The 171720-nt window shown below is 32.3% G+C and carries 171 protein-coding genes and 4 pseudogenes; 53 read left to right on the plus strand and 122 right to left on the minus strand.

Annotation, left to right across the window (positions count from 1 at the left end; genetic code table 11):
- Positions 1-94: 94 nt before the first annotated feature.
- The 27 genes from BKH45_RS04265 to BKH45_RS04395 all read right to left on the minus strand — a co-directional run bounded on the left by BKH45_RS04265 (position 95) and on the right by BKH45_RS04395 (position 25350).
- Positions 95-985, minus strand: a complete 891-nt coding sequence (locus BKH45_RS04265; RefSeq protein ID WP_095274244.1) for a hypothetical protein — start codon at positions 983-985, stop codon at positions 95-97.
- A gap of 238 nt (positions 986-1223) precedes the next feature.
- Positions 1224-1739: a single-stranded DNA-binding protein gene (locus tag BKH45_RS04270; RefSeq protein ID WP_095274245.1), complete on the minus strand. Its 516-nt coding sequence runs from the start codon at positions 1737-1739 to the stop codon at positions 1224-1226.
- 49 nt (positions 1740-1788) lie between these two features.
- Positions 1789-2463, minus strand: coding sequence for a hypothetical protein (locus tag BKH45_RS04275; protein WP_095274246.1), 675 nt, complete (start codon positions 2461-2463; stop codon positions 1789-1791).
- A 3-nt stretch (positions 2464-2466) separates the two neighbouring features.
- Positions 2467-2673 (minus strand): hypothetical protein, encoded by a 207-nt coding sequence (locus tag BKH45_RS04280; RefSeq protein ID WP_095274247.1) that lies wholly within the window; start codon positions 2671-2673, stop codon positions 2467-2469.
- A gap of 141 nt (positions 2674-2814) precedes the next feature.
- On the minus strand, positions 2815-4773 hold the full coding sequence (locus tag BKH45_RS04285; RefSeq protein WP_095274248.1) for a type IA DNA topoisomerase: 1959 nt from the start codon (positions 4771-4773) through the stop codon (positions 2815-2817).
- 175 nt (positions 4774-4948) lie between these two features.
- Positions 4949-7372, minus strand: coding sequence for a type IV secretory system conjugative DNA transfer family protein (locus tag BKH45_RS04290; protein WP_095274249.1), 2424 nt, complete (start codon positions 7370-7372; stop codon positions 4949-4951).
- Positions 7365-8000 (minus strand): hypothetical protein, encoded by a 636-nt coding sequence (locus tag BKH45_RS04295; protein WP_095274250.1) that lies wholly within the window; start codon positions 7998-8000, stop codon positions 7365-7367. Before BKH45_RS04295 ends, BKH45_RS04290 begins: the two co-directional genes overlap by 8 nt.
- 19 nt (positions 8001-8019) lie before the next feature.
- Positions 8020-8973 carry a CpaF/VirB11 family protein gene (locus BKH45_RS04300; RefSeq protein WP_095274251.1) on the minus strand — a complete coding sequence of 318 codons (954 nt, stop codon included), beginning with the start codon at positions 8971-8973 and terminating at the stop codon, positions 8020-8022.
- Entirely contained in the window at positions 8966-9265 is a 300-nt protein-coding gene (locus tag BKH45_RS04305) for a hypothetical protein (protein ID WP_095274252.1), read from the minus strand. Before BKH45_RS04305 ends, BKH45_RS04300 begins: the two co-directional genes overlap by 8 nt.
- Positions 9266-9267: 2 nt before the next feature.
- Positions 9268-9789, minus strand: coding sequence for a hypothetical protein (locus BKH45_RS04310; protein WP_095274253.1), 522 nt, complete (start codon positions 9787-9789; stop codon positions 9268-9270).
- A gap of 33 nt (positions 9790-9822) precedes the next feature.
- Positions 9823-10389 carry a hypothetical protein gene (locus BKH45_RS04315; protein WP_095274254.1) on the minus strand — a complete coding sequence of 189 codons (567 nt, stop codon included), beginning with the start codon at positions 10387-10389 and terminating at the stop codon, positions 9823-9825.
- Positions 10390-10391: 2 nt separating this feature from the next.
- Complete coding sequence (locus BKH45_RS08825; protein ID WP_180675627.1) at positions 10392-10916, minus strand: hypothetical protein; 525 nt, start codon at positions 10914-10916, stop codon at positions 10392-10394.
- Between the two features lie 33 nt (positions 10917-10949).
- On the minus strand, positions 10950-11447 hold the full coding sequence (locus BKH45_RS04325; RefSeq protein WP_095274255.1) for a hypothetical protein: 498 nt from the start codon (positions 11445-11447) through the stop codon (positions 10950-10952).
- A 33-nt stretch (positions 11448-11480) separates the two neighbouring features.
- Positions 11481-12005: a hypothetical protein gene (locus BKH45_RS04330; RefSeq protein ID WP_095274256.1), complete on the minus strand. Its 525-nt coding sequence runs from the start codon at positions 12003-12005 to the stop codon at positions 11481-11483.
- A gap of 37 nt (positions 12006-12042) precedes the next feature.
- A complete protein-coding gene (locus BKH45_RS04335; protein WP_095274257.1) occupies positions 12043-14010 on the minus strand; it encodes an RGS domain-containing GTPase-activating protein in 1968 nt (655 codons plus the stop codon).
- A gap of 10 nt (positions 14011-14020) precedes the next feature.
- Positions 14021-14599, minus strand: a complete 579-nt coding sequence (locus BKH45_RS04340; RefSeq protein ID WP_095274258.1) for a hypothetical protein — start codon at positions 14597-14599, stop codon at positions 14021-14023.
- A gap of 10 nt (positions 14600-14609) precedes the next feature.
- Positions 14610-15188 (minus strand): hypothetical protein, encoded by a 579-nt coding sequence (locus tag BKH45_RS04345; RefSeq protein ID WP_095274259.1) that lies wholly within the window; start codon positions 15186-15188, stop codon positions 14610-14612.
- 10 nt (positions 15189-15198) lie between these two features.
- The gene (locus tag BKH45_RS04350; protein WP_257874494.1) at positions 15199-15876 is read right to left on the minus strand and encodes a hypothetical protein; all 678 of its coding nucleotides are present in this window, start codon (positions 15874-15876) and stop codon (positions 15199-15201) included.
- 13 nt (positions 15877-15889) lie between these two features.
- Positions 15890-17230, minus strand: a complete 1341-nt coding sequence (locus tag BKH45_RS04355) for a DNA type IV secretion system protein ComB10 (protein WP_343286792.1) — start codon at positions 17228-17230, stop codon at positions 15890-15892.
- A gap of 2 nt (positions 17231-17232) precedes the next feature.
- On the minus strand, positions 17233-18642 hold the full coding sequence (locus tag BKH45_RS04360; RefSeq protein ID WP_257874495.1) for a TrbG/VirB9 family P-type conjugative transfer protein: 1410 nt from the start codon (positions 18640-18642) through the stop codon (positions 17233-17235).
- A gap of 2 nt (positions 18643-18644) precedes the next feature.
- The gene (locus tag BKH45_RS04365) at positions 18645-20273 is read right to left on the minus strand and encodes a VirB8/TrbF family protein (protein WP_095274260.1); all 1629 of its coding nucleotides are present in this window, start codon (positions 20271-20273) and stop codon (positions 18645-18647) included.
- Between the two features lies 1 nt (position 20274).
- Entirely contained in the window at positions 20275-20508 is a 234-nt protein-coding gene (locus BKH45_RS04370; RefSeq protein ID WP_095274261.1) for a hypothetical protein, read from the minus strand.
- Positions 20505-21683 carry a type IV secretion system protein gene (locus BKH45_RS04375; protein ID WP_095274262.1) on the minus strand — a complete coding sequence of 393 codons (1179 nt, stop codon included), beginning with the start codon at positions 21681-21683 and terminating at the stop codon, positions 20505-20507. The genes BKH45_RS04370 and BKH45_RS04375 overlap by 4 nt, the downstream gene beginning before the upstream one ends.
- The gene (locus BKH45_RS04380; protein ID WP_095274263.1) at positions 21676-24027 is read right to left on the minus strand and encodes a hypothetical protein; all 2352 of its coding nucleotides are present in this window, start codon (positions 24025-24027) and stop codon (positions 21676-21678) included. Before BKH45_RS04380 ends, BKH45_RS04375 begins: the two co-directional genes overlap by 8 nt.
- A 9-nt stretch (positions 24028-24036) precedes the next feature.
- Positions 24037-24297: a virB3 type IV secretion protein gene (locus tag BKH45_RS04385; RefSeq protein WP_095274264.1), complete on the minus strand. Its 261-nt coding sequence runs from the start codon at positions 24295-24297 to the stop codon at positions 24037-24039.
- Positions 24298-24306: 9 nt separating this feature from the next.
- Positions 24307-24603, minus strand: a complete 297-nt coding sequence (locus BKH45_RS04390) for a TrbC/VirB2 family protein (RefSeq protein ID WP_095274265.1) — start codon at positions 24601-24603, stop codon at positions 24307-24309.
- Between the two features lie 18 nt (positions 24604-24621).
- On the minus strand, positions 24622-25350 hold the full coding sequence (locus BKH45_RS04395; protein WP_095274266.1) for a hypothetical protein: 729 nt from the start codon (positions 25348-25350) through the stop codon (positions 24622-24624).
- An 85-nt stretch (positions 25351-25435) separates the two neighbouring features.
- On the opposite strand from BKH45_RS04395, the pseudogene BKH45_RS04400 reads away from it, so the two are divergent.
- Positions 25436-25627, plus strand: a pseudogene (locus tag BKH45_RS04400) (TdeIII family type II restriction endonuclease); the annotation flags it as partial.
- A gap of 157 nt (positions 25628-25784) precedes the next feature.
- Positions 25785-26750 (plus strand): HTH domain-containing protein, encoded by a 966-nt coding sequence (locus BKH45_RS04405; RefSeq protein WP_095274268.1) that lies wholly within the window; start codon positions 25785-25787, stop codon positions 26748-26750.
- Between the two features lie 71 nt (positions 26751-26821).
- Here the strand turns inward: BKH45_RS04405 and BKH45_RS04410 are convergent, their stop codons facing one another.
- The 21 genes and pseudogenes from BKH45_RS04410 to nikR all read right to left on the minus strand — a co-directional run bounded on the left by BKH45_RS04410 (position 26822) and on the right by nikR (position 50053).
- Positions 26822-28216 carry a phosphomannomutase/phosphoglucomutase gene (locus BKH45_RS04410; protein ID WP_180675641.1) on the minus strand — a complete coding sequence of 465 codons (1395 nt, stop codon included), beginning with the start codon at positions 28214-28216 and terminating at the stop codon, positions 26822-26824.
- A gap of 13 nt (positions 28217-28229) precedes the next feature.
- On the minus strand, positions 28230-30593 hold the full coding sequence (locus tag BKH45_RS04415; RefSeq protein ID WP_095274269.1) for a flagellar protein: 2364 nt from the start codon (positions 30591-30593) through the stop codon (positions 28230-28232).
- 19 nt (positions 30594-30612) lie between these two features.
- Positions 30613-32106 (minus strand): NADH-quinone oxidoreductase subunit NuoN, encoded by a 1494-nt coding sequence (gene nuoN, locus BKH45_RS04420; protein ID WP_095274270.1) that lies wholly within the window; start codon positions 32104-32106, stop codon positions 30613-30615.
- Position 32107: 1 nt separating this feature from the next.
- On the minus strand, positions 32108-33673 hold the full coding sequence (locus BKH45_RS04425) for an NADH-quinone oxidoreductase subunit M (RefSeq protein WP_095274271.1): 1566 nt from the start codon (positions 33671-33673) through the stop codon (positions 32108-32110).
- A gap of 3 nt (positions 33674-33676) precedes the next feature.
- Complete coding sequence (gene nuoL / locus BKH45_RS04430; RefSeq protein ID WP_095274272.1) at positions 33677-35542, minus strand: NADH-quinone oxidoreductase subunit L; 1866 nt, start codon at positions 35540-35542, stop codon at positions 33677-33679.
- Between the two features lie 3 nt (positions 35543-35545).
- A complete protein-coding gene (gene nuoK / locus BKH45_RS04435; protein WP_095274273.1) occupies positions 35546-35848 on the minus strand; it encodes an NADH-quinone oxidoreductase subunit NuoK in 303 nt (100 codons plus the stop codon).
- Positions 35845-36402: an NADH-quinone oxidoreductase subunit J gene (locus BKH45_RS04440; protein ID WP_095274274.1), complete on the minus strand. Its 558-nt coding sequence runs from the start codon at positions 36400-36402 to the stop codon at positions 35845-35847. Before BKH45_RS04440 ends, nuoK begins: the two co-directional genes overlap by 4 nt.
- Before the next feature lie 12 nt (positions 36403-36414).
- Positions 36415-36996: pseudogene (gene nuoI / locus BKH45_RS04445) on the minus strand (NADH-quinone oxidoreductase subunit NuoI); the annotation flags it as partial.
- 9 nt (positions 36997-37005) lie between these two features.
- Positions 37006-37995: an NADH-quinone oxidoreductase subunit NuoH gene (gene nuoH / locus BKH45_RS04450; protein ID WP_095274276.1), complete on the minus strand. Its 990-nt coding sequence runs from the start codon at positions 37993-37995 to the stop codon at positions 37006-37008.
- Positions 37992-40409, minus strand: coding sequence for an NADH-quinone oxidoreductase subunit G (locus tag BKH45_RS04455; protein ID WP_095274277.1), 2418 nt, complete (start codon positions 40407-40409; stop codon positions 37992-37994). Before BKH45_RS04455 ends, nuoH begins: the two co-directional genes overlap by 4 nt.
- Positions 40402-42657 (minus strand): 2Fe-2S iron-sulfur cluster-binding protein, encoded by a 2256-nt coding sequence (locus tag BKH45_RS04460; RefSeq protein ID WP_180675629.1) that lies wholly within the window; start codon positions 42655-42657, stop codon positions 40402-40404. Before BKH45_RS04460 ends, BKH45_RS04455 begins: the two co-directional genes overlap by 8 nt.
- Positions 42657-44582 carry an FAD-dependent oxidoreductase gene (locus tag BKH45_RS04465; protein WP_095274279.1) on the minus strand — a complete coding sequence of 642 codons (1926 nt, stop codon included), beginning with the start codon at positions 44580-44582 and terminating at the stop codon, positions 42657-42659. The genes BKH45_RS04460 and BKH45_RS04465 overlap by 1 nt, the downstream gene beginning before the upstream one ends.
- Positions 44583-44585: 3 nt before the next feature.
- Positions 44586-44816 carry an NADH-ubiquinone oxidoreductase subunit E family protein gene (locus BKH45_RS04470; RefSeq protein WP_095274280.1) on the minus strand — a complete coding sequence of 77 codons (231 nt, stop codon included), beginning with the start codon at positions 44814-44816 and terminating at the stop codon, positions 44586-44588.
- Entirely contained in the window at positions 44813-46042 is a 1230-nt protein-coding gene (nuoD, locus tag BKH45_RS04475; RefSeq protein WP_095274281.1) for an NADH dehydrogenase (quinone) subunit D, read from the minus strand. The genes BKH45_RS04470 and nuoD overlap by 4 nt, the downstream gene beginning before the upstream one ends.
- Positions 46042-46839, minus strand: a complete 798-nt coding sequence (locus BKH45_RS04480) for an NADH-quinone oxidoreductase subunit C (RefSeq protein WP_095274282.1) — start codon at positions 46837-46839, stop codon at positions 46042-46044. Before BKH45_RS04480 ends, nuoD begins: the two co-directional genes overlap by 1 nt.
- 9 nt (positions 46840-46848) lie before the next feature.
- On the minus strand, positions 46849-47358 hold the full coding sequence (locus BKH45_RS04485) for an NADH-quinone oxidoreductase subunit B (RefSeq protein ID WP_095274283.1): 510 nt from the start codon (positions 47356-47358) through the stop codon (positions 46849-46851).
- Positions 47340-47729, minus strand: a complete 390-nt coding sequence (locus BKH45_RS04490; RefSeq protein WP_095274284.1) for an NAD(P)H-quinone oxidoreductase subunit 3 — start codon at positions 47727-47729, stop codon at positions 47340-47342. The genes BKH45_RS04485 and BKH45_RS04490 overlap by 19 nt, the downstream gene beginning before the upstream one ends.
- Before the next feature lie 165 nt (positions 47730-47894).
- On the minus strand, positions 47895-48683 hold the full coding sequence (gene hisJ, locus BKH45_RS04495) for a histidinol-phosphatase HisJ (protein WP_095274285.1): 789 nt from the start codon (positions 48681-48683) through the stop codon (positions 47895-47897).
- Entirely contained in the window at positions 48680-49018 is a 339-nt protein-coding gene (gene rsfS, locus BKH45_RS04500) for a ribosome silencing factor (protein WP_095274409.1), read from the minus strand. Before rsfS ends, hisJ begins: the two co-directional genes overlap by 4 nt.
- 14 nt (positions 49019-49032) lie before the next feature.
- Entirely contained in the window at positions 49033-49602 is a 570-nt protein-coding gene (gene nadD / locus BKH45_RS04505; protein WP_095274286.1) for a nicotinate (nicotinamide) nucleotide adenylyltransferase, read from the minus strand.
- Positions 49603-49606: 4 nt separating this feature from the next.
- Positions 49607-50053 carry a nickel-responsive transcriptional regulator NikR gene (nikR, locus tag BKH45_RS04510; protein ID WP_095274287.1) on the minus strand — a complete coding sequence of 149 codons (447 nt, stop codon included), beginning with the start codon at positions 50051-50053 and terminating at the stop codon, positions 49607-49609.
- A 922-nt stretch (positions 50054-50975) separates the two neighbouring features.
- Between nikR and exbB the strand changes: the two genes are divergently transcribed.
- From exbB to BKH45_RS04525, 3 genes are read left to right on the plus strand one after another with little or no spacing between them, the layout of a single operon-like run.
- Positions 50976-51398, plus strand: a complete 423-nt coding sequence (gene exbB / locus BKH45_RS04515; RefSeq protein WP_095274410.1) for a TonB-system energizer ExbB — start codon at positions 50976-50978, stop codon at positions 51396-51398.
- The gene (gene exbD, locus BKH45_RS04520; protein ID WP_095274288.1) at positions 51395-51775 is read left to right on the plus strand and encodes a TonB system transport protein ExbD; all 381 of its coding nucleotides are present in this window, start codon (positions 51395-51397) and stop codon (positions 51773-51775) included. Before exbB ends, exbD begins: the two co-directional genes overlap by 4 nt.
- The gene (locus BKH45_RS04525; protein WP_095274289.1) at positions 51741-52421 is read left to right on the plus strand and encodes an energy transducer TonB; all 681 of its coding nucleotides are present in this window, start codon (positions 51741-51743) and stop codon (positions 52419-52421) included. Before exbD ends, BKH45_RS04525 begins: the two co-directional genes overlap by 35 nt.
- A 788-nt stretch (positions 52422-53209) precedes the next feature.
- On the opposite strand, the gene BKH45_RS04530 is transcribed toward BKH45_RS04525, so the two are convergent.
- From BKH45_RS04530 to BKH45_RS04545, 4 genes are read right to left on the minus strand one after another with little or no spacing between them, the layout of a single operon-like run.
- A complete protein-coding gene (locus BKH45_RS04530; RefSeq protein WP_095274290.1) occupies positions 53210-54136 on the minus strand; it encodes an LPP20 family lipoprotein in 927 nt (308 codons plus the stop codon).
- A gap of 3 nt (positions 54137-54139) precedes the next feature.
- A complete protein-coding gene (lpoB, locus tag BKH45_RS04535) occupies positions 54140-54754 on the minus strand; it encodes a penicillin-binding protein activator LpoB (RefSeq protein WP_095274291.1) in 615 nt (204 codons plus the stop codon).
- Positions 54751-56211 carry a hypothetical protein gene (locus BKH45_RS04540; protein ID WP_095274292.1) on the minus strand — a complete coding sequence of 487 codons (1461 nt, stop codon included), beginning with the start codon at positions 56209-56211 and terminating at the stop codon, positions 54751-54753. The genes lpoB and BKH45_RS04540 overlap by 4 nt, the downstream gene beginning before the upstream one ends.
- Positions 56212-56256: 45 nt before the next feature.
- Entirely contained in the window at positions 56257-56910 is a 654-nt protein-coding gene (locus tag BKH45_RS04545) for a GntR family transcriptional regulator (protein WP_095274293.1), read from the minus strand.
- A gap of 194 nt (positions 56911-57104) precedes the next feature.
- On the opposite strand from BKH45_RS04545, the gene BKH45_RS04550 reads away from it, so the two are divergent.
- The 5 genes from BKH45_RS04550 to tsf all read left to right on the plus strand — a co-directional run bounded on the left by BKH45_RS04550 (position 57105) and on the right by tsf (position 63371).
- Complete coding sequence (locus BKH45_RS04550) at positions 57105-58397, plus strand: MFS transporter (RefSeq protein WP_095274294.1); 1293 nt, start codon at positions 57105-57107, stop codon at positions 58395-58397.
- A 117-nt stretch (positions 58398-58514) separates the two neighbouring features.
- Positions 58515-59921, plus strand: coding sequence for an FAD-dependent tricarballylate dehydrogenase TcuA (gene tcuA, locus BKH45_RS04555; RefSeq protein WP_095274295.1), 1407 nt, complete (start codon positions 58515-58517; stop codon positions 59919-59921).
- Positions 59921-61027 carry a tricarballylate utilization 4Fe-4S protein TcuB gene (tcuB, locus tag BKH45_RS04560; RefSeq protein ID WP_095274296.1) on the plus strand — a complete coding sequence of 369 codons (1107 nt, stop codon included), beginning with the start codon at positions 59921-59923 and terminating at the stop codon, positions 61025-61027. The genes tcuA and tcuB overlap by 1 nt, the downstream gene beginning before the upstream one ends.
- Before the next feature lie 475 nt (positions 61028-61502).
- Entirely contained in the window at positions 61503-62303 is an 801-nt protein-coding gene (gene rpsB / locus BKH45_RS04565; RefSeq protein ID WP_095274297.1) for a 30S ribosomal protein S2, read from the plus strand.
- The gene (tsf, locus tag BKH45_RS04570) at positions 62304-63371 is read left to right on the plus strand and encodes a translation elongation factor Ts (RefSeq protein ID WP_095274298.1); all 1068 of its coding nucleotides are present in this window, start codon (positions 62304-62306) and stop codon (positions 63369-63371) included. It begins immediately after the preceding gene.
- Between the two features lie 25 nt (positions 63372-63396).
- Here the strand turns inward: tsf and hemW are convergent, their stop codons facing one another.
- Positions 63397-64449: a radical SAM family heme chaperone HemW gene (gene hemW / locus BKH45_RS04575; RefSeq protein WP_095274299.1), complete on the minus strand. Its 1053-nt coding sequence runs from the start codon at positions 64447-64449 to the stop codon at positions 63397-63399.
- Positions 64450-64543: 94 nt separating this feature from the next.
- Here hemW and BKH45_RS04580 point away from each other — a divergent pair, with 94 nt between their 5' ends.
- From BKH45_RS04580 to BKH45_RS04630, 11 genes are all read left to right on the plus strand, one after another.
- Entirely contained in the window at positions 64544-64855 is a 312-nt protein-coding gene (locus BKH45_RS04580) for a c-type cytochrome (protein WP_095274300.1), read from the plus strand.
- A 117-nt stretch (positions 64856-64972) separates the two neighbouring features.
- Positions 64973-65443, plus strand: coding sequence for an RNA pyrophosphohydrolase (locus BKH45_RS04585; protein ID WP_095274301.1), 471 nt, complete (start codon positions 64973-64975; stop codon positions 65441-65443).
- On the plus strand, positions 65443-66648 hold the full coding sequence (locus tag BKH45_RS04590; protein ID WP_095274302.1) for an aspartate kinase: 1206 nt from the start codon (positions 65443-65445) through the stop codon (positions 66646-66648). Before BKH45_RS04585 ends, BKH45_RS04590 begins: the two co-directional genes overlap by 1 nt.
- Positions 66645-67199, plus strand: coding sequence for a HobA family DNA replication regulator (locus BKH45_RS04595; protein WP_095274303.1), 555 nt, complete (start codon positions 66645-66647; stop codon positions 67197-67199). Before BKH45_RS04590 ends, BKH45_RS04595 begins: the two co-directional genes overlap by 4 nt.
- Complete coding sequence (locus BKH45_RS04600; RefSeq protein WP_095274304.1) at positions 67199-67831, plus strand: DNA polymerase III subunit delta'; 633 nt, start codon at positions 67199-67201, stop codon at positions 67829-67831. The genes BKH45_RS04595 and BKH45_RS04600 overlap by 1 nt, the downstream gene beginning before the upstream one ends.
- Before the next feature lies 1 nt (position 67832).
- A complete protein-coding gene (folP, locus tag BKH45_RS04605) occupies positions 67833-68978 on the plus strand; it encodes a dihydropteroate synthase (RefSeq protein WP_095274305.1) in 1146 nt (381 codons plus the stop codon).
- Entirely contained in the window at positions 68971-69972 is a 1002-nt protein-coding gene (locus tag BKH45_RS04610; RefSeq protein WP_095274306.1) for a hypothetical protein, read from the plus strand. Before folP ends, BKH45_RS04610 begins: the two co-directional genes overlap by 8 nt.
- A gap of 116 nt (positions 69973-70088) precedes the next feature.
- Positions 70089-71258, plus strand: a complete 1170-nt coding sequence (locus tag BKH45_RS04615) for a pyridoxal phosphate-dependent aminotransferase (RefSeq protein ID WP_095274307.1) — start codon at positions 70089-70091, stop codon at positions 71256-71258.
- A gap of 388 nt (positions 71259-71646) precedes the next feature.
- On the plus strand, positions 71647-73617 hold the full coding sequence (locus BKH45_RS09055) for a Dam family site-specific DNA-(adenine-N6)-methyltransferase (RefSeq protein ID WP_095274308.1): 1971 nt from the start codon (positions 71647-71649) through the stop codon (positions 73615-73617).
- Positions 73618-73708: 91 nt separating this feature from the next.
- Entirely contained in the window at positions 73709-75478 is a 1770-nt protein-coding gene (locus BKH45_RS04625) for an AlwI family type II restriction endonuclease (RefSeq protein WP_095274309.1), read from the plus strand.
- A 563-nt stretch (positions 75479-76041) separates the two neighbouring features.
- Positions 76042-77124, plus strand: coding sequence for a tyrosine-type recombinase/integrase (locus tag BKH45_RS04630; protein ID WP_095274310.1), 1083 nt, complete (start codon positions 76042-76044; stop codon positions 77122-77124).
- Positions 77125-77155: 31 nt separating this feature from the next.
- On the opposite strand, the gene BKH45_RS04635 is transcribed toward BKH45_RS04630, so the two are convergent.
- The 9 genes from BKH45_RS04635 to BKH45_RS04675 all read right to left on the minus strand — a co-directional run bounded on the left by BKH45_RS04635 (position 77156) and on the right by BKH45_RS04675 (position 86466).
- Entirely contained in the window at positions 77156-77689 is a 534-nt protein-coding gene (locus BKH45_RS04635) for a DUF308 domain-containing protein (protein WP_095274311.1), read from the minus strand.
- Between the two features lie 153 nt (positions 77690-77842).
- Entirely contained in the window at positions 77843-79057 is a 1215-nt protein-coding gene (locus tag BKH45_RS04640; RefSeq protein ID WP_095274312.1) for an ABC transporter permease, read from the minus strand.
- Entirely contained in the window at positions 79054-79737 is a 684-nt protein-coding gene (locus BKH45_RS04645; protein ID WP_095274313.1) for an ABC transporter ATP-binding protein, read from the minus strand. The genes BKH45_RS04640 and BKH45_RS04645 overlap by 4 nt, the downstream gene beginning before the upstream one ends.
- Positions 79737-80996, minus strand: coding sequence for an efflux RND transporter periplasmic adaptor subunit (locus BKH45_RS04650; RefSeq protein ID WP_095274314.1), 1260 nt, complete (start codon positions 80994-80996; stop codon positions 79737-79739). Before BKH45_RS04650 ends, BKH45_RS04645 begins: the two co-directional genes overlap by 1 nt.
- Complete coding sequence (locus BKH45_RS04655; RefSeq protein WP_095274315.1) at positions 80986-82416, minus strand: TolC family protein; 1431 nt, start codon at positions 82414-82416, stop codon at positions 80986-80988. Before BKH45_RS04655 ends, BKH45_RS04650 begins: the two co-directional genes overlap by 11 nt.
- 148 nt (positions 82417-82564) lie before the next feature.
- On the minus strand, positions 82565-83950 hold the full coding sequence (locus BKH45_RS04660; RefSeq protein ID WP_095274316.1) for an FAD-linked oxidase C-terminal domain-containing protein: 1386 nt from the start codon (positions 83948-83950) through the stop codon (positions 82565-82567).
- Positions 83951-83957: 7 nt separating this feature from the next.
- Positions 83958-84707, minus strand: coding sequence for a plasminogen-binding N-terminal domain-containing protein (locus tag BKH45_RS04665; protein ID WP_095274317.1), 750 nt, complete (start codon positions 84705-84707; stop codon positions 83958-83960).
- The gene (locus tag BKH45_RS04670; protein WP_095274318.1) at positions 84701-85309 is read right to left on the minus strand and encodes an NUDIX domain-containing protein; all 609 of its coding nucleotides are present in this window, start codon (positions 85307-85309) and stop codon (positions 84701-84703) included. Before BKH45_RS04670 ends, BKH45_RS04665 begins: the two co-directional genes overlap by 7 nt.
- Entirely contained in the window at positions 85306-86466 is a 1161-nt protein-coding gene (locus BKH45_RS04675; protein ID WP_095274319.1) for a peptidoglycan DD-metalloendopeptidase family protein, read from the minus strand. The genes BKH45_RS04670 and BKH45_RS04675 overlap by 4 nt, the downstream gene beginning before the upstream one ends.
- A gap of 144 nt (positions 86467-86610) precedes the next feature.
- On the opposite strand from BKH45_RS04675, the gene BKH45_RS04680 reads away from it, so the two are divergent.
- The 5 genes from BKH45_RS04680 (at position 86611) to BKH45_RS04700 (ending at position 90179) form a co-directional block, all read left to right on the plus strand.
- Positions 86611-86817, plus strand: a complete 207-nt coding sequence (locus BKH45_RS04680) for a hypothetical protein (RefSeq protein WP_095274320.1) — start codon at positions 86611-86613, stop codon at positions 86815-86817.
- A gap of 66 nt (positions 86818-86883) precedes the next feature.
- The gene (locus BKH45_RS04685) at positions 86884-87084 is read left to right on the plus strand and encodes a flagellar biosynthesis anti-sigma factor FlgM (protein ID WP_095274321.1); all 201 of its coding nucleotides are present in this window, start codon (positions 86884-86886) and stop codon (positions 87082-87084) included.
- Between the two features lie 54 nt (positions 87085-87138).
- Entirely contained in the window at positions 87139-87567 is a 429-nt protein-coding gene (locus BKH45_RS04690) for a hypothetical protein (RefSeq protein WP_095274322.1), read from the plus strand.
- Between the two features lie 8 nt (positions 87568-87575).
- Positions 87576-89396, plus strand: coding sequence for a flagellar hook-associated protein FlgK (gene flgK / locus BKH45_RS04695; RefSeq protein ID WP_095274323.1), 1821 nt, complete (start codon positions 87576-87578; stop codon positions 89394-89396).
- Positions 89397-89402: 6 nt separating this feature from the next.
- Positions 89403-90179: a TIGR02757 family protein gene (locus BKH45_RS04700; RefSeq protein WP_095274324.1), complete on the plus strand. Its 777-nt coding sequence runs from the start codon at positions 89403-89405 to the stop codon at positions 90177-90179.
- On the opposite strand, the gene BKH45_RS04705 is transcribed toward BKH45_RS04700, so the two are convergent.
- The 5 genes from BKH45_RS04705 to ppsA form a co-directional block, all read right to left on the minus strand.
- Positions 90180-90722, minus strand: a complete 543-nt coding sequence (locus tag BKH45_RS04705; RefSeq protein ID WP_095274325.1) for a GNAT family N-acetyltransferase — start codon at positions 90720-90722, stop codon at positions 90180-90182. It abuts the gene before it with no gap.
- Between the two features lie 27 nt (positions 90723-90749).
- On the minus strand, positions 90750-91442 hold the full coding sequence (locus BKH45_RS04710; RefSeq protein WP_219349987.1) for an anaerobic ribonucleoside-triphosphate reductase activating protein: 693 nt from the start codon (positions 91440-91442) through the stop codon (positions 90750-90752).
- On the minus strand, positions 91423-91578 hold the full coding sequence (gene nrdD, locus BKH45_RS08730) for an anaerobic ribonucleoside-triphosphate reductase (RefSeq protein WP_143428380.1): 156 nt from the start codon (positions 91576-91578) through the stop codon (positions 91423-91425). The genes BKH45_RS04710 and nrdD overlap by 20 nt, the downstream gene beginning before the upstream one ends.
- Before the next feature lie 21 nt (positions 91579-91599).
- Entirely contained in the window at positions 91600-93699 is a 2100-nt protein-coding gene (locus BKH45_RS04715; protein ID WP_095274326.1) for a ribonucleoside triphosphate reductase, read from the minus strand.
- Positions 93700-93771: 72 nt separating this feature from the next.
- The gene (ppsA, locus tag BKH45_RS04720; RefSeq protein WP_095274327.1) at positions 93772-96198 is read right to left on the minus strand and encodes a pyruvate, water dikinase; all 2427 of its coding nucleotides are present in this window, start codon (positions 96196-96198) and stop codon (positions 93772-93774) included.
- Between the two features lie 164 nt (positions 96199-96362).
- Between ppsA and purL the strand changes: the two genes are divergently transcribed.
- Genes purL through BKH45_RS04735 form a run of 3 tightly spaced genes read left to right on the plus strand, consistent with a single transcriptional unit; the run spans position 96363 to position 100108 of the window.
- Positions 96363-98597: a phosphoribosylformylglycinamidine synthase subunit PurL gene (gene purL, locus BKH45_RS04725; RefSeq protein WP_095274328.1), complete on the plus strand. Its 2235-nt coding sequence runs from the start codon at positions 96363-96365 to the stop codon at positions 98595-98597.
- A 9-nt stretch (positions 98598-98606) separates the two neighbouring features.
- Positions 98607-99620, plus strand: a complete 1014-nt coding sequence (locus tag BKH45_RS04730) for a lipid A deacylase LpxR family protein (protein ID WP_095274329.1) — start codon at positions 98607-98609, stop codon at positions 99618-99620.
- An 8-nt stretch (positions 99621-99628) separates the two neighbouring features.
- The gene (locus BKH45_RS04735; RefSeq protein ID WP_095274330.1) at positions 99629-100108 is read left to right on the plus strand and encodes a hypothetical protein; all 480 of its coding nucleotides are present in this window, start codon (positions 99629-99631) and stop codon (positions 100106-100108) included.
- Positions 100109-100464: 356 nt separating this feature from the next.
- On the opposite strand, the gene gmhA is transcribed toward BKH45_RS04735, so the two are convergent.
- Genes gmhA through BKH45_RS04815 form a run of 16 tightly spaced genes read right to left on the minus strand, consistent with a single transcriptional unit; the run spans position 100465 to position 113171 of the window.
- Positions 100465-101058 (minus strand): D-sedoheptulose 7-phosphate isomerase, encoded by a 594-nt coding sequence (gmhA, locus tag BKH45_RS04740; RefSeq protein ID WP_257874498.1) that lies wholly within the window; start codon positions 101056-101058, stop codon positions 100465-100467.
- Positions 101055-102494 (minus strand): D-glycero-beta-D-manno-heptose-7-phosphate kinase, encoded by a 1440-nt coding sequence (gene rfaE1 / locus BKH45_RS04745; RefSeq protein WP_095274332.1) that lies wholly within the window; start codon positions 102492-102494, stop codon positions 101055-101057. The genes gmhA and rfaE1 overlap by 4 nt, the downstream gene beginning before the upstream one ends.
- Positions 102494-103492: an ADP-glyceromanno-heptose 6-epimerase gene (gene rfaD, locus BKH45_RS04750; RefSeq protein WP_095274333.1), complete on the minus strand. Its 999-nt coding sequence runs from the start codon at positions 103490-103492 to the stop codon at positions 102494-102496. The genes rfaE1 and rfaD overlap by 1 nt, the downstream gene beginning before the upstream one ends.
- A 1-nt stretch (position 103493) precedes the next feature.
- Complete coding sequence (locus BKH45_RS04755; RefSeq protein ID WP_095274334.1) at positions 103494-104027, minus strand: HAD family hydrolase; 534 nt, start codon at positions 104025-104027, stop codon at positions 103494-103496.
- Entirely contained in the window at positions 104024-104791 is a 768-nt protein-coding gene (locus BKH45_RS04760) for a sulfite exporter TauE/SafE family protein (protein WP_095274335.1), read from the minus strand. The genes BKH45_RS04755 and BKH45_RS04760 overlap by 4 nt, the downstream gene beginning before the upstream one ends.
- On the minus strand, positions 104791-105099 hold the full coding sequence (locus tag BKH45_RS04765; RefSeq protein ID WP_095274336.1) for a hypothetical protein: 309 nt from the start codon (positions 105097-105099) through the stop codon (positions 104791-104793). The genes BKH45_RS04760 and BKH45_RS04765 overlap by 1 nt, the downstream gene beginning before the upstream one ends.
- Complete coding sequence (gene hisG, locus BKH45_RS04770; RefSeq protein WP_095274337.1) at positions 105096-105716, minus strand: ATP phosphoribosyltransferase; 621 nt, start codon at positions 105714-105716, stop codon at positions 105096-105098. Before hisG ends, BKH45_RS04765 begins: the two co-directional genes overlap by 4 nt.
- The gene (locus BKH45_RS04775; RefSeq protein WP_095274338.1) at positions 105713-106354 is read right to left on the minus strand and encodes a type III pantothenate kinase; all 642 of its coding nucleotides are present in this window, start codon (positions 106352-106354) and stop codon (positions 105713-105715) included. The genes hisG and BKH45_RS04775 overlap by 4 nt, the downstream gene beginning before the upstream one ends.
- Entirely contained in the window at positions 106354-107379 is a 1026-nt protein-coding gene (locus BKH45_RS04780) for a hypothetical protein (RefSeq protein ID WP_095274339.1), read from the minus strand. Before BKH45_RS04780 ends, BKH45_RS04775 begins: the two co-directional genes overlap by 1 nt.
- Positions 107366-108025 carry a hypothetical protein gene (locus BKH45_RS04785; RefSeq protein WP_095274340.1) on the minus strand — a complete coding sequence of 220 codons (660 nt, stop codon included), beginning with the start codon at positions 108023-108025 and terminating at the stop codon, positions 107366-107368. The genes BKH45_RS04780 and BKH45_RS04785 overlap by 14 nt, the downstream gene beginning before the upstream one ends.
- A gap of 9 nt (positions 108026-108034) precedes the next feature.
- Entirely contained in the window at positions 108035-108469 is a 435-nt protein-coding gene (dut, locus tag BKH45_RS04790) for a dUTP diphosphatase (protein WP_095274341.1), read from the minus strand.
- Positions 108466-108957, minus strand: a complete 492-nt coding sequence (gene greA, locus BKH45_RS04795) for a transcription elongation factor GreA (RefSeq protein WP_095274342.1) — start codon at positions 108955-108957, stop codon at positions 108466-108468. The genes dut and greA overlap by 4 nt, the downstream gene beginning before the upstream one ends.
- 46 nt (positions 108958-109003) lie before the next feature.
- The gene (lpxB, locus tag BKH45_RS04800) at positions 109004-110071 is read right to left on the minus strand and encodes a lipid-A-disaccharide synthase (RefSeq protein WP_095274343.1); all 1068 of its coding nucleotides are present in this window, start codon (positions 110069-110071) and stop codon (positions 109004-109006) included.
- Positions 110071-110661: a nickel-binding protein Mua gene (gene mua, locus BKH45_RS04805; protein ID WP_095274344.1), complete on the minus strand. Its 591-nt coding sequence runs from the start codon at positions 110659-110661 to the stop codon at positions 110071-110073. Before mua ends, lpxB begins: the two co-directional genes overlap by 1 nt.
- A gap of 3 nt (positions 110662-110664) precedes the next feature.
- Positions 110665-111018 (minus strand): hydrogenase/urease nickel incorporation protein HypA, encoded by a 354-nt coding sequence (gene hypA, locus BKH45_RS04810; protein WP_095274345.1) that lies wholly within the window; start codon positions 111016-111018, stop codon positions 110665-110667.
- 17 nt (positions 111019-111035) lie between these two features.
- Positions 111036-113171, minus strand: coding sequence for a WD40 repeat domain-containing protein (locus BKH45_RS04815; protein ID WP_095274346.1), 2136 nt, complete (start codon positions 113169-113171; stop codon positions 111036-111038).
- Between the two features lie 182 nt (positions 113172-113353).
- Between BKH45_RS04815 and ispG the strand changes: the two are divergent.
- The 6 genes and pseudogenes from ispG to BKH45_RS04845 form a co-directional block, all read left to right on the plus strand.
- Positions 113354-114430, plus strand: a pseudogene (gene ispG, locus BKH45_RS04820) (flavodoxin-dependent (E)-4-hydroxy-3-methylbut-2-enyl-diphosphate synthase); the annotation flags it as partial.
- Between the two features lies 1 nt (position 114431).
- Positions 114432-115667 (plus strand): glutamate-5-semialdehyde dehydrogenase, encoded by a 1236-nt coding sequence (locus tag BKH45_RS04825; protein ID WP_095274348.1) that lies wholly within the window; start codon positions 114432-114434, stop codon positions 115665-115667.
- 15 nt (positions 115668-115682) lie between these two features.
- Entirely contained in the window at positions 115683-116003 is a 321-nt protein-coding gene (locus BKH45_RS04830; RefSeq protein ID WP_095274349.1) for a multidrug efflux SMR transporter, read from the plus strand.
- Positions 116004-116097: 94 nt separating this feature from the next.
- A complete protein-coding gene (locus tag BKH45_RS04835) occupies positions 116098-117012 on the plus strand; it encodes an AEC family transporter (protein ID WP_095274350.1) in 915 nt (304 codons plus the stop codon).
- Positions 117013-117295: 283 nt separating this feature from the next.
- Positions 117296-118501, plus strand: a complete 1206-nt coding sequence (locus tag BKH45_RS04840) for a 2,3,4,5-tetrahydropyridine-2,6-carboxylate N-succinyltransferase (protein WP_095274351.1) — start codon at positions 117296-117298, stop codon at positions 118499-118501.
- A gap of 103 nt (positions 118502-118604) precedes the next feature.
- Complete coding sequence (locus BKH45_RS04845; RefSeq protein ID WP_095274412.1) at positions 118605-119726, plus strand: tetratricopeptide repeat protein; 1122 nt, start codon at positions 118605-118607, stop codon at positions 119724-119726.
- Here the strand turns inward: BKH45_RS04845 and BKH45_RS04850 are convergent.
- Positions 119706-120350, minus strand: a complete 645-nt coding sequence (locus BKH45_RS04850) for a SprT family zinc-dependent metalloprotease (RefSeq protein WP_095274352.1) — start codon at positions 120348-120350, stop codon at positions 119706-119708. The two genes, BKH45_RS04845 and BKH45_RS04850, sit on opposite strands and share 21 nt — an antisense overlap.
- A gap of 54 nt (positions 120351-120404) precedes the next feature.
- Between BKH45_RS04850 and rplI the strand changes: the two genes are divergently transcribed.
- The 7 genes from rplI (at position 120405) to BKH45_RS04885 (ending at position 126588) form a co-directional block, all read left to right on the plus strand.
- Positions 120405-120851, plus strand: a complete 447-nt coding sequence (gene rplI, locus BKH45_RS04855) for a 50S ribosomal protein L9 (protein ID WP_095274353.1) — start codon at positions 120405-120407, stop codon at positions 120849-120851.
- A 20-nt stretch (positions 120852-120871) separates the two neighbouring features.
- Positions 120872-121417 carry an ATP-dependent protease subunit HslV gene (gene hslV / locus BKH45_RS04860; protein WP_095274354.1) on the plus strand — a complete coding sequence of 182 codons (546 nt, stop codon included), beginning with the start codon at positions 120872-120874 and terminating at the stop codon, positions 121415-121417.
- Between the two features lie 17 nt (positions 121418-121434).
- Positions 121435-122751, plus strand: coding sequence for an HslU--HslV peptidase ATPase subunit (gene hslU / locus BKH45_RS04865; protein WP_180675643.1), 1317 nt, complete (start codon positions 121435-121437; stop codon positions 122749-122751).
- 1 nt (position 122752) lies between these two features.
- The gene (gene era, locus BKH45_RS04870) at positions 122753-123655 is read left to right on the plus strand and encodes a GTPase Era (RefSeq protein WP_095274356.1); all 903 of its coding nucleotides are present in this window, start codon (positions 122753-122755) and stop codon (positions 123653-123655) included.
- A 20-nt stretch (positions 123656-123675) separates the two neighbouring features.
- The gene (locus tag BKH45_RS04875) at positions 123676-124671 is read left to right on the plus strand and encodes a L,D-transpeptidase family protein (RefSeq protein WP_095274357.1); all 996 of its coding nucleotides are present in this window, start codon (positions 123676-123678) and stop codon (positions 124669-124671) included.
- An 85-nt stretch (positions 124672-124756) separates the two neighbouring features.
- Positions 124757-125647, plus strand: coding sequence for an AraC family transcriptional regulator (locus tag BKH45_RS04880; RefSeq protein WP_095274358.1), 891 nt, complete (start codon positions 124757-124759; stop codon positions 125645-125647).
- Positions 125648-125721: 74 nt separating this feature from the next.
- Entirely contained in the window at positions 125722-126588 is an 867-nt protein-coding gene (locus tag BKH45_RS04885) for an ATP-binding protein (protein ID WP_095274359.1), read from the plus strand.
- Between the two features lie 26 nt (positions 126589-126614).
- Here BKH45_RS04885 and ciaB read toward each other — a convergent pair whose 3' ends face one another.
- A complete protein-coding gene (ciaB, locus tag BKH45_RS04890) occupies positions 126615-128474 on the minus strand; it encodes an invasion protein CiaB (RefSeq protein ID WP_095274360.1) in 1860 nt (619 codons plus the stop codon).
- 128 nt (positions 128475-128602) lie between these two features.
- Here ciaB and BKH45_RS04895 point away from each other — a divergent pair, with 128 nt between their 5' ends.
- Both BKH45_RS04895 and BKH45_RS04900 read left to right on the plus strand, forming a co-directional pair.
- On the plus strand, positions 128603-128950 hold the full coding sequence (locus BKH45_RS04895) for a P-II family nitrogen regulator (protein ID WP_095274361.1): 348 nt from the start codon (positions 128603-128605) through the stop codon (positions 128948-128950).
- Positions 128951-129045: 95 nt separating this feature from the next.
- The gene (locus tag BKH45_RS04900; RefSeq protein WP_095274413.1) at positions 129046-130275 is read left to right on the plus strand and encodes an ammonium transporter; all 1230 of its coding nucleotides are present in this window, start codon (positions 129046-129048) and stop codon (positions 130273-130275) included.
- Here BKH45_RS04900 and hypE read toward each other — a convergent pair.
- Positions 130272-131282, minus strand: a complete 1011-nt coding sequence (hypE, locus tag BKH45_RS04905) for a hydrogenase expression/formation protein HypE (RefSeq protein ID WP_095274362.1) — start codon at positions 131280-131282, stop codon at positions 130272-130274. The genes BKH45_RS04900 and hypE overlap by 4 nt on opposite strands.
- A 235-nt stretch (positions 131283-131517) precedes the next feature.
- Between hypE and aldA the strand changes: the two genes are divergently transcribed.
- Positions 131518-132972, plus strand: a complete 1455-nt coding sequence (gene aldA / locus BKH45_RS04910; protein WP_095274363.1) for an aldehyde dehydrogenase — start codon at positions 131518-131520, stop codon at positions 132970-132972.
- 36 nt (positions 132973-133008) lie between these two features.
- On the opposite strand, the gene BKH45_RS04915 is transcribed toward aldA, so the two are convergent.
- The 12 genes from BKH45_RS04915 to BKH45_RS04970 form a co-directional block, all read right to left on the minus strand.
- Positions 133009-134367, minus strand: coding sequence for an outer membrane family protein (locus tag BKH45_RS04915; RefSeq protein WP_180675631.1), 1359 nt, complete (start codon positions 134365-134367; stop codon positions 133009-133011).
- Between the two features lie 44 nt (positions 134368-134411).
- Complete coding sequence (locus BKH45_RS04920) at positions 134412-134735, minus strand: L-rhamnose mutarotase (protein ID WP_095274414.1); 324 nt, start codon at positions 134733-134735, stop codon at positions 134412-134414.
- 18 nt (positions 134736-134753) lie between these two features.
- A complete protein-coding gene (locus BKH45_RS04925; RefSeq protein ID WP_180675633.1) occupies positions 134754-135575 on the minus strand; it encodes an amidohydrolase family protein in 822 nt (273 codons plus the stop codon).
- A gap of 10 nt (positions 135576-135585) precedes the next feature.
- Positions 135586-136782, minus strand: a complete 1197-nt coding sequence (gene fucP / locus BKH45_RS04930) for an L-fucose:H+ symporter permease (protein WP_095274366.1) — start codon at positions 136780-136782, stop codon at positions 135586-135588.
- Positions 136783-136802: 20 nt separating this feature from the next.
- Positions 136803-137582: an SDR family oxidoreductase gene (locus BKH45_RS04935; protein ID WP_095274367.1), complete on the minus strand. Its 780-nt coding sequence runs from the start codon at positions 137580-137582 to the stop codon at positions 136803-136805.
- Positions 137583-137592: 10 nt separating this feature from the next.
- On the minus strand, positions 137593-138876 hold the full coding sequence (locus BKH45_RS04940; protein WP_095274368.1) for an MFS transporter: 1284 nt from the start codon (positions 138874-138876) through the stop codon (positions 137593-137595).
- A gap of 23 nt (positions 138877-138899) precedes the next feature.
- Positions 138900-140072: a UxaA family hydrolase gene (locus BKH45_RS04945; protein ID WP_095274369.1), complete on the minus strand. Its 1173-nt coding sequence runs from the start codon at positions 140070-140072 to the stop codon at positions 138900-138902.
- Positions 140069-140335, minus strand: a complete 267-nt coding sequence (locus BKH45_RS04950) for a UxaA family hydrolase (RefSeq protein WP_095274370.1) — start codon at positions 140333-140335, stop codon at positions 140069-140071. Before BKH45_RS04950 ends, BKH45_RS04945 begins: the two co-directional genes overlap by 4 nt.
- Positions 140332-141237 (minus strand): dihydrodipicolinate synthase family protein, encoded by a 906-nt coding sequence (locus BKH45_RS04955; RefSeq protein ID WP_095274371.1) that lies wholly within the window; start codon positions 141235-141237, stop codon positions 140332-140334. Before BKH45_RS04955 ends, BKH45_RS04950 begins: the two co-directional genes overlap by 4 nt.
- Before the next feature lie 201 nt (positions 141238-141438).
- Positions 141439-142176, minus strand: a complete 738-nt coding sequence (locus BKH45_RS04960; RefSeq protein WP_095274372.1) for a helix-turn-helix domain-containing protein — start codon at positions 142174-142176, stop codon at positions 141439-141441.
- Positions 142166-144466 carry a carbamoyltransferase HypF gene (gene hypF / locus BKH45_RS04965; RefSeq protein ID WP_180675635.1) on the minus strand — a complete coding sequence of 767 codons (2301 nt, stop codon included), beginning with the start codon at positions 144464-144466 and terminating at the stop codon, positions 142166-142168. The genes BKH45_RS04960 and hypF overlap by 11 nt, the downstream gene beginning before the upstream one ends.
- Before the next feature lie 12 nt (positions 144467-144478).
- Positions 144479-145477 (minus strand): agmatine deiminase family protein, encoded by a 999-nt coding sequence (locus tag BKH45_RS04970; protein WP_095274374.1) that lies wholly within the window; start codon positions 145475-145477, stop codon positions 144479-144481.
- A gap of 73 nt (positions 145478-145550) precedes the next feature.
- Between BKH45_RS04970 and tsaD the strand changes: the two genes are divergently transcribed.
- Positions 145551-146597, plus strand: coding sequence for a tRNA (adenosine(37)-N6)-threonylcarbamoyltransferase complex transferase subunit TsaD (gene tsaD / locus BKH45_RS04975; protein ID WP_095274375.1), 1047 nt, complete (start codon positions 145551-145553; stop codon positions 146595-146597).
- A gap of 140 nt (positions 146598-146737) precedes the next feature.
- On the opposite strand, the gene BKH45_RS04980 is transcribed toward tsaD, so the two are convergent.
- The 6 genes from BKH45_RS04980 to BKH45_RS05005 form a co-directional block, all read right to left on the minus strand.
- The gene (locus BKH45_RS04980) at positions 146738-147199 is read right to left on the minus strand and encodes an N-acetyltransferase (protein ID WP_095274376.1); all 462 of its coding nucleotides are present in this window, start codon (positions 147197-147199) and stop codon (positions 146738-146740) included.
- A complete protein-coding gene (locus tag BKH45_RS04985) occupies positions 147196-148176 on the minus strand; it encodes a phosphatidylglycerol lysyltransferase domain-containing protein (protein WP_095274377.1) in 981 nt (326 codons plus the stop codon). Before BKH45_RS04985 ends, BKH45_RS04980 begins: the two co-directional genes overlap by 4 nt.
- A 135-nt stretch (positions 148177-148311) precedes the next feature.
- Positions 148312-148869, minus strand: coding sequence for a DJ-1 family glyoxalase III (locus BKH45_RS04990; protein WP_095274378.1), 558 nt, complete (start codon positions 148867-148869; stop codon positions 148312-148314).
- An 83-nt stretch (positions 148870-148952) separates the two neighbouring features.
- Positions 148953-149516: an elongation factor P gene (efp, locus tag BKH45_RS04995; protein ID WP_095274379.1), complete on the minus strand. Its 564-nt coding sequence runs from the start codon at positions 149514-149516 to the stop codon at positions 148953-148955.
- Positions 149517-149531: 15 nt separating this feature from the next.
- Positions 149532-150455 (minus strand): class II fructose-bisphosphate aldolase, encoded by a 924-nt coding sequence (locus BKH45_RS05000; RefSeq protein ID WP_095274380.1) that lies wholly within the window; start codon positions 150453-150455, stop codon positions 149532-149534.
- A 21-nt stretch (positions 150456-150476) separates the two neighbouring features.
- The gene (locus tag BKH45_RS05005) at positions 150477-151316 is read right to left on the minus strand and encodes a peptidylprolyl isomerase (protein WP_095274381.1); all 840 of its coding nucleotides are present in this window, start codon (positions 151314-151316) and stop codon (positions 150477-150479) included.
- A 121-nt stretch (positions 151317-151437) separates the two neighbouring features.
- Here BKH45_RS05005 and BKH45_RS05010 point away from each other — a divergent pair, with 121 nt between their 5' ends.
- Complete coding sequence (locus BKH45_RS05010) at positions 151438-152145, plus strand: EI24 domain-containing protein (protein WP_095274382.1); 708 nt, start codon at positions 151438-151440, stop codon at positions 152143-152145.
- On the opposite strand, the gene crcB is transcribed toward BKH45_RS05010, so the two are convergent.
- The 6 genes from crcB to BKH45_RS05040 form a co-directional block, all read right to left on the minus strand.
- A complete protein-coding gene (crcB, locus tag BKH45_RS05015; RefSeq protein WP_180675637.1) occupies positions 152139-152519 on the minus strand; it encodes a fluoride efflux transporter CrcB in 381 nt (126 codons plus the stop codon). The two genes, BKH45_RS05010 and crcB, sit on opposite strands and share 7 nt — an antisense overlap.
- 65 nt (positions 152520-152584) lie before the next feature.
- Positions 152585-153283 (minus strand): uroporphyrinogen-III synthase, encoded by a 699-nt coding sequence (locus BKH45_RS05020; protein WP_180675639.1) that lies wholly within the window; start codon positions 153281-153283, stop codon positions 152585-152587.
- A 1-nt stretch (position 153284) separates the two neighbouring features.
- Positions 153285-154721, minus strand: a complete 1437-nt coding sequence (locus tag BKH45_RS05025; RefSeq protein WP_095274384.1) for an acetyl-CoA carboxylase subunit A — start codon at positions 154719-154721, stop codon at positions 153285-153287.
- Between the two features lie 133 nt (positions 154722-154854).
- Positions 154855-155205, minus strand: coding sequence for a hypothetical protein (locus BKH45_RS05030; RefSeq protein ID WP_095274385.1), 351 nt, complete (start codon positions 155203-155205; stop codon positions 154855-154857).
- A 40-nt stretch (positions 155206-155245) separates the two neighbouring features.
- Positions 155246-155671 (minus strand): hypothetical protein, encoded by a 426-nt coding sequence (locus tag BKH45_RS05035; protein WP_095274386.1) that lies wholly within the window; start codon positions 155669-155671, stop codon positions 155246-155248.
- A 528-nt stretch (positions 155672-156199) separates the two neighbouring features.
- Entirely contained in the window at positions 156200-156970 is a 771-nt protein-coding gene (locus tag BKH45_RS05040; RefSeq protein WP_095274387.1) for a glycosyltransferase family 2 protein, read from the minus strand.
- Positions 156971-157096: 126 nt separating this feature from the next.
- On the opposite strand from BKH45_RS05040, the gene BKH45_RS05045 reads away from it, so the two are divergent.
- Positions 157097-158077, plus strand: a complete 981-nt coding sequence (locus BKH45_RS05045; RefSeq protein WP_095274388.1) for a glycosyl transferase family 90 — start codon at positions 157097-157099, stop codon at positions 158075-158077.
- 8 nt (positions 158078-158085) lie between these two features.
- The gene (locus tag BKH45_RS05050; protein WP_095274389.1) at positions 158086-159153 is read left to right on the plus strand and encodes a glycosyltransferase family 10; all 1068 of its coding nucleotides are present in this window, start codon (positions 158086-158088) and stop codon (positions 159151-159153) included.
- Between the two features lie 548 nt (positions 159154-159701).
- On the opposite strand, the gene BKH45_RS05055 is transcribed toward BKH45_RS05050, so the two are convergent.
- Both BKH45_RS05055 and rpsO read right to left on the minus strand, forming a co-directional pair.
- A complete protein-coding gene (locus tag BKH45_RS05055) occupies positions 159702-160973 on the minus strand; it encodes an O-antigen ligase family protein (protein ID WP_095274390.1) in 1272 nt (423 codons plus the stop codon).
- A 7-nt stretch (positions 160974-160980) separates the two neighbouring features.
- On the minus strand, positions 160981-161253 hold the full coding sequence (gene rpsO / locus BKH45_RS05060) for a 30S ribosomal protein S15 (protein ID WP_095274391.1): 273 nt from the start codon (positions 161251-161253) through the stop codon (positions 160981-160983).
- Positions 161254-161401: 148 nt separating this feature from the next.
- Between rpsO and flhA the strand changes: the two genes are divergently transcribed.
- From flhA to BKH45_RS05080, 4 genes are read left to right on the plus strand one after another with little or no spacing between them, the layout of a single operon-like run.
- Positions 161402-163591 carry a flagellar biosynthesis protein FlhA gene (flhA, locus tag BKH45_RS05065; protein WP_257874499.1) on the plus strand — a complete coding sequence of 730 codons (2190 nt, stop codon included), beginning with the start codon at positions 161402-161404 and terminating at the stop codon, positions 163589-163591.
- Between the two features lie 8 nt (positions 163592-163599).
- A complete protein-coding gene (locus BKH45_RS05070; protein WP_095274393.1) occupies positions 163600-164682 on the plus strand; it encodes a 3',5'-cyclic-nucleotide phosphodiesterase in 1083 nt (360 codons plus the stop codon).
- Positions 164683-164693: 11 nt separating this feature from the next.
- The gene (locus BKH45_RS05075; protein WP_095274394.1) at positions 164694-164963 is read left to right on the plus strand and encodes a hypothetical protein; all 270 of its coding nucleotides are present in this window, start codon (positions 164694-164696) and stop codon (positions 164961-164963) included.
- Positions 164964-164987: 24 nt separating this feature from the next.
- Positions 164988-165665 (plus strand): hypothetical protein, encoded by a 678-nt coding sequence (locus BKH45_RS05080; RefSeq protein ID WP_095274395.1) that lies wholly within the window; start codon positions 164988-164990, stop codon positions 165663-165665.
- 11 nt (positions 165666-165676) lie between these two features.
- Here BKH45_RS05080 and BKH45_RS05085 read toward each other — a convergent pair whose 3' ends face one another.
- The 10 genes and pseudogenes from BKH45_RS05085 to BKH45_RS09060 all read right to left on the minus strand — a co-directional run.
- Positions 165677-166834, minus strand: coding sequence for a cation:proton antiporter (locus BKH45_RS05085; RefSeq protein ID WP_095274396.1), 1158 nt, complete (start codon positions 166832-166834; stop codon positions 165677-165679).
- Positions 166827-167450, minus strand: a complete 624-nt coding sequence (gene purN / locus BKH45_RS05090) for a phosphoribosylglycinamide formyltransferase (RefSeq protein ID WP_257874497.1) — start codon at positions 167448-167450, stop codon at positions 166827-166829. The genes BKH45_RS05085 and purN overlap by 8 nt, the downstream gene beginning before the upstream one ends.
- Before the next feature lie 67 nt (positions 167451-167517).
- The gene (gene moaC / locus BKH45_RS05095) at positions 167518-167991 is read right to left on the minus strand and encodes a cyclic pyranopterin monophosphate synthase MoaC (RefSeq protein ID WP_095274397.1); all 474 of its coding nucleotides are present in this window, start codon (positions 167989-167991) and stop codon (positions 167518-167520) included.
- Between the two features lie 11 nt (positions 167992-168002).
- Positions 168003-168533, minus strand: a complete 531-nt coding sequence (gene mog, locus BKH45_RS05100; protein ID WP_095274398.1) for a molybdopterin adenylyltransferase — start codon at positions 168531-168533, stop codon at positions 168003-168005.
- Positions 168526-169020, minus strand: coding sequence for a molybdopterin-guanine dinucleotide biosynthesis protein B (gene mobB, locus BKH45_RS05105; protein ID WP_095274399.1), 495 nt, complete (start codon positions 169018-169020; stop codon positions 168526-168528). Before mobB ends, mog begins: the two co-directional genes overlap by 8 nt.
- Positions 169020-169457, minus strand: coding sequence for a molybdenum cofactor biosynthesis protein MoaE (locus BKH45_RS05110; protein ID WP_095274400.1), 438 nt, complete (start codon positions 169455-169457; stop codon positions 169020-169022). Before BKH45_RS05110 ends, mobB begins: the two co-directional genes overlap by 1 nt.
- A 3-nt stretch (positions 169458-169460) precedes the next feature.
- A complete protein-coding gene (locus BKH45_RS05115) occupies positions 169461-169682 on the minus strand; it encodes a MoaD/ThiS family protein (protein WP_095274401.1) in 222 nt (73 codons plus the stop codon).
- Between the two features lie 11 nt (positions 169683-169693).
- On the minus strand, positions 169694-170938 hold the full coding sequence (locus BKH45_RS05120) for a molybdopterin molybdotransferase MoeA (protein WP_095274402.1): 1245 nt from the start codon (positions 170936-170938) through the stop codon (positions 169694-169696).
- A gap of 1 nt (position 170939) precedes the next feature.
- Entirely contained in the window at positions 170940-171545 is a 606-nt protein-coding gene (ribA, locus tag BKH45_RS05125; RefSeq protein ID WP_095274403.1) for a GTP cyclohydrolase II, read from the minus strand.
- 49 nt (positions 171546-171594) lie between these two features.
- A pseudogene (locus tag BKH45_RS09060) lies at positions 171595-171720 on the minus strand (DUF3943 domain-containing protein); the annotation flags it as partial.

Consider the following 171720-nt stretch of genomic DNA (forward strand, 5'->3'; position numbering starts at 1 on the left):
CTGATATAGGCTTACCTATAGTAAAAAACGATAGCCAAGGTAATATTAATGCCAGAATTAATCTCATATGAACTCCTTAATTTTTATTTATATTTTAAAACCGATAAGCATAATTGAGTGTGAGGTAAGAAAAGGAACCTATAGTGGCTTTTTGACAATAATTATAATCAATATTTTTTAATAAAACGAAACCTTTATTAACGCTGTTATAGCGATACATCACTTCAAACTGATGATGTCCATAATAATAATGCAATCCGATGACGGGATAAATCATATTCGAAAAGATATTGTTAATTTTATTAGTTTTTAAATAACCGTCTATACTTTTAGTCATTATTTTCCCTCCTGTATAAACACTAAACTCATACCCCAAACCGACATTTAAACCTAAAGTATGCTTACCTTTTTCAAAGAAATCCCAGAGGTATTTAACATCTAAACCGACTTTAATTGGAATGTAGGAATAACTACTTCTTAGAGCTATCAAGTTACTTGTAAGATTTCCGTCGCTATCTCTCTGATTTATTTTTGTGTCTAAATTAGAAGAAATATACCCCGAATACAAATGAGCAGATACTTTTAACCCATGTCTTTGGGATTCTCCGAAGTAATGTTGATAACCTCCGACTAAACCTATATCAAAAGTAGTGGAAAGGCTTGGTTGGAAGAATGTACTTTCAGTGTCATAAGGAGTAAAAATAAATTTTCCCAAATTCCCCTCTACCCCCAAAAAGAATCCATTTTTTGAATCTTTATTTGATTTGTTTGGAACATTATTTACAGAAGTTAAGTTTTTATTAGTCATTTTACCTTTTGCTTCTGTCTGTTGATTCTGTAATTCCAATTCCTTTCTTTGATTTTGGAGTTCTAAGATCTTATTTTCTTTTTCCAATCTTTTGATCTCATCATCAAGCTGATCTGCTACAATAAAAGTATTCCCTAACAATAATGTTGCAACCGATAAACCGATTACCTTTTTCATGATTTTTCCTTTCTGTTCTGTCAATGTGTTGCTTTATTTATTATGAAACCTCTGTATTTATTAAATATATTTCATAATAATAAGCAAGAAGTGTATTTAAATAATTCTTAAAAATAAATAATTAATAATTGATTTTTTTGATAAATTCTCTATTTATTTATTTATTTATCCTTTATTTTCTAAAACTTTAGAAAAATGCTAGCGCAAATTTAGCTGAAATATCTTTATTAAGGATATTTCAGAATGGAATTTCTTCACCTTCACCTAAAAGAGAAATAATTTCTTCGTGTTTGGCAGAAGATTCTTGAGATTCTTTTGAGGGTGCTTGGGCATTCTCTTGTATTGGAGTGTCTGAAACACCGGAAGAGACATTGGTTGTTGGGTTTTCACTCCGGGCATTCTCTTCTTGGGCAAGTTCTTGGGTTTGGGCTTTGGTATCCATCATTTGCATGCTTTCAGCCATGATGGTATGCTTGCTTCTTTTTGTGCCATGTTGATCTGTCCAACTCTCCAAACTCAAGCGTCCTTCAATCAAAACTTTCGAACCTTTTCTGAGATATTCATTAGCCACTTCTGCTCCCCTGCCAAAGAGTTTGACATCTACAAAACACACTTCTTGCCCTTGTGTTCCATCTTGTTTTTTATATTTGCGATTGCTTGCAAGCCCTAAAATTGCCAATGCAGATCCGTTGGGTAAATATTTCAATTCTACATCACGGGTTAAATTCCCTACCATAATGACTTTGTTATACATAATTTTACTCCTTGTATATTTTTAATTTTAATTCAATTTATTGGAGGGATTAAAATAATCTCTCCAAAACAATGTATTCTGCTTGAGGTTGTTTCCAAATCCTGAAATTGCCCTTTTGGCTAAATTCCACATAATCCGGCACACAATCACTTTTTGAAATACTCTCAATAGGGATTTCATCAATCAAGAGTTTATATCCCTCTCTCAAAAAAGAGATAGGTTTCTCAAAAACATAGCCATGATAAAAACCATCACTTCCAAACCCATGAGGGATAATTAAGAATTCTCCATTGCTCCAAATGCCCATACAGCAAATATCTGATATAAATTCAAAGCGCCCTGAACACTCAATTTGATTCCCTTCAACCAATAAAGGGATTTTTTTGTAATGTTCTTCAAAATCTGAAAAATAAAAATCCCCGAAATTTTTATCAAGCATTTTTACTTCAAAGTTTTCAATATCAATTTCGGGATAAAGATCACTATTGTCAATAAACTCTAAGATTTTTTTTGAATTCAATGTTTCTTCATTGACTTCAAATTTTTTCCAAAATGTATTTATTTCTTTTTGAGTATTGAGATTGGGGACTTTATAAAAATGTCTGATAAAACTATGAAAATCAAGAAACTCATATAGAATCTTTCCTGCTTCGCCTGTTTTAAAAAACTTTTTATCTTCGTCTAATTTTTTAACATCAAATTTTTTCACAATCTGAATTTTCATTATTTATCCTTTTTTGTTCAGCAACTTTTTGTTCAGCAACTCATCAATCTCCAACAACGCCAATTCAGTCTGAAAGATGATTTCAAGATCGAACTCAAAGCCCCGAGAACTTAAATCTTGATATTGGTTTAAATCAATAATCAACTCATTTCTTAAAGACAACAAATCTTCTATGCTGTAATCTTTAAGCTCCAAATCTTTTATATTCATAAATACTCCTTATCTTTTGATACACAAATTTTATCACTTTCAAATACCTAAAACCACGTAAATAAGGCTATTTAATAGGCTTTTTCTCCCTTATATAAAAACGATCAAAAACAATTCAAATCAAACTAAAACCGGCAAAATTCAGTTTTTTTGATTCTGTTTAGTCTTATTAAAGGCAGCAATATGCTTATTGATAAAATCTTTTGCGACATAGCAATCATTTTCCAAGTCTTTAGGCAAATCCAGTTTGAGTTTCTCTGCAATTGCTTTAGAGAATTCGATTTGTTTCAGGCTCGGAGGGATTTTTTTAGACTCTTTCTTTTCTTTGTTTTGTTTTCCGAAATTTCCTGTCTCATCACCGAGCTTTGTATGAAGCTCTTGCATAAATTCCAGATAGTTTGCTTTATTTAGCGTAATTTCATCAAGCTTACTTTCCATTTTCTTTGTAAAATCAATATCAAGTATCCAGTTATGATGATTGGTTTTAAAAAATTCGATGATATTTTTGCCTCTTACAGTCGGGGCAATTTCTCTTTTTTTGCCTTCGATGTTGATATATTCTTTATTTTGAAGAATGGGAAGGTAGGTTGCATAAGTGGAGGGTCTTCCGATACCGTTTCTTTCTAAAACTTCGATAAATTCGGATTCGACATAACGCTTGGGAGCTGTTTTGGCAATATTTTTAATAAAGATTTTCGTAACATCAAAGAGATCGTTTTCTTTTAATCGATTGGTATTTATTCTCAATACACCGGTATGGGGATCTTCTTCTTGATTTGCATTTAACGTATCATTTGTATTTGCAGTTTGCGTATCGCTTTTATGATTGCTTTCTTTTTCTTCTTGAAAGGCTTTTAAATAGCCTTCATCAATAAGGTTTTTAAATTTGATTTGGAAAGAAGTAAGCTTGATGTTGAATTTCAGTATGGTATTTTCATAGACAGCAGGCTTCATTTGCGAAGTCAAAGTGTTTTTAAAAATCATTTCATAGAGTTTGATTTCATTTTCTTTTGTAATATTTTCTTTGGCACAAACTTTTTTTAATTCTTCTAAAGTATGTACATGAGTAATCCTTATTGCTTCATGGGCTTCTGCTTGTGAATTTTTCCCGGCTTCGTATTTTGAGTATTGATAGATTTCTTGATAAATGGGTTCATAAAATTTTTGATGAGCCTTTAAATATTCTTCCGAAATAAATTCACTATCTGTTCTTATATAAGTAATAAGCCCTGCTTCAAAAAGTTTTTGTGCGATTTCTTGGACTTCTTTTGTAGAAATATTTAAAGCTTTTGATCCGGCTTTGAGTAATTTTGAAGTGGTAAATGGCTTAGGCGGGTTTTGTTCGGATTGTTTTTTTTCTATGGATTTTAAGACTGCCTTTTGACATTCACAAAGCTTATCAAGCTGTTCTTGAGCCTGTGCTTGTGTATCAAATTTGATTTCTTTGGCATTCTCATCAATATGTTTGATTATATATTCATTTCCTAAGATTTCTATATTTGCACACAGTGCATAATTTATCTTTTCTTCAGGACTCAATTTGTCGAATTTCTCTATCTCTTCTTCTCTTTTTACAATCAGACTCAAAGCCGGTGTTTGCACTCTGCCGGCAGAGAGGGCTTTGATATTGAGTTGTTTTGAAATATAAGGGGAGAGAGAATATCCTATAAACATATCCGAAACTCTTCTGCCTAAAAAGGCTTCATAGTATTTTTTATTGGTATTTACAAACAATACCGCTTCTTTGATTCCTTTTTGTATACCGCTTTGTGTAATTTCATGAAATTCTGCTCGATAAACCTCTTTGGCAATGTTTTTGATTTTGTTATAAAACATATAACCAATCCCGTAACCTTCTCTATCAGGGTCTGTGGCAATATAGACTTTTTTATCTTTGCAGGAAGCAATATAATAAAAGATATTCTTTTTTTTAGATTCATTATAATCAAATACGGGCGCATAACCTTTGGATACTTCAATATCTTTGAGTTCCAAAAAATGCCCTGCGGTAGCAAACACTTTAGCCCCTGTCATGGAACTTATTTTTTTAATCTTATTAGGTGATTCAATGATAATCACGGAGTTTTTTAGATCGTTCATGTTATTTCCTTTGTTTTGAATTTGAATTTGATTTTTTGTTTTTTCTTAAAAGACTTCTAATCATTCTTAGAATCTTTAGCAGTTTGAATATTTGATAAAAGTTATTCATCATCACTCTCCTTATTTTGTAAGTAATTATTTTTGAGAATCTTCTTATTCATGCGGGTACCTGTTTTTATTCTTCAGGATCAAATTTCAACTTTAAATTCCTCTCTTTAGCGAGTTGGATAGCAGGTTCATTTTCAAGCTTGGATAAAATTTGAGTGTTTATGTTTTTGGCATTATTTGGGGGCATCAATCTCACTAAAATTTCTTTATCCGTAATTTCTAAAACATATTCTTTTTTGTCTTTGAGCGCATAAGGAGGGTGAATATCTTCATCATTTATAGTTTGGAAGAGTTTGGCATACTCATATTCAATTTTTAGTTGTTTTAATTGTTTGTCTTGAGTTAATTCAATAGGAATATTTGATTGATTTGTAGAAGTATTTTCTTCTTCAATCAATTTGCCTTCATCGTTATTTACTTGATTTTCATTGATTGTTTTTTCTTTTGGAGGCAACGGAACGGCTTTGGATTTATTGTTAAAAATAGGATTTGAAGATTGTTCATTTTGACTTGTTTTTTCAGGCTTTAATTCCCATTCCATTTTACTCATCATTGAGCTATCTTTAAAATAATGATTTGTTCGGAGTTTAAGAGGCGTGGCTTGAAAACCTTTGATCAAAATAATCACATCGTTCTCATCAAGATTTAAAATATCTTGTTCGGTTACCAGATTTACTCCTTCTTTATTAAAGGTGCTTGTTCCTCCAAAAATCAATTTTCCTTTTTCGGTAGAATAACTTTGTGTTTTTCTGGTATATTTCCCGATTTCTTCGGATAATTCTTTGGCATATTTTTGATCTGTTTTAAAAACAATTTTGTAATTAACAGTCGATCCTAAAATTTCGGCGTCTTTATCGGAATAATATTTTTGAATTAAAGCGTTTGATTGTGTAATGAATAAAACCACGACTCCGTAACTTCTTGATAATGCCGGCATTTCTAATAAGAATTCAAGCTTTCCGAATCTTACGAATTCATCTAATATAAAATAAATTCTTTCTTCAGGTTTTTTACTTTCTTTTAAAAGCAGGTTTTTGGCAATGGATTCAAGCAAGATTCTAATGAGCGGAGCTAAGGTATTAATATCAGTTTGAGCGATTCGAATATAAAGAGTGATATTTTCTTTTCTAAAATCTTCATATTCAAAACTCATTCCATCAGTTACATTTTTGACTTGATAAGAGGTAAAAACTTGCATTACGCGATTGTAGGTAGATTTTATCGATGAGAATTCATCTCCCCCGCTTCCACCTGACCAGGCTCTTGCATAATCTCTGACGATTTCATCAAGTCTTTTATTTTTGGGATCTTTTTGTTCTTCCGGTTTCTCTTGGTCTGTATCAGGATTTTCATCTCTGGCTTTTTGAGAGAAATTTCTGGGATCTTGGGGGTTGATATAGATTTGTTCGCTGACTTGTTTGAAATATAATTTTTCAGGATCGGCATCTTGTTTTTGAACAGGCGATCCGTTTTTGAGTATCAATAATCCTGTTTCATCATCATGCTTCCACAATTGTTCATAATAAGGACTTAAAGGTTGAATGTAAGGTTTATAATCTCTCATTGTAGCTGTGGCAATTCTAAAAAGACCGGATTCTCCATATACACATAAATCATAGAGTGCATAGAAAATAAACAAGTTTCTGGCTTGATTTATCCAATGCGGATCACTTCCTTTTTCTTCTACGAATATGGTTTGGGCAATTTCATCAACAAGTTTTCGTTTGCCATTAAAATCAAGTTTTGAAACAATTTTTTTATCAAAAGGATTGAATTTTAAGGTATTGCCTTTTCCAAAAGGATCAAAAATTAAGATTTTATTTTTCAGGGCTTTTTGGCGATAACCTGCGGTAAATTGGCATAATTCACCTTTAATATCCAAGACAATACAGCTTGTGCGCAGATGTAATAAATTAGGAACGGCAATACCTGTTGTTTTTCCTGCTCCCGGTGGAGCGACAATCAAGGCTGAAAGCGGTTGGTTGTAACATACCCTTTTTTTTCCTGACATCTCTTCCCATAATCCTAATATAAACCCATTTCCAAAATTCACACCCATTTTATTTTTTTTCTGCATTCCAAGTTTAAAAAATTCTAAGATATTTTTAAAAAACTTTTTTGGATTAAGCCAAAAAAGAGGATTTAAGAGTTTGAAGAAGTCTTTAGTGAATTTTATAAGGGAGAAAGAATAAGTCTCAATATCGCTTCGTTTTGCCCATTTGGCTTTTCCATGAGTGGTAGAGCGATTTTTTGGCATTGATAAGACAAATACAATTATAAGCGGGATAATTCCAAAGATAGCGCTTAAATAGACTTCAAATTTAAAGCTTCTAAAAGATTTCAGATTGCTAAAAATAATTTTTTCAAACTCATAGATATGTTCAAGCGTTTCTAAATGGAAAAAGTAATTGAGCATATAGCCAAAGACGAATGGAAACAATACAATGGATAGAAGATAATAAAACGGGAGATATTTTTTATTATTAAACATGGATATTTCCTGAGTGGAAATTTTTTTGTTTCTGCGCTTGAAGATCTATTTCATTATGAAATTTAATATCTATTGGTTTATTTTTTGATAGCTTGTATTCAAACTTTTTGAGTTTATTTCTAATTTTTCTATTTTCAATTCCATTGTTTTCAAGAATTAATAAGAGTTCTAAGATAAGGATTCTTAGGTTTTGAATATCATTATTGAGGGTATTAAAACTTTCAAGTATTTTCTCTAAAAAATCAAGTTTTAATAAATCATCAATCTTTCCATCATTGAGTATTTTAAATGTATTGATACAATAGGCAATTTGATTGATATTTGAATAAGTTGCATTTGTTCCATCATAAAGCTCTTTGTTGAGTTTGGTTAAAGAAAAGATTTTAGATATTCTCTCTTGAGAATCTTGAGATTTTTCAAGAATAATTTTTTCTAAAAATTTTGTCATACTCAAAGATTTATTTTTGCATTCTGTTTTTAAGCTTTCATAAGCTTTTAAATCCAATACAAAATAGAGTTTTTTACCTCGTTCGGTTTTAGGTTTAAATTCATTTGAATTTGAATCTTGTATATCTTTATTTTCTGTTGGGATATGTTTTTGGTTTAAATCTTCATTATTCATTTCCATGTTCAAAACTCCTTATTGGTTAATTTTTTCCTAAGGCTTTCTTTAAATCTTTTTTTACATCAAGGACATCTTCAATCACTCTTTCATTATTTATTTTTTTGATCTGAATAATAAAATCCATTCCACGAATGAAAAATTCCAGTAAATCATTAGAATCTATGTCTTTTTTAGAACCAATTTTGATATTGAGATTGATGGCAAAAATGGCATCTTCTACAGAGTTGCTGTGCAGTGTTGAGATCATTCCGCTATGCCCTGTGTTAGCGAGTCTTAAAAACAAAGAGACATTTTTAGTGTCAATTTCTCCCAGTAGAAGTCTTTGAGGTGACATACGCATGGCATCATTGAGGGCTGTTTCATAAGAGTAGTTAGAATCTTCATTTTTACCTACTAAAATAGAAACTAAATTAGGATTTTTTAAATGCAGTTCAGGGGAGTCTTCTATAGTGATAATTCTTTCTTCAAGGGGTATTTTTTCAATTAAGCAATTCACAAAACTTGTTTTACCACTTGCAGTTCCTCCACTCACCAGAATATTTTTAGCTTGGGTGGTTAAATTTAAAATATCTTGATAATCAATGCCTTTAGATTTAACCTTTGCTCCTAACTGAAATGCTTCGATAGGGAATTTGCTTTCATTGGGCACACGGATACACATACAGATTTTATTTTGAGCGTTGATGCTTGGGTGGAGGGCATTGACTCTGTATCGTGTATTAGGAATGGAACAACTTAGATGAGGGACTTGTATATTGAAAAACAGATTTCTGGAATTAGCCAGTTGCTCACAAAAATTCATCAAAAATCGTTCATCAAATAAAGGTTGCGCGACTTTTTCATAAGAGTTGCCTTTAACCAGATACATATCTTGAGAACCATTGAATTGAACTTCGTTAATATCTAAGGTCAGATAAGGTTTAAGTTTTTCAACCAGGACTTGTAGGATTCTACTCCCTCCAACGCTATTAGTCATTGCTAACTCCAATATTTTTGATTTTATCGCCCAAAACTTTTATTTCATCAGCGAGTCTTGTGAGTCTGGATCTAAGTTTTTTAGCTTCAAGTTTTTTGCGATTGTATTGATCTATAAGACTTTTATTTGGAATTAAATCCTCTTCCAATAAAGTGTCAATATCATTGATTTTCATACCTGTGGTTTGATTTTTTATTTTTTCCATTTTCTTTTCTCCTGCATTTCTTAAATTTTGATTAAAATCCCTGTCGGATTCATTCCCGGTTTGTGTATTTTGTTTTATTTCATTCATAGTCATCTCCTTTTTTTGGTTTTTTCTTTGGGATTTTTGGGGTTTTTATCTCCATCATAAGGTTTTGATTGGGGATTTTTGGGTAAAATATTCTTAGCAGTCATTGAATGTGTATCAACACCAGATGAAGGATTTTCCTTCATCAGCTCCCCTGCCGACTTTGATCGGTGTGTAGAGGGTGCGGGGGTCTCTACCAATGACTGCTTCATTTTTTCTAATTCTTTTATTCTCTTTTTGTTGGCATGAAAAATGATATTTGTTCCTTCATCATTTTGTATAGCTATTTCACCCATTTTATTCTTACTCAATTGTTTGAGTGCTAATAACCCATTTTCTCTTTTGGCTTCAGTTATAATTTGAGGATCTTTGATTACTTTTTCAATCGTCTCAACCACATCTTTGATATTTTCAAACATCTCAGGGTGTCTTTGATAAAGCAAAGCTACATCAGCTATTGCTTCTTTATCTCCTCCTAAGGCTTTTGCAAGTGCTAATCCGAGTTCAAATATTTCTAATTCATTCATTTTGTTACTCTTTTGATAAATTTTTTCATTGACTTACCTTCTTTTTTGGGGTTTGGAATTTTGCAAATCATAAGGTTTTGATTGGGGATTTTGTGATACACTAGGACTTTGAGATTGGTTTGATGATAGAACATCGAAGCCTTTGGTGAGCTTAGAAACCGATTCATCAATAAAATCTATATCGTGAATACTCTGTAGGTTTTCCAATCTCAATTCGTTTTTTCTATCAAGATACGCAGTCAATACAAAATGATTCTCTTGGCATTGTTCCAAAATAATTGTTGTTTTGTTTGTAATAATTCCGATTCTATCATGTCGTGCTTTGATCATTACTCCATGCTTGATATTTTCTTCCAAATGAGAAATAAACTTTAAAGCTTTTTCTTCACCAAATTGTTTAGTTCGTTGCTTAAGGATATGGCAAAGACCAAAATTTTCATTGCCCCACACCAAATCAATATCTCCTATATCATCACGGCAGAATGCTCCTTTGATGAAGCCTTGTTTTTCTATCAATAATTTCATCACTGCTAATTGTTCTTTGTGGTAATACTCCTGTGTGTAATCATTTCCGTTATAAAAAGTTATGTTTTCATTCATAGTCATCTCCTTTTTTTGGTTTTTTCTTTGGGATTTTGCGGGTTTTTATCTCTATCATAAGGTTTTGATTGGGGATTTTTGGGTAAAATACTCTTAGCAGACGAAATGTTCTTTTGAACCAGTCGCCCGTCAAGACTTTGGGCTTGAATGTGAGGGGTGTGGGCGTCCTCACCGTCTGTTATTATCTTTTCTTCAAGCCTTTCAAACTCTCTGATTCTCTTTTTATTGGCATGAAAAATAACATTTGTTCCTTCATCATTTCTGATACCTATTTCACCCATCTTTTGGGTATCTAATTTTTTAGCCGCCAGGATTTCATCATCGCTTCTTCTGTTTGGACTGGGATTTTTCATCACCAAATCAGGATCTTTGATTACTTTTTCAATCGTCTCAACCACATCTTTGATATTTTCAAACATCTCAGGGTGTCTTTGATAAAGCAAAGCTACATCAGCTATTGCTTCTTTATCTCCTCCTAAGGCTTTTGCAAGTGCTAATCCGAGTTCAAATATTTCTAATTCATTCATTTTGTTACTCTTTTGATAAATTTTTTCATTGACTTACCTTCTTTTTTGGGGTTTGGAATTTTGCAAATCATAAGGTTTTGATTGGGGATTTTTGGGTAAAATACTCTTAGCAGGTGATGAAATGTTCTTTTGAACCAGTCGCTCGTCAAGACTTTGGGCTTGAGTGTAGGAATTGGGCGTCCCTACCATCGCTTGCTTTTTCTCAAATTGTTTAAACTTTTCAATATTGATTTTATTGGCATGAAAAATAACATTTGTTCCTTCATCATTTCTGATACCTACATCACCCATTTTTTCTTCATTTAATTGTTTGGCCAGAATAAAATCTTTGTCATTTTTGGCTTTTGGATTTTTCATCACCAAATCAGGATCTTTGATTACTTTTTCAATCGTCTCAACCACATCTTTGATATTTTCAAACATCTCAGGGTGTCTTTGATAAAGCAAAGCTACATCAGCTATTGCTTCTTTATCTCCTCCTAAGGCTTTTGCAAGTGCTAATCCGAGTTCAAATATTTCTAATTCATTCATTTTGTTACTCTTTTGATAAATTTTTTCATTGACTTACCTTCTTTTTTGGGGTTTGGAATTTTGCAAATCATAAGGTTTTGATTGGGGATTTTTGGGTAAAATACTCTTAGCACTAGCCGAATTTGCATTTGCAACATTAGCGCCCAGTCCGGCAGGTCTCGGAGTGTAGGGAGTGTGGGCGTCCCTACCGGTTATTGCTATTTTTAAGTCTCCTTTTGTAATTTTTTCTACTAAAATTTCTAAATTTCTTAATCTTTTCTTATTTACATGAAAAATAATATTTGTTCCTTCATCATTTCTGATACCTACATCACCCATTTTTTCTTCATTTAATTGTTTGGCCAGAATAAAATCTTTGTCATTTTTAGGGCGAGGATTATTGACGATAATTTGAGGATCTTTTAAGACTTCTTTGATTGTTCGGATCACATCTTGAAGATTTTCAAACATCTCAGGGTGCAAACTGGCAATTTTTCCAACATCAGCTATTGCTTCTTTATCTCCTCCTAAGGCTTTTGCAAGTGCTAATCCAAGTTCAAATATTTCTAATTCATGCATAATTTTATTTTCTCCTTTCTATTAATTTAAAATATATTCAAGGCGTAAGATAATTGTTGTGTTGAATACAATAGTAACTTGTATTATTTGCCCAGATAGTTTCACAATTTTTTTCACCGCCAGCATTTTGACCACTAAAACCATATAATAAGCATAAGCTTCCCGCTTTCGGCTTATAATATTTACTGATAAAATCCGTATATTCCGGTGTTTTCTTGATACTTTCATCTTTGTAATAATTCTCATTGACTTCATAAAACTTCATATAATCCGCACTCAAATTCAGATCGTTTTGTAAAAGGACAGTGGTTCTCTCAATGTCTTTGATCCTCTTAGAGACATAATAGATTGAGGGTTCTTTTTCATCTTCTTGCTTGGGTCTTTGATAGCCTGTGGTAACTCCGGTATTGGTGGTTTTGTAAGTGCTTTTCCATTGAGTGAGTGTTTTTAAATTACCGTTTGTATAATATTTAAAATCAGAACTTCTATTCCAACTACTCCAAAAATCAGCACAAGGATAAAGAATATGTTGATTACTGGAATTAATTATCCTTTTCTTCAACTCAAACGTATAAGTTCCGTTCATATCTCCGGGTTCGCTTGCTCCGGGTTTCTCATTATTGGGCAGTTTGATATAAGGCATGGTAATTTTCCCGCTTTTGCCTTCATCATTACTGTAATCACAACTTGTAATATCGATATATTCATTAGCCACATTATCAAAGGCTTTGATTTGAGTTCTTCGATAAGCCTGTAAATGCGCATCATCGAATTCCCACGCCCCGCAAGAGTATTCTCTGTATTTGAATTTGAAAGGCGAAATAATGCCGTTATTGATATAGACCTTTTTTCCGCTTATTGGATCAACATAATATTGATTCACTACCCGTTTTACTTCTTTGGCAACCGAATCCTTATCATAAGAAATCAACTCTTCTTGAACATTTTGATAATCGGTGCAGTCTTTGGCAACATGCACTAATCCGTCATCGCCTCTAAAAAGGATCTGTGTTTGGAAGAAATAGGCTTGATTACCGCCGTATCCTTTATCTTTAGTAACTTGCAATTGGCATTTGGAATCATCTTTATATAAGGGAAAAGAATATTCATCGCCCTCTAAATCAACACAACCGCCCACATTTTTGGTTTGATTTTCATTATCTACATAATAAAATTGTGTTTGCTTGATAGCCACTCCGGCATTAAAATCATAGCGGTATGCACATTTTGTATCGTCTCTTTGAGCTTTGACATCAACACAGCTTCCGTCTTTGGCGATAAAGCTTAGAGAAATAGAATTTTTGGAATCATAAAAAGGGGCTTTGCAAAATTGTGTGGAATATTCAGGGGTTGAGCTACCACTGCTGTCATTGTTGCTGCCGCTTGGAACGGGATAGTAGTTTGTTCCATTGGGATTGGAGTTTGAAGAAGTATTAGGTATATAATTACTTCCCCAGTTGTTTCCACCGGAGTCTTTAAAACTATTGTTTCCAAATCCTCCAACACCATTTGAAGATCCGCTTGAAGTGCTATTAGCATTTCCGCTTGATGAAGCATTTGAGTTTGTGGAAGTACTGCCGGAGTTGCTAGAGCTACCTTTGGCGTTCGTAGCCTTTGTGCCGCTTTTTTTCTGATAATCTTCTAAGGATAATCCAAAAATCTTGGCGATTTCTTCTTGATTTTCTCCTGCTAAGATAAGTTTAGAACCTTTTTTAAGAATCTTATTTTTGATGGGTTTGATGAGTGTCGGTTGGCTACTGAGTGTGTGAGTTTGATTGTCTTTAAAGATAGAAATTACATTAAAAATCACACTTTTTTTGTTGGAGCTGACTTTATAATTTCCAATAGCTTGGGCTTTTTGAATCTTGTTTCCCAGAACAACATGGGCTTTGAATTCACCGGATTTTTTATTAAAATCAAGGGCTTTGGTAGTTAAAACAATTAGCGCTTGGGCAGGATTAACCAAACTCAAAGTCAGTATTATCCAAAAAATTAGTTTTTTCATTGCAACTCCTTTATCTTCTTCTTTGTTTTGTTATTCTTTCATCTTCAGGTTTGAGTTCAGGCTTTTTTGATGACTTTATTAAATGGGTTTGGTTTGAATGATTTTTATAATAATCACTCACCGAAGGATTTTTAAATTCCATGCGTTCATTAAGATTGCGATCAGAATAAAATGTTATAATGACATTATCAGAGAGGGAAAGTGGCAGCTGTAGCCCTCCTCTTTGTATATCAACAACTACTCTAAATCTTACTCTTTTATCGTTTTCCCACTCATAGATTTTTGCTCCTTTACTATCAATAAATGGTTCTTGAAAAAGCTTAGTGTATTCTCGGATAGATTTTCCTAAATCAAGCAATTCTTCAAGAGTAATAAATCCTTCTGAATTTTTTTCTAAGTGAATTTTAATATGTTCTGCACCAAAGCCTTTATCTCTTTTAATATTATGGAAGCCCTTAACATACATAATCACGCTTTCAATGATGGCGTCTTCAATCAGTTCTAAATCATTTTTTGTTTGAATAGGCGTGGCTTTTTTCTCATTAAAGGTTGTGTTATAAATACCTGTGATTTCTTTTTTATTTTCCATATTTATTCCTTTATCTTCTTCTTTGTTTTGTTATTCTTTCATCTTCAGGTTTGAGTTCAGGCTTTTTTGATGACTTTATTAAATGGGTTTGATTTAGATGATTTTTATAATAATCATTCACTGAAGGATTTTTAAATTCCATGCGTTCATTAAGATTGCGATCAGAATAAAATGTTATAATGACATCATCAGAAGGGGAGAGAGGCAGTTGTGGCCCTCCCTTCTGCTTATCCACGATCGCTCTAAATCTTACTCTTTTATCGTTTTCCCACTCATAGATTTTTGCTCCTTTACTATCAATAAATGGTTCTTGAAAAAGCTTAGTGTATTTTCGGATAGATTTTCCCAGATTGAGAAGTTCTTCAAGAGTAATATAACCTTTTGAATCTTTTTCTAAATGCAATTTAATATGTTCTGCACCTAAACCTTTATCTCTATATGGATTATGATAACCTTTCACATACATCACCACTTCTTCAATAATGGCATTTTCTATTATCTCCAGATCGCTTTGGGTAGTAATAGGCGTGGCTTTTTTCTCATTAAAGGTTGTGTTATAAATACCTGTGATTTCTTTTTTATTTTCCATATTTATTCCTTTATCTTCTTTTTTGTTTTGTTATTCTTTCATCTTCAGGTTTGAGTTCAGGCTTTTTTGATGACTTTATTAAATGGGTTTGGTTTGAATGATTTTTATAATAATCACTCACCGAAGGATTTTTAAACTGCATGCGTTCATTAAGATTGCGATCAGAATAAAATGTTATAATGACATTATCAAAAGGGGATAGCGGCGTTTTTGGGAGACCCTCCCTTTTGACTTCATAAGATGGGGAGAGAGGCGGTTGTGACCCTCTCATCTTATCAACCACAGCTCTAAATCTAATTCCTTGATTATTTTCCCACTCATAAATTTTCGCTTGTTTGGTTCCCTCTATATCAATATAAGCCTCTTTAAAAATTCTTGTGTATTCTCGGATAGATTTTCCTAAATCAAGCAATTCTTCAAGATGAATATAACCTTTTGAATCTTTTTCTAAATGCAATTTAATATGTTTAGCTCCCATTCCTTTGTTTTTGGCTACATTATGATAACCTTTCACATACATCACCACTTCTTCAATAATGGCATTTTCTATCATCTCCAGATCGCTTTGGGTAGTAATAGGTGTGGCTTTTTTCTCATTAAAGGTTGTGTTATAAATACCTGTGATTTCTTTTTTGTTTTCCATATTTATTCCTTTATCTTCTTCTTTGTTTTTGGGGAGTTTGTCCATAACGTATTCCTTTCTAAAATTCATTTTCGTCATCACTCATATCTTCATCATTGATGGTTTTATATTCTTTAAAAAATTCTGCGACCATTTCGTTATTTTTGGGTACCGGAAAGAATATGTCGGTGTTGGGTGAAATAAAGATCCGGCTACCTTCCCTGATAGTGATAATAGGCTTGATACGCACCTGTTCTCTTAAGATTTGAGCGATAATATTGCTAATATCCCCTCTCATAGAATTAAGCATTTGTGTTGTTTGATAACCTTGTAAGAAATTACCCCCGTTTGGATTTAATTTATTGTTAAGAGTAGAGGATAGTGCGAGCATTAATCCATTTGAGAGAGTTGAGAATGTTAAAGGAAGTCCGTATCTCTCCCATATTTTATTATGCAAAGTTCCTACTAATCCTGCATAGCCTTTAACATCAGCCCCTTTGGCGTCTGATAAAATGATATTAACTCCTTGAGGGGTGAGGATTCGATTCCAAACAACTTCCAATCGATATTCACCAATCTTATTATTATTGTTGTAAAATCCAATGACTCTAGAGCCTTTGGGAATTAAAACAGCCCTGCCCATAGAGGCATAAATATCACTTTCAACTTGAGCTACGATTTTATTACCGCCGATTTGAGAGGATATAGGTGTTATTAAGGTTGCAGGGATCATTCGATCGGCAGTGATTGTTCTTAATAGTTTATTTTCGTTGCTGGCAATATCTTTTTTATCAAAATTGGAAAATTCATCAGTCCCATATTCTTTCTCTTTGTTGGCTTGTGCATAGATTTCAGGATTGTTAATCTCATCAAGACCGGATAAAGAGTTATCACTACGACTGTTGCTTGCGGAAGAAAATCGTTTGGCTAACAAGGCTAAACGAGCTTTGTTAGCAGGAGAGGCAGAGGCATAATCAAATTGAGCGTTCTTATTGTTTGGATTGATACTCCCATCAGGGTTTCTACTTAAAGAATTTGGATTATTTTTGTTGTTACCTAAAACAATCAAGCCTTTATTTGAGTTTGAAGTATCTGCTAAACCCATCTTTTTTTGGATTGCTTTGATTTTTTCTTCAATGACTTGAAAACTATTTTTTTCATCTTGCAAATCTCTATCTTCTTGATTATTTTTGTTTTGGGCGTTTTGGGTATTTCTTTGAGTCTCTCTGATTTCTCTTGCTTTTTTTTCTTTATCATTTTGAAACAAATAATCTTCAATAGGATATTTGATAGAGTTTTCAAATTCATTATCATCATCGTCCTTATTTATTTTTGCAATCATAAGAAGAATAAAAAATCCAACAAGCAATGCCAGGAAAAAACTAGCAATTTTATGGGTTTTTATCCAAGTTAAAATCATCGCTATTTCTCACTGTTCTCACCGGATTTTTTAACTGTATCAGGAACAATGGGTTTAATGATTTGGTTTTGCTTTTGAGTTCTGATTTCATCCAGTTCTTTTTTAGAGGGAATTTTTTGCACACAGACATACTCATCACCCAGTCTTAAAGTCCATTTGACATTGACATCTTCAGCAATAATGTAGTTGCCTACCACTCTTGAATTGATAGGATTGTCGTACCCATCAACTACTTTATAGGGATAAGGAAATTTTGAGATAGCTTTGGCTCTGTCGTATTTGAAATAAGTATAAGTGCCATCATCAAAAATATCGTAAGCTTCAAGTTCTTTTGCTTGTTGATAAGATTTTTTATAAAGCCATAAACTCCACCACATTCGCTTTTTTCGGGGTGCTTGGTAATAATGCTTTCTAATTTTTGATTTATCGATGTAAATATGATTGCTCTCATCGCCAATTGTAATAAATTTTCCATCATCAGTTTCGACAGAGGAATAATTGACGCTTTTAGCACTATCTCCAATGCCATTTTTATTTTTTGTATTCAAATCTTTTTGAGTGAGGCTTGTATTAGAAGTATGAGATACATTTAATTGATTTGACTTAGAATTAGTATTATCGGTATTTTGAGTGCTTTTTGAGAGTTGTGCATTAATTGTTTTTAACTCTTCTAATTTTTTAAGTTTCTCTGCCTTTTTCGCCTCTTGGGGAATAATGTCAATTTTGCCAATTTTGCGATCATCTGAAATAAATACGCTTAGCGCCGGGTTTCTTGAGTTTGTAAAATGAGTTGAAAATAAATAAAAAGTATAGATTTTTCCGCTTACTCCAATCACGGTTAGGTTAGTATCCACTCCAATTAAGAGCGGTTTGAGGATAAGAATATTTGAAAGATTATAACCATCTTTTTTAGGGGCTAAAACTTCAAAAAAACTGCTATCACCAACAGATACATAGGCGATTGTATCTTTATCAAAAATAAAAGTGGTACTCATCGCATAGCGGAGACGAATTTTTGGAGTGTTGCCTGCTTTATAAATAATGTTTAGATTATTGTCTTGGGGATTTCTTTTTTTAAAGAAAAATGAGCTTTGAATAGCATTTAAAAATTGCATTTTTTGAGCTTCTTGAGCATTTTGTTCTTCTTGATATTCCTCTAAAGTCATTTCATCAATATTTGAATTATTTGAAGACGTATTAGATGAAGATGAAGAAATAGAGGCATTTTGAGTATTATTAAAAGGTGAGGGAGCTTCCACAGTCCCATAAGCAAATCCACTCACAAGCAACCCCACAATCACCAACTCTTTAATTCTCAAATCCTTTTTTCCCTTATATAGAGATTTTATTTTTTCTTCTTTTCTCTCCTTTATCTTATTTTTTACAAATTCCTTTAATATGAAGATTTTCATTGCTAACCCTTCTTGATAATTTCAATACTATTGCTGCTAAAGGGCGAGGGAAGATTTTTAGAGGGTGTGTGGATAGACTTAGATTTTTCAATATCGCTTTTATTATTTTTTATTCGATTAGGAGTGGTAGAATTGGTAGTTTCTCCTTCAAAATTCTGAGACTCTTTAGCGTTATTGTCATCATGAAACTTGTTATTTTCATGACGGTTGTCTTGATTGTTAAAATCTTTATTATTTAGGATTTGTTCTTGAATTTTGAGATTTAAAATCTCTCTTTGGAGTTCATCGACTTGTTCTTGAGGGATATTCTTTTTATTTTGGTTTAAAATCATTTGGAGTTGATTGATTTGTTGTTTAATCTTTCTCTTCTTATCTTCTATGGATAGATTATCTTGAGAATTGTCGTTATATAAATTTTTATTTTGTAAGTTATTGAGAGTGTCTTTATAGTCGTTATTCTTAAAAGAATCATCAATATTTGAAGGGGACTTATTAGAATCATTTGGTTTAAGACTATTGGTATTGAAAGTATTGTCATTAGTATTTAAATTATCTTGGCTGGTTTTATTTTCTTGATAGAAATAAGTTTCATTGAGAATATCATCTTCAGAATTGTCTTTGAGGTTTTTGTATTTAATTCTTGATTGAGAAGTTTTAACTTTATTTTCATCAGGCAATTCTTTGATGGTAGCAATTTCAGTGATGGCATAACCGGTAACCGTGAATCCTGTTGGATTTTTAGGCAATGAATTATAATCAATCTCAATATTTTTAAATTTATAAGAAATAATAATTCGATAGCGTTTTTCAGATTTTAATATTCCATTATAATATAAAGAAATAGATACATCAGCATTAGCATAGCCTTTTTTAATGAGGGCAATATTAACAATTTTAACCACTCGAGTAAGGCTATTATTGCTATAAATAGAATCTTCTTGAGCAATGATTCTTTCAAACACATTCCAGACTTCAGGCGAACTTTGCTCTTTGATGATATCGCTTCTTTCTTTGTCATCAATCCTATTAATATCTTCTCTATTAATAATATAAGCTCCTAAAAGTTGTCTATTCAAGGCTTCATTAGCAGTAATAGATTGATCGGCTTTTTGAATGATGGCAAAGTTTTGAGTATCGTTACTAAAAGTCACTAAGTAGGGTTCTTTTTCTTTAAGAGGAAAAAAAGTTAGAATTAAGATAAATTCAATGAAACTAATGAGAAAGAAAAATCCGGCAATAAGTATGAGGTAATTTCCAATTTTGCGTTCTATTTTAAAAAGACTGCCTGCGTCTTGCACAGTTTCATATATGGAATTTGAATACATTTTTTGACGCAGTTTAGGCAATATGAGACTTGTTATTTTTTCTTTTACTTTATAGATACTTGATTTGATTTTCTTATTTTTTGGATCATTTTTGGTTTTAGCAATTTTTTCTTCAAGCTCTTCTTGTTGTTCTTCCGAAAATTTTTCTATCAAAATGCTTTCTTGATTTTGATTTGTTTGATTGATATTTTGTGAGTATTGAATAGAATTATCTTGATTGAGATTTGTATCTTCTGCAAAATTGTTTTCTTTAGACAATATTTCATGATTAGGATTGTCTTTTTGATTTTCAATTTTGAATTCCATCTTATATTCCTAATTCTTCAAATTTTTTAAGATAATTATTGTTGTATGAATCTAAATTGGTGTTTTTTTGAATATGTTGAATCTTTTTTTTATCTAAACATGCACAAGGACTTTTATACATTTCATAGTATTTATTTGTACAACCAAGAAATGCCATTCCACAAATACCCAGTATTACCGGTTTAATCTTTTGAGTTTTGATAAATTTGAATTGATTTTTTAACGGGTTGTTCATTTTTTACCTCCTCCAAGTTTTGAAGCACCAAAGGAAATTCCTTTTTGTATAAGACTTTTGGCTTTTTTAGCAAGAGGTGCTGCAGCTACACTCCCTCCACCTGTTAATCCGGCGAGAGCTGCATTGGCAAGTCCTTTCATGCCTCCACCTCCTTGAGAATAAGCTTGTTTCATTAAGCCTAAGGCACTACCGGCTGCAGCACCTCCCAGCATGCTTGCCACAGCCGCAGTGCCTTTTGTAGCCATATTTGTGATATTTCCAGCTCCTGATATATCGCTCTGAGTTCCCATAAGGGAGTCTATAATTTTTGAAATAAATTGCAAAAGCAGTATGGATATGACTCCCACTACACACATGAGAAAAAATATTCCTATGATCTCGTATGTATCTAGTACGTTTATATTAAATATCGAATTATTCTTGATTTCAACTGTTGTGGGTGTTATTTTGATTAAGGCATTCATAGCGCCTGTATTTAAAGAAGCCATCAATAATAAAGCGGGTTGATAGAGTGTTAGTGAAATTAAGAGTTTCAGATATGCTCCGAGTATTCCTCTTGTTTGAGGAAAAAGCATTAATCCTATAAAAAATATTGCCATTGAAGACCAAACATAGTATTGAATGGTTGTCATAATAATAATTATGCACAATATGCACAGATAGATTAATTGTATGAGTATAGCTATCGTTCCAAGTAAGATTTGAAAAATAGTTCCCCCGATTTTAAAAATACTAAAGTCTTTCCAGATTGTTTTACTTATAGATGAAATAAGTTGAAAATTTTGAGTGATGATTGTATCAATACCTGTTTTTTCTTCAATTTGAGTGAGTGTTCCTGTTTTGGCAATAGCTTTGGTTATTCCATCGGATAAAACTTCAGAGGGTAATTTGATAAAATTATTAAAATATTCCATAAATTTTGTGGGGTCATTTAATGCCCAGCCTGAGAAAGCTATATATGCAAGAAATATACATAGATTCACTATGGCTTTTATTTCAAACATATCTCTATCTTTAATTTTTTTAATTGCCCATATCCATATCAAGACAGATATCATCGCAGGAAAAATAAATTGAAGTTTTAAAGTTTCGCTGATAGATTGAGCTAATGAATTTCCAAAATTACCTAAAACATTGGTGAAACTTCCCATCAAATTAGCATAGATATCATTCATTGATATATTTCTCTTTCCAACTGTTTGGGAAATTTTTTTTGAGTTCTTTGAGTCTGCTTACGTTGTTAGCATTAGAATTAAAAACATTGAGATATTTTCCAAGTTTGGCAAGATTGACATCAAGAATATTTGAGCTGTTATCAATTCTATTTTTCAATAGGATTTTGCGTTCATTTTTCGAAGTTGAGATTAAAAATTCCTTTTCAATATCTGATAAAACTATCCCGTGTTTTTCAAGCTTATCAATATTTTTAGTAGGGAATAAGATAATTTGTCCCATATTTTCAATAAATGAAGAAGCATTTTTGACTTCATCAAGCTGGTTTATATCTTGAAAGGCAAGAGCGATGACACCATTGACTTTTCTTGCTTGTGTGATAGCAAGATTAAGTTTTTCATTCATCATTTCATTTTCTGTATAAGATTTGAATTCATCGATAAACATGAAAAAGCCTTTATTATTTTCTTTGGCTTCATAAATCATTTTATGGAACAGGTAATACGCGACTAAAGACGCGTCTTTCTCTGAATTGACTATAAAATCCATATTTAAAGTGGTGAGTTGATTTTTAAAACTTAGGGAGTCTTGAGTTTTATTGAATATAGCATTATTTAAATATCTGTTTAGTTGTATTTTGACAGATTCATCATTCATCTTAACGATACCCTCTGCAATATCGCTTAATTGAGGCACAATCCCTTGAATGCTCAGATTGTGATAGACATCTCTAAGTACTTTTTCAATGGAAGATATTTTTACAATATCTTCCGGATTGCTTTCATGAACACCAACTAAGAATCCTAGCCATGCACTTAGAAAACTGATATTATCAATGCTGTATTCCAATGTAAGGGGATTGATGTAAAAATCCTCTCCCGTATTGTATTCTCCATTAAAGAATTCAGTCATGATTCTCATTCCATAGAGTCTATCAAGGGCTAGGATATTGATAGGATACTTCATGGCATTCATCATCAAAAAGGACACAAGCGTAGTTTTCCCGGCTCCTGTCCCTCCAATGATCATTGTATGTCCCAAGACATATTCATTATTTTTGACTTCTTCAGCGTGAAAATTGAATAAAAAAGGCGATAGACTCTGATTTTTAAAAACAGACAAAGGCATATTGCCCCAAGAATTTTTATTTCTTCCTGCGGGTTCTTTCTCAAAAAGAATCATTGTAGAGATTATTTTAGAGCTTTGGAGTCGTTTTCTGGCATTGAGATTGCTTCGATTAGGGAAAAAACTGAAAAATGTTGGGATCATATTGATGGTTTCAATCACAGCTACCAAACCATAGTTTTTGAATATATTGAGGATTTGTTGGCTGATATTATCCAGTGATTTTTTGTTTTTATCTTTCACCAAAACCACTAATGAAAGATTTTGAATGATTACCCTATCAGTTTTAACCAGTTCTCTAAGTTCGGCAAGACTTTCTTTTATAAGATCCGAAGAGGTTTTTCTTTTAGATTCAATCTTCGAAATTGCTTTGTTTTTAGATATTGGATCAATTGATAAAATAATATCAACTTGACATTCAAGATGTAATAAATTCGATAGCGTAAGAGATGTGATCTCTTCTGTATCATAAGATTTAACACCAATAATGCGATTGTAAGTTTTTTCCCCGTTAAAATCTTGAATATAATAATCTTTATGAAAACTGACGTTGCTTGCGATATAACTGTCGCTTAAGATTCCGTTTTGAGGATTAAATGGAATATAAATTCCGTTGATATATTCACCATAAAATCTCAATATATCTACAGAGTTAAGTTGTTTGGGTGATAAATCAATAAGTGTTTGACAAACTCTTTGAATGATAGCTTTTAGGATAATTTCTTTGTTGATATGGGTTACATTGGTATTTTTTTCTTCTTTGATGGAAGTTGTCAATTCAAGTTTCTTTTTTTCTAAAAATCCTGTGAAATTCGTACTTTTACTCTCAAAGATTAAAAAATATTGATTTACAAATACCCTTTCTTTCCCCTCCCAGAGATTGATAATTTCTCTAACATATTTATTGGGTATATCTTCATATTTTTGATTGAATAAAAATTCTCTTCGTTTAGTAATTACTCTAAGTTCAATACCTTCATCAATCGCATTGAGTGCATTCAGGCGATTCATAAATAATTCGCTCATATCGCTTTCATTGAGATTGCTGTAATTGACTCCTTCAAGAGTGATCATGCCTACAAGATTCTCTTTTTTTGTGATAATAAAATCATCATTGAAAATTCCAAGAATATTGTTTTCTTCGATGATAGAATAATGATTGGGTAAAGTTTTGCCAAAAAGAAAATTCCCATAGTGTTTGATACTTTCAATTAAATTCATTGAGCATTCCTAAGCATAGTAGGTATCAAGACCGGTGATAGTGAAATTTGCAAATAAAATATCTATAATGTCTTCATCAAAAAATTCTGCGATATAAAAAAATGTGATTAAAATTAGAAATAGAACAAACCCATAGAAGAGAGTTAGATTTGCTATTGGCACAGATAAGATACCGCAAAAAATCCAAGAGTTTAAATTCAATCCTAAAAATTTTTCTTTTTTGGTGAGCTCTCGGATATTTTCTACTTTGGCTTGAGCAACATCAATCATTATCTATTCTTATTTTGCACTATCAAAAATGTAATTAGAAATTTCTTTAGCATTCACGATAACAGCTACCCCGATAATAATGATGATGCAGGTAACGAAAATTTCTTTGATCCGCTCTTTTTCTTTAATCATATAAATACCTACACCAAGAATAATTAAAGAGCCTAATGCTTTCATATATGTGTTGCTGATTAAATTTAAAATTTCATTAATAAATGTTCCAAAATCTTTTGCTTGAGCAAAGTTGAGAAAAAATATAAAAATCATTAGGCTATAACGCATTTGGAGTTCATTAATTTTTTTCATTTTGTTATCCTTTCTATATTATGAAACTAATTGCATTTGTTCATAGCAATTATTAGAGTGTTCCAGAGCTTCTTTGATTCTTTTTTTGATAATGGCTTGGTGAAAATTACATTCAAGACTGGGAAGTGGCTTGCCGATGAAGTGTTCGTAGGTAATTTTTTGTTCAAAACATTCATCATCAGCAAGTTTTATTTTTAAATACACACTTTGATTTAAAGCGAGTTCTTTTTTCTTATCAAAATCACAGACAATTACTTTTTCATTCTCAATAAGAAGAGTTTTGTTTTTGTATTGCTTAATAGCGTTTTTGATAATGAGTTGAACATCTTTGTAGAATCTTTTAGGCAGAAGAGTTTCACCGGATTCTTTTTGAGCGGGAGGATTTAAAATTACAAGATTTTCATAGTTTTTCATTTGAATGCAGCAAATATCTTTAATTTTGTATTTGAATTCCAAAAAACCTAACTTTTGAAGTTCGGCAAGCCAGTTTTTAACTGTTTTGCTGGTTATGTCGAATTGATAAGTTTTTTTGCGTTGATTAATATAAATTACTCCATCTTGATTTTGAAGTTCCCAGAGCAAATCTCGAAGTTCCTCGTAAAAAAGATAGATTTTGCTATTCTTGTAAGATTTAAAGAATGATTTGATGGCGGAGTGATAAAATCGCTCTAATTCAAATTGTGAGAGATCAAAGTTTTTAGGCTTTAAGACTTTTTTTTCATTCACATTCAATTTTATTTTTTTCATATAAAAGATCCTTCCTATGAAACTTAAACAAAACTGAATATTAAGTTTATTGTTATAATCTCAATGAGTTAAATATAATCTTAATGAGTCAAAACCTTATCGAAGATCGGCAATGTCGGGGATACTTGATTTGGAATTCCAAATCAAAGTGGCTAAGGAATTTTGGGATTTTCTTGGAGGAGATGGTAGTTACGAAGTTTTGTTGGAAGCTTTTTTAGAGGTTGGGATTAAAATGAGAGAGGAGACAGATAAATATTTTATCAATTTAATATCTTAAAATAATAGTCTTAACATGATTGGATAAATACTTAAAAATTATCCGAGAGAACTTTTAGGCATAGAAATAAAATTGTAATTTTTGTATGGAACAAACCTTGTGGGCTGTAATAATTATGTTAAAATAATAGATATTTTGTAAAGATTGGGATTTATTGATGAAAAAATATACGCTAAGAAATTTGGTTGATGAAGTATTAATCAATGCTCAAGAAGCGCTATCATATAAAGAAATTTGGGAAAAAGCCCTAATAAAGCGACTGGATAAAAAGTTAAATAGCCATGGAAAAACTCCATCGTATTCAGTTAGCGCATTACTTTGTAATGATATAAAAAAAGAGAATTCTAAATATATAATTATTTCAAAAAATCCTAATCGCTATCAGATGAAAGATAGAAAAAATCGATCCACGCAAGTGCTCATATCCAAACAAATTCAAACCGGATCTCAAGAAGACCAAAAAAATAATAAAAAAAGTGAATTTAATGAGATTGATCTCCATCTTCTTTTGGTGAGTTTTGTGTGGTATAAATTTAAGATTTATTCCAAAACGATTGATGCTAATAAATCTGACAAAAAAGAAAAAGGTCAAAACGAGTGGATACATCCTGATATTGTGGGTATTTATTTCCCTTTTGGCGACGATTACGAACCTCAAACATTGAAATTAACAACAAATTTAGCTTGCCCTAGCTATAAATTATATTCTTTTGAGCTAAAGAAAAAATTATCTTTTTCAAATTTGAGAGAATCTTATTTTCAGGCTATTTCAAATTCCAGTTGGGCAAATGAAGGTTATTTGGTTGCTTTTGAAATTGATAATAAAACTGATTTGTTAGATGAATTAAAAAGGCTCAATACTGCCTTTGGGATTGGAGTTATAAAATTGAGAGGGCAACTTGAGGATTGTGAAGTGATGATCTCTGCAAAATATAAAGAAAGCCCGGATATTGATACTCTTAATTTGTTGGTAAAAAATAATCCTGATTTTAAAAATTTTATAGAAAATATTAATGAAGATATAGGGGCTGGTAAATCTTCTAGAATTATGAAAACATATTATGAAAAATTTTTTGATAAACAACAATACGAAGAATATTGCAAATCAAAAAATATAAAATAATTTACAGACTATTTGTCCAAAATCACTTAAATCTAATTGGTGATGGTATTTTGTATAAGACATTTAATTTTTTATATTTTATTTTTGATTTCTTCTATGAGGGCTAAAAGTTTTTGTTTATAAAAATCTGCATTTACTTTATTTTTGGCTTCAAATCTTGTAACCAAAACAGGCGTAGTATTGCTTGCGCGCACGAGTCCCCATCCATTCTCAAAAACTACTCTTACCCCATCAATAGTAATAATATCTAGGATTTTTGGGAAATCACTTGGGGGATTTTGAAGAATTTTATAGAGTTCATCAATGATGAGAAATTTTGTCTCTTCTGTGGCAGAGATTTTCTCTTCCGGGGTGCTATAAGAATGAGGAAGGTTTTTGATGTTGTTTTCTAATTCTTTAGGTGTATGGGTCAAGAATAATTCCAATGCCCTGAGTGCGCCATAAATTGCATCATCATAGCCAAAATAACGATCATTGAAAAACAAATGCCCACTCATTTCAGCTGCTAAATGAGCATTTAGTTCTTTGAGTTTTATTTTGAGGTTGCTATGACCTGTTTTATACATCACGCTTTTACCTATTTTGTTAATTTCATCATACATTATTTGAGAGCATTTTACTTCGCCAATTACTAATGGCTTCATGCCTTTGTTTGCCATTTCTTGCGCAAACAAAATAGCAAGTTCATCGCCCTTATAAGAGTGATGCAAGCTTAACAAAGCAATTCTGTCAGCATCCCCATCAAATGCTAATCCTATTGGGATTTGATGTTTTGTCATATAGTCTTTGATGGCTAGGAGATTTTTTTCTTCGCTAGGATCGGGGTGGTGGTTGGGAAAATTTCCATCAGGAGTGGCAAATAAAGAATCATATTGGATATGGAGAACATCTAAAATTCTATCCATGCCTATACTACCTACACCATTACCATAGTCAAGGACAATTTTATAAGGGAAATTTCTAAGTTTTTCAAAGTGCTTGATGAGATACTCTTGATAGGAACTGAGTGCATCTATTTTTTGAGTTTTGGAAAAATTTGAAATATATGAAATAGCAGTAGCACAGAGTTGGTTCCCTAATTCTTTAATGTCTTGCCCATAGAATGGCTTGGCTTTGAGTGTGATTTTAAACCCATTGTATTGTGGAGGGTTATGTGAGCCTGTAATCATGATTGAGTTGGTTGTAGAAATACCATCAATCACATTACAAGTGGCAAAGTAGGCTACCGGGGTAGGGATGAGTCCAATACAATAAACTTTAATCCCTTTGCTTGTGAGACCATCTTGAAGCCACTCATAAAGATTGAGTGAATGCACTCTTGCATCATATCCAATAATAATGCTATCTTCTCCATTTGCCTGAATCCTTTCTCCGATCAAAGCCCCAATCCCAAAAGTTATATCTTTTGTAAGATTGCGGTTGAAAATACCACGAATATCATATTCTCTAAAAATGCTCATATCCACCATAATTTATCCCTTAGTTTTTATTGTTTAACAATTCTAATCCCTGCGAACAGAGATTTTTCCATGGAGATTCTTCATGAATATTCAAGCATTTTTCAAATGATATTTTTGCTTCATTAGGATTATTTTGGAGATTTTCAATAGAACCTTTTGTGTAAAAAGCTTTTTGTTTTGCTTCATTGTCTAAATTTTTTTGCAATAAAATATCGATTTGAGTGAGGGCATCTTGGAGTTTATGGGTTCTTACAAGAGAGTTGATAAGCTCAAATGCAACACTGGGAGTAAAAGTATCAATTTTATATTTTTCTTGAAGGCGGATAATGTTTTTGGCATAAATTTGTATGGTGGTTTCATTTTTATTTTGTAATTGCCACTCAAGAAGTTTCGCATAAACTTCAATCATTCTTGAATCATTGCTGAATAATTTTTCTAATTTTGCATAAACTTCAAAGGCTTCATTTTGATTGCCTATTTTTGCAAGATCAAAAAACAATATAAAACCAATATCGTTATATTGAGAATTTTTACTTGAAAGTGCAAGAGAAAAGGCATCTTTTGCAGCCATAAGCGAAGGTTTGTATTCTCCTAATTGATAGAGATTTTTTGCATCTCGATAAAGCCAAGCAAGTTTTTGTTCTATGCTTTTGGCATTTTGTGCTTGGCCTGCAGAAATTACTTGCGCATTTTTGTTCAAAGAGGCTTGATAGAGGCAGTCAAAAGCTTTGAGTTTTTCATTTTCATCAAGATGATAATTGGAAGTTTGTAGAAGATAGATATTGGCATTTTTGCAATCATTATTTTGAAGATAGATTTTGATAAGTTTATTGATGGCTTCTTCTAAAAGAGGTGATTTTTCTCCAAGTTCTTTTCTCATATCCAAAACTTGTTTATATTGTTTTTCTTCAATAAAGAGTTGGGCTTTGAGTTCAATGGCTTTTTGACTTTGTTGTGTGTGGGGATATTTTTTGATGATATAATCATAGCGTTTAAGTTTTTCTTCATTATTTCCGGATACTTCAAAGAGAATACTATCATCCCTTTTTTTAACTGCTTTTATTTGTCTGCTTTCAGGATATTTTTTGATGTATTCAAGATTGGCTTGATGGGCATTATCAAAATCATCCGCTTTTTCATAGAGTTTGCCAAGATCATAGCTAATTTGCTCTTGAATTTCTTGATTTTTGGTATGTTCTGAGAGATATTGACCAATTTGGGCAGCATTTTTATACAGCTTATTTTTTGCAAGAAATTCTATAGTTTTATAAGTTTTCTTAGGATCTTGGAGAAAAAATTGTGGGTAACCTTGTTGGATTTTATTGATTAAAATAATTGCATTATTAAAGTTTTGTCTCTGGATTTCGAACTCTGCCCAATATAAGGCAATTTCGCTTGCACTTGCTAAATCTTTTGCTTCTCCATAGGCTTTTTGAAAATAAATAGAAGCTAAATTTACATTCGTGTTAGCGAGATCTATGGCGAGCTGCATTTTTGCAAGCGGGGCATAACGACTCTGAAAATATTCTTGAATGATTCTTTTGTAATAATGCTGTGATTCTGTATGGTAACGAATATTTGAATAAGCATTCGCCAGCAAATAAAGCACTTGAGGCATGGCTGCATCATTGGAGTATTGTTTAATCCAATTAAGCGCTATTGTGATGATGGCATCTTGATGGTTTTGATCCGGATCCAGATGAGAGAGAGCAATCATTTGATAAAGATAAAAGTCCTTTTTAAAAAGTGTGTTAGGATATTTTTTTAAGGTATCATTAATAGTGTTGATAGCTTTGTAATAATCCTTTTTTTGTATTAGGGCTTTTGCACTCATATAAGCTTCAAAATCAAGCCCCTTTAAATATTTCAAAGGTTTATTGTCAATATCCAATTCAGGCATATAGGGTGTTTGTGCATCTTCTATTGAAATGGGGAAATTAATCCCAATTGGAGTTTGATTTGATAAAAAAGGAATTTGTTCTTCATAACCTATAATTTGCCATGATTTTGAGGTAGAAGGTTTTTCTTTGATGATGAGAGTATTGTTTTTTTTGAGATTTGGGGGAATAAAAAAGAGTTTCTGTTTTTTATTGGGTTTAATATAGAGATGAAATTTACCATCAATCATTTGGTAATAAAAATTAAAAAACATTGTTTTCGTAGGGGTAAAACCCTCTTGGGGTATAGCATCAATGACGCATTCTACTGCTGTTACATCTCCTTGGTGATTGAAATTCTCCAGACAAGAAAAAGGTTTGTCATTTTTGATATTAAGCACAGCAAAATCTCTAGAATTTTCTTTGCCATAATTAACAACAATCTCAAGAGAATACGAAACGCTTGAGACAATCATAAAGAGGAAAAGTGCTCTAAAAGGGTGCAATCATTTCTCCAAAATATTATTAATAAATACTATTGATGATATATTTTGAAGTAATATCAAGCAAAAATTGGACCATAAAAATCGAAAAGCAACAAACTACTGCTGCAATACCTATGACTCCCTTGATAGAGTAGGTTGCATTTTCTATATAGACTTTGGAATCTTCTTGTTTGACAATAGGATCTTTTAAAAACATAAAGACAATCAATTTCAAATAATAATAAGCTGCAATAGCGCTATTTAACATCATAATAATTGCAAGCCAAATATAACCCGCATTGATCGCAGCACTTACAGCCAACATTTTTCCCCAAAATACTGCAAAAGGAGGTATCCCTGCAAGACTGAATAAAAATATAGCCAATAAAATAGCCATTAACGGATAGATTCTAACAAGTCCTTGAAATTTTGAATAGGGGTGCTCATAACGAGGATGCCATATTTTTTCTTTGTTTTTTGAAAGCCAAAGTATTGAAAAAGATCCTATATTGGTAATTAAAAACATAAACCAATACAAAAACATTGCATTTTGGCTTTGTGTGGTATTGATAAAAATACATGCCATCGCAAAACCGGAATGTGAGATAGAACTAAATGAAAGCATTCTTTTGACATCTTCTTGCATAAATGCCATGATGTTGGGTATTGTAATAGTGATTACCACTAAAATATAAAGTAGATTTTCAATCCAAGAAATTTCAGATTTGATGAAGACTTCAAAAATCCGAATTGCTACAGCAAAGCCTGCTATTTTGGGAATAATAGAGATATAGCCCGCAAGGACGGGATTGCTTCCTTCATAGACATCAGGCATCCAAGTGTGGAATGGGACAAGGGATATTTTAAATCCAATTGCTCCAATCATAAAAATAAATCCTATGACAAAAAGAATTGTGGGTTCAAAGTTATTTTGATAAATAAAAGCAGTAATGCTATGGATTTCCACGCTCCCTGTAGCAAGGTATAAAATCATTGCTCCCATTGCATAAAATGCGCTTGCTAAAATTCCCATAATAAAATATTTAATTGCTGCTTCTATACCTGTATTTTCATCATTAAAGGCAATAAGAACACAAAGTGAAAGAGAGGCAATTTCGAGTCCAAGTAAAATTAAGATTAAATTATCACTTGAAACCATAAATTGAAAACCTGCTGTCATAAATAGATACAAGGGATAAAATTCAGGAGTTTGAAATTCGGCATATCGTTTTTTGGAGATAGCTAAAAAGATAAAAAATAAACTTGCGATTAAGATAATCATTTGGGTTAAAATAGAAATCCCATCTAATCTGATAACACCAAAAAATCCCAAATCAAATCCGCTAAGCCCAAGCACAAAAGCTAAGTCAATAGCAATAAAAAGCATGCAGAGTGCCACATTGAGACTTCGAGAGAATTTTAGTGTAAAAGCATTTGCAGCAAGGATACAAATAGCTCCAAAAATTACAATAAACATTGGCAAGATTGTATGGAGCTTAAGATCTGCAATGGGAATATAGAAACTTTCTAACATATCATACCTCTTTTATTGATTTGGAAATATTTTCCGGATTTTGAATAAAATCTAAATTCAAGATAGATTTTTGCAAGTGTTTTTTAGTCGATTCTTGAGTAGCTCGATCATTCATGATTTGCAATAATTGTTTGGTGCTATTTTGGATAGGGGATAAAATAGGTTTAGGATAAATTCCAAAGAAAATAATTGCCATCACAAAAGGAATCATCACGCTTAGTTCTCTAGGACATAAATCTTTAAGAGTTTTATTCTTAACATTACTCAATAAGCCAAAAAATACATTTTTATAGAGATTAAGCATATAGATTGCTGATAGAATAATGCTTGTTCCGGCTAATAAGGTTAAAATAGGGTGAGCTTTGAAAAATCCTAAAAGACTAAAAAATTCACCTACAAATCCAATTGTCAATGGTAATCCAATATTTGCCATCATGACAATCCCAAACAGAGTCGCGTAGTTGGGCATGACAGTTGCTAATCCTCCAAATTCTGAAATTTGCCTTGTTCGTCTTCGCACATAAATCATTCCTACCAGCATGAATAATGCTCCACTAACAATACCATGCCCCACCATTGCAAATACAGAACCGCCTATCCCTTCAAGATTAATGGCAAAAATACCCATGACTGCTACACCCATGTGAGAAATTGAACTATAAGCAACGACTTGTTTCATGTCTTTTTGAGCAAAAGCAAGCAACCCTCCATAAATTACCATAAATAATGCCAAAATCGCTACCGGAATTACGAGCGCAAAACTTGCATCAGGAAATAGAGGTAGAGAAAATCTTACCAAGGCATAAGTCCCCATTTTTAGCAATACTGCTGCGAGGACAACCGATCCTAATGTTGGAGCATCTCCATAGGCGTGAGGAAGCCACGTATGAAAAGGAAAAATAGGTATCTTAACTGCAATACTAATAAAAAATGCCAAGAAAAGCCAAATTTGCATATTAAAAGGCAATACAAGATGATACCAATCTAAAATATCAAAACTCCATTTTCCTGTTGCAATATAATAAAGATATCCAAAATATAAAATTCCTATAAACATGATTAGAGAAGCTACAAAAGTATATAAAAAGAATTTAAGGGCTGCGTAAATTTTTTCACCACTTCCCCAAGCGCCAATCATGTAGAGAATGGGGATAAGCGAAATTTCCCAAAAAATATAAAATAACACCATATTTAAAGATGAAAATACACCCATTAAAATACTTTCTAAAAGCAACAAACAAACAACAAGATGGTTTTTATCATTGGGTTGATTGAGATAGATAGTAGCTAGAAAAATAATAAAACCATTTAAGAGAAGTAAAAATAAAGATATGCCATCAATCCCTACATGGTAATTAATACCATAATCAGGAATAAGACTAAAAATATTCTCAAACTGCATACTCGGATTAGTATAATCAAAACCCATCCATAATGCTATGACTAAAATAAGCTCAATAAGTCCAATCGTGATACCATAAGGCTTGGCGACGTTATTATCCATAATAAAAACAAATATGGAAGCAAGTGCGGGAAAAAAAATCACAATACTAAGTAGATATTCCATTATTTACCTCCAAAATTCAATAATTGCAAAAATAAGCATTATAAAAACTCCAAAACTCATCAAACGCAAAGATTGTGTAAGACTTCCATTTTGGACAGATTGAAATATCTTACTCAACCAAATGAGGAATTTGCCAATACTATCTACGGTTGCATCAATGATTTTTATTTCAACTTTTTGCCATAAAAATTCAGCGATCATGCCATAAGGAGTAATAAAAACTTTTTTATAAAATTGCGGGATATAATATTGGTTGGTTAAAAGCTTGTGGATAAAACCTCCAGAGCATTCTTTATAGCCGTTTTTATATCGATAAACAGCATATAGGGCTGATAGGATTGCAACAGCGGTTGTAATGATGATAAGCAACCAAACAGGAGCATGGAATTCTTTTGAAAGAGGGATGCTTTGAGTTATAAAATGAAGAAAATTTTCTTCAAAAAACCCTGCGATAATTGCCAATAAAGCTAAAGGAAACATACTCCACAACATCAATGAGTTTGCTTCATGGGGGTGAGGGAGCGAATGATTTTTTGGTGCAAAGAAAACCAACATCAACAATCTAAAACTATAAAATGCTGTCATGCCTGCTCCAATGAGTAAAAGTAACCATAAAAAATAATGTTCCATTCCAAATGAGGCTTCCAAAATCTTATCTTTGGAAAAAAATCCTGCAAATGGATAAATTCCTGAAAGTGCCATAGAAGCAATAATCATAAAAATCGCTGTAATTTTAAGAGGTTTAAAAAGCGATCCCATTTTTGTAATATCAAGTTTGTCTTCCATTGCATGCATGACATTTCCTGCACCTAAAAATAAAAGCGATTTAAAAAAAGCATGGGTAAATAAATGAAAAAATGCAATCCAATAAACTTCAAGTCCTGCTGCCACAAACATATAGCCAAGTTGAGATAAGGTAGAATATGCAATAATCCTTTTAAGATCTTTATTTACAAGTGCCATACTTGCACCAAATATAGCTACAAATGCTCCAAGGCAGGCAACAAAATAGCCAAAATGAGGGATAAGATCATAGATTGGATTGGCTCGAATAAGTAGATATACACCTGCTGTTACCATCGTAGCAGCGTGAATAAGGGCAGATACAGGCGTAGGTCCTTCCATTGCATTTGCTAACCAAGTATGTAGAGGAAATTGCGCTGATTTTCCCATTGCTCCTATGAATAAAAGAAATCCTGCAACACCCAGATAGAAGCTTGGGATATTTGTGTTTGCTAATGAGTCAAAAATTTCATCATATCGTAAAGTCCCAAATAGCCAATAAAGTATTATGATGCCAAGAAGCATTCCAAGGTCGGCGATTCTATTAATCACAAATGCTTCAATAGAAGCAGAATTTGCACTTGTCCTGATATACCAAAAACCAATCAGTAGGTATGAGCAAAGTCCGACTCCTTCCCAACCAATAAAAAGTCCTAAAAAATTATCACTCATCACAAGAACCATCATCGAAAATACAAAACCCGAAAGATAACTAAAATATCGATTATAGCCTGAATCATTTGCCATATATCCTATTGAATAAAGATGAACCAAAAAAGAAACAAGACTAACGACAAAAATCATAATAGCGCTGATAGAATCTAACACAAAAGAAAATTGAGTTTTAAAATCTCCCAACACCATCCAATCCATTAAAGTGGCATTAATTTTTACACCATTAGTTGCGCTTATAAAAAGAATGACTGAGGCTAAAAATGATAAAAAAATCAAAAAAGAATTTACCCACCCAACATGAAGAGATTTTTGTTTATTTCCCCAAAAACCTGCATAAATAGCACCTATCAGAGGACAAAAAATCACTAAATACAATAGAAAAATATAATGAGAATCAGATAAAAAACGCATATCCTAGCCTTTCATGATATTGAGGTTATCAATGTCAAGAGTTTTGTATTTTTTGAACCACATAATAACCAGTCCAAGTCCAATAGCCACTTCGCTTGCAGCAATAGCGATAATAAAAAGCGCAAACATTTGTCCATTCATATCTCCTATGAAACTTCCAATCGCTACAAAACCTATATTGATAGCATTAAGCATAATTTCTGTAGAAAAAAATAGCATTAAGATATTTTTACGTCTTAAAATGCCTGCTAAGCCAATACAAAACATGAGTGCACCGAGAACTAAATAATGTCCAAGACTAATCATAATATTTCCTTTGTTTGTTCCGGTTGTGAATCCGGAAAATGAACCTTGCGAAGCCCTGTAGCTACACCTCCTACTAATGCGCACAAAAGCATAATAGCAGCTACTTCAAAAGGGATAAGATATTTGGTAAATAAAATATAGCCAACCAATTGAATATTATTCATTTTTTGTGTAATAGCCAGGGTTGTTTCGGGTTGGATATGGGTTAAATTTTGAGAGACAATAGGGGCTCCAAAAATAAGCGTAAGGATAATAGCAATCCCAAATACAAGAACATAAAGAGTTTTTGGATGACGATGTGTTTCGATAATATCTTTTGAAGTATCAAAAAACATCATTCCGAAAGCATACATTACAACAACAGCTCCGGCATATACAGCAATCTGAACAACCCCCATAAACTCAGCCCCAAGCAAGAAGAAAAAAGCTGAAATAAAGATCATGCCACTTGAAAGAGCAGTCAGGGCATATAAAACATTTTTAGTTGTAATGACAATTAAAAACATCGCCAAACTTAAAATAGCAAAAAAATAAAAAGCTATCACTTCAAACATAAAATTCTCCTAATAATCCAAAGGGGTTTTTTTGATTTTGATATCTGCATCTAAGCTGATAGATCCAAATCCTTGAAATTCTTGTTGGGTTAGATTTTTTGCATCTTGAGTGTCTTTAAGGAAATCTTGTTTAATTCCAAAATGTGCCCTTTGTTCGCTGGCATTCTCAAAGCGATTTCCCATAACAATCGCCAGTTCGGGACATACTTCAGCGCACAAACCACAATAAATACAACGTCCCAAATTGATTGTATAGCTATCGATTTTTTTTCTCCCATCTTCGCCTTTATGTGTGATGATACGAATACAATTGCTTGTGCAAATTTTCTCACACAAACCACACCCGATACATCTTTCTTCTCCGGATTCTAATAATCGTTGAAGGTTATGAACTGCTCGATATCTTGGGCTTAAAGGCAGTATTTCTAAGGGGTAACGCACAGTAACTTTTTTACTAAAAAATTCTTTGAGTGTTAAGGCAAGTCCTTTAAATAACTCTAATCCACATGTAGTTTTGATAGTCTCAAAGAATTTTTGTGATACAGAGGTGATTTGAGGAGTGGTTCGTATATATTTATAATTTTGTTTTGCCATTTTTTTTCCTTAAAGTAATATCACAATGCTTGTAATGAGGATATTTATTAGTGCTAGAGGCATCATGATTTTCCAGCACATGCGCATTAACTGATCGGGTCTGACATGTGGAAAAGTTGCTCTAGCCCACATAGCCAAAAATACAAAAAAACAAACTTTTAAAATAATAGCAACCCCTCCGGGAATAAACCATAAGGGATTATACCCACCAAAAAAGATAAGAGATATTACAAAACAAAAACCAAAGAGATGGGCATATTCAGCTAAAAAAAACATTCCCCATTTGAGACCACTATATTCAGTAACATAGCCTGCAACAATTTCAGCTTCATGTTCAAGAAGATCAAAGGGTGTTCTGTTGAGTTCGGCATAACTAGCTATTAAAAATAAAACAAAAGCCAGAGGTTGTTTGAAAACTAACCAATTTAAAACTCCTCCTGATTGATAATGATTGATTTGAACTAAAGATAGAGAACCCACGATCATCAAGGGGGCTAAAATAGTCAATGTGCTTACAACTTCAAAACTTAAAAGTTGAATAGCTGCCCTTGCAGCACCAAGAAGAGAGTATTTGCTTCCTGAAGATAGACCCGCAAGCAGTGGGGCATAAATACCTACTGATCCTGCAGCCAAGAAAAACAATAAAGCTACATTTATATCTGAAATAATGGGATGAACTTCATAGCCAAAGATAGTGAAATCACCAAAAAAAGGAATGACTGCCATAGGAATAAGGGCGCTCATCATGGCAATAATTGGAGCAATACTAAAAATAAATTTATTAGCATTTTGAGGTAAGACATCTTCTTTGGTAAAGAGTTTGATACCATCAGCAAGAAGCTGCAAAATTCCATAAGGTCCTACATAACTGGGACCTAGTCTGCGTTGAAAAAAAGCCAATACTTTTCTTTCTATATAGGTAGCAAATCCACCCAAAAATGAGAATACAGCTACAACAATTAAAATTTTAATCAATGTTTCGATGATAAATGCACTCATCTATGTTCCTTCATTACTAAATTTTCAAAAATATTATGCTTAAAAATTCCATTTTTATCCAGACATGGAGAAACCACAAAGATATCTTGTTGTAAATCATAGTCAATATAAATTTTTCCATTAAGATAAAGATTATCTTTTTGTAACAAGATTTCATCTCCTTCATGGAGATTGAGTGTTTCAAGATTGGTTTTGGAAGTATAAATACCAATTTTTGTTTGTAGATTTTCACTCGCTGCAGTTGTGGATGAAAATTGGGTTTGAGGATATTTGAGGTAAGCATTGAACGTTTTTGGGGTAAGGGCTTCTATGGGGTTTATCTCAAGACCGGGGAGCGAATTTAATAAAGGAGTCAGCCGGTAGCCTCTTTTGTCTTCTCCCCCGCTAGTATAAGAATTTTGTAAGTATTCATAAGAAATATTCAAATAGCCTTTATTTTCAGGGAGCAAATGTGTATAGTCAATAAGGCTTTCACCCTCAAAGCCAAAACTTTGGGCAATATCACTTAAATCATATCCTTGGTAGGGAAGTGCAGGTTTTAGAGGTAATAATTTGTATTCAAAGTTTGTGAAGGTGGCTTCAAGCTGGTTGTGTGCAGGAAGAATAAAATCTACTTTTTGTTTGGGCAATCTTTGAGCGTTGGTTTTATCTGAATCAATGCAATAACTTCCATTTGCACGGATACCTACTACTCCTTCATTTTCTCTTGTGTCTTCTTGGAGTGTGCAAATCAAAGAAATACCTACTGAGTTGGTATGAGGAGGAATAAGCATAATTTTAAGATTTGTTTGCTCTTGCAGATATGCGAGCAAACAAGCAATATTTTTTGCTTGTTTGTGTTGATAAATATCTTGTCCTACTAATAAGATGGGGGATAAAGAAGCTTGGAGCATTTTTTTCAGATTGTCCCATTTTTCATAATCAACACCTATTTGTTCAAGCAATTCATAGTATGGTAATTGTGTCGTTTCTTCAATTTTTTCAATAATTTCTCCAGATGTTTCCTCGCCTTCTTGAGGGATGGTTTTTTTAACTTCTTTAGTTTGAGTTTTGAAAATTATTTTTTTACTTGCTTGGATTTGTGATAGAGTATTTTGTGGGTTGAGATCATAAGCCAAAAGGATTGCTCCCAGCATGATCTCATCGCACTGAGGCATATATTGAATAGAGAGGATATTTCTTCCTAGTCTTTCTATGAGATTATCTTTGATGGGGTGTGCATAGATTAAGGAAGTATTTTTATTGAGTTTAAGCGCATTGTTGATAGCATATCTTAAAAGAGGATTTTCAGTTTTGATACTTGAACCTAAAGTAATAATGAGATCGGAAGTTTTAATATCCAAGAGACTACAAATGTTTTTTTGAGCCAAAATATTTGAAAATATTTGAAAATTTCTTGTTTCTTCGCAATAAAGTTTAAAGCCTAATTTTTGACGCAAACCTTCAATGATATAAGCTTCTTCATTGGTAATATCTCCTCCAATACGAACTGCTTTTGCCTCTTGTAGCGCTTTTATTGCTTGAGCGATATTTTTACTTCCTTGTATGCTTGAGCTAATATCAAATCCGAATCTTCCTGCACCGCAAATTGGATTATGATTGAAATTATTGCTAATGCGATAAATTTTTTGTTTTTCACCTTCTATATCTTGATGTCTGATTTCATAATTGAGGTAACATCCTGCTGCACAATGTTGGCATGTCGAGCTTATTTTTTGCAATTCCCATGCATTTGCTTTGTAGCTAAAGTCTTTATAACCCAATGCCCCTACAGGACACACAGAAATGCATTCCCCACAATCAAAACAAGGGTTTTCACCAATGAAACCAATCAAGGCTTTTTGTTTTCTACTCCATACAGTATAAGGATCTTTGGGCATGCTATCTTTAAAACTATCAGGGGCACTTAATTCTGTTTTAATAGCTTTTAAATTGGTTTCTCCTATATTGTCTTTGCAGGTAGTAACGCAACGTTCACACATGATACAAAGATTAGGATCATATTGAGTTTGTGCCCATGCGGAGCCTATTTTATCATTATCTTGAACGCTAAAAGGCTGTATATCTACTTGTGTTCTCAAAGTCATATCTTGTAATTCACACTCGCCACTTTTATCGCATACCCCACATTCCAGCGGATGATTGACATTATAAGTTTGCATGATTGCTTTTCTCTCAGCAAGTATTTCAGGGGTTTGAGTTAGGACAATAGAGCCATTTTTAGCTTTTGTATTGCAAGTATAAACACGCTTGCCATCAACTTCTGCCATACACATTTTACATGCAACTGTAGGAGAACATCCTGTGAGATAACAAATAGCAGGGATATAAATATTATTTTTTCTAGCAATCTCAAGGATACTCTCGCCTTCTTGATATTGTAATTTTATATTATCTATAGTTATTTCAGGCATTTTCACTCCAACCTTTAAGGGTGATTTTTTCGTAAGGATATTTTTCATTAAAAACAAAATATTTACCGCTTTGCAAAATCGCTACCATTCCCTTCAGATAATCTTGTTCAATAAATTCACAAATAAACTCTTTGTTCCCAAACATGCAAGAAATTTTTTGATTTGAAGAAATTTTGTTGGCTATTCCAAACTGCTTAGATCCTAGAATTTTGGGCATATCAAACCCTAAAAAATTTCCTGAATATTTAGGTATATATAAAATAGAACCATTAGATTCAGGAAGAAAATCAATCTTGTGTAATGATATTTCTTTGGAGATAAAAGGTTTGGTTTGAAGAGAATAGCCTCTGTGTTCAGCGCCATTTTGGTCAAAGTAATTTTTTAGATCATCATAGAAAATAGGTCTAAAACCTTTTTCCGGAGGTAATTTATGTGTGAATTCAATAAGAGAGGTTTCCGGCATCCCAAAATTTTGAGCGATATCACAAATATCATAACCTTCATAAGGCAAAGATGGGTTAACAGGCAGTAATTGATAGTCTATATTCACAATACTGCCTTCTAGTTGAAGCATCGAAGGAAGAGTGAAATCAGATTTTAAAATGAAATCTTGATTTTGTTCATAAATAATATCTTCAATGGCTTCATTTAAGACAAATTCACCTTGAGTTTTATACCCTATCACACCTTTATTTTCACAAGTGTCTTCATCAAGATTGCAGATAAGAGAAATCCCTATAGCATTCCCTGAGGGTGAAAGAACAATGATTTTTATAGGAGTATATTTTTCAATAAGTCCTAACATATAGGCAATTTGTTGGGAGTGTTGATGATAAAATAATTCATAGCCTATAAATAAAACAGGATTTTTAGATTGTTTAAAAATTTCTCTTAAATTTTCAAGCTCTTCTTCTGCGATATTAGATTCTGAACTTAAATAACCTATATCAAGATTATCAATAAAATTTTTTATTTCTTCCGGCAATTGTATGCCTTGAAGAAAACTTGCCAGCATTAATGCTGTAACCCCTAATTCAGTTTGGACTTCATATTGGATATAAGTATGTTTTTGGAGTCGTTCATCAGGGATAGGATGGAGACAAATATATCGTGTATTTTGTTTGGTTATTGTTTGGATAATCTGACTTTTAAGCACGGGGATTTCATCAAAAATAAAACTTGCCAAACTCATACAGACATCACTTTCTTTAAGCACATCTTTTGTCTTATGAAGAGGAGATTTTGAAGTAGATTTGAGTATGGAAATAAAATTTTGATAACCCCTTGCTTCTTCGCAATAGAGTTTAAGATGTAATTTATCTTTAAGATAAGCAAGCACATAGGCTTCCTCATTGCTAATTTGTGTGCTAATTCTAATGGCTTGCGCATTTTGAAATGCTTCAACAGCTTTGTGCAATTGAGATTCATCTTTTTTGCAAATAGGAGCATTGACAAAGTTATGTCTTCCTGAATGACATAATTGAGCGAAATCCATCTGTGTTGTGCTCCTATAAACTTTTTTGTTTTTATTTAAATGGGTATTTTGTTGCGTATTTTTTCCTTCATAGACAATATAACACCCCATGGCACAATTAAGACAAGCACTTGGAGTTTTTTCAAGTTCCCATGCATTGGAATTATATTGAAATCTTTGGGAGATCATCGCTCCTGTTGGGCATACACTGACACACTCATCACAATCTTCACAATAATGATTTTCATGAATACTAATTTTTGAATTATACCCTCCGGAGACTACTTTTAAATAATTATTCCCTACGATTTGGTTACAAGCCCTTGCACAACGTTCGCACATGATACATAAACTTTCATCATAGATTTTGTTTTTAAAAACAAGAAAATCATCATTACGTTGAAGCGCTCCAAAGGTTTGAAAGGGTATTTTTGTTTCCAAGACTTTGTCTTGTAATTCGCACTCACCACTTTTATCGCATACCCCGCATTCTAATGGATGGTTAATACATAAGAATTTCATAATTTCTTGACGATATTTTTGTAGTTTTTGAGTATTGGTATAAACTCGAATCCCTTGTGTAGCCGGACTCTTGCAAGAAGCAATAATATTGCCATTGTCTTCTTCTACAATACACATCCGACATGCCCCTACAGGGATAAGTTTGGGTAAATGGCAAAGAGTGGGGATATAGATATTGTTTTTTCTGGCGACTTCAAGAATACTTTGTCCTGCATCGAAGGAAAGTTTTTGATCATTGATATAGAGTTCCATTATATCACCGCCATTGCAATATAATAACATCGCATACATCGTTGAGCTTCAAGTAGGGCATCTTGATTGGAGAGTCCATGATTGACTTCAATAAAGCTATGTTTTCTTTCTTGAGGAGTTGCTTTTTGGCTTTGAAATCGTTTTAATCCTTTATTCCAACCGCTAATGGAATCTTTTTGATTGAATACACCAATTTCATGGAGATAATCTTCCATTTTTTCTTCATCATTGAGTGTGATAATTCCATTTTCCAAATAACGCTTGATGACACTTGCTACACGCCTTCCTTGCCCAACGGCATTGACAATAGTAAGGGGACCGCTTACGCAATCCCCGCAACCAAAAACTCCTTTTTTATTTGTATCAAAAGTACCTGCACGTGTTTGAAGAGTTCCCCATTTGTTAAGCTCTATTCCCCATTCTTTGGGAAGATAAGAAAAATCAGGGATTTGTGAAACTGCAGGGATTAAAATATCACATTGGAATTCCAAGGGAGCTTCATTGATTTTAATCAATTCACCCCTAGGAGAAGAGGGGGTTTTTTTGAGTTCAAATTTAGCTACTTTAATAGCAGTAATCTTACCCTCTTTGGTAATAATTTTTTCAATGGCACAAAGAAAATTAAATTCCACTCCTTCTTCCAGGCTTTCTTTATATTCTTCTTCGGAAGTGTTTTTTATAATCATAGCCTCATCTCTGCGATAAAGCATTCTGACAGATTTTGCTCCCAATCTTATCGCGCATCTTACAACGTCCATGGAAGTGAATCCTCCACCAACACACACAATATCTTTACCCTTAATATTTGGTAATTCTCCGATGTTGAATTTTTGAGCAAGGTTTATTGCATCCATAAATTCAATAGCGGGGATATATCCCTCCAGTGAGGGATTTTCATCGGGTATGCCAAGTTTTTTTGAAATACGCGCGCCTGTTGCTAAAACAATGGCTTGGTGAGAAGTTTCAAGTTTTAGCATTGATTGTGTATCCATAGGGGTTGAGGTATGAAATCTAACTCCAAGATTTTTAAGCATATCTATATCATGATTGTAGTGATTAATAGGCATTCGATAATCCGGAACTCCTAGGGCTACTTCTCCTCCCAAAACAGGAAGCGCTTCATAAACATCTACTTCAATACCTTCCAGAGCTAAATAATAAGCTGTGCTAATTCCTCCCGGACCTGCGCCGATAACAGCTACTTGTGTTTTTGATTTTTGAGTATTGGGAATTTTTGGATGTTGATAAGGTAAGCCCATATCATATTCATAATCTGCACCAATTCGTTTGAGTTCCATGATACTGATAGGTTCATCAAGAATCAATCGCCGACAAGCATTTTCACAAGGATGTGGGCATACTCTCCCGCACACTTGAGCTAGTGGCATAGAGCCTCTTGTGGCACTTAAAGAATCGCCAAATAACAAATCCCTAACACCCTCAATATACCCGGGAATATTGACATGAGAAGGACAGGCATCTGTACAAGGAGCGGTAATTTTAGAAATATAATGTTGATTTTTTTGAGTTTTTTTTGGATTTAAAAAAACTTCTTTTTGCGAGTGTAAAATTTGTAAAATTGGCTTAGGAGTAGTTTTTCCAATCTCACACTTGCTTGCACTCATCATTAATCTACACACTTCTTCCAGATGTTGGATATCTTCATTGGGGTTTTGTGAATGACTCTGAATTTTATCTAGTAATTCATAAAGGATTTTTCCCCCATATTTTCCGGGAGTACATCTTCCGCACGCTTCTGCATAACATTGGTATTGTAAGGCATAGTTTTTAAGCAAATCCAAAATATCTGTATTCTCATCAAACACAACTACCCCATCCCAACCTATAAATGCCTTTAGTTTATTGGCATCAAGACTATTAGGAAAATCTTGAGTAGGGATGGAATAAGGGATAAAAGGATACATAACTTAACTCCCTTTTTTAACTACCAATGTCCAATCAACTTGATTGAACCGGATGGAATTCATAAGCTCATCTCCACGATTTTTGATAAAATCTGCACTTTTTTGGACATTTTCAAAATTACCTAATTCAAAAATAAAAATCCCTACTTCTTCATTTTGTAATTCCTCATCAATCAATTCTCCAAGTCGTTTGTAAAAATCATCTTTTAAATTTCTCAAATCAAATCGTTTCATCTATCCACCTCTCCAAAAACCGCATTGGTTGATCCAATGATTGTAATGACATCAGGAAGATAATGCCCAATAAGCAAATCTTCTAAAAGTCCTATATGATAAAAACTTGGAGTTTTAATTTTGACACGATGAGGGTAGGGGTTTCCTTGTGAATTGATGAAAAATCCAAGCTCTCCTTTGGGGGATTCTGTCGGGGCATAAACTTCGCCCTTAGGGGGTCTCATTCCTTGAGTTACAAGGACAAAATGTTGCATAAGCGCATAATTTTGTGTCATAATATCTTCTTTGGGAGAAGAGATATAATCAGGAGCTTTTGCCATGAGATTAGAATCTGTTTGAGGATACATTTTAATGAGTTGTTCCAGAATTTTAATAGATTCTCTTATTTCTAGCATATAAAGACGATATCTGCCATAACAATCTCCACTATCAGTGATAGGAATATCAAAATCTAATTCATTATAGAGCTCATAAGGCTCTTCTTTGCGAATGTCATAGGCAATGCCCGCAGATCGTAGCATAATCCCACTTAATCCCCATGATTTAGCCATTTCTTGGGAGATTTTACCAACATTTTCAAGCCTTGCTCTCCAAATACGATTTTTATCAAGCAAGCCTTCAATAAGAAGGATACTTTCTTGTGTTTGGCGAATAAAATTTTTGAGATTTTCACACCAGTGAAGAGGTAAGTCAAGAGGAACACCACCAATACGGATAGCATTATGTGTTAATCTTGCCCCACAATAATCTTCCATTAAATCCAGACCATATTCTCGTGTTTTGAAACAATACAAAAACATAGAAAGTGCGCCCACATCCATAGCGTGTACAGCGACAAACATCAAATGAGAAATGATACGATTAAGTTCTAAAAGCATTGTTCGAATTACTTGTGCCCTACGAGGAATTGTTATATCAAGAAGAGTTTCTACGCCATATGCAAAAGCATAATTATTGCTTGTGGCAGAAGTATAATCAAGCCTATCTGTAGTTGGCATGAATTCATTATAAATCATATTTTCGGCAAGCTTTTCAATGCCTCGATGCAAATAACCAATATCAGGGGTTGCTTTGATGACTTTTTCACCATCAAGCTCTAAAATTAATCTTAGTTGCCCATGAGAAGAGGGATGTTGTGGTCCCAGATTAATAATCATTTTTTGATCATCTTGCTCAAAAATAATATTTTCAAATTGGGGTGTGAGTTTGGTATAGTTTTGTGTCATTACAATCTCTCTTTCAATACTTTAGATAATGAAGGATCCAGATTTTTTACAAATAAAGCTTTTTGGGATTTTTGTTTTTCTAAGACAGGTGGGGTTTGCCCTCCTTTTTCTATTTCATGTCCAATCCTGGCAAAATTGAAAGTATCTTTCTCATCAACCCTAGCACTATCTCTTTGCTCAGGTCCTATGATAGAGCGGTATTGTTTGCCAAAAATTTTATCTACTTCATACCATGAGGCACTCTCATCTCCTTTTAGAGGATAGGATTTAAGTAGAGGATGCCCGACCCAATCTTGAGGCATTAGAATTCTTCTTAAGTGAGGGTGGTGTTCAAAAATAATTCCTAACATATCGTATGTTTCTCTTTCACTCCATAAGGCGCATCTAAATTCTCCGCTAATAGATTCTATACTTTCATTAGGGGTTAAAATACATTTAATTCGAATACGTCTTTTATCAGTATTATTTGAATGGGTAGATAAAAATTGATAAAACATTTCAAATTGTCCTTTTAATTCGAGCATATCAATTGCACTCATTTCGCTTAATATTTCATACCCTAATGATTTAACTATCTTAACGATAGGGAGTAAATCTGATTTTTCTATCCAAAATACTGCTGTGCCTAACTCTATATAAGATTCATAAATTTTATGTTCATAACTCAAGTGATTAAAAATCACTTCATAAGGCGTACCAATAATTGAGTGTTTGAATATTTCTTTGGGGCGATAGAATTTATCTGTATGGTAAGCTTTTTTTTGAATATCCAGTCCGGTTTTATTTTGTCTAACCATAGATTATCCTTATACTAATCGTTTTGGAGGAGTTTTTTTAAATGCTTTTTGTTTGCGAATTTTTTTTTGCAACACCATCAGGGCATATTGAAGTGTCTCCGGGCGTGGAGCACACCCCGGAAGATAAATATCTACAGGGATAATCCTATCGACTCCTTGAACAGTTGCATAGGTATTAAACATGCCTCCTGTATTTGCACAACTTCCCATTGAGATAACCCATTTGGGTTCAGGCATTTGATCATAGAGCCTTCTGGTAAATTCTGCATGTTTTTTAGTTACTGTCCCGGCAATAATCATCACATCTGATTGTCTGGGGGAAGCGCGAAAAATTGTCCCAAATCTGTCAAAATCAAATCTTGAACCTCCTGCTGCCATCATCTCAATCGCACAACATGCAAGTCCATAAGTTAATGGCCACAATGAGTTGCTTCTACCCCAATTTAATAGGCTATCTATTGTCGTAAGAGCAATGGGAATTCCGGAATTTTTCAAATAATTTACTTCATGTCGTGCCATGATAGGGCTCCTCTTTTCCAAGCATAAATAAAACCGATACTTAAAAATATAATAAAACTAAGCATTTCAATAAAACCAAACATACCTAATGCCTTAAAATCCACTGCCCAAGGGAACATAAAGATAACTTCTACATCAAAAAGAATAAATAGCATTGCCATAATATAAAATTGATGTGAGATTTTATTTTGTTGTTTGAGGGGTAGGGGACCGCATTCATAGGGAGCCAGTTTAAGCTTTTCATTTTTTTTATCAGCCAGTTTTCTACTGATAAAACGTTGGATTCTTAAGGTTGTATTGAAGGCTAAAAAAGTAAAAATAAGTAAAATAAAGACTCCAAAGTATGGATGGAGGAGCATAGGATTTTCCATTTGTTATTCCTAAAAATTGAAAGTTTGTTTGTTGGTGGAATTGTATTCTTAAAATGATTAAAAATAAACCAAGATATTGTCTAATGAACTAAAAAATAATTGTCAGTGTTACAAATATAAACAAAAAATTATCTTAATATTTTACTATTTATTTAAAATAGCCTATCACAGGGCGGTAAAATGCGGGATTTTATTTCTAAAAAATACAGCATTCTTATAACCGGATTTTTTTGCTATAGACACACATTGTTGGTAACCAAAACCTACTTGTTCCACTGAATGTGCATCGCTACCAAAGGTGATAGGGATTTCAAGATTTTTTGCTAAGCTTATAATTTGATCGGAAGGATATTGTTCTTTAACGGGTTTTGCCAAACCTGCTCCGTTGATTTCAAGTGCCATTTGATTGTCTCTGATAGCCTCAAGAGCTTTTTGTATATATGGGAATACTGAGGGCTGTGGATGATTTCCAAAAATTTTTAACAAATCAAAATGTCCTACAATCTGAAAAAGTTTGCTTTGTGCCATTTTTGTAATTGCATCTAAATAAAGTTTCCAACACTCTTGCATATCTCTTTTGGCGTATTCCCCCATAAATTCAGGGTTATCAAAACCCCATTGGTCTAAAAAATGTACTGAACCAATCAAATAATCTGTTTTAGATTCCAGAACACTTTTTTCAATCAGATTTTCTCTTCCGGAGATAAAATCTACTTCCAGACCAAGCAAAATTTCAATTTTATCTTGATATTTTTGTTTTACTTTTTGGATTGTTTGACAATATTGATTTAATGTTTCGAGTTTCATTCTATATTGAGTATCAAACTTCATAGGAGCATGACAAGAAAATCCATAAATATCAATCCCCAAATCAATTGCTTTTAGGATGTATTCATCTACAGATCCGGAGGCATGATTGCAAAGTGTTGTGTGGTTGTGAAGATCGATTCTCATATTTGTAGTGATTTTTGTTCATTTATTTGGGTAAGAAATTCTTCTAAATTGAATTTTTTACGATGATTTTGAGTAAAAATATGTATCATCACATCACCCAAATCAGCTATTAACCAATCCTCGCTTTCTTCATCAGTGCTATAAAATACTTCACCTAAGGGCTTAAGTTCAGTTTTTAGCATGTCTAATAAAGCATAGGCATGTTTGCCTGCCATTGCAGTGGCTATTATGACACATTCGACAATATAATCTTTGCCTTTAAGGTCAAATGTTGCTATATCTTCGGCTTTTTTTTCATCAAGCAAACTAATAATTTTTTGTGTTTTTTGTTTCATGTCTTGAATAGGTATCAATAAAACTCCTTGTATGATTGTAATACTTCAGCTCTTATTTCATCGGGCAAATCTTCCGGTAACTCGTTGAGAGAAAGTTTTTGGCGGATTTGTGTTGATGAAATTTTATACCTCAAATAAGGTAATGAAAGTTTATAGAGATTTTGATTTTCATCATTTTGATTATACCCTTCTCGTTCAATCAATACAAACTCTACGAGATTTTTTAATTCATTATAACGATGCCATTTGGGCAAAGAGATAAGATTGTCTTCTCCTAAAATAAAAAAAATTTTTTTGGGATGAAAATGATTTTGGATATTCAAAACACTTTCAATGCTTGGAATAGGTTTTTTTTGGAGGATTTCTATATCGCTTACTTCTACTTTGGCAAGATTTTTATTTAATTGTTTCATCCATTCATAGCGTTTATTTGCTTCGAATAAACAAGGTTTTTTAAAGGGATTTTGGTAAGCCACGATAACAATTAAACGATCGATTTCAAGATTTTCAAGGGCGGTTTGAATGATTTGAAGATGTGCAATATGAGGAGGATCAAAGCTTCCACCATAGATGGCAAGTTTCATTTGGCTATTCATCTTTATTAAAACTTGAAGTTTTAGTAAGTTTGGCAAATTTAACGCCCTTAAGTCCTCCAACTTCAAGACTTAGTTTTTGGATTTCAATAGGAGTGCCTCTCAGGATAATCGTTTCCAGACAATTGTGAGAATCAATATGGATATGCGTATTACATAAAATCGTTGTATGGCTGTTGTGTTGGACATCTATCATTCTTTGGTTAAGCTCTCTTTGATGGTGATCATAAACGATAACAAGCACAGCAATGCTATTTTGATCATAATTATCTGATGTTTGCATGTCCCAACTTTCTTCAACAAGCTTTTCTCGAATCATATCTCGCACAAGCTCAGAACGCGAAGAATACCCATTTTTTATGATGCGATTATCCAGTTCATCCAGAAGGTTTTGTTGGAGTGATACTGAAAATCTTATGGTAAAATCTTGATCTTTTTGCATAGTCTTTGGTCTTTTAAAAATTTTTACTAATTATGATTTTATCAAAGTTTCTTTAAGAATCTCTAAAAATATATGTTTTTAAAAAAATACTTACGCAAAATAAGGTTTTATAAGATAGTTAATGAATTTCAAATCTTCATAAGATAACAAGAAATCAGATTATCAATTTGATTTCTTGTTATCTTTATTTATTTTACGAGAAAGAATAGATTATTGAATTGGCAAAAAATAATTTTTAGGAAGATTGAAAATTGGGGAATAAGAATTTTTATTTTAAAAATAAATAAATTATACAATTATAAAGAGATTTGGAGGTTTCAAAATTTTATTTTGATTTAAAATCCGGCATTTAGAGCTTAACTGATAATATTTCTATCGGATAAAATATTCTTAATTAGAAGTAATTATTTATGATAAAAATATTATATTACCTAATAAATCTATTACCGAGATTTTTGTAAATTATGGATCCGGATATATCCTTATCCTTAAATATAAAGTTTCAAATAAAACTATAGCTTTAAAATATCCTTAAAATTATCCCACTAATTTCAAGTTAAAGTTTTATAACAATAATACAAAAAATAGGTTGCTACATATAAAAAATAAGCTTAATAGTAATAATTTATTAATAACTAAATAATTGAAATTTTTATTTTTAATATATTTTAATTCATATTTATTTTTATTTTTTTAAAATTTGAAAATATATTCAAAAAAATATCTTTAATTATAATATAGATTACTTCATATTTATTTTTATTTTAAGGTATTTAAATATATTTTATTTAATTATTTTTCAAAATCTATATAAATCTATAGATAAATTTGGTTTAAAAATATTTTTTATTAATATTGACAATTATTCTTAAAGTGGTAGAATACCGTATAAAATTTAGTACAGGAGTCTAGATAAATGATAATGGAATTTCTTAAGCAACATATTGATCACATCATTTTTGCGATACTTGGTTTGATGAGTTTTTTAGTAGTTTGGTTTACAATAGAGCGTGTTTTATTTTATCGGCGTTTTGATCCGAGTAAATATGAAGATGAAAATTTTGCAGAAGAAGATTTAACCAAAAATCTTACAACACTTTATATTATTTATTCGAATGCGCCTTATATAGGACTTTTGGGAACAGTAGTCGGGATTATGATTACATTTTATGAGATGGGAATGAGCGGAGGAATGGATGTCAAAACAATTATGATTGGTTTATCATTGGCGCTTAAGGCAACAGCAGCAGGGTTGGTTGTAGCTATCCCTACTTTAATGATTTATAATGCTTTGTTGCGTAAGGCAGATGTATTTATTAATCGCTATAAGGCGGCAAAAAAATGAAAATTAAAAGAGGCGAGGGATTAAACATTGTTCCTTTTATTGACATTATGCTTGTTTTATTGGCGATTGTTTTGAGTGTATCTACTTTTATTGCACAAGGTAAAATAGCTATTGATTTGCCGGAGGCTGATTCTGCACAAAAACAAAACAATGATAAAAAAGTTTCTATCATTGTTGATGCCAATAATGTAATTTATGTAGATGACAAGCCTCAAACTCTGGAAGAACTTAAAACTATGATTAATAATACTGATTCCAAAACTCTTATTGAGCTTAAAAGTGATAAAGACTCTAAATTTGAGACATTTGTCAAAATTATTGATTTGCTCAAGGAAAAAAATCATGAAAATTTTGCCATATCTACAAAAACAAATTAAATCTCCTAATAAAGTTGGGTTTTTTATATCCGCGGTCATCCATTTAGGCGTGCTTGCTTTTATTTTCGTAACTTTTAAAAGCACGCAGTTAAAACAAAATGGAGAAAATAGAGTTACAATGAGTTTGGCAAGCATCAATACTTCGGCTGTGCAAAAAAAACACTCTACCACTGCCCCCAAACCAAAACCCAAACCTAAGCCCAAACCTAAACCCAAACCTAAAAAAACTAAACCAATAGAAGAAAAACAGCCTACACCTCAAGAAGAGATTACCGAAGTTCCTGATACTAAAGATGATGAAAAAGAAGATACTTCAAATACCACTTCAGAAGGAGCTCAAGCCGAATCAATGGCTTATAATGAAGGGGTAAGTGATGAATTTTTGGCAAAAATTCAAACAGCTATCAGCAAAAAAAATAAATACCCTAGGATAGCTAGAATTAGAGGTTTAGAAGGAGAAGTTTTAGTTGAATTTATTTTAAATATGGATGGGAAGCTTGAAGGATTAAAAATTATTCAAAGCACCGCAGGTCAAATCCTCAATGATAGTGCTTTAAAGGCAGTTGTGGCTGCTTCCAAAGATTTTCCTCTGCCCAAACAAAGAGTAAGGATTAAAATACCTATCGCTTATACATTGCGTTCATAAATGTGCGCATCCTTTGATTTTTTATTTTTCATTTCTTTTAATTGAAAAATAAATTATTAAGGGCTGAAATATAATTTTTTATGCTTAGATAAGGTGTTAAAAATCACCCCGGTTTTTAAAATATTTTTGCTGTAACATCTTGATCTTTACCGGTGTATAAACCCATAACTAAAGAAGAGGTGAGATGGGAAAAATATTTAATATTAGATAATTTTCAATAAGTTTCTTTATTTTTTACTTAAGTTTTAAAAAAACTAGGGATAAAGAAATAAGAGTAGCTTAGTATAGTGTTTATATCATCATAAGATTTGATTTTTTCATATTCATCTTTTTAAATTTTGATTAAATAAAGGGGCTTTGAAATTCAAGTCAATAGCGTGGCGCTTTATTCTAATCCTTGCGCCTAAAAACAAATTAAAAATTGCTACAAGCTTTTATTATTAAGTATTTTCGTAATAACTCACATAGTTTTTGTGCATAATGAATATATCCCTAGCTCTATTTTCAAAAATATCCTCACATCTGTTTTGCCGGATGCCTGAGAAAAAGATTGCCTTTCCCCTATTTCTCATAGAAGTTAGGTCTTAGTAATAAAATTAATGGTAAATATAGAAAATACTTAAAGAATAAATAGTTAAGTTAATAAAATATATATTGATATAGATATTATTATTGTAGCAAGATTATGAGAGGCAAGTGATGCAAAAAAGAATTGGCAAAATGTATCAGATAAAAGACTCTGGAAACGAATTTATCAATATGATTGCTAAAGGAGATTTTAGATAATGCTAATAGATTCCGGGGATTGCATTTTCTTGGTCATTCGCATAATCTTGAAGTTTTTTATAAAGCAAAACTTTTAGACGATTGAGTGCATCTTCTTTGTTGTTTTGGATAGCATGTATATTGATATAAAAAATAGTCTTGTCTTGACAATCTCTAAAATCAGCCAATAACGAGATTTCTATTTTATTTTCTTGCGTTTTGATGAAGACTTGGTTGTAGATTGTATGGGTATTATTTTCATGGGTATTTTTAATAAATTTTGCATATTCTCCATTGAGTATGGCGACACTTTGGGCATCACTTTGAGGAGAAAAGATGATACGGGCTTTTGCCAAAGGAGTGTTTTGCTTAAAAATATCCTCATATCTTTGAAGAGATTGAATTTGGATAAGAGGATTGAGCACCTTTATGCTCTGAGACAGGGAAGTAAGTTCATTTATAAGAGACTCTAGGGTATTCTTGTCTTTGAGGGAAATAGAGCTACATTTTTGAGGATCCAAGGAGGGGAGCTTGGCATAAAGAGCCTTGTATTTATTTTGCAAAGTTTGACTAAGGGTACTTTTGGATATTTTAATTTGAGCATAATACTGTTTATTTTTATATTCACTATGGACTAAAATAACATTTTCAAGTTCTATGGTATCTAAAGATAAATGAATATTTTGAGATACTTGCGTGTTTTGATTATCATTATCCTGAGTATTGGTGATAGAAGTATCAGAACTGATTTTGATTTTGATTTTAGAGGCGAGATCATTGAGGGCACTTTTTTTGGATTCTTCAAGAGTTTTGGCATTTCCATTGCCATAAAGGTAAGTCTTATCCTTAGGAATGTCCAAAAACCATTGAGGAGGGGTAGAGACTTGAGTAGCGCTGAAACAACCACTCAAAAACAAAACCCCACACAAAAAGACTATGTTTTTTCCCATGAGCTACCAAGCTACTGATTTGTTTTTGCCTAATTTGATGATATTGACTTCATCATCCCAAACCACAAGCCCTGTTTTAATATCTGTGAGAGAAAGGAGAAAATAATAATCTATACGTTGCTTAGAGCCAATTTTAGTATTTTTTTGGATAATTTTTCCGGACAAAGAAAGCTCAGGAGCTATCAAAGTGCCTTTTTCTTGGACGCTGTATTGATTAAACTCACTATTGTTTCTAGTTTCTCTAGCTTGTTGTATCATTTTATCTGTGCTTCCTCCACTTCCGGAAATTGCCATAGTCAGAATAAACTTCCCACTATTTCTCATATCACGAGTTATCTTTCGTGTCAATTCCTCTGTGCTGAAGTTTTGCATAGTGTCATTGACAACATCAGAAATAGCTAAAACTTTTGGTTTTTTCTCTGTGGCAAGATTTTTGACATACTGACTTTGAAGTAAGGATTGCACACTTTGAGTTGCAGCTGTTTGAATATCATGAAGATCTAAAGAAGTGCTTGTGTATTCTTTGGAATTTTTTGAGTCAATATATTTGACGTTATTAGCACATCCTGATAGAACGAAAATTCCCAAAATAATCATCATTATTAACTTAGAATTCATTGTTTTTCTCCAATAAGTAATTTATATATTATATTATTTTTTGTGGTTCTTAGATAGATAAGATTATTTGTATTTTTGCAAATTTTATCGCTTTGGGTTTTATTTTTTATCTTGTTAGGCTGAGTAATATCTGACTTAGCCGAAGCATTTGGACAATTTGCAAACTCAAATTCGAAGATATTTTTTCCATCAGCTTGGAGAGTAATTTTGTCTTCATTTTCGTGATTTTGCATTCTGCTTAGCCAAATTTTATGGGGAAAGACTGTGGTGATTCTCGTATCTGCTGCCGTTGTAGCCACAGAAAATATCGCCCCCATAATCCCTGCAATTGTCCCTAGATTTTCATTTAATAAAATTTGCATAAAGGTTTTATAAGCTGTTGAAATAATCGATCGAGTAAGAATGTAGGGAAGTTGTTTGGAAAATTCATTGGTGATGACTCCGTCAAAAAGTGAAATTTCTTCAAAGTCCGTAATTTTTGATGGAGACTTGAGATTAAAAGTATGATAAAAATCAACTCCTTCTATGATTTGAGGCAAAGCAATACCAAAATAATAGACTTTATCATTTAAAACCAAAGGAAGCTCAAGACTGAATTCTTCTTTGAACGCAGCTTTTCCATCTTCAATAATTACCCATGTGTATTTGTTTTGATCAACTTGATGGTCTTGAAATAAAATAATATCTTCGCCAACAAACTTAGAGTGATTAATCCCATAGGCTTGTTTGAGCAAATCAATCCCCTTACTATCTCCCTCCAAAGAAAAATAAAGTCCGGAAACATAAGATACAAGAGGATTGACGAAACCATCATAAGCTTGAAAGTTCTTTAAGTTAGAATATTTGGTGTTAAGAATATTATCTACTTGGCTTTGGGTTTTATTTCCGGAAAGAAATTTGGCATCTTTTTGCTTATCTTGTTCATTCTGAGCTTCAAGAGCTTTTTTGATTTCTTTTTGATAGTATTCTTTGGCGCGTCTTTGTCTGTCATTAGCACGATTAAATTCTACTCTGGCTAATGCGTTGTCTCCCATAAGCAAAGAATCTAATGCTTTATAATAGTTAATAAGCACCCCTTCATAAATATAGCCTTTATAACTTTTGACATTATCATTAATAAGTGTAGCCCCAATATTAGAGGTTGCAGATGAAAAAATCCCTGCTTCATAATTTTTATTCAGCGTGGCTTCTGCTTGGTTGAGGGTAGCTATAGATTCTTTATACTCGCCCACCATATAAGCGCTCACACCATTTTGGATTTCCCATAACAAATCATTTTTTTTAATAAATTTTTTTGAAAAAGCATAGGCTTTTTGTTGATTTTTTTCATAATAAAGCTTATCAAAAGTATTAAGATTTTTTTGATAACTTGTGCATCCGCCAATAAAAATCACACCACACAAGCATAAAATAAAAAATAAATGATCTCTTTTAATTTTTGATTGTATAAATTGCATAAAATCTCTTTTAATTTAAATTTTATAATTTAGACATAAAAATACTTAAAAATCAATTCTTTCGATTAAAAATCTATTTAGGCGTATTTTATAGGCTTCTTTGATGTGGATTTGTGCAAATTCTTTAGCCTTTTTTGAGTCTCTATTTTTGAGTGCATTGAGTATTTGGAGATGTTCTTGATGGGATTGAAGTTGTCTATCCGGATAGCTAAGCGTTGTTGTCCCTAGCAGTAATAGAGAATTTTCTATTTCCTGAATCGTTTTTAAAAGAAATTTATTGTGAGCACATTGATAAAGTGTGTTATGAAAAATTTTGTTATTTTTGATAATCTCTTCTAAAGTATTGAGTTGAGATTGTTTTGTAAGGATATTTTCTAAAATACCAATTTCTACATCAGAAGCATGTTGAGCAGCTAACCTTGCAGCAGCTCCCTCCAGGACTTCACGCATTTCATAGAGTTGGGCAATCATGCTTTGATCAAGTTCAGTAATGATAAGTCCTCTTTTTTGATCGTTGGTGATAAGCCCTTCATTGATTAATATGCTGATTGCTTCTCTTATGGGGGTCCTGCTTAATCCTGTATTTTTGACCAAATCATTTTCTTTAATACGAAAACCGGGAGGCATGGTTGCATTTTTGATAGATTCAATGATGTATTGATAAACCTGTTTTCCGGAATTGGTAGTATTTTGGCTCATTAATATCCTTGATTTTAATTAATATTCTTTTGTAATATATTTTTTTAGCTTGTTGATTCGTATTTTTGTAAAAATGTAAAAATATAACGATAGTAAAGGTGTATTTTTTTATTTTAAAGAATCCTTTAAGCTAAAACATATAAAAGTAATAAAGCTATTATACAAAAAACCAACGCAATAAATTAGGAGTTTTTATGAGTAAGTTTCAAAGCAAAGCTATCAAAGATGCAAAAGCAATTTTTCAAGTTTCAAGTGGCAATTTTTTGGAAATGTATGATTTTGCTGTTTATGGGTTTTATGCAAGTTTTATTGCTCAAGTATTTTTTCCCTCACATAGTGATTTTGCCTCCATTATGATGAGTTTCATGGCTTTTGGGGTAGGGTTTTTGATGCGTCCTATTGGTGCGATTGTTCTTGGGAGTTATATGGATAAGCATGGTCGCAGAAAAGGACTTTTAATTACACTTGGATTGATGGCAATTGGGACATTGAGTATTGCTGCATCTCCCGGATACGAACAAATTGGCATTTTTGCTCCTATTCTTATTGTATTTGGAAGACTTTTGCAAGGATTTAGCGCAGGCGCTGAGATTGGGGGAGCTAGCGTATATCTTGCAGAAATAGCGCCTAAAAATAAAAGAGGTTTTTATGTTTCTTGGCAAAGTGCTTCTCAGCAAGTTGCAACACTTGTGGCAGGTATTTTTGGAGTTGTTTTGCATTATTATTTAGGTGATTTAGTAGTCAGTTTATGGGGTTGGAGAATTCCTTTTATCTTTGGTTGTTTGGTTGTTCCTTTTTTATTTATTATCAGACGCACATTAGATGAAACACCTGAATTTAAGGCAAGAGCACATCAAGCTCCCAAAAAATTTGTAGCTATGCTTAAAAATATGATTGAAAATTGGCAAGTGGTAATTTTGGGAAGTTTATTTGTAATGATGACAACAGTTACTTTTTATTTTATCACCGCTTATACACCTACTTTTGCCAATAAGATATTACATCTTTCCAGGTTGGATAGTTTTATTGTAACCGCTATTGTAGGCTTAAGCAATCTTTTTTGGCTTCCTATTATGGGGGCTTTAAGTGATAAAATTGGACGTAAGCCTATATTGGTTGCAATTACAATATTAAATTTTGTGAGTGCCTATCCAATAATGTATTTTTTGGTTCACCATGTTAGTTTTGGCAATCTTGTGCTTGTAGAATTGTGGTTTAGTTTTATTTTTGGAAGTTACAATGGAGCAATGGTTGTAGGTCTTTCTGAAGTTATGCCTCCACAGGTAAGGGCATTAGGTTTTTCACTTTCTTATTCAATAGCTGTAGCTATTTTTGGAGGTTTTACCCCTGCAATTTCCACTTATCTTATCCATATTACAAACAATAATGCTATGCCGGGAATTTGGCTAAGTGTTGCAGCTTTGTGTAGCTTGTTCGCAACTTTGGTTTTATTTAAAAAAGGAGGGATACATCAAAGTAGAGCATAAATATTTAATTTTAAATGAATGTATTTTTTTGAATACAAAAGAATACATTAAGCTAAAAAAGACTAATCTTTAATCTGAAGTTTTAAGACAATATTGTTTTAGAATAAAGGATAGATAATGGAGGATTTTAGTTGCGATGTTTTGATAATAGGTGGGGGAAATGCTGCGCTTTGTGCTGCGCTTTGCGCAAGAGAAAATCATCAAAATGTGATTGTATTGGAGACTTCTCCAAAAGATTGGCGAGGGGGAAATTCTCAACATACCAGAAATCTTCGCTCAATGCATATTCAGCCTACAGATGTTTTGAGTGATAGTTATAGCGAGGATGAATTTTGGGAAGATGTTTGGCGTGTGAGTGGTGGAGAAACCAATGAAGAATATGCTCGTTTTGTAATTTCTCAAACTCCTCAAATTATTCAATGGGCAAAATCTCATGGTGTACGATTTCAACCTAGTCTTGGAGGGACTTTGCAGCTTGGAAGGACAAATGCTTTTTTCTTAGGTGGCGGGAAAGCATTATTAAATGCTTATTACAAAAGAGCAGAACAATTAGGTATTAAAATTTTTTATGAACATGAAGCCATAGATTTACATATTCAAGAAGATGAATGCAAATATATTTTAGTTAAAGACAAAATAGTTAATAAAGTCAGCCAATGGAGGGCAAAAACTTATATTGTGGCTTCCGGTGGATTTGAATCTAATCTTGATTGGCTCAAAGAGGCTTGGGGGCAAAAGGCAGATAATTTTCTCATCAGAGGCACTAAATATAATCAAGGGCTTATGCTGAAGGCTTTGATTAAAGAAGGGGCTAAAATTTTAGGAAGCCCTACACAAGGGCATATGGTTGCTATTGATGCGAGAGCCCCCAAATATGATGGAGGGATAGTATCTAGGGTAGATTGTGTGTCTTTGGGTATTGTTGTCAATAAAAATGCAAAAAGATTTTATGATGAAGGTGAGGATTTTTGGCCCAAAAGATATGCGATTTGGGGAAGATTAGTAGCCAATCAACCTGAAGAAATTGCTTATTCAATCACAGATTCCAAAGTGCTGGATAAATATATGCCCTCATTATTTCCTCCTATCATAGCAGAGAGTATCTCTGATTTGGCAAAAAAACTAAAATTAGATGAGATAATATTAAAGCAGACCTTAAATGATTATAATCAAAAAGTAGTTGCAGGAAATTTTAATCACACTATACTTGATGATTGCAAGACTAAAGGATTAGAGATTGAAAAGACTCATTGGGCACAAAAAATTGATACCCCGCCTTTTTATTGTTATCCGTTGCGACCGGGCATTACTTTTACATATTTGGGAGTAGGGGTAACAAAACAAGCAGAGGTTATCAAACAAAATGGAGAAGTTTGTAAAAATTTGTTTGCTGCCGGTGAAATTATGGCAGGGAACATATTATCCAAAGGTTATGTGGCTGGATTTGGAATGTCTATAGGATCGGTATTTGGAAGGATAGCCGGGATTAGTGCTGCAAATTTTAATACAAAAAGAGGATGGTAATGGAAGCAAATATTCAAAATGAACAAGAAATCTATGAACTTGCAAAACAATCTTGCACTATATGTAATTCTTGCAGGTACTGTGAGGGTTTTTGTGCTGTATTTCCGGCTATGGAGTCAAGAAGAGATTTTAAATATCAGGATATTGATTATTTGGCTAATTTATGTCATCAGTGCGGGGAATGTTTTTATGCCTGTCAATACGCCCCACCGCATGAATTTAATGTTAATATTCCTTCGCAATTTGGAGATATTCGGGCTATTACTTACGAAAAATTTGCTTTTGGTGCAAAATTTGGAAAATTTTTTAACAAAAATGGTTTTTTTGCTTCCTCTGTACTTATGCTATGTATTTTTGTTTTGTTCTTGCTTGTTTTTTATTGGAATCATTGGAATTTATCTAGGATTTCTTATAAGGGAAATTTTTATGAGGTATTGCCCTATGAAGTAATGGTAGGAGTTTTTAGCGTAGTGGGAATTCTTGTATTGGGATCTATAGCGATAGGATTTATGAATTTCTTCTCATCCTTGAAAGAAAAAGAAAAAATTAATTTAATTTGTGTGTTTCAAGGAATTTTCGATGCTTTATCTTTAAAATATTTAGGGGGATACCATCATGAAGGCTGCACATATTCACAAAATTCTCGATCCAATACCAGAAAATATTTTCATCATTTTGCTTTTTATGGATTTTTGTTTTGTTTTGTGGCAACTTGTTTGGGCGGATTTTATGATCACTTTTTGCACCAAAGTGCTCCTTATGCATTTTTAAGTGCTCCAAAATTATTTGGGACTTTTGGAGGTATTTTTCTTTGTATAGGCACTCTTGGACTTTTTGTATTAAAACTAAAAATGGACAAGAGATTGAAATCATTAAAATCTATGGGAATGGATTATGCCTTTATTTTTAGTCTTTTTATCGTGTCTTTAAGTGGGCTTTGTTTGATGTTATTAAGGAAAAATGATGGGGCGATGGTTTTTTTGGTTTTATTTCATTTAAGTGCGGTGTTGGCATTATTTTTGATAATGCCCTATGGTAAATTTATACATGGATTTTATCGTATAGCTGCGTTGATTAAATATGCTCTGGAAACAAAAAAATCTTGATCTTTTACGAAAGTTTAAGCCCGGATAATGTAATATAGTCTTGCTCCTTTTCAGACCTATGCAATGATAAATTAGGACAAAACTTCAGGGTGGGAACACAGCAGAGTAACTTGGTTTATGATGTGCCTTAGCCATCTGGGAAGGGGTTTGCATTAATGAATTATACTGCGTATATGCGTCTAACAAATGGTGTTGGTTGGCTTGAAATTCTAACAAAATACAAAATCATCTTTTACTCATCCTTGGATTATTCGGACAAAAATTTATAAAAACTAAAAACTAAATATAATTTTGATAGCCAACAATATTTGATAATGCTAGGAATTCTCAGCTAATCATTAGGTTAATAAAGATAAAATTAGCCCTTCATTTTCAAAAATTCATAAAATGAAGCTCACACACGCTAGTTCTCAAAAGTTGCGGCATTGTCGTTAAGGAGCGTGGAGGCAAAACTGATTAAATACAAGGAGAATACATGGTAACCATGAAAGATTTATTGGAGTGTGGTGTACATTTTGGACATCAAACCAGAAGATGGAATCCAAAAATGAAGCGTTTTATTTTTGGAGTTAGAAAAAATATCCATATTATTGATTTGCAAAAGACTTTAAGGTATTTTCGTTATACCTATAATATTGTCAGAGACGCAGCATCAGAAGGTAAAACAATCATGTTTGTAGGGACAAAAAAACAAGCAAATGAAACACTCAAAGAATATGCTCAAAAAATTCAAGTTCCTTATGTAAATTATCGATGGCTTGGGGGAATGCTTACAAATTTTGGCACTATTAAAAAATCCGTAAGAAAACTTGAAATTATTGAAGAAATGGAAGCAAGTGGTCAGATTGATTTGCTTACCAAAAAAGAAAAATTAATGATTTTGAGAAAAAAAGAAAAGCTTGATAAATATTTAGGTGGTGTGAGGCATATGAAGAAAGCACCGGACATGATATTTGTCATTGATGTTGTGAAGGAAAAAATTGCAGTTGCTGAAGCCAGAAGATTGGGAATTCCTGTTGTAGCGCCCCTAGATACAAATTGTGATCCTGATGTAGTTGATTATCCTATACCCGGAAATGATGATGCAATTCGATCGATCCAACTTTTTTGTAAAGAAATGAGTGAAGCCATTATTGAAGGAAGAGAAATGGCAGGTCAAGATGGCGAAGTATCTATCAATCCGGAAGAAGGCGAAGTCATTTTAGATGAAGAAAAAACACAGCTACTTCAAGAAGTTACTGCAGAATTAGAAAAAGAAATGGCAAAAGGAGAATAAATGACACAAATCAGTGCACAGCTTGTAAAACAATTGCGTGAAATGACTGATGCAGGTATGATGGACTGCAAAAAGGCGTTAGTTGAAACAAATGGGGACATTGATAAGGCAGTTGAATACTTAAGAGAAAAAGGTTTGAGTAAAGCAGCAAAAAAAGCCGATAGAATTGCAAGCGAAGGAGTGATTTCTATAAAAGTTGATGCTAATTTCCATAAAGCTGTCATGCTTGAAATTAATAGTGAAACAGATTTTGTTGCTAAAAATGACAGATTCAAAGAACTTGTAGAAAAAACTTCAAGTCTTCTTGAAGATATGCCTGTAGTGAGTCTGGAAAATTTACAAAAAGTCTCCATAGAGGGTATGGCTTATGAGGAATATTTAAAAACTCAAATTGCTAAAATTGGTGAAAATATTGTTGTAAGGAGAATTATTGGTATTACTTCTCCTAAAAATAGTATTGTAAACGGTTATGTTCATTCTAATGGGCGAGTTGGAGTGCTTATTTGCATCTCTTGCAATCACCAACAAAACACTCAAGCCTGTATAGAACTTGCCAGAAATATCTGTATGCATGCAGCAGCGATGAAGCCTCAAGTTTTGGACTATAAATCTTTTGAAATGGATTTTATCCAAAAAGAAAAAATCGCTTTGATAGCAGAACTGGAAAAAGAAAATCAAGAACTCAAAAGACTTGGAAAGCCACTTAAACATATTCCCCGGTATATAAGCAAACTAGAAATCAATCATGAGATTTTGAAAAATCAGGAGAATATTTTTAAAGAAGAGTTGAGAAAACAAGGTAAGCCTGAAGCAATTTGGGATAAAATTCTTCCGGGACAAATTGAAAGATTTATGGCTGATAATACATTGATTGATCAAAGACTAACTCTTCTTGGGCAATTTTTTGTTATGGATGATAAAAAAACAATTGCCCAAGTTTTGGAACAAAAATCCAAAGAACTAAACGATGATGTTAAAATTCTTGATTATGTGAGGTTTGAGTTAGGCGAGGGGATTGAGAAAAAAGTTGAAAATTTTGCTCAGGAAGTCGCTACACAAATGAAATAATCTAAAAAAGATTATTTCAAACTTTTTACATTAGCCATAATGCTATCTCATCAGCTAAAAAATAATTATTAGCTATGAGTCTGTTTTTTTTGAGATGGCATTTATTTTCTTTGATGAGAATTTCCACTTTTTTCTCATCTAACAAATCTGTTTTGACACCTAATTCGCATCGCAAACCTAGAAAAATATTTTCTACCCTAAGATTTTCTTCTGTTAATGGCTCTAGTTTTTTTTCTAATGGAGTTTGGATATATTGTTTGATATTTGAATGAGAATAAATACGATTTTTTCCTATGCGTCCCACTGCTCCTGCACCACAACCAATATATTCTTCGCTACGCCAATAAGCCAGGTTGTGTTGGACTTTATAACCTCTTGAATAATTAGAGACTTCATAAGGGTTAAATCCATAAATTTTTAATGCTTGTGAAATTTCTTCAAAAAATGAATAGGTTTGAGGGTTATTGTCGTATATTTTGCTAAGTTTTGAACCATTTTCGATACTAAGACTATAGGCAGATATATGATTAATCGGTAGTTTTGAAGCATTTTTTACTTCTTCATGAATGCGTTTTTGGTTATCTTGAGGAGTATCATAGATGAGATCAATGCTGATATTTTTAAATCCACTTTTATAAATCAAATCTATAGATTGAAAAATATCTTTATAATTATGGTGGCGTTGTAAAAACAAAAGTTTATCTTCAAAAAAACTTTGGACTCCCAAGCTGATTCGATTGATACCTAAATCCAACATATCCCTACACCATTGTTGCGTGATTAGGTCCGGATTAGCCTCTATAGTGATTTCACATTTTTTAGAAAGGTTAGAATAATGATGTATGGATTCAAAAATTTTTTTGTAGGATTTTGAATCTATGGTATTAGGCGTGCCTCCACCAAAAAATATAGAATCAATTTCTGTATTGCTTTGATTGTTGTGAGTAAGAGAATGGATCAAATCTAATTGAAGGGCTTGCATATAAGGCTGTTTGAGATGATCTTGATTTTCATAAGAGTTAAAAACGCAATAACCGCATTTATTATTACAAAAAGGTATATGAATATAGAGTATCATAATTTGAAAAAACTTTATTTTGATATTTTGTTAAGAAAGTATTAACGATTTTAGCAATAATATTATATCTTTAATTTCACAAAAAGGAACATGAATGAAAAAATCATTGCTGGCAATTAGTTTATTAGTTTTGGGTGTAGTGGGCTTGCAAGCAGCAGATCCTGCAACAATTATCAAGACAAAATGTCAAGCTTGCCATGGCCCCAACATGGAAAAGCAAGCTTTGGGTAAAAGCAAGGTTGTAAATACTCTTGATAGCGCAAAAATCAAAAATGATTTGATGGGCTATAAGGCAGGCAAATTGAATCAATATGGACTAGGCGCAACTATGTGGGGACAAATTAAACCTTTAAGTGATGAAGAAATTGATGCGCTTGCTAAATATATTCCAACTCTTAAAAAATAACTTCTTAATTTTTGGGGATTTTTCCCCATTTTTTTCTTGATTTTTATTCTTATCAAACCAACCTTAAAGCTTTGTTGCATTATAATATTATAAAATATTTTGATTTTGGAGCGTGTTATGAAAAATAACAAAAGCTACAGACCCAATGTAGCTGCGATAGTGTTATCATCAAACTATCCTGATAAATGTGAATTTTTTGTTGCACAACGAACAGATATTAAAGGTGCTTGGCAGTTTCCTCAAGGTGGAATCGACAAGGGAGAAACACCTTTGTACGCACTTTTTCGAGAACTCAAAGAAGAGATAGGAACAGACGAAATAGAAGTAATAGCCGAACACCCTGTTTGGATTAAATATGATTTTCCTGCCGGTGTTTCTAAAAAACTTTATCCTTTTGATGGACAAAAACAAAAATATTTTCTTGTGAGATTAAAAAATAATGCCAATATTAATATCCAAACTGATGTGCCGGAATTTGATGAATATGAATTTGTTGATTATAAAGAATTATTTGAAAAAGTTACACATTTTAAAAAACAAGTCTATAGACAAGTGATTGATTATTTTAAAAAAGAAGGATATTTATAATGCTGGTAGTGCAAAAATATGGTGGGACAAGTATGGGAGATTGCCAAAGAATCCAAAATGTTGCCAACCGTGTAATGCAAACAAAGAGAACAGGTAAATCTATCGTGGTGGTTGTTTCTGCTATGAGCGGTCAAACAGATACACTTATAGGTTGGACAAAATATTTTTCTAAACTTCCTAATGAACGTGAAGTGGATATGGTTTTAAGTAGCGGAGAGCGGGTAACAAGTGCATTATTAGCAATAGCTTTGGAATCAATGGGACAAAAAGCAATTTCTTTGAGTGGCAGAGGAGCAGGGATCCTTACAGACAACACACATACTAAAGCAAGGATTGAACATATTGATACAAAAAAGATTACAGATTTATTGCTTCAAGACTATATCGTTGTGGTTTCCGGATTTCAAGGTATTGGACAAAATGGAGAAGTTACAACTTTGGGTAGAGGAGGGAGTGATTTATCTGCAGTTGCAATTGCAGGGGCATTGAAGGCTGATTTATGTGAGATATATACAGATGTTGATGGTGTATACACTACCGATCCGAGAATTGAGAAAAAAGCCAAAAAAATTGATAGAATTAGTTATGATGAAATGCTTGAACTTGCTTCAATGGGAGCTAAAGTTTTGCTAAATCGATCTGTAGAATTGGCAAAAAAATGGAATGTTCCTCTTGTAACTCGAAGTTCATTTACTCAAGATCAAGGTACTTTAATCACAATGGAGGAAAATATTATGGAAAAACCAATAGTAAGTGGGGTTGCGCTTGATAAGAATCAAGCAAGAGTAAGCATAGCTGATGTAGATGATAGGCCGGGTATTGCAGCAGAGATTTTTGGTGCTCTTGCAGATGATAATATCAATGTAGATATGATTGTGCAAACAATTGGGAGAGATGGCAGAACTGATATTGATTTTACAATCCCCAAAACAGAAGAAGAACAAGCCAAAAAAGTCCTTGAAAAATTTTTGAATAGCGTAGGATCTATAGATTATGATTGTGAAATTGCTAAAGTTTCTATTGTGGGTGTGGGTATGAAGTCTCACTCAGGTGTTGCCAGCACGGCTTTTAAAACTTTGGCAAAAGAAAATATCAATATTATGATGATTAGCACAAGTGAAATTAAGGTTTCAATGATTATTGACTTGAAATATGCTGAACTTGCTGTAAGAACACTTCATTGTGCCTATGAGCTAGACAAATGAATAGCAATGTTGAAATAGCAGAATGGATGTTAAAAACAATCCGTGAAGAAAGTGAAAGAGTTGCTTTAATGAGTGGGTGGCTGGAGATGAACCGATTTCAATGGGTTTCTTTGGTGTCTCGCACAATTACTCATATCACCAATGGAGGGACAATTTTAGTTTGCACTGATGAAGATAGACAATGGTTTGGAAAATATATCACTTCCTCAATTAATCGTTTTGGCACTCAAAGACCCATACTGCCAATATTTGATTTTATGGGGGTATTGTCCAAAGTTTCATTGTTAAAAGAAACTTCCTTGATCAACGATGCTTTAAGTATTTCTTATAAAGATTATGCTTTTTGGTATATAGGCAAAACTAATACGCCATTAGCAAATTTGGCATTCAGCAAAGAAAATGGTTTTTTATGGATACTTGATGAATCTATACAAGATGGACTAACGATTGAATCTCTTGATGGGATGCTTGATTATAAGCTTATTCAATTATTCAGGATTTTTGAAGAGGCTCTATTTGGATCGTTATTTGGAAGAATAAGTTTAGAATAATGCAAAGTTATACCGGAAAGATTGTATTAAATAATGATATTTATAAAGAGATTGAAAAGCAAAGTGTTTTGATTCAAGATGAATTTTTACGTGTTTTTGATCGTGATGAGTTCAAAATAGAAGATTCTCATGAAGTCATAGCAGAAGCCTATCTCACATCCGGAGAAGTAAAAACTATTATAATTGCTGCTAATTCCTTTAATCATTTTGCACAAAATGCATTGCTCAAAGTTCTTGAAGAACCTCCAAATAACACTCGTTTTTTATTGATTGCAAAAAACAAAACAGCTTTTTTGCCGACAATCAGATCTCGACTTCCCTTGGAGGACAAAAGAGAGAAGAAAAAAAATGATAGCTTAAGACTTGATGTAAAAAATTTATCTCTCAAAATAATTTATGATTTTTTAAAGGAGCTTGAATCTCAAAATAATAATTCAAGAGACATGACAAAACAAAAGATTCAAGCTTTGTTATTTATGCTGGAACAAAATGGAGTGCAATTAGATGAATATGAATTGAAAAATTTTGATGAAGCGCTCATGGCTAACCAAAATTATCAAAGAGATATTTATGTGTTTTTACCTCTTTTGTTGATGGTATTGCGTAAAATAAAAATATCCAGGAAGGGATAAGATGTTCGTCAAAAGAATTCAATCTCAATCACTCCCTCAAGCGATACAAAAAATTGGTAGTGACAGCAGTGGCGCAAAAATTATGAATAAAAAAGGAGAAATTTTAACATTTGAAATAAAAAATCTTTCATTGCCTGCGACCATGATTCTTAAACAAGAGGCTATAAGTGTTGGAGGAGATTTTGCCACCCATAAAGAATGTATTTTGGCAAAAAAATCTCACTATGATGGGGTGTTGATTGGAACAAAAATTCAGATTGAGAGAATTGTGGCTAAATGCAAGATTCAACCTTTTAATCTCAAGGAATTAGCAGATACTCTTTGCGGGCATCTTAAAAATAGTTTTTCTTGCTCGCCTCAAATCATGGCAATTATTAATATTACGCCGGATAGTTTTTTTGATCAAAGCAGGTGTGATTCCCAAGAAGCTATCAAAAAGATCTATTCTTTTATTGAAAAAGGTGTGAAATTCATTGATATAGGGGCAGCAAGTTCAAGACCCGGAAGTGAATTAATAGAATCTTTTGAAGAAATTAAAAGATTAAGGGAAGTTATTAAAGAAATTTATGTAAGTAATCTTTTTAAAGAAGCTATTTTTAGTATTGATACTTATAATCCACAAACTGCTGATTTTGCACTCTCTTACGGGTTTGGCATGGTTAATGATATTAGTGGTTATAAGCATCCGGATATGGCAAAAATAACTTCTCAATACAAAGCAAAAGCAGTTTTGATGCATTCTAGAGGAACTCCAAAAGATATGCAACAATTTATTGATTATGAGAATTTATTTGCACATTTAGATGAGTTTTTTGAACAAAAAATACAATACCTAAAATCATACGGGATTGACGATATTACATTAGATGTCGGTTTTGGTTTTGCCAAAGAAAAATCTCAAAATTTGTCTCTTATTAAGCACTTAGGACATTTTTTGCATTTTGGATATCCTCTTCTTATAGGGGCAAGTAGAAAACATACAATCGGACTTATTACTCAAAAAGAAGTTTCAGATAGGATGGCAGGAACATTAGCCCTTCATCTTATGGCTATTGAAAATGGTGCTCAAATTTTACGTGTTCATGATGTAGAGGAACATCTTGATATGCTTAGGGTTTATGAAGCTTTGAAGAAAAATGATGAATAATATAAATATCTATGATATAAAAATGATAAAAATGTATTTACAAAACCATGGTTATACTCAAGATGAATTAAAACATCTGGATAATAAAAAAATTTTTGCCCTTTATAAAGATGAGAGTATCAAAGGAATTTATGAGTTTGAGGGTATTCTTAATCAAGATACTTCTTCTGCGATAGAGAATTTTAAGAATTATAATGTCGATGAGCAACTAAAAGATAAAATTCAAAAAGATTCTAGAGATATTTCAAAAATTTATGATTTAATCAATGAATATATTGATGAATATACCTATGATGAGTTTTTGGAAATTTTTAAGACTCAGTTTAGTAATATCGCCATGAATAAAATAGAAAAAATTCTAAGGATAAAATATAGACAATTTCAAGAAATATGGCTGGAAAAATTAGAATTGAGATTTCAACATTTGCCTGTTGAAGAAAGAATCCCATTGATGAAATATTATGAAAAAAATAGAGATAATATACAAAAGTTGAAGTATGTTTATCATCATTCAGAAAATCCTACATATATTCATGATATTCAAAGAGTTTCTGAAATCAAACTAAATATTATCAAGACTTTTATGCCGGAGCTTATGGAAGAGAATTATAAAGATTATTATGATGAAACACCTGAAAAAATTGCTTTGGTCGATGAAGTGCTTAAACTCACAAGTTCGTATTCAAAGCAATATTTAAAAGATTTAAATATTGCTAAACTTAAATTCTTGCAAAATGAGGTGATTGAACAAAACAAAAAAGATATTCATGACAAAAAAGTATTTCAAAAATACACAAAAGCATTAGAAGATAGTATAAATACTATGGATGATGATGAATTTGGAAAAATATGTCTGAATGCAATTACAGAACTCAATAGCGATCAGATACAAAAAATAATTAATTATTTATCAAATAAAAATAAATTATTTCTTAATAAATTTAATACGACTATTAAAGGATATCAAAATATTATAAAAGTAAAATTTATATAGATATTTTCTCTATTAGAATAATATAGGTAGCTAGATTTTTTCTAAAAAATTGTTTTAAATAAATGATTTTTAATAATTTTTTGAGTTAAAATAATAAAAAACATTAAGGACTGGATATGTATTCTCAAAAAATTCAAAATCTATCAGAATCTGCAACAATTGCTATGAGTAGATTGGCAGGAGAATTGAAGGCAAAAGGTAGGGATGTTTTGAGCTTCTCTGCAGGAGAACCTGATTTTGATACTCCTCAAGTGATTAAAGATGAGGCAATCAGGGCTTTAAATTCAGGTTGGACAAAATATACTCCTGTAGCAGGAATCCCTGAATTGCTTCAGGCAATTAGTTATAAACTTCAAAAAGATAATAAATTATCTTATACTCCTAAAGAAATTTTGGTTAGCAATGGGGCTAAGCAATCCTTATTCAATGCATTTCAAGCCTTAATAGAGGAGGGCGATGAAGTTATTATACCTTCTCCTTATTGGGTAACTTATCCGGAATTGGTTATTTATAGTGGGGGTAAGCCTGTCTTTTTGCCTACAAATGAAAATACAGATTTTAAAATTACCTCCAAACAATTAAAAGAAGCTGTCACTCCTAAAACAAAAATACTTGTTTTGACAACTCCTTCAAATCCAACAGGGATGGTTTATAGCAAAAATGAACTAACTCAGATAGCCGAAGTGTTGAAAGGAACTAATATTTGGGTAGTCAGTGATGAGATGTATGAAAAACTCATTTACGGGGTAGATTTTACATCAAGCGCTTCTATTAGTGAAGATATGATGCAACGCACTATTACGGTAAATGGATTAAGCAAATCAGTGGCAATGACAGGGTGGAGAATGGGTTATCTTGCTACCAAAGATTTAAAATTAATAAAATTAATAGATAATTTGCAAAGTCAATGCACTTCTAATATTAATTCAATCACCCAAAGGGCGTCTATAGTTGCTTTAAATGGAGAAGCAGATAGTGATATTGAAATGATGAGAGAAGCTTTTGAAAAACGACGAAATCTAGCTTGCCAATTAATAGAAGAAATAAGTGGGATGAGTGCTCTGAAACCCCAAGGAGCTTTTTATTTATTTATTAATATCAAAAATATTCATAAATTTAATGGCGATTCTATGAAGTTTTGCGAGCAGCTTTTGTCTCAAGAAGGGGTTGCATTAGTGCCCGGAAGTGCCTTTGGTATGGATGGTTATGTGCGTTTTTCATTTGCGTGTTCCAATGAGCAAATTATTGAAGGTTTTAAGAGAATTACTAAATTTATTAATTCTTGAATTGATATCTGGTTGCAGATCATTATAGAAAGTAAATTTTTTTAAAAATACTCAGAAATTCTCAAGTTATTTGCAGTCTTATTGTTGAAAGAGACATGATCATTGTTTATTATTTTGCAAGGGCTTCTTTGGCAATTTTGATCTTAAAATTGTCGATAACAATCAGGAAGTTTTATTACAAAATTTTTTAATATAGTATTCTCATTACAAGGACTTTAATGATTAACAAAAGCCAAATGGGTATTTTTACTTGCGTAAATTATATAAACTTTGTAAAATAAAAGTATCGAAAAAAGAGGGAAGTTGCATAAAAAGGAAAAAGTATGAGGTTGATACAAGTTCAAAATAACTTTGAGAAATTATCATCCCAAATCCAAAAACACAAAAAATGACAAAACTCTCAGATAAGCAGAAATCTTTTCATAACTCAGAAACTAAAACCTGTAAAATTAACAATAAACGTTATTTGGGAAATAAATACAAATTATTAGATTTTATAAAATCTATTGTGAAGCAAGAATGTGATGGTATAAATATCGTCGCAGACATATTTGCAGGAACTGGTGTGGTATCTTCGGCATTTATTGATAAAAAACTTATCATTAATGATATTTTATATAGTAATTATATTTGTTATATTGCTTGGTTTGATTCACAAAAATATGATAAAAATAAAGTTGAAAAATATATAAAACATTATAATGCCCTACATATCAAAACAGATAATTATATGAGCGATAATTTTGCAAATACTTTTTTTGACCAAGATACTTGTAGAAAGATTGGTTATATTCGTGAAGATATTGAAAATAATTTTCAAAATAAGAAAATAAACAAAAAAGAATGGGCATTGCTAATAACTTCTTTATTATATTCTATGGATAGAATTGCAAATACTTGTGGTCATTATGATGCTTATAGACGAGATGGAACTTTTGATAAGGAGTTAGAATTATTATTGCCTGCACCGGAAGAAAACTTGCAGGATAATCAATTGTTTCATATGGATGCCAATATGCTGGTTCGCGAAATCAAGGCAGATTTGGTTTATATTGATCCCCCCTATAATTCCAGACAATATTGTGATATATATCATTTGTTAGAAAATATTGCATTATGGCAAAAACCGGAAGTTTTTGGTATTGGGCGAAAAATGGATAGAACAAAATTAAAAAGCGATTATTGCACTGTTGATGCACCAAAAGCTTTTGAAGATTTGATCAAAAATATAAATGCAAAATATATCTTACTTTCATATAACAATATGGAAACCAAAGGGGATAATCGCTCTAATGCTCGGATAACTGATGGGGATATTTTGCGAATACTTAAAACTAAGGGTGAGGTAAGAGTATTTTCTAAAAAATACAAAGCATTCACAACGGGAAAGTCAAATATTAAGGGCAATGAAGAAAGATTATTCTTGTGTATTTGCAAACAAATATCAAAGCATCCTATCCAATCACCATTAAATTATGTTGGTGGGAAATTTAAATTATTGCCACAAATACTACCAAAATTTCCGGTAAATATAAAAAACTTTGTGGATTTGTTTTGTGGTGGGTGTAATGTTGGTATAAATATAAGCGCAGAAAAAATCATCTTCAATGATACTAATGAAAATCTAATAAATATTTATAAAGTTTTTCAAAATATAGAGAAAACAAAAATTATCACAACAATAGATCAAATCATTGCAAGGTTTGAATTATCACAAAGTGCTATCAATGGATATGATTTTTATCTATGTCGCAACAAAGATGGTTTGCAAAAATACAATAAAGATGGTTATATAAAATTACGAGATGTATTTAATAAGATGACAATAAAAAATAATGATTATTATTTGATGTTATATGTTTTAATTATATTTTCATTTAATAATCAAATTCGTTTTAATGCTAAAGGGCAATTTAATTTACCGGTTGGGAAACGGGATTTTAATTCTAAAATGCGAATAAAATTATCTCATTTTATAGATAGAATACAGAAAAATAATTGTGAATTTACAAATCTGGATTTTCGAAAAATATCACCAAAAGCATTTGGTAAGGATACTTTTGTCTATATTGATCCGCCTTATTTGATAACTTGTGCTACTTATAATGAAAAAAATGGTTGGAGAGAGCAAGATGAGCATGATTTATTAGACTATATTCATATGCTCAACACACAAGGTGTAAGATTTGGACTATCAAATGTTCTCACCAATAAAGGCAAGGTAAATACAACCCTCATGAATTGGATAAACAAAAATAATTATCGCGTGATTAACTTGGATTATTCTTATGCTAATTCCAATTATCAAACGAAAGATAAAACATCAAAACCACAAGAAGTTTTGATTGTAAATTATTAAAGAAAGTTAATAATGCAAACATTATGGAATATATCTACAACAATAAGAAACCCGGAAAGAGTGCCTATGTTTTTACAAATAGCGGCATTGCTTGAAGGAAAAATTTGGGATAAAGACAAATCAATGCAGGTTTCAAATACTGCTTATACAGCATCGTAAATACTTAAGTGAAAATGAAAGCGCTCTAACTTTTAATAATTTATCTGCCAAACAAATCAAATTACTAAAAGATAAGACCATAGATATGACTTACAAACAAGCACAAGACATATTTAACGCAAAAAATTACAAAGATCCGGATATGATGCGTGGTCGACAATCCATGAACCCGTTGACTAAACTAGGGTTGATACAAATTGATAAAAATAAGATAATCCATTTGAGTAATGTTGGTCGAAAACTCTATGATGGATCTATAACTTGGGATGATTTTGTCTTAGATAGTTTATTGAAATATCAATTGCCAAATCCAACAACTGAAGGGTTTAAGGATTGGAATATAAAACCATTTATTGCGATTTTACATCTCATTAAAAGAGTCAATCAATTGTGCGTTAGTTATGGATTAAAATCAAAAGGAATCTCAACGGAAGAATTTGGTATATTTGCTTTATCTTTAAATGATTATAAAAATATAGACAAAGTTGCCAATGATTTATTGTCTTATAGAAAAAATTTCGAGAAGATACATCCTGCTAATTATAAAAATAACCATGAATATGAAATCGCTTCTGAAGAATATATGAAAAATTTTATAGAAAAATATCTCTTTGACTTTAATAATCCGGTTAAAAATGCTTATGAATATGGTGATAGCATGATACGTTATTTGCGACAAACAAAGTATATTTTATTTCGTGGGAAGTATGATCGCCAATATATTGACCTTGAACCATGTCGCATGATTGAAATTGATTCAATACTTGCTGTTGATAATGCGTCCAATAAAACATACACAAAAGAACAATGGCAAAAATATATGGGAACTTATGGTGCTTATGAATTGCCATTTGAAACTATTGATAAACTTACAAAGATCTATGATTCTATTATCCCTGATATCCGTACTCTAGAGAATAAACTAGGCAAAAAAGTAAAATTATTTGAAAAACCAAACATAAAAGACAAATTAAAAGCTATAATCAAAATAATGCGTGAATATCGCATTGAATTAAAGAATTTGGAAATCAAATTTGATTATGCTTATGATACATCAAAAATTGAACAGACAATAAAAATACTCAGTGATTTAGCGACTAATCATAAAAATGATAATATGGTAAGTAAGCCATCAATCGAACTTGAAAAATGGACAAATGTTGCTCTAAATATTATCAATGATGCAGAATCTATAAAGCCAAATTTCCCTATGGGCGATGACAATGAGCCAACATTTACTGCCCCTGCCGGTGTGTCAGATATAGAATGTAATTATGGAAAGTTTGGCGTGATTTGTGAGGTTACAATGCTAAAAGGACGGGATCAATGGTATAATGAAGGAATACCGGTCATGCGTCATTTACGAGATTATGAGGATAGATTTCCAAATATACCAAACTATTGTTTGTTTATTGCTCCATCAATTCATGAAGACACTATTAGCACTTATTGGAATGCCCTCAAATATGAATTTAAAGGTAAAAAACAAAGGATTGTTCCTATTACAATCAAACAATTAACTTATATATTATCCCTTGTAAAACAGTTAAGAGAAAGTAGAAATAATATATATTGCGAAAATATATTGGATTTATATAATCGTTGTATTGATGTAAGTAAGATTAATAATTCTACTCAATGGCTTGATTATATTGATGAAGAGCTGGAGAAATGGCGATCACAGTTGTTACAAAATCTATAAAATTTATTTTAAAATCAATGTTTATTAAGTATGGTATTGGCAGTAGCCGGATAATAGAGCAGGGCGGGTTGATTATCTTAATTTCTTTGGGATTTCTTGTGTCGGTTTAAATTGCTAAATTACTAATTAAATTACCAAAGGATAAAAGCAGGAACAGGAAATAAAACAAATTTTATTCATAAAATGACAAGAAATAACAATAGAGTTTTTTAGAAGAAAATTTAAAATAAATTGATACAAAAATTACCACCTTTAGGCTAATGCAGGGTAAGTTTGCTAAAGTTACCAAAGCTCTGGATTTGAAAATATTTTTAGGGACAGGAATAAATTTCGCAAGGTTTTATTCTCAAACATATCGTGCAACAAACCCCTAAGGGCAAATATCTGGGTGGATGGGGAATTATCAAGGGATTAGATTAGATTGGCTGTAGTTTGAAAATTATAGTTTTCATAAGTAAAATAAATAAATTTTAGGTTATAATAATCAAATCAAGCAAGTTGAACGTGCAGGAAAAACTATAATCCCTAAATCCCTAATAAAAAAGGTGAAATAAGGCAAGGTTATGAGATATATTTTAGAATCTCCTCAAAAAGATTTTTTATCCAATTTGTTATTTTGGTGCGCTAGATTTATTCGTTATAAAATGACGACTCTTTCTAACTCTAACATAAAAGATAAGAAATGTATTGGAATGTGTATGGAAAAACTCCAAAATAATATTGCAAGCATTGATGATTTGATTAATACTTGCAAAGATGCGCGTAATGCAGGTCTCATCGGGATAAATACTTATGCCCAACCTATTTTGAAGCTTTATAAACATTTATCTGAGAATCACTTAACCTCTATGAAACAAATTGATGAGGAAATTTTGAGTGATTTTTTAGCCGTGCAAACCGGTGGTTTAAGCGCAGCAAGTAAGAAAAATTATCGTATTGCACTTTTGGGACTTTTTGGTTATATTGATAGGCAGAATCAAGACAATGAAGGAAAATCTTATATCTATAATATTGAACTCAAGAATATTGGTGGGATCAAGGGAAAATCAGGACAAAAGTTACCTGCACATTTGAATGAGAATGAGTTAGAAAAATTTCTAGAAGGTATTGAGAAATTTGAAATACCTCAAACTATTCGGGCAAGAAATCGATTAATGATAAAAATAATTATTTATACCGGTATTCGTGTAAGTGAGATGTTGTATTTAAAAAACAAAGATATTTTACCTGAAGATAACGTCTATCTTTTGAACATCAGAGGAAAAGGCGATAAATATCGAGTAGTGATGATTAAGTCTTGCCATATTCGGAGTTTATTAGAGGAATGGCTTATAGAACGATCCAAGCTAACAACCACCATTCAAGATGGATTATTGTTTTGCAATCAAAAAGGCAAGGCATTAAGTCAGGCTTATATTTATCAGATTGTTGAAAAGATCCTTATGAGTGTAGGAATTAGAAAGAAAAAAAATGGAGCGCATATGCTAAGACATTCTTTTGCTACTTTGTTATATCAAAAACGACATGATTTGGTATTGGTGCAAGAGGCACTTGGGCATGCAGATCTAAATACAAGCAGAATTTATATGCATTTCGATAAAAAACGTCTCATAGAAGCTGCAAGCATCATGGATGATATTAGTTAATCACCCTGCTCTTTTGCATTTAGTATCCGGATTAATTAAAAAAGAATTTCTTTGTTCCCCACCATGCAAACAAAGAAATAATGCCAAAAAAGACAAAATAAATCCCGGCAAGTACTCCAATTGTAGCAGAAGCAACATTTGGATGTATGCTAAAAATTATTCCAATGATAATATTAATGATAGAAATAATAAATAACCATAACCATTGACCAAAGCCTGATTTTCTTAAATCAAAAGAAGAAATCATTCCTAAAATTCCCTTAAAAATTGCCAGAAAAGCTACAAAATAAATCATTATAATAGAAGCAAATCCTATCCCGCCCCAAATAAATAAAATTCCAAAAAGAAGTGATAATAAACTGTCTGCCAAAAGCCATTGGGCATTAATGATATTTTTGATATTGAGATAATGCAAAATCCCCACTATCCCTCCAATAATTAAAACTATAGGGATTATAAGCATTAAAGTAAAAAATGTTTCTATGGGGGTAAATATGCTAACTATCCCACATATAAGCATGATCAATCCAAATAAAAACCAAATGACACTAAGAAAACTTTTCATCGTCTCTAACCTTTTTTGTATGATTTGTATGAATAATTTCTTGCATTGTAATATGAAAAAATTACAAAAAATCCAATTCTCATTTTATGAAATAAAATTCTATCTTATAGAGTAATATTGATATTTTTATTGTAGAAATAAGTGGTATTTATTTTATTCATATCTGAGAGCTTCGATGGGATTAAGTCCGGAAGCTCTCCTTGCAGGGAGATATCCAAACATAACTCCAATGAGCGCAGAAAACAAAAAAGCAAAAATAGCTACACTAATATAAAATACAAAAGGTATATGCATCATATAGCTGATACCCCATGCAATAAAGAAAGCAAGAACAATCCCTATTATCCCGCCCAAAGAACTTACGACAACTGCTTCAATTAAAAATTGCAAAAGTACCTCCCCTTCTGAGGCACCAATTGCGAGACGTGTTCCAATTTCTCGTGTGCGTTCAGTAACAGAAACTAACATGATGTTCATAATGCCTATACCCCCTACAATCAAACTTACTCCGGCAATGCAGCCTAAAAATAAAGTCAATACTTTTGTCGTTGAAGAAACCATTTTTTCTATTTCTTTAGTGTCCATAATCTCAAAACTATCTCTTTGCCCACTTTTAATATGGCGTACATTACGTAAAATTGACGTTAAGTCTTGAGTGGCTTTTGTGGTATCAATCCCATTATTGAGAGAAATCATGATTCTATTGACATTGTATAAAGTTTTTTTGCCGCTTATATATTTTTGATAAGTTTTGAATGGTAAAACAATAGTATCATCTTGATCATTTCCCATTGCCCCCTGCCCTTTTGCTTCTAATACGCCTATGACTTTGCAAATAGTTTTTGCTATTTTTATTTGCGCACCTAAGGGATTTTTATCTTCAAAAAGTGCTTTTTTGACACTTTCTCCCAATATACATACATTTGTACCATTTATATAGTCTTTATCATCAAATTCTATACCCATGGCAAGTTCCCAGTTAGTAACTTTAAAATAATCTTTTGTAATACCATTTACCTGTGTTTGTGTGTTAGACCCAAAATATTGTGCGACAACAGAGCTGCTTGAGAGAGGAGCAAGTGCTTGAATACCTTGTAATCTACTTCTAATGATATTTGCCTCTTCCGGGGTGAAATTACGTTTTAAGCTTGCCCCGCCCGTATTGAGTTTGTGTGCAGGAAAAACGATTAAAAGGTTGCTGCCTAAGCTTGAAATCCTTTGTGTTATCATTTTTGTCGTGCCATTTCCCAGAGCAACCATGACAATCACTGATCCTACTCCAATAATAATTCCAAGCATGGTCAAGAATGCGCGTAAATAGTTTCGTTTGATTTGTCTAAAGGCTAATAAAAATGCATTCAATATCATTTTTTAGAATCCTTTTGTATATTACCATCTAAAAAATGCACTTCTCTATGGGCATATGCAGCCATTTCGGGTTCATGAGTTACCATTAAGATTGTAATCCCCAGTTCCTTGTTGAGTTGGCATAAAATTTCCATAATTTCAACACTGCGTTTAGTGTCCAAATTTCCCGTAGGTTCATCAGCTAATAAAAATAAAGGTTTAGAAACAATAGCTCTAGCAATGGCCACCCTTTGGGCTTGTCCACCGGAAAGCTCTGAGCTGCTATGAGTCTCCCAACCCTTAAGTCCGACCATCTCTAAGGCTTTTAGCGCTTTTATTTTGCGTTCTTTTTTGCCAATCCCCCTATATAGAAGTGGTAATTCTACATTTTCAAGCGCACTTGTGCGGGATAAAAGATTGAAGCCTTGAAAAATAAATCCCATATAATATCGTCTAAGAAGTGATCTTTGCTTTCTGTTGAGTTCAAAAACATTAACCCCACCAAAATGGTATTTTCCATCACTGGCAACATCTAAGCAACCCAAAATATTAGCCAAAGTGGATTTTCCGGAGCCGGAAGGACCCATTAATGCGATGAATTCTCCTTGTTCTATTTGCAGGCAAACTCCTTTGAGTGCTAAAAAAATATTTTCTTTACTGCCATAAAATTTTGTGATATTTTCAAGCTTTACTAAACACATTATTTTAAAACACTTGAAGTAATTACTTGAGTATGGGTATTTAAATCACTAGAAATAACTTGGGCTGATTTACCATCTGAAATACCTACACTAACCATAAGTTCTTTGGGCACATTATCTTGGAGTATCCAAATTTTTGCCATTTTATTTTTGATCTCTTTGGCATCATTGATGGTTGCTTTTTTCTTTGGAGTTCCCATAAATGAAGCAGAAGATTGTTTATTTTTCTTGGTAATATTTTTTTGAGGAGCATAAAATAGGGCAGAGACCGGAATAAGCAATGTTTGATAAGCTTGCGCAACCTGAATATTTGCCGTAACACTCATACCTGATCTTAATAGTAAATTTTTATTATCAACATAAATTTTTGTTTCATAACTTACAATATTATTCGTCGTATCTGTATTGTCAGAAGAGGCAAAACTAACACGATCGACTCTAGCTTCAAATTCGATATCAGGATAAGCATCTACATGAAAGGTCACTTTCTGACCATTTTTGAGTTTGCCGATATCTGATTCAGATACATTTACAATCAGATTCATCTCTTCAAGATTTTGAGCTAATTTAAAAAGTGTTGGTGTTTGGAAACTTGCCACAACAGTTTGACCGGGATCGACGCTTCTTGTCAAAACAATACCATTGATTGGACTTGTAATAATAGAATTTTTCAAATCAATTTCAGAAAGTTTCATATCTGCTATGATTTGTTCAATCGCTGCTTGTTTGATTTGTACATCTGCTTTGGCTTGAAGATATTCCATTTTTGCATTTTGTAAATCCAGTTCTGAGGGAGTTTTTGCATTTGTGGCTTTATAGAGTTTTTCTAAATGTTCATAATTCCATTTTTTTTGTTCAAAAACAACTTCACAAGCAAATAAAGTTGCTTTGGCGGAGTTGATTTGGGCTTTATATTTATCAAGGGCTTGATGGATTTTTTCAGGATTAATTTTTGCTAATATTTGACCTTTTGTAACAGAATCATTAACATCTACAAATACTTCTTGGATGGTTCCGGAAACCTGACTTCCAATTTCAACTTCATCAGTTGGAGAAAGTGTCCCTGTAGCGCTAATTGTTTGTGTAATATCTCCCATATAAGGATTGGCAATTGTGTAAGAAATTTTATCTTCATGATGGAAATAAAAATACCCTCCACCGGAAATGCTGATGAAAAAAACAAATCCAATAAGAATAAAATACCATTTTTTATTTGATTTTTTTGGGTTAATTGTTCGCAGGATTTTATCAGTTTGCATTTTTATCCTTATTTTGATTGATAGACATAAAAATACCTCCAAAAGATTTATACAAAACAATGGCTGCTTGTACATTTGACAAAAATGAATCATAAAGATCTTTTTTTGTATTTAAATATTGATTTTCATAATTTAAAAAACCAAGTTCATCAATAAGCTTGTAATTGGTTTTTAGTTTCATTGCTTCCAGAGTCTCCTTACTCCAATGGTTACTTTGTTTAGAGTTTAAGAGATTTTGATCGGAATTTTGCATATCTATAAGTGCATTTTCGATCTCACCAAGCGCTGTATTGATTGAATTTTGTAATACATAAAAAGCTTGCTTGAGATTTTCTTGTTGGATTTTATAATTTTCTCTAATCGCACTTCGATTTAGTAGAGGCATGCTCAACGCACCTGTTATTTGCCAAATCAAATCCCCGATACCATTATTGGAAAATAAAATCTGTCCAATATTGCCTGTAAGATTGATAGAGGGAAAAAATTCTGCTCTTTTGCTTGCCTTAGTATAGATTTGAGTATTTAGAGCATGGATTGCAGATTGAATATCAGGGCGATCTAAGAGAGTTTGTGCAGGCAATTTTTGTATTTTTGGAAGTTTGGGTTCTTTGAAATCATAGAGAATGTGGGTGTCAAATCCTAAATCATTTGTATTGAGTAAAACCAAAAGGGCATTTTTATTTTGTTCTAATTGATATTTTAAATCAAAAAGAGCTTTTTTTTGAATGAAAAGTTGGGTTTTTAGTGGAGCAACTTCAGATATATCAACCAAGCCCAGATTGTATTTTATTTCATTGATTTCAAGAATTTTTTCTTGATTTTTTACTAATTTTTGAGCAATAGTTATTGTATTGACAAATTTTCTGATATTGAAATAATAATTTGCTAAATCAGTGATTAAACTTATTTTTGCATTTTCGAGATTTTTTTGAGCACTAAAAAATTGCTCTTTGTTAGCGTGGCGTAACGCATTGATTTTTCCAAAAATATCTATTTCCCACGCGAGTGTAAAAGATCCGTTTAGGGTATTTTGGTTGAAATTAATTTGATACTTTTTATAATTTCCATCACTATAATTATAACCTAAATTCACCCCAATTTTTGGTAATAAATCGGCTCCGGAAATTTTAGCAAGCGATCTTGCTTGGGCAATTTTGGAGGTAAAAGTCAGAATATCAGTATTATTTTTGAGTGCTATTTGAATGAGATTTTGCAATATAGGATCATCAAAAATATTAAAAAAATTTTGGATAAAGTCTTTATTTTCCCAATTCTCATGATTATCTCCAAAAGTATCTAAAATTTTTTCATTTATAAAATTTGTGCGGGTATGTGTTTTGGTAATAATTTCATCTTCAGGTATTGAAGAAGCACAATTTGAAAGAAAGAAGATAAAAAATGCAGATAACAAATATTTCATTCTGTCATATCACCTTGATATTTTTGAAAATTATACTTAAACATCTATGAAGTATTTGTGAATTATTAATATTAAATATTTTTTATAAATTAAAAATTCTTGATAATTTTAAAATGAAACACTTTTTAGTCTTATAAAATTTTCAATTTTATAAGCCCATTTTTCCCGGATTAAGGATATTATGAGGATCAAATGCTTTCTTGATTGTCCTGAAAAGTTCCATTTCTGATGGGCTAAAAGCTAGAGACATAAAGGGCGCTTTTGATAAACCTATGCCATGTTCTCCGCTAAGAGTGCCTTCAAGCTCTATAGTAATTTTAAAAATTTCTTCAATTGCTTCATAACCTTTTTTGAGTTGTTCTTCATCAGTGTTATCAACTACCATTACATTTGTATGCACGTTGCCATCACCGGTATGCCCAAAACAAGGAATTTTGAATCCATATTTTTTACTTACTTCTGAAATTCTTTGCAATAACTCAGGGAGTCTGGAGCGAGGGACGGTAATATCTTCATTAAGCTTTTTTTTGCCATATATGGCAATACTTTGAGAGGCATTGCGTCTGGCAAACCATAGATTCTCTTCCTCTGCATTATTTTGAGCAATTTGAAATTTTTCACAACCATTTTTTTGAAATTTTTCTTCAATTTGTTTTAATTGCCATTGAACATCTTCCGAGATATTTCCATCCACTTGCGTAATAAGTATTGCTCCTGCTTGTGTAGGCAAACCTTTTTGAAATTTTTCTTCAACAGCACAGATGGTAAGATTATCTAAAAACTCCATTGCTACAGGCGTTACTCCACTTGCCATAGTTTCATAAACAGCATTCATCGCTGATTGAATAGTTGGGAATATTCCCATAGCTGTTTGTTTGCATTTGGGTTTTGCAATGAGTTTGAGAGTGATTTCGGTAATAACTGCCAAACTCCCCTCAGAGGCTGTCAAAATACCTACAATATTATATCCGGCAACATCTTTGATTGTTTTTTTGCCTGCTCGAATAATTTCTCCATTAGGTAAAATTGCCCGAAGTGCCATGACATAATCTTTTGTAATGCCGTATTTTGCAGCACGCATACCCCCGGCATTTTCACTAACATTCCCTCCTAATGTACTATACTCTTGGCTGGCAGGATCAGGCGGATAAAATAATCCTATTTTTTCAACTGCCTCTTGAAAATGTTTATTAACAACACCGGGTTGCACTCTTGCAATTAGATTTTTTTCATCAATTTCTAAAATTTTATTAAAATATTTTTCCATTGCTAAAATAACCCCGCCCCTAACCGGTAATGCTCCTCCTGTAAAACCACTTCCTGCACCTCTGGGGATAATAGGGATTTGATGATCATTACAATATTTTAATATTTTACTTACATCTATTTCATTTCGAGGATAAATTACGCAATCAGGCTCGTAACGTTCCTTGGTGGCGTCATAACAATAAGCAAGCAAATGTGCTTTGTCATTATGAAAATTCTCATCCCCAACAATATTTTTTAGTTCTTTTTGGTGTTTTATTTCAATCATAATTTACTCATTTGAATTCCAAACCTTTTTGGACTAAGCTATCATAGAATTTAAAATAATCTTTTGATTTTTTGCCATAGAATAAACTTGCAAGACTTCCTGTTTTAACTTCTTCCAGACGTGAAAAAAATGGGGCTATAGTTTTACTAACTTTTGAAGTATCAAAAGGAATTGTTTTTAGCAGAGTTAAACTTTGGCAATCCAGGATATTAACTATGTTTGTCCCAACAATATAAAGCAACCCAACACTATAAACATTGCAAGCTTTAGTTAAAAATTTTGGCTTGGGATCAAAACCTCCATAATCATTCAAATACCCCATTAATAAATCCGAATTCATTAAAGAAACACCCTTGAGACCGGATTTTATTTTTTCATAAGTAGTTGCATCAGGAGCGATCAAAAAAGCTTTGTTGTTGAGTTCATGAAAAATTGCCATATCACCTATTCTTGGATCTACACGTGGTGTGGGTAAATATTTTTGGTTCATGGCATCAAAATTACTTATTTTTGCAATGGCAACCCCATTTTCAATAGACATGATTTGTAGTTTTGCAGAAATAATATTGTAATCGCTAAGTTTTGTTAGAACAAAACCGGTTTCGCCAACTTGAAGATCATAAGATGGAAAAGTCGCCGTTTTTTCTTTAAGATCTATTTTTTGTATAGCGATAGATACAGGTTCATTAAGTGCATCTGCATTGATTGCTATACAAAGTAGAATCATCGATAGAGTGCCAAAAAAAATCTTTAGCATTTTATTTCCTTTGTAAAATTATCTAAATACCATTTTATAGCATAAACAAGCCCGGAAGTTTTGATGATACTATCATCGTTAATGAATTGTTTTGCATTTTTTAGGCTTAAAAACAAAACCTCAATACATTCATCATCAATTCCTCCACCTTGGGTAAGCTTATCTTTTTGTGTAATGATAGCAAAAAATATAGTTTGTTTGCTCCCGCTAATGCCTGTAGAAGTATAAAATGTAATAATTTTATGGAGACGTTGGGGATTAATTTGATATCCGCATTCTTCAAGTATTTCTTCTGTGGCAATCTGTTCAATACTCTTGCCTTCTTTGTCAATAAGCCCTGCGCATAATTCGTAGGTATAGCCATCTTGATTTTTGAGGTATATGGCCGGACGAAATTGCCTAACAATTACAAAACTATCAAAATCTTGATGGTATAGTAATATTGAGACACTATCATGAGAATTAATAATATCCCAAATCTTTTTTTTACCATTTTCTATATAGGTAATTCGCTTGGGCTGCACATAGACAGAATCAATGCATTCTTCAAATTTTATAGAATCAAAATTGACTTTAGATAAAGTATCCGGAAAATATTTCATGATTCCTCCCGGATTGAAACATGGGCTTTTTGTTCATCAAAAGAAGTTTTTTGAAGAGCTTTGTCTATTTCTTCTTGGTATTTTTTGGCAAGTTGTATGAAATCTTTTTTTGCTTTACCTTTGAGTTCGCTTTTTGTGGTTCGAATACTTCCGAGCGGATCAACAGGGCGATTGTTCTTATAGACTCCAAAATGCAAATGAGGACCCGTGCTAATACCGGTACTTCCAACCTTTCCAATAATTTGACCTTTTTTGACATACATACCCATATGAATTCCTTTTGCAAAAGCACTCATATGTCCATAAAGGGTTTTAATCCCATTTCCATGATTGATTTCAATTGTTTTACCATAACCACCTTTGACCCCAATATAGATGATTTTTCCATCAGAGGCTGCATGAATTGGAGTGCCAATTCTTGCAGCATAATCAATCCCATAATGGGGACGTATAATCTTCAAAATAGGATGCACTCTTCCATAAGAAAATCTTGAAGAAATTCTTGTATATTGCACCGGAACTTCTAATAAAAACCCCGCCACTTCCTTGGCGCTTTTATCGTAATATCTGCCATTGTAAGAAAATATATAGTGAGGTTTTTTATTTGTTTCAATCATAGTTGCTTTAATATCCGGAGAACCAAAGGGTTTGCCTAATCGATATTTTCTTGTATAAATAATAGCAAGTTTATCATCTTTAATCACAAATTTTTTGAAATTAATGCTTTTTTTATATGCATTGATAAATTCATTGGCAAGATTAATATCTCCGGTTGCATCTACTATATCTTGATAAGGAGATTTTTGCACAGAAAGGGTAAGAATTTTTTCAACAGAAAAAGAAACAATAGGGATAAAGTCCATTTTATAATCATCATTATCCTTGTAAATATGGATTTGCACATCTTCGCTAATAGGAATAAGAGCTTGAAGCAAATCTCCATTATCATCACGTAAGGTATAATAAGAAATTCCTGCATATATTTCTGCTGTAAGTTCTTTGTCTTGAGAAGACAAGTTGTAATAAAGTTTCAAGGGGATACTATTTTGTTCAAAAAAAGTAAGTAACGTTGAGCCTTTTTCCCATAAAGGCTTCTCTCCTACAGCTCCAAAACTTATAGAAAAACACAGAAAAAACAATAATAAAGCCTTTCTCATTAAGAACCTTAGAGTTTATTATAAAACTTAAATTATATACAATTTTAACAAATGCCAACTCTAAACTCTTAAATACGCAAAATCTGATATAATTAGCCGATATATCTTTAATCTTTAGATTTTAACAAAAAGGGTCATTTAAGAATGAATTTTAAAGATTTTGACATAAAAACTTGGTTTTTTCCTACAATTTGTTTTATATTGTTTTGTTATGCAATGGTATTTATTATCATCTATACTTATGCATCAAATGGTGATGTATCATTATTTAGCAATACGCAAAATACAGGGACAACAGATGTGGCTAAATTCAAAGAAGAAATGATGAAGCAAATCAAGAAAGTTAATTAAAGTATTTGATTTTGATGTCGATATTATGTTTATATTTTGTAAGATTATCTAAGGAGATGTATAAAGATGATAAATGCAGTGGGTACTACTAAAAGCACTTTAATTACTAATGAAAATAAAAAATTTTCCGAAAACATCAAAGCGCAACAAACTAAAGAAATTGCTAACCAAAAAGCCCAAATTAAAGAATCTGTCAAGAATAATACTTATCAAATTGATCTCCAAAAAACTTCAGAAAAAATGGCACTAAATTTGCTTAATCTATAAAATATAGAATACTCCCTCCAAGGGGATATTAATCTGAAGTTTAGGATTGAGTTTATGTTACACAATTATCTTAGAGGTGCCGTTTCTGACCTTCGTCTTCTTATAGAATTAACACAAGCAGATATTGAAGATATTAAGGTAGCTCAAAATGATAGTATTTTTGAGCGCAATTACACAAAACAAGAATTGATTAAATCATTTGAAACAAAAAAAAATCTCATCGATCAAGAAATGTTAGGGCTTAAGAATGAATTTCCTCATAAAATTCTCAATGATCTCATTGATGAGGAAGCAAGCCGGTTGCTGGGAGAAATGAAAAGAAACCTCCAAGATCTTAAAGCATTGAATGCAAATTATGCTAGGATTGTTTTTGCTGTATCTGAATTTTATTCATCTTTAATTCAAAAAATTATCCCTCATGAAATCTGCGATTATAAGGGGAACAAAACCCCTCAAAGCAGTTTTTTAAAAATTCAAGCTTAGGAGAGTATATGGGCGGTATCTTATCTTCACTCAATACTTCATATACCGGACTTCAAGCTCATCAACTCATGGTGGATACGACAGGGAATAACATTTCTAATGCTAGCGATGAATTTTATAGCCGACAAAGAGTACTTGCCAGACCTGAAAAACCTATTGCTTATCAGGATTTAAATATTGGTCGTGGAGTAGAAGTGAGTTCTATTCAGAGAATTCATGATGAATTTGTGTTTGCCAGATATTCTAAGGCAGCCCAAGAACGCGAATTTTATGATACTGATTTTAGCAATCTCAGAGAAGCTTCAGCTTATTTTCCGGATGTTGATGGCGTAGGGATTTACAATGACTTAGAGCAATATTTTAATGCTTGGAAGGACTTAGCTAAAAATGCCAAAGATCCTGCGCAAAAACAAGTGCTTGCAAAAAATACAGAGGTTTTGACTCATAATATCAAAGATACAAGACAAAGGCTTACCACCTTGCAGCATAAGGCTAGCGAAGAACTTGAAAGCACCATTAAAGAAGTCAATACATTAGGATCTCAAATTGCCCAAATCAACCAACGTCTTAGAGAAATGGAAGATTCCAAAACATTTAAGCAAGCTAATGAACTTCGCGACAGAAGAGATCAGCTTGAATTTCACTTGAGGGAAATTATTGGGGGAAATGTATTTAAAGATAATATCAAGACCAATTCTCTTAATGATAAAAAAACAGCTGATTTTGATAATGGGTATGTTTTAAATATTGCGCATGGATTTAATATTGTCGATGGAGTGATTTTTCATCCCCTTGTCATCAAAAAAGAAAACAACTCTGATTTTCTTAATCGTATTTATTTCCGTGGTGATGATCATAAAGATGTAGATATTACTGATAATCTTGATGAAGGAAAAGCCGGGGCACTTATAGGATTATACAACACAGGTTATGATGGGACAAAAGTAGGTAAGCTCCAAAATTACATCAATCTGCTGGATTCCTTTGCTAAGGGACTTATAGAGGCAACTAATTCTATCTATGCTCAGAGTGCAAGCCATCAAATACAAAGCACTCAACTTGAGTTTGAAGATGATGAAGCTCTCAAAGATACTAATTATAATATTAAAAATGGCACTTTTGATTTGATAGCTTACAATACAGATGGCAAGCAAATAGCAAAAAAAACAATCACTATTGATAATACCACCACAATGAGAGATATTGTTAATGCTATCAACGCAAATACGGATGATAACCATGACAATAATCCAGATAATGATTTTGATGATTTTTTTAAAGCTTACTATGATAATGATTCCAAAAAATTTTATATACAAGCAAAAGAACCATCTAAAGGCTTTTATGTTTCTCTTAAGGATAATGGAACTAACTTTACAGGATCATTGAGTATCAATCCATTTTTTGAGGGGAATAGCGCTCAAAATATTCGTCTCAATACCAAGTATAAAAATGATGCTACTTATATTAGGCCATGGCTCGCCCCTATTAGTGGGAACTTTGATGTTGCAAATATGATGCAACAACTTCAATATGAAAAAGTCGATTTCTATGATAACAAACTCAATATCAACCAAATGAAGTTAAGTGAATTTTACCAATATGTCGCCGGTAAGGTTGCTACAGATACTGAAAAATCTCAACAAATACTGGATACTAAAAAATCCGTCTATGAGGCTACTAAAAAAGAACATCTTGCTATTTCTCAAGTGAGCATTGATGAAGAAATGGTTAATCTTATCAAATTCCAGGGTGGATATGCAGCAAATGCTAAGGTTATCACCGCTATAGATAGAATGATTGATACTCTTTTGAGCATTAAACAATAATTTGGTATGATAAAAAATCTCAAAAAATTGCTGGATAATTATTATGAATTAAAAAACAATCCTCTCCAAATCACTCAATCTAATCCCGATCCTCTCCTTGTTGTAAGGGATTATAGAAATCATGAATTTTTTGAAGAAATCGCTCTTATTTGTGCCCTACTCTCTTATGGCAATGCAAAACAAATCTTAAGCACACTCCAAAAATTAGATTTTTCATTATTAAATACATCTGTTGCGTGTATTCAAAAAGCTTCTTTTCCTTTTTATCGTTTTCAAACTTCTGCAGATATTAAAAATTTATTTATAGCTATTTATCAAACTATCCATACATCCAAACTCAAAAACCTCATCATTGAGGGTTACCATAAACACCAAAATGTGATTGATGGAATCCATTGCGGTATTTATCATCTTTCTGAAATACTTGAAAAATCTAATTATAAGACCAAAGGAATAGATTTTTTGCTTGGAAAAATCCAACCAAATCCCAAAGGAAGTTCTCCTTTAAAACGTTGGAATATGTTTTTGAGATGGATGGTGAGAAAAGACAATCTTGATTTTGGAGTATGGCAAGAAATACATAAGGCTAAGCTTGTTTTGCCGCTTGATACCCATACTTTTCGTATCTGTACTCAATTGGATTTACTCCAAAGAAAGACTTATGATTTATATGCTGCCTTACTTGCAACCCAATCACTAAGAAGGCTCGATCCTCTTGACCCTGTTAAATATGATTTTGCTCTTTATCGAATGGGTCAAGAAAAAACCAAAATTCAAAATTAATTATTTAATGGGACTAAAATCTATTTTCATATAATAATCATCCATTTTATAGCCTTTAGCAATATCTGTACAATCTTCTCTATAGATGATAAAACCTAACTTCTTATACGCTTCAATAGAATGAAAATTTTGTTTATTGACTGTAAGCCAAATATGATAAATTTCCAAATTTTGAGCCATTTTTTTAAGAAAGATTATAATGGATTTAGCAATGCCTTGTTGGCGATAAGTTTTTTCAATATAGAGTTTGCTTAGAAAAATTGCATTAGTTTGCACTTGATGAGACTTTTGCACAGCAATCTCATCAACTCTTTGAATAAATGCAAAATACCCTACCGGTTTTGTATTATCCAGGATTTGAAAGTATTGGTATCCTTGGTTTATTTGTTGCTTGATAGCTTCAAAACTTTGGAATTTATCAAGCATATATTGAATTTGTTTTTGCGTAAGAATAGAGGCATAATGTTCTTTCCAAATAATTTGAGCCAATGTATGGATGGCTTGGATTTGTGATTGAGTGCGTGCTTGTTTGAAATCCGGCATATTATTTCCTTAAAAAGTCAAATATAATTATCTCCAAATAATTTCTATTTCCTTATATGAGATATTTTGTTTTTTGTTATGACTGGTTTTAAGCGGGCTAAAAGTCTTTTTTTCTCCAATATAATCTTGCAAAAAATATTTACCTCTATAGCCATTATCCCACAAAATTTCACTCATTTTCAAAATATCATCTTTATTTAAAAGATCACTATGAACGGTTGTGCGCACTTCAAAGGGTATCTCAAAACTTTGTAAAATCTCAAGAGAAGAAAGAAAATTTTCATAAATTGTATGACTTTGGGTAATCTTGAAGCTTTTATAGACAGGTGATTTAAAATCTAGAGCAACATAATCCAAAATTTTATTTTCAAGCATTCTTTTAAGTTTTTTGGGTGAAGACCCATTTGTATCAAGTTTTATGAGAAATCCTTTTCTCTTGATTTTAGATGCAAAATCCTCAAGCTCTGCATACAAACTTGCCTCCCCACCACTAAAAACAACACCATCAAGCAAACCTACTCTTGTATCCAAAAAGTTTAAAATCTCAGAGATTTCAAAATTCCCATTTCCTTCTACAATCTCAGTATTATAACAATATTGACATCTCAAATTACAACCTGTAAACCACACAATACACGCAAGTTTATCAGGATAATCAAGCATACTAAAAGGCGTTAAGTTATAAATAGGTTTTTGTAATTTATTTACATTTAGATTCAAGGAAAAATTTTCTTTCTTTATGCTCACCAATTTTACCAATATTAAAACTTTCTACAGGTCTGTGATAACCCATTACACGAGTATAAACCATACATTTTACTCTTTTTGATTCAAGTTTATTATTTTCTTTTTTCATTTTTATTCCTTTGTTATTTTATTAATTCATTTCCATTTCTTCATCGCATTTTGGACAATATTCATGTTCTCCATTAAGGTATCCATGTTTAGGACAAATACTAAAAACAGGGGTGATTGTAATATAGGGCAACCTAAAATTACTGATTACTTTCTTTACAAGCTCTTTACATGCCAAAGATGAACTAATTTTTTCTCTCATATATAAATGCAATACTGTTCCGCCTGTATATTTTGTTTGGAGAATATCTTGTTTTTGAAGCGCTTCAAAGGGATCATCAGTGTAATTGACAGGAAGTTGGGAACTATTCGTATAATAAATATGCTCATCAAATCCCGCTTGAATAATATCAGGGAATCTTTTTTTATCTTCTTTGGCAAAACGATAAGTAGTCCCTTCTGCCGGTGTAGCTTCAAGGTTATATAAATTACCTGTTTCTTCTTGATAAGATTTTATTTTTTCTCGCATAAAATCAAGAATTTCTAAACAAAATTTCTCTCCAAATTCACTCGTAATATCGGTCTTGTCCTCAGTAAAATTTCGTATCATTTCATTGATACCATTGACACCAATTGTTGAAAAATGATGGTTAAAATGAGGCAAATACCTTTTGGTATAAGGATAAAGACCACGCTCAAAAAGATCGCAAATAACCACACGTTTTTTTTCTAAAGTTGATTTAGCAATATCCATTAATTCCGTAAGTTTTGAATACAATCTTTTTTTATTGCCTTTATATTGATAACCAAGTCTTGCCATATTGATTGTAACAACACCAATAGACCCTGTCATTTCTGCGCTCCCAAATAGACCCCCTCCTCTTTTGAGTAATTCTCTAAGATCTAGTTGAAGCCTGCAACACATGCTCCTAACTGCATTGGGTTTATAGGCATCTTTGTTTTCAACAAGGTTACCATTTTTATCACGCATATATTGACTGCCAATAAAATTTTGGAAATAACTTGAACCAATTTTGGCTGTATTTTCAAATAAAATTTCACAATTTGGATTATTCCAATCAAAATCTTGAGTAATATTGACTGTAGGGATTGGAAAAGTGAAGGGTTGAGAGTTTTTATCTCCCTCTGTCATCACTTCATAATAGGCTTTATTAATAAGATTCATTTCAGGCAAAAAATGCTTATAAGTCATTGCTTGGAGACTGGATACACCACGTTTTTTGGCTTCCTCTTCTAAGACTTCATTGTGAAAATTTTTAAATAAATGTATATCGTTGCTTGTAGGTATTTGATCTTTGAGATCATCAGGAACACTCCAATCAATAGTAATATTAGTGAATGGCGATTGTCCCCATCTTGCAGGAACATTTAGATTATAAACAAAACTCTTGATTGCTTTTTTAATTTCGGAATAACTCAAGGCATCTTTAAAGACATAAGGAGCAAGATAGGTATCAAATGAACTAAAAGCCTGTGCCCCTGCCCATTCACTCTGCAAAATCCCTAAGAAATTTGCCATTTGCCCTAATGCCTCTCTAAAATGTTTAGGAGGCTTTGACTCTACCCTGCCCCTCACGCCATTAAAGCCTTCATTAAGTAATGCTCGCAAACTCCAACCTGCACAATAACCCGTAAGACAATCAAGGTCGTGTATATGAATATCGCCATCCCTGTGGGCATGCCCTTCTCTTGGAGAATAAACACTATCAAGCCAATAATTAGCAATAATTTTTCCTGCAAGATTATTGACTAAGCCGGCATTGGAATAACTTGTATTGGCATTTGCTTGGATACGCCAATCTGTTTTATTGATATATTCTTCTACACTTTGTGTGCTATCTACAAAAGTAGTGCCTTCATAACATCCATTTTGAGTCTCTCTTTGCATTTTATGTAAAAATCTATAATTCATAAAACTCTTTAAAACTTCAAAATCCCCTGCCCGAAATATCTCCTTTTCAATAACATCTTGAATAGCTTCGACATTTTGTATTTGATTTTTGATGATATTTTCAAATACTTTATCATGAATTTCCTTTCGAGAGATTTTGCCAACACTTTTATAGGCTTTGTTAATTGCATCTTCAATTTTATAAGGTGTAAAGTTTTGCTTGGTTCCATCTCTTTTGTAGATAAAAATTGGAAAATTTAATTTTTTCATATTCTACTCCTCTTTTTTATTGATAAAATCCTTGCCACTTATATACTACCTCAAACCTTTTTTATTGCTGAATTATTGCTTAAGCTGTTTTTCAAGTGCAGAAACGAAATTCCAAGTAGCAATAACAGAATCAGGATTTAAAGAAATAGAATCAATACCTTCTTTAACCAAAAATTCTGCGACTTCAGGATAATCGCTAGGGGCTTGACCACAAATACCACAATATTTTTTATGTTTTTTGCAAGCTTGAATTGCATGCTTAAACATTTCAAACATTGCAGGATTTCGTTCATCAAATATATGACTAACAAGTTGTCCATCTCTATCAACTCCAAGTGTAAGTTGAGTGAGATCATTAGATCCAATAGAAAATCCATCAAACATGGATAAAAAGTCATCTGCTAAAATCACATTAACAGGAAGTTCGCACATTACATAAATTTCCAATCCATTTTTGCCCGATTCTAATCCGTTTCTTCTAAGAATTTCTAATACTTTCTTGCCTTCTTCAGGAGTCCTTAAAAATGGAATCATGATTTTCATATTTGTCAAACCCATCTCATCTCTAACCATTGCAAGGGCTTGACATTCCCATTCAAAAGCGCCCCGATACAAATCAGAATAATATCGACTTGCGCCCCGATAACCAAGCATAGGATTTTCTTCTTGAGGCTCATAAACAGTGCCTCCTATCATCCCGCGATATTCATTGGATTTAAAATCACTTGTTCGGACAATGACCGGATTAGGATAAAAAGCTGATGCAATCATCCCCATTCCTTCAGCAATTTTTTTAACAAAGAAATCCTTAGGACCCTCATAGCCGGAGATTAGTTTTTCAATCTCTACCCTATCTTTAATGTCTTTTTTGCCATTTTGTAAATCTAACAAAGCTAGAGGGTGAGCTTTAATTTGATTAAGGATAATAAGTTCCATTCTCGCTAATCCTACGCCATGATTAGGAAGTTGTGAAAAACTAAAAGCCTTTTCAGGATTCCCCACATTCATATAAATTTTTGTTTTTGTTTGTTCCAGATGGGAGAGTTCGATAGTTTCTATTTCGTATTTATGAATACCTGCATAGACATAGCCTTCTTCACCTTCTGCACAAGATACTGTAACTTCCATTCCTGTATAAAGCCTATCAGTTGATCCTACTGCCCCTACGATTGCAGGGACACCAATTTCTCTTGCTACTATAGCTGCATGACAGGTTCTGCCTCCTCGATTTGTGATTACTGCAGAAGCTTTTTTCATAGCAGGTTCCCAATCAGGATCGGTATTATCTGTAACCAAAATCTCACCTTCTTTAAAGGTATTCATATGTTCAATATCATTAATAATTCTAACCTTTCCTGCTCCAATTTTCCCTCCAATAGCTTTACCACTAATAATAATTTCTTTTTTATCATCAGGATATTTGAATTTAAATTTTTCAAGTCTTTGCCCATTGCTTTTTTTAATATTTTGACTTTGGACGGTTTCAGGTCTGGCTTGCACAATAAATATCTCTCCACTTTCGCCATCTTTTGCCCATTCCATATCCATAGGGCGATATTCACCTGCTTCTTTGGTATAGTGTTTTTCAATCACAATGGCATACCTTGCTAATGTAAGAATATCTTCATCTGTAACAGAAAATGATTCAAATTCTTTTTGAGTGGTTTTGATATTTTTTGTAGGGTGCTCGCTACCCTTAGGAGCATAAACCATTTTTTGATGTTTGGTGCCTAATTGACGTTTAATAATTGGTCGTTTGCCTTGTTCAAGTGTAGGTTTAAAAACATAGAATTCATCAGGATTTACCGTTCCCCCTACGACATTTTCTCCTAATCCCCAACTGGAAGTGATAAATACAGCATCTTTAAACCCTGTTTCTGTATCAATAGAAAACATCACTCCCGCACTTCCTTTATCCGCTCTAACCATTTTTTGAATCCCCACACTAAGGGCAACTTTAAAATGGTCAAATCCTCTTGAAGCACGATAACTCACCGCTCTATCAGTAAATAAAGAAGCTAAGCAGGATTTAATGTAGTGGATAAGTTCGGTTTGCCCTTTTACACTCAAATAAGTATCTTGTTGCCCCGCAAATGAAGCATCCGGTAAATCTTCGGCTGTAGCCGAACTTCTCACAGCCACATCAGCTTCTCTCATTCCATATTCATCGCTTAGTATTTTGTAGGCTTGAAAAATTTCATCTCTCAAATCATGAGGAAAAGGCGTGCCAAAAATAAGTTCTCGAATTTTTTTTGAACGTGTTTTTAAAACATCAATCTCAGTTACATCTACTCCATCAAGCAAATCAATGATCTTTTGTTTAATACCTCCGCTATCTAATAAATACCAATAAGCTTCACTTGTGATAGCAAAACCATTTGGTACTTTAATCCCTACAGGGACAAGCTCTTGAAACATCTCTCCAATGCTTGCATTTTTACCGCCCACTAGGGGAACGTCCTTATTGTTTAGCTCTTTAAAAAACTTGATGTATTTCATGCTTTTACATTCTCCTAATCTTCTGTTAGTACTTCGCATTTTAGTAGATAAATCTTTATTTGATACTTAGGAATTTATAAAATTTTATAAATTTTGTGTTTTTGTTAGTTTTATCGGGTTTTTTGATAAAATTCTTGTCATGATTAATTGAAGGAAAAATAAAAATGATACCACCCCTGGAAAATATTCTTGAAGTGCTAAGAAACCACAAACTTGATCAAGATGACTATGAACAAATCAAACAAATTCTAGGGCGTGAGCCTAATTTACTTGAGATTGCAATATTTTCTGCAATGTGGAGTGAGCACTGTAGCTATAAGTCAAGTAAAAAATATCTCAAAGGTTTTCCCACAACTGCTCCATGGGTTATTCAAGGACCTGGCGAAAATGCCGGTGTGATTGATATAGGGAAGGGATATGGAGCTGTGTTTAAAATAGAATCCCATAATCATCCCAGCTTTATTGAACCTCATGCTGGCGCAGCTACAGGTGTAGGGGGGATTATGAGAGATATTTTTACAATGGGCGCCAGACCTGTGGCAAATTTAAACTCCATTCGTTTTGGAGAAGCCCATAGAGAAGATGAAATAGGAAAAAAACACAAATATTTACTTCAAGGAGTTACCGGAGGGATTGGTGATTATGGTAATTGTATGGGAGTACCTACTATAGGAGGTGAGACAAGTTTTGAGGCTTGCTATAATGGAAATATTTTGGTGAATGCCTTTACATTGGGAATTGTTAAAAATAATGAAATTTTTTATGGACGTGCTGAGGGGATAGGGAATCCTGTAATTTATGTAGGGAGTAAAACCGGAATTGATGGACTGGGTGGAGCAGTAATGAGTAGTGATAGTTTTACTCAAAATTCTCAATCGCTTCGTCCAACAGTACAAATAGGCGATCCCTTTACAGAAAAACTTTTACTGGAGGCATGTTTAGAACTATTCCAAAAAGATTTGATTATAGGTATTCAAGATATGGGAGCTGCAGGACTTACAAGTTCCGGTTTTGAAATGGCAGGACGCAGTGGGAGTGGTATGCGTCTTGATTTAGATAAAGTACCCATGAGAGAAGCCAATATGGGACCTTATGAATTAATGCTTAGTGAATCTCAAGAAAGAATGCTAATTTGTGCTAAAAAAGGCTGTGAATCAGAGGTTATTGATATATTTCAAAAATGGGAGTTAGATGTTAGTATTATTGGAGAAGTAACCAATAGTGGTAATATGGAATTGTTTTGGCATGGAAAAAAATGTGCGCAAATCCCTGTGCAAGCCTTGAGTGAAAACGCTCCGGTACTTGATAGACCCATAAGCAAACCAAAATACTTAGATAAAGCTATTGAAAATGAGTATAAAAGTAACACATTATCCCAACAGCATATTTTTGAAAAATTATTGGGCAGCTTAGATATTGCAGATAAATCTTGGATTTATTCCCAATATGACAGCACAGTCCAAACCAATACCATTATTGGTAGCGGGGAAGGTGATGGGAGTGTTATTAGGATTAAAGAAATTGACACATTCTTAGTAATGAATGTCAATTCTCCTGTGCGGTATTGTTATTTAGATCCTAGAGAAGGGGCTAAAATTGCAGTTGCCATAGCCGGAAGAAATTGCGCTATAAGAGGAGCACAAGTTTTGGCAATCAGTGATTGTTTGAATTTCGGAAATCCTCAAAATCCTGAAGTGATGTGGCAATTTAAAGAAGCTACAGAAGGAATCAAAGAAGCATGTCAAATACTTAAAACACCTGTAATAAGTGGTAATGTATCTTTCTATAACCAAACAGATTCTAAAGACATCTACCCTACCCCAACAATAGTTGGAGTAGGCAAAATTTCAAAACCGGATACGCTTATCCATGCAAGCTTAAAAAAAAGTGGGAATTATTTAGTATTGGCAGGAGAAATAGGTCAAGATTTTGGCGGTAGTTTGATACAAAAAATAATTACTCAAGAATGTGGAGGCAAAATTCCTTTCATAGATCTAAAAAGAGAACTTTTATTATGGCATTTTATTCAAGAGGGTTGTGTAAAAAAACTCATCGAATCAGCCAAAGATATTGGCAAGGGAGGGCTTGGAATTGCTCTGGCAAAAATGGCTTTGCTGGGAAATAAGGGAATAAAGGTCAAAACTCCTTTTTCAAGCACACAAGGATTGCAAAAAGATATGATTTTTAGTCAATCACAAAGTTGTGTAATCTTGGAAATAGCACCACAAAATTTTTCTATTTTGAAGAACTTGGGTGAAAAATATTCTATGCCATTGACTCTTATTGGAGAAGTTGTGCAAGAATATGAGGGTATTCATATAGATACAATTAGTCTGGAGCTATCACAAGCAAAACACATATTTTTTAAAAGTTTTGAAAAAATACTTAAATTATCCTAGAGGGTCATAATGAGAAAGATTAAGTCTATTGTTGTTTTAATATTTTTGGGTATAGGCGTATGTTTTGGAAGTGAAGAAGCGTGTGATACGCAATTGATACCTTACAAAAAGCATTTTGTCAGTTTGCTCAGCGAAAATGATGCTTATGTAAATCAATATGTTGATAGATACTACACCGCAGGGACAAGGCTTAGTTTTACAACTGAAGAAATGAATTTTAACTGCGAAGATAGGGATTCCAAAATGGCATGGGCCGGATATATTACATTGGGTTGGAGTAAAAATAAAATGACGCGATTTGATATCTCTTTGAATCAAGATATTTACACTCCCTACTCTCGAGTCTCCCATCCTATTTCTGATCATCCCTATGGGGCATATCTTCGCCTTAACTTTGGAGTTTCTCATCGATCTGAGAGCTTGCTGGAAAATATTTTTTTAGCTTTGGGAATGGTAGGTCCTTCTGCTTTGGGTTATGAGACACAAAAACTTATCCATTACTTGACTAATAATCCTAAATTCTATGGCTGGAGTCATCAATTAAAAAATGAATTCATTTTAAATTTAAATTATCAAGTGATTAAAAAAATTTATTTATGGGATTCAAAATATATTTCTTCTGATATTCTTCCAAGTTTTGATATTGCTTTGGGGAATGCAGATACTCATGTTTCAATTGGCACCAGGTTGCGAATCGGTTATAATTTAGATTCTGATTTTGGAGTCAATAAAATCAATTCCGGTTTTAGTGGTGGAGAACCTTATAACAATCAATTTTCATTTTATGTTTTTGGAGGTATTTCCGGAAAATATCAAGCAAGAAATATTTTTATTCAAGGCAATAGTTTTGGAAAATCTACGGGCTTAGATATGAATTATTTGGCTTATGATGGTGAGGCGGGCGTAGCCATATTGTATCAAGGGATGCGTTTTGCTTATACCTACACTCATACAAGCAAAACTTTCAAGTCTCAACCAAAAGCTCATGATTTTGGAAGTATTGAACTCAATATTGCTTTTTAGTTTTTACAATGAAAAAGACTTTTTTAGCACTTATACTATTTTATTGCTATTTTTACTCTCTAGACTCTAAAAGTGCGAATGATTATCTCAAAGAGCAGAGTAAAATTTTGCAATCTTACTATAACCAAGTTAAAAAACAATCTATAAAAAAGCAATACCCTATTTTTAGAGGAAGAAAGATAATTGAACATAGTGTTTATTTAAGTTTAGACAAAGAACAAAAAAAGCATTGGATAGGGCAAATAGTTTTTTCACAATTTATTCTTCAGGATTTTATCAAATATAGCAATTTTGGAGGTATAGGAGTTGCAGGAATTTTAGCAGATGAATATGGAAGTAAAAAGCCCCGAATTTTTTATTTGAAATTAGATGGCAGATATTTGAGTGATTTAGAGTCTCTAGGAATACACAGCGAACTTTATACTTACTGTATTTTACCAAATTTCAATCAATGTATTTTACTGGGAATTGGTGAAGAATGGAAATAAACACCCTTTTTTACTCTTAAGATTGAAGCCTTATATATCTATGTATTATATATTCAAAAAAGATTTTATTTTATTGAGATTTTAAGTGTGCTAACTAACTGCTAAATGCCCGATCATAGATACAATTATAATCATTGGCAAATTGTTATATTCTGGATTTCTAAATATGAGATTGATATTGTTTATTTTGCAAGGCTTGGATTTTTAGTATTTATATTTTTGTATGATAAATTTATTGCTAAAAATTCATAAAAATCATGCTAAAAATTATTATGATTAAATATTCAATCTTGATTCTTTTTGAGAAATTTCTGAAGTTAGTATTCTCTAATCTATGAAAATTAATCCATAAGTCTTTAAGAGTCACCAATGATTTCATTTTTCATGCTTCCGGCTTCGATGATATCACAAAGTATATGGATAATAAGAATATGCGCTTCTTGAATGCGAGGTGTATCATTCTCCGGAATAACGAGATTCGTATCACAAATATCATTCATTTTTCCTCCATCTCTCCCGCTTAGCCCAATTGTCTTACATCCTATATTTTTAGCTTTTTCTAACGCATTTAAGACATTTTTGGAGTTTCCACTTGTTGAAATTCCAAAAATAATATCTTTTTGATTAGCTAATGCTTCAATTTGTCTTGAAAAAACATAATCATATCCATAATCATTACCAATAGCAGTAAGCCCGGAAGTATCCGTAGTTACAGCAATCCCTGCTAATGCCTTTCTTTCTCTTTTGTATCTCCCTGTTAATTCTGCTGCAAAATGTTGCGCATCAGCAGCGCTCCCTCCATTTCCACAAATTAAGATTTTTCCTTCATTTTCTAAACAATTACTAAGACAAAGAGCGCTTGAATAAATATCTGCTTCCAGGACTTTTAGAGTTTTTTGAATAGTTTGGATATGGGCCAAAAATTCATTTTGAATGAATTTTTCCATTATTTACCTCCTTTTATTGATTGAACTTTATTGACAATATTTGTTGTAGATTTTCCCTCAACAAAATCTATAAGTTTGATTTCTCCGGCATATTTTGATCCTGCAATTTCTTTACCTTCATAGTCTTTTGCCTTTACCAATACATCCGGCTTAATAGATGCAACCAACTCCTCAGGCGTATCTTCATCAAAAATTACGACGAAATCAACACTTTCAAGCCCTGCAAGTACAAATGCCCTATCTTCTTGAGAATTGATAGGCCTTTGTTCTCCTTTGAGTTTCTTGACTGATTTATCGCTATTTAACCCCACAATCAGAATATCTCCCAAATTTTTTGCTTTTTGCAGATAATAAACATGTCCTTTGTGAAGAATATCAAAACAACCATTTGTAAAAATAATTTTTTTATTTTTCATGGATTGAAGTATGGTTAAAAGTGAAGTTTGAGATAAAATTTTATCATTAAAATCAGAAGAATGATTTTGATAATGAAGGTATTGAATAATTTCGGCATGGGTTACACTCGCACTCCCTACTTTTCCTACAACAACTGCAGCTGCAGCATTGGCAAATTCACAAGATTTATAAATATCAAGCCCTTCAGAAAGCGCAAAACCAAGAGCTGCAATAACCGTATCCCCTGCTCCGGTAACATCATATACTTCTCTAGCTATGGTTGGAATCTTGATAAGTTTATCATGTTTATCTAATAGACCTATCCCATCTTCACTAAGGGTAACCAAAGGTATAGATAAATGACATTCTTCTTTGAGTATTTTGAGTGTATGGGCTAAGCTGGCATCATCAGTGATAGTTGTTTTTGTAGCAATTTGTGCCTCATTTTTGTTGGGAGTAAGGAGAGTAGATCCTCTATATTTGCTATAATCATTGCCCTTTGGATCACATAAAATAAGTTTATTTTCACTTCTTGCTAATGTGATGATTTGTTGAGTGAGTGTATCATTCAAAACACCTTTATTATAATCGGATAAAATAATACAATCGTATTTTGAAATTTCATTTTCCAGATTTGCTAATATTTCTTGAGAAATGCTTTTTGGAATTATTGTTTTGTCTTCTCTATCTACTCTCAAGACTTGTTGGTTTGAAACAATAACTCGAGTTTTTTTTGTTGTAGGGCGGTTATTGAGAATAAAAATATTAGCAATATCAATCCCTAATAGATCCAGATTTTTAATTAACCATTTACCCGTTTCATCATCTCCTATAGTCCCACATATGCCTACTTTTGCACCTAAAGATATAAGATTGTTTGCAACATTGCAAGCACCCCCTAAACGATTGCTTTCATCTCTAACTTCAGCAACTTGAACAGGCGCTTCAGGTGATATGCGATCGCATTTGCTCCATATGTAATGATCAATCATTAAATCGCCTATAACTAAAATACGCGGTGCTTTATTCTCTAATCCAAACATTAATTGAGTCCCTCATAAATTGTTTTAATTTCTTTCAAATAATTTCTAATACCTGATTCTAAATCATATTGGGGTTGATAACCCAAATCAGATATGGTATCTTTAATATCGGCTTGTGTATGATTTTGAAAGAATTTATATGGATTTTTGATATAAGAAACTTCAAATTTTCCAAATTCTAATTCAAGGCACTTAATGATATCATTATAACTTCTAGCCTTGCCATAACCAACATTATAAATCCCTCCTTTTGAGGCATTCATAGCCTTGAGATTTGCTTGAATAACATCCTCAATATAAATAAAATCTCGTTTTTGCTCACCAAATTCAAAAAGTTTAACTTTTTTATTTTCCAAAACTTGCAGAGCGAGTTGGAGGATCATAGAGGCGGTTTTGCCTTTGTAAAACTCTCTTTCTCCATAAACATTGAAATATCTTAACCCGACAATGGGAGCTTTTGGATTATTCTTTAGAATTTTTCTCACACTCTCATCCATTTGAAGCTTAGAAAATCCATAAATATTTTCCGGTTTTTCTCCTATTCCAACGGTATTAGGAGCAGGTGAATTCCCATAAGTTCCTGCTGATGAAGCATAAACCATTACAGCTTGTTTTGACATTGCTATATCCAGAATATTTAAGAATGCTTTATGATTAATCTGCATTACGAGTTCTTGATCTAAAACAGTAGTATCAGAAATAGCTGCTTGATGGAATACATAATCAAACTCTAAGTTTGCTATTGTTCTTAAATCATTTGGGTTGTGAATATCCCCAACAATTATTTTCCCTTCAAATCCAATCAGGTTTTTGAAGTGTCCTAAAGATGTAGGATTCCCTCCCGGAAACGTATTTGAATCTCTAAACTTATCAAATACAATTACTTGAGTTTTTGGGTGGTGATTTTGAAAATAAAAAGCAAGATTGCTACCAATAAATCCGGCTCCCCCGGTAATTAAAATTGTTTTGCCCTCTAAAGTGTCCTTAATGTATTTCATATTATTCTCCTAATATTTTTTTCATCACTTCTAATGCTTGTTTGATGGAATACACAACTTGAATATTATCAATTTTAGATATATCTTCATAGCCTTTTTTCAAAAAAATTTTATTTTTGACCCCTGCATTTTGACCTGCTTGCATATCTGTTATTTTATCTCCAATAATAAAACATTCATCAAGATTGAGATCATAATCTGATTGTGCTTTTTTAATCATGCCCGGTTTTGGCTTTCTACACAGACAATCTTCTTTGGTATTATGGGGACAAAAATAAATGCTATCAAAACAAAAACCAAGACTTTTTTTTAACTCATTTTGCATATAAAGAGTTACTTCTTTGAAATCACCAAGAGTATAATACCCTCTTCCAATTCCGGATTGATTTGTGATCAAAAAAAGTAAAAAGCCTTTTTGTTTGCAAAATTTAAGTAGTTCAAAAATATCATCCATAAAAATAAATTCTTCAATTTTATAAACATAGCCAAAATCTTCATTGATGATTCCATCTCTATCAAAAAAAACAGCTTTCATGGCATATCCATATGATGGTGAGAATGATTAGATTCATGAGGATTTTGATGTTGCATGTGCATAGGTTTTCCTTGCAAAATTAAAATACCCTTATAAATACTATAACCCCCAAAACATAGCATCAAGACAAATGAAAGTTTCATAAAAATATTCCTAAAAGAAGAAGTAATAACTCTACCTGTAATAAATCCTAAAATAAACATCGGTATAAAAGTTGCAACTCCAAAGACTCCCATTGTGACCATGCCCATAAAAATATTTGGTGCAAGCGCAGCGCTTGCACCAAAGTAATATACCATTCCACAAGGTAAAAATCCATTTAACATACCCAATCCATAAAAGCTCCATAGACTTTTAGAGGTCATCAACCAAGAAAAAATTATTTTAAAGTATTTTGACACAAAAGAATTAGGATTTTTAGATAAAGAAGGCTCCAGATAAGAAAGAAATTTCGGGAAAAATATATATAAAAAAGCAAAAATAATCAAAAATATCCCAATAATTATAAATAAAAATCCTTTAGCATGCATTGAAATTGAAATTACATGTCCGGCCAAAGCGCTCAAAGCTCCAATAATCATATAAGAAGTTATACGTCCAAGACTATATAAGATATGGCAAGATGCTTGATAAAAATTACTACTATTTTTATGAATTTTTGCATTTGAATACCCAATTACAATACCTCCACACATTCCAACACAATGCCCTAAAGACATCACCAAAGCGGTTGTGAATAATAATAGCAATTGGAATTTTTCCATCAAAATTCTCCCTTTATAGAATTATTCATCAAATCTTGCGCTTTTTTAATAGCTTCCAAACGTGTATCATCATCCTTTGATTCAGACAATTGAGACATAGGAGAGTTTTTTTGGTTTGTATTAGGGATAACACCCTTTGGCATTTTTACAAAGGTATCTTCATAATTCTTGGCATTTTTTCTATAACGAATATAAATTTCTCCGGTAGTCGTGTTGTAAATATAAGTATCTGTTTTATCACTAAACATTTGCCATTGCGAAAAAAGTGGAGAACCGATAAAAAGTATTAAAAGAATATTTTTTTTCATTTTTCTATCCTCATAATATTCTGAAATTGCGCTTGGAGATCGAGAATAGCTTGTTTTTTGCCATAAAAACTATTTTTGTTAGCTATCAAATAAGCACTTGATTCCATGATAACTTCATCTACTTTTAAATTATTTTGTTTCATAGTAATCCCTGTTTGCACGATATCAACAATTCCATCAGATAAATCAACCAAAGGCGCTAATTCAATGGAACCATATAATTTAATAACATCTACAGCAATGGCTTTTTTTGAAAAATGTTTGATAGTGATGTTGGGCATTTTTGTAGCAATTTTTATTCTAGGTTTGCCATAATCAATATTTTTTCCTATTTCAGAACCTACAACTACTTTACATTTGCCAATATTGAGATTGAGCAATCGGATTAAATCCAATTCATGTTCTTCAAGTACATCAAGACCAACCACGCCAATATCAGCAGCTTGATGATAGACATAAGTAGGGACATCTTGATTGCGAACAAGCAAAAATCTGAGATTTAACCTCTCAAGAATCAGTTTTCTATCTTCAAAAATAAAATTTTCTTTAAATATTTTGTGAAACAATCCTAAGGTGTCCTCAGCTATTCTTCCTTTAGGTAAGGCAATTGTGATCATCTATTCTCCTTATATTTTTTCAACTCCTTATCAATTGAAATTTGCATACCATTAAAAACCAACATCTCATTATAGATAGATTCTTCAAAAAATTTTGCTAAAAACTTACCATCTCCACCGGTAAAATAAACTTTTTTATCCTTAATAATATCTTTAATAATTAGCACTATGCTTTTAATAATGCCAAAACTAATTGCAGATTGCGTATCTAATGGTAATTCATCGAGATTGATACCGAAATTAATTTGCTTATCCAGGGCGGGTGAAATCTGTTTATAAGCTTGTATATAACTTACTAAACCCGGCAATATATACCCGCCTTGATGGATCCCTCTATTCATAACATCTATTGTAATCGCACTTCCTGCATCAATAATCACTCCATCTCTAACGCCCAGGCACGCTGCCTTTCTATCAACACCTAATCCATTATAGGCACTATTGAGTTGGACGATTTTAGCCATGTTATAAGAATTTTTATGAGCTTTAAGCAGTTTTTTTTCATTTTCTGCATTGACACTAATATAATAAACATCACTATGAAGTTCTTTTTTGGCAATATGATCGGGATTGTTTTTCCAAATTCTATTCATGTCATAAAAATGAATATAGGTATTGCCAATATCACAGAGTATCATTATTGTTCTTTATTAAAATTAAAATAATATTTGTCATAATAAATATTATTTTTGTCATAAAAATTCATTTTATCTAATTTCATTTTTCCAAAAGAGCCTTTGACTTCAAGAATTCTATAATCAAAATTATTAATATCCAGCTCAATTAAATAGCCTCTTTTTTCAATGCTATAGAGTCTATCACCAACAATAACAATCGCATTTAAGGAAGCAAAAGGCAATTTTATTTTATTGACTTCTCTAAGAGTCCTATCCAATTGAATGATTTGCCCCTCTAAAGTTAAAATATAAACATATGGCTTATGATACAAAACATCTTGAATATCCCCATCATAGCTAAATTCTTGTCCTGAAATAATAGCAACCAATCGTTTCCCTGTCGCAGCAAACATATTTTCACCATCTACAACCAAATAAGTTACATTATTAAAAAATTTTTCACTATTAATAATAATATTTCTAACAGGTGTGAAACTTTTTGTATCTACAACCAAAAGCCTTCCATCCAGGGTAGGAAAAACAACTAAGGTATCTAAAAAAACAGGAGCTGCTACCAAAGAATTAATAGCAATGCTTGAAACACCTTTTTGTGAAAAAAGAATATCTTTTGTTTTAATATCATAAATATTAGTGGAGTTATCTTCCAAAATAACAGCCAATTGGTTGAATTTTATGGAAGCACTAAGTGCGCAAGTGCTTGTAGGGATGATGATGGATTCTTGAGTGTTTTTATCAATAAGTTTGATATGATAACAATCTGAAGTAACAATGTAATAATTTTGGCTTTCATTTAGAAATAAGGAGTTTTTATTAATCTTTAATTGAGTCATTCCATTTTCACTAATGACAATCCCATCTTCTAAAGTAGCCCCGTATCGATTGGAAACTTCTATCTTGTCCGGAAGCCTATGATCAAACTGAATACGACCATCTATTTGAGTGGGCTCAAAATATTTTTTAGGACTACAACCTATAAAAATAAAAACAACAATCAATGCAAAATAAATATTTCTATTTTTTATCACTTTTTTCCTCTGTATTTTTTTGATTTAGATTAGTTGGGCTAGCCGGAATAGATATATTTTTTTCTACCCCATAATGTTTTAAAATACTTGCTATTTGATAAGTAGGAGATATTCTATCTATTTGATCTAGCAAGGTTCTTGCTTCAATAATTTTATTTTGTTTATCCAGCAAATAAGCTGCTTGTAAAATAGCAAGATCTTTCATTGGGGTTTTGCTCATGCTTTCAAGTTTTTCCGGGTCTTCAGAATAAGATGCGTATTGATAAGTTGCCAAATTTTTAATAATAATATTCTTAGATTCCGAAAGTTTTTGGAGTGTTTGCTTATCCCCATCTTTAAGTGCTTGTGCATATTCATAGAGATTATATAAATCTCTTGAACTATTTTTTAACTCATCCAACAAAGCCTGATTGTTTGGATTTTTCAATAATTTATTGTAAATTGTTGTAGTTTGTTGGGCTTGTTTTTCAGCGTTGTATGAAGAAAATTTGGCATACACAAACCAAACTATCAAAGCAATAATAATTGCAAATAAAAAATATTTATATTTTTTATAAAGTCTCTCAAGCCTAAAGGCATTTTCTAAAATTTTTTCATCCCCTTTAAATTCTTCTTGTATTTGTTTAATATTTTTTTTAATACTCATTCATGCTCCTTATGATTTAATACCACTGCTACCAAAACCATTTGAACCTCTTGAAGTCGTATCAAGCTCATCGCATTCAATAAAATCAGCTTGATAGACTTTGGTAATAACACCTTGGGCAATCCTATCACCTCGTAAAACGATAAAATCACTTTCAGAATGATTGATTAAAATGACCATAATTTCACCTCGATAATCACTATCAATAGTGCCCGGAGTATTCAGCACGGTTATGCCGTGATGAAGTGCCAGCCCACTTCTAGGTCTAATTTGAAGCTCATAACCATCTTCTAGTGATAGACTCAAACCTGTCTTAACAAGAGCTGATTTCTTTGCTTGAAGTCTAATTTCTTCAACTGCGCATAAATCAAAACCTGCAGCACCTTTGCTCTGATATTTTGGGATAATACCATGAGGATGAATTTTTTTGATTTTAATCTTCATTTCTCAAACTCTATTTTTTTATAAAATATCTCTAAAATTTCAAAATCATTTTCTCCATTGGGCAAGCTGATGGTGACTTCATCTCCTTGTATTTTGCCTATAAGACTTTTGGCAATAGGAGAACCAAATGAAATGAGTCCGCAAGAGGGGTTGCTTTCTGTGCTACCGACAATAGTGTAAATAAATTCTTTATCATTATCAAGATTGCGAATTTTTACCGTACTACCAAAACTGACTTTATTATGGGCTAGAGTTTGGGGATCGATAACTTGAGCATTGCTTAAAATTTGACTTAAATCATTGATTCTTGCTTCAATAAAAAGTTGTTTTTCTTTGGCAGCATGATACTCGGCATTTTCTTTCAAATCTCCATGCCCACGTGCAATATCAATTTCTTTAATAATATTGGGACGCTCAATTTCTTTGAGATTTTTAAGCTCTGTGCAAAGCTTTTGGTATCCGTATTGACTCATAGGCTCTTTATTCATTATATTCTATCTCCTCATCAAAATTATAATCATATAAAATTACAAGTTAAAATAATGTTAATTTGATCCATTTAGCAATATTTTCTGCACTACCATATTTGAGATATTTTTTGATTCTACCTGATTCTATTAAAAATTTTTCTCTATCTAGCCTATAGTATTGTTCTATTAGATTATGGGCATTCAAATCATTTTGTATTAATTCTTTGTGTAATTGTGTTTTTCCACGCCCCGGAGTTTCACCATTTAGGGCATTATAAAATATATTTGCCAGTCCGATATAATGAAGTTTGACAAAAACTTTAGCAATCATAAAATCAATCGCTCTTGTTTTATAACCTAATATAAATGGTGTTCCAATGAGCGCAGCTTCCAGTGTTGCTGTCCCGCTACAAATAAAAGCAAATTCAGCCTCATAAAGACTTTTGTGTGCATCAAAAGAAATTTCAAATTGATGGATTTGTTCCCCATAAATTGATTTTAATTCCAAATTTTTAAAGGCTTGGGGGACAACAAGAATCTTTTTTTTATCTTGAATTTGTTTTGCGGCTTGAGCAAATATAGGGAATATTCTATCAATTTCACCTCTTCTGCTTCCGGGCATGAAAACAATCCCCTCTCCTTTAGGTGATTGTTTTTGATAGGTAATTTCATCAAGAAGCGGATGCCCTACATAAGTAGCTTTTTTTCTATAAAATGGAACTTCAAAAGGCAATATAGCCCCAAGCTGATCGCAATATTGTTCTATTTTTTTACCTCTCCATGGTTTCCATGCCCAAATTTGAGGGAGTATATAATAGATAATAGGCTTTTTTGGATCTAATTTTTTGATATTTTTAGCCAAAGGAATATGAAAAGAAGAAGCATCCATCAGCAGAACAAGATCGGCTTGCATGGCTAGTTTCGCCATTTTTTTATTGGCTTGATAAAAAAATTTCAATTTTGAAAAAACATCGCTAAACCCCATTACCGAAAATTCCCTAGGATCATAAAGAGGTTTTCCCAAATCTTGTTCAAAAATACCTATAAATTCAATATTTTTTAAATGTTTTTTAAGCTCTCTTAAATGTATGTTTGAGCTTGGTTCAAGAGCGCTAACAAAAAGTTTGGGCATTAATTATTCTTTGAGTATTCATTGGCTTTTAATATATCTTCAGCATAAAAATCCCTAAGTTCAATTTTGAGTTTTGAATTTTCTAATTCAAAATCTAAAATTTGCTCTTGGAGCATTTTATTTTCTTTCAGAAGAATGCGATATTTTTTGTATAGAGTATCTGTAAAAGTTTTTTTAACAGGTCTGGCTTTTGCAATAGTTCCATCCTTGAGATAAATATCTATTGTTTCTAAGGGTTTGGGCAGGATCTCTTCTCTTTTTTCGTGGATAATTTGATGTTTTTCACTTCGAAGTTTTGAGAGATTTTTTTTAATTTTTTGCTTAAAAATCTCTTGTTTTATTTGATTGATTTCATTTGTTTTTTCTTCTTTTGTATCTTCTAGAGTTTTGATTTGATTTTTATATTTGATAACTTTGTGGCGTATTTCCTTCAAAGCTATTTTTGCTTGGGCAATTTCATTCTTATAAGATAAAACTTCTTGAGCAAACCTTTCTCTCTCTTCTTCAAAAAGCCTTGCAACCTCCCAACTTTCCTTGATTTCAGAACTTTTTTGAATAAACTCTTGAAATATTTGTTTATTTTGTATCATGTATCACTCTCCCATCATCTCTAAAGATAGTAGATGCATTTCACGTCCCTTAATAATTTCCAGGTTTTTTCCTTGACATTTTGGACATATTCCATAGTCCATATTTTCAGGCATAAAGGTATAATTGCAGTCCTTACATTTTAACTCAATCTTTTCTTCAATGATATCCAAAATAGCATTTTTACAAACAGGAGATTCTTCTCTAAAAGTTTCAAAAGCACTTATAAATAAACTTTTATCCATACCGCTTCTCTCCCCAATCCCCACAATTACCTTTTCAATCCGGGTTGCATTGTTTTTTCCGGCATGTTCTTCACAAAGATCAATTAATGAGGAAACTACAGAATATTCATGCATGTGTTTTACCTTTTATTTTAGTTTTTTGTAAAAATGATACTTTGTATATGGTTAATACTTTTATTTGGTTGCTCTCGAATATTTTCGGGTATTTTTTCCAGAATACTTTGAAGTTCTTCATCTTGAGCGCACAAACTTCTAATTTCATCATCTTTAGTATATCTTAAAACATACTGCTCAATACTCATTTTCCAATCAATATTAGATTTTTTACTTTCCAAGGCTATTTGTATTTCATATAAATAGGCTATTTTCATGATAATATCAACCTTGTTTTTCCAGTAATCTAGCGAAAAAAACGGCTGTATTTTTGCATAAACTTCTTTCGTGTTACCTTTTTGGGCAATAAGTTTGGTTTTATCAAAAATTTGCATAATCTCATCGTAAATAGCAATATATTCTTCTGAAGATGCCATCTCAGGGCATAATTGAAGCATTTTGTAACATTCCGGATAATCTTTTGCTTTGCATTTCTCCAAGAAGCGATCAATATTATGAATATAATTTTGGCTTTTTATTCCAAATTCTTTAAAAGGCTCGATATATAGCAAAACATTTATTATTTCATTGGCTTGAGCATAGTTTTTTGTAGCCATAAAGTCCTGAACTTCATGAGTCATTTTTTCACAAGCAAGATACATTCTTTTATATGTCCTGCTATTTTTGAGAAAAGGACATTGGACAACTAATGAAAAATAATTCGTAAAGTCTTGCTCTTTTGTGTATTTTTCAGCTAATAAATATTTATCGCAATTATTGAGAAGTGTGGTAATAATCATCTTTTTATCAGGGATATTTTCAAAAGGCGCCAAAATACTCCTTACTTTTTCTTTATTACCGGTGGCATCTTGGGAAATCAGATGTTGGGAAACATTGTAAATTTTATCAAAATATTCTTCCATCTTTTTGTATTCATCTAAATTTTTAATGCAAGGGTGTTGAGAAGATATTTCATATGCCTTAGCATAATCATTATTCTTGAAAGCTGCTGAAAATTCTTGAATAAAAGTTTTTTCATAGAGATATTGTTTGAGTTCGGCTTCTTTTTTGGGATCTTCAAAATAAGGAGTGGCAATATTGAGTATATCATCAATTTGATTTGTGAGCAAAAGCTTAGTAACATCTTTAATCACTTCTTGCCATCGATTATTTTTTACATGAGTATAAATTTCTAAAGTTTTAAGCAAGATATTATTTTGCTCAGCAAATATTTTTGCTTGTTCAAAATCATCTTGATTGAGTAATTTTAAAAATTCATCAAGTTTGTAAAATCTATCAATAATTTGGATACTGCCATCTGCAAAACAAATAAAAATCAAATTTTCATATTCTTTAATGCAAGTAACTCCTTTTGATGAAAGCTTCATTGTATGCGTAACTGTATTATCTTTGAGATTATGAATATAAAAAACATCTTCCCTTGTGCCTACATAAGCATAATTTTCATCAATATTCAAGATAATTTTTGTAGGCCATGAGGTAAAATTCATGCGACATTGATTTTGCAAGGTTCTCAGATCGAAAATACCGGATTCCCCTCCCTTGCAAACATAAAAAATTCTAGTATCCTCATCAAAGAAAATCATATCTTCTATGACACTTGGGGTTTTTGTTATTTTTGGTTTCGCATCTGTTTTGAGATTATAAAATGTCAAAGTCAAATCATAAGAAGCATAGCAAATATTTTCAGAATGCTTGCCAAAAGCAATACAAGAAATATAATCAGGTCTTCTGGGCAAAAATGTATTTAATTTGTGATTAGGATGTGTATATATAAATACTCTTCCATCTTCTCCGCCTGTAGCAAGATATTTACAATCAGAAGAAAATTTTGAAACACTAATATCCGTTCGATGCCACCTAAGCCTGGCAACTAAAGAAATTAAATTATTTTCCATTTTATACACTGTTGCTATTGAGCTTTTAACTTTGGGCATTGAAATATATCCGTCTTGAGAGCAACTCACAGCTTTAGAATATTGATGAAGAGGTCTGGCATTTTTTGACACTTGCTTGCTAAATGAAAAAAGAAATTCTTTGAGAGAAAATTTATAGATTCTATAGCGATGATCAGCAAATAAATATTCGTCTTCGCTTAATCCAATATCAAGCACACTTCCAATTAGATTGATTTTGTTTTTAATCTTGAGCACTATAGTTCCAATATTTAATGAAAATTATCCTAATTAATGATTTGATTTTAAACTAAAAATCTTATTTATAGCATTAAAGGTGAAATTTATTGTATAATGATAACATAAAATTAAAGTTGTGTAACTAAATCAATATAAAAAGATTTTTCTGATAATCTAATAAACAAAAAAACGAAAGAAGAAAAATGTTGATTCCACGCTATAAAACCAAACAAATCCATATAGGTAATGTGCCTATAGGCGGAGATGCCCCTATTAGTGTCCAAAGTATGACTTTTACAAAAACAGCAGATATAGAAGCCACAAAAAAACAAATAGACAGATTGCATTTTGCCGGAGCTGATATTGTTCGGGTTGCTGTGAGTGATCAACAAGATGCAAATGCCTTAGCAGATCTTAAAAAAATCTCTCCTTTGCCTATTGTGGCAGATATTCATTTTAGACATCGTTTTGCCCTCATTGCTGCTGAAAGTGTGGATGGTATTCGAATCAATCCGGGAAATATCGGGACAAAAGATAGAATCAAAGCAGTTGCACAAGCTTGCAATCAAAGGCAACTTCCCATACGTATTGGTGTCAATAGCGGAAGTCTGGAAAAGGAATTTGACAAAAAATATGGTCCTACACCAAAAGGTATGGTAGAATCGGCACTTTATAACATTAAGCTTTTAGAGGATTTTGGATTTGAAAATATTAAGGTATCTCTTAAGGCTAGTGATGTAGAGCGGACTATTGAGGCATACAGGATGTTAAGACCTTTGGTGGATTATCCGTTTCATTTAGGAGTTACAGAGGCCGGGACTATTTTTCACTCTATGATTAAGAGTTCTATGGCACTAGGGAATCTATTGATGGAGGGGATTGGAGATACGATGAGGGTATCTATTACGGGCGAATTAGAAGAGGAAATAAAGGTTGCAAGGGCTATTTTAAGATATAGTGGCAGACAAAAAGACGGGATTACTATTATTTCTTGCCCAACTTGCGGGAGAATTGAAGCTAATTTGGTTGATGCAGTCAAAGAAGTAGAAAAAAGATTATCCCATATCAAAACACCTTTGAATATAAGTGTTATGGGGTGTGCAGTAAATGCGCTAGGGGAAGCCAAGCATGCTGATATTGCTATTGCTTTTGGAAATCACAGCGGGTTAATTATCAAAGCCGGAGAGATTTTATGCAGGTTACCTGAAAACAAAATTTTGGAAGTTTTCATAAATGAAGTTGAAAAGCTTGCGCTTGAACGTGGAGTAACCAAATAAAATGGAAGATTTTTATCATAAACTCAAAATAAGTGCAAGATTTTTATCAAAACTCTCTCATGTTAAACGTATAGAAATTTTATCTGCTTTGGCACAAAATCTAAGATTACACCAAATTGAAATTTTGCAAGCTAATAAAAAAGATTTATTCCAAGCTCAAGAGAATAAAATTTCAGCTCCTATGTATGAACGCTTAATGCTTGATGAAGATAAAATTAACTCCATGAGTCAATCAATCTTAAAGATCGCTTCCCAACCTGATCCGTTAAACAAGATTTTAGATGGTTGGAGAACATCCGGTGGTTTGAATATTCAAAAAATCAGTATCCCTATAGGGGTTATTGGTGTCATATACGAATCAAGACCTAATGTTACCATCGATATTGCTGCCCTTTGCCTTAAAAGTGGGAATATTTGCATTCTCAAAGGTGGCAAAGAAGCCCGGAATACAAATTTTATGCTCCATAAAATCATCCAAGATACATTGAGGGAACATGAATTTTTGATCGAATGTGTCAATATGATTAAAGATATTTCCAAACAATCAATGCTTTCTTTTATCCAAATGGATCAATATATTGACTTACTTATTCCCAGAGGGGGAGAATCACTTATTAATTTTGTAACAAAAAATACCACCATCCCTATTATCAAGCATGACAAAGGAATTTGCCATTTGTATCTCCATGAAGATTGTGATTTTTCAAAAGCCATCCAAATTGCTATCAATGCAAAAACTTCTCGACCTAGTGTTTGCAATGCCATTGAAACGCTCTTAATCGATATGGCGATTGCTCCAAAAATTTTACCTTTACTTGAAGAAGCCTTTAAACAAACTCAAACGCTCTTAAAGGGCGATGAAGAAGTTAGGAGGTTTATTCAAGCAGATATTTTAAATCCTCAGGATTTGGATACTGAATATGGTGATAATATTCTTAATATTGTAGTGGTTCATAACTTTCAAGAAGCTCTGGCACATATAGAGAAGCATAGCTCCAGACATTCAGATTCTATTATTACAGAAAACTATACTATTGCACAAAATTTTTTAGATACCATTGATTCAGCTTGTGTCTATGTAAATGCCTCAACACGTTTTAGTGATGGAGGAGAATTTGGCTTTGGAGCAGAAGTAGGCATTTCTACTTCAAAACTTCATGCTAGAGGACCTATGGGGATAGATTCTTTAACCACTTATAAATATAAAATTTATGGTGAGGGTCAAGTCAGATTATAACCTTGAGGAGAATGGATGAAATATTGGATATTGCTCATGTTGGCAGTTATTTTTGAAGCAATGGCAGCCTTATCATTAAAAATTTCCACAAATACCCAAAATCATATTTATACCTTGTTATACGGAGTATGTTTTGCCATTAGTTTAGGGATGTTTTATCTGGCAAGCAAAGGCATTCCTTTGAGCATAGGATATGCAATATGGGCTGGTTTGGGACTTAGTATTGTTTCTCTTATTGGATTTATTATTTTTAAAGAAGAGATTAATTTTGCAAAAATAATTTTTCTATTTATGATTATTATTGGAGTTATTGGATTGAAATTTATTTCAAAATAATATTTTTTGCCCTTTTATCTCAAACTTATATTCTTTAAAGTTTCATAATACTACAATTCCGCCATTTTAAAGCTTATTTATAGGAGTTCCAAAAGTGTTACTGGCTTTATATGGAGTTTTTGCTTTTATTGGATTAGGTTATTTAGCCAAAACTCTGCGCATGGTTGGCAATAAACAAAGTGGTATTTTATTGGGTTTTTTGCTTAATTTTGCATTGCCCGCACAAATATTTACAGGGATTTATCATGTTGAGCTTGATTTCAAATTAATACTTATTATGCTTACAACTTTAGGTTGTTCCTTGGTTGGTGGGGCAAGTATGTATTTTTTTTCTAAAAAAATTTTAAAGAGAGAAAGAAATACTGCTATTGCGATGGCATTTTTAGCAACATTAGGAAATACTTTATTCTTGGGTGTTCCCCTAGTATATGGAGCTTTGGGTCAAGAATATTCCAATAAAGCTATCTTATATGATCAAATATGCACAGCTATTCCATTGGCAATATTGACACCCATGATTATGAGTATTGGAGGCAAGGGAGTATTTGGGTTACGGGCCATTACGATGAGGTTATCACAAAATCCTCTGTTTTTGGCTTTAATTATTGGGTTGATTTTCAAATTTATGCCTTTTTCAATTAGTGAATGGATATTTACTCCAATCAAACAACTTGGAGCTTGCGCTACCCCTGTTGCTTTGTTTGCCATAGGGGTTCAAATCAGTATGGGAGATATTAAAACGGAATGGAAGAATACTTTTGTAGTCCTTTTTTGGGGAATGATATTTGTGCCGGCAATAATCTTTGCTTTTATCCATCTTAATGGAATTTTGATTACTGATGATTGGAGAATGGCATTGTTAGAATCAGCTATGCCTCCACTCATTAGCTCTGCAGCTGTTATCATGCGTGCAGGATTAAATAACAAAATTGCTGTGAGTTCTATTGCATTTGGTATTTTTGCAAGCGCTATGACAATTCCAATGTGGCTACGGCTAAGTTATTTATAATAAAGTTTTCGTCTTTACAAATTTTGACATAATATAAATTTTAGTATCAGGGTTTCAGCCATTCCAAATTACTTTGTTGCTACAAAAATTCAGATTTAATAGAGTAAGGCTATTCATAGAGGATTGCTAAAAATAAAGATAATGCAACATCTTGCCAATATCTCTATTTAATTAAATCCAACAAATCAAAATTATCTAATTTGTCGTTTATTTTATTGAATTCTCAAAGAAATAACACTATAAATGATGTTTTCAAACATTCAATATTTTAGGAGAAACTAAGATGATAGAAAGATTCAAAAATTTTGTAGATAATTACCAAAAATCCAGCGCTTATAAATCCCCGCTTGGATTTGGAATCGCCAGGGTTGATATTGGTCAAAAATCAAAAAAAGTTCTTTGTGCAACCTACCCTGTTTTAAACTGGATTAGTGAAAATTTGGGTTCTTATGCCGTATTTGCCAATTCTCTCAACCCGGATGCCAAAATCTCTGAAAGCGAAAACGAGTGCGTATATGGGATTGATGAGAGTTTTATATACAAAGCACTTGATTTATACACGCCTTTTTTGATTGAATCTATCCAAAATAAAACAAGTCATAAAAATATTCAAATTATCTTAGAACTTAAAAAAGCGATGGAAGAAAATCGACTTAAAGATAATAACGGAGAGTTTTTGTTTCGATTTGTCGTCATTTATAAAGATACAAAATGTGAAAGTGTAGAAAGTGCATATATGAAACTTCTTGGACTCTCTTTAGGCAAAGCCAAACTCAGAAGTCTTATTTTAGATGGTATTTTTGCTCTTTTGCAAAATGTTGCTTGGAGTGGCAATAAACCTTATGAATTAGAATGGTTACGAGAAAATGAAATTATTCTGAAAATGAGGAATATATACCCTAAAATTGACTTTGTAGATAAATTTCCTCGATATTTAATGCAGATTATCCCTCAATATGACAATATTAGATTGTTAGATACAGCTAAAACCAGATTTGGAGCCTATTTAGGAACAGGGGGCTATACACAAATGCCCGGAGCAAGTTATGTGAATTTTAATGCAGGCGCTGAAGGTGTTTGTATGAATGAAGGAAGAATTTCTTCTTCTGTTATTATTGGAGAAGGGACAGATATTGGAGGGGGCGCAAGTATTCTTGGTGTTCTTAGTGGAGGAAATTCCAGTCCAATTAGTATTGGCAAAAATTGCCTTTTGGGTGTCAATAGCTCCACAGGAATTAGTTTGGGAGATGGTTGTATTGTTGATGGAGGGATTGCAATATTAGCAGGAACTATTTTTGAAATTCAAGAAACTGAGGCTAAAAAAATCTCAGATATTAATAAAGATTTCACCATCAATCAAACCAACCTTTATAAAGGTAAGGAACTTTCAGGAAAGCATGGTATTCATTTCAGACAAGATAGCATAACAGGCAAAATGATTGCCTTTAGAAGTAATAGAAAAATCGAATTGAATGACATGCTTCATTAATTGGCATAGTTTTTGCTTTTTAAATCCAAATCGTGAATGAGGAGTTTCGAATATGCAAAGGGTTAGAAATGGTATTTTTGTCATATTATTGATAATTGCAGGTATGTATGCTGCAGACAACGAAGAAAATTCCACTCCTTTGGAAACTAATCAAAATCAACCATCTTCCAATAATGAAATTCAAACTCCCCAACCCACTCAAGAATCTCAAACACTAAAGAATTCACAATCAAATCAATCATCCACCCAACAAGCACAAAATGCGCCTATTTTAGCCCCGAATCCCAAGCCCGATACTCCAAGAACCACAAAACCTATCCCCCTAAGTGATCATCTAGCGCCTCCGGAGATGGTTCAAAGCACATTAGAATCAGCAATTGTTGCAGCAAAATCAGGTGATTACAAAACTGCCTTTAAGCTCTTTTCTCAATCTTGTGATGAGGGCAACCCTGCAGGTTGTTTTGGCGTAGGCACTATGTATGCTAATGGTATAGGTGTTCAAAACGATATTCAAAAAGCTACTCGATATTATCAAATGGGTTGTAGCGGCGGTGATGCGACAGCTTGTGCAAATTTAGCCATGATTTATGATTATCAAAAAAATGCAGATGCAAATGACAAGCAAAAAGCTGCTCAACTTTATATGACAGGTTGCCAAGGCGGAGATGTGTTAGCATGCAATAATCTGGCTTGGATGTATGCTAATGGTGAGGGAGTGCAAAAAGATTATTTCAAAGCAATACAATATTATAAATTTGCTTGTGAAGCCGGGAGTGATTTGGGTTGTTATAATTTAGGGTTGATGACAAATACCAATAATATTTATGGTGTAGATAAAGCCAAACTTGGTCTTGTTGATTTGAATTATCTGGCTTGTAAAGCAGGGGATATTACAGGTTGTGCTAATCTTGGTTGGATGTATGCTAATGGAACATCAGGAGCGCCTGTAAGTTATTTTTACGCAGCAAAGTATTTTCAAATCGCTTGCGATGGAGGTATCCTAAGTAGTTGCAACAATTTAGGCGTATTATATCAAAAAGGATTAGGAGTTCCTCAAGATTCTCAAAGAGCCTTGGATTTATTTGCCTTTGTTTGTGATAATGGCGCGCAATCAGGTTGTGATAATTATAGGATTTTCAAACAACAACTCTTGCATCCCAAATCATCCAATCATGGCAGTTTCTTTTTGCCAAAAGATTCTGATTCAACCATCAGAAGAAGGTGATAAGATTTTTTGCAATAATGGAATATAGAATTTTATTTGGTTATGAAGGTTTTTTCTCTTTAGGTAATAATCAGGACAAAACTTTTCAACAAAATTCCAGAATGCTTTTGAGTGGTTTTTATGTTGGATATGTGAGAGTTCGTGGATAATTACATAGTCAATTAAATCTTTTTGGGCAAAAATAAGCAAGATAGAGAAACTAAGGTTATTTTGATAAGAACAACTTCCCAGCCTTGTTTTATTACATCTTATTGAAATTTTGCCATATGAAAGCCCCATTTTTTCAGAAAAAATAGCAGTTTTTGTTTGGATATAATCGTTTAAATGATTTTTTAAATAATTTAAGTTTATATATTTTTCTAATTTTTTCCACTCCCCAAAAAACAAAATTTCATCTGAGTGACTTGCCAGAAATTGTTGTATTTGAAAATTATTGAGAGCTATTTTATCAAGATTTTTTCGTATCCATTGGTGATGAGTTTGAAGTAACTGCATTGATTGGGCTTGAGAATAATAATGAGGAACATTAAGGATTATTTCACCTTTTTGTTTAATCACAATCCGAATATTTTTAGAATTGGTTTTTTTGATTCTGACACAATCTTTTGTATTTAAAAATTCCATAAGCCTTACTCTTTTTTGCTAAAATTTTAAGAATATTACCAAAAAAGGATCAAAATGAAAATTTTATTGATGGAGGATGTAAAAGGATTGGGAAAAACAGGGGAGATTCACGAAGTCAAAGATGGCTATGGACAGAATTTCTTAATTGCTAAAGGCAAGGCTAAACACGCAAGCAATGAAGTCATCAATAAATACAAAGCCCAACAAAAAAAGCAAGAAGAAATAGCGGCCTTAGAAATGACTGAAAGAAAACAGCTTGTTAAAAATTTAGAAAATATTACTTTGGAGATGATTAGAAAAGTTGGAGCAAATGGATCTTTATTTGGATCTATCACAAAAGAAGAAATTACACAAGCACTCCAAAATGCCCATCATATTTCTATAGATAAAAAAGATATTGAGTTGAAAACACCTATTAAAAGCACCGGAATTTATGAAATAGAGATTAAGCTTGGTTATGGAATTTCAGCAATACTCAAAATTGATGTTATAGCACAATAAAGAAATCATAAGGAAAAAATATGTTTGAAGCCACGACAATTCTAGGCTATAGAGGCGAGTATGAGGGAAAAAAATATGCCCTTATTGGGGGGGATGGTCAAGTAACATTTGGCAACTGCGTCCTTAAAGCAAATGCAACCAAAATTCGAGCACTTTATAACGGTGGGGTTTTAAGCGGATTTGCCGGAAGCACAGCAGATGCGTTTTCTTTGTTTGATATGTTTGAGAGAATTTTAGAAGGCAGAAAAGGTGATTTAGTTAGAAGTATTCTTGATTTTTCCAAACAATGGCGCAAGGATAAATACTTGAGAAAGCTTGAAGCAATGATGATTGTGCTCAATAAAGATCATATCTATATCCTAAGTGGAACAGGTGATGTGGTAGAACCTGAAGATGGAAAAATAGCTGCTATTGGCAGTGGGGGCAATTATGCTTTGAGTTCAGCTAGAGCATTAGACAAATTTGCCCCCCTCCCTCCAAAGTCCATCGTGGAAGAATCCCTCAAGATTGCTGGGGAGCTTTGCATTTATACCAATACAAATATTAAGATTTTGGAGCTTGAATGAAAAATAATAAATTAGATATGACCCCTAAAGAAATTGTCAAATATCTAGATGAATACATAATCGGACAAAAAGAGGCTAAAAAATCTGTTGCCATTGCCTTGAGGAATCGCTACAGAAGATTACAACTCTCTGCAGAACTTCAAGAAGAAGTAACCCCCAAAAATATTTTAATGATTGGTTCAACAGGTGTGGGGAAAACTGAAATTGCAAGACGTATGGCAAAAATCATGGGACTTCCTTTTGTTAAAGTAGAAGCAAGTAAATATACAGAAGTGGGATTTGTCGGTAGGGATGTAGAGTCTATGGTGCGAGATTTAGTTTTGGCAAGCGTGAATTTGGTAGAAAATGAATATGAAGAAAAATCAAAAGAAAAAATACAAGATTTTATTATTGATAAAATTACTCAAAAACTTTTACCACCACTTCCAAATGGAGTTAGCGAAACAAAAAAACAAGAATATGACAATAGTTTTAAAAAAATGAGACAAAAAGTAAAGAATGGAGAAATGGATGATTATAAAGTGCAAATAGAACTCAATAGAAAAATGATAGACTCTGATAACAACATGCCTCCGGAAATTATCAAAGTCCAAGAAAGCATCATTAAAGTCTTAAGCAAAGAACAAGAAAAAATAAAAAAAGAAATGAACATCAAAGAAGCCAAAGAAGCATTAAAACCTGAGGCTTCAGAGGCAATTTTAGATTTTGAAATGATTAAACTGGAGGGGCTTAAAAGAGCCCAAGAAGCAGGGGTAATTTTCATAGATGAGATTGATAAAGTTGCAGTCAACTCAAAAGATAGTTCAAGACAAGATCCCAGTAAAGAAGGAGTACAAAGAGATTTGTTGCCTATCGTAGAGGGTAGTTGGGTCAATACAAAATATGGTCAAATCAAAACAGATCATATTCTTTTTATTGCAGCCGGAGCTTTCCATTTCAACAAACCAAGTGATTTGATCCCTGAACTTCAAGGAAGATTCCCTCTTCGTGTAGAATTAAATAGTCTTGATGAAGAAATAATGTATCAAATCCTTACCCAAACAAAAAGTTCTATTATCAAACAATACCAAGCATTATTGCAAACAGAAAGTGTTACAATAAAATTTGATGATGAAGCGCTTTTAGAGCTTGCCAAACTTTCTTATAATGCCAATCAAAAAACTGAGGATATTGGAGCTAGAAGATTGCATACTACAATTGAGCGAGTTTTAGAAGACATAAGTTTCAATGCCGATGAATACAAGAATCAGACCGTTCGTATTACACAAAAATTAGTCAATGAAAAATTAAAAGATTTGGTTGAAAATGTAGATTTAGCCAGGTATATTTTATAAAATGCAAGAGAACTTCAAATCCGGATTTGTAGCTATTGTAGGGCGTCCAAATTGCGGAAAAAGCACACTTTTAAATAAACTTCTCAAGCAAGATATTGCGCTGGTTTCTCACAAAGCCAATGCAACCAGAAAAAAGATGAATATCATTATTTCGTTTAAAACTAACAAAAATGAAGAATCTCAAATTATTTTTGTAGATACTCCGGGCTTGCACCACCAAGAAAAATTATTGAATCAATTTATGCTCAAAGAAGCCTTAAAGGCTATTTCAGATTGTGATTTATGTGTTTTTATGGCTTCAATCCATGATGATTTAAAATATTATGAAGAATTTTTGGATTTTAGCAATAAACCCCATATTTTGATTTTGAGCAAAATAGATACAGCAAGCAAGGAAAAAGTTTTGCAACAAATTGCAAATTATCAAAAATACGATCACAAATTTCTATCCCTTATCCCTATTAGCTCATCAAAGTCTATCAATCTTGAAAGTTTTCTCACAGAAGTTAGCAAACACCTACCCTATTCTCCTCCATTTTTTGACCTAGAAATCCTTACAGATGAAAGTCTTAAACAAATCTACAAAGAAATCATTCGTGAGAGTGTATTTAATAATCTAAGTGATGAAATTCCTTATGAAAGTGATGTGAAAATAGAAAAGTTTATTGAGAATAAGCATCTGGATCAAGTCTTTGGAAAAATTTTTGTCGAAAAAGAAAGTCAAAAAAGCATGGTTATAGGTAAAAATGCCCGGACAATCAAAAGAATTGGAAAGCAAGCCAGAGAAAAAATGGAAAAAATGAGTGAAAAAAAAGTTTTTTTACATTTGCAAGTTTTTGTTCAAAAATCTTGGAGCAAAGAAAAAGCAAATCTCAAAAAATTTGGATATGATTTTGAAGATTAAAGCTTAAAAGGAGCAGGAGTATGAGGTTTATTTTAAGTATAAGTTTAATGGCATGTTGCATGCTTTATGGAATGGATAGCCAAACTATTAAAATTATTCAAACTTACCGCACAAAAGGTATTGAGGCAACACAAACAATGCTGGAAAACTATTTAGTCCAAAAAGATTTTTGGTTGGGGGTTTTAAAAGATAAAGACACAGATTATGGGTATTATGAAAATATAGATTTTTTATTTGTATCTAATAAATTAATCCCAAATTTAACATTATATGAAGTTCAAGATGGTCATCTAAAAGAGATCAAACAAACAACTGCGTTAGTAGGATCCGGAAAAGGGAATAAAAAAATTGAAGGAGATCTAACTACGCCCATTGGAGTTTATGATATTACTGCAAAATTAACCGGACTCAATCAATATTATGGTCCATTGGCATTTGCTACAAGCTATCCAAATACTTATGACAAAATTCGAAAAAAAACAGGTTATGGCATTTGGATTCATGGACTTCCTCTAAATGGAAATCGTGAAGAGCTAAATACCAAGGGCTGTATAGCTATTGATAATACTGCTTTGAATGAATATGATAAGCTTATTGGACAAAAAAAAGCTCTCCTTATTACTTATGAAAATAATTTTAAACCTGCCACAAAAGAGGATCTTGCAACAATACTTAGTGATTTATATGAATGGAGAGACTCTTGGATAAGAAATGATTTAGATAAGTATCTGTCGTTTTATAGTGATGATTTTATACGCTATGATGGAATGAAATTTAAAACTTTTAGAGACTATAAAAAGCGTATTTTTGATAAAAAAGAAGAAAAAACAATTTTGTTTTCGAATATTGATATTTCCCCTTATCCCAATGAAGAGGGAAAAAATATTTTCAAAATTAGTTTTTCACAAAATTATTCAGCCTATAAAAACAATAAACCAACTTATACTTCCAATAGTGTTAAAGAACTCTATATTGAGTTAAATAATGGCAAATTCTCAATTTTAACTGAAAAATAGCCGACCATATTAAATCATTAAAATCAAAAAACTCGTATAATTTGATTTTAATTTTATTAAAAATAAATCAAAATAAAGAAAAGGAATGGATATACTTCAGATACCTCAAGATTTTAAAAAACTTCATCATGTTAAAATTTTTGATTTAGGCGGTTTATGCTTTGCTCGCTATACTCAAAAGAAAAATCTTATGCAGTCTCTGGTGCAGATACAAAAAAATGTTTTAATTTTTGTTTTTAAGGGAAAAAAGATTCTTCATACTGCACAAGGTGATTTTTGTATTCAAGAAAATGAAGCTATTTTTTTAAGTCGCGGTCATTATAGCTTGAGCGATATTCAAGCATTTAATGATATTTATGAGTCTTTTTTGTTCTTTTTTGAAGATAGCTTATTAATTGAATTTATCAACAAACATCCGTATATTCTGGAAACTTTCAAGTATTCTAATCAAGAAGATATTATCTTCAAAATCACAACAGATAGCATGCTTCAATCTGTATTAAAAAGTTTTTTACCTTATTTTGAAACATCTAAATTGCCCAATGAAAATATCATAAAGTTAAAATTTGAAGAAATTTTTTTACATATTCTTAATGATTATTCTCAAAGCAAAATTTTTATTAGTTTCCTTAGAAATATCATTCAAGAATTTCAGATTGATATTCATAAACTTTTTGAATATTGCAATCAAGAATTTGGTAATGTCAGCGAAATGGCATCATTTGCCAAAATGGATATGGCAAGTTTCAGTCGAAAATTCAAACAATGTTTTGGTATCTCTCCAAAAGAATGGTTAGATGAGAAAAGATTTTCAAAAGCAAAATTCCTGATTCAATTTAGCCAAAAAAATATCAAACAAATTTGTCAAGAATGTGGATTTAGTTCCAGCGCATGGTTTATTGAAAGATTCAAAACAAAATACGGTACTACCCCAAAACAATTTCAAAAATCAAATAACTTGTATTTTATCTCATAAAACTCATACAAAATAATTGTTATTTTACATACAATAGTCTTTGCTTTTAAACCGAAATTTCAAAGGATAAAATTATGAAGAAAATTCTAGCTGCAAGCTTATTGTTATCAACATTGTTATTTGGAAGTTCTATTTTATTGAAAAATAGCCAAGACATTGATGGGTTTAATTCTCCTGAAAGTGTTTTTGTAAATGGCAAAGACGTTTATGTATCTAATGTGGGGATCAAACTTGAACCTTTAGCAAAAGATAATGATGGTTATATTTCCAAACTTGATTCTAGTGGCAAAATTATTGAACACAAGTTTATAAGTGGTATGAATGCCCCTAAAGGCATGTCTATCATAGGAGATGTGTTGTATGTCGTAGATATTGATGTCTTAAAAGGCTTCAATCTTAAGAATAAAAAATTAGTTTTTGAATTACCCATAACAAATGCTATTTTTCTTAATGATATTGCTGTTTTGGATAAAAATACCCTCTATGTAAGTGATACCGGGACAGGAACTATTCATCAAATAAATCTCAAAAATAAAACTTATAAAACTTTAGTAGCTTTGGATATTAAAAAATATGGTGGGCCTAATGGTTTGCTAATAGATAAAAAAAATCATAAGCTCTATAGTGTAGGTTATGATCCAATAGGGGATAATGGAGGCGTTGTCATCTCTATTAACCTAAATACAAAAACTCACAAACCACATCAAATTTCTAATATTAGAGGACAATTAGATGGTGTTGCTTTTGATTCCAAAGGTAACCTTTTGGTAAGCAGTTGGGGTGAGGGTTTAAAAGGTATGATTTATAGTATAGATGCCAATGGGAAAGCCACTCAATTAGATCTTCCTCCAATGGCAGGTCCGGCAGATATTTTCTATGATGGCAAATATCTTTGGATTCCAAAAATGGCTGAAAATAAAGTTCTCAAAATTAGATATTAATTATTTTATCCCTCTGCTTAGAGGGATTATAAAATTTCTTGTCCTACTTCTTGATACTTTTTCCAATACCATTCAATAAATACATTGCTAAGATTTAATTTTGATTGGTAGCATTTCTCATTTTTTATCACAAAATTTTTAAGCCATTCTCCGGAGGGAAATTTATTGATGTAATGTTTTACCAATGATTCATAAGTTTGGATATACCACTCTTTAAGATTGTCATATTTATCTTTATAGACTTCTAAAACAGGTTTTTTATCAGGATTAAATTCCAATACCCCGCTAATAAATGCTCCATATAAATGAATCAACCCTTCACAATAATAAGGCAAAACCTCTTCTTGTTCTCTCCATGCCATTAACCCTACACTTCTTCGAATAGTTTCACTCATGACTGCTTGGAATTCTATAGGATCATAGGTTTTTTGAAAAAATGCCACTAGCCCACTGCATGTTGCTTTGAATTCTTCAATATTTTTAAAATCTCCATCAGCATTCATCAATCTTTGTGTATCCTCCTCAATCCAAAGAATATGTCCAAATTCATGCCCGTTGGTTGTGATATCATATACCAAATGCCACAATTGTTCATTTTCAAATAAAATATCTCTGGCTTCTTGTAAGTAATCTTTTTGGAAAGTTTCATAATTTAATTTCATCTTAGGTTTACTTCGTGCAGATTGAATGATTTTATCCCCAAAAGCAAAAATTTTTTTACCAAATTTTTTAGATACTACTTCGTCGTTGGGAACCACTTGTGCAGAAAAAAGTCCATTCATATCCGCTCCATAATAAAGTGTTGGCAGCCCATTGTAAGTTTTTACTTTTTGTAAAGCTTGAGAAATAAAGGATATAAATTCTTCATTTGCATCTAATTTTTTACTAAGATCCAAAAACATTTTCTGAATAGAATTTTGAACTCTTTTATCAGTCATTTTATCAGGATTAGCAATCCTTATATCCCATTCAGGAGCAACAGAATGTCGATATCTATCTTCATAATATTCAAGCGGGTGTCCTATTTGCAAAGGAGTATCTATATCCATCCAACAAATATCTACTTCCCTCCATTTTTCAATTAGTTTATCTTTATGGCTTTCTCCAAAAGCGTTTTTTAATGCCACAAAATAATCCATATAAGCTTGTTTTTTATTATAAATATTGTCCTCTAAATTTTCTAATTTTGATAAAAGTTTTTCAATAGTTTTGATAATTGCTTTGATTTCTATATCAAATGCAACAACATAAGGAATAGAAATATATCTATCGCCAAGTTTTTTGGGAATTGAATAACTCCTATCTGAACAAATTAACCTACCCCCCACTTCTTCTTTGTCTATACTGGGAGCTAAAAATTCAAGAGACTTTTCATCCCCATAAAGTCTTTGCATATTTTTATTAATACCATCAATCAAACTATCTTGCCAACTTTCAAAAAAATTATTCATTGCAAGCCCAATATGATGTATGCCCAAAAGAATTTCACGATAAAATTCACTCAAAAGCTTTTTTCTCCGAATTTCAGACAATAAGTCTTGATGTTTTTGCGCATAGAAATGACTTACAAAATTCAACAAAAGTCTTTTGGCAACTAAAATTTCGGAATTGCTTTTTTGATGATTTTTTAACACCTGTATTATGGGTCCTTCTTTAAGATTTGCGATTCGATCACACATCGCCATTAAAGTTGGTTTATCTGCTTTTAACCCAATTCGATTGCATAATTGAGTGAGAATTTTAAAATATTTATCAACATCTTCATCCAAAGTATCATCAAAAATTTTGTAAATTTTATTAATTTGCTCTGATTGAGTTTGGATTAAAATATAAAATTCCTTTAAATCAACTTGAAATTTTTCTAAAATATTTTGATTTTCTAGCATATATACTCTCCTTAAATACGCCAAATTATGTAAGATAATTATAATCATCTAATATGAATGTTTAAGCAAAATAAAAATACAATTATTTACAAGCACAATATGTGTTTTTATTTTATAAAGGAATATTTATGGAAAAAATTTTAAAAATAGAGATTACAACACGAGAAGAAAAGCTTAAAGAGCTTCAAAATTCTCTTGATAAAATAGGGATTTGCGGAATGACTATCATAAATGTTGTTGGTTATGGGAATCAAAAAGGAAAAACAGAAGTCTATAGAGGCAATGCGCTTCAAGTAAATATGATTCCAAAAATTCGCATTGAAATTATTTCTTCTCAATCTCAAGCTCAAGAAATTATTTCTATAGCAAAAAAAATTCTCAATACCGGAAAAGTTGGGGATGGAAAAATTGTTTTAATTCCAATAGAAAATATTATACGTATTCGAACTGCAGAAGAAGGTCTAGACGCAATTTAAAAATCAAAATTAAATATTTAAGGTAAAAAATAATGAAAAAAAATTTATTTTTTTTGGGATTTATTCCTAATATCGTTTTAGCACAAGAAACCTCTATAGATGGTGCAAATACTATTTTTATACTTTTTTGCACGATATTGGTTTTATTGATGACACCTGCATTGGCAATGTTTTATTCCGGAATGGTGAGAAGTAAAAATTCTTTAAGTGTGATTATGAATTGTTTTGTTATGTTTGGAATTATTACATTCCAATGGGTGGGGCTTGGATATACTCTGGCATTTGGAGAAGATATAGGCTATGGATTATTAGGGAATCTTGATAATATGGGTCTTTATGGCATTGAAGGCAACAATGAACACGGTGTCCCCAATAGTTTGTTTATGATTTTTCAAATGATGTTTGCCATCATAGCCGCAGCTATTTTTACAGGTTCTTTTGTGGGGAGAATTAAGTTTAGTGTATTGATTATTTTTACTCTTATTTGGACAACTTTAGTCTATGATTTACTCGCACATTGGATATGGAGTCAAAAAGGCTGGCTGCTGCAAAAAGGATCTCTTGATTTTGCCGGAGGTGGAGTGGTGCATATTAGCGCAGGAGTAGCAGGACTTGTAGGGTGTTTTTTTCTAGGCAAACGAAAAAATATTTCCGGTATTTTCCCTCACTCCCTTCCTTACTCATTCTTAGGGGCAGCTCTTCTTTTATTTGGTTGGTTGGGATTTAATGCCGGAAGTGCCGGAGGTATTGACAATATAGCCGTTAATGCTTTTATTACAACTTGTTTATCAACAGCAGGGGGGATATTAGGTTGGATCACCATAGAATGGATTAAATATAAAAAACCAACTCTATTGGGAGCCATTACAGGTGCGCTAGCAGGACTTGTAGGTATTACCCCGGCTGCCGGATATGTATCTCCCTTAGCAAGTATATTGATAGGTTTTTTGGCATCTCCTATTTGTTTTGTCGCCATCACATGGCTTAAAACAAAATTAAACTATGATGATTCTTTAGATGCTTTCGGACTTCATGGAATAGGAGGGATTTGGGGTGGTATTGCCACAGGAATCTTTGCTTCAGCCTCCATCAATCCGGAAGCTACAGGAGAAGGAACTTTAGGTCAAGGACTGCTTTATAGTGGGAATATGGCGCTTTTAACAGAGCAAATTTTTGCTATTATTATTTGTGTGGCTCTTTCCGGGATTGTAAGTTTGGCCGGTTTTAAAATTATTTCTTTATTTACCTCTTTGCGAGTGAATGATAAAGAAGAACTTGAAGGCTTGGACATTGGTATTCATGGAGAAGAAGCCTATAGGATTTAGCAAATTCTAGGCAAAAGTTCACCTTGTGGGTAATCTAAATATCTTTTAGAGCCCCAAGCATTTTTTAGAATAACACGAGGTGTGCTAATATCTTCTCCTTCAACCCTTCCAATAACAACAGCTTCTTTTCCATCAGGATGTGCTTTTAAAAGGGAGCAAACTTCTTTGGCATATTCCATAGGAACACCAAGTACGCACGCACCTTCATTCGCCAAAGAATAAGGCTCAAGCCCAAGTATTTCGCATACCCCTTGGACTTCCTTGAGAATAGGGATGCTTTGTTCTTCCAAACAAATATTCACTTTTGAATTATTTGCCCACTCATTCATTACCCCGGCTAATCCTCCACGAGTTGCATCTCTGAGGGCATGAATGGGGATTTGGGTTTCAAAAACCCTCTCAAGCATGGGATAAAGTTGTTTGCAATCGCTTTTCAAATCTGAATGTAACTCTATCTCACTTCTGGAACAAAAAATAACGCACCCATGACTTCCAATATTACCGGTTAAGATAATAGCATCTCCTTGTTTGAGATTCTTTGATGAAATACTATGTTTTTTAATCTCCCCAATAGCTGTTGTATTGATAAAAATCTTATCCGTATTGCCTTTAGGGACAACTTTAGTGTCTGCAGAAAGTATTTTAATACCTGTGTATCGTAATTCTTTAGCCATTCCTTTTAATATTTCTTCAAGTTCTTGTATCTCCAATCCCTCTTCCAGGATAAAGCCAATGTTAATATATTTAGGTTTTGCCCCCATCATTGCTACGTCATTACTGCTACCACAAATACTAAGCTTTCCTATATCCCCACCGGGGAAAAATATTGGAGTAACAACATAAGAGTCTGTGCTGACTGAATAAGTTGTATTTTTGTCATTAGAAAAAACTCCTGCATCCTCATCCAAGCTGAGTAAAAAATCTCCTAAGTATTTTTTAAATACTTTATCTATCAATTCATTGGTCTCCCTCCCACCATTTCCTTGAGCTAAAGTAATTGTTTTCATTAAACTACCTTCAAAAATTTTATATGCTTGTATCTTATCATACTTCTATAAGTATTGTGTTACATTATATAACATTTTATAAATCACTTCACATACCTATAATACAGCATTTTTCTAAAGAATGATAAAAATCATTTTCAAATTTGAAAAGATTTATCATATTTGAAAAACACTTATATAAAAATGACTCTTTAATTTGATAGTATCAAAATACAATTCATCATAAGGAGTTTAAATGAATGTCAAAAACTATCAAATGTATATCAATGGAGAATTTCTCACCTCTAACAATCAAGATGTTATAGAGGTTTTAAATCCTGCTACCAAGGAGATTATCTCTACCATCCCAAATGGGACGGTACAACAGGCACAAATGGCAATTGATGCAGCTTATCGCGCACAAAAATCATGGGAAAAACTTCCGGCAATCCAAAGGGCAAATTATTTACGTGAAATTTCGAACCAAATACGAAAAAATGCTGATTTTCTCGCAGAAATTATCACTCAAGAACAAGGAAAAATCTTACCTTTAGCAAAAGTGGAAGTAGATTTTACTGCCGATTATATAGATTATATGGCAGAATGGGCAAGAAGGTATGAAGGAGAAATTCTTCAAAGCGACAGACCTAATGAAAATATATTTATTTTTAAGCAAGCAATTGGAGTAACAACGGGTATTCTTCCGTGGAATTTTCCTTTTTTCCTCATTGCAAGAAAAATGGCTCCGGCACTCTTAACAGGGAATACAATAGTTATTAAACCCAGTGTTGAGACACCCAATAATGCTTTTGAATTTGCTAAACTCATACATCAAACAAGCTTGCCCAAAGGGGTATTTAATCTTGTTTCCGGTCATGGCAGAAGTGTGGGCAATGAGCTTGCAAGCAATGAAAAAGTTGGTCTTGTGAGTTTTACAGGCAGCGTAGAAACAGGTGTAAAAATCATGGAAGCAGCTTCAAAAAATATTATAAAGGTCTCTTTAGAATTAGGAGGCAAAGCTCCTGCTATTGTTATGAAAGATGCTGATATCACTGAAGCTATCAAGCATATCAAAAATTCTAGAATTATCAATACAGGTCAAGTTTGCAATTGCGCTGAGAGAGTCTATGTTCAAAAAGATATTTACCAAGAATTTGTCGATAAAATGACTCAAGCAATTTCAAAGGTAACTTATGGTAATCCCTTAAAACAAAGCAATGTGGATATGGGTCCTTTAGTATCTCAATCAAGTTTAGAAAGTGTTGCCAACATGGTAGAGCGTGCGCTCAAAAATGGGGTAAAAGCAACTACCGGAGGAAAAATATCAAGCGATACTTCAGGGTATTATTACGAACCTACAGTTTTAATAGATGTCAAACAAGATATGGAGATTATTCAAAAAGAAATTTTTGGTCCTGTGCTTCCTATTTTGCCTTTTGATACTTTTGATGAAGCAATTGAACTGGCAAATGATTGCGAATATGGTTTGACTTCATCTATTTATACCAAAGATATTGATATTGCAATGCGTGCAAGCAAAGAACTTAAATTTGGTGAGACCTATATTAATAGAGAAAATTTTGAAGCTATGCAAGGATTTCATGCAGGCTTTAGAAAATCCGGAATTGGTGGGGCTGATGGAAAACATGGTCTTGAGGAATATCTTCAAACTCATGTTGTTTATCTTCAATATAATACAAATGCCAAATAAAATGCCTATATCCCAATTGGGATATAGGACTTAAAATCATAAAACATAGTTAATATACATAAATACGAAGCTCTTATCTCTATAGTTATTTTTAGTCAAATAACTCTTAAAGATTGAATAACCTTTTTTTGTCTCATCATTCATATATTCTAATCTCAAATCTACATTTATATTTTTACTAAATATATAAGAAAGCATCAAAGCCAAAGATCTCTCATTACTGCGTGGGCTGTAAGTAAGACGACCCGTTACATTCCAAGAAAATTTATCATATTTTGATCCTCCAAATACAACCAAATTGGTTGAATCTTTACCAAAAAAATCACTCCATGTAGGACCCACATCATAGAGAGTATAAACCCAAGTATTAAACCTTAAGGGATTTCCATAAGCACCAATTAAGCTATTGGGATTGCCAAAATTTTTATAAAATCCCCCTCCAACATAATGATTTTTAATATAAAATTCTTCGCGCACAAAAAGTGTTACGCCCCCATCTCCTCTTTCTCTACCAATATAACCTTCCGGATTATACTCTGTAGCCTTTTGCTTATCAAAAATTGGTCCATAACCCCAACCCGGATAAGATGGCAAATCTCTTGTTCTTTTTTCGTGAATGGCACCTAACATCATAAATGTTGTTTTTGAACGATATTTTGAACCAAAGCTTTTATCATGAATAACTTTAAATCCAGGGGCTACATAAGCTCCGGGTTGATAATAAACATAAGGTTGTACAAAAAATGCATTAAACTTAGCATCAACTCCAAAAACAAAAATACCAAAACGATTAAGTTCCGCATTTCTGGGAGTAAAATGATTCAACCATTCATATCCCGCAGAACTTCTTCCATACGAATAAAGTGCCCATGCTTTAATATCTGAATTTCCGGCATGCATTTGTATGCCTTCATTGTGCCCGCTAAACCAATCCAAACCTTCCATGTCATATCTTCCAACTTTAAATCCAAAGTTTTCGCTTTGATAAGATAAATAAGCATTAATGACTTCTCCCCATGCGGGCATATAAATTTCAGTAAATCTCCCTGCGGTATTATATTTTAATCTTGAACTGATAGAATCTGCAGGCAATAATCTTGATCCATCTCTTGTGGAATCATAAGCCACGCCACCTACTATACCCTTCAATCCCATTTCAAATCCATGCGTAAGATTAACTTTAACCCCTAAATTCCCACTCAAACTCCAGAAGCTATTATTAGGATAAATAGCCTTGCTTTCATTTATTGTTTTATTATTTGATAATCCAAATCTGGTAGCTGAAACAACCCCACCACTTACCTTGTAATCAAAACCATCTACATCATAATCAAGAGCATAACCATAACCCATTCCCACAAGAACCATAAAAATAATTGTATTTAATTTCTTCATTTTATACCTTCCCATTTTAAATTTTTAAAGTTTTTAAATCTTGGTTAATCTAAGTGATAAACCTCCTCCATATCCGCCCACCACTCCCCTTTTTTAGCACTTTCTATTGGCAATTGACAAATATCTGTATGTTGCCACCATAATTTCGTCATTTCATCTTGTGCCATTTTTTGCATATCTGCCTCAAAGTCTTCCCCAACGTATTCAAAATAACCAAATAAGAATCCATCCCTATAAAAAATAGAATAATTCTGTATATGGCATTTTTTTATCATCGCATTCACCTCCTTCCAAGGTGAAGCATGCAATTTTTTATAATCTTGAAGTTTTTCAGGTTTTACTTTTATGATTTGCCCGTATCTTCTTATATTGCTCATTATTTCTCCTTATAATTGATAAAATGTTTTTGCATTTTCATAAAAAAGCTTCTGTTTTATTCTTTCATGTTTCATTTTTAAACATTCCAGAATAATACTTATCCATTGAGTAACATTTGTATAGAGATTACAGACCGGAAAGTTTGATCCATACATCACTCTATCTTCACCAAATGCATCTATGCAAAAATATAAAAGATATTTAAAATCTCTTAAAGATACTTTAGAAAAATCTACTCCGGAAATTTTACACACCACATTTGGAAGTTTGGCAAGCAAACAAATAGATTTTTGATACCTTTGAAACTCCAAACTTTTCAGATAATTTACATCTAAGTTTGGATTACCTAAATGATTGAGGATTATGCGAGTTTTTGGAGATTCTTTAGCGCATTCATACATATCCTCTAGCTCCTGTGTACGCATACAAGCCTCAAAAACAAGCCCTTTTTGCCCTAAAATTTGCAACCCTGCTTTAAAATCATCTTCCAAACACCTTCCCTTTTTTGCATCAGGGGTATGTAGCACTTCTCTAATGCCTTTCAAAAGGTGATTCTCAGGGATCAGCATAGAAGCTTGAAGCTTGTCTCCGATAATCATTGCTTTAATTTTTTTATCATTTAATTTTAAAACATACTCATTTTCTTTATTTTTATCATCTCTATGAGAATCTACTTCAATATAAACAGCCCCTTCTAAATCATTATTCTTATATTCATCTAAATAATTTTGAATAAAATAATTATGGTTTAGGCTTGGAAAATTTTCTAACCAAGCAAGTCTCAAAATCGATAAATCCCAAATATGAAAATGAGAATCAATAATTTTCAAAATTTCCTCCTTATGTCTTCGTTTTGCAGCCAAATGCTCCATACCAAGCCACATAAGCAAAACAAGGAACAAGCAGCAAATAACCATAGCTAGTCCCAAAATTATCAGATACCTTGCCCATTAAATAAGGCATAATAGCTCCCCCTACGATACTCATTACAAGCAAGGAAGATCCAAATTTAACATGTCTGGTATGCAAATCTTTAGTGGCTAAGGCAAAAATAGTTGGGAAAGAAATACTCATAAAGAAAAACACGCCAATCAATACATATACTGAAACAACAGGAATACCCATAAATAAAATAGCGCCTAAAATCACATTAATACCACTATAAATAGCCAGAAGTTTTTGAGGACTAAAAATTTTCATTAATGGTGTTGTAAATACTCGTCCAAGCATAAAGGCTACAAGGGCGGCACTCAAATAATAAGCTGCTTTTTCATCACTTAATTCGGTCCAATGTTCCGTAGCATAATTAATAAAAAATGCCCCTGCTCCTACTTGTGCGGCAACGTATAAAAATTGTGCCAATAGCCCAAAATTAAAATGAGGATAAGAAAAAATCTTTTTCAAACAAATATGTTCATGGACATCTTCTTCATCTTTTAAATTAGCTTGAGGCATTTTTACAAGAATAAAAACAAGCATGATTAGCAACACTATAAAGGCAATCCCTACATATACTCCTTGAACATTGCTCATATTCTTTTCTAAATGTCCATTAGCAAGAGATAAAAATAAATGTCCCCCCAAAATAGGACCCACAAATTGCCCCACTCCATTAAAAGATTGTGCAACATTAATTCTAAAGGCGGCATCTTTTTCTTGACCTAATTTAGTAATATAAGGGTTGGCATTTGTTTCCAATGATCCCAAGCCGCAAGCCAAAACAAAAAATGCAAATAAAAACAAATCAAAATCTGCTCCATTGCTAGCCGGAATAATAAGCAATGCTCCAATAGCATAAAGTAAAAGTCCAACAATGATCCCGACTTTATAAGAGAATCTATTGGCAATCCAACCTGCCGGCAAAGCCATCACAAAATATGCACCAAAATATGCAGTTTGTAAAAGCCCTGAATTAGCTTTGGTAATCCCAAGATGAGTTTGAAAATTTTTATTCATAACATCCAGAAGTCCATAGCTTAACCCCCACAAAAAAAATAGCGAGGTTACTAATATGAAAGCAATCTTAAAATTCTTCATTATTTATTCCTTTATTTTAATTAAGTTAATGCCCGATCCAAATGCACATACCCCCCATCTACAAAAAGTATTTGACCGGTTGTATGTGACGAGATGGGAGACAAAACAAATACAGTTGTGGTTGCAATTTCTTCTGCTGTTGTAAGTCTTTTTCCTAATGGGATTTTTTTCCCAATTTCTTGAAGTTTTTCTTCAGGATTTTCAAAATTTTTTAACCATTCCAAATAAAGAGGTGTAAGCACTTCAGAAGGAACAATTGCATTGACACGAATATTGTCTTTTGCTAAGGCTGCAGCCCATTCTCTTGTTAAAGCCAGCTGTGCTCCCTTTGCAGCTGCATAAGCAGATGTCTTTCCTTGTCCGGTTAATGCAGTCTTTGAACTTACATTGATAATAGACCCTTGTGATTTTTTTAGATAAGGCAAACAATGATGAACCACAGTGTAATAATGGATTAAGTTACCTTGCAGTGAATCCATAAATTTTTCATACGGAGTATCTTCCAGAGATAAATTATCATTAGCTCCTGCATTATTTACTACCCCATATAAACAACCATATTTTTGAATAATTTTTTCAATCAGACTCCCAATAATTTCATTTTCTCTCAAATTGATTTGATAAAATCCATATTGAGGTTGTAAGCTTGCAATTTCTTCTTCGAACTCTTTGCTCAGTGGCGATCGGGATAAAATTACAGGAATCCCACCTTCTTTTGCGATTGTTCTTACAATGCTTGCTCCTATCCCTTTTGCTCCTCCTGTAACAATAATGACTTTATTTTTTAATTCCAAATCCATAATTTGCTCCTCAAGTAATTTTAAGTTTATATTTTAAGTGTATAAGCATACAAGCTCCTAAAAACCCTATTAATGCCAAAATAGTAAACCCGGCATATGAGGTTCTTGTCCAATTTTCAATTGTCTGTTTCAATAAAGGTGCAATGAAACCTCCCAGATTTCCAAACGAACCAATCAATGCAATCCCCGCAGCAGCATTTTTGCCTTCCAAAAAACGCGTAGGCATATTCCAAAAAATTGGCTGTATGGCTATAAATCCGACAGCTGCAACCACAATGCCAAAAATAAATAAGAAAAAAGAAGGAGCAAAAGCTGCAATACTCACTCCAATATCTGCAAGCAATAATAAAATAATTGCATTTTTTGCCCAAGTTTTTCTCTTATCTGTAAAATAAGTTATTAGTGGCATTAAAAATAATGTAAATATCCATGGGATCATGAAAAATAAACCTACTTCAAAACCTACTTTTGATTCCAAAAAATATGCAATCTTGGTTGGAAGATAAAAAAACACCGCATACACATTAACCTGTATAGCAAAATACACAAAAGTGAATTTCCACACCAAAGGATGGATCAAGGTAGAAAAAATAGTTTTAGGGCTTACAGAATGTTTTTCTTTCTCATCTTCTTGTAATGCTTGATTCAAAATATATTTTTCATTTTCATCTAGCCAATAAGCTTTTGAAGGTTTATCTACAAGAAAAATAAAAGCAAAAATCCCAACAATAACAGTAATGCCTCCATGAATAAAAAACATCCACTGCCAATTGCTAAACCAAAATGATGGCGCATATTGAAGTATCCAACCCGTAAATGGTCCTGAAAATATCAATGCTAAAGGCACTCCGGATTGATAAATACCATATGCTCTGCTGCGATTTTGATGGGGAAACCAATAGCTCAAATAAAGAATAATACCCGGAGAAAATCCCGCTTCTGTTACTCCAAGCAAAAATCGCAAAATATAAAAACTTGTTTCATTGCGTATAAAAATCATACACATCGTAACAATACCCCAAGTGATCATAATGCGACTTAGCCATATTTTTGCCCCAACTCTATGGAGTAAGATATTGCTTGGAATCTCAAAAATTGCATACCCGATAAAAAATATCCCTGCCCCCAGCGCATAAGCAACATCACCAATACCTATGTCAATTTCAATATATTCTTTGACAAATCCAATATTAGATCTATCAATCATAGACATCACAAACATCAAAACAATAATAGGTAATATTCTGTAACTGACTTTTAGTAGAATCTTGTCTAAAACTATTTTATTTTTCATTATTGTTTCCCTTTAAACTCCCTTTAAACAGATGTTGCTAATCTCCAAATAGAAAAGTCATTTTGACCATTAATTTCTGCTTTTACCTGCTTTCCTTCTGAAACTTTCACAATCATTTCTAAAATTATATTTCTTACATCTTCCATACTCTCCACACCCCTAATAATTCCCCCTGCATCAATATCAATCATGTCATTCATTTTGACAAAGGTAGCAGTATTCGAAGATACTTTAATTGTTGGGGTTATCGGAGAACCTGTTGGAGTTCCCCTCCCCGTTGTAAAAACACATAAATTACACCCTCCTGCTACCATGCCCGAAAGTTGTTCAATATCATTTCCGGGCGTATTCATAAAAGTAAGTCCTTTTTGAGTAATAGCCTTAGCATAATCAATAACATCTACTACATTTCGAGTGCCTGCCTTATAAATACAACCTAATGATTTTTCTTCTATTGAGGACAAACCTCCTGCAATATTTCCCGGAGAGGGATTGGCTCCTCGAATATCTGCATGAGAGTTGATAACATTTTCTTCATATTGCTTGATAGTATGGAGAATTTTTTGTTTTACTTCTTCGTTTTGGGCTCGTTTTGCCAAAATATATTCAGCTCCGATAAGCTCTGTAGTTTCTGCTAAAATGACTGCCCCCTTGCAATCAATAATATAATCACTTACCAATCCAAGTGCCGGATTTGCAGATAAACCCGAAAAAGAATCACTTCCGCCACATTCAGTCCCCAAAACCACATCAGAAAAATCCCCATCTGAAATTTTTATATCTAAACGCTCATGAAGCATTTTCTGCACAATTTCTATACCCTTTTGTATCGTTTTTATATTGCCCCCACATTCTTGAATATTAAGATAAGCAACTTCTTTATAAGGAGTCCTTGTTTGGATCTCTCCAGCGACTTCTTTAGCTTGCACTACCTCACAACCAAGCCCCACCACCAAAACTCCATAAACATTTGGATTGCATCCATGACCCACTAATACATCTTGAGTTTGTCTTGCATCATAATCAAGCTCCGAACACCCATGTTGATGAGTGATATAGACAGATCCTTGCGTATCTTTGGCTATTTTTTCAACAACTTTATTAGCACAATGCACACTAGGGATAATCAAAATATGGTTTCTAAAACCAAAACTATTATCATCTCTCCTATAGCCTTTTAAAATAAAATTCTTCATAAATCCCCTCTCCCTCTAATTCCTTCAATATTATGAACATGTACATGTTCCCCTTGTCCAATATCACTACAAGCAACACCAATATGCTCCCCATACTTAATAATAAAATTACCCTTTGGAATATCACGAATTGCAAATTTATGCCCCATAGGAATATCTTGCAAAATTTTTATTTTTAAATCACTAAGCCATGTATTAGCTTCCAGATTTTCAAGAGTAGTAGCCACATTATCTTTGGCATTAACTATCAATACTTTTTTCATAAACTTGCCAACCCTACCTCTTGAGAAATTTTTGCAAGGATATTTCTTGCTTCTTCTTTTTTAAACTTTAGAGCATCCAATGTTTTTAGAGAGATTGGATGGATGCTTGTATTGGCAATCTTGAAACCTCTAGCCTCTAACAACAAAGCATATCCAAGTGGAAAAGCAACCTCTTGAGCAAAAGCAATTGCTTTGATGATTGATTTTTGAAATTTATACATTCTTTCGTAGTCTTTGGCTTGATATGCCTTATAAATCCCACTCATAATCTCAGGAAATACACCCCCGCACGATGTCATACTTCCCTTAACTCCTGCTTGAAGTGCCCCGGCATAATACTCTTCTCTGCCTACAAAAACATCAAAATCACAACGATCTAAAATATGCATTAAATCTACTGCAGATCCACTGGAATCCTTCATGCCTACAATATTTTTTTCCTTAGAAAGCTCTTGAATAACTCGCAAACTCATATTAGGAGCAAACATAGGTATATTATAGAGATACAAAGGAAGCTTTACCTTTGAAGCAATAAATTTAAAATACGTTATTAGAGTATCCTCATCCATTGGATAATAAAAAGGCGGCTGCAAAAGCAAGGCATCACAACCTGTTTTTTTTGCCTCATTAGCCAAATAAAGCGTTTCTTCATAACATACGCTTCCAATCCCGGTAATAACAGGAACTTTTTTGTTAGCTACTTCAATGCTAAGCTTCATTAATTGCACTCTTTGAGCAACCCCTATTGCCAGACCATCTCCGGCAGATCCATTACAAAATAATCCATCTAAGCCATTTTCTAAACCAAATAAAGCAAGCTTCATGTATTCTTTTTCATTAACACTTTTATCGCTATTATAGGGTGTCAGCATAGCTGGAAATGTTCCTTTCAAAACGCTCATTCTTATCTCCTTAATTTGATATTGTCTATTTATTCTCACTTTTTTATATTTAAAATAATCATTTATATTTAAAAAATTGGAGTTTATTTTTATTATTTGTTTATTTTAGTAACAAATAAGTATTTTTTATTTCAAATAGTTACATGACAAGAATGAAGAAATATTGATTAAAATGTCTATAAATAGGCATAAAGCAGGCAATTATAAATAAAGAGATTTCGTTTTAGGATTGTGGAGTAGGTATTTTAACGTGGATTTGAGAGTATATTCATTATCTAAAATATTAATATAAGGAACGGTAATAGCACCCAAAATTTTATTGGTAGCACTTGAAAAAACAGGGACAGAAAGGTCAATCACTCCTCCTACATACGCCGATCTCAATATAGAATATCTTTTATGTGCGATTTGTTTTAGTTTTTTGATCATTGCTTCTGAATAAGCATTATGAAATTTAAGAATCTTATCTCGTAAAGATGCATCCAAATAAGACAAAATAAGAATTCCGGAATTTGTCGTATGGATGGGCTTGGTAAAACCTATTTTAGTATAAAATCCCAAAGGAGAGCTCCATTGTGCTTGAGCAATTACAGATGTATTGGTATCTGTCTGTATCGCCAAATGGCAAGATTGATTGACTTCTTGGCTGATTTCATTTAAAATGGGCATAACAAGTTCTATTAATGTGAAATTACTCCGGAATTGATTTCCCAATACAAATACTTTAGGCGTCATCATATATCGATCTGTTTGAGATAGTTTTTGCAAGTAACCGTTAAGTTCTAAAACATAAACCATCCGATAGATTTGTGATGTTTTGATCTGAAGTCCATCTGCCAAAGCTTGAAGACTAATGGGTTCTTTGATCATAGACATAAATTCAAGAATTTTAAGACCTTTACTCAAAGCAGGCGCTGCATATTTTTGCTTATTTTCCATTAAAATCCTTATTTTGATATTGAGCATAAACTGCCTGACCAAAGGAGATGCAACCATCATTGGGAGGTAACAATTGGGGCATATAAAATTGATAATGGTGAAAATCAAATAATTCTTTAATACGATCACATAAAACTTTATTTTGAAATACACCTCCACTAAAAACAACAGGATAAGGATTATATTTTTGTGCAAACAAAAGGGTAATTTGCGCCAATGTATATATAAAATTTTTAGCTACTTTCGAAATCTTACCATTTAAAATATCTGCTTGCATTTCTAAAATCATCGGAACAAAATCAATCACTCCTTCTTGTGTCAATATAAAAGGATAACTTTCTTTACCAATATGATCTTTTGATAAAGCTTCCAAAATCATCCCGGCTTCACCTTCATAGGTATTTTCTTCCAGCAACCCACATAAACTGGCCACCCCATCAAACAACCTACCTACAGAAGTGGTTTTAATAGCATTAATATTTTTTTCAAACATCATTTTTAGTGTTTTTGATTCTTGTAGGGATAATTTATTTTCATATTGATGAATCAAATCATTAGCCCCGCTTTGTAATGCCAGACCATAGCCTATTTTATAAATTTTTTTAATTGCCCCCTCACCCCCAAGCAATGAAAATTCCTTTATATGTCCTACTCTTTGGATTTCTTGCAGATTCCCCAAAAATATTTCACCACCCCAGATTTTTCCATCATTTCCCAATCCGTTTCCATCCCATACAATCCCCAACATTTTATCCTTTGGAGAAATAGATTGATTTTTATACATCACTTCGGCAAAAATAGCACAAAAATGAGCATAATGATGCTGTATTTTTTCATTTATACATTGTAATTGTATAGATTTTTTAGCACTTAATATACTTGAGTGATAATTTTGATGCAAATCGCTTATCAAGATATCCGGTTTTATACAATAAACTTTACTAAAAAATTCAAATATTTTCTCATATCTCTGCATACTGTTAGGATTATCAAGATCTCCTATAAAAGGCGAAATAAGATATTCATTTCCCATGCTATAAGTAATATTTATCTTTTGTTGCGCTCCCATTCCAACGCAAACTTTTGATTTTTTTGGGTTTGGAGATTTTTGAAAATCTAAATTTAAGGGCGCAAGTCCTCTTCCTAAACGCATCACTCTCATTTTCCCTGCTAAAAATTGCACAATACTATCATCTATAGGTTGGAGAATATTACGATTATAATCTAATACCCCATCAAAAATATTTCCCATTTTTTCTTTGAACTCCTCAATTGAAGCTATGATAGGCTCCCCACTCAAATTTGCACTTGTAAAAACAAGGGGAAAATCAAGTGATTGCAAAATAAGATGATGAACCCCGCTATAGGGCAATATGATTCCTACAGTATTGATATTTGGGGATACAAGAGAAGATAAGCAGGAATTATTTTTTTTTACCAAAACAATAGGAGCAGCCGGAGAATTCAATGCCTCTATTTCAAATGTATTTAAATCTGCAACTTTCAATGCTTCTTGTGTGTTTTTCACCATAATAGCAAATGGTTTTTGGGGACGATTTTTATTTTTTCTAAGCGCACAAATGCTAGCATCATTCCTGCCATCACACACCAAAGCAAATCCTCCTATGCCCTTAATAGCAATAATTTTACCCTGTTTGATTGCATGGACAGTCTTTGTTATAGCAACGCTATCCTCATAACATATATTATTGGAATCATAAAATTTAAGCGTTATTTTGCACTCCGGGCAAGAATTTGGCTGGGCATGGAATCGACGATTTAGCGGATTATCATATTCGGTTTGACATTTTGAACACATTTGAAAAAAACTCATAGAAGTATTACGCCTATCATAAGGAAGTGCAGAAATAATACTATAACGAGGACCACAATTTGTGCAAGTGCTAAAAGCATAGCCATAGCGCCTATCTTTTGGATTTTTCATTTCTCTAAGACAATCTTGACAAATGGCTATATCTCTTGGAATGCTACTTTTAAAATCAATTATATTATTTTTACTATCAAAAATTTGAAAATCTAAAAACTTTTTTTTAATCTTATAAGGCTTTATGCTTATTGAATTAATTTGTGAATGGATAGGGGCTTGGGCTTTTAGCCTTGAAATAAAAGTTTGCACATCTGCTATTTCTATGATAATTTCAACTTTTCCTCCTAAATTTCGAACCCAACCTTTTGCTTGCATTTCAAGCGCAAGAGTATAAACAAATGGACGAAAACCTACGCCTTGAACTGTACCATCAATAATAATCCTATAAATATTAGCACTCAATAATATAACCTGCTAGTAAATTTGCATACTCACGCAATGTAAGCTTCCATGTTGTCTAATAAGCACAGAACAATCAATACCAATTACCTCTATATTTTTACAAACTGATCTTAAAATATTCAAAACTTCTTGATCTTTTTCATCTTGGTATAAAGGCACAAGCAAAGCATTATTAATAAATAAAAAATTTACATAACTTGCGGGTAACCTTTGATTTTCATAATATATTGGCTTGGGAAGTGGCAAAGGAATCAAATCGTAAGCCTTTCCCTCTTTTGTCCTAAGTCTCAAAAGTTCTTCTTCCATATTATGAAGCTCTTTATAATGCTCATCATCTCTGTCTTCACACTTTACATAAGCAATTGTATGGGGATTAAGAAATCTTGCCAGCGTGTCAATATGGCTATCAGTATCATCTCCTGCAAGATAGCCAAAATGAAGCCACAGAATTTCTTTAATACCCAGATATTGTTTGAGTTTCTCTTCCAGTTGATTTTGGCTCAAAAATGGGTTACGATTAGCCTGTAGAAGACATTGTGTATTCGTAAGCAACCTACCCTCTCCATCTGTATCTATGCTACCTCCCTCAAGAATAATGGGCATCATCTCAAATTCACCTTTCAATACGCCTTTGGCAAAAAGTTTTCGACTAATCTGATTGTCAAAATTAGCGCTAAATTTTAATCCCCAACCATTAAAACCAAAGTCTAAAAGCTTGATTTTTTTGTTTTCTACAACGCTAATAGGTCCAAAATCTCTAGCCCAAGTATCATTTGTACGAAGAGAAATTATCTCAAGAAAAGAGGAAGTATATTTTTCAAGTATTTTTTTACCTTCAAAATCTTGTGTATCTACGCACACAATAACTTTTTCAAATTTTATTATTTGTTTTATAATAGCCAAAAAATTTTCTCGCGCTTCCTCAATATAATCTTTCCAATCACTCTCTTTATGAGGAAATGCCAACATGATAGCTTGTTGTTTTTCCCATTCTGCTTTCAGTCTTCTCATTTATACTCCCAAGTTTGGTTATAATTCTACATCTATAAGTTTAAGATGAAATTCTACACTAAAATGGAAAAATATGATTTTAAGTATTGAAAGTAGTTGTGATGATAGCTCCATTGCTATTACAGAAATCTCAAGCGCAAAGCTTCTTTTCCATGCCAAAATTTCTCAAGAACTTGAACATAGCAATTATGGAGGTGTAGTGCCGGAAATTGCTTCTAGACTTCATGCACAAGCACTTCCAAAAATTCTTCTTGAAGCTAAGAATTTTTTGAATCATTCCTTTTCGTTTATCAAAGCTATCGGAGTAACCACCCAACCAGGTTTAAATATCACCTTGATTGAGGGGTTAGCAATGGCAAAAGCCCTCTCTCTTTCGCTTAATATTCCCCTCATTTCTATCAACCATCTCAAAGGACATATTTATTCATTATTTATCAATCAACCTCAAGCCATATTTCCATTAACAGTGCTCCTTGTATCCGGTGGGCATACACTTATTATTGAAGCAAAAGATGCCTCACATATGTCTATTGTGGCTACAAGTATGGATGATAGTTTTGGAGAAAGCTTTGATAAAGTCGCGAAAATGCTTTCTCTTGGCTATCCCGGTGGACCTATAGTAGAAAAATACGCCTCTTATTGTGCCCCGTATTCTGTTTATGATTTTCCTATTCCTCTGAAAAACTCTAAAAAATTGGCATTTAGTTTTTCAGGGCTTAAAAATGCTGTAAGATTAGCCATCATCAAAGAAAATGCAACAGATACCATCACGGATGAATTTCGAGCAAAAATCTGCGCAGGGTTTCAAAAGACTGCATGCAATCACCTTTTGATGCAACTTAAAAAATATTTTAAAAATAAAAAAGACAATCATGATGACATTAAAAATTTTTGTATTGTAGGGGGTGGCAGCGCCAATATTTATCTAAGAGAACAAGTAGCTGCATTATGCAACGCTTTTGATATCCAACTTTTACTCTCGCCTTTGGAGTTTTGTTCAGACAATGCAGCGATGATTGGAAGAGCAGCTATTGTAAAATATATTCAAAAAGACTTTGCCAATCCCCTTACTCTTCAAGCTTCTCCCAAGAGTGATGCAAATGAATTCTTATCCTTATAATTTGAAATTTTACCAAAGGCAACCAATCTCTCCCGGATAAAATTTTGATTTAAGATGAAGATAATGTAAAATCTCCATTACCCTTCCAATAATTAAAATTGTAGATATGGACACATCAGAATAAAGTATTTCTATGGATTTTATTGATTATATTTGACTTGTGAGACATTTAAGGATTTTTTCATTTTTATACCGTCTTTGTTATCATAATATTTTGGTAATATTTTTGTAGGAATAAAACCTAATCTTTTATAAAGCGCAATAGCTTGATAATTGTCCAAACGAACTTCCAAACTAATAAAATCTTTTTGTTTTTGAGAAGCAATACAGGTAGCATATTCACACAGAGCTTTACCAAATCCTTTCCCTTGAAATTGTGGCAAGATCGCCAAAGAATATATCCTCACACTTTTAAAATAAAAAGAAATTAAAATATATCCGGTTATTTTATTTTTTTCTTTCAATATAAAAAGCTTGCCACCCTTATGAATATGATACAAAAAAACTCTACGAGAAAATCTACCTTCTTGAGGCAAAAATGAATCATTTTCTATCTCACAAATTTTGTCTATATCCCTTAAGACTGCTTCTTGAATAATCATTTTTGATAAATTGTATATTTTGGCACAAGCTTTTCGGGACGATAGGACATTTTAACTTTTTTAAGATTTTCAAATCCCATATCATCACCTACATTAAGGTATTCTGTATTGTATCGATCTTTTAAGACTTTACAAAATTCTCGAAATATAAATTGAGCGCAACCTAGTATCTCAAAATCTGTTTTTTCAATCAATACGCTTGCTGTATCTTCCCTGACTTGCTCACCCACTGTGAAGCCCTTCAATTCATCTCCAATATAAATCACCAACCCCTCCAGTCCTAAAGCACTATAATCTTGCAATACTCTCTTCACGGCAAGTCTTTCTTGATAAATACCATCCATAAAAATATCTATTTCTTCTTTGGGCATATATTTTATTCTATCACTTACCCATTTATTAAAAAGATGATTAATGGGTAAAAGATGAGATTCAGGATCAAGTGTTTGTATTCTAAAATCAGGGTAAGCTTTTTTAAATTTATTAATTTCATTGCGCTTGGCATGATAGGCATTACCCTTCAATTCAATCAAATCATCAGTTTTATAAATGTAATCAACAAGCTTTTTTTCAATCACATAATTTTCCAAAGATGAAAAAATTACCTCTCCTTCATTGCTATAAGTGATAAATCCTTCTAAAAAATCATTGCACACATACTCTATCTTAGAGTAGTAATTTGATGAGTTGTTTTCATTCATAATATCAAAACATTTAGGAATAGCATGATAACAATGCTTAGGTTTTCCCAATGGTGGCAGAAGCATAGATAATTCACCTCCTGCCATAACAAAAAGACAAAATGTGTCATCAATAATTTCATAAAAACCACTTGTCCTCGAAAGCCAAATATAATTAGCAGCAAAAGAATAATCACTCACATCTACTTGAGTTTTTTTAAGATATTCCTCCATAATAGTCTTTGTCTCTAAGACAAATGGTTTTAGTTTGTATTCCAAAATATTTATCGTTGCCATCAAAAGCCTTTAGTAAAATTTGGGCGGAATTATACTCTTAAATTTCGATTTTAAAACACAAATTTTAAAAAAGCTATGACAACTTTTATCAATACCAAAAAATTATACAAAATAAAAATCTTCTAATTTTATAATTTACTTACTCAAGGGAACCAACAATCCTTCATACAAATTCTTATAAGTATCTTCCCCGCATAATATTTTTACAATTTCAAGACCAAATAATATAGCTGTAGCCGGACCTGCTGAAGTTACTAAATTTCCTTGAACTACAATTGCTTGATTTTTTCTATTTCCATGCAATCCACTTTCACAACCAGGATAACAAGTAAAATCTTTACCTTCAATCACCCCTGCCTTATCTAAAACAATAGGAGAAGCACAAATTGCGCCTACAAGTTTCTTTTGTGAATAAAGCTCTTGAATAATGCTGATAATATGGGTGTTATTCTTTAAATTTTCCATCCCTTCAAAACCACCTGCCAAGGCAATCCCATCTATATAAGCAGAATCAACGCTTTCTAAAGAAATATCTGCTTGAATCTGAATTTTGTTTGCACCTGTATATAGACCATCTCCATGTAGTCCGGCAACAATTGCCTCAATCCCGGCTCTTCTTAAAACATCAACAATCCCTATAAACTCAATTTCTTCAAAACCATTTGCTAATGGCACTAAAATTTTTTTGTTCATCTTGAAAACTCCTAAATTTATATCCCCATAAAAAATTATAGGGTTTTATAATTATAAAAGAAAGAAGAGAAAAAAAATATAAGTTATTTGACTTTTTCTACATATTCTGAAGTTTCAGTATTGACTCTAATTATCTCACCTTCAAGAACATGAAAAGGAATTTGCACAACTGCACCTGTTTCTAATGTAGCAGGTTTTTTGCTTGCGCTTGAAGTATCTCCTTTGAAATTTGGAGCAGTTTCAATAATTTTTAAAGCAACAATTTGGGGGACATCAACAGAAATTGCTTTGTTATTATGAAAAAGAATTTGCACACTCGTTCCATCTAACATCCATTTTGATGCATCTCCAACTTGTGCATCATTTAATGAAATCTGCTCATAATTTTCAGTATCCATAAATTGATAAGTATCGCCATCATGATAAAGATATTGCATCGTTTTTTCAATCAAATTAGGTTCTTCGCACTTATCGCCGGCATGAAAAGTTTTTTCAATCACCCGACCATCTAAAAAAGATTTAATTTTTGCGCGTACAAAAGCTGCGCCCTTACCCGGTTTAACATGTTGATATTCAACAATTCTATAAGGTACACCTTCAATTTCAATTTTTAAACCCTTTTTTAACTCACTCATTCCTATTGCCATTACCTCTCCTTATAACTAGATCTTATTGGCACTTCCAAGCAAATGCATTCTCTCAACAATAACTTTTTTAATTGCCTCCATACCCGGAGTAAAAAACTTTCTCAAATCAAATTGCGTTTTATCTTCATTGGCGACTCGTCTTACTTCAGCTATAAATGCAATTCGCAAATCAGTATCTGTATTAACTTTATTAATCCCGCCTTTAATGGCTTCTTTTAAAAATTCAAAAGGCACACCTTTGCTGCCTTTCAAATCACCTCCTGTTTTCAGAAATGCTTCCCGAACATAATCAGGTATAGCGCTTGCTCCATGCAATACTAAAGGAATATGAGTAAGTCTTTTTACTTCTTGAAGTCTTTTAAAATCTAATTTTGGTTCACCCTTAAATTTAAAGGCTCCATGACTGGTGCCAATAGCAGGAGCAAGAGAATCAACTTTTGATTCTTTAACAAAAATTTCAGCTTCTTTAGGATTGACCAAAACAGCATCTTTTTCATCTACGGAAATATTGTCCTCTATGCCCATCAGCCTTCCTAATTCTGCCTCAACACTTATGCCTGCTTTATGAGCTATTTGAACAACTTTTGTTGTCAATTCAAGGTTTTCTTCAAAATGATGGTGAGAGGCATCTATCATAACAGATGTAAAGCCTGACTCTATAGCCTTTTGGCAGCTTTCAACAGAAGTTCCATGATCAAGATGCAAGGCTACAGGGATATGAGAGTAACGTTTTGACATTGTTTTTGCCATACCCACTACCATATCAATTCCCATATACTTGATAGCGCCTTCGCTTGCTTGAATAATGATAGGAGAATTGGCTTCATTTGCAGATTCAAAAATTGCCTGCAACATTTCAAAATTTACAAAGTTAAAAGCTCCAACTCCATACCCTTCTTGGTGAGCTTTGAGCAAAATCTCATTGCCGGTAACCAACATAAAATCCCCTTTAGTTAGTGCTTATAAAGACTTAGAAATATCAATTTTAGCTTTTTTTCGTAATTCTTCGATTTTTTGTTTCATATCTTGTTGAAATTTTTTCTCTTTAAGCATACCTTCAATTGTTGCCTTAGCTTGATCGAAGCTATAGGTTACGGGATCATTTTTCTTAATAAGATAGATAATATGATAGCCAAATTCTGTTTTTACCGGTGTTTTTGTATAAGTTCCCGGTTTCAAATCAAAAGCTGCCTTTGAAAATTCAGGGACCATTTGATTTTTTTGAAATGAACCCAGATCACCACCATTTTGAGTATTTTTTGTATTTGGATCAATTGAATCTTTATTAGCAAGCTCAATAAATTTAGCTTCTACTTTTGCCTTAGGAGTTTTATTTAATTCTGAAATAATTTTTTTAGCTTCATCTTCTGTTTTTACTAAAATATGTCTGGCACTAGCTTCTTGTTGGACAAATTGTTGTTTATTATCATCATAGTATTTTTTCAATTCTGCATCAGGGATTTTAGTTTTGCCTATGGCTTCAGCTTGTTTTTTTGCCCATAATTCGACCATAAGTTGTTTTTTGAATGCTTCCATTGCAGCTTTAAAATCAGGAGTTGTATCAAGTTTATCTTTTTGAGCTTGTTTTTCTATCAATATATTATTGATAGCCTGATCAATTAAGGCTTCTTTTTTTGCCTTATCTAACGCATCAAAACTAAAATTTGGAACCCTTTGTTTAATCACATCAAAATCTTTTTCTGTAATAACGACTCCATCAACTGTTGCCAAAGTCTTTGCTCCGGCAAACCCAATACACAATGCACCTGCTAAAATCATACTTACTATGCTTTTATTCATTAAAATCTCCATCATTTAAATTTGTTGCTTTTGAGGCAATACATTTTGTAATCTTACCTTTTAAACTTAAATAAAGTCAATAAAAGCTAAATTTTTATCAAAATTTCAATCAGGAAAAACAATGCTAAGTATTCTTAAAAAAAGCTGGGAAGATTTCTTTAGTTTCAAAATGATCGCTCTTAATCTTCTGCCTATTCTTATTGGGGTAATGCTTTGGGGAGTTATCTTATTTTATTTTCATGAAACAATCTTTGGTTGGTTAGAACATCTGCTTCCTCTAAGTTGGCAAAATTTATTACAAAATCAAGGTTTTTTTGCTCAAATTGGTAATTTTTTCATTAAATTATTCTTATATATATTGCTTATATTTTTTATTATTATTCTTACTTTAATTGGCAATATTTTTATTTCTATTTTTTATACACCCCTTGTTGTTACTTATTTACACAAAAAATACTATCTGGATACTCAATTGCATTCATTTGGGGGAATAAGCAGCTCTATCACGCATTTTAGCAAATCTTTTGCCCGGTTTATTCTTTTTACTCTTATTTTAGTACCTCTTTATTTTATTCCGCTCATTGGAATTTTTGCTATTTTAATCCCACATTTTTTCTTTTTTAAAAGCACTATGATTTTTGACATAGGAAGTTCTATATTTGCAAAGTCAGATTATCAATCTGTTTTATCAAATCACAAAAGCAAGCTTTATCAAATCACAATTATTGCTTATGTTTTTTCGCTAATCCCTATTTTTAATCTTTTCGCAACTTTATTGCAAACAATTTTAATTGCACATTATTTATTCAAAATCAAAGATGATCAATGAAAAAAACTCTTAGCTAAAACCCATCCTATTCCAAGAAATAATAAACCTAGTATATTTGTGCTAAGAATATAAAAAATTGCTTTAAAATATTCTTTTTGATTTATCATCATAAAAGCATCCAAACTGAATGATGAAAAAGTTGTAAATCCCCCAAGAATACCAACTATAACAAAAACTCTCCATTCATTTCCTAAGCCTTTTTGTATTATCAAACAGCTAAATAAACCAATCAAAAAACTTCCTAAAAGATTTACTCCAAAAGTTCCTAATGGAAAAACACTCCAAATTAAAAATTTTAGAGGTAATATTTTTCCTAATAAATACCTCAAGATACTACCTATTGCTCCACCTATCATTACAAAAATAAATTCCATCACCAATCTCTTTAATTTAATTTTATACAAAAATTATCGTAAATTTTTTAAAAAATTACAAATCCTTAAGGAAGTTTTAATGCTAAATCTTTAGCAAACTCTATACAACTATCAATGCTTTGCATAGGACTGATAAATCCCTCCACATCACTATCAAATACACCAAATGTTGTCATGCCAATTGCAACAGCACTATAACTCCCATCCCAACCAAAATTTTGTTTAAATGCCAAATAATGACTGGGAGCAGTAAAAATCAGAATGGATTTTGGAGCAGGTTTATAAGATTTATCAATAATATTTGTTTTGTTTTCATAAGCAATTACTTGTTTGAGTTTAATTTTTGCTTCTAAAAGTTTCGTATCTAGTCCGGAAACAATTTTTTTTGCTCGGAAATATAAAGGCTTTCTGTTTTTTAACAAAGGAATAATTTCACTAGAAAACCCTGAACCATGCGAGTCAATCCCAACATATTCCACATTAAAACGATGTTCTATTAACTTCTGAGCGGTATTTTCACCAATTACAAATGCAGGGATTTCTCTAAAAACTTCAAGCATAGAATCTTCTTGCATGTTTTTTACCAATGATTTGCAAGCATATTTTGAAGTAAATATCAAAGCATCGACTTTCTTGTGAAGTTTTTGGATTTCTATATGCTGCTCTAAAATTGCTTTTTTAATAGGCAAAAGTTCAATTTTATTTACAATCAAAGTCTTTACTTTTAGATTTTCTTTAGAATTAATTAAAACAATCTCTCTCATATTATTCCTTATGAAATGGCAATTCCAAATCATATTTTAAACTCATAGCTTTTGTAATTGCGATAAACACACTATCTTCGGCTTCTTGAACAAGAAGTCTATCAAAATGAGTTTGGATATAAGAAGTATCAAAATCTCCACGCCTAAAATTTCTCTCTTTGCAAATATTGAGTAAAAAATCTGTCGTAGTTCTGATCCCTTCTACTTTGAATTCTTTTAATGCACGAATCATCTTATTTACTGCCAAGTCATAACTACTTGCACGCACGATTACCTTTGCAACCATTGAATCATAATAGGGTGGAATAACATAATCTTTATAAATACAACTATCTATACGTACACAAGGTCCTAACGCCGGAAAATATTCTGTAATTTTACCCGGATTTGGAGCAAAATCCCTATGAGCATCCTCAGCATTAATCCTGGCTTCAATACTAAAACCTTGAGGCATGATATGGTTTTGATGAAGTTCAAGCAATTCACCACTTGCAATACGGATCTGCCTTGCAACCAAATCTAATCCTGTAATTTCTTCCGTAACTCCATGTTCAACCTGGATTCTTGTGTTCATTTCCATAAAATAAAAGCAATTCATATCATCTAATAAAAATTCTACTGTCCCGGCATTGCTATACCCTGAAACTTTTGCAGCCATAACTGCTGCTGCCCCCATTCTACGACGTAAATCCTCACTAATTGATGGACTGGGCGCAATTTCTAATAATTTTTGATGGCGTCTTTGAATTGAACAATCTCTCTCAAGCAAATGAACCACATTCCCATAATTATCTGCTAAAATTTGGAATTCAATATGACGCGGATTCTGAATATATTTTTCCATAAAAACTTCATCATTTTTAAAAAACGCCTTTGCTTCTTTTTTGCAAGTCTCTAGGCTATCCATCAATTGATTTTCATCAAAAACCACTCGAATCCCTCTGCCTCCACCTCCGGCTACAGCTTTGAGAATAATAGGATAACCAATTTTGTGTGCAAAATCTTTAATCTCTGCTTGTGTGTTGTTATTAAGAGGTAGAGTTCCCGGAACAATGGGAATACCATTTTCTTGCATTAAATTTCGAGCTTGATTTTTATCTCCCATTTTTGCAATAACTCCAGGAGCGGGTCCTATAAAAACAAGTCCGGATCCACACACTTTATAGGCAAAATCAGCGTTTTCACTCAAAAATCCATAACCCGGGTGAATAGCTTGAGCGCCACTTTTTTTGGCAATCTCAATAATAGCATCCGGATCAAGATAACCTTTTAAGGGATCTTGACTTATTTTATAGGCTTCATTAGCCATTTTCACATGCAGAGATTGTTCATCTGCTTGAGAGTAAATTGCCACACTTTGGATATTCAAATCATTGCAAGCACGGATAATACGAAGGGCTATTTCACCTCGGTTGGCGATTAGAATTTTCCTAAACATAAGATAAAAACCTTCCTTTTAGTAAGATTCTAGCAAAACAAATCTTAAGCGATTTTAAGTTTTGAAAAATTTTTATAAATCAAGAAATGCACTAAAATATCTCATAAAAATCAATAAAGTTTTTATATTAAAATTATTTTTTAGATTTCCAATATTCTTGCAATAAAAGTAATTTTTTTCTCAATAAAATAATATTTTCAAACATTTTATTTATATTAAAAACATAGGAACGATTCATATTCAAAACCTGTGGGTTATAATCTCCAAATACATCATATTCACATAACAAATCTCTACCCAAAGTCCGCTGAAATGCTTTTTGAAAAAATGTCTCATAAGTAAAAAGAATTTCTGTTTTTAACTCTTGAGCCTCTTTAAGATTCCTGGTTTCTAAAACTTTATTACACTTCTGAATAACAATATCAATCTTTTTTTTATTCTCTATAAGTTGGCTTTCTTTGTCTTTGTTGTCAATAGATTCCATTTTATGTCCTTTTCATGAGACTACTATCTATAAAATTAAGTTAGCCCCTCTCCACCCAATAATCGTAATATCCTGTATCACTCATGCAAAGATATCCCTCAATGCTAAAATCCCTAATAGAAGTAAAAACAGGCCGATACAACACAATTACCAATCTTTTATTGTCAATCCGGTTGCTTTTATAAGTAATAGAAAGTTGTTGGCAAGCATTCCAGTTAATTGGAAGTTTTTGATTGAAACGAATCAAAACATTATAGTGCCTTTGGAGACTTTTATCTGTTGTGGTTTTTTGAGAAGATTGTGAAGATAATTCTTCGTAATGAGAACTTTCAGATAAAGGTTTTTGTGTTATAGTCAAATCTGTACATTCACACTCAAATTTAAAATTTTTTTCGACAGATTCCAGTTGCAAAATACCACAACTACCATAAAGATTTCCAATTTCCTCTTTTTGTCTAGCATTCATTATTTGCCTTAACTTCATCTTGATTGAAACTATTCTAAAAGATTACAAAAATTAATCTCATTTTTTCCTAATTAATTAAGAAAAACCTATTAAAATTATCTCAAACTATTGCTTAATATTATCTTTTAATTGAAATATTTTTTTGTATCTTTATGATATTTTACTCATATTTTATTTTATATGATTTTTAAGATTAACCAAATTTAAGTTCTATTTTTAATCTAAAATATTTATTTTTTAAAAAAGCAATATCATTATGTTGTATATAAACAATAAATTTTGAAGATATATAAGTATTTCATACAAGCCTGGTAATACTACTCTTAGAGTGAGTTTTATTCCATATTTTCTTCAAATTTTATAGATTTTTATAATTTATCTTTAAAACTCTCTTATAATTTTAGAGTATTTAAAATTATAAATTAATCATAATAATATTTTAATATTATCTTCTAATTCTCAAAAATTATAGATATTATTTTATAATCTCAATATTTTGCCAATAAAATATTATATTAATTTATAAAACTATTTTTCTTGACTCTCTTGGCGTCTTTCATAAAGCTTCATATATTTAAAAAACGCTCCATCAGCATTACAATACGCTACAATGAAACCTTTATAACCATACAAAAATCCTTTTCTAAAAAAATAATCTTTCAAAAATACCAAAACAAATCTTCCAATTGCCCCAAAAACACTGGCTTTTTTCTTGCCGGATTTTTTTTCATCAGCCCAAATTGTGCTATAACGATTCAATTTCCCTAGCAGCATATCAACACTTTCAAATGCATAATGCCTGAGGTAACCATTTAACTTTATTTCTCTACATCCATCAGGAATAATAACGCTTTCATGAACTTGATTTTGATTAAAGCATGTTTTATCCTTGCAAAATAAACGCCTTACATAATCAGGACTCCATCCACACGCCTGAATCCATTCTCCCTTATAGAGATTTTTACGACTTAAAGAATAAACAATCTTGCTATCTAAAGATAGATGTTTGATCATTTCAAGTGCATCTTTTTCCAAAACCTCATCTGAATCAATACTCAAAATCCAATCGTGCTTTGCATAAGAAATTGCTAAGTTTTTTAAAGGACCAAACCCAATAAACTCACTTTCATAAATTTTTACATTTTTAAAATTTCCAGCTATTATTTGCGTATCATCCGTGCTTTCATTATCAAGCAAAATAATCTCATCAAAATCACACAAAGCTTCCAGGCACTCCCTCAAATGTACTTGAGCATTTTTGGCTAAAATCACTACAGAAATTTTTGAAAAATTATTCATTTTGGTTTTCCTTGTATATTTATATATTATCTTTTATAATAATAATTATATATAAAATGACCGGTGTTTTACTACAGAAGCGAAGGATTTTTTGCTACAATTGGAATTAAATTGTGAGGAAAAAGTTTGAGAAATAATCAATTTTTATATAATCTTAAGGGAATTGGGTATTTTATGTATCCAAGATTTTTGGGCAAATATATTCTCAAAGCAAAACTTCATGAGCTCCAATCTCTCAAAGACAATGAATTAGAAAAATTAGCTCAAAGGGTGCGCTATTATTGCTCTTTTAATTCCGGTTGTATGCCCAATACCTCTAATCCCTCAAATTTAAAACTTTTAAAAAAAGGGTCGAGATATTTTTTCGACACTTATGAATATATGAGATTTTTTCCAAAAAATCTCATATATATCTTGGAATCCGGGGATATAAACTATGAGTTACCCTACCCCTCTATATGTAAATCCAGACCTATAAGCAAAAATTTTAGCAATAATGTGTTGCTAAAATTAGACAAAATGAGACATTTTAAATTTTTCAAAAATCCTCCTCTTATTCCCTATGAAGATAAAAAAAATATTTTATTTTTTCGAGGGGGCTGCTATCAAACGCACAGGAAAAAATTTATGCAAAAATACTTTAATCACCCTATGTGCGATCTTGGACATGTTGGGGCAAATAGAGAAGAGTTCGCTTCATGGCAAAAAGAAAAAATTAGCATAGAAAATCATATGCAATATAAATTTATCCTCTCTCTTGAGGGAAATGATGTGGCTAGTAATTTAAAGTGGATTATGAGTTCTAATTCAATTGCAGTAATGCCCAAACCAAAATTTGAAACTTGGTTTATGGAGGGGACGTTAATTCCAAACTATCATTATATAGAGATTGATTATGATTATGAAAATCTAATAGAAAAATTAGAATATTTTCTAAGCCATTCAAACCAAGCCAAAGAAATTATAACCCATGCAAATGCCTATACAAAGCAATTTTTAGATAAAAAAATGGAAGATTTGATCGCTTTTATGGTATTAAGAAAATATTTTTATCAAACTAATCAAATCCAAATCTCAAAAATTGAAGAAGAAATTTTTATCAAATAAGGAATTTTATGCAAAAAATTAGTGTCTTGTTGATTCAAAATACAGATAAAATCTATGATGATCAATGGCTGGAAGATTGGCTTAAAAAACAATCTTACAAAAATGATGGGTGCTATAATCAAAAAGACTTGCAAATAATTTTTAGTACAAAATTTAATCAAAGCGATTATGTGGTTATGCTCAACCGAGTTGATAAAAATAGGACGCTTCATGTAGGCAAAGATAATCTTTTTGCCTTGCAACAAGAGCCTTATATACCAAATTCATCTAAATATCATATTTGTTTTAAAAATGAATTTGCAAAACAAAAAAGAACCTATAAAAATTTCAGAAAAGTTTTTGGCTTTGTTTGTGAACTTTTGGCAAAAGATCCTGCCCATCTTCATTATATTCCCCATCACCCGATGATGTATTGGATGTTATATAGCAAAAATAAACCTCCTTATAAAACCATTTCTCAAATGCCCCTAAATCAAAAAACAAAAACAATTTCTTGTATCGCCTCTATCCACAAATCTATCTTTCCGGGACATCTGGCGCGCAGAGAATTTGTAATGTGGCTTAAAAATCAAAAAATAGGACAAGAGATTGATTTTTATGGATCCGGAACAGTTCATGAATTGACCAATAAAATAGATGGCTTGAGGGATTATAAATATTCAATCGCTATTGAAAATTCTTCTATTCCTCATTACTTTACAGAAAAAATTATCGATTGTTATCTTGCCTATACAATGCCTATTTATTGCGGGGCTCCCAATATTGGGGAATACTTCCCTAATGATTCTTATATTACCATTGATATTAACAAACCCCAAGAAGCTATCAAGATAATACAAGAAGCCATAACAAACAATTTATGGGAAAAAAATATTGAATCTATCAAAAAAGCAAGAGAACTTTGCCTAAAAGAATATAACTTTATTCAATGTATGGGCAAGATAATTGCTGAAGACTTTAAAGAAAGAGGCAAACAAGAAATATCGAAAATTACTGTTAAAAAATTTAAGAGAAGTTTTATTGATAGAATTAAACGTAATATGTGGAGGATTGGAAATAAAATTGGGTTAATTTAGTCAATAATTTAATTTTTATTTTTTATTGATAATAATAAATTAAATATATAGCTTTTAAAAATAAATATTTTAAGTCCAAGATACTCTATTAAAATAAAAAACCGGGATCGCTCTTAAAAACAAATAATCAAAAAATTAAATTCTGATTTTATGGCAATAGATTAAAAAATTAGGAATAAAATCATTTTATTATTTATTTTTTATAAAAAATAATATTATATTAAAAATAAAATATTTATTATTTTCATGCTTTAATAATCTTATAAAATCTTCTTTATATCTATTTCAAAATGATGATTTAAAACATCTTAAAATGAGATAAATTTCATATCCTTAATAAAAAAGTTAAAAAATAGCCAAAAATACAATATCTCTTATAAAGTTAAAATATTCTAAAAATATGCAATAGTCTTAAGAGAGTATTTTTTATGATTGAATAATGCCATAAAATCAAAATTCTCATCTTTTTATTTTTAGTATTCGAATAATTAATTTGATATTTTTATCTTTTTTATTATTTTTTCAAAAAAATGATAAAATTTTAGTTTTCAACAACACCCTTCTTGACCCTTCTTGATTCCCCAATAAGCAAGAGAGCTTAAAATCACCATTGTGATGATAAAGAAATTACCATCCATAAAAGCGCTCATTGGCTCTCCACTCCCTCCACTAACAATATAATAAACCAAAATGCCCATCATCATATAAGCAGGAATATTACCTTTTCTCTTTTGGATAGCCTTGATAGAAAAAATTCCAATACTCAACCATGTTGCCAACAAAGCCAAAAGCCCTAAAATACCCTTTCTTGCCAATGTATTTAAAATCTCATTATGATACCTGCCATAACAATTCAATGTTTTGGGATCTCTATCTGATTTAGCAAGTCTGTTGATTTCGTATTTTCTATCACAAATGCTTTTGGGGCTCAAGCCAATAATAGGAGAAAGCTTGATAATAGCAATAGCTTCTTTCCACATCTCAAAACGCAATCCCAGGCTTGTATTATAATTATTTTCTTTATATTCTTTAATGTCGGAATTTGCTTGATAAAATCTTGCCATTGAAGAACGCACTTGAGGAACAAAAGCCAAAACAACCCCACCTATGACAATAAAAAATATTATTTTTTTAAGTAGTTTTAATCGTATATGTTTATTGGAATTAAAAAGTATAAAAAGTATAAAAAGTGCTATACTGCCAACGACAAAACCCAAAATAACACCACGAGTCTCACTGAAAATCATCACAATAATTGCAAAAATAACAGCCATACCAAAAAAAATCTTTTCTTTTAAAGAAGAATTTAATCTTAAAAAACAAGCAAGAGCACACAACCCCAAAACAGAACCAACATTCCCAAATTCAGAGATTCCTGAAAAACCCCCAACCCTATCAATATCTAAAAAAACTTTCTGAAAAACAGCAATCAAACCATTGACAAAACAAGCCACCCCAATCATATAAAAAATAATTTTTTGATTTAATATTATTCTTGAACCAATAAGAAGTACCAAAAGAAAAGCTCCGACTAAATAACCTAAAGGCATATTAAAAATTCGCAAACCATAGCTAAAACTATCATTCACAAACATATTAGGAAATGTTGTAAAAAAAATACCGGCAAATGCATAAGCAATAAATTTAATTTCTTTAGGGATGGAGTCTAATTTTTGAAAAAATCTTGAATAAACAAGCAACGCTAATAAAAATAAAACTGAAAAAACCTGTGGAGAACCTTTTATAGATGAAAATAAATAAACTCCACAGGATAGAAGAGTTAAAAAGAGACCTATTTTATTGCTATATCTTAGTGACATAGCTAAATTATCTGTCTTTGATGCCTAATTTAGCAATCAAATTAGCATATCTTTCATATTGTGTTTTTTTGAGGTATTTAAGAAGATGTTTTCTCTGCCCCACTAATTTCAATAACCCTAATCTGCTTGAGTGATCTTTTGGATTTTCTTTGAGATGTTGTGTTAAACTTGAAATTCTTTGACTCAATAACCCTATTTGGACTTCTGAAGATCCTGTATCCTTGCTATCTCTGGCAAATTGTGAAATAATTTCTTGTTTTTTCGCCGTATCTAAAGCCATAATGACCTCCTGAATGGTATAAATTTAAAGATAGAATTATACATAAAAAAGCAAAATTTTACATTAAAAATTGTAGAATCCTATCTCGAATAATAAATAATCCAAAAAAGGCATAAACTTAGTGGCTTCAGATAGACAAAAAAATGTTATTAAAAAAGTCGTTCCTTATCTGCGATATATCACTCAATCCAAAGATTTAACGGTTGTTGCATTTGTCATTGCTATTTTAGCCATCATTATTGTCCCTCTCCCACCTTTTTTACTTGATTTTTTATTGACCATATCAATCGCACTTTCTATTCTTATTATCTTAATAGGTCTTTATATTACCAAACCTACAGATTTCTCAGCCTTTCCTACTCTTTTGCTTATCGTAACTCTTTATCGATTGGCTCTTAATGTTGCTACAACAAGAATGATTCTTACAGAAGGCTATAGAGGTCCTGAAGCTGTGAGTGATATTATTGCAGCGTTTGGAGAATTCACAGTAGGGGGTAATTATATCATTGGGACCATCGTTTTTACTATTCTTGTGCTTGTCAATCTGCTTGTAGTAACCAATGGTTCAACACGCGTTACAGAAGTCAGAGCCAGATTTGCACTCGATGCTATGCCCGGGAAACAAATGGCCATTGATGCAGATTTAAACTCCGGACTTATTGATAATGAAGAAGCCAAGAAACGACGTGGAGCGCTTACTCAAGAAGCTGATTTTTATGGAGCAATGGATGGAGCGAGTAAATTTGTCAAAGGCGATGCTGTTGCTTCGATTATTATTACTTTAATCAATATTATTGGAGGCTTCTTAGTTGGTGTATTCCAAAGAGATATGAGCATAGCTTTTAGTGCTTCTACTTTTACAGTTCTTACTATAGGAGATGGGTTAGTGGGTCAAATCCCTGCCCTTATTATTGCTACAGCTACAGGTATTGTAGCCACTAGAACTACGCAAGGAGAAGAAGAAAACTTTGCTTCCAAATTAATCACCCAATTAACTGATAGAAGCAAGACTCTTATTATTGTGGGATCGATTTTGCTTTTATTCGCAACTGTGCCGGGCTTGCCAACTTTTTCGCTTGCTTTTGTGGGGTTTTTATTTTTATTTGTTGCTTGGCTTATATCTAGAGGGGATAATCAAAATTTATTTTCTATATTTGAAAAATGGCTGGGCAAAAAGATGGATCTTGATCTTTCCACAAATGATTCTCCATCTTCTGCGCAAACAGATGCCCACACTCATACTCCAAATACAAAAACTCAAAAAACTCCTGAAGAAATCAAAAAAGAAGAAGAAAAAGCAATTGATGAAGTGCTTAAAATTGAGCTTTTAGAACTTGCCTTAGGTTACCAACTTATAGGACTTGCAGATGTAAAACAAGGGGGGGATCTTCTGGAGAGAGTTAGGGGAATCAGAAAAAAAATTGCCAATGACTATGGATTTTTAATGCCTCAAATCCGCATCCGAGATAACCTTCAACTCCCTCCAACCCATTATGAAATCAAGCTTAAGGGCATTGTGATTGGTGAGGGAAGTGTGATGCCTGATAAATTTTTAGCAATGAATACCGGATTTGTGAGCAAAGAAATTGAAGGTATTCCTACCAAAGAACCTGCTTTTGGTATGGATGCTTTGTGGGTAGATCCCAAAGACAAAGAAGAAGCAATTATTCAAGGCTATACCATTATTGATCCTTCTACGGTCATTGCTACCCATATGAGTGAGCTTGTGAAAAATTATGCTGAAGAATTTATCACCAAAGATGAAGTCAAATCACTGATGGATAGACTTTCACAAGATTATCCTGCCATTATTGAAGAAGCCAAAAAAATCCCTACAGGAGTTATCCGATCTGTCTTGCAAGAATTACTCCATGAAAAAATTCCCATCAAAGACATGCTTACTATCCTTGAGACCATCACTGACATCGCTCCTATTGTCCAAAATGATGTAGCTATTATTACCGAACAGGTTCGGTCAAAACTTGCAAGAGTTATTACTAATATTTTTAAATCTGAAGATGGGAATTTAAAACTTTTGACCTTATCAACAAATTCTGAACAATATCTTTTAGGCAAACTCAAAGAACAACCATCAGGTAAAACTTTACTTTTAAATACAGCTGATATGCAAAAACTCATAGAGTCTATTAGCGAAGAATCAATGAAAGTGCTTCAAAAAGGTATTGCTCCTGTAATATTAATTGTCGATCCTGAGCTTAGACGGGCATTGGCAAACAAAATTGAACAATTCAAATTAGACTTAGTAGTTCTAAGCCATGCAGAGCTTGATACAAATGCAAAATACGAAGTATTAGGCAATATTAATATTAATTTTTAAGGAGAATAATGCAAGTTCATCACTTATCTCACATAGATTTAGATGGTTATGGTTGCCAACTCATATCAAGACATTTTTTTAAGAATATTTATTTCTATAATGCAAATTATGGTAAAGAAGTCCTCGCTAGAATCAATGCCATAATCAATCATATAAATCATTCTCCAGAAACTCTTTTAGAATCAAAATTCAACTCTAAGACACAAACAAAATTTTTGATACTCATTACTGATTTAAATCTTTCTCTCCCGGAAGCCAAATACCTACAAGAAAGAGTTGATGAGATGAAACTTTCAGGAAAAGATGTTGAAATTTTACTTTTAGATCATCACATCAGCGGTGAAGAATCTGCCAAAATTTATCATTGGTATTACTTGGACATTAATCGTTGCGCTACAAAAATTACTTATGAAACGCTCAAAGAAAAATATCCTTTATTATGCCCTAGTGATGAAAAATGGCTCACTCCTATGGCAGAAATGATTAATTCAGTTGATATCTGGAAAGAAAAGGGATTTGGATTTGAATTTGGAAAAGTAGCTATGAGTATGATATCAAGCTCCAATGAACTCAATCGATTTATGTTTGATACAGATCATAGAGATTATAAACTCAATCTTCTTAAACAAGCCAAAGACTATCTCTTGCTCCAAGGAGGTGAAGTCAAATTTGATAACGAAATTTTTAAACTTAAAAAAATCGCATTAGGAGGCAATCCTGATTTGCAAACAATGGATAATATAGCTTCCTTTGCTCAAGTCAATCTTCTCTCAAAGAAAAAAGACCAATGTACAATTATTTATAGAGATAAAAAAGGTTTTTTAAGTTATTCTATGGGAGGGATTAGTGTTCTTGCTAATTTATTTTTAGCTAAAAATCCTGAATTTGATTTTTATATAGACGTCAATCCTAAGGGTAATATAAGTCTTCGGGCAAATGGAAAGTGTGATGTCAGCATGATGAGCAAAGAATTTTTCAATGGAGGAGGACATAAAAATGCCTCCGGTGGAAGAATAGAAGGTTTTAAAGAAAGTTTTTTATATGAAGATATTAAACTTCAAATACAAAGAATTCTTCAAAATCCCCTATAAGGAAAATAATTATGAAAAACAACAATGAAAAAATAGACAAAATAGACTTTGAAGATCTAGCTTTAGAAGTTATTGATATGTTAGGGGTAGCATTATATTTTGCAGGGGTAAAGCCCCATAATATCGAAAAAGCTATTGATATTTATCTGCAAGAATTAGATAAACCGGATGAAGAAACTTCTTATGGGCAAAAAGAAATTATTAAAGTTATTGAAGGGTTAAAAACAAAATACAAAACTTTATTTAGAGATGATAGAATATCTTCAAAAAATCCGGCATAATTTTATGCAAAATAAGGATATTCTATGAAGATTAAAACGATCTTATTAGCTGGTATTGCCTTATTGTTCGTGTCATGCGCACGTTATAATGTAATTCCTGAAAATATCGCACGTTATGATAAGGGTGTAGAAATTTTGGAATCCGGCCACCCTGATTCAAAAGTCCAAATAGAAATTTCTCAAAACACTTTAGGTGGGTTGAAAAATCCCCCTTTAGTGATTTATATCGGGGCACAAATCCTACAAGGACCGGACATCATATTAGATACACATAATTTATCTGCTACCCAAAATGGTTCTAAGCTTATGATTTTGACTTATCGTGAAATTCTCAATTCTAATTATGATTTTACGAGTATTTTACAAGATTTTGGTATCCCAACTCCCGGTGTATCTTCAAATACAAATATAATGGCGCCAATATTTTATTTTGGTCGCGGAGGGTTTCTTGTCTATAATATGTTTCTTAATCCATTTATTATTGACAACATACAAAGCCAACAAACATTTCAAGAACAAAGAGAAGCACGCAAAATTATGGCAACCAATTATCTGAGAAAATCAACATTAAGTGTTGTAGGCAAAGCAAAAGGTGGGTTTATAGTTATCAGTCCTAAGGGTATTAAACCGGGTACAATCAAACTTGAAGTCCTAATCACAAAACAACCCCATATTTTTAATATAGACATCAGAAAAAGATAATTTTTTTCTGATTATTTGATCTTCCAAAAATTATAAACAAGTTTGATAACAATTGTAAAAATAATGCCCTCAAAAATTGCTGCCAACAAAAATGAATAATAGGTATTTTGATCCATCGCATGCAATTGTAAGCCCAAAGCAGCCGTAGCAACCAAAAAAGTTAAAGGCATTGAATCGCTTAAAGCAAACAAAATAGTATTTTTCGCGCTTTTGAAATAACTTCTAAAGGCTATGGTTGCAGAGAATAAACGCAAGGAAATCATAGCCACTACAATCAATGCTCCGTGCAAAAATAAACTTGGTGTATGTAAAATAAGCGACAAATCCAGCGTAGAACCTACATGGATAAAAAATAATGGAACAAAAAAACCAAATCCAATATCATTAAGTTTATGGACTAATTCGTGTTTGTATGGAAAAAATGTCGCTACAATCATACCTGCCAAAAATGCTCCCAAAACGCTCTCTAGTCCTAGCCAAATAACAATTACAATCAATCCAAAAAATAACATCATGCTAAAACGAATATCTTGATTGTTAGCATCATCATAAGGCATAATAAATAGTTTTAAATTTGGAAACCACCAAAATAATATTTTGCCTATTTGAAATACACTAATAATAACGAGTAAAAACAACAATAAAACAGCCAAAGTTTTATAAAGATCAATTGTTAAACCATAGGAATAAGAACCGTTGATAATTACCAAAATAGCAATACTCACAAGCTCTCCAATAATTCCAACTTTTAAAGCCAAATCAAGCCATGGCATATTTTTGCCATAATCTTTAATCAAAGCCATAATCATGCCCAAACTCATTACAGGAAAAGCAGCAATATAAATAGGAGGAAGTTTCAAAATCAAAACAGCAGAAGTGGCTACAACATACAAAACAAGAAAATAAATACCTGCTCTTTTTAAAAATTTTTTTCCAAGCTGTTTAAAACCACGCAAATCAACTTCCATACCACACAAAAACATTAAAAATAAAAATCCTACTTCGGCCAGTATATCAAAAGCTTCTGAATGCTTAAAAATACCAAAATAATAAGCCAAAGCCCCCAGTATCATCTCAACAACAACAATAGGAATTTTAGTTATCTTGCTTACAAAAGGAGCTAGCACAATCAAAATTGAAATAATTGCAAATGTAACTAAATTATCCATGAGTATTACTTTGTGTAAGATTGAGTGCTTTAAGAATTGCCTTTGGATATAGCTTATATTCCAGATGATGAATTCTTTTTTGAAAACCTTCCAAACTTTCGCCTGAAATTTTTGGAATGCAATCTTGCAAAATTATCTCTCCACCATCTAAAACATCATTAACCCAATGCACGCTTACACCTCCATGATTATCATCTGATTGATAACTTTCTTGTATCGCTTTTATCCCTTTGTATTTAGGAAGAAGAGAGGGGTGGATGTTGATACTTTTGAGGTTAGAAGTAAAAATTGGGGATAATACTCTCATAAAACCCGATAAAATCACAAGCTCAACTTGAGTGCCGGCAATAAGCTTTAGCAATGCCCTATCAAACTCTTCTCTTCCGGAAAAATCTTTATGTGATAAAACTTTACATTCTATCCCCAATTCTTTACATCTAGAAATACCATAAGCATTTGGATTGTTGGTGATGCAAAAAGGAAATGCAATCTCTATTTCATCTTTATTTTCCAAATCAAGATTATTAAAAAATACTTTATTGCGTAATGTTTCAACAATATTTTGCATATTGCTGCCATTGCCACTAAAAAGAATAACCAGATTGATTGTCTTCAAAATTTATCCTATTGAGTTTGGAATCCAGAGTGAATTTATTTTATCACAAATCTTAATGCAATGGTATTTAAGACCTTTTGTAATCACCGCTTTTCCCTCCGCTTTTTGATTCTAATTTTATTTCACTTATCAACATTGATTTATCAATTGCCTTTACCATATCATAAATTGTCAATAGCCCTATGCTTACACTCGTTAAAGCTTCCATTTCTACGCCTGTCTTGCCCTCTGTTTTTACAATTGAACTCAAAATAAAACTACAAGTTTTATTTTCTTCTTTAATTTCTACATCAATGCCTGTAAGGAATAAAGGATGGCACATCGGAATCATTTCACTTGTTTTTTTAGCCCCCATAATAGCGGCAATAATAGCTGTCTGCAAAACAGGTCCCTTATGGACAGTTTGAGCAATAATAGCTTGATAAGCTTGAGGACTCATAGTGATTTTTCCACTTGCCCTAGCCACTCTTTTAGTCTCTATCTTGGCGCTTACATCTACCATTGTCGGGTGATTTTGTTCATTGATATGGGTTAATTGCATGTTCGAATCCTTCAAGATTTTGGACGAAATATCTTAATATTTTTATCATTTGCTTCTATAAAAGCCCCACCAATCAAATCAATGCAATATGGTATTGCGGGAAAAACAGCCTCCAAACATTCTCTAATACTTTTTGGTTTGCCCGGGAGATTGAGTATAAAACAACGATTGCGAATTCCCGCAGTTTGTCTTGATAAAATTGCTGTAGGGACATATTTCAGACTTGCTTGACGCATTAATTCACCAAATCCGGGCATCATTTTTTCACACACCCCTTGTGTAGCCTCAGGAGTAACATCTCTTAACGCAGGTCCTGTCCCCCCTGTAGTAACTATTAAATCACATTTTTGATCATCGCAAAGTTCAATAAGTGCTTGTTCAATCATCTTTTGATCATCTTGAACAAGTCGATAAAAATATTCACATTGATTTAAAATATATTCGTTTAAAACTTCCTCAATTGCTTTTCCGGAAATATCTTCATAAATACCTTCAAAAGCCCTATCACTTGCCACTACAATACCTATATTTATCTTATCCATTAATTTCCTTTGCATTTTTATTAATCCAATCAAGAATTTCTTTAGGGTTATTCAAATCAAGCAATTTAGAATTATTAGGGAGAATCTCAAGATTTTTAACACTCCCATCAATTGCAAAAGCATCGCTAAAAGAAATGTATTCTTTATCAATTTCTTCTCTTGCTACACAAATCCTAGGAAATGGCATTTCTTTTAAACCTTCTATAAAAATATAATCTTTGTCCAAAAACATTTCACACAATAAATTAATATTTTTAAACTCATTTATCATAATTGTAGTTTTAAGAGGTGAAGTTACGATTACATCAGCTCCGTTATGAAAAAATCGATAGCTATCTTTGCCCTGCATATCAAATATAGCCTTATTTTTGGGATCGTGCTTAATAACGCCTACGTGATAATGTGAAGATAAAATTTGGATTAATTTTTCAATAAGAGTTGTTTTGCCGCTGTTGCTTCTTCCACTAAAAGCTATAACTTTTGTCATTATGCCAAGATACCGCTTCCCGGCAATAAGTGACTCCTATCTTGGGCATAAAATCTCTTATCTGATTTGAAATCATATTTCCAAATTGGCGCATTATGTTTAAAATCTTCAATAAACTTCTCATACAAAGCTAATGCAGGTCTTCTTTGCATAGAAACAACTGCAGACATATAAGAACTTTCTCCATTTTCTACATTACCCTTTGAATGTGCCATAAACAAAATAACCCCTTGTTTATTTCCTTTGTCACTCCAATTTTCAAACCATTTTTTCAAAAGAGGTTCATAGATATCAAAGCTTAGTCCATCCATTTTATTTTCATTTCTCACAATTCCGGTAAATACACAAAATGCTCCTAAATTTTTTTCCCTAGCGATTTGTTCCCATTTTTGATAAATTTTATAAGTAGGCAATGCCCCTTCATAAATTTCTAACATTTTTTATCCACCACAAACCGGAGGGAGAACGACAATTTTATCACCATCTTTTAGAGGCGTATCCGGATCTTCTATCAACACATCATTAAGTGCCAATGCACTCATTGGCAACCATTTAGCAATATTTTGTATTTCTCCTAATTTTGCTTTCAATTCAGATAAAGTACTAATATCAAACTCCATTTTTTGCTCCCCAATTGGTCCTAAAAACTCAACACTTACCATTGTATATCTCCTTATAAAAAGTTTTTAAAAAAAATAATATCCACTTCAGCACCTTTAGCAACTTCGCCTTCACCTTCCGGCAAAACAACAAGGGCAGATTCTCCACACAAATTATTCACTACTGAACTTTGCAAGACTCTTTTAGTAGAAAAATCAACCTGATATTTTCCATTAGAAATGTTTAAATCACAAACTCGGAATTCCATTCTTTCATCATTTTTAGAAATTTTTTCACTTAAAATAGCTTTTACAAATTGATGTTTATAATCCATGCCCAACATCTTAGCAAAAATAATCTTACCAAATAAATAAAAGGTTATAGCTGCAGAATTTGGAAATCCGGGCAATCCAAATAAATATTTTTTTTGATTTTGATTTTGAAAAATCCCATAAATTACAGGTTTCCCCGGCTTAATACGCACCCCTTTAAATACAATTTCACAGAGTTCCTCTATAGCTTGTTGGGTAAAATCATAATCACCCATGCTCATCCCTCCGGTGCTAAGCAAAATATCACAATCTCTTAATGCCTCACTCATCATAGTCTTAATATCTTCTTTATTATCAGGCATAACAGGATAAAGCACCGCCTCTCCACCCATTGATATAACCATTGCTTTTAACAGATGATTATTAACACTATAAATAGTATTATCAGATATTCTTTCTTCCCCAACTTCTATAATTTCGCTTCCTCCACTCAAAATCGCAACTCTTGGCTTCTTATAGACTTCAATAAATACTTGATTGAGATCTGCTAAAAGACCAATCTCATAAGCCCCTATACGGGAATTTTTTCTTAATAAAACATCGCCCTTAGAATAATTTTCGCCAACTTGTCTTACCCATTGTCCTTTCTTAGGCAAAGAAGCGTTTGGAGATAAAAATACTCTCCCCTCTTTAATCAGAGCATTTTCAACTATTAAAATAGTATCGCTATTTTGAGGCATTTTAGAACCTGTAAAAGTCTTGATTGTCGCTTTGGACTCAAGACTTTTTTTATCTTCAGCTCCTGCAGGATTATCTCCTTGTAATACCAATCCTTGCGTTTGAAGTATTCCTAAATCTTCATAACAAAAAGCATACCCATCCATGCTTGAAGTACAGAATTTTGGCATATTATCTTTGGCAACAACATCTTGAGCCAATATTCTATTAAGCCCATCACTAAAGATAACTTTTTCTTTGCTTAATAAATCTATCTTTGTCTGTCTTAAGAGATCTATTGCTTCATAAAAACTAATATTCTTTTGCATCTTATAATAAATGTCCTAATTTTGATTTTTTTGTATTTAAATATTTTTGATTATAACAATTACTTGGGACAATAATACTATCTCTGATTACCTCCACATATTGACTCATGGCTTGAATTTTTCCAGGATTATTTGTAAGCAAACGGATTTTTTTAATTTTATAATAGTTCAAAATATCCCCAACAATTGAGTAATCCCTATTATCACTCTTAAATCCAAGTGCTTCATTGGCTTCTACTGTATCATAACCTTCATCTTGCAAAGCATAAGCATTGACCTTATTAAATAGACCAATACCCCTTCCTTCTTGACGTAGATAAATAAGCATTCCACCCTGTCCTTCTTGTGCATTTTGAGAAATTTTTTGCATAGCCAATGCAAGTTCTCCACCACAATCACATTTTTGTGAACCAAATACATCTCCTGTAAGGCATTCAGAATGAACGCGCACTAAAGGTACCTCAGAAAGCGAATCCGTAAAAATTACCAAATGATCCAAGGGGCATTCGCAGTTATTTTCTTTTCGTAGTTCTCTAAAAGACTGAATAAGAAAATTTCCAAAACGAGTAGGTAATTTTGCACGCTGCGAAACTTCAAAATTTTCCAAAATTATCCTTTATTTTTCTTGATATTATACCATGTTATCCTCCTCTTCCTCAAAACTTATACCCAAACCCTAATCCCAAAGGGGAAGCATAAGCATAAAATTCATTTTTATTCTTAATCCCAAAGTATCCCCCTAACCCTAAATCCCTAATCACAAAACCTATAGGATCCATCAA

Origin of the sequence: Helicobacter sp. 11S03491-1 (assembly GCF_002272835.1) — a bacterium.
Taxonomy (GTDB): domain Bacteria; phylum Campylobacterota; class Campylobacteria; order Campylobacterales; family Helicobacteraceae; genus Helicobacter_J.

Excerpts from the sequence above, each read along its gene's own strand:
- BKH45_RS04885 (WP_095274359.1), top strand. The coding sequence starts at position 125,722 with ATGAAGAAAATTCTAGCTGCAAGCTTATTGTTATCAACATTGTTATTT.
- BKH45_RS04690 (WP_095274322.1), top strand. The coding sequence starts at position 87,139 with ATGTTACACAATTATCTTAGAGGTGCCGTTTCTGACCTTCGTCTTCTT.
- BKH45_RS04480 (WP_095274282.1), bottom strand. The coding sequence starts at position 46,839 with ATGGTTAGACAAAATAAAACCGGACTGGATATTCAAAAAAAAGCTTAC.
- greA (WP_095274342.1), bottom strand. The coding sequence starts at position 108,957 with ATGAATAAAGAGCCTATGAGTCAATACGGATACCAAAAGCTTTGCACA.
- BKH45_RS04335 (WP_095274257.1), bottom strand. The coding sequence starts at position 14,010 with ATGAAAAAACTAATTTTTTGGATAATACTGACTTTGAGTTTGGTTAAT.
- BKH45_RS04375 (WP_095274262.1), bottom strand. The coding sequence starts at position 21,683 with ATGAATGATATCTATGCTAATTTGATGGGAAGTTTCACCAATGTTTTA.
- hisG (WP_095274337.1), bottom strand. The coding sequence starts at position 105,716 with ATGATCACAATTGCCTTACCTAAAGGAAGAATAGCTGAGGACACCTTA.
- BKH45_RS04985 (WP_095274377.1), bottom strand. The coding sequence starts at position 148,176 with ATGGCAACGATAAATATTTTGGAATACAAACTAAAACCATTTGTCTTA.
- BKH45_RS04830 (WP_095274349.1), top strand. The coding sequence starts at position 115,683 with ATGAAATATTGGATATTGCTCATGTTGGCAGTTATTTTTGAAGCAATG.
- tsaD (WP_095274375.1), top strand. The coding sequence starts at position 145,551 with ATGATTTTAAGTATTGAAAGTAGTTGTGATGATAGCTCCATTGCTATT.
- BKH45_RS04715 (WP_095274326.1), bottom strand. The coding sequence starts at position 93,699 with ATGAAAAAATTAAATTTTCCAATTTTTATCTACAAAAGAGATGGAACC.
- BKH45_RS04675 (WP_095274319.1), bottom strand. The coding sequence starts at position 86,466 with ATGAGAAAGGCTTTATTATTGTTTTTTCTGTGTTTTTCTATAAGTTTT.
- crcB (WP_180675637.1), bottom strand. The coding sequence starts at position 152,519 with ATGGAATTTATTTTTGTAATGATAGGTGGAGCAATAGGTAGTATCTTG.
- BKH45_RS04650 (WP_095274314.1), bottom strand. The coding sequence starts at position 80,996 with ATGCAAACTGATAAAATCCTGCGAACAATTAACCCAAAAAAATCAAAT.
- BKH45_RS04310 (WP_095274253.1), bottom strand. The coding sequence starts at position 9,789 with ATGAATGAATTAGAAATATTTGAACTCGGATTAGCACTTGCAAAAGCC.
- BKH45_RS05085 (WP_095274396.1), bottom strand. The coding sequence starts at position 166,834 with ATGGATAATTTAGTTACATTTGCAATTATTTCAATTTTGATTGTGCTA.
- BKH45_RS04290 (WP_095274249.1), bottom strand. The coding sequence starts at position 7,372 with ATGTTTAATAATAAAAAATATCTCCCGTTTTATTATCTTCTATCCATT.
- nikR (WP_095274287.1), bottom strand. The coding sequence starts at position 50,053 with ATGCAAAAAGATCAAGATTTTACCATAAGATTTTCAGTATCACTCCAA.
- lpxB (WP_095274343.1), bottom strand. The coding sequence starts at position 110,071 with ATGCCCAAACTTTTTGTTAGCGCTCTTGAACCAAGCTCAAACATACAT.
- BKH45_RS04735 (WP_095274330.1), top strand. The coding sequence starts at position 99,629 with ATGAAAAAGACTTTTTTAGCACTTATACTATTTTATTGCTATTTTTAC.
- BKH45_RS04755 (WP_095274334.1), bottom strand. The coding sequence starts at position 104,027 with ATGAAAGCTGTTTTTTTTGATAGAGATGGAATCATCAATGAAGATTTT.
- BKH45_RS05030 (WP_095274385.1), bottom strand. The coding sequence starts at position 155,205 with ATGGAATCTATTGACAACAAAGACAAAGAAAGCCAACTTATAGAGAAT.
- hemW (WP_095274299.1), bottom strand. The coding sequence starts at position 64,449 with ATGATACTCTATATTCATATACCTTTTTGTAATAATAAATGCGGTTAT.
- BKH45_RS04845 (WP_095274412.1), top strand. The coding sequence starts at position 118,605 with ATGTATGCTGCAGACAACGAAGAAAATTCCACTCCTTTGGAAACTAAT.
- BKH45_RS04850 (WP_095274352.1), bottom strand. The coding sequence starts at position 120,350 with ATGGAATTTTTAAATACAAAAGATTGTGTCAGAATCAAAAAAACCAAT.
- BKH45_RS05020 (WP_180675639.1), bottom strand. The coding sequence starts at position 153,283 with ATGAGAGAGATTGTTTTAATTAATTCTAAAGAAAATCTAAAAGTAAAG.
- BKH45_RS05120 (WP_095274402.1), bottom strand. The coding sequence starts at position 170,938 with ATGCAAAAGAATATTAGTTTTTATGAAGCAATAGATCTCTTAAGACAG.
- BKH45_RS04465 (WP_095274279.1), bottom strand. The coding sequence starts at position 44,582 with ATGTATCCTTTTATCCCTTATTCCATCCCTACTCAAGATTTTCCTAAT.
- BKH45_RS04595 (WP_095274303.1), top strand. The coding sequence starts at position 66,645 with ATGAATAGCAATGTTGAAATAGCAGAATGGATGTTAAAAACAATCCGT.
- BKH45_RS04315 (WP_095274254.1), bottom strand. The coding sequence starts at position 10,389 with ATGAATGAAAACATAACTTTTTATAACGGAAATGATTACACACAGGAG.
- BKH45_RS04970 (WP_095274374.1), bottom strand. The coding sequence starts at position 145,477 with ATGAGAAGACTGAAAGCAGAATGGGAAAAACAACAAGCTATCATGTTG.
- BKH45_RS04600 (WP_095274304.1), top strand. The coding sequence starts at position 67,199 with ATGCAAAGTTATACCGGAAAGATTGTATTAAATAATGATATTTATAAA.
- BKH45_RS05075 (WP_095274394.1), top strand. The coding sequence starts at position 164,694 with ATGAAAAACAACAATGAAAAAATAGACAAAATAGACTTTGAAGATCTA.
- BKH45_RS04705 (WP_095274325.1), bottom strand. The coding sequence starts at position 90,722 with ATGCCGGATTTCAAACAAGCACGCACTCAATCACAAATCCAAGCCATC.
- purL (WP_095274328.1), top strand. The coding sequence starts at position 96,363 with ATGATACCACCCCTGGAAAATATTCTTGAAGTGCTAAGAAACCACAAA.
- BKH45_RS04355 (WP_343286792.1), bottom strand. The coding sequence starts at position 17,230 with ATGATTTTAACTTGGATAAAAACCCATAAAATTGCTAGTTTTTTCCTG.
- aldA (WP_095274363.1), top strand. The coding sequence starts at position 131,518 with ATGAATGTCAAAAACTATCAAATGTATATCAATGGAGAATTTCTCACC.
- BKH45_RS04680 (WP_095274320.1), top strand. The coding sequence starts at position 86,611 with ATGAATTTTAAAGATTTTGACATAAAAACTTGGTTTTTTCCTACAATT.
- BKH45_RS04765 (WP_095274336.1), bottom strand. The coding sequence starts at position 105,099 with ATGAAAAAAAATATTCTTTTAATACTTTTTATCGGTTCTCCACTTTTT.
- BKH45_RS04700 (WP_095274324.1), top strand. The coding sequence starts at position 89,403 with ATGATAAAAAATCTCAAAAAATTGCTGGATAATTATTATGAATTAAAA.
- BKH45_RS05025 (WP_095274384.1), bottom strand. The coding sequence starts at position 154,721 with ATGTTTAGGAAAATTCTAATCGCCAACCGAGGTGAAATAGCCCTTCGT.
- BKH45_RS04455 (WP_095274277.1), bottom strand. The coding sequence starts at position 40,409 with ATGCCTGAAATAACTATAGATAATATAAAATTACAATATCAAGAAGGC.
- BKH45_RS09055 (WP_095274308.1), top strand. The coding sequence starts at position 71,647 with ATGACAAAACTCTCAGATAAGCAGAAATCTTTTCATAACTCAGAAACT.
- nadD (WP_095274286.1), bottom strand. The coding sequence starts at position 49,602 with ATGAAACTTGCCATCTATGGTGGAAGCTTTGATCCTCCTCATATTGCA.
- BKH45_RS04590 (WP_095274302.1), top strand. The coding sequence starts at position 65,443 with ATGCTGGTAGTGCAAAAATATGGTGGGACAAGTATGGGAGATTGCCAA.
- BKH45_RS04665 (WP_095274317.1), bottom strand. The coding sequence starts at position 84,707 with ATGCTAAAGATTTTTTTTGGCACTCTATCGATGATTCTACTTTGTATA.
- rfaE1 (WP_095274332.1), bottom strand. The coding sequence starts at position 102,494 with ATGTTTGGATTAGAGAATAAAGCACCGCGTATTTTAGTTATAGGCGAT.
- BKH45_RS04610 (WP_095274306.1), top strand. The coding sequence starts at position 68,971 with ATGAATAATATAAATATCTATGATATAAAAATGATAAAAATGTATTTA.
- BKH45_RS04585 (WP_095274301.1), top strand. The coding sequence starts at position 64,973 with ATGAAAAATAACAAAAGCTACAGACCCAATGTAGCTGCGATAGTGTTA.
- BKH45_RS05035 (WP_095274386.1), bottom strand. The coding sequence starts at position 155,671 with ATGAATGCTAGACAAAAAGAGGAAATTGGAAATCTTTATGGTAGTTGT.
- tcuB (WP_095274296.1), top strand. The coding sequence starts at position 59,921 with ATGGAAGCAAATATTCAAAATGAACAAGAAATCTATGAACTTGCAAAA.
- BKH45_RS04635 (WP_095274311.1), bottom strand. The coding sequence starts at position 77,689 with ATGAAAAGTTTTCTTAGTGTCATTTGGTTTTTATTTGGATTGATCATG.
- BKH45_RS05010 (WP_095274382.1), top strand. The coding sequence starts at position 151,438 with ATGCTAAGTATTCTTAAAAAAAGCTGGGAAGATTTCTTTAGTTTCAAA.
- folP (WP_095274305.1), top strand. The coding sequence starts at position 67,833 with ATGTTCGTCAAAAGAATTCAATCTCAATCACTCCCTCAAGCGATACAA.
- BKH45_RS05040 (WP_095274387.1), bottom strand. The coding sequence starts at position 156,970 with ATGAATAATTTTTCAAAAATTTCTGTAGTGATTTTAGCCAAAAATGCT.
- exbD (WP_095274288.1), top strand. The coding sequence starts at position 51,395 with ATGAAAATTAAAAGAGGCGAGGGATTAAACATTGTTCCTTTTATTGAC.
- flgK (WP_095274323.1), top strand. The coding sequence starts at position 87,576 with ATGGGCGGTATCTTATCTTCACTCAATACTTCATATACCGGACTTCAA.
- BKH45_RS04380 (WP_095274263.1), bottom strand. The coding sequence starts at position 24,027 with ATGAATTTAATTGAAAGTATCAAACACTATGGGAATTTTCTTTTTGGC.
- tsf (WP_095274298.1), top strand. The coding sequence starts at position 62,304 with ATGACACAAATCAGTGCACAGCTTGTAAAACAATTGCGTGAAATGACT.
- hypA (WP_095274345.1), bottom strand. The coding sequence starts at position 111,018 with ATGCATGAATATTCTGTAGTTTCCTCATTAATTGATCTTTGTGAAGAA.
- BKH45_RS04280 (WP_095274247.1), bottom strand. The coding sequence starts at position 2,673 with ATGAATATAAAAGATTTGGAGCTTAAAGATTACAGCATAGAAGATTTG.
- BKH45_RS04980 (WP_095274376.1), bottom strand. The coding sequence starts at position 147,199 with ATGATTATTCAAGAAGCAGTCTTAAGGGATATAGACAAAATTTGTGAG.
- BKH45_RS05115 (WP_095274401.1), bottom strand. The coding sequence starts at position 169,682 with ATGGTAAGTGTTGAGTTTTTAGGACCAATTGGGGAGCAAAAAATGGAG.
- nrdD (WP_143428380.1), bottom strand. The coding sequence starts at position 91,578 with ATGAAAAAAGAAAATAATAAACTTGAATCAAAAAGAGTAAAATGTATG.
- rpsB (WP_095274297.1), top strand. The coding sequence starts at position 61,503 with ATGGTAACCATGAAAGATTTATTGGAGTGTGGTGTACATTTTGGACAT.
- BKH45_RS04915 (WP_180675631.1), bottom strand. The coding sequence starts at position 134,367 with ATGAAGAAATTAAATACAATTATTTTTATGGTTCTTGTGGGAATGGGT.
- ciaB (WP_095274360.1), bottom strand. The coding sequence starts at position 128,474 with ATGCTAGAAAATCAAAATATTTTAGAAAAATTTCAAGTTGATTTAAAG.
- BKH45_RS05000 (WP_095274380.1), bottom strand. The coding sequence starts at position 150,455 with ATGTTGGTTACCGGCAATGAGATTTTGCTCAAAGCTCACCAAGAAGGG.
- BKH45_RS04685 (WP_095274321.1), top strand. The coding sequence starts at position 86,884 with ATGATAAATGCAGTGGGTACTACTAAAAGCACTTTAATTACTAATGAA.
- BKH45_RS04670 (WP_095274318.1), bottom strand. The coding sequence starts at position 85,309 with ATGAAATATTTTCCGGATACTTTATCTAAAGTCAATTTTGATTCTATA.
- BKH45_RS04305 (WP_095274252.1), bottom strand. The coding sequence starts at position 9,265 with ATGAATGAAATAAAACAAAATACACAAACCGGGAATGAATCCGACAGG.
- BKH45_RS04940 (WP_095274368.1), bottom strand. The coding sequence starts at position 138,876 with ATGAAAAATAAAATAGTTTTAGACAAGATTCTACTAAAAGTCAGTTAC.
- nuoN (WP_095274270.1), bottom strand. The coding sequence starts at position 32,106 with ATGTTAGAAAGTTTCTATATTCCCATTGCAGATCTTAAGCTCCATACA.
- BKH45_RS04955 (WP_095274371.1), bottom strand. The coding sequence starts at position 141,237 with ATGAGCGTTTTGAAAGGAACATTTCCAGCTATGCTGACACCCTATAAT.
- BKH45_RS04295 (WP_095274250.1), bottom strand. The coding sequence starts at position 8,000 with ATGGAAATGAATAATGAAGATTTAAACCAAAAACATATCCCAACAGAA.
- nuoD (WP_095274281.1), bottom strand. The coding sequence starts at position 46,042 with ATGACACAAAACTATACCAAACTCACACCCCAATTTGAAAATATTATT.
- BKH45_RS04370 (WP_095274261.1), bottom strand. The coding sequence starts at position 20,508 with ATGAACAACCCGTTAAAAAATCAATTCAAATTTATCAAAACTCAAAAG.
- hslV (WP_095274354.1), top strand. The coding sequence starts at position 120,872 with ATGTTTGAAGCCACGACAATTCTAGGCTATAGAGGCGAGTATGAGGGA.
- BKH45_RS04330 (WP_095274256.1), bottom strand. The coding sequence starts at position 12,005 with ATGCATGAATTAGAAATATTTGAACTTGGATTAGCACTTGCAAAAGCC.
- fucP (WP_095274366.1), bottom strand. The coding sequence starts at position 136,782 with ATGAAGAATTTTAAGATTGCTTTCATATTAGTAACCTCGCTATTTTTT.
- BKH45_RS04945 (WP_095274369.1), bottom strand. The coding sequence starts at position 140,072 with ATGAAGAATTTTATTTTAAAAGGCTATAGGAGAGATGATAATAGTTTT.
- BKH45_RS04300 (WP_095274251.1), bottom strand. The coding sequence starts at position 8,973 with ATGACTAATAGCGTTGGAGGGAGTAGAATCCTACAAGTCCTGGTTGAA.
- BKH45_RS04405 (WP_095274268.1), top strand. The coding sequence starts at position 25,785 with ATGAAAAAATATACGCTAAGAAATTTGGTTGATGAAGTATTAATCAAT.
- nuoL (WP_095274272.1), bottom strand. The coding sequence starts at position 35,542 with ATGCGTTTTTTATCTGATTCTCATTATATTTTTCTATTGTATTTAGTG.
- BKH45_RS04990 (WP_095274378.1), bottom strand. The coding sequence starts at position 148,869 with ATGAACAAAAAAATTTTAGTGCCATTAGCAAATGGTTTTGAAGAAATT.
- BKH45_RS04730 (WP_095274329.1), top strand. The coding sequence starts at position 98,607 with ATGAGAAAGATTAAGTCTATTGTTGTTTTAATATTTTTGGGTATAGGC.
- efp (WP_095274379.1), bottom strand. The coding sequence starts at position 149,516 with ATGGCAATAGGAATGAGTGAGTTAAAAAAGGGTTTAAAAATTGAAATT.
- BKH45_RS04440 (WP_095274274.1), bottom strand. The coding sequence starts at position 36,402 with ATGTTTGAAGTGATAGCTTTTTATTTTTTTGCTATTTTAAGTTTGGCG.
- BKH45_RS04460 (WP_180675629.1), bottom strand. The coding sequence starts at position 42,657 with ATGGAACTCTATATCAATGATCAAAAACTTTCCTTCGATGCAGGACAA.
- hypE (WP_095274362.1), bottom strand. The coding sequence starts at position 131,282 with ATGAAAACAATTACTTTAGCTCAAGGAAATGGTGGGAGGGAGACCAAT.
- BKH45_RS04550 (WP_095274294.1), top strand. The coding sequence starts at position 57,105 with ATGAGTAAGTTTCAAAGCAAAGCTATCAAAGATGCAAAAGCAATTTTT.
- tcuA (WP_095274295.1), top strand. The coding sequence starts at position 58,515 with ATGGAGGATTTTAGTTGCGATGTTTTGATAATAGGTGGGGGAAATGCT.
- BKH45_RS04365 (WP_095274260.1), bottom strand. The coding sequence starts at position 20,273 with ATGGAATTCAAAATTGAAAATCAAAAAGACAATCCTAATCATGAAATA.
- rsfS (WP_095274409.1), bottom strand. The coding sequence starts at position 49,018 with ATGAAACAAAAAACACAAAAAATTATTAGTTTGCTTGATGAAAAAAAA.
- BKH45_RS04345 (WP_095274259.1), bottom strand. The coding sequence starts at position 15,188 with ATGGAAAATAAAAAAGAAATCACAGGTATTTATAACACAACCTTTAAT.
- BKH45_RS05055 (WP_095274390.1), bottom strand. The coding sequence starts at position 160,973 with ATGTCACTAAGATATAGCAATAAAATAGGTCTCTTTTTAACTCTTCTA.
- BKH45_RS04275 (WP_095274246.1), bottom strand. The coding sequence starts at position 2,463 with ATGAAAATTCAGATTGTGAAAAAATTTGATGTTAAAAAATTAGACGAA.
- dut (WP_095274341.1), bottom strand. The coding sequence starts at position 108,469 with ATGAAGATTAAAATCAAAAAAATTCATCCTCATGGTATTATCCCAAAA.
- rfaD (WP_095274333.1), bottom strand. The coding sequence starts at position 103,492 with ATGAAATACATTAAGGACACTTTAGAGGGCAAAACAATTTTAATTACC.
- era (WP_095274356.1), top strand. The coding sequence starts at position 122,753 with ATGCAAGAGAACTTCAAATCCGGATTTGTAGCTATTGTAGGGCGTCCA.
- mua (WP_095274344.1), bottom strand. The coding sequence starts at position 110,661 with ATGATACAAAATAAACAAATATTTCAAGAGTTTATTCAAAAAAGTTCT.
- BKH45_RS04385 (WP_095274264.1), bottom strand. The coding sequence starts at position 24,297 with ATGATTGATGTTGCTCAAGCCAAAGTAGAAAATATCCGAGAGCTCACC.
- rplI (WP_095274353.1), top strand. The coding sequence starts at position 120,405 with ATGAAAATTTTATTGATGGAGGATGTAAAAGGATTGGGAAAAACAGGG.
- lpoB (WP_095274291.1), bottom strand. The coding sequence starts at position 54,754 with ATGAATTCTAAGTTAATAATGATGATTATTTTGGGAATTTTCGTTCTA.
- BKH45_RS04840 (WP_095274351.1), top strand. The coding sequence starts at position 117,296 with ATGATAGAAAGATTCAAAAATTTTGTAGATAATTACCAAAAATCCAGC.
- BKH45_RS04340 (WP_095274258.1), bottom strand. The coding sequence starts at position 14,599 with ATGGAAAATAAAAAAGAAATCACAGGTATTTATAACACAACCTTTAAT.
- nuoH (WP_095274276.1), bottom strand. The coding sequence starts at position 37,995 with ATGAGTGCATTTATCATCGAAACATTGATTAAAATTTTAATTGTTGTA.
- BKH45_RS04395 (WP_095274266.1), bottom strand. The coding sequence starts at position 25,350 with ATGAAAAAAATAAAATTGAATGTGAATGAAAAAAAAGTCTTAAAGCCT.
- BKH45_RS04615 (WP_095274307.1), top strand. The coding sequence starts at position 70,089 with ATGTATTCTCAAAAAATTCAAAATCTATCAGAATCTGCAACAATTGCT.
- BKH45_RS04785 (WP_095274340.1), bottom strand. The coding sequence starts at position 108,025 with ATGAGTATTAAAAAAAATATTAAACAAATACAAGAAGAATTTAAAGGG.
- BKH45_RS04875 (WP_095274357.1), top strand. The coding sequence starts at position 123,676 with ATGAGGTTTATTTTAAGTATAAGTTTAATGGCATGTTGCATGCTTTAT.
- BKH45_RS04825 (WP_095274348.1), top strand. The coding sequence starts at position 114,432 with ATGGAAGATTTTTATCATAAACTCAAAATAAGTGCAAGATTTTTATCA.
- BKH45_RS04425 (WP_095274271.1), bottom strand. The coding sequence starts at position 33,673 with ATGGAATATCTACTTAGTATTGTGATTTTTTTTCCCGCACTTGCTTCC.
- rpsO (WP_095274391.1), bottom strand. The coding sequence starts at position 161,253 with ATGGCTTTAGATACGGCGAAAAAACAAGAAATTATTTCACAATTTGCC.
- ppsA (WP_095274327.1), bottom strand. The coding sequence starts at position 96,198 with ATGAAATACATCAAGTTTTTTAAAGAGCTAAACAATAAGGACGTTCCC.
- BKH45_RS04760 (WP_095274335.1), bottom strand. The coding sequence starts at position 104,791 with ATGGAAAAATTCCAATTGCTATTATTATTCACAACCGCTTTGGTGATG.
- BKH45_RS04935 (WP_095274367.1), bottom strand. The coding sequence starts at position 137,582 with ATGGATTTGGAATTAAAAAATAAAGTCATTATTGTTACAGGAGGAGCA.
- BKH45_RS04950 (WP_095274370.1), bottom strand. The coding sequence starts at position 140,335 with ATGAAAAAAGTATTGATAGTTAATGCCAAAGATAATGTGGCTACTACT.
- BKH45_RS05110 (WP_095274400.1), bottom strand. The coding sequence starts at position 169,457 with ATGTTAGAAATTTATGAAGGGGCATTGCCTACTTATAAAATTTATCAA.
- BKH45_RS04895 (WP_095274361.1), top strand. The coding sequence starts at position 128,603 with ATGGAAAAAATTTTAAAAATAGAGATTACAACACGAGAAGAAAAGCTT.
- BKH45_RS04960 (WP_095274372.1), bottom strand. The coding sequence starts at position 142,176 with ATGGAAAATAAGCAAAAATATGCAGCGCCTGCTTTGAGTAAAGGTCTT.
- exbB (WP_095274410.1), top strand. The coding sequence starts at position 50,976 with ATGGAATTTCTTAAGCAACATATTGATCACATCATTTTTGCGATACTT.
- BKH45_RS04390 (WP_095274265.1), bottom strand. The coding sequence starts at position 24,603 with ATGAAAAAAATTAATGAACTCCAAATGCGTTATAGCCTAATGATTTTT.
- BKH45_RS04265 (WP_095274244.1), bottom strand. The coding sequence starts at position 985 with ATGAAAAAGGTAATCGGTTTATCGGTTGCAACATTATTGTTAGGGAAT.
- nuoK (WP_095274273.1), bottom strand. The coding sequence starts at position 35,848 with ATGATTAGTCTTGGACATTATTTAGTTCTCGGTGCACTCATGTTTTGT.
- BKH45_RS04775 (WP_095274338.1), bottom strand. The coding sequence starts at position 106,354 with ATGATACTCTGTGATATTGGCAATACCTATATTCATTTTTATGACATG.
- BKH45_RS04655 (WP_095274315.1), bottom strand. The coding sequence starts at position 82,416 with ATGAAATATTTGTTATCTGCATTTTTTATCTTCTTTCTTTCAAATTGT.
- BKH45_RS04580 (WP_095274300.1), top strand. The coding sequence starts at position 64,544 with ATGAAAAAATCATTGCTGGCAATTAGTTTATTAGTTTTGGGTGTAGTG.
- BKH45_RS04540 (WP_095274292.1), bottom strand. The coding sequence starts at position 56,211 with ATGCAATTTATACAATCAAAAATTAAAAGAGATCATTTATTTTTTATT.
- mobB (WP_095274399.1), bottom strand. The coding sequence starts at position 169,020 with ATGACAAAAGTTATAGCTTTTAGTGGAAGAAGCAACAGCGGCAAAACA.
- hisJ (WP_095274285.1), bottom strand. The coding sequence starts at position 48,683 with ATGAGAATCGATCTTCACAACCACACAACACTTTGCAATCATGCCTCC.
- BKH45_RS04630 (WP_095274310.1), top strand. The coding sequence starts at position 76,042 with ATGAGATATATTTTAGAATCTCCTCAAAAAGATTTTTTATCCAATTTG.
- BKH45_RS04325 (WP_095274255.1), bottom strand. The coding sequence starts at position 11,447 with ATGAATGAATTAGAAATATTTGAACTCGGATTAGCACTTGCAAAAGCC.
- BKH45_RS04350 (WP_257874494.1), bottom strand. The coding sequence starts at position 15,876 with ATGGACAAACTCCCCAAAAACAAAGAAGAAGATAAAGGAATAAATATG.
- BKH45_RS04525 (WP_095274289.1), top strand. The coding sequence starts at position 51,741 with ATGAAAATTTTGCCATATCTACAAAAACAAATTAAATCTCCTAATAAA.
- BKH45_RS04490 (WP_095274284.1), bottom strand. The coding sequence starts at position 47,729 with ATGGAAAATCCTATGCTCCTCCATCCATACTTTGGAGTCTTTATTTTA.
- BKH45_RS05070 (WP_095274393.1), top strand. The coding sequence starts at position 163,600 with ATGCAAGTTCATCACTTATCTCACATAGATTTAGATGGTTATGGTTGC.
- mog (WP_095274398.1), bottom strand. The coding sequence starts at position 168,533 with ATGGATAAGATAAATATAGGTATTGTAGTGGCAAGTGATAGGGCTTTT.
- moaC (WP_095274397.1), bottom strand. The coding sequence starts at position 167,991 with ATGCAATTAACCCATATCAATGAACAAAATCACCCGACAATGGTAGAT.
- BKH45_RS04645 (WP_095274313.1), bottom strand. The coding sequence starts at position 79,737 with ATGTGTTTAGTAAAGCTTGAAAATATCACAAAATTTTATGGCAGTAAA.
- BKH45_RS05050 (WP_095274389.1), top strand. The coding sequence starts at position 158,086 with ATGCAAAAAATTAGTGTCTTGTTGATTCAAAATACAGATAAAATCTAT.
- hslU (WP_180675643.1), top strand. The coding sequence starts at position 121,435 with ATGACCCCTAAAGAAATTGTCAAATATCTAGATGAATACATAATCGGA.
- BKH45_RS04485 (WP_095274283.1), bottom strand. The coding sequence starts at position 47,358 with ATGGCACGACATGAAGTAAATTATTTGAAAAATTCCGGAATTCCCATT.
- BKH45_RS08825 (WP_180675627.1), bottom strand. The coding sequence starts at position 10,916 with ATGAATGAATTAGAAATATTTGAACTCGGATTAGCACTTGCAAAAGCC.
- BKH45_RS04285 (WP_095274248.1), bottom strand. The coding sequence starts at position 4,773 with ATGAACGATCTAAAAAACTCCGTGATTATCATTGAATCACCTAATAAG.
- BKH45_RS04530 (WP_095274290.1), bottom strand. The coding sequence starts at position 54,136 with ATGGGAAAAAACATAGTCTTTTTGTGTGGGGTTTTGTTTTTGAGTGGT.
- BKH45_RS04545 (WP_095274293.1), bottom strand. The coding sequence starts at position 56,910 with ATGAGCCAAAATACTACCAATTCCGGAAAACAGGTTTATCAATACATC.
- BKH45_RS04660 (WP_095274316.1), bottom strand. The coding sequence starts at position 83,950 with ATGATTGAAATAAAACACCAAAAAGAACTAAAAAATATTGTTGGGGAT.
- BKH45_RS04270 (WP_095274245.1), bottom strand. The coding sequence starts at position 1,739 with ATGTATAACAAAGTCATTATGGTAGGGAATTTAACCCGTGATGTAGAA.
- BKH45_RS05080 (WP_095274395.1), top strand. The coding sequence starts at position 164,988 with ATGAAGATTAAAACGATCTTATTAGCTGGTATTGCCTTATTGTTCGTG.
- BKH45_RS04880 (WP_095274358.1), top strand. The coding sequence starts at position 124,757 with ATGGATATACTTCAGATACCTCAAGATTTTAAAAAACTTCATCATGTT.
- BKH45_RS05005 (WP_095274381.1), bottom strand. The coding sequence starts at position 151,316 with ATGAATAAAAGCATAGTAAGTATGATTTTAGCAGGTGCATTGTGTATT.
- BKH45_RS04470 (WP_095274280.1), bottom strand. The coding sequence starts at position 44,816 with ATGAAACGATTTGATTTGAGAAATTTAAAAGATGATTTTTACAAACGA.
- BKH45_RS04360 (WP_257874495.1), bottom strand. The coding sequence starts at position 18,642 with ATGAAAATCTTCATATTAAAGGAATTTGTAAAAAATAAGATAAAGGAG.
- BKH45_RS04640 (WP_095274312.1), bottom strand. The coding sequence starts at position 79,057 with ATGATATTGAATGCATTTTTATTAGCCTTTAGACAAATCAAACGAAAC.